Here is a 230,686-nt window from a genome sequence, read left to right on the forward strand (position 1 = left end):
GCTCACCTCTTCCCATTCCGAACAGAGAAGTTAAGCTCGTTAGCGCCGATGGTACTACAATCGTGGGAGAGTAGGTCGCCGCCTTCCTTTTATAATAAAACCCTTTAGATTATTCTTCTAAAGGGTTTTTTACTTTTTAGATAGTATTTACATTCTTGTAGGCACTTCAATCCCTAATAAATTAAAACACTTTTTTATTTGTCTTGAAGTCTCGACAGCTAAACTTAATCTTAAATTAGTCACATCAAGCTCATCAAAATCTATTATTATACAATTCTGATAAAAATTATTGAAGGTTTTAACTGTAAATATTCTGAGTTTATTGTTTATTTTTTTTAATAAGTTCAGAGAACTTCAATTTGAATCTTTTAAAACGTGGATTTGATACATTCTGAATATATGAATTATTAGGATGTTTTGTTTTATAGTTCTGATGATATTCTTCTGCAAACCAAAAATTTTCAAATTTTTTGATTTCTGCGGCAACATAGATACCCTTATCCTCAAGTTTTTTTATTTTGCTATTTATAACTTTTTTTTCGTCTGAATTCTTAAAAAATATAATTGACCTGTACTGCGAACCAATATCTGGACCTTGTCCATTTTTTTGACTAATATTTTGACTCCCAAAATATACATCAACTAAAGTCGAAAAATTTATTTTGTTTTCATCATATATAACCATTACACTCTCTGCATGACCAGTTTTTCCAGTATTACTGGAGGCATAAGTAGGATTTTTAGTAAAGCCACCTGAATAACCTGAATATACTTCTTTCACACCTTTAACGGATTCATATATTGTTTCTACGCACCAAAAGCAGCCACTTGCAAAATACGCTTTAGAAAATTGTTTGTACTTTTTTGATTCTATCTCACTAGGTGTTTCTGATTGTGCAGATGTTGTACATGATTGTAAAATTAGAATCAATCCAAGAATAAAATAGTTGTATCTACGCATGTCTTAATATTTTTAAGTGAAAAAAGCCTAAACTATTGTTTAGGCTTTTGATTTTCTTTTAAAGAAACTAAATTTAACTCAATTTTTTAAATAGTTTTTGCATTTTTTCGGTTTCTTCCTCTGCTAGAACCTGATCAACTAATATTCTTCCAGAGTGTTCGTCAATAATAACTTTTCTACGTGCAGCAATTTCGACTTGTACTTGGGGCGGTATTGTGAAAAAAGACCCACCAGAAGCACCTCGTTCTATAGTTACAACTGCTAAACCATTTTTAACATTAGTTCTTATACGTTCATAAGCCTTAACAAGACGTTCTTCAATGTCTTTTTTGAAGCTTTCACCTTTTTTTGCTAAAGCTTCTTCTTCCTTTTCAGTTTCTTGTAAGATGTTGTCTAACTCTGATTTTTTGTGATCTAAGTGTTCTTGACGTTGAGCGATTTTTTCTTTTGTTGTTTCTAAAACTTCAGTTTTGTGCTCTATTTGTGCTTTAAACTCACGTATATGCTTTTCTGCTAATTCAATTTCAAGTTCTTGATACTCAATTTCCTTGGTTAAAGCATCAAATTCTCTGTTATTTCTGACATTGTCTTGCTGCTTTTTATATTTTTTAATGAGCTCTTGAGCTTCTGTGATAAAATGTTGTTTCGCTTTTATTTTTTCATCTAATTCTACTAAATCAGATTCTAACTTTTCAATACGTTTAGTTAAGCCTGCAACTTCATCTTCCAAGTCTTCAACTTCAAGAGGTAATTCACCACGCATATTTCTTATTTCATCTATTCGTGAGTCTATAAGTTGTAAATCATATAAAGCTCTTAGCTTTTCTTCTACTGTAACCTCTTTTTTCTTTGCCATAATCAAAAATATTGAATTGGATTGGTATTTATATTTGATAAAACGATTGCAAAATTATGAAATTTTTTCTGAAGTAGAGCATGTATTAATTCTTTTGTGTAATGTTCACTTTCATAATGTCCTACGTCAACTAAAGTAATATTGTCTTCAGCTCTGAAAAAGTCATGATACTTTAAGTCTGCCGTCATATAAATATCAGCCTTTTTTGTTATGGCCTTTTCTATTGCAAATGACCCGCTACCACCTAATACTGCTATTTTTTTTATTGATTTTTTGTGCGGTGTTGAGTGTCTTAAGATATTTGGGTTGAATGTTGCTTTAATTAGTTTAAAAGCTTCAGTTGTTGATAATTCAGTTTTAAACTCTCCAATCATTCCAATACCAATATCTTGATTGATATTTTCTAAGGTTTCAATTTCGTATGCTACTTCTTCATAAGGATGGTTTTCAAATAGACATTTTAGTACTTCAGATTCTAAATGTTTTTGATATGTGATGTTAAGTTGTGTTTCTTCTTCATGATGTACTTCTCCTTGTTTTCCTACGTAAGGGTCTGTTCCTTCTTCTGGTTTAAAACTTCCCTGACCTTTTAATTTAAAACTGCAATTACTATAATTACCAATATGACCAGCACCAATATGAAACAAGGCTTTTTGAACTTTAGTAAAACTATTATTTGGGATATAAGTTGTTAATTTTTTTATAGTTGATGCTTGAGGAATTAAGATTTCACGATTGATTAAATCTAGTTTTTCACAAATCATATTATTGACACCAAATTTGTGGTTGTCTAAAGCAGTATGTATGGCATATATTGAGATATCATGTTTAATTGCCTTTAATACGACTCGTTCAACATACGATTTTCCTGTAATTTTTTTTAGGCCTTTAAAGATAATAGGATGAAAGCTAATAATTAAGTTACAAGATTTTTCAATAGCTTCATCAACAACACTTTCGAGCGTATCTAAGGTAATCAAGATACCTTTTAATTGAAGCTCTTGATTTCCAACCAATAAACCTACATTATCAAAATCTTCTGCATAAGTTGGAGGAATTTTATTTTCTAAGTAGTTTATAACATCCTTTATTTTCATGATTTTCTATTTAAAACAAATTAAATTTTAATTTAGCAAAATATGAAACATCTTAGACTTTTATTGTTTCCTTTTGCGCTAATTTATGGGTTGATTGTTTTTATCAGGTACCAACTATATGATTTAGGTGTATTAACTTCTACTAAGTTTGATTTGCCTTTAATTTGTGTAGGAAATTTAAGTTTTGGAGGAACAGGTAAATCACCTTTAATTGCCGCAATTGTTAATCAACTTTCAAATGAATATAACATGGCGAGTTTGAGTCGCGGTTATAAGCGGTCAACACGTGGTTTTCGTTTAGTTGAAGCTTCCGATGATGTTAGTTCCGTTGGCGATGAACCTTTACAGTTTAAATCTACATTTAATACTCAATTAACTGTGGCTGTTTGTGAAAATCGGGTTCAAGGTGTTTTAAACTTATTAAAATTAAAACCTAAAACTGAACTTGTTTTACTTGATGATGCTTTTCAGCATCGGAAAATTAATCCTGGCTTGTCAATCTTGTTAACAACTTATAAGGATTTATATGTAGATGATGAATTGTTACCAGTAGGTAATTTAAGAGATGCGAAATATGCGGCAAATAGAGCTGAGATTGTTATGGTTACAAAATGCCCTCAAAATTTATCGATTAATGAACAAGAATTAATATCAAAGAAATTGAAATTAACAACTAAACAATCGCTTTATTTCTCTACAATAAAATATAGTGAATTAATATATTCAATAAAATCTGAATTAAAATTAAGTGATTTAAATGATTTTATTTTAGTAACGGGTATTGCAAATCCAAAACCATTGGTGCAATTTTTAAAATCTCAAGGTAAAAAGTTCAAGCACCATGAGTTTGCAGATCATCATAACTTCAACTTAGCTGAGATTAATCATTTGAAATCTTACAAAAAACCTATTCTGACAACAACTAAGGATTTTATGCGATTAAAATCAAATTTTGATGATAAAAGTTTATATCATCTACCGATTCAATCTCAAATTATTCAAAAAGAAAAAGCGTTTTATGATGAATTGAGACAGTTTATCGATTCATTTTAAGCATTAAGTCAATTAATCGATTACTATAGCCGCGCTCGTTGTCGTACCAACCAATTAATTTTATCAAATCTCCACCAATAACTGATGTCATACCAGCATCAAAAGTACATGAGTAAGGACTTCCTAAAATGTCAACCGAAACAATAGGGTCTTCTGTATAAGTCAAAATTCCTTTAAGTTTGTTTTTAGAGGCTTCTTTAAATAAACTATTAATTTCTTTAATACTTGTTTTGCGATTCACATTTAGCGTCATATCAGTTAAAGAGCCATTTGGTACGGGTACACGAATTCCACAGCCACCAATAACATCGCTTAAGTCTGGAAATATTTTGGTAAGCGCTTTTGCTGCGCCAGTTGTTGTTGGGATAATAGATTGTGTTGCTGCTCTTGCTCGTCTTAAATCTCTGTGCGGTTGGTCATGTAAACTTTGGTCTGAAGTAAATGAATGTACAGTTGATATATAGGCATGTTTTACACCTAAATTTTCATGAATTACCTTCAACAAGGGTGCGGCATTATTAGTCGTACATGAAGCGTTTGAAACTATTTTGTCATTATCACTTAAGTACTCATCATTAACACCTAAAACAATCATTTTAACAGAGTCGTCTAATGAAGGTACACTGAGCACCACTTTTTTTGCACCAGCTTTTAAATGTGCTTCTAATTCAGTTTTAGTTTTAAATTTTCCTGTACTCTCTACAACAAAATCGACATTATCTCTTTGCCAATTCAATTGTTCTAAAGTTTTGATTTGATAGGTACTAATTTCAACTTGATTAATTATAATTTTATCACCATCAGTTGTAATTTCAGCATTAAATTGACCATGTACACTATCATATTTTAAAAGATGGGCAAGGGTTTTAGTGTTTGCTAAATCATTAATAGCAACTACTTCAAAATCAGGATGCTGATGCGCTAATCTAAAAAGGCTTCGGCCGATACGACCAAAGCCATTTATAGCAATTCTTATTGGCTTTTGCATACTTAGTTAATGTGCTTTTGAGCCTTGTATGACGACCTAACTAGTGCAGAACTTTCTACATGTCTAAAGCCTAGATCTTTTCCTATTTCTTCATATTTTTTAAATTGATCTGGCGTTACAAAAGTTTGTACAGGTAAGTGTTGTTTACTAGGTTGTAAATATTGACCTATTGTAACAACGTCTACATCTACTGAACGCAAATCTTTAAGAACTTGAATAACTTCATCTTCTTGTTCTCCTAAACCAAGCATTATACCAGATTTTGTTCTTCTAATGCCATTGGCTTTAAGATAACGTAAAACTTCTAAACTACGGTCATATTTGGCTTGTATTCTAACTTCGCGGGTTAAACGTCTTACAGTTTCCATATTATGCGATACAACTTCAGGCGCTACTTCAATAACACGATCAATATTTCTTGTATTTCCTTGAAAATCAGGTATTAAAGTTTCGAGTGTTGTTTCTGGATTCATTCGTCGGATAGCCTTAACAGTTTCTGCCCAAATAATAGAACCCATATCTTTTAAATCATCGCGATCTACTGAAGTAACAACGGCATGTTTAATGCCCATTAGTTTAATCGATCTTGCTACCTTTTCAGGCTCATCCCATTCAACATCTTCAGGCCTTCCAGTTTTTACACCACAAAATCCGCAAGAACGTGTACAAACATTACCTAAAATCATGAAGGTTGCTGTTCCTTCGCCCCAGCATTCGCCCATATTTGGGCAACTTCCAGAGGTACAAATGGTGTGTAAATTGTATTTATCAACTAAGTTTCTAAGGTTTCTATATTTCTCGCCAGTTGGCAGCTTAACACGTAGCCATTTTGGCTTACCTTTAGTGACTTTCTTTTTTTGAGGTGCTTCAACAACTGTACTCATAAAATGTGTATTTTAAACAAAAGTAATAAATATGTACAAGTTAACTTCAGATTTGCAGAGTGACTTCAACTTTTTATCATTTTGTTAAGCAAAGTAGGTTAATTGTGATGATAAGGTAGGTTGTTTAAAATAGTAAATCCGCGATATATTTGTTCAGTAACAAAAATTCTAATCATCTGGTGTGAAAAGGTCATTTTAGAAAATGCCAATTGAGGATATTTGGCATCATAAAATCTTTGGTCAAACCCGAAAGGACCGCCAATTATAAAATTTAAGGTTTTTATGCCAGTATTCATTTGTTTTTGCAGAAGTTGTGCAAATTGCTGTGAGGTGTATTCCTTTCCTTTTTCATCTAAAAGAATAGTGATATGCGACTTATCAATGTATTTTTCTAATTCTTCAGCTTCTAGTCGCTTTTGTTCTTTTGTTGATGTTTTTTTACTGACTCTTACGTCTGGAATTTCTAGGATCGAAAACTTAGCAAAATGATTAATACGTTTTTTATAATCAGCAATTAAAGTTTTTATGGCTGCTTGGTCAGTTTTACCAATTACTATTAAATTTATGTTCATACGCTATAAAAAGCTTAGATTTGTGTGACAAAAATACAATGATAAATGATTAGTCAGCATCAACTTGACCAAGAAATACAACAAATCATTATTAACGCCTTAAAAGAAGATATAGGTGACGGTGACCATTCCTCATTGGCTTGTATACCATTTGAAGCTGAAGGAAAAGCACAACTTTTAGTTAAAGATGAAGGTATCATAGCTGGAATTGATATTGCAAAAAAGGTTTTTCATCAAATCGATTCATCGCTTGTTTTTGAGCCCTTAATTAATGATGGTAAAGTAATAAAGAATGGTGATATTGCCTTTACAATTTACGGGAAACACCAAAGTATCTTAAAAGGTGAACGACTTGCCTTAAACATCATGCAGCGCATGAGTGCTATTGCTACAAAAACCAATCAGTTTGTTAAGCTCTTAAAACCTTATAAAACTCAAATTTTAGATACGCGTAAAACAACGCCTGGCATTCGTGCCTTAGAAAAATTAGCTGTTAAAATTGGTGGCGGAACTAATCACAGATATGCACTTTATGATATGATTATGCTAAAAGATAATCATATAGATTTTGCAGGTGGAATTACAAAAGCGATTGATAAAACTGTCAGCTATTTACAAAACAATCAACTTGATTTGAAAATTATCGTTGAAGCGCGCGATTTAATTGAAGTTGAAGAGATTTTAAAATCTTCTCAACATGTTGAACGTATTTTATTAGATAACTTTTCTTACGTCGATACACAAAAAGCCGTGAGTTTAATAGGTAATGCTTGCAAAACTGAATCTAGTGGTGGTATAACTCCTAAAACCGCAGTTGAGTTTGCCAAATGTGGCGTAGATTATATTTCTTCAGGTGCATTAACGCATTCTATTTATAACTTAGACCTGAGTTTAAAAGCTGTTTAATTTATGTCTAAGCAACCAAAAGGATTAAAGCCAACAAATATTATAACCAAAATTGCGCTTGGTTTACATCGTATTAAATTACCTAAGCTCGATGGTTTATCTTTATACGATGTTTTAAAATTATATTTAGCTGGTATAGTTAAAGGTACTTTCTCTACGCGAGCAAGTTCAATTGCCTTTAGCTTTTTCATGGCTATTTTTCCTTTTTTATTGTTTTTGCTTAACCTAATACCTTTTATTTGGTTCATAGAAGATTTTCAAACAGAGTTACTAAGCTTCATCGAAAATATTTTGCCACCTCAGACTAGTGGTTTATTTCAAGATATATTTCATGATATTGCTAGTAATCCTCGTGCTGGTTTATTATCATTTGTCTTTATGTTGTCTATTTTCTTAATGTCTAATGGTGTAAACGCAATTTTCACCAGTTTTGAATTTTCTTACCACACCAAAATTAACCGTACCATAATTCGGCAATATATTGTTGCTGTTGGTGTAGCTATTATTATAGCACTTTTACTTTTATTTACAGTTATTGCTACCATTTATTTAACCTACATCATCAACGAATTTAGATCACTCGGTGTATTTGGTGACTCTATTCTATACGCCCAGATTGGGCGTTACTTGGTTTTTGTAAGTATGCTTTTTATAGGTATTTCAATTTTATATCATTTTGGTACAAAAGAAGGAAGACGTTCTCGTTTTTTTTCGATTGGGTCTGTTTTCACAACACTTTTAATCATATTAACCACTTTTTTATTTTCTATTTATGTAGAAAATTTCGGATCTTACAATAAGCTCTATGGTTCAATTGGTGCATTATTAATTTTAATGTTATATATTTGGTTAAACGCAAATATTTTATTGTTGGGTTTCGAGTTAAACGGAACACTTTATAGATTACGTAACAATTCTAAATAAATATATACTATGAAAAAGATACTGTTTTTAGTTCTTGCTTTTAGCTTTACAGCTATTAATTTTGCCCAAACTGAAGTTTCTGGAGTTAACTTACCAAACACAACTACTTTTGGAGAATATGAAGTTAAGTTAAATGGCGCCGGTGTCCGCGAAAAATTTTGGATGGATATGTATGTAGGTGGCTTATATCTTACAAGTAAAACCAATGATGCTGATGCCATTATAAATGCTGATGAAGCTATGGGAATTAAACTTCATATTGTGTCGGGTTTAATTAGCAGCGGTAAAATGACCGATGCTGTTGAAGACGGCTTCGAAAATTCAACGGATGGAAACACTGAATCAATCCGACCAAAAATAGATCAATTCAAATCTTTTTTTGCTGATAAGATCAATAAAAAAGATGTTTTTGACATTACTTACCAACCAGGAACTGGAGTTGTAGTTTATAAAAATGGTAAAGAGTCTGGGCGCATTCAAGGCTTAGCGTTTAAAAAGGCTTTATTTGGAATTTGGCTATGTGATAAGCCTGCTGATGACGACCTAAAAGAAGCCATGTTAAATTTATAATTGCATGAAAAAATATTTAATACCTATTTTTTTGTTTTTAATCTTCAACACTTTGGCAACTTACAGCCAAAGTGTTTTTGGTAAATGGTACACCGTAGACGATCAATCCGGTATTAAAAAATCAATTGTTGAAATCTATAAAGCAGGTAATAAGGTTGAAGGTAAAATCACAAAAATTTTAAAAGAATCTAAAAGAAATATGCGCTGTAAAAAATGTAAAGGCCAAATGAAAAATAAAAAAATTGAAGGTCTTGTCATTTTAAAAAATTTAGAAAAAGATGAAGATGAATATACTAATGGTCAAATAACAAACCCTGAAAATGGTAAAACCTACGATGCTAAAATTTGGGTAAACCCTGAACAACCAAATGAATTAAAAGTACGAGGATACGTTGCTTTTTTCTATCGTACACAAACCTGGCAACGTGTAACCAATAAATAAATTAATTTGCATTTTGTAGACGTAATATTACCTCTTGCATTACCAAAACGCTTTACTTATGTCTTTAAAGCCGAAGATTACGATTTTGAAATAAAAGTTGGTAAACGTGTGGCTATTCAATTCGGTAAACGAAAAATATACACGGCAATTGTAGTCAATATTCACAACAATCCACCACAAGCTTATGACGCAAAACCAATTGAAGATGTTTTAGACCAAACACCCATTTTAACCCAATTACAATTACAATTTTTTAAATGGGTTTCAGATTATTACCTCTGTAGTGAAGGCGAAGTTTTACGAGCTGCCTTACCAAGCGCATTTTTACTTGAAAGCGAAACTATTATTGAAAAACATCCTGATATCAATCAAAATGAAATAGAATTTATTGAAGATCAGCATGTTTTAATTTTAGATGCACTCGACATGCAATCAAGTTTGAAGTTATCAGATGTCATGTCAATTCTAGGAAAAAAAACAGTATTTCCTGTTTTAAATGAAATGTTGAGTAAAGATTTAATTGTTTTTAATCAAGAATTAAATCGCCAATACAAACCAAAATTAATTAAATACCTCAGGCTGAACTCTGTTTATTATCAGCAACAAAAATTTGAAGAACTTCTCGAATCTCTTAATCGCGCCAAAAAGCAAAAAGAAGTCTTTATGAAAATGATTGCTTTAGAAACAGCTAAAAAACCAATTACTAAAACCAAATTGAAACAAGAAACAGCGGTTTCAGATGCAGTTATTAAGGCCTTGATAGATAAAGCCATATTAATTGAAGAAGAAAAACAACAAGATCGCGTTCAGTTTAAAACTGAAGTCACATCACATCATATTCAACTAAGCGATCTACAAGATCAAGCGTTCAACCAAATTAAATCCAACTTAGAGACTAAAGATGTCTGTCTATTTCAAGGGGTTACTTCTTCTGGTAAAACCGAAATTTATATTAAACTGATTGAAGCTCAAATTGCAAAGGGAAATCAAGTATTATATCTATTACCTGAAATTGCGCTTACCACTCAACTTATTACGAGATTACAAAACTATTTCGGTGATCAAGTGATTGTATTTCATAGTAAATTTTCGGTTAATGAACGTGTTGAAGCTTACAAACATGTTCTAAATCAGTCTAAAGGTCGAATTATTATTGGAGCAAGGTCGTCCATATTTTTACCTTTTCAAAATCTTGGCTTAATTATCGTTGATGAGTCTCACGAAACCAGTTTTAAGCAGTATGATCCGGCACCGCGATATCAAGCTAGAGATGCGGCCATTGTTTTGGCAAAAATGTCACAAGCTAGAGTTATATTAGGAACGGCAACACCAAGCTTAGAGAGTATTTATAATGTAAAGCAAAAAAAATATGCTTATGTCACACTCACTAAACGTTTTGGAAACGTTTTATTCCCTAAGATAAATATTATCGACCTTCAAGAACGCTACAAAAAGAAAAAAATGAAAGGTCATTTTTCGGAAGACTTAATTCTTAAAATTCAAGAGACTTTAGAACATGGAGAACAAGTTATTTTATTTCAGAATAGACGTGGATATTCGCCAATTTTAGAATGCAATTCTTGTGGAAATTCTCCACAATGCCCCAATTGTGATGTAAGTTTAACTTATCACAAACATAATAATACGCTACGTTGTCATTATTGTGGCTACCATATCGCTATGCAAATTAAATGTATGGCTTGTGGAAGCAAAGATTTATCAACCAAGGGTTTTGGGACAGAACAAATTGAAGTTGAAGCCAAAGCATTGTTTCCTGAATTTAAAATTAAACGTATGGACTTAGATACCACTCGCGCTAAAAATGCTTATGGTAATCTTATTACTGAATTTGAGCAAGGTGAAATAGATATTCTTGTGGGTACTCAAATGCTTAGCAAAGGGTTAGATTTTAGGGATGTAAGTTTAGTTGGCGTTTTAAATGCGGACTCTTTGTTGAATTTTCCAGATTTTAGGGCTCATGAAAGATGTTTTCAATTATTAACACAAGTTGCCGGTAGAGCAGGCCGAACACAAAAGCAAGGCGAAGTCTTAATACAAAGTTTTAATCCGCACCATCAAGTACTTCAACAGGTAACCACTTACAATTATAAACAATTATATAAGGAACAACTTTATGATCGGAAACATTTTAAGTATCCACCTTATTTTAGATTAGTGAGATTTACACTGAAGTCAAAAGATTTTAACCGTGTTAATGAAGCGTCTGCTTGGTTGGCAACTTATTATAGACAAGTATTTAAAGAATATGTTTTAGGTCCAGAGTTTCCGCCGATTCTTCGTATTCGGAATATGTACCATAAAAACATACTGCTTAAAATTCCGCCTCAACAAAGTTTATCCAAAACAAAAAGCTACATCAATAAAGGCCGCGATAAATTTGAAGCTATTGGAGCTTTTAAATCAATTCGTTTAATAATAGATGTTGATCCTTTTTAAGTTATACCAAATATCCTATAAGATGAGACAAAAAGAAATTGAATTATAATTGTCTTAATCAAGGCAAAAAAATTAATCATAGCCTAAGCTACGTTTCATTTTTTTAACGAAGAGAAAGGCAATTAGAAACTATTTATTTATCTTATTTTATGGGAGATTTAGTATTAGTAGTTCAAACTTCAACTTATCGCAACAACTTCAACTAGGCACTGATATCTACCTCTTTTTCAAATTGAGCTTCGTATAAACGTTTATAAAATCCGTTAGTTGTAAGAAGTTCATCATGTTTTCCGACTTCTTTAATTTCGCCCTGATCCATCACAATAATTTTATCGGCAGTTTTAATGGTGGCTAATCGATGTGCAATAATGATGGATGTTCTTCCTTTTGTAATTTTTTCGGTGGCTTCTTGAATTAACTGCTCACTGTAAGAGTCGATAGAAGAGGTGGCTTCGTCTAAAACTAAAATACCTGGATTACTAACATATGCGCGAAGAAAAGCAATAAGTTGGCGTTGTCCTGAAGACAACATTGCGCCTCGTTCTTTCACGTTATAATGGTAATTGTTAGGTAAACTGCTTATAAACTCGTGAACACCAATATCTTTTGCTGCTTGAATAATATCGGCTTCTTTAATAGCTGGTTTATTTAAGCTAATATTTTTTAATATACTATCTGCAAATAAAAAGACATCTTGTAGAACAACCGCTATTTCTTCTCTTAAACTATTCAGTTCGTAAGATTTTAAATTTTTACCGTCAACTAAAATTTCACCAGAATCAATATCATAAAAACGGCTGAGTAAATTAATGATAGTACTTTTTCCTGCGCCTGTAGCGCCAACAATAGCAACAGTTTCTCCTGAATTAACTTCTAAATTAATGCCTTTTAAGACTTCTTCGCCTTTAACATAGCTAAATCTAACTTGGTTGAATTTAATGTTGCCTTTTAAATTTTTAGCTTCAATTTGACCTTGATTTTCAATTTTAGAATTAGTGTCAATAATTCCAAACACACGATTAGCGGCAACCATACCCATTTGTAGCGAATTAAATTTATCGGCAATTTGTCTTAAAGGTCTAAATAGCATTTGGGCTAATTCTATAAACATAATAATAATACCAAGTGATAAGACGTCACTTTCAACAACTCGTAAACCACCAAACCAAACGATTAAACCAATGGTAATTGATGTAGACATTTCAGCGATTGGGAAGAATATGGCATTATACCAAACCGTTTTAATCCAAGCTTTTTTGTGCTTTTCATTAATATTTTTAAAATTTTTATATTCTTCTTGTTCTCGATTAAATATTTGCACAATCTTCATTCCTGAGATGCGTTCTTGAACAAATGAGTTTAAGTTAGAAACTTGGGCTCTGACATCTTCAAATGCAACTTTCATTTTCTTCTGAAAAACGCGTGTTGCATATAATATAAATGGTAAAACTGTCAGTACAAGCAAAGTGAGTTGCCAACTTTGATAAAACATGACAAATAAAACAGCAATCATTTTTAGTAAATCACTGATAATCATAAATAAGCCCTGACTAAATATACTTGCAATTGTTTCAATATCACTCACAGCTCTGGTAACTAAACGGCCAACTGATGAGTTATCAAAATACTGTTTTTTAAAGTCCATCATGTGGTTAAAGAGTTTTACTCTTAAATCTCGAATCACTTTTTGACCAAGCCAATTGGCAAAAAATATAAAACTAAACTGAAAAATGACCTCACCAATTAAAACAAGCAGCATCATGAGGATGTAAAACTGCGTTGTTTTAACGTCTTTTTCTACAATCCCATCATCAATTGCAAATCTCAGTAAATATGGGCGCATTACACCTAAAGCAGATAATACAATAGCTGCAATAGCAACAAAGTAAAAGGTTTTTTTGTAAGGTTTTGTAAATGCCAATAAGCGCTTAAATAAACCTAAATCAAAGGCTTTACCAGTAGTTGAATTATTTTTTTTTGTTTTCATTTAATAGCCAATATCAGTTAAAAATAGGGCATGAGCAGGAACAGATTTTCCTGCATTTCTGCGGTCTTGATCGATAATGATTTGATTGAATTCTTTTAAAGTTAATGTTTGTAAACCAACTTCAATCATAGTGCCTACAATTGCCCGAACCATATTTCTTAAAAATCGATTAGCCTTAATGTCAAAACAAATCAAATTACGTTCTAATTTCCACTCGGCTTCAAATATGTTGCAATGATAAGTGTAGACATTGGTTTTAACCTTAGAAAACGCTTTAAAGTTTTGATGTTTTTTCAAAATTTCACAAGACGCATTCATTTGATTTAAGTCTAATTGGCGCTTAATGTAATAGGCTGAATTAATGACAAATGGATTTTTATTCTGCGTGATTTGATAGCGATAAGACCGATGTTTAGCATCAAACCGTGCATGAAAATCATCTTTAACTTGTTCAATTTTTTGAAAAGCAATATCTTTAGGCAACAAAGTATTGCATTTAAAAACAAGCTGACTTAAGTCTTCAATGAAGACTTCAGAATCAAAATGAGCAACATAATAAGAAGCATGAACACCAGTATCAGTCCGTCCAGCACCAACCACTTTAATATTCTGCTGAAGCGCGGTACTTAATGCATTTTCAACTAATTCTTGAACACTTAAGTGATTGGGCTGAATTTGCCAACCCTTATATGCTAAACCATTGTATGATAATGTAACTTTGTACCTCAAAAAACTTCTTTTTTACAAAGATAGAATTTATAGGCTTTGTAAATCTTAAGAGTTTGCTATAATACTATTTTGATGAAAATTTTATTGCTTAGTGATACACATTCGTATATAGATGATCGCATACTGAGTTATGCTGAAGAAGCAGATGAAGTATGGCATGCTGGAGATATTGGTAAGGTTGAAGTTACCGACCAAATTAAACAAGTTTCTCAACTTCGGGCAGTTTACGGTAATATTGATGGCGAAGAGATTCGTAGAGAATTTCCTTTGCATCAAAAATTCAATTGTCATGGTGTTAAAGTTTGGATGACCCATATTGGTGGTTATCCAAAGCGGTATGCGCCTTCAATTCGTGAAGCGCTAAAAAAACAGCCACCAGATTTATTTATTTCAGGGCATTCACATATTTTAAAAGTAATGCGAGACCACGAATTAAAACTAATGCACATGAATCCTGGTGCTGCTGGTGTTCATGGCTTTCATAAAGAACGGACCATGTTAAGTTTTGAAATCAACAAAGCTCAACTTGAAAACCTTCAATTAATTAAATTAGGCTTAAGAGGGAAAACAGGACTTTAAAAACCAAGAAACCCCGAAATTAATCGGGGTTTCATTCACTAAATACACTAAGATTTGTGGCTTAACGAAATCGGTCAACAGATTTTACAAGATCTTCATCCTTTTTGATGGCTTTGTTGGCCATCACTAAAAAAACGATAGAAATGATTGGGAGAAGCATCTCAATACCTTTCTCTGAAAATGATTTTTCTCCAGGTAAATTTAGCAGACCGTAAACGAAAACACCTACTAAAACAAAGTTTAATATGATATTTACACGTCCTAAAACGAATTGCAATTTTCTGTTTTTAAATAAAAATATAGCAATAAGCGCAATTAATGCACTTACAGAAAACAAAGACCTAATAATTAAAATTGATTGTTCTCCAAGAACATGAGACATGTCAAATTTATCAATACCGATTATATTAAATATAACCGCATTAAGTAAAACAACTATCAATAAATATAAAGACTGTCTGCGTTGTATCATTGTGCTATAAATTCGACACAAAAATAGTAGTTTATCTGAGAAAATAAGAGCATAATTAAAATTTTGTTGTATAATTGCAATGTCCATAAACTTGGGCGTTTTGTAATTTATTCAGTTACATTATTTTAAACCCCAAATTTTACTTCATAATATTTAAAATAATTTCAATAAATATCAATGTTAGAGATTAACGAATTAAAGGCAAAAAAACTGCCTGAATTGCAAGGTATTGCTAAAGAGCTAGAAGTTCCTAAGTTTAAAAGCTTAAAAAAATTAGATTTAATTTATCAAATTCTTGATTACCAAGCTAGCAACCCTGAAAAGGTTAAATCTGTAGTTTCTTCAGAACCAAGTCCTGCAAAAACTTCTCCTTCACAAAATAAAGAGCAGAACGTTTCAAAAGGCGAAGCTCGAAAAAAAGTTACAAAGACCAGTCAAAATAAAACGTCTGCTAAGATTTCAGATGAATCAAAATCTTCTGAAGATAAAAATTCTAAGCGACCAAGACAAAAGACGACATCTAGCCAATCAAAGCCTGAGAATTCAAATCAATCTAAGTCCAGCAAAAACACTCAGCAAAAAACGTCTACAAAAGAAAAATCAGATTCTAATCAAAAAAATAGTCAATCTTCTGCTAAACAACCACAAAAGCAAGGTTCGAAGCTAGACCAAAATCAAAAGAAGTCTTCTGATTCTAAAAATGACACCTCACAAAAACGCTCATCACACCAATCCAATCAAAAATCTAATCAGAAAAACGGTAATAAAGATACCCGAAATAAATATAAACAACCTAATTACGAATTTGATGCGATTATAGAGTCTGAAGGTGTTTTAGATATGATGCCTGATGGCTATGGATTTTTACGTTCGTCAGATTACAATTATTTATCATCTCCAGATGATATTTACTTGTCTCAATCTCAAATAAAATTATTTGGATTAAAAACAGGCGACACTGTTTTAGGTCAAGTTAGACCACCAAAAGAAGGTGAAAAATATTTTCCTTTAATCAAGATTAATAAAATCAACGGTCTTGATCCTCAAGTTGTTCGCGATCGTGTTTCATTTGAGCATTTAACACCATTATTCCCAAAAGAACGTTTTAGAATAGCAGAGCGAAGCTCTTCAATCAGCACTCGGGTTATGGACATGTTTGCGCCAATTGGTAAGGGACAACGTGGTATGATTGTCTCGCAACCAAAAACAGGAAAAACAATGTTGCTTAAAGACATTGCCAACGCCATTGCCGCTAACCATCCTGAGGTTTATCAAATTGTTTTATTAATCGATGAACGTCCAGAAGAAGTAACTGATATGCAACGTAGTGTTCGTGGTGAAGTGGTGGCTTCAACTTTTGATAAAGAAGCACATGAACATGTTAAAGTAGCCAATATTGTGCTTGATAAAGCAAAAAGATTAGTTGAATGTGGTCATGATGTGGTTATTTTATTAGACTCCATTACGCGTTTGGCAAGAGCTTATAACACGGTTCAACCAGCAAGTGGAAAAGTGTTGAGTGGTGGTGTAGATGCTAATGCATTACATAAACCTAAGCGCTTTTTTGGTGCCGCACGAAATATTGAAAACGGTGGATCACTATCAATTATTGCAACCGCTTTAACTGATACAGGTTCTAAAATGGATGAAGTCATTTTTGAAGAATTTAAAGGTACAGGAAACATGGAGCTTCAGTTAGACCGTAAAATTGCCAATCGTCGTATTTTCCCAGCAATCGACTTAACCGCTTCAAGTACGCGTCGAGATGACTTATTACTCGATCAAGATATGGTTCAAAAAATGTGGGTAATGCGTAAGTATTTAGCTGATATGAATCCTGTAGAGGCTATGGAGTTTATAAGTGAACGCATTAAGCAAACTAAAAATAATGAAGAATTTATCATTTCTATGAATGGTTAATTCACTTTAATTATTTAATAAATCAAAACCGCTTTAATTTCAATTAGAGCGGTTTTTTTGAATAAGCGAAATTTTATTCGGAATAAACGATTTAAAAAAACTGATCTAGTTCAAGTTATTTCTACCTTCTAAACATCTAAAAAATCTTTTGAACGTTTCAAAAATCAATAAAAAAACTTATTTAAGCATGATACAATTTGGTACAGGTTTGAAAATTTAACCTCAAATCCTGTGACTACATTCATCAGCGACGTCCAACCCTATGATTGGAGTGAAGGCATACCATTTTCTGTACCCAACTAGTACATTATACTATTTTAAACCTATACTAAAGTCTTCTCCGACGCATGTTCAACATCACTTAAGCAGAGTTTGAAATCTTCGGAAATCACTGCAAAAAACAAGTCATCTCTTGTGTTAAAATCGATTTTTATCAGATTTTTAAAATGCACCCAGCCGGTCTTAAAGGCCTTTTTATCGTCAACAGTAACGTTTTCAGTAAGGACAAATTCAAGTTCATCTAAGCTGTTTTCATCTTTAGCTGAAAGTGCAATTTTCAAATAAAAATCATTTGTAAAACTATTGTCATTAACCAAAGAATAAGAATAGGTGTATCCCGTTTGTAAAGCCTGAATATCAGACAATACTGCTGAGGCTGTAGGTATGCTACCGGCACCACGACCCTGAAAAAATTGTTCATGCGCAAATTCTGCATTGACATTTACGGCATTAAATTCATTCTCAACATTATAATTAGAATGGGTTTTTGGCACTACAAACGGAGCTACAAAACCGATGACTTTATCTTCAATTTGCTTGGCATAAGAATACAGTTTCAGCTTACTATCGCGATTATTTGCAAAATTGACATGTGCAGGTGCGATGTGTCTAATACCACAATTAAAAACATCTTGTGGTTTTACACCAACACCAAAAGCATGTTTTAATAAAATAGCCAACTTGTACTTAGCGTCAAAACCATCCACATCCAATGTTGGGTCAGATTCTGCAAAGCCCAAATCTTGAGCTTCTAGTAAGGCTTTATCATAAGTTAAACCTTGCGCTGTTCGGCTTAAGATATAATTGGTGGTACCATTACAAATACCCTGAAAACCTTCAATATGGTCACTTTTAAAATAATCTTCGATATTTCTTATGATAGGAATACTGGCACAAACTGAGGCCTCATACAAAAATGCGACCTGATGTTCTTTCGCCAATTCTATCAATTCATCCAAATGTTCAGCGATGAGTTTTTTGTTGGCAGAAACGACATTTTTACCGAGTTTTAACGCCGACTTTACAATGTCGTACGCTGCATCGGCATCATCGATCAATTCCACCACGGTATTGATGTCGTTATCCAATAGAATATCCGAGGACTGATAATAAAAGTGCTGAACTGGTAAATCTCTTGATTTGTATTTATCTTTGACCACTATTTTTGTAATTGAGGCATTGATATTTGGGCTTTGTTGAAGGATTTTATAAAATCCCTGTCCTACGCACCCGTAACCAAATAGACCTATTGTTGATGTTTTTGTCATTTTATTTGCTGTTTTTAAATTTGAGTTTGAATACTTAAGCCACTCAAAAACTTTTGAGTTGATTTGTTCGGCTTCCACTAAAAATCCATCATGTCCGTATATAGAATCAATTTCAAGATATTGGGCATTTGGAATATGTTTTGCCAAAAACTGTTGTTCTTCTGGTTGAAACAATCGATCTGAACATAAGCCAATACAGAGGGTTTTAGCTTCAATTTTTTTTAGAACCTCTTCAACCGATACATTTCCTCGCCCTAAATTATGGCTGTCCATACTTTTGGTGATGGCATAATACGCAAAAGGACAAAAGCGTTTGACCAGCTTTTCACCTTGATAGTGTTGATAGGATTCGGCAGAAAAATTTTGAACTGTATCTGATGATTTTTCAATTTGGGTTGAATTATAAATATCAGATGTTCTATAACTCAATAACGCTATGGACCGCGCGGCTTTTAGTCCTGCTTTTCCACCACCTGTTAAATTCTTTCGAAAACTCTGATCAGCTTCCATTGCTAGTCTTTGGGAGGCGTTAAACGCGATACCCCATGGCGAATGAAACGCGTTGGTCGCGAGAACACATAAGTGTTGGATTTCCATGGGAAATTCAACAGCCCATTGCAAAGCTTGCTGACCACCTAAAGAGGCCCCAATAAGGAGATGAATCGTTTGAAGATTTAAGTGTTTAGCGACCAAACGATGCGCCTTAACCATATCCTTTATCGTAATCAACGGAAAATTTTTACGCTGAAATTCTTCTGGAACTTCAGCTGAACTCGCTCCAGTAGTGCCATAGCAGGAGCCTAAGAAATTTGGGCAAACAATAAAATACTTGTCAGGATCTAAAAGACGGCCAGGACCAAACATTTCTGGCCACCAGTCATGAACTTCTGCACTAGCAGTTAATGCATGACAGACCCAAATCACATTGGATTTTTCTGCATTCACCTGACCGTAAGTCCTAAAAGCCACGTTCACCTGAGGTAGCACTATACCGCTTTCCAGTTTAAAGTTTTCTGTATGAATTTGTTTTATGGACATTAAATTTAGTTTTATACCGGTACCTGAATTTTATTCAGGGCGTGTTTGATGTCTTTTTTTAAGTCTTCAATATGTTCGATGCCTACTGATAGTCTTAAGATGCCTGGACGAACGCCAGCTTTGATTTGATCTTCTTCACTAAGCTGTTCGTGTGTAGTCGAGGAAGGATGAATGATGAGTGTCTTGGCGTCACCAACGTTGGCTAAATGCGAAATCAACTGAAGCTGATTCACAAACTCATCTGCAGCTTCTTTCCTGGCTTTAAGTTTAAAATTCAGGACGCCTCCAAAACCTCTTTTAAAATACTTTTTAGCATTGTCGTGATAGGATGATGAAGCTAAACCAGGATAATTCACCCATTCTACGTCATCTAAACTTTCCAGCCACTTGGCAAGGGCCAGTGCATTTTCACCTGTTCGTTCTACCCGAAGCGAAAGGGTTTCCAGTCCCTGAGTGAGCTGAAAAGCGTTAAAAGGTGAAAGTGCCGGGCCAAAATCACGCAGTCCTTCTACTCGGGCTTTGATGATAAAGGCAATATTTTCAAAATCGCTGTCCTTACCAAAGACATCAGAAAAGACGAGGCCGTGATAAGATTCTGACGGTTCTGAAAATTGTTTGAATTTGCCATTGCCGTAATCGTATTTTCCGGCATCAACGATGACACCGCCAATACTGGTGCCGTGACCGCCTATCCATTTAGTGGCTGAAGCGACCACAACATCCGCACCATGTTTAATCGGTTGAAAAAAGTACCCACCGGCACCAAACGTATTATCAACAATTAAAGGGATATCGTGATGTTTGGCCAACGCAGCAATAGCATCAAAATCAGCGACGCTAAAAGCTGGATTACCAATGGTTTCTAAATAAATAGCCTTGGTATCATCTTCTATTTGTTCCTCAAAATCCTCAACATCTGTGCCTTTAGCAAACTTAGCGTGAATACCAAGTCGTTTAAAAGTTACTTTAAATTGATTGAAAGTTCCCCCGTACAAATGTGGTGAAGTCACGAAACTGTCGCCGGCCTCAAGAATATTGGTCAAGGCTATAAATTGGGCAGCCTGACCAGACCCTACAGCCAGGGCAGCGACGCCACCCTCTAGGGCAGCAATGCGTTTTTCAAAAGCATCGGTTGTCGGATTCATGATTCGGGTATAGATGTTTCCAAATTCCTTGAGGCCAAAAAGATCTGCTGCGTGTTTAGAGTTATTAAAGACATAAGATGTAGTTTGATAAATCGGTAAAGCTCTGGAGCCTGTTGAAGCGTCCGCTTCTTGTCCAGCATGAAGCTGAAGGGTTTCAAAATGATAATTTTCTTGTGACATGATATATAAGATTAAAGTTAAAATTGAAATACTTGAGAAAGGCTCAAGTTCAGAATTGACTTAAGACCGTAAAATGCGTTGCTAGATGGTTATTAGCAACTCATGCGCATTCGCATGAAACTACAGTCTGCGAATGGTTTTAAAAATAGAATAATAGAAATATGATCAGTTGAAAGTACTGATAATAATCGGCATTTGAGATTAAGAGTGTTTTTCATCGCTAAACTTTTATATTTTTTGAATGCACTATTGCTTTCAAATCTGGAATTGGCACCGATTTTCCAATATTGAAATACATCAATACTTATAGTGGGTTGCCAGAGGGTCATCGAGCCAGTCTCTCACCTCATTCTTTATAAAATTTGCGATTACTCACAAATTGGGATGCAAATATATTAACAAATAAAATAGAATTCCAAATAAATATAATATCTTTTGGGATAATGCGATCAATAAAATGTTTACAGCAATATCTAAACTAGTATTGTTAGACATAGAAGTGATCAACTCATGTTCAAAATTTTTAATATAAGTTGAAGTTTGGTGACTTTATTTCAACTAGTCTTGATGTTCAACTTTTTCTTGTAGCATTTTCAACTCATCACGAAAACGTGCTGCTTCCATAAAGTCAAGTTCTTTAGCCGCATTTTCCATTGCTTTACGTACCTTCTTTATTCTAGATTTAATTTCAGTAGTTGAATAATTTTCGGCTGCTTCTTCTGCTGCAGCTAAAGTAGGTGTTTCTACAGGATCGTATTCTTTTGATTTTGTGCGTTGTCCAAAAACACTATCAATCGATTTAATCAGGGCTTTCGGTGTGATGTTATTTTTCTTATTATAATTAATTTGCTTATTCCGGCGGTATTCTGTTTCATCGATGGTTTTTTGCATGCTTTCAGTAACTTTATCTGCATATAAAATGGCGCGACCTTCGAGGTGTCTAGCTGCTCTACCAATCGTTTGGGTTAAAGTTCTATTACTGCGTAAAAAGCCTTCTTTATCGGCATCTAAAATCGCCACAAGTGAGACTTCAGGTAAATCTAGACCTTCACGTAAAAGGTTGACGCCAACCAAGACATCAAAAACACCTTTTCGTAAATCAGACATAATTTCAACACGTTCTAAAGTGTCGATATCACTATGGATATAACGTGTTTTAATATCAACCCGCATCAGATATTTAGTCAATTCTTCTGCCATACGCTTGGTTAAAGTCGTTACCAAAACACGTTGATTTTTTTTAACGCGATGATCAATTTCATCGATTAAATCGTCAATTTGGTTTTCACTAGGTCTTACTTCAATTTCAGGATCGAGCAGTCCTGTTGGACGTATGACTTGTTCTACATATACACCACCACTTTTTTGAAGTTCGTAATCTGCTGGTGTTGCACTCACATAAATCACTTGATTTTGGAGTGCTTCAAATTCTTCTAATTTAAGTGGTCGATTATCTAAGGCTGCAGGTAATCTAAAGCCATATTCAACTAAATTTTCTTTACGTGAACGGTCGCCACCATACATAGCGCCAACTTGTGGGATGGTAACATGGCTTTCATCAACTAACATTAAATAATCGTCTGGAAAATAGTCTAATAAGCAGAATGGCCTTGTCCCTGGATTCCGGCCATCTAGGTAACGTGAATAATTTTCAATTCCTGAGCAATACCCTAATTCTTTTATCATTTCAAGATCAAAATTAGTACGCTCTTCAATCCGTTTGGCTTCAAGTGGTTTACCTATTTCTTGAAAATACTCAATTTGTTTTCCTAAATCGATAGCAATTTGATCAATGGCTTGATTTAATACATCTGGAGAAGTGACAAAGATATTAGCCGGATAAATATTTAGTTTATCATATTTTGTAAAAATTTCATTGGTTTGTGGGTCAAAAGCTTCAATATCTTCAATCTCATCACCAAAAAAATGTACACGGTAAGCATGATCGGCATAACCAGGGTAAATGTCCAATGTGTCACCTTTGATTCTGAAATTACCACGATTAAATTGAACTTCTGTTCTAGAATATAAACTTTGAACTAAACGCTGTAAAAATTGGGTTCTTGAAATAACTTGATCAACTTCAATAGAAATAACATTTTTTTGAAATTCAGCTGGATTACCAATTCCATATAAACAACTGACTGACGCGACAACCAAAACATCTCGACGACCTGATAGAAGTGAAGATGTTGTGCTTAACCTCAGTTTCTCGATATCTTCATTGATGGATAAATCCTTTTCGATATAAGTTCCTGTAGATGGAATAAAAGCTTCGGGTTGATAATAGTCATAATACGAAACAAAATATTCAACGGCGTTATCAGGAAAAAAAGCTTTGAATTCAGCATATAATTGAGCAGCAAGCGTTTTGTTATGGGCTAAAACCAATGTGGGCTTCTGAACTTTTTCAACAACATTGGCCATACTAAAAGTTTTACCAGAACCCGTTACACCCAATAATGTTTGGTACTGTTCATTAGATTTAATGGCTTTAACAAGCTGTTCAATGGCCTTAGGTTGATCTCCTGTCGGCTTATAATCTGATTGTAAGTTAAATTTCAAGTTATTTTTTTTACGAAAATAGCTTGAGGATTTATGACCACCAAAGAATCAATTGGCTTTTAACCCTAAATTAATGCTTTTAGATCTAGCGTTTTAAGGTCAAATGACTAGTATAAGTTTGGCCATCTTTAAACTCTACAACATACCAATAATCTCCGCTAGGTAACGAATTTCCGTTAAAAACACCATTCCATGAGGTGTTTGACGAATCAAGTCTTGCTAAACGTTTCCCATAGCGGTCAAAAATTTGTATAAATTTAATTTGTTCGCGTTGTGCTTGAGGACCATTTACTTCCCATACATCATTATAACCATCATTATTTGGTGTGAAAAATTGCGGGAAATCGATGACTTGAAATTCTAATGAAGTTAAACCACATCCATTTTTATCACGAACAAAAATTGTATTTTGAGCTGCAGAAACTTCAAATAAGTTAGAATCTTTAAATGCAGAGGTATTAAGTGCATATTCATAATCACCAACACCTTCAGCAATAATTTCAACCTCAAAATTTTCAGGCGTTCCTGTAAGGTTATAAGAAATTGAAGCTGTTTCTGAAACAAGTACGTTGAAGGTTTGCGTAACAAAACACTCTGAAAGGCTTTCTGGGTTTGAAATTTCAACCGTATAACTTCCTGATTCATCAACTAGAATAGTTGGAGTAGTTGCACCTGTTGACCAGTTATAATTGAAGTTATTCATTTCATTTTCTAGAGAAGGTACTAATTCGATTTGTGAAGATTCGTTTAAACAAAGAAAAGTTTCAGTTTGAGGTTCTGATAAATCAGGAATTTCAGTAGAACTTAAAATGACTTCAACTGTAGCTGTGCAATTGTAAAAATTTTGAATCCTAGCAAAAATTGAAGTTGATGTGTCATGAGGTAAGGATAAGTTTGTTTCAGAAATTTCATTTATGTTATTAGCGGCATCGGTTTGTGTGTTAAATAAACTGATGTTTGAATTATTAGGTAGGTTGTTATTGATTTCTACTCTTGAAATAAGCTCACTTACATTGAACACAATTTGATCATTTTCAATCTTACAAGTTGAAACTTCCAAGCTCGGAAGAGTTGTAGGATTGATATTTAAGTTTAGATTTAAAACTGTTTGGCATCCAGCTTCATTTTGAACTGCGACAAAAAGTTGCGTATTTGTTAAAACTTCATAATTTTGGGTGTTTTGAATTGGGCTTTGAAGTAAAATAGCATCATTTAGAGATGTATAAAACCCATTACTTAAAAGGTTTAATTGGTTTATTTCAGGGAATATAAGCTCTAAGTTAAAACGAGTTAGGCCGGTTTCGGCTTCACATTGCGTAATGATTAAATCATCATAATTATTAGGATTAATAAATTCAACTTCAATGCTATCTGAAGCACTACAACCATTAGCTAATTCAACATTTACGCTATAAGATCCAGCGCCAAAATCAGCTTGTGAGATTTCTAAATCTAAACTGTTTTCATTCTGTGTAATTTCAGTGTCTTCATAGAACCAAGTAATATTATTTCCAGCTTGTTCTTCAGGTAAGCTTAATGTAAATACATCACCTTCACAGAGCGCATTATTTCCTGTTAAGTCTTGACCTAAATCAGCTCCTATGTTAAAACTATTAGCTTCAATAAATACGGCAGAATCGTATCTGTAATTTGTTTCATCAGCAATTACCAGTTTAATATCGTAGGTTTGGTTGGCAATAACATTTGCATTAGCGGTTAAAACTGCTGTTCTACCGTTAAAATTAGTAGGTGCATTAGTGTTGTTAAATTGACCGAAATATTCTTCATTTTCAGCTGGGCAGCCATTATTTCCGGGAATTTCAGGATGAACAGAAGTGACTAAAACTGGCTCATTTGTACCAGGAATAACAGCAATGTTTTCAAATTGAGCTTGAGTGTTTGCTGGTTTAATTAAAAAGGCAAAAGCATCAGAATAAATACAAGTGTTAGGATCACCTTCTTGATATTCTTCAGAGGCAAAAATGTACCGAAAGCTTAGGTTTGTTGCTTTAGGTGTAAATTGAAACTCAAAAACAGTCGCATTTGTTGTTTCTCCAGGACTTAATCCTACAGCATTTTCTAAATCACTATCGCCAACCCAATTATCATCATTACCATCATCGCTTAAATTATCGTTAGGGCCATCAACATTGCTCAGTTGACCAGTTGAAAGGACAAGTCCGCTTTCAAAAGGAAAACCAGAATTATTTGATTCGAAAAAGCCGAATGTTTTAGCGTTTGGAAAGTTACCGCTTCTTGTATTTGTAATTAGAATATCTTCAACACATTCTGTATCTCCAAACAAAACTGTTTCAACTAGTTCTTGCTCAGAATAAAAGTTTGGAGCTGTTGTTACATACTGAGCTTGCATGCTCAAAGCGCTTAATAAAAGCAAACAAAAAATGTATTTCAATACTTTATTTTTAGGGGTGGCAAAGTTAATTAATGATTAAGACTTATAGATAAAGTCTAGGTTTGATTTAACGTTTTAAAGTGAAATTACCTTTTAAAATTAGGCCTGATTGAAGTTGTATTACATACCAATAGTCATTTGCAGGCATTGGCTGACCATTGAAAGTTCCATCCCAACCTTTGCTATCTTGCGAAAAGCTAGTGATATGCTTACCGAAACGATCGAATACTTGGATGTAATCTATTCTGATATCAGTTTTTACGATACCTTTAAGCTGCCAAAAATCATTTATACCATCATTATTAGGTGTAAAAAAATCTTTAACACCTAAAATGGCGACGCTATTTTTTTGAGTCCCACAACCGTTTTTATCACGCACAAATACATCATAAACGCCAGGCGCTAGATTTTCAAAAAGAGGCTCATCTTGAAAATCAAACGCATAATCTAGTGCGTATTCATAATCGCCTAAGCTTTCAGCCGCTAGAATTATTGAAATTGAATTATTTTCTTGTGTGGTGTCTTCAATTTCAAAGCCAAAAGAAGCGATATTAGATTCAATAACTTCGTCTGACTTAGAAGAAGAACAACCCGTTAAATTATTTGTGACTGTTAGGGTATAAGTTCCGCCTTGATTTATATCTATGTCTGGCGTGGTTTCACCATTACTCCAGCTAAAAGAATAATTGTCTTGCTCATCTAAAGGTATTCCTGAATTTAATTGAATTGTTTCAGGAAAATCTTCTTGGCAATAAATAAGTGATTCACCTTCAGATTCAATTATTGGTTTAGATGTTACCTTTAAATCTAGCGCAACAACACTAGCACAAGTTGAAGCTGAATTTACCCTTACATAAACCGTTTGATTATAAGCTTGAGAATTGGTATAAGTCGAATTTACTAATTCTTCTGCATTTTCATTAATAGCAGCTTCTTCAGATAAATAGTATGAAAAACTAGCCTCGTTTGTATTTGAAAAAATTGATTCATTTACTTCTTGTAAATTAAATTCAGCTAATCCTGTTTCTGTTTCAATTTCGCACTCTACTAAAGCCGATGGTTCATTTATTTGAATGTAAGGTATATAAACTAAATTAAACTCCTGTGTGGTTAAATCGTTTCCAAAATTATCTTGTGGTGTTACTGTGTAAACGCCTTCTTGAATAACCTCTAAGACAGGTGTATTTGAATTTTCTAACTCAATAGTGCTGTTACCATTGTTTAATTCCCAAACGTAATTCACAGCCTCATTTGTTGTTGCATCTAAGCTAACAACTTCATCTTCGCAAGCTTCAATTACATTTAAAATGCTGCAATCTGTTGCACCTATGCCAGAAGTTTGGTTTAATAAAATACTTCCTGAAACGCCTTCAAAATTGGTGATGAGCATGATATAAAATTCGCCTGTTTGCGCGTTAGAAATGCTCGCAAATTCTGTTGCAGATGCTGAGTAACTACATGCAATAATGTCGTTTAAAGGCGGCGTATTTTCTTCACAAACATCTAAATTATCGTATGGTCCCCATAATGCAAAATCTACGTCTAAAAGGGCGCCAATTGGATTGCCGTTATCATCAAATCCACCTGAAGACTGTATTATTTCGAAATTTAGATTACCAGGGTCGTCAATTTGGATGTAAAACCAAGCTGGATTAGGTGTAGAACCTAAACAATCGACTGATCCAAATCCATTATCTCCAGTTGTGTTTGAAAAAACTAAAGAAGAATCGCCAGCACAAAATGGTTCTGGGCTGCTACAAACAGGGCTTTGAGAATACGAAAAACAACTAATGATAAAACATGTATAAATTATAACTTTTCGCATAGCTTATTGTTTAGTAGGGTAAATTTTAATAAGCTGTTTTGATTTTGAGTAATAATAGAAGACTGTTTGGTCATTATAAATATCCATTTTGTAAAGAAAAGGGTTGAATAGAGAAGGTTCTAAATAATCTGGTAAACTAGCACCTAATTTTTTATTATAAGTATTGATTTTATGTAAATTTTCAAAATTATCGTGCTTTATGGATGGTCTTTCTACATTATTAATAATAAAAACCCTTTTTAATAATGCTTTTTTGTTTTTTAGGTGAACAGGATTCGAAAAAACGATTGTTTCTGATTGTTCTAAATATACTTCGTTAATGTACTTATTAAAGTTTGAGCTGTTAAGAGGTATTTCTTGAGAATTCATGAAAAACGAGGCGAATAATGCTGTAATTAAAAGCTTCATGAGTTATCGTTTTAAGGTGAAATTTCCTTTTAATACTAATCCATCTTGCAGTTTTATAACATACCAATAATCGTTTGAAGGCATAGGTTTTCCCTTATAAGTACCATCCCAACCTTTGCTTTCTTGCGAAAAGCTAGCGATATGTTTGCCATAACGGTCAAATACCTGAATATAATCTATTCTAATATCGGCTTTTACAATACCTTCAAGCTGCCAAAAGTCGTTGACGCCATCATTATTAGGTGTGAAAAAATCTCGTACACCTAATAGTCCAACGCGTTCTTTTCGAGTACCACAGCCATTTTTATCGCGAACAAATACATCATAAATTCCTGGTGCTAAACCTTCAAAGAGAGGCTCATCTTGAAAATCAAATGGATATTCTAAAGCATATTCATAATCACCTAAACTTTCTGTAGTTACAATGATTGAAATTGTATTATTTTCTTGTGTGGTATCTTCAACTTCAAAGTCAAATGAAGCAATGTTTGATTCAATAACTTCATGAGAGCGAGAAGTGGAGCAACCGGTCATGTTATTGGTGACAGTGACAGTGTAAATTCCCGCTTGATTCACGCCAATGCTTGGTGTTGTTTGACCTGTATTCCAACTATAGGAATAATTAGCTTGTTCAATAATTGGTATACCAGAATCAATTTGAAGTAATTCTGGTAAATTTTCTAGACAATAAAATTGAGAGGTGTCATTACCTAATTCTGGTAATTGTCCACTTATTAAGGTAATTTGTTGATAATCTGTACAATTGTTTTGTGTTATTTTTGCAATAATTGGCTGGTTATTTGAAGTGCTTTGAAAACTTGATATTTCTGTAATTGAGTTTTCTTCGTTTATGGCATCATCAAAATTTAAAAAGTAAGAAACTTCAACTTGATTTTCTGTTAGATTCGTATCTTGTAAAAGTTGAGAAACAGCTTCATTTAAATTAAAATTAGAAACGGTTTCACCTTCATTGACACATTCTGTTAAGGTTGCATTTTGATACTCAGGAATCTCTGAAAATGTAACTCTAGCTGTTCCGATTAAAGGACAAGAGCCATCGTTTAAATCGACTTCTAAGGTGTAAAACTCAGTGTAAGGTAGGTTAACGTTTTCTGGCAAAGTGACTTCAAAAGAAGCACTATTTTGATTAGCTACAACTTCATCATTTAACTTCCAAGTGTAAGTTGCGTTTGGGATATCATCATAACCAAGTGTATAGCTTTCATTTTCACATAAATCTAGATTAGTGGTTAATACATTTCCTAAGTTTACGATATCAATTTTATTTAGAAATAGAGATTGAATAAACGGTGGTAACCCAAAAGTTGACGTTCTCCCCGACAAACTAATGCCATTTTGATTATAAACTAAATTTTCTGGATCTTCTTCAGGGTTTTCAATAACCCCAAGTTGAGATTGATTTAAGTTAGTGACGTAAATTTTGCCATCTGGGGCTAATTGCATTCCGCCTTTGTTGCTAAAATCGTCAACAACAATTTCACCAGAATTTGGAACATCATTAGCCGTTAAATCCCATTGCCAAATGGTTCGATTATTAGTTGTTGCATATGCTTTAGTACTATTTGAAGAAAAGGCAACACCATAAGCATTAAAACCTTCTATTAACATTTGCGCGTTTGAAACAACGCCTGTATTATTATCAAAATCAAATAGATAAACATTGCCATCACCTGCATCTTGATTAGCATCTGCTGGGTTATAATTTGTGGTGTTATTAGCAGAAACTATTTTTGTACCGTCAGGTGAAGCTTTCATATAGCCTAAAGCTGCACGCCTATAATTGTCGGTTGTTATGCTTGGTCCAGCAGTTGAAATAACTGGCGTTTCATCAATACCATTTTCATCAATTTTAAAGGCGTAAAACGAATCAATGAAATGAACAATAATCCAAATTGAAGAACAATCGCCACCACGTACGGCTGTAATTTTTTCTGAAGCTTTAAACTTTAAATGCTCAGGATTATTAGGATCATAGGTAATGAGTTCAATGTTTTTTTGGTTTGGAATAACATCTCCTAAGCCATTATTTAAGCTCATGTCTACAACCGAATAATTTAAGCCATTGTTAAAACCATCATCATCAGTTGGCACTTCATGAAATGGTACATCTGTATAATTGGGTATTGGGTTGCCTTGCTGATCAGCTGGTCCTTGATTGGGATAGGCAAAAGCATTATCATGATGCGGCTCATCTAATGTAAATACAAAGTATAAGTTAGTGTTAGTTGGGTGTGGAACAATTAAACCACTGGACGTACTTGAAGGGTCACCATTTAATCCATCAAAATTAGTGCTTGGGCTATAATTGGCATTTTCCATAGGAAGATGATTTCTGTTCCAAACCGTTCTGCCGTCGGTATAAAACAATAAATCTCCATTAGGCGCAGAGATAGATGAACAACCTTCATTTGTACTTAATGCACCATCTAACAATGCTGTTGGCGGACTTGTGTTAAAGGTTATCCCTGCATTGTTTCCAAAGTACCAATTATTAGCTTCGCCTTGGCTATAATTATAGAATGAAATCAATAAAAACAGTGAGAGAAAATATAGTCGCAAGTTTTTTTACCAAATATATAAAAATTGCTTACAAATCACGTTTTTTCAATATAAGGAATGAACCATAAACAAAAATAAATGTCCATGCTAAAACAATTACAACGCTTAATAAACTGACATCATAATTTTTAACAAATTCTGGGTTGACTGATTGTGCAGTTGACTTTACAATATTTAAACGCGTAACTGGTTCTTTGATGAGATTACTCATAGACGTTAAAGGCATGAATTGAATTAATGGTTTTAAAATTTCAACTTGAAAAGTGATGACTAAATAGACAATTCCTTCAATCACCCAAATTAAAAATAAGAAGCCTAAGGCAAAAGCCGAACGTTTGACAAAAATTCCTAAAAACATACAAAGCGAAAAGAAGCCAAGCAGTTTTACAAAATAGGCAAAAACGTATTCTAAATCTGAAAATATAATGCTTGCCTCATCAAAATCTGAAAAAATTAAACCTAAAATTAAGGAAACAACAAAGACCAATACCGTAGAGGCAACTGCATAGAACAGTACATTTAAGAATTTTGAAAGGATAAACTCTTTTTTACTAAGACCATCAATTAAATTTTGTTTGAGTGTCCTGTTAGTATATTCGCTAGACATCATTGATACGATAACAATGGCTAAAAATATTTTCAGAAAGGCAACCACATAGGTATTAAAGTGCCAAATGTATGGAAAGTTAAAAATGCCTTGATCAGCAAATCTAAAGTCTATGGCTCCAAAATTAAAACGTATAGAAGCAAATAGGGCAATGGCTGAAAATAAAACAAAGTATAGAATGCTAAGTATTTTAGCGGATTTGTTGTGTTTTAATTTGTGAAATTCAATTAAAAATAAGCGTTTCATGGCGTTAGGCTTTTGTAAGTTCTAAAAATTGTTCTTCTAAAGTTTCTTTTCGTTTAATAAGTAAGTTGACATAAATGCCTTGACTCGCTAAAGTTTTATTGAGTTCACTAGCTTCAATAGGTAGACTTAAAAATGCCTTTAATCGATGATGTTCATCAACTTTTACAACTTTTTCAATAAAATCGAGTTGGCCCAAAGCCGAATCTAATTCTTCTAGATTTTTTGAAGCAATTTCAACAAAACCATGAGTGGCATTCATCTGGTCTACGCTACCAGCATAAAGTTTAACACCATTTCTGATAATAACAACATGAGAGCATACTTTTTCTACCTCATCAAGCAGGTGAGAGGCAAGCAAAATGGTCATGCCATCGGCTGCGATTTTCCTGATAATTTCACGGATTTGATGAATACCTTGAGGGTCAAGTCCATTAGTTGGTTCGTCTAAAATAAGTATTTCCGGGTCGTTAAGTAATGCTGAGGCAATAGCTAAACGTTGTTTCATACCCAAAGAATAACTTTTGAAAGTATTTTCTTTTCGGTCTAGTAAATCGACGATTTCTAATTTTTCATCAATTTTTGAATAATCAACCCCTTTAATTTTACAAACCAATTTCAAATTATCTTCAGCAGACATGTTAGGATAAAAATTGGGATTTTCAATAATAGCGCCTACTTTTTTTAGCGCTTCATGGGTTTCAACTTGTCCGCCGAACCATTCAAATTCACCTGAAGTTTTATTAACCACATTTAATATAATCCCAAGTGTGGTTGATTTCCCACTTCCATTAGGACCTAGAATACCGTATACGTTACCTTTTTCAATCTCAAAACTCAGTTGATTTACAGCCGTGAGTTTTCCAAATTTCTTGGTGAGTTGATTTAATTTTAGAATTGTTTCCACAGAATTGATTTTAATTATAAGTCCTAAAACTAAAAATTTGTTACAAATTAGTTAAAGAAATCTGGTAAGATTATCTTGAAGTAATACTAATTTTCAGTTGAAGTTTGGGATGTTTATTTATAAAATTAGTTAATAATCATTACATTGCTTGCTGATTATATCAGCTGATTCAATCTAAAATTAAGTTTTAAGTATGCAACAAAAATTAATGTCTAAAAAGAAACCAACTTTTCCGATTAATGAAGGTTTAAATTCATATTTAGAACTTTATAATAGAAAAACTAAAATTCCAGTGTCTTATGATGATTTACTACGTTTTTCGGGTTCTATTGTAGTTTATGATCAAAATGATGAAGATACACTTTGGGTGCGTTGCTACTATCCTGACTACGAGAGAGAAGATATAGACCATAGCTTAAAAAAAGTCTATCTTATATTACATTCTGACGGTAGAAGTGCTGAGCTCGATTTTTTAAGTGTCGATGCCATTGATTTTTGCACATTTGGAAATTCAAAACCATTTCGCATTAAAATTAGAAATGTCCTCAACGATAACTTTACTTATTTTTATGTAAAAAAAGCCGACGCATCAAGAATTTATGGCCTTGATTTTGAGCATATTTTATCACCTCACCGAATTAATTTTCTAGTCTATAAAGATACTTTAATCGAAGAGCATATTGCAGGAATCCCAGGCGATGTGTTTATTAAAGAGCACTTGCCAGATTGTGATTCGCGGGCCAAAACACAAATAGCTAAACAGTTTGTGAAATTTAATGAACGATGTACCTTACGTTTGTTAGGAGATATGCGCTCCTATAATTATGTGGTTATACCAACGCATGATTTTGACCATGTTGATTATAAAATCAGGGCGATAGACTTTGACCAACAAAACTTTGAAGGCAACTTAAAAGTTTATAGGCCACAATTTTTTAAAGAAAATTATACCATGGTTAAATTAGTTGAAAGCCATTTAGAAGAGTCTTCGATAGAGCAATACCGTAAAGAAGAGCGCTCTCAAGTTGCTAAACGATTAATTACCTCACAAAAACGCTTTAGAATGCTCATAAGATGTATGATTAAGGATCATATTTCTACCCGAGAAAATGTATTGCAATTACGCAAAGACTTAGTCAACTATACACGTGATGTAAAATTTAAACGTGCCAAAACCATGGGGCATATACTCAAAACAGCACTTGATTTTGTTAAGCGTAACTATTTAGAATACGACGAATAAAACATTTTCAATGTTAATATTTCAAAATAACGCTCAAATTTATATTTTTATCAAAAATCTTATATCTATGAAATATTACAAACTGCCCATTTATTTTTTAACTTTATTATTTAGCATAACATCTTTTTCTCAATTAGATTCTAATCAGGATGAGTTTAATGATTTTCTGTATAGACGAGGAAATACATTTAGAACAGCTTCAGGTTTACCAGGACAAAACTATTTTCAAAATGTACCTAATTACGAAATTGAAGTACAGCTTGATGACAAAACTCATACAATAACAGGTCAAATTGAAATTGAATACACCAATAATAGTCCACATGACCTTGATTTTATATGGTTATACCTTGAACAAAATAGATTTACTGAAAATTCTCGCGGTACATTAACAACACCAATAGGTGGTAATCGTTATGTTGGTGATACAGACAAAGGCATGAAAATAAGTAATTTTTCTGCCAAAGCTCATGGTGAAACTTCAAAAAATTATAGAATTTCAGACACACGAATGCAGGTTTTTTTAGAAAAACCACTTAAAGCTAATGGCGGAAAAGCAACAATTAATATGAATTTTGAATATGAAATTCCTATTGATGGTATGGATCGCATGGGTCGCCTTAAAACACAAAATGGTTGGATTTATGCATTAGCTCAATGGTTCCCGCAAGTTGCAGTTTATGATGATGTTGTGGGCTGGAATGTTGAACCTTATCTCGGTGCAGGCGAATTTTACTATGATTATGGAAGTTTTGATGTTAAAATTACCGCACCATACGATCATATTGTTGTCAGCTCAGGGACACTTCAAAATCCTAAAGATGTTTTATCATCTACAGTTTATGAACGTTATAAAAAGGCAAAAGAAAGTAACGAAACCGTTTATTTAATTAAACCTGATGAAATTAAAGATATGAGCCTAAGAGCTCAGCAATCTGGCACATTAACTTGGCATTATGAAATTGAAAATTCTAGAGATGTTGCTTTTGGAAGTTCAAAAGCTTTTATTTGGGATGCCGCTAAAATTAATTTACCAAGTGGTAGAACAGCCATAGCTCAATCTGCCTATCCAATTGAAAGTAACGGTCAAGATGCGTGGTCGCGATCTACTGAATATTCAAAAGCATCAGTCGAGCATTATTCTAATATGTGGTATGAATATCCTTACAATTCTGCTGTAAATGTTGCTGCAGATATAGGCGGGATGGAATATCCAGGTTTAAATTTTTGTCGTTATACCAGTAAAGGAGCAAGTCTTTGGGGTGTTACAGACCACGAATTTGGTCATAATTGGTTTCCGATGATTGTAGGTTCAAACGAACGCCGCTATGCATGGATGGATGAAGGTTTTAACACCTTTATCAATTACTATTCAACTTTAAATTTTAATAATGGCGAATATCCAGCAAGACTCAATAAACCAAGAAATTTAGTAAGTTGGTTTAAAAGTGATCGTCGTGAAGGAATTGATACTTATCCAGATGTCGCTAATTTAAGAAATCTAGGAATGATTGCTTATTATAAACCAGCACTAGGATTACTGATGTTACGTGAATATATTTTAGGCCCTGATCGTTTTGATTATGCCTTTAAGTCTTATATTAAAACATGGGCATTTAAACATCCACAGCCAACAGACTTCTTTAACCATATGGAAAATTATGCGGGCGAAAATTTGAATTGGTTTTGGAAAAATTGGTTTTATGGTACAGATAATATTGATTTAGGAATAGAATCTGTAAGACAAGTTGAAGCTAATACTTATGATTTAACCTTCGTAAATGAAGGTGGAATTCCTATGCCTGTTAAATACGAGATAACATACGCAGACAATTCTACAGAAGTTCTTGAGTTACCAGTTGAAATTTGGCAACGTGGTAATTCTTGGAGACACCGATTAAAAACCGAACAGAAAATTATTAAAGTTGAAATTGACCCAACTAAAATTTTACCAGATGTTAACTTTGGTAATGATACTTGGCCAGTTAATTTATATAAAGATTAAACACTTCAACTGAAATACAGTCTTATTAACAAATAATATCTTATGAAACAGTTTCAATTAGTGTTTAAATTTTTAATCATTTCATTTTTTGCTTTAAATTCAGCAATAGCTCAAAGTGATTATAAAGTAAGCGAACATTATAACAAGCAAGAAGTCTACATAACTATGCGTGATGGTGTAAAATTACACACCACCATTTATTCACCAAAAGATCAGTCGCAAGAATATCCTATTATAATGCAGCGAACACCTTATAGTTCAAGACCTTATGGTAAAGATAAATTTAGACGATCTATAGGGCCAAACATTCAGTTAATGAAAGAAGGTAACATCATTGTTTACCAAGATGTTCGTGGTCGTTGGATGAGCGAAGGTGTTTATGATAATATGCGGCCTTATATTCCTAACAAAAAAGGGAATGAAATTGATGAAGCTAGTGACACTTATGATACCATAGAGTGGTTAGTCAACAACGTGGCTAATAATAATGGAAATGTTGGAACTTGGGGAATTTCTTATCCTGGTTTTTACGCAACATACAGCGTGCTATCTGAACACCCAGCTTTAAAGGCTGCTTCACCGCAAGCACCTATCGGTGATTTTTATTTTGATGATTTTCATCATAACGGCGCTTATTTATTATCTTACTGGCGAGCAACAGCCTTGTTTGGTTACATGAAAGATGAGCCTACAGATAAATCTTGGTATCAATTCCCAAAAATGGGTACCGAAGACCAATACCAGTTTTTTATGGATCATATGCCATTGTCTAAGCTAGATCAGTTTTATGGTGAAGACAATATTTTTTGGCAACAGCTAAAACAGCATCCTAATTATGATGAGTTTTGGCAAAAACGCGGTATTATTCAGCATTTAGCCAATGTGGATATTAAACCAGCGGTAATGACCGTTGGCGGTTTATTTGATGCTGAAGATTTATATGGACCATTTAACACCTATAAAACGATAGAAAAAAATAACAACAATTATAACAGTGTTGTTTTCGGGCCATGGAGCCATGGTGATTGGGCAAGAAATTATAAGCGCCAAGTTGTTGGTAATATTCATTTTGGTGATAATTTATCTGAAGAATTTCAAACCAATTATGCAACAAAGTTTTTTAATCACTTCTTAAAAAATGAAGGCGACGTAAGTTCATTAGCTGAAGCTCATGTTTTTGATACAGGTGCAAAAAAATGGAATAATTATTCAACTTGGCCACCAAAAAATACAACACCAACTGATTTTTATTTGGTTAACAACCAAAAGTTAAGTTCACAAGCAGCTAATACTAAAGAAACTTTTATCAGTGACCCTAATAAACCTGTTCCTTATACGGAAGATATAAAAGTCGTTTTTACACCTCGAAAGTTTATGACAGATGATCAACGCTTTTCAGCGCGTCGTCCTGATGTTCTGGTTTATGAAACAGATGTCTTAACTGAAGATTTAAAATTATCTGGTGAAATTTTAGCCGATTTAAATGTAGCAACCACTGGCACTGCTTCAGACTGGATTGTAAAAATTATTGATGTTTACCCATCAGACACTAAAAACACTGATGATGTTCAAGATCATCTGAAGTTATCTAACTACCACATGATGGTCAGAAGTGAAGTATTTAGAGGACGTTTTCGCGATGGTTTCAATAACCCAAAACCATTTAAACCAAATAAAAGAACTAACGTAAAAATCACACTTCAGGATATTAATCACACTTTTAAAAAAGGGCATAAGTTGCAAATTCAAGTGCAAAGTACTTTTTTTCCTTACATAGATGTCAATCCACAAACTTATGTTGATAACATTTTTGAAGCTAAAAAAGAAGATTTCAAAGCTCAAACCCATACAGTTTTTGGTGATTCAAAATTAGTTCTGCCTGTGGTTAACAAATAAGCAATTCTTATATTCAGTTTAATTAAAACAGCTTTGTATTTCGTACAAAGCTGTTTTTTTAGTACTATTAATTAATTGTTAATTGAAATAATTGACGTATTTCAGATTTATTTTTATCTGAACTTTGCAGAATGCAACACACCGACCCAAGTCGAAATACAAGGCAACAGAATATTATCTTATTAGTTTTAGGAACTATGATTGCCATAGGACCTTTATCTATTGACATGTATTTACCCAGTTTTGAAAATATTGCCACTGATTTTCAAACCACAAAAGCACAAGTAGGTGTTTCTTTAACAAGTTACTTCATTGGTATTGCTTTCGGTCAGTTGGCTTATGGACCTATCATGGATAAATTTGGTCGTAAAGTTCCGCTTTTAGTCGGCTTAGTTATTTATATATTATCTTCATTAAGCTGCTTTTATTCGCCCGATATCATGTGGTTAATTATTTCTAGGTTTTTTCTAGCTATTGGGGCTTCAGCTGGAATGGTTGCAGCAAAAGCAGTTGTTAGAGATATTTTCCCACCAGAAGAAGTTGCCCGAGCTATCTCTTTTTTAATGCTCATTATGGGCTCTGCACCTATTATAGCACCAACCTTAGGAAGTTTTGTCATTGTGCATTTTAGCTGGCAAATGATATTTATGTTTTTAGCTTTTTTTGCGGGTTTAATGTTTGTGAGTGTTTTATTCTTTCTACCCGAAAGTATTACTCCCGATAAAACAGTCGAATTAAAAATTAAGCAAGTTGTTTTTAAATATAAGGGAATAATGCAAGATAAAATATTCCTTAGTTTTTCCTTAGCAGGAAGCTTAACTATAGGTGCAATGTTTGCTTATATATCAAATGCACCGATTTTATTCATGGATCGGTTTCATTTTACAGAAACTCAATTTGGTTGGATGTTTGGTTTAAATGCTTCAGGATTAATTATTGGAAGTCAACTTAATCGCTTAGTATTAAAACGATTTAGTACCTTTAACCTAACTCTTAAAATTTCATATATACTGCTCGTTTTGGGTGTAGTACTATTCTTAAACGCTTTGTTTTTTAGTAGTTTTTACATTACTGTAATAAGTTTATTTCTAATTTTATTTTTACTTGGTTTTCAAAACCCAAATACAACAGCTTTATCCTTATATCCATTTACAAAACGAGCCGGAAGAGCGTCTGCTTTGGTGGGTTGTCTTAAAATGTGTCTCGGTGCAGTGACATCATTCATAATTAGTTTGTACACAGGGATTAGTTTGGTACCCATGGCACTTACTATTTTAGTATGTTTAGTTTTAAGTAGTATGTTGCTAATTCGTTTTAAGCGTAAAGAAAAAGCAGCTTTGGCATTAGTAAATCCTTAATTTTTATTAATTTTAATCGAAACTTTGATAGATGCGCTTACACTATAAAAAGATACAACGTTTACTAAATTTCTCTATATTACCAATAGTGATAGGTGTTACGACCTATTTGCATTTTCAATATGAACTGAAGAGCAGTTGGTTTTATATTAACGCTTTGATATATTTTATATGGGGAATTTATTTTATACTGAAATCGATTTATGGTTTTGCTCAGATGACGAATAGTGAAATTAAATTCTCGCACAAATTTTGGAAAACTTATCAATGGAAAGACTTAAATTCAGTTCATTATAAGTTTGGTTATTACTATCTAGAGTGGCCAAATTCTACAATTGAAGTTAACCTAAAGCAATTAAATCCTAATTCAGTTGAAGTTTTAGAAGAAAAGCTTCAATCACTAGATTTAGTTTTGAATAATAAACGCGCTGAACCCATTTAATAATGCATTTATGAATCACCTTAGACTGGCTTTAGATTGGACGCCAAATGTTAATCATATTGGCTTTTATATTGCAAAAGCTAAATTATTTTATCAAGCAAAAAATATTAAACTTGACTTAGTAACACCAGATCAGGATAATTACTCAGAAACTCCAGCTAAAAAGGTAGAGCTAGGTAAAGCCGATTTTGCGCTTTGCCCAACTGAAAGTTTAATTAGTTATCAAACAAAATCAAAGCCATTTCCGCTCGTTGGTTTAGCGTCAATATTTCAAAGTGATTTAAGTGCAATTTGCGTTTTGAAGTCGTCTAAAATCACAAGACCACAACAGCTTGACGAAAAGCATTATGCGTCTTACCAAGCGCGTTATGAAGATGGTATAGTTAAAGAATTAATTAAAAATGATGGTGGACATGGCAATTTAAAGCTCAGTTATCCAGATAAACTAGGCATCTGGGAAACACTTATTCAGAATAATTGTGATGCCACATGGATTTTTTATAATTGGGAAGCTTTACAAGCTGAAGCTAAAGGAATAGAGTTAGAACTCTTTAGATTGAAAGATTTTGATATACCATATTCATATTCTCCTGTAATTGCAGGAAATAAAACATTAGTAGATGCTAATCGAGAGGTTTATACCGATTTCATGAAGGCAACACGTGAAGGTTTTTTATACGCTAAACAGCATCCTAAAGAGTGTGCAAATATATTAGCAAAGCATATTCCTGAACAAGATAAGATTATAGATCTTGAAAAAGCAATCAATATTAGTGCTCAAGCTTTAGGAAGTTCAACTCATTGGGGTCGCATTAACTTTGAAGAAGTTGATAGGTTTTTAAATTGGTTAAAATCTAAAAATCTAGAATCTTCTGCCTTAGTGGCAAAGGACATTTTTGTCCCTCTTATTTAAATTCTGTTGAAGTAATTTTTTTTAATTACAATATTTTAGAAACTAATTAAACTATTTCAGCTGAAATACCTGCCTCAAGAATTTTTAGGCACCTTGGTTTCAAATCATTATAAGAACCAGATTTAACAGCACATTTGCCTTTATAATGTATTAAAATTGTGCATTGTTCTGCTTGCGTAGGAGAGTGGTCACAAGTATCAATCAAAGTTTCAATAACATGATCAAAGGTATTAACTTCGTCGTTAAATACCACAATTTCATGCTCAGGCTTTGATTCGGTTTTAGTGACCGACTTTTCTTTAACTTTTTCTTTAGTTTGACTTAAAATCATATTACAAAATTATGAGCTTAATTCAAATTTAGCGGCGCACCAGTCATCTTTTAAAAGGTGTTTAACGTAAGTCAACCCAAGTTCATCAGCACGATTAATAATTTGATCTAAATCTTCTTGATAAAAACCACTAAAATAAATATTTCCATTCTGATTTAAATGCCTAACATAAGTTGGCATGTCATCAAGTAAAATATTCCGATTAATATTGGCAAAAATAAAATCGTAATTTGATTTAATTGTTTGGGCATCACCTTGAGTACAAATACCGGTAAGTTGATTTCTGTCAAGATTTTCTTCGGTATTATCAATACACCAATCATCTATGTCGATAAAGTCAACTTGATGGGCATCTTTCATCAAAGCTAATATTCCAAGTACACCAGTTCCGCAACCCATATCGAGACCATTTAGTTGCTTAAATTCATCTTCAAGAATGAGTTTTAAAATCATGTAAGTTGTAGCGTGATGACCTGTACCGAAAGCCATTTTAGGTGTAATTACAATGTCATAATCAACCGGTTTTTCAGGGTGAAATTCGGCTCTTACAGCACATTTTTCTCCAATATAAATGGGCTCAAAACTCGATTCCCAAATGGCATTCCAGTTTTTGGTTTCAAGATCGGTAACTTCAACTGATATACTAACTTCAGGGCTATTAAGTATTTGAACTTCTTCAATTAAATTAGCAGGCTTAACTTCAGTTTGGATGTAAGCTTTTAAACCATTTTCAGTATCTTCAAAACTTTCAAACTCTAATAAACCAAGTTCCGCCACTAAAATTTCTCGAAAGGGCTCTAGTGGCGAAATTGTAAAATGATATTTTGTATAATTCATGAATTAAAAACTGTTTATAATCGCTGTAAAGTCATCAGCTTTAAGTGATGCGCCACCAATTAATCCACCGTCAACATCAGGATTGGCAAAAATTTCTTTTGCGTTAGCAGGTTTAACGCTACCGCCATATAGAATTGAAATTGAGTTAGCCGTTGCATCATCATATTGCTTAGCGATGACTTTTCTAATGTGTGCATGCATTTCTTGTGCTTGCTCTGGTGTTGCTGTTTCGCCTGTGCCAATAGCCCAAACAGGCTCGTAAGCAATTACAAGTTTACTGAATTCTTCAGTTGAAAGATGAAACAAACTTTCAGCAATTTGTTCTTCAACTAAATTGAAATGCCCATTATTTTGACGTACATTTAATTCTTCACCAACACAAAAAATAGGAGACAAGTTTTGCTCTAAAGCTTGATTTGTTTTTTCTTTTAATATTTGTGCATCTTCGTGAAATATAGCACGCCTTTCGCTATGACCTAAAATAACGTAGGTTACACCAACAGATTTAAGCATGTTTGCAGAAACTTCACCTGTAAATGCGCCAGAGTCGTTAGCATTCATATTTTGAGCACTTAATGCTATGTTACTATCTTCAAGTAAACAATTAGCTAAGCTCAGGTTAGTAAAGCTAGGCGCAATGATTACTTCTGTCGCGTTGTTTTTAGTTGTTTTTTTAAGGCCTTCAATAAGGGATTTAGTATCGTCTAAATCGCAATTCATTTTCCAATTTCCGGCTACAATTTGGGTTCTCATGATATCAGGGTTTAATTTACTTTGGGGTCTAAAATACTATAAATCACGTCAACTAAAATATTGATGACAATAAAAATTGTGGCTATAATTAAGACTGACCCCATAATTACAGGTAAATCTAGGGTATTTAAGGCATTGACGATTTCTTTACCAAGGCCGTTCCAACCGAAAATATATTCAACAAAAACAGCACCTGCAAGCATTGATGCAAACCAGCCTGAAATAGCAGTTATTACAGGGTTTAGAGCATTTTTAAAGACATGTTTTATAATAATTTGTTTAAGTTTTAGGCCTTTGGCTTTAGCGGTGACCACATAATCTTTTGATAATTCTTCTAAAATTGAATTTCGCATAAGTTGAATTACAACGGCTAATGGTCGTATTCCTAAAACAACTGCTGGTAGTAATAGGTTTTTAAGCACTAAATTCTTTTGTTCACCAAAGTCATCTAATTCATATAAATTCCCTGTCATATTTAAATTGGTGTATTCATGAAGAACAAAACCAAATAACCAAGCAAATAAAATAGCACTAAAAAATGAAGGAACACTCATGCCTAATGTACTAACGACTTGAATAAATTTGTCAAGCCAAGAATCTTGATAAATTGCTGATAAAATACCTAAAATTAATCCTATGATTAAAGCGATGCTAATTGCTGAAATAGCTAGGATAGCTGTATTTGGTAAGGTTTCGCCTATAATTTCTGAAACAGCTTTATTTTGTTTTTGAAATGACCGCCGCAGATAAGGAAATTTGATGACCAACTGAAGTTCTTCGGTTTTAAAAATTGTAGTATAAGAAATAGGCTTGTCTTTAAGTGAAGTAAAATTTTTTGTATGAGTTGAATGTAATGAAATGGGTGAGAGGTCATTTAAGTAATATAAGTATTGTTTATATACAGGTTGGTCAAAACCATATTTTACTCTTAATAAATCAACCTGAGCTTGCGTTTGATTTTCGCCAAGCATCATTTTAGTAGGATCTCCAGGCAAAACATTAAATAATAAAAATACAACACTAACCACACCAAATAATGTGAAAAAAGCGTAGCCTATTTTAGACAGTAATTTTTGCATTAATCTATCTTAAACTCATCGGCATCATTCCAATGTAATTTTTGAGTAATAACGCCATTTTCTAATTCAACTAAACCTGGGTTAGAACGCACTATTGTTTTTATAGCGGTTTCGTCGCAGGTGTAAAATGAAATATTGATCTTATAAGATTGTAGTAAATCTTCTACTGATTTTGATCCTGATGCACTTAAGCCGATGACTAAATAATTAGCCTCTTTTGCTTTGTTAATTAAGGGTTTAATGGTTTTCCAGCCTTGTGTTTCTGTTTTATTTAAATTGTAAGCATTAACGATTAAAACTTTAGGTTGATTTAAAATATACTCTGTTTGATCTTCACCATCTTTAATCAGACTAAAGTCGTGAATTGGTGGCGTATAGGCTTCACGAATAACTTCAGTTTTAACGTCTTTAAATTCGCCTTCAACTTCAGGAAAATTTCCTCTAGTCGTAATTATTTTTTCTTCACCATTCACTTTAAATCGCCAATGATAATCTGTAATAGCTGGTGGTGCATTTTCAGGAACCTTTCTGGCTTCGGTGATATCTGTACCTATTTTGTAAGCTCTAAAATCAATGATTGGTAAATGCATTAAAACATGATAAGCCATAAAAAAGCATAAAATACTGCTTACAAAAACAACCCATTTTAAAGCCGGTTTTGGTAAGATAGGTTTTATGAGTTTTTGTTTGATAAATAAAAAAATGATTAATAAACTTAATATGACATCTTTAATAAAGGATTGCCAAGGTGTTAGTGGAATGGCATCTCCAAAACAACCACAATCGGTAACTTTATTAAAGTAGGCGGAATAGAAAGTTAGGAATGTGAAGAAAATAATCATTAATAATAAACTCCAAATGGTTATTTTCTTAGCATAACCAATAATTAAAGCTATACCCAGCAAGACTTCAATAATAACTAAAAAAACAGCAAGTAAAAGAGCGTATGGCATTAAGAACGAAATATCTAAAACACCAGGGCTAAAATACTCTTCTAGTTTATAGGCAAAACCTAGCGGATCATTCAATTTAACCAATCCACTGAAAATAAATAAAAGGCCCACAAAATAGCGCGCGATTTTGACCAAGATTGTCATTTTATTAAGAATTAGAGTTTAAATGAATTAAGGCAAAAATGGCATAATTAATCATATCTTGATAATTAGCATCAATACCTTCACTTACAATTGTTTTTCCTGAATTATCTTCAATTTGCTTAACACGTAATAGTTTTTGTAAAATTAAATCTGTTAATGAACTCACACGCATATCTCGCCAAGCTTCACCATAATCATGATTTTTATTCATCATTAATGTTTTTGTTTCAGATAAATAATTGTCATATAACGCTAAAGCTTCATTAATTTTTAAGTCAGGTTGATTAGCAATACCTTTATGATACTGAATAAGCGCCATAATAGCATAATTTATAATACCGATAAATTCAGCATCAATAGCTTCATCAATTTTTGAAGTGCCGTTAACTTGTAAACTTCTAATGCGTTGAGCTTTTATAAAAATTTGATCTGTTAATGATGGTAAACGTAAGATTCGCCACGCACAACCATAATCGGTTAGTTTTTTTTCATACAAATCACGACAAACCGAAGTAATTTTGTCATATTGATCAGTTGTTGAAAGATTTTTGAAATTTTGATCAAAATTGTTCATCAATACATTATTTTTTGTCTCCTAACTTAAAATTATCATCAGATTTTAGTTGTTCTTTTTCTGATTCATCATAAATGCGCTCTTCTTTACGGAATTTATCGTATCGATAAGATATCCCTAAACTGAAACCAAGTCTTTGTGGAGTATTTTTAAAATTGACTAAGCCTAAAAGATCAAGTTGAAGGTTTTTTGTTAATAAATAAGCTAAGCCGCCACGTACAATTTCATCGCTATATAAATCACCTATAATCGTTTGAAATTCACCAAAAACAGCAAATCTGTTTCCTACAGAATGTGTTAGCGTAAAAATACCGGTATAAGAAGGAAAGTCAGTACCCAATTTGTCACCATAAAAATTGGTTACAAAAACCCATCGACCATAATTATGTTGGGTTATTACACCTAATCGTGGAGAAAAATTGGGTTCGCCTTGAAACAAAAACGGATTATCCCCAAAAGCAAAATTTACACCAGCATAAGCAGATATAGCTGGAATTAAATCACGCCATTGAAAAGTGTTGTTGGCTTTCCAACTAATATAACTTTTTTCTTCTTGTTCACGCTTAAAATAAGGGTCGTAAATTAAGTACTTACCGGCTAATGTGTTAGATTGAAAGTTAGAGTAGCTTAGAGTTTCAGTACTAGCACCTTGAACAAAATCAGTATTTACAGAGCGAAAACTTCCTTCAAGCGTCAATTCTAGTTTTTCCATAAAAAAACCATACCGCGCTTGATAATCTAGTCCATAAACAGTAGTTTCAGTTCGTTCTAAGTCATGTTCTTCACGATCAAATCTAAAGCCAGTTTCTAATTGCATAACACCATTTCCGACAGCAAAAGCGCCTTGAGATGCACCAGGTCTATTCGAGTTGATTGTTTCGGTATATTGCGAGAAGCTACTCAGACTAAAGAGTAAACTACTTAAAAAAACAAAGGCTCTATACATAATGTGTTTTTTTCAAATATAGTTGAATTTATCAATAATTTATTAGTCAAGAACTATTTTTTACGCTGCCTAATCTATACATTTGTGAATTAATATTTAGACGATTTTATGGAATTCTTAGAAACGCTTTTAATAATCATCTTAATTATTTTCGGGTTTCGATTGCTTTTTAAATTTTTTGCACCTTTTTTGATGCGTTATTTTATGAAAAAGCTAAAACAGAAGTTTGAAAATGCTCAACAGCAAAGTCATAACCAATCAACTTATACAAGTCAAAACGATAATTTAAATTCACAAAGCGGCTCTCGAAAGACCAATCCTAATTCTAAGGTTGGAGAATACGTCGATTACGAAGAACTCGATTAATTATGAATAAGTTTATAAAACAAAATGCAAAGCATTTTTTTGTCATTCTTGGCTTCATTGCAATATCACTTGCTTTTTTTCATCCAGTTCTTCAAAACAAAATCATCTATCAAAGTGATATTGTTCAATATATTGGCATGGCCGAGAAGCACAAAGACTTTAAAGCCAAAACAGGTGAGGAAAGTTATTGGACAGATGCCGCATTTGTAGGTATGCCAACTTATCAACTTGGGGCAAATTATCCGTATAATTATGTTAAAGAACTAGACCGGCTAATTCGATTCTTACCAAGACCAGCCGATTATTTATTTCTGTATTTCATTGGCATTTATATTCTTTTTTTAACCTTAAAAGTGAATTATAAATATGCTATCATTGGTGCTTTAGCTTTTGGTTTTTCAACTTATCTCATCATTATTTTGGGTGTTGGTCACAATGCAAAAGCCCATGCCATTGCTTACTTTCCTGTTGTTATTAGTGGGATTTTACTTTGTTTAAAAAACAAACGCTTACTTGGTTTTATCACTTTGTTTTTTGGATTAGCACTAGAATTAAATGCTAACCACTTTCAAATGACCTATTACTTAATGCTGCTTTCGCTAGTGTTAGGAATTGTTTATTTTGTTGAAGCATTTAAAAATAAAAGGCTACCTCAATTATTGAAGTCAGTTGGTATAATGCTTGCTGCAACACTGTTAGCTATTGGCGTTAACTCGACACAAGTTTTAGCCACAAAGGAGTACACTGAATACAGTACAAGAGGCGATACAGGATTAACGATTAATCCAGATGGGTCTCCAAAACCTGAAACAGCTTTGAGTTATGATTATATTACTGAATATAGCTATGGTTTATTAGAAAGTTTAAACCTATTTATACCTCGGTTTATGGGTGGTTCAAGTGCTGAAGCCTTAGGTACTGATTCTGAAACTTTTAAATATTTAATGTCTCTTGAAGGTATTTCAACACAGCAAGCTTTAGGTTTTGTAGAGAGTGCACCAACCTATTGGGGCGAACAAACCTATATTGGTGCGCCGGCTTACATTGGTGCTAGTGTTATATTCTTGTTTGTACTTGCCCTGTTTTTAGTCAATGGCAAACTGAAAAAATGGATTGTTAGTGGTATTATACTTGCACTTTTGCTTTCGTGGGGTGATAATTTTGCGATACTTACTAAATTTTTCATCAATTATATTCCTTTATACGATAAATTTAGAGCGGTATCTTCTATACAAACTATTATAGAGTTTGTTGTTCCTATTCTTGCAGTTGTCGGCTTAGCCAAATTTTTTAATCCATCGACTAATTTTGAATTAAAGTTAAAAGCACTAAAATATACTAGTTTAATCTTAGGGTCAATTCTTGTTATTTTATATGTCTTCAGTGGAAGTTTTGATTACAGTTCGATTAATGATGCTAGATTAATTGATCAATTAGGGCCTAATTTTATTCGGGCTTTACGTCTTGATCGTGAAGCCATGCTTACTAACGACGTATTAAGAACTCTGGCCATTTGTGTTGGTATTGCTGCTATATTATGGGCAAGTCTTAAACAAAAACTTCAGAACAACTTGGTCTTAGTTGGTTTAGGCTTAATTATAGTTATTGATTTGGTCAGTTTTAATAAAAATTATGTCAACCAAGAAGATTTTGTTCCAGAAATCGCAATGAAACAACCCTTTGAAGCAACTTCAGTTGATAAAGTAATTAATGAGGATACAACTCATTTCAGGGTTTATGATTTAAGCTCAAGTCCTCTAAATTCTTCTCGTGCTTCTTATTTTCATAATTCTATTGGTGGCTATCATGCGGCCAAACCTGGGCGTATTCAAGAATTGTTCGATTTTCATATTTATAAAGGCAATCAGCAAGTATTAAATATGTTAAATGTAAAATATTTTATCTTTTCAGAACAAGGTAAAGTGAGTTACCAACAAAATGAAGCAGCCCTTGGGAATGCATGGTTTGTTGAAGACCTTCAGCTAGTAAACGGTCCTAATGAAGCCATTAAGGCTTTAGATTCTACTAATCTGAAATCTACTGCAGTTATTGAAAACGCTTTCAAATCTGAAGTTCCTCAAACTTCTTTCCAGTTGAAGTCAACAGATCAAATTAAACTTACTAATTATCAACTCAATGAACTAACTTACACTTATAATCTTAGTAATGATGCTGTGGCTGTATTTTCTGAATTATATTATCCGAAAGGCTGGAAAGCTTATATTGATGGTCAGAAAATTAATCATTTTAGAGCTAATTATATCTTACGTGCAGCATATTTACCACAAGGGAACCACACATTAGTATTTAAATTTGAGCCTGACGTTATTACAACTGGAAACAAAATAACGCTTGCGAGTTATGGTTTATTTATTCTGGTATTAATCGGTGCTTTTGTTTACAAGTCTAAGCAAGAAACTAAATGAAAAAGGTCTTAATTATAACCTATTATTGGCCGCCTGCTGGTGGTCCTGGTGTACAGCGTTGGTTGAAGTTTTCTAAATATTTACCAGATTTTGGTATACAACCGATTGTCTACAAGCCTAAAAACCCACATTACCCAACGCAAGATCAAAGCCTGAATTTAGAGGTTTCTTCTAAAGTAAAAGTGATTGAAAAAGCAATATTTGAACCCTATAGCTTTGCTAAAATTTTATCTAAATCTGATACAGAAAGCTTAAGTAAAGGTTTAATTAAATCTCCAAAAAAGCAGTCAAAATTACAAGAAAGTTTACTTTATGTTCGTGGTAATTATTTTATCCCTGATGCGCGAAAATTTTGGGTTTCACCTTCGGTTAAGTTTTTAGCAAAATATATTAGTAAACACCAAATTGACTGTATTATTACAACTGGACCTCCGCATAGCCTGCACTTAATCGGTCAACAGTTAAAAATTAAATTTAACGATTTAAAGTGGATAGCAGATTTTCGAGATCCTTGGACGAATATTGGCTACCATAATGAATTAAAATTAACTGAAGCTTCAGCTAAAAAACATCAGCAACTAGAACAAGAAGTGCTGGACCAAGCCGATGCGCTTTTAGTGACTAGTTTTGAAACACAGCGTGAATTTCAGTCAAAAACTCAAACACCAGTTAACTTAATTACCAATGGTTTTGATGATGAATCGGTTCGCGTTGAAGACCTTGACGAACAATTTTCATTAGCGCATATTGGTTCTTTATTAAGTCAGCGTAATCCTCAGCTTTTATGGGAAGTTTTGGCTGAATTAATCGATGAACTTGAAAATTTTAAACAGTTTTTTGAACTCAGGTTGGTTGGTAATGTTAGCGAGCAAGTTATTGATTCTATTAATAAGTTTGGCTTAAAAGATTATGTTAGTTTAATAGGTTATGTTAATCACCAAAAAGCTATTGAAATTCAACAAAGCGCTCAGGTTTTACTGTTAATCGAGATTAATAGTGAAGAAACAAAAGGTATCATTCCAGGGAAATTGTTTGAGTATATGAATGCTAAACGCCCAATTTTAGCCATCGGTCCTGAAAACTGGGATGTTAAGCGACTTGTTGATGAAACATCTTCTGGTACAGTTTTTACTTACAATGACAAACAAAAGCTTAAAGCACAAATCACAACCGATTTCAAAGCCTATTTGAATGGTAAACTAATTGTAAATTCTACTAACATTAACCAATTTAGTAGAAAGAATTTAACTGAGAATTTATCTAAAGTTATAAAATAAAATTAAAAATTAATTTTATAAATCACTGGTTGACTCAATTAAATTTTTTCTTTTAAAAATTGTCCTGTTAATGAATGTTTAGATTTAGCAACTTCTTCAGGCGTTCCAGAACAAACAAGTTCACCACCATGAATACCGCCTTTAGGTCCTAAATCAACAATATGGTCTGCACACTTAATTAAATCTAGGTTATGCTCAATTACAATGACCGAATGTCCTTTTTCGATCAAAGCATAAAATGATTTTAATAATTTATTGATGTCGTGAAAATGTAATCCTGTAGTTGGTTCATCAAAAATAAATAAGCATTTGTCTTTAGTTTGGCCTTTGCTCAAAAATGCAGCCAGTTTAATTCGTTGCGCTTCACCACCTGAAAGTGTAGATGAACTTTGACCTAGCTTTACGTAATCTAAGCCAACATCTTTTAAAGGCTGTAATTTTTTTACGATTTTATGCTCTTCATTCGTTTCAAAAAAGCTTATAGCTTCTGAAACACTTAAATTTAAAACATCATGAATACTTTTATCATTAAAGGTAACTTCTAAAACTTCATCTTTAAATCGTTTGCCATGACAGGTTTCACACTCAAGGTGAACGTCAGCCATAAACTGCATTTCTATCGTTACTTCGCCTTCACCTTGACAAGTCTCACATCGTCCGGCATCAACATTAAAACTAAAATGCTTAGGCTTAAAATTACGTAATTTGGCAAGTTTTTGACTCGCAAATAAGTTACGAATGTCATCGTAAGCTTTAATATAAGTTACTGGATTTGAGCGAGATGAACGACCAATCGGGTTTTGGTCTACATACTCAACCTGTTTAATATGTTTAAAATTTCCTTCTAATTCATCAAATTGGCCAACCTTTGTCCCATAACCACCATTGGTTTTTATCAAAGCTGGATATAATATATTTTTTACTAAAGTACTTTTTCCGCTACCTGACATTCCGGTGACAAGTGTTAAGCAATCTAAAGGAAAGCTAACGTCAATATTTTTTAAATTATTAGCTCGTGCACCTTTAACTTTTACAAATGATTTAGTTTTTTTTCTCTTTTGAGGTACTTCAATTTGTAAGGATTGATTTAAGTATTTAGCGGTTAAAGATGAACTTTTCAAGATTTGTTTATAAGTTCCTTCTGCAACAACTTGGCCACCATTAATTCCGGCTTCAGGACCAATATCTATAATATAATCTGCAGCTTTCATGATATCTTCATCATGTTCAACAACAATAACAGTATTACCCAAATCGCGAAGGTTTTTAAGAACTTTTATTAATCGGTCGTTGTCTTCAGAATGTAAACCAATTGAAGGCTCATCTAATATATACATAGAACCGACCAAACTGCTACCTAATGAAGTAGCGAGGTTGATGCGCTGTGATTCACCGCCAGAAAGTGTATTTGATTTACGGTTTAAAGTTAAATAATCTAAGCCAACATCATGTAAAAAGGCAAGGCGAGACTTGATTTCTTTTAGAAGACGTTGCCCAACATTTTCTTGATACGAATTGAGCTTTAAATTATTAAAAAATAAGCGGACTTCATCAATAGGTAAGTCGACTAATTCTGAAATACTTTTACCGTTAATTTTTACAAAATTAGCTTCAGGTTTAAGACGTTTTCCTCCACAAACTTTACATCTAGTTTTTCCGCGATAACGTGATAATAGAACTCGATTTTGAATCTTATAAGCTTTAGATTCAACTTTGCTGAAGAATTCGTTGATTCCTGTTATATATTGATTGCCATTCCATAAAATATTTTTTTGTTCGTCGCTCAATTTGAAATAAGGGCGATGAATAGGAAAATCGAATTTATTGGCATATTGTATGAGTTGGTCTTTGTACCAACCTAAAGTATCGCCACGCCAAGGTGCAATGGCATTTTCGTAAATACTTAAGCCAGTGTTAGGAATCACTAAATCTTCATCAATATCAATCACATCACCATAACCATCACATTTTGGGCAAGCGCCAAGCGGATTATTAAAGCTGAATAAATGCTCGTTAGGTTCTGTAAACTGCATGCCATCAAGCTCAAATTTATTATTGAAATCTTGCCGTTCACTCGATTTATAATCTTCAAGAACTACATTTCCTTGCCCCTCAAAAAAAGCATTTTGAATGGCATCGGCTAAACGATTGTAAAAATCGTCTTCATGCTTAACCACAATCCGGTCAACAACTAGTTCAAATTTCTCATTTTTTTTTAGTTGGTCTAATTCAATCTGGTCTATGCGTTCAACTTTAGCATTGCGTTTAATTCGGCTAAAACCTTGCTGCTGTAGGATTTTAATTTGTTCAGCAGCGGTTCGTCCTTTTTTTAATTGAATTGGCGCCAATAGCAGTAATCGTTGACCTTCTTCATAGTTTTTAACTGCGTCAACAACATCACTGACACGATGTTTTTTAACTTTTTGTCCAGAAATAGGCGAAAAAGTTTCCCCAATACGAGCATAAAGTAACTTCAAATAATCGTAAATTTCAGTTGAAGTTCCTACCGTAGAACGTGGATTAGTCGAGTTAACTTTTTGTTCAATAGCAATCGCTGGAGCAATTCCTTTAATATATTCAACTTTAGGCTTATTCAACCGACCTAAAAATTGTCTTGCATAAGCCGATAAACTTTCAACATAACGCCTTTGACCTTCAGCATATAAGGTGTCAAAAGCGAGCGATGACTTTCCAGAACCAGATAAACCTGTAATTACAACGAGTTTATTTCTAGGAATTGCTACATCAATACCTTTTAAATTGTGAAGCTCGGCGCCTTTAATAACTATAAAGTCCTTTGGGTTAAGATCGTCAATCGATTGTTTCATAATTTGTCTTAGACTTACAAAGATACGTATTCTACAAGGGTAATTTCAACTGAAAAACATCGTGAATTATGTTAAATTATTTAAGATTCATTGAAGTCTTTTAATTTAATTTATATATTAGCAACTAATTCAAAATCAAAAGCCTATAAAATAACACTACTCTAATTTATATTATCAAATTTTAGAAACTTGAGTGTTATGGGTAATTTAGCAACAATACCAGAGTCAACCTTAGTTAAACAATATATTGCAGGAGACGAAAAGTCTTTAGCGATGTTAATAAACAGGCATGAGCAAAAAATTTTTGGATTTATATATTCAAAGGTTAAAAACAAAGCAATTGCTGAAGATGTGTTTCAAGAAACATTTATTAAGGTTATTAAAACCCTAAAGCGCGGAAAATATAATGAAGAAGGTAAATTTTTACCTTGGGTGATGCGTATTGCTCATAATTTAGTGATTGATCACTTTAGAAAATCAAATCGTTTACCAAAATTTGATTGTAATGGTGATTTTGAAATTTTTGATGTCATTTCAAATGATGAACTTGATGCCGAACACCGTTTGGTTAAATCTCAAATTGAAGGTGATTTACATGAATTGATAAAAATTTTGCCTCAAGATCAATTTGAAGTCCTTCAAATGCGAATTTTTAAAGAAATGAGTTTTAAAGAAATAGCTTTGCGGACTGACGTCAGTATTAACACGGCGCTTGGACGTATGCGCTATGCTCTGATTAACCTACGCAAAGCTGTAGAAGCCAATCAAATAATTTTGACAAATTAATGCAATAATTTGAAATTAAGTTCGTTATAAGCTTGAATCAAATTCAAATTATGACGAAAAATTACCCACAAAATTGTTTTACAGACTCAGCCGTTGAGTGTTTGCGCCCTAAGAGATCTACGGTAAAATTTCTCTTAGATTATTCAAAATCGTTAAAAGTTGTTTCAACAAAATTTGGTGATTTTGAAACGATTCAGAATTAGCCTGAAATCATAACAAACATTACTGTTTTTAAGCCTGCTTTTTGCGGGCTTTTTTTTCGTAGGCATTAATAACCGATTTTCGACCAATGGTTTTGGTAATCACGTCTTTATTTAGATCCCAACCACGTGCAGGCGAGTACTCGCGACCATACCAAATTATTTGTAAATGTAAATCATTCCAAACGCTTTTTGGAAACAATCGCTTAGCATCGCGTTCAGTTTGTACTACATTTTTACCTGTACTTAATCCCCAACGATACATCAGTCTATGAATATGCGTATCGACCGGAAAAGTTGGTATACCAAAGGCTTGTGCTAAAACAACGCTAGCTGTTTTATGCCCAACAGCTGGTAGTTCTTCTAAATCTTCAAAATTTTGCGGGACTAAACCTTGATGCTTATCAATTAAAATTTGAGATAAGCCATGAATTCCTTTAGATTTCATAGGTGATAAACCCACTGGTTTAATGATTTCTCTGATTTCTTCAACCGAAAGCCTAATCATATCATAAGGATTATCAGCTTTAGCAAATAAAAGCGGTGTAATTTGGTTGACTTTTACATCAGTGCTTTGAGCCGACAATAAAACAGCAATCAACAAAGTATAAGGATCTTTGTGATCTAAAGGAACCGGAATACTTGGGTATAATTCCTTTAACGTATTTATAACGAAATCTACTTTTTCTGTTTTTTTCATTTGTTGTAATTTTAAACAAAAATAAGCATATGACAACATTAAAAGTAGGCGATCAAGCCCCAAATTTTTCAGCAGAAGATCAAGATGGAAATTTACATCAACTCAGTGACTATAAAGGTCATAAATTAGTGGTGTTTTTTTACCCAAAAGCGAGTACGCCAGGTTGTACTGCCGAAGCTTGTAATTTACGCGATAACTGGCAAAGTTTTCAAAATGAAGGATATAAAATACTAGGCGTGAGTGCTGATTCTAAAAAAAGGCAACAAAATTTTAAAAACAAATACGAGCTTCCGTTTCCCTTATTGGCCGATGAAGACAAATCTGTTATTGAAGCTTTTGGGGTTTGGGGACCAAAAAAGTTTATGGGTAAAGAGTATGATGGAATTCACAGGACTACGTTTGTGATTGATGAAGACAGTAAACTTAAAGACGTTATTACTAAAGTAAAAACCAAAGCTCATACCGAGCAGATTTTATAATGTTATTACATGATTTAAAACTCTAAATCATTTTATGGTTTAGAGTTTTATGTTTAAAAATAAATTAGGCGTAAATCCAATACTCTTTGTGTTAAATTGAATAATGTCACTTTCAGTTGAATTCAACTCAAAATATCGGTTTATGTTATTATTGCTACCTAAAATGTTTAGCAAAGCAACTCCAAATGTAATATTTGATTGTTTATAATTTATGACGTAGGCAGCTGTAAAGTTAAGCTGCAAGAAATTTTCAAGATTTTTGGTGTTTGGATTTAAAAAATTTATTGCACCATCAGGGTTAATTCCATTACTAGAATTGATTGGCGTATAGGGTTTACCTGTAAAAAATGTGCCTCCTAAGGCTAATTGGAGTTGGTTGAATTCAATAGAGTTACCAAAATTGATCTGATGTGAGATATCATAATTATTAGGAAACCTTTGCGGATTAAAATCTGAAAAATTGTATTTATTTGATTGGTAAGTGTAACTTAACCAAAAACGATTTTCTTTTATCCGGTATTGCCATAAGCTTTCAAGCCCAAAAGACTCATAATTTCCAAATAGTTGAAATGTCTCAAGTTGGTTTTGAAAACCTTGACTTTTGGAATTAATTTGTTGTACTCTTTTAAAAAAAGGCTTGATGTTAAATTGAAAATTACTTTTTGTAATACTAAGGTCTAATTCGGTTTGTAAATTTTGTAAAAGATCCTGACCATTTTCATCTGCTAGAGCCCAACGTTTATTTTCAAGCCCTAAAAAATCTTGCTGTAAGTTAATACGTTGATATAAGGCTTGATACTTCTGTTCGACATTAAACATGAGATTAACTGTTGAACTTATTTTATAATTAATATGAAGCCTAGGCTCAATGATGAACTGGTTATAATTGCTATATAATTTTAACCGATTTCCTAAACGAAAATTGAATTTAGATTTTTTATACACCACTTCAGTTATCAAGGCTTGTGATGAGAGTACGTTTTTTGTTAATTGTTGAGCATCTGGAGATATAGAGATATTATTATTACGTACACCTAAATTTCGATAGTTAAAAGCGCTCAAAAATTTCCAGTCATTGAAGCTTAAATGGTCAGTTATATTCAAATTGTAATCTAATACTAAATTAGCTTGTTCAAGTTGTTGAGCACGTTCTGTAATTCGATTTTCAGCTTCAAGATTATAATAGGATAAGTTTGCTGAAGCTTGAATATGGTGCTTTTTAGAAAAATTATAGTCCACTTGAAAACTAAGTAGTGCATTAGATTGAGAGATTTCATTAGATTTTGTTTCGATATCAGTTGAAGTCTCTTCGTAGGTAAGTTGGTTTGTTATTATTAAACCATCAAGGTGAAATTTAAAATTGTTTTTTACTAATTCATAGTTAAATGCAAAATCATAATACCTTAATTTTTGAGTGATATCAAGTCCTATGTTGTTCTGTTGCTGTAAAAGATTTAAATCAGTCGATTGAAATATTTTTTTTGAGTACTCCTTGTAAGTAGGCGTATCTAAAAAACCGGTTAGACTTGTTCGTCCTGCTACCATTAACTTTGAATTAAGACTAGGGTTAAATTGATAACTCAATGATGCATCTAAGAAATTTGTTGAACTTTGAAAACTGTAGTTTGAGGGTTTTGAAAAATCGTGTTTAAAATCAATAACACTTGAAACGCCTTCGTTATAATTTGCTGGCGCTGCTGTTTTATAAATTTGAATTTTGTTAGCTAGTAATGGATTTATTGAAGAAATCATTCCAAAAAAATGACTGGTTTGGTATAACCGCACACCTTGCCAATAAAACGCATTTTGATCATGCGTACCACCACGAACGTTGATGTTGTTTAAGTTTTGTTTTACACTTGAAATTCCTGGTAAGTACTGTATAGCTTGAAAGGCATCCTGACTAACTAAACCTGGTAAAACGCTTAATTGTTTAGGTTCAATTACAATAGATGCATCACTTTGTTTGGAAATGCCTTTGGTTAGATAAGCACTTAATAAAACCTCGTTAAGTAAATTTACTTGATTGTTGTCTTGAATGATGCGTTTAGAAATAATATAGGTTGTTTGGTCTAACTTGTTAAAATTAAGTTTCGTTTGCTGTCTTAAATCATCTATAATTTTATGTAGTCCAAGATTAAGTCGTGGAGGTTTTACAAACTTGTTTTCTACTAAATCTTCCGTATAATTGAAATGAACTGAAAACTGTTTAGCTACTGATTCAAGAACAACTTTTAAAGACTTATTTTGAGACTGAGCAGAGGCATTAGTTAAACTAAATGCAATCAAAAAAGTTATAAAAAGTAGTTTATTTATTCTCATCATTGGTAACAAATATATACGATTTGTCGCCAATTTTATTAACTTTTAGATGGTAAACTTGAGAAATTATTTCTAGTGCTTTGTTTAAATCAGTTGTTGGTAAAACTCCTGTAAATTTTTTATTGGATTCGGTCTTTAAAGTCACATCTACTTCGTAAAACTGCTTTAATTTCTTTGAAATTTCATTAAATAAAACCGAATCAAATTTTAGTTTATGGTTTACCCAAAGTGGTTGTTTAGACAAATTTCGCTTTGATTTTACTAGGTTCTGATTGCTTAGAACAACTTCTTCTTGCGCAGTAATAAATTGTATTTGATTTTTAGCACTTACCTTAACGCGACCTTCATAACAAGTTACTTTAAACGCATCATTATAATGTTTAACATTAAATTTCGTACCCAAAACTTCAACTTGACCTAGTTCTGTTTGAACAACAAATGAAGACCCTTTTGAAACTTTAAAATAGGCCTCACCTGTTAAACTTACTGAACGTTTAAACTTCCATTTTAAATTGTTGTACTTTATTGTTGAATTAGCTGCTAGAGTGACTTCAGAATTATCAGGTAGAGTAAAAGTTGGCGTTGAAGCAACTTTAGCGGTTAGCGTTCTGGAATTTAAATAAAAACTTGTTAACCCAACAGATAGAGCAATGATTAAAACAGCTGCTATTTTTAGCCAAATATTCTTTGATGGCTTTGTGTTTAAACGTGATTTTATCTTTGAATAATGAACTGATTCATCAAATCTAGGGCTTTCTAAATAAGAGGAGTAGTGTTTAATTTTATCTAAGGTTTTGAAGCCGTCAAAGTTTTGAACTTGATGTTTAAGTTCCTTGTTTTCAAACCAATCCTTATATTTATTGTAATTATTTTTCATTTGCACCTTTATAATGAAACATTTAATCTAAAATTTACCCTACTAAATGCCGTCAATTTGTTCACGTAAACTTTTTAAAGCATGAGACATTCGTTTTTCGACCGTCTTTTGTGAAACCTCTAAAATTTCAGCTATTTCACGGTATTTTTTTCCATCAACTCGATGCATCAAAAAGCATGTTCTTAGGTCTGGTTTTAGTTCATTAATGGCATTAGTAAGTTTTTTTTTAAACTCTTCTTCCTCGAGAAGATACTCTGGTGACAGATTTGTTTTGTCATAGTTAGGATGATTTTTATTATACTTTAACACAACCTTTTGGTGCTTTACCATATTTAAACTTGCATTATTGGCTACTGTAAATAAAAATGATTTTGCTTTCTCTTGCGGAACCTCTTTGCATTTTTCCCAAAGCTTAATAAAGGCTTCTTGCACCATATCATCAGCTTTATTGGGATCGCCAAACTTGTAGTATATAAAATTATATAAAGGCTTAGCCCAATTTTGATGTACACTTTTAAATACACTTTCAAAACAAACCGATTGCTTGTGTAACTTCAAATCTCTTTTTTTAATAAAACAATATTACAATATTTTACCCTACTAAACTTAATGTTAATTTTGTTGAATTTAAAAGCTAATATGTTGTAGGGCATTTAAACTGTTAGTTGTTTAATAAATAATGCATACTTTTATATTTTTATGATATGAGGCGATTATCTATTTTATTAATCTTAATCTGTTGGTCTTGCCAAACCGAAGAAAATCGTTTGGTAATAGATAATTCACAGGCAATTTCTACTGAAAATTTATTATTTAATCGCCTTTCAAGAAGTGTCCAAAATAATTTGGTGTTTGATGATTTTATAGATCAAAACTCAGCTACACAGATAGAATTACCTTTTCAAGTTGAAGTTAATAACCAAACCTTTGATCTTTCAAGTACAGATGATTACCAAACATTAATCGACTTTTTAGAAAGCTCACCAGAAGATGATAATATTAACTTACAATTTCCAGTTGAAGTATCTTTGATAGACTATACTCAATTAAGTTTAAGTTCTACTGAGGAACTTAATAATTTGGCTTCAACTGAAATGCAAAGTTCCGAAATTAATTGTATCGAAATTAATTATCCTATTGAGTTAAATATAACTGATTTAGATAATTCATTCATTACAACTGAAGTTATTGCTTCAGACCAGAAATTCATCAATCAATTGATTTCAATTAGCCTTAGGAGTCAAATTTTTAGCATAGAATACCCCATTTCACTTGAAATTAATGGTCAGGAGATAGCAATAAGTTCAAATACACAACTTTCTGATATGTATTTTGGTTTAGACAATTCATGCTATAACCCTAATTTATATGAATTTCAATCAGGTAATTTTGAAGATGATTTTATAGCGTTTATAACTTCAGGTAATTTTGAAATTTCTTTACTTGAAGAAGATGGCGAGCCCGAAGATTATCCAGATTATGAATATGTGTTTAATGCTGATGGAAGTATTACAGTTATTGGATTTCCTGAGACTGAAATGGCTACTTGGGAAGTCACAACATCAAATAATCAGTTATTTTTTAGCTTAGAATTTGACGACTCAGAATTCAATGAAATAGATGAAGAATGGAATGTTCTAAATTATTCTAACGCTTCGGGGATTGAGCTTCAAGAAATTGACGATTCTGATAGTGAAGAAACAATTTTAATTTTCAGCAAGCTTTAAATTGTTGATGTTATTTTTTAAAAGTTGAGCAACTTCAAATTCGCTTTTAACATTGGTATCAATGCCTAAACAAGATTTATTATAAGGTTCATACATTGCTTTATCGGTAATATTAAACAAACCAATCGTGGGTGTATTTGAAGCAGAAGCTAAATGCATAATGCCACAATCACCTGTGATAAAAACACTAGTTTGAGAGATAAATGCCGCCAACTCTCTTATGTTTTGGCTATAAAAAGCAGGGATTTTAAAATCTAAAGACGAAACATTTTCAACGGGTAAAACTTCAATAATATTGAAGTTAGGAAAACTCTTTTGTAAGGCGTCATAAAAGTTAGTCCACCATTTTTTTGAGAAGCATTTCTTACCGGTTGCAAAAGTGTACAAACATAATGTTGGTTTTGATAAGTCTACAAACTTACTCAGTAATTCTTTCCCTAAATTTAGTTCTTCTTTGGATAATTTAATTTCTAAATCGGGTAGAGGTTTTTCAATAATATTTTGGTTTAAAAAATAGCGCAAACTGTAAACGGGATATTTTGAAATATGAACTGCGTCTGAAGTTTTGAATAAATTTAGTTCACGTTCAAACCCAAAAAATTTATGTTGTGATCGAGCAACTTTTGTTGATAAACGTCCAGAAGATGATGAGGCTTCGGCATTAATGACCAAATCGTAATAATACTTTTTTAACTTCAACCAAGAATACAAGTATTGGTGAAGTTTTTTAAAATGCTGTTTAGGTAAGCATATAATACGGTCTACATAAGTATAGTTTTTATATATAACCGGCCCAAGATTACCCTTTAAAAATAAATCAATTGTTGCATTTGGAAAGCAATCATGCACTTCTTTTACCAAAGGCGTAATTAGCAGCTGGTTACCAAGCCTATGATTTGGTCTTGTAATTAAAATCCGTTTTATTTTTGATTTGTCAGTTAACTTAAGGCCTTTTTGATCTAGTAACTTTTTGGTAATCGATCGCGTAGCTTTTTTTCTAAAAACGTTAATTGATTTTTTAAAACTCATTATGTATTAATAATTAAAAAAAACCCGCAATATTATGCGGGTTTTTGGAGAGAACTAAAATTAGTCGTCTTGTAATTCTGCATACAAAACAATGGCGTTTTTAAGCTGATTGGCAAGTGCTTGATTACCATCATTGTCAACAGGGTTAATTTCTATTATTCCATTATTATTACCATCTGCTGCATTACTTAAATCAACCGAATTAAAAACAGCGTTTAAATCAAAATTAAAGACTATTGAGGCATTATTAGTATTATCAATCACTAGATTTTGCCCAACATCTTCATAATCAACTTCAAAATCTTCATCAAAAGTGTGGTAAAATTCAAAGTTGGTTCCATCTATAGTACCTGTTACTAAAATAGATTTTTGATAAAGTGGACTAGCACTATTTGAACTTCGATTCATTTCAAACTCAACTTCTTCGTAAGTTCCTAAAGGAATATCAACGTCAACAACCGTTACAGCATCATTACTCAAGTCTAATTCAAATGGGCCAACTAAATTCACTTCATCATCATCACCCCAATCATTATCATCGTCATCATCATAGTTTGAACCATTACAAGGCTCATCATCTTGTTCGGTAGCATAGACAGAAAAATCAGCTCTAAAGTAAATCTCTAATCCAGAGTTTAATTCAACTTCATACATGTAAGGATCATCATTATCATCCTCAAGTTCAGCTTTACAAAAAGCATCATTTGGATAATTTGTTGTTAAATAATTTTGAATTTCAATAGGTAATTCCTCAAAACTTAAATTAATATCATCGTCACTTTTAGCAACACCCATCACTGGCTTTCCACTTGTAGCGTATTCAAACTCGATGTTGCTAATGTTAATTAAAAAACTGTTGACTTCAACATTATCATTAGCTTTAGCTAATCGACCACTCGTTGAATTTAAACTTGCTTTGGCTTTAATGCTTAAATTTGTAGTAGCTACTGGAGTAGAGCTTGTGTTGTCATCATCACTACAACTTGCCAGTAAAAACATGGCACCTAATACACTTAAAATTGATGTTTTAATCCTCATAATTCTATTTTTTATTTGGTTTCTGTTAATAAAACACTATAAAACTTAATTACCCTACCAAATATCAATAAAAAAAATGATTTTTATAAAAAATTTTATTTGAATTCAAAAGTATGCATTATTGGTGGTGGTTTAGCAGGTCTTACAGCTGCAATACATTTAAGACTTGACGGTTTTGAAGTTGTTGTAATTGAAAAAAATGAGTATCCACAACATAAAGTCTGTGGAGAATACGTTTCTAATGAAGTTAAAGCTTACTTATCAAGTTTAGGCTTGTCAAAATTTTTAAAGCAGACACAAGCTATTAATAAACTTCAATTATCTAATGTAGACGGTCAACTTTTTTCAGCTGAATTACCACTCGGAGGATTTGGTGTGAGTCGTTTTGCACTGGATCATGCTTTATTTAAACATGCCAAGCGGCTTGGGATTGAAGTCATCAAAGCTAAAGTAACACATTTTGAATCTACTCACACAGGCTTTAAAACGTACTTTAAGGATTCTTGTTTAAACTCAAAATTTTTATTGTTAGCTCATGGAAAACGCTCAAATCTTGATAAAAAGCTTAATCGCGCATTTATCCAAAAAAAAAGCCGATGGATTGGTGTGAAAGCGCATTATAACTTAGATGAATTTCCTGCTAATGAAGTCCATCTTCATAATTTTAATGGTGGCTATTGTGGCTTGTCGAAAACTGAATCTAAGGCTGTTAATTGCTGCTATTTAATTTCAGCTGAAGTGTTTAAGCAATATAAATCGATAGAAGATTTTAATAAAAAGGTACTCAGAAATAATAAACATCTTAATCACTTTTTACAAGAAGCTAATTCTATATTTGAGTCACCATTAGCTATTGCACAAGTTTCTTTTGCAAAGAAATCAACTTCAAATTTTAATGCTTTAATGTTAGGTGATGCTGCTGGGTTAATTCACCCTTTATGTGGCAACGGCATGGCAATGGCGATACATTCTGCTAAAATAGCAGCTGAATCTGTTAAATTAGTCGACCAAAATTCTCTTCAGATGGATCAATTATCAACCTATTACAATCAACAGTGGCAATCATCGTTTAAGAAGCGTTTATATTATGGGCGTATTTTTCAGAAGATTTTACTAAATCAAAGATTAACAACTATTGGGTTAAATTTACTTCAACCATTACCATTTTTATTACCAAAACTTGTTCGTTTAACACATGGCCAACCCATTCCAGCTTATGATTAGTACAAATCAACGTTCATCTCAAGCAGAAATTATGGATGCATTTGATTTTAAAGGAGAAGATTTAGTCAATGTACTTCAACATATCGATCAAATAAATTCGAGTTTAGGTGGTCATCGCGTCACGATAAATGGTGTCAAGCAATTACTGAAAAATTCTAAAAAAGAAGTAATCACGATTGCTGACATTGGTTGTGGAAGTGGCGCAAGTTTAAGAGCCATTAGAAAATGGGCTAATAAGCAAGATTTTCAATTAAAATTGATTGGTATTGATGCCAATCCGCATATTATTGAAGTAGCCAAATCACTAACTTCAGCTAAGTTAAATATCTCTTATCAGTGTTTAGATGTGTTTTCGGCAGAATTTAAGGCTTTAAGCGTTGATATTGTATGTTCAAGTCTCACCTTTCATCATTTTAAAAATGAGTCAATTATACAATTACTTCAGCAATTAGAAAAGCAAGTAAAACTAGGAATCATTATTAACGATTTACATCGTCATAAATTAGCTTATCGCTTATTTCAATTGTATAGTTTATGCTTTGTTAATTCTCAAATAGCAAAAAAAGATGGATTAATTTCGATCTTAAGAGGGTTTAAATCAAAGGATTTTAAGTATTTTTCAAAACAATTGAATAATGCAACTCAATTGAAATGGTTCTGGGCATTTCGTTATCAATTTTTAATACAAATTCATGGTTAAAATTACGCAAGTTTCTACTCAACTCCCAAAATATACTAGTTCTACTGCTGAAGTAATTCCGTATATAGAAGATTGGTTAGAGCATCAAGATGAACGATTTAAACGTAAAGTTATCAAGATCTTTGAAGGTGCTGCTGTAGATCGTCGTTATGCTATTATGCCACCAAATCAGGTATTTACATCAACGAGCTTTGAAGAAAAAAATAAAATTTATCAAACTGAAGCTAAACAACTTGGTCACCAAGTTTTAGAAAAAGCACTCTTAAAATCGAATTGGGATCCTAAAAGTTTAGATTATATTATTACGGTAAGCTGTACAGGAATTATGATTCCTTCATTAGACGCTTACCTTATTAATAGCCTTGGTTTAAAACAAGATATTGTCCGTTTACCTGTTACTGAAATGGGTTGTGTTGCAGGAGTTTCCGGTATTATTTATGCTAAACAATTTTTAGAGAATCAGCCCAATAAAAGAGCTGCGGTTATTGCTGTTGAAGCACCCACAGCAACTTTGCAACATTCAGATTTTAGTATGGCAAATATGGTAAGTGCCGCCATTTTCGGTGATGGTGCAGCTTGTGTACTCATGAGCTCAGAAGAGCAGGCAAGTGGTGCTCAAATTTGCGATGAGCAGATGTATCATTTTTACGACCAAACCCACATGATGGGTTTCGATTTAACGAACAATGGCTTAAAAATGATTCTTGATATTGCCGTTCCTGATACTATTGCAACGCATTTTCCAGAAATTATTCATCCTTTTTTAAAGCGTAATAATTTATCAATTGAAACAATTGAGCACCTCATTTTTCATCCTGGCGGAAAGAAAATTATTCTAACTGTCGAAGATTTATTTAAAGATTTGGGCAAAAATATTAATGCAACAAAATCAGTGCTTAAAAATTACGGTAACATGAGCAGTGCTACTGTTTTGTTTGTTTTAGCGCAAATCATGCAAGATTCGCCAAAAAAAGATGATTATGGTTTAATGTTAAGCTTTGGACCAGGATTTACAGCACAACGACTTTTATTAAAATTTTAATATGAAACCAACAGCGTTAATTATTGGCGGTAGCCAAGGTTTGGGGTATGCAAGTGCTAAAGAATTAGCTCTACGTGGATTTAATTTGATGATTATACATCGAGATTCTAGAGCTTCAAATGAAGAAATCACTCAAAAATTTGATGAATTACGTTCATTTTCAGTTGAAGTGACTAGCCATAATTTTGATGCTACACGCAACGATAAAATAGAAACATTTATAACTCAACTTCAGCCAGATTTGCAATTCGATTTGGTCTTACATTCAATTGCAAAAGGTAATTTAAAAAATGTTGTTGGTGAAAATGCCTTAACCCCAAACGATTTCCAAACAACCATACAGGCTATGGCGATTAGCTTTTATACTTGGGCTAATCAACTTGTGCATCATCAAAAAATGAAAAATCCAAGTCAACTTTTAGCCTTCACTAGTGAAGGAAACTCAAAAGTTATACCTCAATATGGCGCTGTTTCAGCAGCCAAAACGGCTTTAGAAAGTATTATGAAACAGCTTGCGGTAGAGCTTGCACCTTACGGCATCAGAGCCAATTGTATTCAAGCTGGTTTAGTTGATACAAAAGCTTTACAGCATTTCCCAGCATACAAGCAACTTAAGTCTTACACCATAAAACGTAACCCTTATAAACGCTTAACAATAGCAGAAGATGTCGCAAAAGTGGTTGGTTTGTTAAGTGATTCAGCTGCACGCTGGATAAACGGTAGCATTATAAAAGTTGATGGTGGCGAAAGTTTAGTTTAAATTAAAATGTATGCAGAAGTATCAATCTATTTTAGACCAATTACCCTACCAACATCCCTTTTTGTTTGTTGATGAAATTACTGAGATTGATTTAAACTCAATAAAAGGTTCTTACTTTTTTCATAATCAACACGATTTTTACAAAGGCCATTTTAAAGGTTTTCCTATTACACCAGGCGTTATTTTAACTGAATGTGCAGCTCAAATAGGTTTAGTTAGTTTTGGGATTTATCTATTAAAAATGGAAGGTAAATCGACTAAAAATTTAAACTGCGTGATGACTTCAACTGAAATTGAATTTTTAAAACCTGTTTTTCCGAATGAAACCATAAAAGTTGAAGCTGAAAAGCAATACTTTAGATTCAACAAATTAAAATCTTCCGTAAAATTATATAATTCGGTTGGTGAGCTGGTTTTAAAAGGTCAAATTAGTGGAATGATTTCAACTGAAAAACATGAGTAATCGCGTAGTTATAACAGGTCTAGGTGTTGTAGCGCCAAATGCCATTGGTAAAACTAATTTTTTGCATGCGCTTAAAAATAAAACTAACGGTATTAAATTTCATCAAGACTTAGCTGAAAAAGGTTTTAGCTGTCAAGTTGCTGGAACACCAGAAGTTAATAACAACCTCTTAAACCAGTACTTTACAGCATTAGAACAAAAAGGCTTATTGGCAAGCGGACTTATTTATGGTGGAATTGCAGGGCAAGAAGCTTGGTTTGACGCTGGTTTAAAGATTAATAAATCGACTGATTATGATGCAGGCATTATTTTTGGTACAGGAATTTTAGGCGTTGAAAAGTTAAAAGAAGCTTTTCATTTAATTGATAATCATAGAGTTAGGCGGCTTGGTAGCACAAGTGTTTTACAAACCATGGCAAGTGGTGTTTCTGCATTTTTAGGCGGAAAACTAGGTTGTGGAAATTGGGTAACATCTAACTCATCTGCATGTACAACAGGCACTGAAGCCTTTCTAATGGCTTATAATCATCTTAAACTTAATAGAGCTAAACGAATGTTAGTTGGTAGTTGTAGCGATTCAGGCGCTTATGTTTGGGGTGGATTTGAAGCTTTACGAATTTTACCTTATCAATACAATCAACATCCTGAAGAAGCCTCAAGACCAATGAGTAAAAACGCACAAGGTTTTGTGCCAAGTAGCGGTGCTGGCGCGCTGGTTTTAGAAACTTTAGACTCAGCTCTAGAAAGACAAGCGCCAATTTATGCAGAAGTTTGTGGAGGTGCTATTAATTCTGGTGGTCAGCGTCATGGTGGTAGCATGACGGCACCTAATTCAAAAGCTGTTCAACAATGCATTTTGCAATCACTTAACAACGCTCAGGTTGATGCTGCTGAAATAGATACTATTAATGGCCATTTAACAGGCACAATAATGGATGCTGTTGAAATCAATAATTGGCGTTCCGCTTTAAATTTAAGTGGCGAAAAATTTCCTTTAATCAATTCTTTAAAAAGTCATATTGGCCACGCCTTAGCTGCTGCTGGAAGTGTAGAGTTAGTCGCTTCAGTTTTGCAAATCAAGCATCAATTTGTGTTTGGAAACCGAAATTTACAACCCATTCATCCAGACATATTAAATCAAATTTCGAAAGATACCATACCCGATCAAACACAATCAACTGCTATCAAATACCTTATTAAGGCCAGTTTTGGCTTTGGTGATGTTAATGCTAGTACTGTTTTAAAACAATTTGAAAAATGAATAAAATAAAGCGTAATTACTGGTTATTCGGTGCTTTAGGCACATTACTATTAGGTTTTGGTTTATGTGCGTTGTTAGAAAGTGCCTTTTTAAAACACAATCCAGACATACCAACTTGGCAATGGATTGGTGCAGGGACTTTGTCATTAATCATCATTATGGCGGGCATCAATTTTTTATTTGCTAGTTTCGAAAATAAATTAAAACTGAACAGAAATGACTAAAGAAGACATTATTCAAAAATTAAAACGTATTGTTGAACCTTATGTTAATCATACAGAAAATTTTAATAACTTAACTGAAACATCAGATTTTATAAAAGATTTAGAAATTAATTCGGCTAATTTAGTTGATGTAATTTTAGATATTGAAGATGAGTTTAACATCAGAATTGAGAATGATGATATGGAACAAATGCTAAATGTTAAAAAAAGCGTTGAAGTGATTCAGCAAAAGTTGAAGTAATTATGCTCGGTAATGATATTGTAGATTTAACAGAAGCTAAAAAACAATCGAATATCTTTAGACCGCGTTATTTTGATAAAACACTAACAGCTTCAGAACAATATATCGTTCAACAGTCGGTCAATCCTGAATTATGTTTTTGGAAAATTTGGACTTGTAAAGAAGCAGTTTATAAGTCAGCCCAACGTGAATTCGGTTTTAAATCTTTTTACAATCCACTTCAATTTAATATAGAATGTTTAAAAGAGTTTCAAGCTAAGGTTTGCTACAATTATAATATTTATAATGTTGATATAGAGATAAATAATAATTTTATTTATAGTTTCACTTCAAATGATTTTAAAACTGATTATTGTATTCTATCATCACAATTTTCAGTGCTTCAACAAATTTCAACCAAGTTTAATCAACCGATTTCATTAAATAAAAATGAAAATGGTTTGCCATATTTAAAATTACTTTCACATGATAAAATTTGTTCAATAACACATCATGGTGCTTATTTTGCAATTCAATATTTATGTTAAAGTTAAATTTATAAGACTCATAAAAAGCTGAAAACAAATACATTTGTTATATGGACAAGTTTTTTTACATCTTATTATTTATTGGTTTTTTTGGTTACGCACAAGATAAAGATTTACCTCAATCGAGTACAAAATCTAAAGGCGCTATTTTAAGTAAAGGAAAGGTTTCTAGTGGGAATAATTTATTAGGTATACCTAACCGTCCAAAAGTTAAGAATTTATTTGCCAAACCTGAAAAAGGTATCAATTTTAAACCAAAAGAACAATTTACTAACCCGAGTGATTTATACACTAAAAAACTTAATGCCAAGCCTGAAGATGAAAATAACCGGATGAAAGAAGAGTTTGGTAACGACATGTATTTAGGTGATTTTGTGACCACTTCAGATAAAATGGTTTTTTTATGTCGAGATCACATGATGTTTGATGGCGATCGCGTACAAGTTCGCTTAAACGGTGAAATTTTAATTCAAAATTTATTACTCGAAAACGCCTACAAAGAAATTACCATACCACTTGAAGTTGGGTTTAATAAAATTGAGTTTGTTGCTTTAAATCAAGGAGAATCTGGGCCTAATACAGCTGAGTTGAAGGCTATTGATAATGGTAACTTAATTACTAGAAATATATGGAATTTATTAACTGGCATAAAAGCATCTGCTGTTATCGTTAGAAATTAATTGTTTTTATTGTCTATTTAAAAAGGCGAGTGCTATTCTAATCTTGCCATATTCAATTTTTTCATTTAAGGCTTCATGTATTGGTTTTAGTTTACTGTCATCATCCAATTTTTTTAAAACTTGACTAATTTCTTCAATTTCAGTTTTAGTTACATAATCTTCTATAGAAGTTAGCTTTCCTTCACTAAAGAGTTTTGCGATGTGTGAATAAATTGTTGTTGTTTTGAGTTTGCGCTCACCAGCAATTTCTTCAACAGTTTTACCTTGATTAAGTAGATTTAAGGTAAGTTTATAAGTTTCGGACTTGGTTTTAGAAGATTTTCGTTTTTTCTTTGAAAAATTAAGAATCACTTCTAAAAACTCATCTGCAAAACGTTCTGCTTTACGTTGAGTAACTCCGCTAATAGCCATGAAATCTGGTAATGTTGTTGGTCTATGAATTTCCATTTCTTTCAAACTAGCATCATTAAAAACCAAATAAGGCGGAATATCTTCTTCAGAAGCAATTTCAAGTCGAAGTTGTTTTAACTGTTCAAATAGGGTAGAAGCTTTTGGTTTAGATTTTACATTTACAGTTGAAGGAATTTTTTTAGATTTTACTTCGGGTTTGGTTAGTTTAACTTCAAAATCTTCAAAGAGTACTTTTTTAGATACTGGATTTAATTTTAAGCGATTATGGTCATGAAATGCTAAATCTATTAGTCCTAAGTTTAACATTTCTAAAATATAATGTTGCCAATCTCTCCAAGAAATAGCTTTACCAACACCGTAAGTTTTAAGATTATGGTAATTGTTTTGAAGAATATTTTGATTTTGTGCGCCACGTAAAATATCTATAATTGTACCAATAGGTTCTTGTTCTTTAACACGAGCAATAGCCGAAATTGCTTTTTTAGCATGTACACGACCATCAAAAAAGCGAGGCGGATTTAAACAAACATCACACTTGCCACAATCTTCAGTTAAGTGTTCGCCAAAATAAGCCAATAAAATTTTTCGGCGACAAGATTTGGCTTCTGCAAATTGCTTTATTCGCTCAAGCTTTGCTAATTGCACTTCTTGATTAGCTGCGCCATCAATAAAATTTCGATATTGAATAACATCGGCATACGAATGAAACATTAAAGCATGTGCTGGTAAGCCATCGCGGCCAGAACGACCAATTTCTTGGTAATAACCTTCAACATTTTTAGGCATGTTATAATGGATCACCCAGCGCACATTTGATTTGTCGATGCCCATACCAAATGCAATAGTGGCGCATATAATTTGGGTTTTATCAAACACAAAATCTTCTTGAATTTTTATACGATCTTCGTGAGACAAACCAGCATGATATGCTTTAGCATTGATGTTGTTTAATTGTAATTTTTGTGCTAATTTTTCAGTGCTTTTTCGACTTAGGCAATAAATAATACCACAACTTTCGGGTTGTTTCTCGATAAAATCAATAATTTGTTCAACCCGTTTGTTAGCTGATTTAACTTCTAAAAATATATTTTCACGATTAAATGAGCTCACAAATTTTTGAGCCTGAGAAATATTGAGCTGATTTAAAATATCTTGTTGCGTGGCTTTATCGGCCGTGGCTGTTAAAGCTATAACAGGAACTTCAGGAAGCGAACGCTTTAAGAAACCTAATTTTTTGTAGGATGGTCTAAAATCATGTCCCCAAGAAGAAATACAATGCGCTTCATCAACTGCAATACAGCTTATAAATTCTGGTTGAAGCACTTGCTGTAGATATGATAAACTTTCTGGCGCAGTATAAACTAAATCGAGTTCTTTTCTATAAATTTTATTGATGACATCATCTTGATGCGCTGTGGTTTGAGAGCTGTTATAAACTTCAGCTTTTATGCCATTAGCTTTTAAGCCATCAACTTGGTCTTTCATCAATGCAATTAAGGGCGAAATAACTAAAGTTACACCTTCAAACTCTAATGCAGGTAATTGAAAACAAAGTGATTTTCCGCCGCCTGTAGGCATGATCACCAAACAATCTTTTCCTGACAAAACAGTTTTGATAATCGCTTCTTGCTGTGCTCTAAAACTGTCATACCCAAAATAATGTTTAAGATGATTTTCAAGAGAATTAGTAGACATAAATAAAATCTTAGTGATTGCAAAATACGGTATCATAATTAAAAAAATCGCTATTAAAAGTGATATATTTGTGACGCTTATGATTTCTAAGAAAACCAAATACGCCATAAACGCTCTAGTTTACCTTGCAAAGCAAGATGAGCGCCAACCAACTCGGATTAGTGATGTTTCAAAGGCTCAAAACATTCCACAAAAATTTTTAGAAGCAATTTTACTCGACTTAAAAAAATCTGGCATATTAGCTAGTAAAAAAGGAAAAGGCGGCGGTTACTATTTGCTTCAATCTCCAGAAGAAGTCAATTTGGCTGATGTTATGCGTTTATTTGATGGTCCCATAGCTTTTTTGCCATGTGTGACCTATAAATATTACGAGCGTTGCGAAGAATGCAAGGACGAAGAAACTTGTGGCATTAGAGATGTATTTTTACAAGTTAGAAATAAAACAGTCGAACTTTTAAAAGATGCTAATTTAGCTGAAATTATGCATCGCGAAAGTCGCCTAAAAAAAATACTTTAATTTTTTGTACATAAAGTCTATAAATTTAATAGACTAATTATATTTGTGGTCAATTTAAATTAAATATGACTACTGCAGCAATTATTACCTTGGTTATTATAGGCTTGGCCGTTGTTTTATTTATAACTGAAATTATTTCGGTTGATTTAATTGCGATTTTAATCATGCTTGCTTTAGTTTTTAGTGGCGTTTTAACTCCAGAAGAAGGCATTTTAGGCTTTAGCAATAAAGCCACAATTACAGTAGCATTTATGTTTGTAATTAGTGCTGCATTATTAAAAACAGGTGCTTTACAATATTTAGCGCATCGTTTATCTAAAATATTTAGATACCAATTTGATGTTGGTATGTTATTAATGATGTTACTCATTGCTATTATTTCTGCCTTTGTTAATAACACACCAGTAGTTGCTGTTTTTATACCGGTGGTAATTCAAATTGCACACGAATCAGGTCAAAGTCCTTCTAAAATGCTAATTCCACTTTCATTCGCATCAATTTTTGGAGGTATGTGTACTTTAATTGGTACATCAACCAATATTCTAGTTAGTGGTATTTCAAAACAAGAAATTAGCTTAGAAATAGGAATTTTTGAAATGACACCTGTAGCTTTAGGTTTAGTCGTTGTTGGAATTATTTATATGCGATTTGTAGGAATAAAATTATTACCCAACAGAAGAAGCGATAAAAATTTAAGTGAAAAATTCAATTTAAATAAATATCTAACTGATGTAGAATTGCTTCAAGATTCAACTTCAGTAGGTCAACGTATCATGGATTCTGATTTAGTAAAGGATTTTGATATGGATATAATTGAAGTCAGTCGTGGTGAAACAAAATTCAATCTTCCACAAGGTGATTTCATTTTAAAGGCCAATGACATTTTGAAAGTTCGCTGCAATGTTGATAAAATCAAGTCTTTAAAAGATAAAACTAAATCAATTAAATTATCGCCCATCAAGATAGGTGATGATACTTTAAAAGAAACTGAATCGGCTTTAATTGAAATGGTAATAACTTCAGCAAGTAATATTCACGGTAAGACTTTAAAAGAAATAGATTTTAGACGTAAATATCGGGCAACGCCATTAGGTATTAAACATCGTGAAAATATAAAACATGACAATTTATATGATACTAAATTGTTGTCAGGCGATGTGATTTTAGCTGAAGTTAAAACGCACTACATTAAAGAATTAAAACGTATTGAAACTGAAGATGATACGCCATTTGTGCTTTTATCTGAAGACCATATAACTGATTTTAATCAAACTAAATTTTACACTGTTAGTGGTCTTGTATTATTGATGGTTATTCTTGCAAGTATTGGCCTTGTGGATATTATGATTGGTGCCATAAGTGTTGTAACACTATTAGTCATACTGAAGTTTTTAAGTATGAAAGAACTTTATAAGGCTATTAACTGGAAAATTGTATTCTTGCTTGCTGGAGCCATTAGTTTAGGCACAGCTATGCATAAAACAGGTTTAGACTTAAATATTGCAAATTTATTAACCGACAATTTAGGTCATTTAGGCCCAATAGCTTTAATTTCAGGTCTTTACTTAAGCACATCATTATTAACCGAATTAATGTCTAACAACGCCTCAGCAGCATTAATGGCTCCAATTGCCATAGCCACAGCTAATATTGGCGATTATCAAGTTATGCCTTTTCTCGTTGCTATTATGCTAGCGGCTTCTGGCACTTTTATGACGCCTATTGGTTACCAAACTAACACTATGGTTTACAGTGCTGGACAGTATAAGTTTATCGATTTTTTTAAAGTAGGTATTGGTCTAAATTTATTATTTTGGCTTGCAGCAAGCTTTTTAATTCCTTTGTTTTACGGCATGATTTGAATTAAAACATTAAATCACCTTTGATGACAGTTGTACAAGTTCCAAAAATTGAAATATTATTAGCATTAACCTGAGCAGTTATTGTGTTTGTCCTGCCAGAAAGTTGTTGAGAGATGAGTTCTTTTTTGTTTAAAACAGAGCTCCAGTAAGGTGCTAAAGTACATTGAGCTGAGCCTGTCACCGGATCTTCAAGTATACCTAAATCAGGAACAAAGCAACGATAAACAAAGTCATTTTGTGAATCTGACTTAGCTGTTAGGATTATCTGTCCATAGCCATTTGAAGTTAAAGTGTTAGCATTAACTTGTAAATTTTGTAAAGCAATTTCACTTTTACAAATAGCCATTTTCCAGTTGTTGTCACATGCGTAAAGTTCGGTTATAGGTAAATTTAAAATTTGAGATATTTCAGTATTGTTTGGAAGTTGTTGCAAGCTGTAGAGAGGAAAGTTTAATTTAACCAACTTGTTTTTAGGATTGTAATCAACGTGAAGTTGCAAATCAATAGTATTAAAAATAAGTTGATTTGTTTTTAAATTCAATTCATTAAACAAAACAAAGGCTGCTGAAAGTGTAGCATGACCACAAAGTGGCACTTCACAAGTAGGAGTGAAGAATCTGATTTTATATTTGTGAACACCCAATATTTGAACAAAAGCTGTTTCAGACAAGTTGATTTCACGGGCTATTTTTTGTAATAGATCATCACTTGGCCAATTATTATCAATCAAAATAACACCAGCTGGATTACCTTCAAATGCAGAATTTGTAAAGGCATCAATTTGATAAAATTTATAATTTGTCATTTGTGTTTTACTATTTATTAAATTTGACCTATTCTTTAACTAAGAATGAATTATTTTTAAAAACGATATTTTTAATATTTTAACAAAATTATGACTATGGGATTTTTTGATAAAATTTTTAAAACTGAAAAGAATCAAACGCTTAATAATCGTTTTGAAATTTTAAATCAAGAAAAAACTGTTTCAGATTTAATTGACGAATCTAAAAAGACATTTGTCCTTATATTTAAGCATTCGCCTCGATGTGGCATTAGCAGTATGGTTTTGAATCAATTTAAAAACCAAATTCCTAGTGATACGAAAGCTAAATTTTATTTATTAAATGTTATTCAAAATAGGGATTTCTCATCTCAACTGGCTAAAGATTTAAATGTTGTTCACGAATCACCACAGCTTATTGTACTTAAAGACGCCCAAGTTATAAATGAAAGCTCACATAGTGCCATAAATCGCCTAAATTTTGGTGATTTTGAATTATAAAAAAACCATCTTGATTAAGATGGTTTTTAAATATTATAAATTCATTTATTTCACGATTAATTTTGTTTTGTAGGTATAACCATTTGCTGAAACTTCAACAAAATAAATACCTGATTCTAAATTTTTAGAAGAAATTTTATTGTTGGTACCTATATTTTCTGAAATTAACTTTTGCCCTAAATTGTTATAAACTATAATGTTTGCTTCATCAACAAAACTTGGTAATGAAACCTTAAAAAATTCATTAACCACTGGATTAGGATATAGTTTTACGTTGTTAGAATTCAAAACTTCATTATTACTCAATGTAGTTTGTTCAAATCTAATATTAAATCGTGTACTTGATGTTGATGCGGAGACATTTGTATCAACTTCAAAATTAATTTGATTTACAGTGTTATTTTGTAGTTGATATTCTATTCCAGTATAATTATCAATCAAAAAGGCATGATGAGAGTTTAATTGTGATACTTCAATATTAAATTTATACTCTCCAGTTGTATAATTACCAATCCAAAAACCAAGAAGTTCATCTTCAGTTGGGTAATTACGTTTATCTATAGATAAGTAATTTTGATTATTATTGATTCCAATTGTTGTTCCAGAATTCCAGAATTTAAGCGCATCTTCATCGGTTACAGAAGAGCTGTAATTACTGTTAAATTCAAATTTAACGCCATCAACAATCTTGTTCAATGCTACACTATGTAAATTCATGCTAATTTTAGCAGTTTCGGAAGTAACTTCAGTGGTACTGAAAACTTCATTAGTTAGCGTATTTAAGTCTTTGTAAGATTCTTTAAAAACTAAAGTTGGGGCAGAAGTCGCATCACTACTTGTTTTCACAAAAACGGCTTGATTGGGCTGTAAATATCTGTAATTGTCTCCATTAGAATTATTATTTAAATTGCTCGGTGTAATTTCAACAGGAGACTCATTTAAATCGACAGTAACATAACCACCACGACTTCCTAAGTTTGGATTATACGCATAATAAAAATTCTTATCAAGGTTTGATGCTTCTTGCTTTAAAAGTGATTTAAAATCTACTTGAGCTTGATAAGGATTACCAATTAAACTATAAGAACCTGCTGATGCGTTAATCTTATCTGACACATCTACATCTCCAGAAACCAACTCTCCTGTCATTCTTAAAGTTGTTGGGTTACCCAAAGCGTTATTTGAAGAATAAATATTTGTACTTCGATCACCTCTAATTAATAAGCTATAAGCTTTACCAGCACTTAAGTTTGTTTGATTTGTATTGGGGATTTGAACCCAATTACTAGTATTAATATCCCAGCTAAACATAGAAGGATTACCAGTTAAAGTCGCATCAAAACCATTATTGCCATTTACACTACCTGTAATGTGAGTACCAAATCCAGGATTATTATTGATATTATTTTGATAATTATTTGAAGTGTTGTTTTGACCTTCTTGCCAGTTATCTCGTATTGAAGTAGTTGTGTTTACTGATGATGTAATATATCTAAAAGCTCTCTTTTGAGCGGGAATATATCGTTCAATTTTAACTTCACCTATAACTTGAAAAGTTGAAGGTGCAACTATAGCAGTATTAGCTTCATTAGATTTGAAAGTTAGTAAGTTTGTTTGAGGGTTTGAAGAATCATAATTAGTCATCAAGTTACCTTGATTCAAATCTAAAATTCCAAATAATTCAATCGATGAATTATTTAATGATATAGAATTTGGGTTATTTACAGATAAGTTATTTAATTTAATTTCTCCAGATAAAGCTACTGATTGCAATCTTTCACCTCCAACAAAATTTAAATTACCATCATTAAGTATTAAATCTCCCGAACCTAAAATATCACCACTAAGGCTTAAAGTATAATTCCCATTCGAATTAAAAGCAGCATTTTGGTGTATATTTAGATTAAATGCTTGTAAGTTACTAGATAAAGTTGGGTTGTTAGGTGTTTCAGGAATAATGGCATTAACTGTTAAAGATGGTAAACCATTAGACCAATTATTTGGATCGTTAGCATCACTTGAAACTGTGCCTTCCCAAATAGTCTTAGGCGTGCTACATTCATTGGCAATATTAACATTGCCAGATAAAATCCATTCATTATTAGGTTGGTCGTAAACCTGATTTAATGTTAAAGTGGCATTATTGTAAGCATTAACTTGCCCACCAGAACCAGCAGTATTTTCTATATTAATGTATTTGCAACCATCTGTGTAAGCTGCAATTTCGCCACTATTATAAATGGTTAGTTTATTGAAATTTGAATTGCCTTCTACTATTAATGAGCTTCCACCATTAATTTGAGTATTACCCAAAACAGAAACACCACCATTAAAAATTGCTTCTCCAGAAAACAAGTTTAGTTTACCATCGATATTCGTAAACAAGTCAAAAGTAATGTTAGAATTGTTTTGATTACTCACAAAATTATTACCAATGTAAGTTTGTCCAGAAATAATATTATTTGACGATATATTGGTGAATTTTTTTTCGAATTTGTTATTACCATTAAGAATGATATCTGTGGAACTTAAAACAAAATTTCCATTTACAATTACATTACCATCAGAATTTAAGAAGAATTGCTGATCAAATTCTGTATACTGATTAGCAATTTCAACTGATGCATCTACATTGTTGTTTAGTGTACCTTTATTAAATGAACTCCAAGAATTAATATTTAATTCAGCGCCTGAATAATTATTCAAGGTACCACCATTAAATGAAACCTTAATATTCATTAAACCATAGTTATTAATCAAAGTTTGATTTTTCAGTTCGATACTCTGACCAAAATTAAAAACACCATAATTAGAGATGGTAAAATTTTTAGAATTTGGCCAATTTAAACCGGCTGAATTAAAGGTTACATTTTCACCTATACATAATTCTGTTTTATTGTCAATATTCTCCCAATTCAAGTTGTATGTAAAATTGCCTTGAAAGCATACCGTTTTATTATTAGTATTGTTAGGGAATGATTGATTTGCACTTGTAATTACAAAATCACAATCACAGTTATTTTGTGCATTGACGGAAATTGATATAATTGTTAGAACTAAAAAAAAGAAGTAATTGAATCTCATTATTTTTTTTTGCAAAAATAACGCTCGACTCTAGTCTTTAATTCATATAATTGCTAATAGTTAACATTAATTGCCTTAAAAACAAGTTAAAACAGGCATTTACAGTTAAAGTTTGTTAATCAGAAAAGTTTAAAATTGATAGACTAATATTTTGGGAATCAAATTTTTGATCAGTTGATATAAATCTAATTTCTTTAACTTTTTCTAAACAGCAAATTATGGCAAGTGTATCAAGAATATCATTTTGTTTTAAAATTTTTCTAGGATAATTAGATTTTAGACTTTGAAATATTTCAAAGTATTCATGATTAATTTGAGAAATTAAACTTAAGCGTTCTTCAGCACCTTCAACCGTAGATTTTTTACTCAAAACAGTATTGCCGTTATTTAAATATTTGAAACATAATTCAGGATGTACTTCATAGTATTCACAGTTAAATTTATTCGATAAAATTAATTGATCAACCTCTTTTATTTTGGGACCAATATTATAAGCTTGAATTGATAATCCTTTACCTGTAATTTCCTTATTAGATTGATTTGCTTCACGATAAGTAATCTTTTTTAAAGCTTCACGACAAGGTGGTGTAAAAACACTTGATGTCTTACCTTTTAGCTTTTGCCGTAACTTTTGGTCTAATGTTCTCTTAAAATTAGCCGAACTTAATCCTATAGGAATATCAATAAAAACAAATTCTATTTCAGGATGTTTTTTCAAGAAATTTTCTAGCTTATCAATAACTTCATAAATAAGTTGACCATTAATTTTACCGATAATGCACCAACCACCTTTACAACCATCAACTGTTATAAAATTTATTTTATCGGTCTGAAAATTCTGTCTATCTTTTAATTTCAAGGCTTATTGTATTAAATTCGTTTAAAAATTTTATTTTAGCGGTAATTAATTTATTTTCCTCATAAGATTGATGAATTAAAATTCAATTTACCACGATTTTAACAATGGCTAAAGAAACAAAATATACCGAAGATAATATTAAGTCTTTAGACTGGAAAGCACATATTAGAATGCGTCCAGGAATGTATATTGGTAAACTTGGTGATGGTTCTAGCGCAGATGATGGTATTTATATTTTGCTAAAGGAAGTCCTTGACAACTCTATCGATGAATTTGTAATGGGCTCAGGCAAAACTATTGAAGTTTCCATTCAAGGTTCACGTGTCATTGTTCGTGATTATGGTCGAGGCATTCCGTTAGGTAAAGTGGTAGATGTTGTTTCAAAAATGAATACTGGCGGAAAATATGATACAAATGCTTTTAAAAAGTCAGTTGGACTTAATGGCGTTGGTACTAAAGCCGTTAACGCCTTGTCATCATTTTTTAGGGTCGAATCTACTCGAGATGGTAATTCAGTCTCTGCGGAATTTGAACAAGGTGAATTAATTAATACCGAAGAACTTACCGAAACTTCTAGAAGGCGCGGAACAAAAGTTAGCTTTATTCCAGATGAAGCCATTTTCAAAAGCTTCAATTACAGAAAAGAATATATTGAAAAGATGCTTAAAAACTATGTGTATTTAAACCCTGGTTTAAGCATTATTTTTAATGGTGAGAAATTTTATTCAGAAGAAGGTTTAAAAGATTTACTAGGCGATCGCATTGCTGAAAAAGACCGCTTATTTGATATTATTCACCTTAAAGGAAACGATATTGAAGTAGCCTTAACTTTTAGTAAAGCTCAGTACAGCGAAGAATATCATTCCTTTGTAAATGGTCAGCATACCACACAAGGTGGTACACATCAGTCGGCTTTTAGAGAAGCAATAGTTAAAACAGTTCGTGAATTTTACGGTAAAAATTTTGACCCAAGTGATGTAAGAAAATCTATTGTTTCAGCAATTAGTATAAAGGTCATGGAACCAGTGTTTGAAAGTCAAACCAAAACAAAGCTGGGTTCTACCGATATGGGAGGAAATTTGCCAACGGTAAGAACTTATATCGTAGATTTTGTAAAAACTAAACTCGATAATTATCTGCATAAACACACAGATACTGCAGATAAATTACATCGGAAAATCCTTCAAGCCGAAAAAGAGCGCAAAGACTTATCTGGTATCAGGAAATTAGCAAAAGAACGCGCAAAAAAAGCAAGCCTTCATAATAAAAAATTACGCGACTGCAGAATTCACCTTACTGATACTAAAAAAGAAAACTACTTAGACACTACTTTATTTATAACTGAAGGCGACTCGGCTAGTGGAAGCATCACTAAATCAAGAAACGTAAACACACAAGCCGTTTTTAGTTTAAAAGGAAAGCCTTTAAATTCGTACGGTTTAAGTAAAAAAATTGTTTACGAGAATGAAGAATTTAATTTACTTCAAGCCGCTTTAAATATTGAAGATTCTCTAGAAGATTTACGATACAATAACATTGTAATTGCAACCGATGCCGATGTAGATGGTATGCATATTCGGCTTCTAATTATCACGTTTTTCCTTCAATTTTTCCCTGAATTAATTAAAGAAGGCCATTTATATATTTTACAAACGCCTTTATTTAGGGTTAGAAACAAAAAAGAAACCATTTATTGTTACTCTGAAAATGAACGTAAAGAAGCCATCAAAAAATTAAGTGGTAGTCCTGAAATTACACGTTTTAAGGGTTTAGGTGAAATCTCTCCAGATGAGTTTGTCCATTTTATTGGTGATGATATTCGCTTAGATCCAGTTATGCTTGAAAAAGATCAGAGTATAGACGACTTATTAAAATTTTATATGGGTAAAAACACACCTGATCGTCAAAATTTTATTATCGACAACCTCAGAGTTGAAATCGATTTACTTGAAGAAATCGCCTATGAGACTAACTAATTACCGTGCTACTAAATTTTTACCCGGAATTTATTTTTTTACAATTGTTATCGGCATTGTTGCCTTTTTCTTGTATCAACTCATGGGAAAACAGTTTTTACCATCCATTAAGTACCTTTATGCTTTAGAATTTCTTGTTTTTATGGCATTAATTTATACTTATATTAATGGCAAATATCTTGAGTTTGATAGTGAAGGTGCTCTAATCGGAATATATACTAGAGGCGTCATATTTTCTGAAGTTGTTAATTACCGAGATAAGCGCTTCGATTTAAAGCGTGAGCACGTAGTTAAATATTCTATTTTAAATTTATTCTTTTACAAAAGACTAACAATCTATTACAAGTCATCAACAAGAAAGCAAAAAATAAAAATAAATATTACCTTATTAAGTCCGCGTAAAACAAGATATTTAAGAAAATCATTATCTAAACTTGTCAGACAAAATTCAAAATCAAAATAAATCTAATTTAAATCATGAGTGATATTCCTGAAATAACCAATAATAATGATTCTATTAAGATTAATGGGATGTACCAAGATTGGTTTTTAGATTATGCCTCTTATGTTATTTTAGAACGTGCAGTCCCATCAGTTGTTGACGGTTTTAAACCAGTTCATCGACGCATTTTACATGCGATGAAAGATCTTGATGATGGTCGCTACAATAAAGTAGCTAATATTGTCGGGCATACTATGCAGTATCATCCGCATGGCGATGCTAGTATTTCAGATGCGATTGTACAAATTGGCCAAAAAGATTTATTAATTGATACCCAAGGAAACTGGGGAAATATCTTGACAGGTGATAGCGCAGCAGCTTCTCGATATATAGAAGCACGTTTAACCAAATTTGCGCTTGAAGTTGTTTTTAACCCAAAAACAACCGAATGGCAACTATCTTATGATGGTCGAAAAAAAGAACCCGTTAATTTACCCGTTAAATTTCCGATGGTACTTGCGCAAGGTGCTGAAGGTATTGCCGTTGGTTTAAGTACAAAAATTTTACCTCATAATTTTAATGAACTCATAGAGGCTTCAATTAAGCATTTAGAAGGTAAAAAGTTTAAACTCTTTCCCGATTTTCCAACCGCTGGCATCATTGATGTAAGTGCCTATAATGATGGTTTACGTGGTGGAAAGGTAAGAATAAGAGCTAAAATTTCAGCAAGAGATAAAAATACGCTTGTCATTTCTGAAATTCCATATAGTACCAATACCACCAGTTTAATAGAGTCAATTTTAAAGGCAAACGACAAAGGAAAAATTAAAATAAAAAAAATTGAAGATAACACCTCGTCTTCAGTTGAAATACTTGTGCATATTCCATCTTCAATTTCACCAGATAAAACCATAGATGCACTTTATGCGTTTACCAATTGTGAAGTGTCAATTTCACCATTAAGTTGTGTAATTACAGATGATAAGCCTCATTTTTTAGGCGTTAGTGAATTATTAAAAATTAGCACTAATCACACCGTTGATTTGTTGAAAGCCGAACTAGAAATTAAACTTTCTGAGCTTGAAAATCAATGGCATTTTTTATCATTAGAAAAAATCTTTATAGAAAATCGTATTTATAGAGATATAGAAGAAGAAGAGACTTGGGAAGGCGTTATTCAGGCAATCGACCGAGGACTGAAGCCTTTCATAAAACATTTGAAGCGACAAGTCACAGAAGACGATATTACGCGATTAACTGAAATTAAAATCAAGCGTATTTCTAAATTCGATTTAGATAAAGCTCAACAAAAAATTGAAGCACTTGAAGGTGAAATAGAACAAGTTAAATATAACTTAGCAAACCTAATAACATTTGCTATTGATTATTTTAAAAACCTAAAATCTAAATACGGCAAAGGTCGCGAACGTCAATCTGAAATTAGATTGTTTGAAGATATAGAAGCCTCTAAAGTTGTTATTAGAAATACCAAACTTTACGTTAATCGCAAAGAAGGTTTTATCGGGACATCGCTCAAAAAAGAAGAATATGTAACCGATTGTAGCGACATTGATGACATCATTTGCTTTACTGAAAGTGGTTTAATGATGGTAACAAAAGTTGATACAAAAACCTTTATCGGTAAAAATATCATCTATACCAATATTTTTAAGCGTAAAGACAAACGTACCATTTATAATATCATTTATCGTGATGGAAAAACAGGACATAATTTTATGAAGCGTTTCTCAGTCACTTCAATTACACGTGATCGCGCCTATGATATTACACAAGGAAAAGCAGGATCTAAAGTGCTTTATTTTAGTGCTAATCCTAATGGAGAAGCTGAAGTTGTTAATATTCAATTAAGACAAAAAAAAGGACTCAAAAAATTAAAATTTGATCTCGATTTTAAAGATTTAGCTATTAAAGGTCGAGGCGTAAAAGGTAATATAGTTACTAAACTTCCTATCAAACGTGCTGAGCTTAAAGAAGAAGGTGTATCCACTTTAAAACCTCGTAAAATATGGTTTGACGATACAGTTAGGCGTTTAAATACAGATGAACGTGGCGAACTTCTAGGTGCATTTAAAGGTAATGACCGCCTTTTAATTGTTCGTCAAAACGGAATTGTGAAAACAATCATACCAGAAATAACAACACATTTTGAAAATGATGTTATTGTCCTTGAAAAATGGCAACCCAAAAAACCGATAAGCGTTATTTATTGGGAAGGCGAAAAGCAACGTTACTATCTCAAGCGCTTTTTGATTGAACAAACCGATAAAGAAGAACAGGTGATTACAGATCATCCCGATTCTCAATTAGAATTAATCAGCACCGACTATCGGCCACAAATAGAAATTGAGTTTATAAAACAGAAAGGCAAAGATCGTAAACCTAATCAAATAATTAATGCTGAAGAGTTTATAGCTATCAAAGGGATAAAGGCTCAAGGTAATCAATTAACAGCAGATAAAGTCAAACAAATCAATGCATTAGAGCCACTAAAGCACGAATTAGATGATATGGAGAGCAAAGATTTTAATGATGAATCAGAAAACAATTCTTCTCATGAGTCACAAGTTAGCTTATTTTAACTCACTTATTTTAGTGACTTGTCCTTCCTGGGTCTTAGTTTCTCCAACTATATTATAAGAAAATTTATAAGTGTTCTCTTTTGTGGTTAAAATTCGCATTTGTATGGGCTTTTTTTCAGACCTGTTTTTAGGGTTTTTGGAAGTCAAAATATATTGACAATCATTAACCCACCGAATATATGCCGTATCACGCTTATTTTTATAGAGCTCTATTTCGATGCTATCATTCCTAATAAATTGGGTCGTTTCTAACTCGCCATTGACAAGTGTTTTAAATTCAAATACGCCCGTTTTAAATTTATGACAATTACGTTCAGATTGGTAACACGAGCTTAAAGTTACACTCAGTAATACTAAACAAATAAAGTTTTTCATCGAATTAATTTTCTACAAAAATATTAATTGCTCTGTTCAAAAGAATCAAACGTACCATCATTATAACAAATTATTACCGTTTTAATTATTTTATCGGGTTTAGTAGCAAGTTTTGAGTATGTAGAAGGAATATTTTGACTAATATTTTCAGATTGTTTTTGAGATGGAGTAGTAGCTGTTTTCTTGCTTTCTTCAGATTCATTTTGAGTTGAAGTTGATGGAAATTCACCTTTACCATTTAGTAACCAATATAATTCTACATCAGTAAATTCATTAACAACCTTCATCACAAAATCTAAACTAGGTTTGTTTCTACCAGAGAGAATATGTGAAATTGAAGCACGACCTACATCAATTCTATCAGCAAAACTTGACGCGTTGAGATCATAAACTTCCATAATACGTTGTATACGTTTGGAAAAATCAGCGCTGTTTACCATTGTATAAAAGTTTGTTTAATATTGTAAATATGCAAATGTAAACAATAAATCTAAATTAGAAAAAAGTCTTAAATCAATTAATTTATAATTAAACAAAAGCTTCATTAAAATATTTTAAATAACTGGAAATAAATAATTTATCTAAAAATAGATCGCTGTTAACATTTAGTAAACATTAATCTAAGTTAAACTCAATTCAGTAAGTCTTAAAAATTTACAATTGTGAAAAAATCAAAACTTGTTATGGTTTACTTGTGTAAACTTTTCTTTTTTTACTTTTGTAAACATGACATTACCTTTATACTTTTACAAGACCTTATTTCGTAATTATAATCAGTTTAAATGTGATCAGCTTTATGGTCGATTGTTACTTGAGGATAAAGTTCATACGCTAAATCATAAATTATCTCACCATTTATCAATTAAGAATGAAGGCAATTCTGTTGAGTCAAGAATTATAACATCTTTCAATTTAGGAAATGGACCTATCAAGATATTGGTTTGGTCGCAAATGCATGGTAACGAATCTACTTCAACCAAAGCGATTTATGATTTTTTGAATTGGGTTACATTAAACTCGAATGTTTCAAATCAAAACCTTACCGATTTACTTCAAAAAGTTACGCTTAAAATAATTCCTATTTTAAATCCAGATGCTGCGTTTAAATACACGCGATTTAACGCCAATAATGTCGACTTAAATAGAGATGCTAAACTGCAATCACAACCTGAGACTAAAGTTTTGTTCTCTATTGTTGAGTCATTTCAACCAGATTTATGTTTAAATATGCATGGGCAGCGTACTATTTTTAGTGCTGGTCAAAAACCTGTTCCGGCTACATTATCATTTTTATCGGCTTCTTCTACCAAAGATCGCCGCATTAGTGAGGTTAGGTTAAAATCAATGGCTATCATTAATCAAATGAATGCTATGCTACAAAATTTTATTCCGCAGCATGTTGGTCGTTACAATGATGGATTTAATATCAATTGTACAGGAGACTATTTACATTCGGTCGGTATTCCGACGGTCTTATTTGAATCAGGCCATTATACCAACGATTATGAAAGAGAGGTTGTCAGAAAATATACTTTTTTAAGCCTATTTAAGGCTATAGAGTTTGCCACTAATTTTGGGGAAATAAATATTGATGAGTCTGTTGAAAGAAATTATAATGAAATTCCAGAAAACCAAGAATTGTTTGTAGATGTAATTGTTGAAAATTTACAAATTAATCAAGAAGTAAAGCGTGTTGGCATTAAATATGAAGAATCTCCTGAAGGCAGTTACGTCGTTTTTAAACCTTTAGTGGTTGAAATAGCAGATAAGTCTTCGTTTTACGGTCATACTATAATTGATGCAAGTAGGACTTTAAATCATTTTAAATTTAAAGATTTAAAAGTTGGTGATGAGTTTCCTGAGCTTAAGATTAACGAAAACGTTTTCGTGAAAAAATTTAAAATTTAATTCAAAATCTCAATTTTTATTACATTTTATTCATTAATTTTGCTTTTTAATTCATTAATGTTTAAAAAATACTCAAAATGGCTCGATTTAAATTAGACGATACAGATCATCAAATTTTAAATATGTTAATTGAAAATACTAGAACACCATTTACTGATATAGCTAAAAAGTTAGATATATCAGCTGGTACTGTTCATGTACGTGTGAGAAAAATGGAAGAGGCTCAAATTATTCAAGGGTCTTCTTTAACCTTAAACTACAAGTCTTTAGGTTATACATTTATAGCTTATGTTGGTATTTTTTTAGAAAAGACCTCACAAACACAATTTGTTTTAAACCGTCTTGAGGATATTCCTAATATTACCGTTGCTCACGTTACTACTGGGAAATTTAATTTATTTTGCAAAATAAGAGCTAGAAATACAGAGCATGCTAAAAATATTATTTTCAAAATTGATGATATTGATGGTGTAAGCCGAACCGAAACTATGATTTCATTAGAAGAAAGTTTAAACGATAAAACACGTTTGATGCGTTCTATTTTTCAAGAAATATAGTTTTTGTAATTGTGAAAAAAAAGAAAGCCTCGATTGATCGAGGCTTTTTGCTATATTAAAAATGATAATCACTATTAGCGGGTAGTCATTTTTTCTTTCTTCTTTTGAAGTTGTCTTCTAAGTTCGGAGCTGGTTTCGCTAATTGCTGCTTCAAAATTTTTAGCACTTGTTGAAGCAAATAAGTTTTGACCTGGTGCACTTAGCTTAATTTCGCAAATCATACCTGAATCTGGTTCAGATGTATTTTCTTTTTTAAAGAAAACTTCAGCTCTAACTATCCAGTCATATCGATCTTTTAATTTATTTAAGTGGTTGTTGGTAAACGCTTCTAGTCGTTCGCTTGCAGTAACATGCACATAATTAAAATTTACGTCCATAGGTTTGTTTTTTAAAGATTAACATTCATTCAAATTTCTTGAAAATTACCTCAATTATCTATGATATTCATCAGTTCAAATCAAAGTAATTTCAATTTATTTATAATATAAATATAAGCTTTTAGACTAAATTAAACCTCTAAATTTGAATATATTTGATAAAATTATAAGCTTGTTTGAATCTTATTCATTTTCAGAACTTAAGCTCAAAGGACAACTCTTTACAGATCGTTTGCATAAACATTTATATGCTACTGATGCGTCAGTTTATCGTGAAATTCCTCAAGCGATTGCCTATCCTAAAGACTCAAGCGATGTAATTAAGCTTATTAACTTTGCAAAAACTAAGCATACAAATTTAATATTTAGGACTGCAGGAACATCGTTGGCAGGACAATGTGTAGGAAATGGTATTATAGTTGATGTAAGTAAGTATTTTACTAAAATAATCGATTTTAATGAAAAGAAGAAGACAATTACGGTTCAGCCTGGCGTTATTCGAGATGACTTAAATGCTTTTTTAAGACCTTACAATTTACAATTTGGACCAAATACTTCAACCTCTAACCGTTGTATGATTGGTGGAATGGTAGGAAATAATTCTAGTGGAACCACTTCAATTAAGTATGGTGTAACAAGAGATAAAGTTGAAGCTTTAAGTTGTATTCTTGATGATGGTAGTCGTATTGAATTGAAATCACTAACTAAGCATCAGTTTCAAGAAAAGCTGAAGTTAAACTCACGAGAAGGTGACTTGTATCGCCGCATTCATCAACTTTTGAGCAATGAAAGCCTTCAAAAAGCAGTTAAGGATAATTTTCCAAAACCTGAAATTCATAGGCGAAACACGGGTTATGCATTAGATGCATTACTAGAAACCGAACTTTATTCAGAATCTAGTCAACAATTTAATTTAGCTAAGCTCATTTGTGGTAGCGAAGGAACTCTAGCTTTTATTGAATCAATTACACTAAATTTAGATCAGCTTCCGCCAAAACATTCGGTCATGATTGTTGCGCATTTTAATACAATTACAGATTGTTTAAATTCGGTAAAACCTGTCATGGAGCTACCTTTATATACTTGCGAAATGATGGATAAAACCATTCTTGATTGTACAAAATCTAGCTTAAAATATAAAGACTATCGCTTTTTCTTGAAAGGTGATCCTAAAGCTATATTAATGTTGGAACTTCGCTCAGACACTTTAGAAAGGCTGAAGCAATTAGAGTTAGAGCTATTTGAAATTTTAAAAACTAAAACTAACTCTTATTATAATAGTCTTATCAATGAAGCGTCTATTTTTAAAGTACTTGAATTAAGAAAGGCTGGTTTAGGTTTATTGGCTAATATCTCAAAGGATACAAAAGCAGTAGCTTGCATTGAAGATACAGCGGTTAGCTTAGAGGATTTTGCTCAATATATGGCTGATTTTGAATCGATTATGAAAAGATTTAAACAATCTGCTGTTTATTATGCTCATGCAGGTGCTGGCGAGCTACATTTACGTCCAAGGCTTAATTTAAAAACAAGTCAAGGCGTGGCTGACTTTAAAGCAATTACTCATGAAGTAGCACATTTAGTTAAAGCTTATAAAGGTTCATTTAGCGGTGAGCACGGCGATGGTATTGTAAGGTCTAATTTTACTGAGTTATTAGTTGGCGATGTTTGTTATCTGGCTTTTAACAGTCTGAAGACAATTTTTGATTCTGATCAAGTTTTTAATCCTGGAAAAATTGTCAACCCAAAACCTATTGATAAAAACTTAAGGTATAAAACAGAACGAACGGAACCAGATTTTGATACTATTTTAGATTTTTCTCCTGAAGGCGGCATTTTAAAAGCAGCTGAAAATTGTAACGGTAGTGGCGATTGTCGTGTAAGCACACAGGCTAATCAAGCCATGTGTCCCAGCTATCAAGCAACCACAAATGAGAAAGATACAACAAGAGCTCGCGCCAATGCTTTGCGAGAATTTTTAACGCATCCAACACCATCAAAAAACGCTTTTAATCAAACAGAACTTAAACAAGTGTTTGATTTGTGTGTGTCTTGCAAAGCTTGTAAGAAAGAATGTCCGAGTAATGTTGATGTGGCAAGTTTTAAGGCTGAATTTTTACAGCATTATTATAAGAGCAATTCTAGACCATTAGCCGATTATTTGTTGGCAAACCTATCCTTGGTTTATAAATATCTACCACCAACATTTTACAATGCTATAGTTAAAAATAAATACTTGTCATTAGGTTTAAAGTCTATATCTAAAATACATGTTAAAAGGAATTTACCAGAGTTATCTAAACAATCGCTTCATACAATAATTAAAAATAAATCTAATACATTTTCATCAAAAAAGACAACACAAAAAACGGTTTACTTGTTTATAGATGAGTTCACTAATTTTATAGATGCTTCAATTGGTGAAGATGCTATAAATTTACTACGTAAATTAAATTACGATGTAAAGTTTGTACAACAACTTGAAAGTGGTCGCGCTTTAATTTCAAAAGGATTTTTAAATCGTGCTCAAAAGATAGCCAAATCTAATGTTAAGTTGTTAAGCGAGATAATTTCAGCTGAAACGCCATTAATAGGAATCGAACCATCAGCCATACTTAGCTTTAGAGACGAATATCTAAGATTAAATCATCATAATCAAGCTTCAACTGAGTTAGCTAAACATACTTATTTGATTGAAGAGTTTATAGCAAACGAATTTAAACTTGGTCATATTAAGTCGTCTCAATTTACTTCAAATTCTTTAAGACTTAAAATCCACACGCATTGCCATCAAAAAGCGCTTTCAAACTCAAAATTTACTTTTGATGTGCTTAATATCCCTAAGAATTATCAACCAACACTTATCACATCAGGTTGTTGCGGTATGGCTGGAAGTTTCGGATACGAAAAAGAACATTTCCAGGTTAGTCAAGCAATGGGCGAATTATTTTTGTTTCCAAGCATTCGAAAAACATCAACAAACACTATAATTGTTGCTAATGGTACAAGTTGTCGCCACCAAATTAAAGATGCTTTACAGCGAACTGCAAAGCATCCTGTAAGTGTTTTATATGAAGCTTTAATCGATTGTTAAGCTAAAATCAATTAATTCTTGAGAAGATGTGCTAGAAACATCTGGTAAATTAATTTGTGGCAAATCTTCAAATAATAATTCTGTTGCCACATCACTTCTAATTAAACCAATGTTGGGTGCAAAATAATTGGTTGCCGTAACAACATCTTGTTGCTGTAAAACAGTGACATTAATTAAACCTAAATCGGCTTGAATATCAGCATTAATAATAATTTCACTTTGATAGACGTTTTGGTAAGTTTCGTTATTAACCGTAAGTTCTCCTATATTGCCACCGTTGATAATGTTTATGCTGTAATTTATATTAAGTGGAACACCTTGAATTTCTTGAGTAATCGTGTTAGACTGATTGTAAACTGTAGCGCCAGCTTGAGCAGATTGATCGTATATTGTAGCGTTGTTGAGTTCAAAATTTAAAGAAGGTAGTTCTGGCGTGGCTTCAAAATTATAATCGCCTGTAAAAACAAGTTGCGCATTATCATTGGTTTTGTAAAGTTCACCTGAAGTTAAAATTGAAGTTACCAAACCAGGTTGCTCAACATTAGTTTGTGTAAATGAAAAATGGTCTTCATTGTTAATTGTTTCAATGCCGCTAACTTCTAAGGTTTCAGAACCGGAGTTTGTATTGCCTCCTTGAGTTATAGTATTGTTGTAAGTCCATGAATTTCCTACACTTAGGTCGAAATAATTATCGGCTTGAAGTGTGTTGTCATCTTCAGACTCACATGAAAAGAATAGAGTAGTTGTTAGTAATAAAAGAATGTACTGTCGCATATTTTAACTATTTTAATACTAAATTAGTTAAAATTATTTGCTTGTAAAAGTTATAGCAGCCAAAACATCAATTTTAGCATCTTTGACTTCAACTGATTCTAGATTTAAGTTTTGGTAATAGACTAAATGCCAACGATTATGATTGTATTCTAAGGCTGTTAAGTTTTCAACCCAATCACCTGAATTTAGATATAGACAAGTACCTTTTTCATTGACTTTTCGCTTGATTCTAGGTTGATGAATATGACCACAAACTACATAACTAAAGCCTTTATCAATTGCTAACTCTGTGGTTACTTTTTCAAAATCATTAATATATTTAATTGCTTTTTTAACGCTGTTTTTTATCTTTTTTGATAGTGAATATTTTTCTCGCCCCATCATTTTTAAGATGTAATTCAGCAAACGATTTAATAATATGAGTAAATCGTAGCCATAACCACCAAGTTTAGCTAAAAATTTTGCATTTTGTATTGAGACATCAAAGACGTCTCCATGAAAAAACCAGGCCTTTTTACCATTGAGATTTAAAACAAGTTTATCGACAAGTTTTAAATTACCCATTGTAAAGTCAGAGAACTTTCTTAATAACTCGTCATGATTTCCTGTAATATAATAGACTTCAGTACCATTTGCAGATAAATCAATTATTTTTTTAATGACATTTAAATGAGACTTCGGAAAATATTGTTTTCTAAATTGCCAAATATCAATAATGTCACCATTTAGAATTAAGGTTTTTGGTTTTATAGATTCTAGATAATTTAGCAACTCTTTAGCATGACAACCATAAGTTCCTAAATGAATATCTGATAGAACAACTAAATCAAGTTCACGTTTAGACAAATTATTTGTTTTTAGTATTACTCAAATGAAATGATTTTAGTGTTGAAAAACTTAATTTGTAAGTTATAAATAGTCTAATTAGCTGTTATCAAATTGTTTAGTTTAGTGAATAAATGTTAAGCTAGGATTACCAGCTTAAACTTTAGTAATTTGTTGAAATCAATTACATTTGCTGAAAAGAGTATATGGCGAGTAATACATTTGGCAGACAATTACAGCTTACAACTTATGGTGAATCCCACGGTATAGCTATTGGTGGAATTATTGATGGCGTTCCCGCAGGAATTCAACTAGATTTAGAAGCCATTCAACTTGAACTTGACCGCCGAAAACCAGGACAATCAGCTATTGTAACACAACGAAAAGAATCTGATATTGTTCAATTTAAATCTGGAATTTTTGAAGGTAAAACCACAGGAATGCCCATTGGTTTTGAAATACAAAATGCAGATCAAAAGTCAAAAGATTACGGTCATATTAAAGAAGTTTTTCGACCAAGTCATGCCGATTTCACTTATTCAAAAAAGTATGGTGAACGCGATTATCGTGGTGGTGGTCGTTCTAGTGCTCGTGAAACAGCCAATTGGGTAGTTGCAGGTGCTTTGGCTAAGCAAATAATTCCCGAAATTTCTATTGCTGCCTATACATTTTCAGTTGGCGAACTATCGATAACTGATCGCCATAAAGTTGATATGAACCAAATCGAAAAAAACCCAGTCCGTTGCCCAAATGCTGAACTTGCTCAGGAAATGGAAACCTACATTAAACAGATAAGAAAAGAAGGAGATACAATTGGTGGTCAAGTAAAATGCATTATTAATAATGTACCGATTGGATTAGGCGACCCCATTTTTGAAAAATTGCATGCTAACTTAGCTAAAGCAATGATGACTATTAATGCCGTAAAAGGCTTTGAATATGGTTCAGGTTTTTCAGGAACAACTTTAAAAGGTTCTCAACATAATGACGAAATCTTGACTAATGAAACAACAAAAACCAACTATAGCGGTGGTATTCAAGGTGGAATTAGTAATGGAATGCCTATCGAGTTTACGGTAGCATTTAAACCTGTAGCGACTTTAATGAAAGCTCAGTCTAGCATTGATGAATCTAATAAACAAGTAACTGTTGAAGGTAAAGGTCGGCACGACCCATGCGTAGTTCCTAGAGCAATACCAATTGTTGAAGCAATGGCTGCTCTTGTTCTTGCTGACGCTTTTCTAATCAATAAAACAAATAGATAATTATTATGAAAAAATTAGCGCTTCATTGGCAAATCTTACTCGGTATGGTTTTCGGGGTAATTTTTGCACTTATTTTTACAAATTTTGATTGGGGAAGCCAATTTATAACCGATTGGATAAAACCTTTTGGAAGCATATTTATTAATGCTCTAAAATTAATAGCAGTTCCTTTAATTCTAGCTTCACTTATAAAAGGTGTTTCAGATTTAAAAGATATTTCAAGCTTATCAAAAATGGGGTTAAGGACAATTTTAACATATATTGCTACAACTATTATCGCGGTTTCTATAGGTTTAGCTATTGTAAATATCTTTCAACCTGGTAAAAGCATTGATCAAGATACTAGAGAAGAATTAATTGAAAGCTATGGTGGTGATGCAGAACTTAGGCAAAAAGACGCTGAAAAGCAAAAAGAAGCTGGACCGCTTCAAGCTTTAGAAAATTTAGTACCCGATAATATTTTTGGTGCTGCTTCAAATAACGGGAATATGTTACAAGTTATATTCTTTGCCGTATTTTTTGGTATTGGTATGATATTGATACCAGAAAAACAAGCACAACCCGTCAAAGATTTTTTTGATGCACTCAATGAAGTTATTTTGAAAATGATTGATTTAATTATGCTTTTTGCACCTTATGGCGTATTTGCGTTATTAGCAGCTCTAGTGGTTGAAGCACCAAGTGCCGATCTGTTTATGGCTTTGTTATACTATGCGCTTTGTGTGGTTTTAGGCTTAGTCTTAATGATTGCTGCTTATACCTTAATTGTTTGGCTATTCACCAAAAAAACACCTCGATTTTTTATCAATGGAATTTCACCAGCTCAACTATTAGCCTTATCTACAAGTTCAAGTGCTGCTACTTTACCCGTTACTATGGAGCGTGTTGAAGAACATTTAGGTGTAGACCGACAAGTTTCAAGTTTTGTACTTCCAATAGGTGCTACTATTAATATGGATGGCACAAGTTTATATCAAGCTGTGGCTGCTGTCTTTATTGCTCAAGCTTTTGGTATGAACTTAGATTTTGCCACTCAACTTGGTATTATTGTTACAGCAACATTAGCCTCAATTGGTTCAGCAGCAGTTCCTGGCGCAGGAATGGTTATGTTGGTTATTGTTCTTGGTCAAGCTGGTATTCCAGAAGCTGGACTAGCTTTAATTTTTGCTGTAGACAGACCGCTTGACATGGTAAGAACTTCAGTTAATGTTACAGGAGATGCTGCGGTATCTATGATGGTTGCTAAATCTCAAGATAAACTACACGATCCAAAAATTAAAAACTGGGATGATAATTATTCTCCACAAAAAAACCAGTAAATAAAAAAGCCCGTTTTTAATCGGGCTTTTTTATTTAATAGAAGATTTATGCTTTCGTGTTGACTTCAGTTTGATTTCTAAATACTAGCTCGTTATTAAACTCATCTAACAAAATAATACTATCTGTTGTTACATTTTGAGCTAATATCTCTTTTGATAATTTATTAAGAACTTCTTTTTGAATTGTCCGTTTTACTGGTCTTGCGCCATATTGAGGGTCAAATCCAGCCTTTGATAGATATATGATTGCTTCTTCAGTTGCATCGATTGTTATGTTTTGTTTATTGAGCATTTTCTTCATTAAGTTGAGTTGAAGACTTACAATCGCTTTTATATCAGCTTGAGAAAGCGGTGTAAACATCACAATATCATCTATACGGTTTAAAAATTCAGGTCTAACGCTTTGTTTTAATAAGCCTAAAACATCTACTTTAGCGGCTTCCATAGCTGAATTGACATCCGGATTGCCTTCAAATTTTTCTTGAATAATATGGCTACCTATATTTGAAGTCATTACAATAATAGTGTTTTTAAAATCTGCTACACGACCTTTATTGTCAGTCAGTCGTCCTTCATCAAGCACTTGAAGTAAAATATTAAAGGTATCAGGATGAGCTTTTTCAATTTCATCAAGTAAAACTACAGAATAAGGTTTGCGTCTCACAGCTTCAGTTAATTGGCCACCTTCATCATAACCTACATATCCTGGAGGTGCACCAACTAAGCGAGAAACAGAGTGACGTTCTTGGTACTCGCTCATGTCAATTCTAGTGATTGCTTGCTCATCATCAAATAAATATTCGGCTAGAGCTTTGGCTAATTCAGTTTTACCGACTCCAGTTGTTCCTAAAAATAAAAACGATCCTATGGGTTTATTTTGGTCTTGTAATCCTGCACGACTTCTTCTAACAGCATCTGATACTGCCTGAATTGCTTCATCTTGGCCAATGACACGTTTATGAAGTTCATCTTCAAGTTTTAACAGTTTTTCTCGTTCTGTTTGAAGCATCTTCGTCACAGGAATTCCTGTCCATTTGGCTACAACTTCAGCGATATCTTCATAATCTACTTCTTCTTTAATTAATGACTGCTCAGACTTTTGGTCTTCAACTTGTGCTTGTAATTTTTCAAGTTTACCTTGAGCATCTTTAATTTTTCCATATCTTAATTCAGCCACTTTTCCGTAGTCGCCTTCACGTTCGGCACGTTCTGCTTCAAGTTTAAAATTTTCTAAATCTGTTTTGCATTGTTGAATTTGATCAACAATATCTTTTTCATTTTTCCATTTGGCATTTAATGTGTTGCGTTCATCTTTTAAATCAGCTAAATCAGCTCTTAATAATTTCAATTTAGACTCATCTTTTTCACGCTTAATGGCTTCAATTTCAATTTCTAACTGCATGATTTTACGGTCAAGGACATCTAATTCTTCAGGTTTAGAATTAATTTCCATACGTAATTTTGAGGCCGATTCGTCCATTAAATCAATGGCTTTATCCGGCAAAAAACGGTTAGTAATATAACGCTGCGATAATTCAACCGCGGCAATAATAGCTTCATCTTTTATGCGAACTTTGTGATGTGTTTCATATTTTTCTTTAATTCCACGTAAAATTGAAATGGCACTTTCTGTATCAGGCTCATCTACCGCTACTTTTTGAAAACGACGCTCAAGGGCTTTATCTTTTTCGAAATATTTTTGAAATTCGTCAAGTGTAGTTGCACCTATGGCACGCAATTCACCTCTCGCTAAAGCTGGTTTCAAAATATTTGCGGCATCCATAGCACCTTCGCCGCCGCCAGCGCCTACTAGAGTGTGAATTTCGTCGATAAATAAAACAATGTCGCCATCGCTTGAAGTTACTTCTTTAATTACTGATTTTAAGCGTTCTTCAAACTCACCTTTGTATTTTGCACCAGCGATTAAAGCACCCATATCTAAGCTGTAAATTTTTTTTGACTTTAGGTTTTCAGGCACATCGCCCGCAATGATACGATGGGCAAGACCTTCAGCAATAGCGGTTTTGCCTGTTCCTGGTTCACCAACTAGCATAGGGTTATTCTTGGTTCTACGCGATAGGATTTGTAAAATACGTCTAATTTCTTCGTCACGACCAATAACAGGGTCAAGCTTGCCATCTTCAGCAAGTTGATTTAAATTTCGGGCATATTTATCTAGCGAGTTATAATTATCTTCTGCGCTTTTTGAAGAAACTTTTTCTCCTTTTCTTAATTCGTTAATCGCTGCTTCTAAGTCTTTTTCGCTTACACCTTGATCTTTTAAAATTTGACTTACTTTTGATTTAGTTCTGAAAATTGCTAAAATAAGATGCTCAATAGATACATAATCATCTTGGCGTTTTTTGGCTATAATTGTTGCCTCATTAACCGCTTTTCCAGCATCTCGGGAAAGCACTAAATCACCACCTTCAACTCTTGCGAAACTGCTAATGGTTTTATCCAAGATTTGTGTGAACAAGTTGGTGTTGACATTTAATTTCTTTAAAATAAATGGTGTTACGTTTTCATCAATCAGCATAATTGCTTTGAACAAGTGTTCATTTTCAATTTGCTGATGTTTATGCTCCTGAGCAATTAACTGAGCTTGTTGAATTGCTTCTTGAGACTTTATTGTAAAATTATTGAAATTCATAGTTTTATATATTCTTGTTTATTTCTTATTTGTCAAAAGTTATACCTAACACTAAACACGTCAAAATGACATATTCACTAATGAAAAACAAGACAAAACGACATAAAAAAAGTCAGATGCTTTAAAACATCTGACTTTTAAAAAGAATTAAAAATATTTTAGAATTTCATACCAATACCAAAACCAGCGATTGCAGGATTTATATCAACTTCAGCAGGAATTGATAAGCCAGACATTAAGTTATCGGCATCTACAGTAACGTCCGTACTTAAGAATATGTATTTAAAATCGGCGTTTAAGAAAAACTTTTCATTAATCATATAATCAAAACCAATTTGTGTTGCAATACCAAAGCTATTATCGTAGCTAATTCCTTGTGCAACATCACCAGCATCTTCATTATAGAAAATCGTGTAATTTACACCAGCACCAACATATGGTTTAAAGTTTTTAAATAATTCGTGGTGATATTGAAAGGTTAAAGTAGGTGGTAGCAGCCAAACATCACCTAAGTCAACATTAGCATTGGTGCTACCGCCAACAGCTGAAATATCTGAGCTTACTGTGTTAACATCATGTTTTGCAGTTGCTAGAATTAACTCTAAAGCAAACTTTTTATTGATAAAGTAAGTAAAATCAAGCTCAGGTACAAATGCATTTGAAATATCAACATCGCCACCAATTACACCAATATCAGCGCTTTCGTTTGGCATAATATTGATTGCACGTAAACGGACTTGCCATTTTGAAAATTCATCAGAGTTGTTTTCTTGTGCTGAGGCAAAGAATGGACTAATTAACAATGCAGTAAAAACCGCAACTACTACTTTTTTCATGAGTTTATATTTTGAATTATAGAGCAAAAATAAATTCAGTCAAAAGAAGAAAAAATGATAAATGTCACAAACTAACACTTGTTAGTTGTTTTCAAGTCCAATCATTATATCAAAGCACAATTTATCAATCTTTTGCATGTCTTTATGATATGCCGATACATTAGACAGCACAACAACCGCTTTATTTGTTTCAGGATTTACAACAATTGTAGATGTAAAACCGCCAACAGCACCATTATGCCAATACCATGTAAATCCTGCATTAGTTTCTAAAATATGCCATCCAAGTCCAATAGCTTGGCGATTATTGATTTGATGCGTTTGTTTTAAAGATAAATTTATGGCTGGGTCTGACTTTTCTATGATTTTTTTTGAAAATACCAAGAGGTCTTCAGCGGTTGAGAAAATATCACCAACACCTTTTAAAGCATCAAAAGTCCAGTAGGAGGTAAGCTCACCTTTAGCATCAAGACCTTTAATTACATTGGTCATACTTTTTGGTTTGCTCGTGGTGTTAGGCATACTTAAAGGTTTAACCACATAATTTTGCAATAAATCTTCGTAAGACTGTTTAGTCAAATACTCAAGTGTGAATCCTAATAATCCTGTTCCTAAATTTGAATATTGATAAGAAGAATCTTTTAATTTCAGGTCTGTTTTTAAATACGTAAACAATTCTTTATCTCTGTAATTAAGATACGGATTGCTTTGGTTTTTAAACGCACTTTCTGCAAAATTGCTTGGTAACCTTGGTAATCCAGATGTGTGATTAGCCAGTGACTTCAAGGTAATTGGTTGATTAAATAAAGTATCAAAAATAGCTAGCTTACTTATATCTTGATTGAGCTTAACTTTATTGTTAAGCTGTAAATTAGCTAAAATAATAGATGTAAAAACTTTAGAAATTGAACCAATTTGAAATAATTGGGTTGAATTTTCTTCTGAAACAATGCTTTGCTGAGTTTTCTTAAAGCCTTTAAAAACATCTTCACCATTTGAAGTATATGCAACTGAGATTTGGGTTTCAGCTGGAAATTGCTCTAAAGTTGATTTAATTTGCTGGGATGGCGATTGTGCTAAAACTGAAGTTATCGCACAAATTAAAATTGCTAGCGACTTATAAAACGTACTGCGCCAATACTTTTTGAACATCATAAACATTAACTTTTTTATTGAAATTTTGAGTAATACTAGGCGTTGATTCACTTGAAATGTAAATTTTTAATTCGGCTTCGAGGTCAAAAGTGCCAGCAGTTTCTATCGAGAAACGTGAAATACTTCGGTAAGCAATAGACAGATATTCTCTTTTTTTACCTGTTAATCCTTGGATATTTACAAAAATCAAACGTTTATTTGTAAATATTAAAGTGTCTCGCACTAATTTAAAACCAATATCTACTTCTTCATTTTCGATTAATAAATCGGCATAATCATTTGCCAATTGCTCTGGATTTACGGTGCCAGCGTTTCCTAATAGCGATGAAAATAGTCCCATTATGTTTTAAAATTGTTATAATTAAACCTTTAAAGTTAAAGATTTTTCTTGCTAACTTAGCAAAAATTATTTGATGAAATCAAAATTTGTAGGTTACGCGTTTATTGGTGCAATTGTTATAGTTATTGCAGTTGTGATATTTCGAATGGCTTCAAATGAAAATGAAGTTAATACAAATACTTCAACCGAAGATTTTCTAGTTTATGAAGGCCAAGTTTATGGCACTTATTTTTCAATTATTTACAAGTCACCAGAATCTTACAAATCCCAAATCGACTCTATTTTCAATAGCATCGATGAAGCTGCTAGTGCTTATATTTCTCATTCAGAAATTAATCAACTTAACAAAAAACGAATTATCACAAATTCTTCAAAAATTTTAAAAGCTCACTTTAAAAAAGCTCAAGATTTATATGATGCTACAAACGCTTATTTCGATCCAACAATTTCTCCGGTTATTGAGTTGTGGGGCTTTGGGAAAAACACCACTCCAAAAGCGGATTCCCTTAAGATTGAACGCGCTATGCAACGTGTTGGGTTTTCGAAAAGTTACAAAATATCAAACGACACCATTAATTTGAATGAAAATGCCATCATTAATTTTACAGCGATGGGAGAAGGCTTTGCAATTGATGAAATTTCAAACTTTTTAGATTCTAAAAATATCACTGATTTTAAGGTTGAAATTGGTGGAGAATTGAGATCTAAAGGTGAAAGTAGTAAACAGAAACCTTGGCTGATTGGAATAGAAAATCCGCTTTACGATGAAAATCCTGACCTAAATCGTTTTTTGGCTACTATTGAAGTGTCTAACCGTGCATTAAGTACTTCTGGTAGTTATCGTAAATACTTTATTGATGATGCTGGCGTCAAGAGAAGTCATATTATTAATCCTAAAACAGGTTATCCCGTCAATCACACTTTGATTTCGGTAAGTGTTTTAGCTGAAAATTCAACCGAAGCTGATGCCTATGCTACAGCTATTATGGCAATGGGTCTTGAGCAAGGAAAAATTTTTATTGAAAATAAACCAAATTTAGAGGCTTTTTTAATTTTCGAAACAGCAGATGGAATTGATTTTTGGAGGAGTAGTCAAGAATTTAAACTGAAGTCTTAAACAATACTTTATAAATCTTCTTAAAAGCATCTTCACCAAAATGCCATTTCACTAGAAAGTCATTTGGGGACTGACTGTCTATTTTTTGAATTTTCGGTGCGGCAATAAAGCCTGCAACTGCTGCTATACTTGCAATTATACCAGTAACATCAGTAAACTGACTGACAACAACCCATGCTAAAACATAAGTCAGTAAGAAAATTATCAAGCCTAATATTTTTGCTTTTTTGTAAATCATAATTGTAATTCTAAAGGTCTTGTTTATAAAAAGTAGCGGATTTTATATACCAGTTTTTAGTTTAAAAAATGACCTCTAATTTATTTATTTTCTTTCGATTAAGCGACTAAACCACTATTTTTTTATACGTAGTTGTGTTTTTGTACTTTATGTTGTGTTCTGTTCTTAGCCTTGGCAAAGACATACTTTTTAGCAATTTTTAGCTTGTGCTTTGGCTGGTGCGAATTGCAAATGTGTATGGCTTATGCGATGGCTTCTTCTATAATTTTTATTTCATTTTCATTCAAATCATAGATATTATAAACAAGCTTATCAATATCTTTCTCAAACTTAACTTTCATTTTTTCAGAATCCTCTTTTAGAATTAACTCAACTATTTCGGTCAATTTTTCAACTTTCGAAATATCATTAGGTATCAGAAACTTTTCAATTGTCGTTTTTTTGAAAACATAAGCTCCACCAGCTGTCTTTTCTCCTACAATTGAAAAATAAAACTTATAAAGCTTTGAGTTCAATAAAGCTAAAATGAATTTTAAGGAAATAGTATCGGAAGTAAGAAATAATGATGAACTAGTCAATAAATTACCTTTATTATCAAATGCAAAATCCCAACCACCAGAAATTAATCCCCAGACTATTTTTTCTTCATCAAATAAAGGGTAATAGCTTGCAGCACAACGTTGCAGAGCATACCATTCATAACGTTTGCCAGTTTCAGATTTATTCCTGTTACTTAACTCGGTTTTAAATGACTTTAAATGTTCATATTCATTATTATAATTACTTTTAAAAGTGTTTTCAGCTAATTCACTTGCTCCACTTACGCTTTCGTCTTCGTGAAGTGGATAATGCCAAGGAACAAAAAGAAGTTTTAAGTCGTTTTCTTCAATTTTATAACGATGAATGTCTTTACCTCGCAAAAAGTTTTTGGCCAAATGTGAATTGAATAATTCACTTTCTTTATTTATAATAAAGGCCGCATCAAAGCCGGTTGTTATACCTCTTTTAATTTGAATTGAATCAAAGGAACTTATTTCACTTCCTTGTTTCTTCATTTTGGAAATTATAGCTTGTTCTTCAATTTTACTGAATAGCCAAAAATCGTTCGATAACAAAGAATTATCAATAACCGTTAATTTATCTTCTTTGTACGAATCAAATTTATCTTGTGTTATTTCTTCATTGTTGAATTCTAAATATTCAAACGAAATATTTGGTGTGCTTTTTTCCATTGTAAGAATTACACTTGAAACCAATGCTTCGTCAAAAATTGGTACAAGTTCAAAGTTCACGACTTTGTTCATTCTAAATTTGCTTAAAAAAGCTCTTAAAAGTTTACCATATTCTGTATTAAAGAACTTATTGGTGTTTATAAATGCAAACTGACCGTTTTCTTTTAATAAATCAAATGCTCTTTCAAAGAAAAATACACTTAAATCAGCAGTTCCTGAATAGACAGAGTACCATCTGCTAAATAAGGCTGTATTCCCTTTCGATTTCCTTTGCTGTACATATGGTGGATTACCAATAACTATATCAAATCCAACAAAATCTCCGTTATCATCTAAAACTTCTGGAAATTCAAATCGCCATTCAAAAGCTTCTTCATAGATTTTATTGTTTTTAATTTCTTCTATCGTGGTTTCTAATTTTTTTGATTCATCTGTAAGTTTTTTGAGCTTTTTATTCCAAGCCGTTTTTTCTTTTTTAGATAACTCAAACATCTTAGGATGTTCTGTCATTAAAAAGATTTCACTTTTAAGTTTAGTTAAACGTTTTACTTTTTTATCGTTTAATGAAATTTCACTTCTAAAATCCTTCTTAATGTCATCTATCAGTTTTTCCATTTCACGCTTTTGCGCTTTGTTTTGAGCTTTACGATATGTGTCAACAGCAATCTTATAACTTTCAATAGTCCATTTACTACTTTTTAGTGCTTTTTTAAGGTCAGCATCAAGTTCAAAACGACTAATGAGTGAGTTTCCGCATTTGATATTAATATCAATATTTGGAAGGGTTTCTAATTCACTTTCGTTTTTGTAATAGGCGTTTTTTAGTAACTCAATCCAAAGACGTAATCGACAGATTTTCACAGAATTTGGATTAATGTCAACCCCAAATAAACAGTTTTCTATAATGGTTTGCTTTTCGTGGAATAAAGCTTCTTGTATTCGTTGACTTTCTTTGTTGTTAGGATTGTACTCAAAAAGTTCTCCATCTTCATCAGTAACAATTAATTCGTCATTTACAACTTCAAATTGGTATTCTTTTAGCCTTTTACCATCTCTATCTTGTAAAACTTTCAAATCATTTTTAACAGCAATCATTTCATTTAGTGCAGAAACTAAAAAGTGTCCTGAACCAACTGCAGGGTCACAAACTTTAAGACTGTTTATGATGTTATTTGCTTCTTGTCTGTCTTCAATTTTATCGTAAAGTGAATCTAAATCTTTACAATTCCAATCTTTGGTTTCGTTGAATTTTTGAATAACTGATTTTCTAATGGTTTCACGACACATATACATCGTGATAAAACCTGGCGTGAAAAACGAGCCATCTTTGTAACCATTAATTTTTTCGAAAATTAAACCGAGAACAGAAGCGTTAATTAAGGTTTTATTATCTTCTTGAATTTCTTCTTTTCCTTCGCTACTAAAGTCGTAAGCATTTAAAAATTCAAATAGATATTCAAGGGCATTTAAATTACCTGTTCGTTTTTTTCCACTATCGTTTTTTAAAACGGTTGAAGAATAAATCGGAATTGTTTTTTCGTCACGTAAATTGCTAATAAATATTGTTTCGTGTTCAATTCCTGTAGGTTCAAAAAGCGAACTATTTAAGTAAGGAACTTTTGTGAAAAGTTCTGTTACGTCTACATTTCTTTCAGATTGTTTTTTGGCTAAAACTTGAAAGAAAAGGCTATTTAAATCATCATAATTTTGAATTTTATCAATACTCAAAAATTCATAGGATTGGTCTCCTTTATGATAAGTTTTCAGTTGAGCTTCTAAAAGTTTTAGAAACAGAATACGGTTAATCCAAGTTATACTTAATTCAAGACCAACATTAAATAAACGTTCCTCTTGAGTTGTTCCAAAATGACTAGGATTATCAAGTCTGTTTATTTTATCTAAACTATCAAGTTGTATTATGGCGTTTTCAAGAAACGAACCTGTGTTTCTTTCTCTTTTTTTGTTTCTTTCAATTATTTTTTTGCTTCCTTTTTTCGTTTCCGAAAGTCCTATAATATGTAGTAATTCGCCATAAAATCTTTTATCAAGACTATTGCTGTCATTGGTAAAAGGTAATTTTAATAAATGCTCTGGTGAGAGTAATTTAAAGAGCGATATGAGTTTATTGTCGTCTTTTAGATTGTCATTACGAAGTGGTTTTTCGTATTCTCGAATATCGAAAAATGTAAATTCAATATCGTTTTTTAATCCATTAACAAAAGGCTCTGCAATTTCTTTGTAGAAAAAATCGGTTGTTTTTCCTGCTAATCTTCCATTTTCAAAATCGTTGAATTGTTTAACCAATCCTTTGTTTTGAGCAAATTGCTTTTCAAATACGTTGGAATCAAAAATGAACCATTCGTTAATGTTTGTAGCAACTAAATATTTTATTTCGAGGTTTTTATGAGTAATTCGTTCTCTTAAATAGTAGAGAATCAATTCTTGAAATGCTTTGACATTGATTTTAGAAAGCATTTGTTCGGGAGTATCTCCCTTCACGAATGCTTTTAGCATTTCGGCTTTGTTGGTAGGCTTTTTTGCTTCAATGATTACTCCAACTGAACTTTTTGCTTTGTTTCCGTTGTGGATTACAAGGTCATTTCTTCCTTTTGTGTTTATAAAATGGTTGTTCTTGTAATAGGTGTCTTTTAGAAAGTCAGAAACTAGGTTTTTGTGAAATTCTTCTGATTCAGTATCATTGGTGCGGTCGAGTAGTTCAATCAAATTCGTCTTGAAACTTTCGATTTCCGTTCTGTTCGGTTTAATTTTTAAGAAGGCTTTATTGATTGCCTTTCGTGGTTTCAAGATTTTTAATTCCATATAATTGATTCTCTCTATCAGGTTTTAAATTTAATTTTTTATTAAAGCGTTAGCAAGAAACAGCTCTTTTTTTTATTAATGGCTTTCGTGTTGGTAAAAAAATAAATGTACTTTTTGTGCGGTTGGCTTTTTTCAGTATGAAACACAACAAATTATAGATTTTACAAAAGTATTGATTTGTACATCATTAAAGTTGACAATAATCATCTCGTAAAAAGATTAGTGATTTTGATTTTAAAAAAGCTGTCTCGAAATAACAAGACAGCTTTTTTAAAATGAGTTATACGATTAGACGGTTTTTAGGTCGTTTCATTTTTAACCACTTCAATCACTTCATCTACAATTGAAGGATCTAGCAGAGTAGACGTATCTCCTAAATTATCCATTTCATGTGATGATACCTTTCTTAAAATTCGACGCATAATTTTTCCACTTCGTGTTTTCGGTAATCCAGAAACAAAGTGAATGCGATCTAATTTAGCAATAGGCCCAATTTTACTCGTAATAATTTGGTTAATTTCTTTACGAACATTATCATGATCTCGCGATTCACCTTCTTCTTTTAAAATAATAAAACCAGAAAGTGCATTTCCTTTAACATCATGCGGAAAGCCAATAATAGCCGACTCTGCTACAGCTGGATGTTCATTAATAGCATCTTCTATTGGCGCTGTTCCTAAGTTATGTCCAGAAACAATCACAACATCATCTACACGACCCGTAATTCTATAATAACCAACTTCATCACGAACTGCACCATCACCTGTAAAGTACATGTTTTTGTAAGCCGAAAAATAAGTGTCTTTGTAACGCTGATGGTCTCCGTAAACCGTACGCGCTATACTTGGCCAAGGTCGTTTAATGCATAATCGCCCAGAAACCGAATTATCTTTGATTTCTTGACTGTTTTCATCCATTAAACAAGGCTGAATTCCTGGAAGTGGTAAGGTTGCGTAAGTCGGTTTAGTAGGTGTCACAAAAGGAATAGGAGAGATCATGATACCACCTGTTTCAGTTTGCCACCAAGTATCAACAATAGGTGATTTTTTCTTACCGATATTATCGTTATACCAGTTCCAAGCTTCTTCATTAATAGGTTCGCCAACACTACCTAAAACTTTAATCGAACTTAAATCATATTTATTTACATAATCGATAGATTGTTTAGCTAAAGCACGAATTGCCGTTGGTGCAGTATAAAATTGGTTGACTTTTAATTTTTCGACCACTTCCCAGAATCGTCCAAAATCTGGGTAGGAAGGAACACCTTCAAACATTACTGAAGTAGCACCGTTTAATAAAGGTCCGTAAACAATATAACTGTGACCAGTAATCCAACCAATATCTGCCGTACACCAGTAAACATCGCCAGGTTGATATTGAAACACATTTTTAAATGTAAAGGCTGTATAGACCATATAACCAGCAGTTGTATGAACCATACCTTTAGGTTTTCCTGTTGAACCAGATGTGTACAAAATAAATAAAGGATCTTCAGCATCCATTATTTCGGCTGGACAAACATCATCAACTTGTTTTAAAGCCTCATGAAGCCATAAATCACGACCTTCTTTCATTGTAACTTTTTCATGTGTACGTTTAACCACAAGTGAATGCTCAATTGAAGGACAAGATTGTAAAGCTTCGTCACAAATTCCCTTAAGATCTATGGTTTTATTTCCACGGTAAGAACCATCTGAAGTCACCAATAATTTACAATTAGAATCATTTATTCTAGAGGCAAGCGCTGAAGCCGAAAACCCAGCAAATACTACTGAATGAATAGCACCAATACGCGCACAAGCTAAAACGGTTACTGTTAACTCTGGTATCATAGGCAAATACACACAAACACGATCGCCTTTTTTAACTCCCAAGTCTTTAAGAACATTAGCCATTTTTGAAACCCGTTGATGCAAATCTTTATAAGTAATAAATTGTGTTTCTTCTTTGGGGTTATTAGGTTCCCAAATTATGGCATTGCTAGATGCGTTATGCTGTAAATGGCGGTCTAGGCAGTTTTCTGTAATGTTAAGTTTAGCGTTTTCAAACCATTTGATGTCAACATTTTCTTTATCCCAAGACATCACTTTATCCCATTTTTTATGCCATTTGAAATTTCGTTCTGCTATGGTGTTCCAGAAATTATCAGGATCATTTTGAGAAATTCGATAGACATCAATATATTTCGCTAATGAATCTATATTGTAATAAGAATCAGTTAAAGCGCGAAGCGATTTAGTGATGATGTCTTTATCTGTAGCAAAGGCACCTATTTTTTCTTGTTGAAAGGTTTCAATAATTTCATTAATTACCATAGGATCTTCAATAGTTGAAGGCATTTTATAGCTTTCACCATCTATAATTCTACGCAAGGTTCTACGCAAAATTTTACCACTTCTAGTCTTCGGTAATCGCTTCACAACAACTACTTTTTTAAGTGAAGCTACTGCGCCAACTTGTTGGCGAACTTTTTGAACAATTTCAGATTCAAGTTTAAAATGTTCATAATTTTCTTCACCAATTTTCGGAACAACAACAGCCATAGGTACTTGACCTTTTAATTTGTCTGATATACCAACAACTGCACATTCAGCTACTATATTATGGCTAGCCACAACTTCTTCTAGAGCTGCTGTAGAAAGTCGATGACCAGAAACATTAATCACATCATCAATTCGGCCGGTAATAAAAATATTGTTATTGTTATCTTTAAAACCACCATCACCAGAAAAATAATAACCTGGAAATTTATTTAAATAGCCTGCTCGATAACGCTCTTTTGAACCCCAAAGGCCTGTCATAAATCCTGGAGGAAGCGGAAGCTTTATGCTTACATAACCTTCTTCATTCGGTTGAAGTTGTTCTCCATTTTTATTTAGAATTTCAAGATTGTAGCCAGGAACGGCTTTACCAACCGACCCAACAGGTTGATTCTGTTTTTCATAGCCCATAAAATTAGCGACAATAGGCCATCCAGATTCAGTTTGCCACCAATGGTCAATCACTGGAATTTTTAAATGCTTTTCAGCCCATTTCAATGTGTTTTCATCACATCGTTCACCTGCTAGAAATTGGTAATGTAGAGATGAAATGTCATACTTTTTAATGAGTTCGCCATTTGGATCTTCGCGTTTAATCGCTCTGAATGCCGTTGGAGCTGTAAACATTACATTGACTTTATGCTCTTCAATAACACGCCAAAAAGAACCAGCATCTGGTGTTCTAACTGGTTTACCCTCAAACAAAACGGTTGTATTGCGATTAATTAAAGGTGCATAAACAATGTAACTATGACCAACTACCCAGCCGACATCAGAAGCAGCCCAAAAAGTTTCACCTGGCTTTATGCCGTAAATAGTTTGCATTGAATATTTTAAAGCTGTGGCATAGCCACCAGTATCACGAATAACTCCTTTTGGAGATCCTGTAGTACCTGAAGTGTATAAAACATATAAGGGATGATCTGAAGAAACAGGCTGATAACTTACAGGTTCAGATTTTTCGACTAAATCATCATAATCAAGATCAATAGGTTGTTTTGGGTTTTCAGCACCGAGTTTTCTATTATGTATAATGACATGCTCAGGTTGATGCTTAGAAAGCTTTAAAGCTTCATCAACCATAGGCTTATACGGTATAATTCGGTCAACTTCTATACCTGATGTTGCTGTTAATAGGACTTTTGGTTGAGCATCATCAATCCTTAAAGCTAATTCATTTGGTGCAAAGCCTCCAAATACAACCGAATGTATCGCACCAATTCTTGCACAGGCTAACATACTGAAAACCGCATGTGGAATCATGGGCATATATACTACTACAGTATCACCTTTTTGAACCCCTAAAGACTTTAAAGCGCCTGCTAATTTTTCGACTTCAATTTTTAAATCGTTGTAAGTGTATTTGATTATATTTTGTCGAACTGCGGAGTCGTAAATTAAAGCTACATCGTTGCCATGTCCATTTTCAATATGTTGGTCTATACACAAATAACTCATGTTTGTTTTTCCGTCTGGGAACCAGTGAAAAAGTCCATCATCGGTTTGTTTTACAGCCTGTTTAGGAGCGGTTAACCAATTGAGTTGTTGTGATTGCTTTAACCAAAATTCATTTGGGCTTTGTTTACTTTTATGGTATTCTTCTTCGTAAGTCATCATATCAATAATTTTAACAGTAAGATTTAATTTTTTCGATTAATTTTTTTGTAGAAAATGGTTTAGCGAGATATTCGTTGGCACCAGCTTTTAAACCATTTTCAATATCTTTGGCTTTATTTTTAGCACTTAGTATAAGTACAGCTATATCTTTAGTTTTAGGGTTAGATTTAAGTTGATTTAAAACTTCAAAACCATCAACTTTTGGCATCATTATGTCTAGGATAATAACTTTAGGAATATCTTTTTTAACAATATCTAAAGCTTCCTGTCCATCTCGAGCAATTAGAACTGTAAATCCTTGTTTTTGCAAGGCATAATCTAAAGCCATAACAATATTTGGTTCGTCATCAACGATTAAAATTTTACTCATACGCTTTGTTTTTTTGGTAGTTTAATTATAAAACTAGCTCCTTTAGTATATGCTTTATTGACTTCAATTACACCTTTATGTAAGCTAATAATTTGTTTACAAATAGCTAAGCCAAAGCCGCTGCCTTCTGGCTTTTTAAGTGTTTGATTATTAGATTGATAAAATTTATCAAAAATATAAGGGATATCAGCTTCGACAAGTCCTTTACCGTTATCTAAAACTTCAATAGCAAGTATATCTTTAGTAGAATTGACTTTAATTTCAATTTTTCCGTGCTTAGGTTCTACAAATTTGAGTGAATTTGATATTAAATTAGTAAATACCTGTATCAATTTAGCAGAATCAACTTCAGCTGAAACTTCATTCGGTTTCGAATCAATTGAAATAGAGATTTTCTTTTTCTGAACTATTCCCTCAAAGCTTTTAACTGCTTTATGAATAATTTCAGTCACATTTTCAGTATTTAGCTGAAGTGATTCTCGTCCAGAGGCTAATTTTTCAAGATTTAAAATATCATTTATTAAATTAGTAATTCGTTGCGTATCAAACAATATATTGCTTAAAAACTGCTGTTTTAAATCATCAGGTATATCGGCATCATCTTTAAGGATTTCACTACTGGCTTGAATTGAGGTAATTGGTGTTTTTAACTCGTGAGCCACAGTGTCAAGAAAATCATCTTTTAATTTATCTTGTTGAGTTAAAGATTTGTTGGCTTGTTTTAATTCTTCAGTGAGTTTAAATAACTGCTCTTTTTGTGTTTTTAAAGACTTATTAATAGAAATGGCTTCTTTATTTTCTTCTAGAATTTTTAAGACTTCTACGAGAGATACAGGTTTTTCTTTAACCACATTTGAAATTAATATTTTAGCCGAAGCACTTCCAACAGCTCCTGTAAGTAACTTTTCTGAAAAGTTAATAAATCTGGCGTCTGCAATTTTAGTTTTTTCAGAAAGTTTATAGCGGCGCTTAAAAATATTAAGCGCCCGATTAGCACGGTGTGTCCCTAAAAATCTAACCCAAATTTTATGAATATCAGCTATGTAGGCCTCACCTTTCCAGACGTAAGCATCTTCTTGCAAGTCTATTATTTTAGATGTGTTTGTAAAAACTTCACCGTAATTTCGTTCGCGGTAATTGCCTTTAAAAACTAGAGAAAAATAAGCATACAAAAATAAATTGACGGCTAAACTCCAGAATAATGAATGGTTAGACGGAGTTAAAAAATCAACCCCAAATAAGTTGTATGGTCGAAGCATTTCTATACCAAAAAGTCCGTTTTCTATAAAATTATTGTTGGCTAATATGGCTGATGTAAAAAAGGGTAGAAGGTAAGTATAAATTACAATTAAGCTCCCAGAAATCATTCCTATTTTAGCACCTAGAGCAGAACCACGATTCCAAAACATACCCACAAAAAATGATGGCGCTAATTGAACAATTAGTAAGAATGACACTAAACCAATTGAAAATAAAGAAACTGATGGATTTACAAATGCGTAAAGGAAATAAGCAATTGCTATTAGCATAAAAATACTCATTCGACGAATATTTTTAATGGTCTTTTGATTGTTATTTGATGTGTTTCTTTGAAACTTTTTCAAGTAAGCATAAGGAATAATCAAGTTATTACTTAACATGGTTGACAACGCTAAAGTAGATACTACTACCATAGAAATTACAGCTGATAAACCACCAAGAAACACTAGTATAGCTAACCAATAATCACCATAGGTAAGTGGAATTAACAATGTAAAATAATCGGCATTTTCTGTAGAAGAAAATAAAGCTAATCCGGCCCATGCAATAAAAATAACAAAGATATTAAACAACAATAAATACAATGGAAATAACCAAATAGCCACTTTAAGCTGTTTCTTATGGCTATATTCAACTACAGAAGCTTGAAATTGACGCGGTAAAAGAAATATTGCCAAAAATGATAATGCTATGGTAAAATACCAGTTAATACCACCGGTAACACCTTCAACTGTACTAAGCTTATTGATGTTAAAATTTTTAGAAACTTCTGTAATTATTGAATTTCCACCATCGAAAACATAAAAGGTGGTATAAATTCCGATAATTATAAATATGATGAGTTTAACTAAAGATTCAAAAGCTATTGAAAAGAAAATTCCCTTTTTTTGTTTTGAAGCATCAAATGTAATCGTTCCATAAAATACACAAAATACCGCTAATAATAAAGCGATATAAAATGTAGAATCCGTTAATAAATATTGACCCATAATACTATGAGTAGAACCTTGAGATATAATTTGAAAACTTTCAGATAAAGCCTTCAGCTGTAAGGCGATGTAAGGAATAATACTCAACGCACAGATGATTGCAACCACAGCTCCCAACGAGCGATTATTACCATATCGAAGTGAAATAAAATCTGCTATACTAGAAACATTATAAATTTTTGAGAGTTGAATGATTTTTTTTAATACGACAATCCATAATGGCGCTGCAATAATAGGACCTAAGTAGATGGTTAAAAATTCAACTCCTGTTCGAGCAGCCATACCAACGCTACCATAATATGTCCAAGCTGAACAATACACTGCTAGGGATAAGGCATAAACATAAGGACTATTAACTAATTTAGACCGTTTATTTTTTTCTGCCCAAAAAGCAATAAAAAACAAGAGGCCTAAATAGCCTAATACGATTAGTATAATACTTAAACTACCCATGGAAACGCCTTAGTATGATATATGAAATACAACTACTTACCAACCAAATAAAAAAAATTGAAATATAAAATAAAGGTATGCCGAAGATGATTACCGCTTTGTTATAAATAAACAAAAGCGGTAAATTTAAAAGTACAACCAAAGTAATAGAAAGCAAAATTAACTTTTGTTGGTGTCTTTTTTTCATCTTAGAGGCTTTTATATAAAAAACATTAATGTCCAGTTGCTTCTCCAGCACCACTTGGAATTCTAACATTTTCAACCATATCTTGAACATTTTGAGGTGGTGCAGGAGTAAATTTACTAATACTAATAGAGACCACAAAGTTGACAACCATAGCTACCGACCCAAAGCCTTCTGGAGAAATACCAAACCACCAGTCTTCTGAAGTACCACCACCAAAGAAATCAAACTTAAATTTTAGCATATAAAACAGCATCAATGAAATACCAACAACCATTCCAGCTATAGCGCCTTCTTTATTCATTCTTTTATAAAAGATACCTAAGATAATAGCAGGAAAAAATGAAGCGGCTGCGAGACCAAAAGCTAATGCCACAACTGCTGCCACAAAACCAGGCGGATTAATCCCAAAATAGCCAGCAACAACAACTGCAGCTACAGATGAAAGTCTAGCAGCTATTAACTCTCCTTTATCTGTAATTTTTGGATAAACCATTTTTTTAATCAAATCGTGAGATACTGAAGATGAAATTACCAATAATAAACCTGCAGCAGTAGATAAAGCGGCAGCCAAACAACCAGCGGCTACCAGGGCAATAACCCAATTAGGTAATTTAGCAATTTCAGGATTAGCTAAAACCATAATATCTTGATCGACATAAAGTTCATTTTTATTATTTGATGGGTTCTTAACAATTCGCTCACCATTGTTTCCTCTTGCTTTCTCTTCGAAAGCAGGAATACCAGTTAACGCATCGCCGCCTTCTTTAGCTTCACCTAAATATTGTATTTTACCATCTGCATTTTTATCTGTCCAAGCTAATAGGCCTAAGTCTTCCCAAGTTGTAAACCATTCAGGCATATCTGTGTACTTCTTCTTGTTTACTGTTTCTAGCATATTCAATTTACCAAAAGATGCTACGGCTGGCGCAGTTATGTAAAGAATACCTATGAATAATAGTGCAAATCCAGCAGATTTTCTTGCATCTCTAACTCTTTTTACTGTAAAAAATCTTACAATCACGTGTGGAAGCCCAGCAGTACCAACCATTAGCGCAAGCGTAATCGCAAATACATCAACAATATTTTTAGAGCCTTCTGTATAAGCATTAAATCCAAGTTCCTGGCTTAATCCATCTAATTTATCTAACATATATGTATCAGGCTGGTTAACAAGTGTATCACCCATACCAAACATTGGTATCGGGTTACCTGTAACTTGAAAAGAAATGAAAATTGCAGGGACAAGAAAAGCAAAAATTAAAACGCAATATTGCGCAACTTGAGTATAAGTAATACCTTTCATACCACCTAAAACAGCATAAAAAAGAACAATAATCATCCCTATAATTACACCAGTCTCAATTTCGACTTCTAAAAATCGCGAAAATACGACGCCTACACCTCTCATTTGACCTGCTATATAAGTAAATGAAACTAACAGGGCACATATTACAGCAACAGAACGAGCTACTTTAGAGTAATAACGATCTCCTATAAAATCTGGAACCGTAAACTTTCCAAATTTTCTAAGATATGGAGCGAGTAGAAGCGCTAGTAGAACAAATCCACCTGTCCAACCCATTAAAAAAACTGAACCATCATATCCCATAAATGAAATGATGCCAGCCATAGAAATAAAAGAGGCTGCAGACATCCAGTCAGCTGCTGTTGCCATTCCATTAGCTAAAGGAGAAACGCCTCCACCAGCAACATAAAATTCTTTAGTTGAACCTGCTCGGCTCCAAATGGCTATTCCTATATAAATAGCAAATGAAATACCGACAAAAATATAAGTAAGTGTTTGAGAATCCATAGTTTATTTATTTATCGTATCCGTATTTTTTATCTAGTTTATTCATGAGTCTTACATAGACAAATATTAGAATAATGAATATGTAAATTGATCCTTGTTGGGCAAACCAAAATCCTAGTTTAAAACCACCAAGTTTGATTTCATTTAAAACATCTTTAAATAAAATACCAGCTCCATAAGACACTATAAACCAAACACTAAGTAGTATGATTAGATATCTTAAATTTTCTTTCCAATAGGCAGTTGCGTGTGCCTGTTTTTTTTGTTTTGAATTTTTCATTTTTTGTGTTTATAAATATATCATGGCTTGTAAGCCCACAATAGTTTGTTGTACATTACCAAATTTTTCATTTTTATATTCTAAAGTTAATTTTGAATTATGACCACTGAAATAAGCATTAATACCTAGGCCTATAATAGATTTATCATGTTCTGATGCATCAAGATTTTGATGGGAAATAGAGGCATAGGGCTGAAATTTCAAGTCAGTTTTATTTGTAGCTAACAAATAGCCAACATGACTGTATAACATAGAACCTGTTGCATAAGGTCCTAATAAGTAATTTGTTCCATAATCATTACTTTGAAAAACAGCATACGCTGTTAAGGCAGCTCCTGAATTCCCTAAGGGTTGATCTAAAAATGCATCTAAAGCAAAAATGTTAACATCTTCACCTTTTGGAACAGAATTCTCTGAAATAACAGAGCCATTGGGGTGCATAAAAAAGCCAGCTCCTAAATTAAAAACTGATTTTGTACCTAAATATGAGCCAACTTTATAAGGCAAATAATTAGATTCTTGATCTAAGAAGTTGTAGGAAAAATAACCTGCGTATGTTTTTCCGGCAGTTTTAGAACCGATAATAGATCTACCACTATAGATACTATAATTAGGACTAACTTGTCTCGTGTCAAGCGAAGAAGTAGTAGCATCATTAATGGCTAACTGATATTCTAATTTACCAAGTTTTCCTTTTGCAAATACTCCTATGTGACGGGCAAATTGATCGCTTAAACCAAGTGTAGCCCAAGAGGCTCTATTATTGTCAAGTGTGAGCATATTTAAGGTACTTTGGTTATTAAGCCTTGAAATACCATTAAAATAATGTAAACCACCACCAATACTCAACTTTTCACTAAAATTATATTGAGCCCAGGCATCATGCATGAATAACTGAGAACCATTACCAAGACCAGTTGGACTCATTGTATTGGCATTCAAATTATTTAAACCGAGATGTGTTACTATTGTAAAATCCTTGGTGATTTGTCCAATTAATAAAAGCCTTGCACGTCTTAACTGAAAATTATAATTGGATGCATTTTCAGGAACATCTTCTAAATAGTTATACTGGGCTTGCGCCCAAGAAATAATCCTTAAAAACTTATCTTGATTTTCACCAAACTTAATTTTGAAGCCACCATCATAGTATAAGGAGCCCTGACTACGTGATGTTGCTACTATGCAAAATAAAAAGAAAAATATTAAAAAATAGTTAGTTTTTGAATTCATTTGTTATCATATTTTAGTTATTAAAGTTTATTTTTTGACGTAAACTCAAAACCAAATATGTATTAAAATGAATATTAAATAAAAATCAATATAGTTTTTTGTTAACTTTATAGTTATTCTTTAAATCTTTCCCATTTTATAAGCATAAATTTGTCACCTAGCTCCGTAATAATGACTCCTGCACCACTTAATTGTTCTCTATCGTTGAAGTAGTTAGCTAACTCTGAATGGCTAAGTATTTTATAGGTTGGGTGGTAGTCCGTCTGCTTGATTCGATTGACTTTATATTTTTTCACCCAATTCATGATGCTAACGTGTGAGACACCGAGAATTCGCTCTATTTCTCTATATGATAAACCTTCCAAATATAATTGCATTGCTTTAATTACATAGTAATTATCAATTTGCTTCCCTAATTTATTTACGGTAAAGTAATAATTACAATTTTTACAATGATAGCGCTGCCTATTATTAATAATACCACTTTTAATGATTTTTATAGAACGACATTGAGGGCAATTTTTCATAACTATATTTATTTAGTATATGTATATTAATTTAGCATAAATATAGATAAAATTTATATTTGTATTACTTAAAAAATTAAAAAAGTAGTTTTTATAAACCTATCATCTTCCTAACTTTACTAAAAAAGAAACAATGAAAATTTTACTTTCGCCAGCAAAATCACTCGATTTAGAATCTAGTTATTCTAATAAGTATTCAACTGAATTATTATTTAGAGAAGAGTCAGATTTACTAAATGACAAATTAGCAGAATTTAATAGATCTCAACTTTGTGACTTAATGTCAATTAGTGAAAAACTTGCAACATTGAATTTAAATCGCTACAGTGCTAAAAAAGCTAATGACAACACTCAAGACCGACCAGCTATTTTTATGTTTAACGGGGATGTTTATGATGGCCTTAACATTAATTCTATTTCTGAAAAGCACTACGAGTCTCTACAAAATTCTATTCGTATTTTATCGGGTATGTACGGAGTTTTAAGACCTTTTGATGTGATGTCTCCATACCGCTTAGAAATGGGAACAAAACTTAAAGTTAATGATTCAAATAACTTGTATGAGTTTTGGCAGTCGAAACTAACTGATCATCTTAATTCTGAATTGTCAAATAATGAACTTATTGTTAACCTAGCTAGTCAAGAATATTTTAAGGCAATCAACCGAAAACAACTTAAGTCTGAAGTCATTTCACCAGTATTTAAGGATTTTAAAAATGGTAAGTATAAAGTTATCAGTTTTTATGCGAAGAAGGCTAGAGGTGCAATGGCTAAATTTCTTATAGAGTCCGATGTTGAGAGCCTTGATGGTATTAAAGGCTTCAACCTAGAAGGTTATCAATTTAACCCTAATGAAACCAAAAAAGTAAACGAACCTGTATTCACGAGATCTTCTTAAAATTTATTGCTTTAACTTTTAAGAGTTTTATTATTAGGAACAACGCGGCTGAAATCTCATTTATGACTATTTAAGTGTAGATTTCAGCTTTTTTATATGTAGAAACTGATATTTATCATATTTCGAGGTATTAATCCTAACTATGTGACTTTTATTACACTTCAAAATTAGCTTCAATTTTAAATTAGCTGAAAATTTAAAATTTTAGAATTATGAAAGTAGAACAAATTTATACAGGATGCATAGCTCACGCGGCTTATTATTTAGAAGATCAAGGTGAGGCTGCCATTTTCGACCCATTAAGAGAAGTTCAGCCTTATATTGATAAAGCTAATGAAGATAATGCCAATATTAAATATGTATTCGAAACCCATTTCCACGCTGATTTTGTAAGTGGGCACCTAGACTTAGCAAAAAAAACAGGCGCTAAAATAATTTATGGTCCTACCGCAAAACCTGGTTTTGATGCTTTAATTGCTGAAGACAATCAAGAATTTAAGGTGGGTAGATATACGATAAAAGTGATTCATACACCAGGACATACTATGGAGTCAACCACCTACTTATTAGTTGATGAAAATAGTAAAGAACATGGTATTATTACTGGTGATACATTATTTATTGGTGATGTAGGACGCCCAGATTTAGCTCAACATGTAATTGAAGATTTAACGGAAGAAAAACTTGCAGGGCATTTGTTTGATTCGTTAAGAAACAAAATTATGCCATTATCTGATGATTTAATAGTTTATCCAAATCATGGAGCCGGAAGCGCCTGTGGTAAAATGATGAGCCAAGAAACCACAGATACGCTTGGGCATCAAAAAGAAACCAATTATGCTTTAAGAGCTGACATGTCTAAGGATGAATTTATCAAAGAGTTACTTGATGGACTAACAGCGCCTCCAGGATATTTCCCTAAAAATGTATTGATGAATATCCAAGGTTATGATAGTATTGATCAAGTTATTGAGCGTGGTCAACAACCACTTAATGCTGATGCTTTTGAAGCAGCCGCAAACGAAACTAAAGCTTTAATTCTTGATACTAGAGAAGCTGAAGTTTTTAAAGATGGTTTTATCCCAAATAGTATTAATATTGGTTTAGACAATAACTTTGCACAGTGGGTTGGCGAACTTATTCCAGACATTAAACAGCCTATATTATTAGTGACTGATCCTGGTAAAGAAGAAGAAAGCATTATAAGGTTAGCTCGCGTTGGTTATGATCATTCTATTGGTTATTTAAAAGATGGAATAGACACCTGGAAAAATGCTCAAAAAGAGTTAGACCAAGTTAAACGAATAGATGTTAATGGTTTAGAAGATTTCTTAGCCGATGATGGTGCTAAAATTATAGATGTTCGTAAAAGAAGTGAATATGAATCGCAACACGTTGTTGGTGCAGAAAATATTCCATTAAATGAAATTAATAAACATTTAGCTGAATTGCCAGATACTAAGTTTGCGATTCATTGTCAAGGTGGTTACAGAAGTATGATTGCGGCTTCTATATTGAAGCAACGAGGATTTGACAACTTTGTTGATGTCCGTGGTGGGTTTGACAAAATTCTAGAAGATGATATTAAAGTCACCGATTACGTTTGCCCATCAACTTTATTATAATATAAATTAATTAAGCAGTTGATTAAAAATCAACTGCTTTAAATGCATGAAAAATGAAATCAATATTAAGTATATTAATTATAGCTGTTTTTATAAGCTGTAATTCTTCATCTACTGAAGATACTTATGCTGTTAAAAAAGTACCTGAAAAATCTGAACTCAACAAACAGGCTAATACTTTTTTCGCATCAGTTACACAATTAGAAAAAAAAGATTTAAAAGAGGAAAAAGTAAACTTAGGTAAACGCTTATATTTTGATAAACGCTTATCTAAAAACAATACAATTAGCTGTAATTCATGCCATAATCTTTCAACATATGGCGTAGATAACCTTCCAACTTCACCTGGTGATACAAAAGAATTTGGAACAAGAAATTCACCAAGCGTCTTATACGCACATTTACATAGTTCACAGTTTTGGGATGGAAGAGCAAAGGACGTAGAAGAGCAAGCTGGAATGCCCATTTTAAATCCAGTTGAGCACTCAATTCCAGATTCGCTTTACATTGTTAAAAAGTTAAAAAAAATAGACAACTACGTTAAAAGTTTTAATGAAGTGTATCCTGAAAGCGGTTTAACCTTTGAAAATCTTACAAATGCTATTGGTGCATTTGAAAGAAAAATGACACCTGTAAGTCAATTTGATCGTTATTTAGATGGTGATGAAGATGCTTTAACAGCAAAGCAAAAAGATGGTTTAAAAGCTTTTATAAATAATGCCTGTATAACCTGTCATAGCGGTGTAGCTCTTGGCGGTAGTATGATGCAAAAATTCGGACTATTTGGTAATTATTGGGAATATACTAAAAGTAAAAAAATTGATAAAGGCTTAGCTGAAGTTACCGTTAAATCTAGTGACGAATATATTTTTAAAGTGCCTAGTTTACGAAATATAACCAAAACAAGTCCCTATTTTCACGATGGTTCTGTTGAGAGTTTAGAGAAAAGTATTAAAATTATGGCTAAGCTTCAAAGCAATAAAGACATTACCGAAGATGAAGTAGCCGACATAATCTCATTTTTAGAAAGTCTTGAAGCTGATCTTGATCCTGAAATGAAAACCCTATAATAATTATAAAAGCGCTCTTTCGAGCGCTTTTATAATTCAAAAACGACGTTTACTATTCCAATAAATTAAACGTGTTTTCTTAAATTCTAATTTTTCAGCTCTAGAAATAGATTGTCTACTAGAGTTAAATCCTGATTCAGCAAATGTAGCGTCCATAATTATTCGTTTTTAATGATTGATATCTATTAAATAGACGACTATGTATTTGTTTTGTTACAGTACTATGCTAAACAAAGTAATAAAATAGTTATAAATGAAGGCCACATTCTGTTTTTGGGTTATTATTCCATCTACCACTTCGGTCTTTTCCTGGCACAGTGCAATGTTTACATCCAATAGAGTGGTAACCTTGACTAACTAACGGGTGAAATGGCAAATTGTGTTTTTTAATAAATTCATCCCTTTCTTTTTTGGTAACATCCAACAAAGGATAAAATTTAAGTATTTCACCACGTTGTTCAAAAAAATTTAATGTAGAACGGTGATCGCTTTGCCATTCCATTAATCCTGAAACCCAAACATTATAGTTTTTTTTAATAACTTCTAATGGCTTAACCTTATTGATAGAGCAACAAAAATCAGGATTTTTTGTCCATGTTTTGTCTTTAGTAGTAAATTCATGCTCATGTTTTAAGGCGCTAACTGACTTAACATTTAATCCATAAGTTTTCGTCAATTGTTCTTTATAGGCTATGGTTTCATCAAAATGATAGCCTGTATCAATAAAATAAATTACTTGTGACTTATTAACTTCAGAAAATAGTTTTAGTAAAAATGCTGATGTTGCAGCGAAGGAACTTGTGACCATGACGTCTTCAATTTCAAAATCCTTGTAAAGTTCTTTAATACGTTGGTGTAGAGTTAATGTTTTATATTTTTTGTTAAGTGAATCGACTTCAGTTGAAGTTAATTTTTTGGTTTCGTTTACAAGCATAGATTTCAAAATGTAATTTGCGAAAATAAGAATGAAATTTTAAAATCATTTATTATTCTAAAGAAATCAATTTTACTAGGTACAAAAAAAAGACCGAAAATAATTTCGGTCTTTAAGATTTTTAGTTGGTTGTTTACAAATTTATTTTGAGGATTTTACAGCTAAGCTATAAATTACTAAACCAAATCCTATTTTATTAACAGCATCACCAATGTTATAAACAACATCCATAAATGAAGCGTCAACTCCAAAATCGATTCCGAATAAACCACCAGGTGTACCTAATATGTAACCTACTGGGTAAATAGCCCATCCAACTAATACAAACCAACACAAGATTTTGTGCGCTTTCAAGACTTCGCCACCGGCACTTTCGGCTAATTTTCTTGCTTTACCTAACCAAATGTCATAAACAATAACAAAATAAGCAATACCTGAAATTAGACCCCATTGCCATGAAGCATCTCTCCATACGGCTTCTCCAAAATAACCTGTTACTAGCATAATGACAGAGAAGAAGATTAAACGCCACATTAATGAGCGTTTAGCACCAGCAGCTCTTAAAATTAAAAAGAATTCAACACACATTAATGGAACTGTTAGAACCCAGTCAACATATCTAAAGAATGTTGGAGATTCTTGAAATGCATCCCAATAATCACGCATGTAGAAATAGTGAACGGCTGCAATAAATGTAATTAAACCAGACACTAAAACTGAAGTTCGCCACTTTTTATCAAACTGATTTAGCGATAAAAAGAAAAAAGCAGATGCGGCCATCATAGCCATACTGCCTACAAAAAAAGTAAATCCGACATAATCATCAGTTGCCATCTTGGTCATGTCAGACAATAAATACATAAAAGTTCTCATAGCTTTTAATTTAAAATTTGTTTAATCAAATATACCTAAAAATTAAACAAAGTAATTTCATTTTAAGAAAACTTTTTAAATTATATTTGTTGTTCATGTTTAAGATAATGTCTAAACTTTATAATTACATAATTGTATTAAATTTCTTTCTTGTCTGGATTGGGTTTTATTTACCCGAACAAATAAAAACTTCTATTGGTCTTTTAGGGATTTTAAGTATTGGTTTAATTCACGGATCTAATGATATTTTTTTAATAAAAAATATTCAAAGGCAACAATCGATTTTAAAATACATTTTTTATTACTCACTCTTTATTATTTCTTTTGCTGTTGCTTTTTATTTGATTCCTATTGTTAGTTTACCTGTCTTTATTCTTGCTAGTGCTTATCATTTTGGTGAGCAACATTGGCAAAAGGCGTTTTTAAAAGCACCTAATTATATAAAGCAACTTTTTTTTATATGTTACGGTAATTTAGTCATTGGTATGATTTTATATTTCAACCAAGTTGAGTCTACCACTATTATTGAAAATTTGAGTGGGTTTGTGGTGAATGAATCTATTTACTTGTTTAATATTTTAGTAAGTCTTATCATTACTTCAATTAGTTTTATTTTATGTGCAAAAAAAATAAATAGTAAAGCATCAACTATTGTTTTAAATATATTTTATTTATTGTTGTTTACAGCCACATTTTATGTGTCGGATTTAATATGGAGTTTTGCTTTATATTTTGTTTTGTGGCATAGTTTACCATCTTTAAAAGACCAAATAGATTTCAGCTTCGGAAGTATTAATTTTCAAAATCTTTTGATGTATCTTAAACAATCATTTGTGTATTGGTTAATTTCAATTATTGGTTTAATTGTCTTTTATTTCTTACTAAAAGACACTAAATATATTTTATCAATTTTGTTCGCATTTATTGCGTCTGTAACTATTCCGCATGTGTTTGTTGTAAAAAAAATGTTTGAGAAAAAGGCTTCAACTTAAAATAAAAAAACCACTCCAAAAGCTGAAGTGGTTATTAGTTTAGTTGAATTAGTATATTAAGCTTCTTCTGTAGACGATAATTTGGTAATTGAAATACTTAATTCTTCATCACCTTCATTGTAGTCCATCATAATAGAGTCGCCTTCTTCAATATCTGAATTAACAATTTTTTCAGCCAAGGCATCTTCAATATACTTTTGTATCGCTCTATTTAGAGGCCTTGCACCATATTGCTTATCATAACCTTTTTCAGCAATAAAACTTTTGGCTGAATCAGATAATTTAAATTTATAGCCAATTTCTTCTATTCTGCTATATAATTGTTGTAATTCAATATTGATAATTTTTTCTATATCTTCTTTTTCAAGTGCATTGAAGATAATAACATCATCGACTCGGTTTAAGAATTCTGGTGAAAATGCTTTTTTAAGTGCACCTTCAATAACTTTACGACTATTATCTTGCTCTTGAGATTTTTGAGCTTGTGTACCAAATCCTACACCAGTACCAAAGTCTTTTAATTTTCTAGCACCAACATTAGAGGTCATGATAATAATAGTATTTCTGAAATCTACTTTTCTTCCTAAACTATCTGTTAAGTGACCATCATCTAATACTTGTAGTAGCATATTAAACACATCTGGATGTGCTTTTTCGACTTCATCAAGTAAAATTACAGCATAGGGTTTACGTCTTACTTTTTCAGTTAATTGGCCGCCTTCTTCATAACCAATATAACCTGGAGGAGCACCGATTAATCGTGATACAGCAAATTTCTCCATGTATTCACTCATGTCTAATCTAACCAAAGCCTCTTCATTATCAAACAATTCTCGAGCTAAAACCTTAGCTAATTGTGTTTTACCAACACCTGTTTGACCTAAGAAGAAGAATGAACCAATTGGTCGGTTAGGATCTTTTAAGCCAGCTCGATTTCTTTGAATTGCTTTTACAACTTTAGTAACAGCTTGGTTTTGGCCAATCACTTTTCCCTTAATAGTTTGAGGTAATTCAGCCAGTTTATTGCTTTCAGTCTTAGCAATTCTGTTAACAGGAATACCAGTCATCATAGAAACTACATCTGCAATATGTTCTTCATTTACAGCAACTCTGTTTTCTTTAGATTCTTTTTCCCATTCTTCTTGGGCTTCAGCTAATTTATTTTCAAGCGTTTTTTCGTCATCTCTTAATTTAGCTGCTTCTTCATACTTTTGCTTTTTAACAACCGAATTTTTTAACTCCTTGATTTCTTCGAGTTCTTTTTCAATTTCAATAATGCGTTGAGGAACATTTATGTTGGTCATATGAACTCGACTACCAGCTTCATCAAGAGCATCAATAGCTTTGTCTGGTAAAAATCGTTCTGTCATATAGCGATTAGTTAACTTTACACAGGCATCAATAGCCTCATCAGTAAAAGTAACGCTGTGATGATCTTCGTATTTACTTTTGATATTGTTTAATATTTCTACCGTTTCATCGATTGAAGTTGGTTGAACAATAATTTTTTGAAAACGTCTTTCTAAAGCGCCATCTTTTTCAATGTGTTGTCTATATTCATCTAGGGTAGTGGCGCCAATGCATTGAATTTCGCCTCTAGCCAAAGCTGGCTTAAACATATTACTAGCATCTAAACTACCAGTGGCTCCACCAGCACCAACAATGGTGTGAATTTCATCTATAAATAAAATGATGTCCTCATTTTTTTCAAGTTCATTCATCACAGCTTTCATGCGTTCTTCAAACTGACCGCGGTATTTTGTTCCGGCTACTAGACTAGCAAGATCTAGTGTAACTAATCGTTTATCATATAATATTCTTGAAACCTTGCGATTAACAATACGAAGCGCTAAACCTTCAGCTATAGCAGATTTACCAACACCAGGTTCACCTATTAGTAAAGGGTTATTCTTTTTTCTTCGACTTAGTATTTGTGAAACACGTTCAATTTCTGTTTCGCGACCAACTACAGGGTCAAGTTTACCTTCTTCAGCCATAGCTGTTAAATCTCGACCAAAGTTATCTAGAACAGGTGTTTTAGACTTCTTCGTTGATTTCGATTTACTAGAAGCGCTTCCAGAAAATGGATTTTTATCAGATTCACCTTCAGGAGAAGATTCGCCTTGATAATTATCTGTTGGTAAATCTTGGTAATCTCCGTCTTGTGTCATCATTGATTTAAATTCTTCCTTAACATTATCATAATCAATATCGTACTTGTTTAGCAGTTTTGTTGTTGGGTCATTTTCATTTCTTAAAATGCACAATAATAAATGAGCTGTATTGATTAATGAACTTTGAAATAATTTTGCCTCTAAAAAAGTAGTTTTGAGTGCGCGCTCAGCTTGTCGCGTTAAATGAAGGTTCTTTTTATCTTTATTGAAATTAGTGTTTTCATGGTCTGAAGGATTTAAAATTTCAACTTTTCTACGAATTAATTCTAAATCTATACTTAAAGCGCCAAGAATATTTACAGCTTTACTAGAGCCATCACGTAATAAGCCTAGCATTAAATGCTCGGTTCCAATAAAATCATGGCCTAATCTTAAGGCTTCTTCTTTACTCGAAGCGATTACGTCTTTTACTTTTGGTGAAAAGTTATCATCCATAATATCATTTTTCAATTAATCATCAATTATAGTACCAATAAAAAAGTAGTGCTAATTAATAAGACTCTAATTAACTTAAACTGAAAAAATGACAGTTGTTAATAACTTAGCGCCTTTGATTGATGATTAGGTTTGTTATATTGCTAAATTAGTTATTATTTTATGTAAATTAGCAACTTTCAAATTTAATTTAATAAATTTTAATATATGACTGAAGGAGAACAGTTAATTCCTATTAATATCGAAGATGAAATGAAAACAGCTTACATTGATTATTCAATGTCTGTTATCGTTTCTAGAGCACTTCCAGATGTTAGGGATGGTTTGAAACCCGTGCATAGACGTGTGCTTTTTGGTATGCATGAACTTGGTGTATTGTCAAATAAATCACACAAGAAATCAGCAAGAATTGTTGGAGAAGTTCTTGGTAAATATCACCCACATGGAGATACCTCTGTTTATGATACCATGGTTAGGATGGCTCAAAGCTGGAGCTTGCGCTATCAATTAGTCGATGGTCAAGGTAATTTTGGCTCAGTAGATGGCGACAGCCCAGCTGCAATGCGTTATACTGAAGCTAGAATGCAGAAAATTAGCGAAGAAATGCTGTCTGACATCGACAAAGAAACCGTAGATTACTCGCTTAACTTTGATGATACTTTAGAAGAACCTACCGTTTTACCAACTCGAATTCCTAATTTATTAGTTAATGGTGCTAGCGGAATTGCCGTTGGTATGGCAACTAATATGCCACCTCATAATTTAACTGAAGTTATTGATGGCACCACAGCTTACATTAACGATAATTCTATTGAAGTTGAAGGCTTAATGGAGTATATAAAGGCGCCTGACTTTCCAACTGGTGGAATTATTTATGGGTATGAAGGCGTCAGAGAAGCCTTTAAAACAGGTCGTGGTCGTGTGGTTATGCGCGCTAAAACTCATTTTGAAGAAGTTAATGGTAAAGAATGTATCATTGTAACTGAAATTCCCTATCAGGTTAACAAAGCAGACATGATTAAGAAAACTGCTGATATGGTTAACGACAAAAAGATTGAAGGGATTTCTTTAATAAGAGACGAGTCTGACCGTAATGGTATGCGTATTGTCTATTTCTTAAAACGCGATGCCGTTCCTAACGTTGTCTTAAACACATTATTCAAACATACGGCATTACAAACTTCATTTAGTGTTAATAATATCGCACTAGTAAATGGTAGACCTGAACAATTAAATTTAAAAGACCTCATTGTTCATTTTGTTAACCATAGGCATGATGTCGTGATTAGAAGAACAAAGTATCTCTTAAAAAAAGCTGAAGAACGCGCTCATATTTTAGAAGGACTAATCATTGCATCAGACAATATAGATGAAGTTATTGCACTAATCAGAGGTTCAAAAAATGCTGAAGAAGCTAGAAATAAATTAATTGAACGCTTTAGCTTAACTGAAATTCAAGCAAAAGCAATTGTTGAGATGCGTTTGCGTCAGCTAACTGGACTAGAACAAGATAAACTTCGTTCAGAATACGAAGAACTCATGAAAACCATCGATGATTTGAAAGATATTCTTGCTAATGAAGATCGCAGAATGCAAATCATAAAAGATGAACTTCTTGAAATTAAAGAAAAATACGGTGACGAAAGACGCTCAATTATCAATTTAGCAGGCGGCGATGTCAGTATTGAAGATATGATTCCTAATGAAAGCGTTGTTTTAACAATTTCACATGCGGGTTATATCAAACGTACACCATTAGCCGAATACAAAACCCAAAGTCGAGGTGGCGTTGGGCAAAAAGCATCAACAACACGAGATGAGGATTTTCTAGAATATATTTTTGCTGGAACTAATCATCAATATATGCTATTCTTTACTCAAAAAGGAAAATGCTTTTGGATGAGAGTTTATGAAATTCCTGAAGGTAGTAAAGCCTCTAAAGGCCGAGCAATTCAAAATTTAATCAGTATTGAGCCTGATGACAAGATCAATGCTTTCATTTGTGTTGAAGACTTGAATGACGAAGCGTTTATCAATAATCATTATGTGGTTATGGCCACGAAAAAAGGCCAAATCAAGAAAACAGTTTTAGAACAATATTCTCGTCCACGAAGCAACGGTATTAATGCTATTACTATTAAAGATGGTGACGAATTACTTTCGGCAGCTTTAACAACTGGTGATAGCCATGTAATGCTTGCCGTTAAAAGTGGTAAAGCCATTCGCTTTGAAGAAGATAAAACAAGACCAATGGGTAGAAATGCCTCAGGAGTTCGTGGCATAAAACTTGCAGATGATAAAGACGAAGTTGTAGGAATGGTTACAGTTAATAATCCTAAAGAAGAAACTATTTTAGTGGTTTCAGAAAATGGTTATGGTAAACGAACTTTTATAGATGATGAAGATGGAGAACAAATTTACCGTATCACTAATCGTGGAGGTAAAGGTGTAAAAACCATCACTATATCTGAGAAAACTGGTTCACTTGTGGCCATGAAAAGTGTAACAGATGATGAAGATTTAATGATTATTAAAAAATCTGGCGTTGCTATAAGAATGTCCGTAAATGAGTTACGAGTTATGGGTAGAGCTACACAAGGCGTAAAACTCATCAACTTAAAAGATGGCGACTCTATTGCGGCTGTTGCTAAAATAGCAAAGCAAGATGATGAAGAAAATATTGAAATTGAATCTTCTGAAGAAAACAATAATTCAACTGAAAATTAATAATTAAATAAAAACAAACTTAAGTTTACAAACGACATGAAAAAGACAGTATTTAGTTTAGCCCTTTTAGCTACTTCCCTAATTTTTGCTCAAAAAAGTGAAGTAAAAGATGCTGAAGACGCCTTAGAAGTTAATGATTTTGGAACAGCCATAACTTTACTAAAAAAAGCTGAGCCCTTGAAATCTGAGTTAAATAATAGATGGTTGTCAGAATTCTATTTACTAAAAGGTAAAGCTTATGAAATGAGAGCTTTTGCAGGTAATAATACACTAGAGGATATTGACATTGCCGCAAAGGCATACAATAATGCAATAGAACTAGGTAGAGATGTAGATGAAGCCAGTAAAAAGCTTAAGGTTATGAAGCAAAACCTTGTGAGTAGCGCAATTAAAGACCAAAATAAAGGTGAAAATGTAATTGCTTCAGATAAACTTTACAAGAGTTATACACTCAACAAGAAAGATACCATGTATTTGTACTACGCAGCTTCTGCAGCTGTTCAAGCACAAAACTATGATAAAGCAATTAATTACTACAGTAAGCTTATGGACTTAGGCTACAGAGGGATTAAAACACAATATATCGCAACCAACGTTGAAACTGGTAAAGAAGAATCATTTCAAACACAAGATATGAGAGATTTTTCAGTTAAATCAGGTAAATACGTTAATCCAAAGGATGAAGTTTCTAAATCAGTTCGCGGTGAAATTGCCAAGAATATGACCTTGATTTACATTCAACAGGATGAAACAGAAAAAGCGCTTGAAGCTATTGCTGAAGCTAAAAAAGAAAGTCCTGAGGATTTAGAAATTCTTCAAGCAGAAGCAGATTTATATTATAGGTTAGGTAATATTGAAAAATATAATCAAATCATGAAACAAGTCGTTAATGAAGATCCTGATAATCCTACCCTATATTATAATTTAGGCGTTAGCGCAGAGCAACTGGGTGATTTAAAAGGTGCTCGTGAGTATTACGAGAAAGCAATTGAACTTGATCCTGAATTAGAAAATGCTTACGTTAATTTAGCAACGGCAACATTAGCAAAAGAAAAAGAACTTGTTGAGCAAATGAATAAATTAGGAACGTCTCCTGCGGAAAATAAAAAATATCAGGAACTCAATAAAAAACGTAAAAAGTATTATCGCGAAGCTTTGCCTTATTTAGAAAAGGTTGTTGAAATCAATCCAAAAAATTTAGATGCTTTGAGAACTCTATTGAATATATATTATCAGCTAGCTGAAGATGAAAAAGCTAAAAAAATCAATAGTCAAATTAAAGAGTTAACTGGTGAATAATTAAGTTTAGTTTACCTACAATAAAAAAAAGCGGTCCAAAATGAACCGCTTTTTTTATGTTAACCTAAATATTTTTTAAGTATTTTATTTTTTGATTGATGCTTAAGGCGTCTTATGCCTTTTTCTCTAATTTGTCTTACACGTTCACGACTTAAATCAAAAGTATCACCAATTTCTTGAAGTGTCATAGCTGGTTGATTACCAATACCATAATTTAATCTGATTACATCAGCTTCACGCTGAGATAAGGTGTCAAGAGCCCTATTAATTTCAACACTGAGAGAATCTCTCATTAACTGATCATCAGGAGTAGGAGATTCTGCCGAACTTAAAACATCATATAAATTAGAATCATTTTCACCTTCTTTAAAAGGCGCATCCATCGATAAATGACGTCCTGAATTTTTAAGTGCAACCTTCACTTGTGATTCGCTCATTTCAAGTTCTTTGGCTATTTCAGAAGCTGAAGGCGGTCTTTCATTAACTTGTTCTAAATGTGAAAAAGTCTTATTAATCTTATTTATGACACCTATTTTATTAAGTGGTAATCTTACAACACGAGATTGTTCGGCAAGCGCTTGTAAAATTGACTGCCTAATCCACCAAACAGCATAAGAAATAAACTTGAAACCACGTGTTTCATCAAAACGTTTAGCAGCTTTAACTAAACCGACGTTTCCTTCATTAATTAAATCAGGAAGTTTTAAACCTTGATTTTGGTACTGCTTAGCTACAGAAACCACAAAACGCAAGTTGGCATTTGTTAATTTTTCAAGGGCAACTTGGTCGCCTTCTCGAATTCGTTGAGCTAATTCAACTTCTTCTTCAGCAGTTATTAAGTCAACTTTGCTAATATCTTGTAAATATTTATCTAAGGATTTTGATTCACGATTGGTAACTTGTTTAGTTATCTTTAATTGTCTCATATATGGTAAATAATATTAAAGCATTAATACTGAAATCTCGCTAAGATAGTGATTTAAAAGTAAATATCCAAATTTATATTTGATTATCAATCATTTACAATTCTAGTAGGCTTAAGAGAACGATAAAAAGCCAGATAATGGTTCTTAGCCAATTATAATTAATCAAGTTTTTTAGGTTTTGAGTTGTAAATTGCTTGGATTCAATTTTTTGATGTAATGGAACGAAATATAAAAATGTAATTAACCAAACTGAGGCAATTAATATAGTTTGAATAACTTGTAGATAGCTAAAGCTAAATATTAATGTATATGCATGTAAGGCAACTTGAGCAATCATTAATGGAGCAACTATAGTTGTAATTTTTGGCGTATACGATTGGTGCCATTTTATTAAATTAGTTTTAGAAAAATGTAAAAATGAAGGGTAAACAATAACTTGAACCATTAAAATGAGTACAAGTAAACCAAAATCAACACAAAATTTAAAAACTTCTATAATCATTATTTCTAATTATTTAGCTTTTTATTAAATTTTACAAAAATAGGGCAGAGTGAATTCAAGAAATGCTAAAAACTTATTAAACTAAAAAAGCCATCTTGAGGTAAGATGGCTTTAAAAATAAATTTTTGCTCTTTAATTACTTGATTTCAACTAATTCAAGATCAAAAGTTAAGTCGTGTCCAGCTAATGGGTGATTAGCATCTACAACAATATGGTCATCATTAACTTCAGCTACACGAAGTTGACGTTCTGTACCATCTGGGTTTTGAGAAACTAATCCCATTCCAACTTTAGGTTCGATTTCTTTTGGTAATTGTGCTTTATCTACTTTTTGAAAAAGCTCTTCACGAACATCGCCATAAGCTTCATCTTTTTTGATATTGATTGTTTTCTTTTCGTTGACTTTCATATCAATAACACCTTTTTCAAAACCAGGAATTAGCATGCCTTCACCTAATGTAAACTCTAATGGTTCGCGCTCAAGTGAGCTATCAAATACTTCTCCATTTGAAGCTAATTTTCCTGTGTAATGTACTTTAATGGTGTCTTTCTCTTTTACTTGACTCATAAAAATGTAATTTACTGATTTAAAATTATTTGCAAAACTATGGTTTCTTACACGCATTACCATAAAAAAGAACAACTAATTACCTAATTAGCTGTATTAGACACCAATTTTATTAATATTTTCAAAAAATAAGATGTCTAAACTTGAGTTAGTTTTAATTTGGTTTAAAAAATTGAATGTCTGAAAAATCTAAAAAACCAGATCAAGTTGTTTTTAACCCTAAAACCGAGAAATATAATGCAGGCGTTTTACCTTATGGAACCAATTCTAGTGCGCCTAAAATTACACCAACAGATTTAACCGGTTGGAAAAACTCTAATGTTTCTAAAGTTAACCATCAAATTAATACAGAGTATGAAAATTTAAAGTCTCAGTTTGAAAATTTGATGGAAAAATTTAAATACAATAATTTAATTTATAGCGCTAAGTTTAATTTTGAACCTATAGTTGGTAAAATCTACCATTTATATCGTGACAAAAATGAAGACTTATTTCTTTCACTCATTTCACCAAGCGAGTGTAATTTTAATTACCAAGGTAGCTTCAAACTTAATGAAGATAAGGTTTGGATTAAAGTAGATGAATTGAAATAAGCTTAGTTAATTATTATTACAGATCTGAAGTAATATTACTACTTATAGTTCTTCAAATACATTTGCAAATTTTAGGTATTAAAAAAGCCAATTTAATTAAATTGGCTTTTAAATTTATTGTTCAAATATTTTATATTAATCCAGTACGGACTCAAATTCTTTCAAATTAGGGACTAACTTAATAGTTACACGTCTGTTTTTAGCTCGTCCTTCAACAGTAGAATTATCAGCTATTGGTTGATATTCACTAGCGCCACTAACTAAAACCCTTTCAAGATTTACATCAAACTTTTCATTTAAAATTCTTGCTACAGATGCAGCACGTTTTAAACTTAGCTCGATATTATCTTTAACAAAATTGTTAGGTGTAACCTTTATGTTATCGGTATGACCGACAACACTTACTTTAACATTAGGCTTTAAATTAATAGTATTTGCAATATTTTCAATTAAATCATAAATAGAAAGTTTCACAAAAGCACTACCTGACTCAAACAAAATAGCGTTAGATAAATCAATTTCAACCAAAGCTTGGTTGACATTTACATTTAAGAAACCAGCATTTTCAGTTGTTGAACCATCATTCATTTTGCTTGCTAAAGAAGATTTAATATTTTCAGCTATAGCGATATTAAGTGAATCTTTAAAGTCTTTAGCAGATCCTAATTTAGATTCATCTACATTTTGCAAAATTCTATCAACTTTTTGGCGTGTTTCTGGTAAAATCATTGTGCCATCTTCAGTCATTGTTAACTTATTTTCATTATCATCTTGTAAGTTTTCCACTTGAGCCTGATAAGCAAATATTTTATCTTCTATAGCTTCAACCTGATTTTTAATTGAATCATTTTCTTTTCTTAATTCAGAGATTTCTTCAGATTTGAGTTGAAGTTGATTTTCGGCTTGTGTGAGTTTTTTTTTCGAAACACAACTAGATAATAGAACTGTTAAAACAGTTAACTTAATTAAATTTTTTTTCATCATTATTTTATTGTTTTGTACCATAAGCTAAATCTCCTGCATCTCCAAGACCAGGAACGATGTAGGCTTTTTCATTTAATTGTTTATCCTTTGAGGCTACCCAAAGTGTAATTGGTAAGTTATTAAATTTTTGTTTTAAATAATCAACTCCTTCAGGTGCGGCTACAACTGTTGCGATGTGTACATGAGTAGGTGAGTGGTTACTTAATAATTGTTGTAAGCTTTCAACCATTGAGTGACCAGTTGCCAACATCGGGTCTGCAATAATTAAAGTTTTATGGTTAATATTTGGCAAAGATTTGTAGGCCAATTCAATTGATATTTCACCATTCTTGTTAATTCTATTTGCTGAAATAAAACCATTCTCAGCGTGGTCAAAGTAATTTAAAAAACCTTGATGTAATGCAAGTCCTGCTCTAAGAATTGAAATAATGACCGGCTGACATAAAAAATCTACGGAATCTTTTTTACCGAGAACAGTTGTTATCGTTTTTGGCTCAAAAACTAAAGATTTACTTATCTCATAAGCCATAACTTCACCAATTCGTTTTAAATTATTTCTAAAAAGATGATTGTTTTTTTGGTAATCATCATCCCGGATTTCGTTTAAAAATTGATGTAAAATTGAAGGCGTTTGATCTAGTATTTTAACCTGCATGATTAAATTTTATACAAACATACAAAATTATAGTACTTATGGAATTTTTACATCTCCAGAATCACTTTCCTGAAGCTGCATTAAATCGTTTATTTGCGTTATAAAAAGTGCATGTTCTCCACGAACTGCGATACCATGTTTAAGAACCGCTTGATTTTGGCTCAATAATTTTAGAAGTTGATTAGGTTCAACATCAATATTTTTGCCGAGCTTAGAAGTTATAATATCATGATTAAAATTAACTAATTCATGCACTTTAACATTAAGTAAATCTGCCAAATCAGCCCATTGTGTCTCAGTAAGTTGTACTTCATTTAAATTAACTACTTTCGTAATGGCTTTTGAGGCCTCAGCCACAGCGATACTTTGCTTTGCCAACCGATTGTCTGTATGAATATATAATGTTATTTCGCTATTATTTGTAGATATAACTCCCATATTTTTGTTATTATTAGACATATTTTTTGTTGTAATGTATTAAAACTTTTAGCTTCGAAATTCAATTTAATAAAACTTTATAAACAATTGATAAAAATTTATGGATAAACCTAAAATTGCCATTATTGGTGCAGGTGTAAGTGGCCTTGTTGCGGGAATCAATTTAAAAAATGCTGGTTACAATTTTGATATATTCGATGCAGCAGACCGTGTTGGTGGCCGCGTAAAAACAGATTATAGGGAAGGTTTTAAGTTTGATCATGGTTTTCAAGTATTACTAACAGCCTATCCAGCTGCTAAAAAATATTTAGATTTTGATTTACTTGACTTAAAATACTTTAAACCTGGCGCTAAAATATTTAAAAATGGAAAGCCACAGTCTATCGGAGATCCATTAAGAGATATAAGTTTATTAATACCGACAATTATTTCAAACATCGGAAGCTTAAGTGATAAACTTAAAATATTAAAATTACGGACGCATTTACAAAAACAATCTTTTGATTCGATTTTCAGAAAAGATGAAGTCACAACACTTGAATATCTAAAAGAATTTGGTTTTTCAGACCAAGTTATCCATGATTTTTTTAAACCATTTTTTACAGGAATCTTTTTAGAAACAGAACTTAAAACATCGTCACGTAAATTTGAATTTGTCTATAAAATGTTTACAGAAGGCTATGCTACAGTACCAAAAAAAGGCATTCAAGCCATTTCTAATCAATTAGCAGCAAAGCTAGATAAGTCAAATTTTCACTTTAATACAGCTATAGAAAACGTTAATAATCAAACTATTAGGTTTTCTGATGGAAAAACTTCAACTTATGACTATGTTATCATTGCAACTGAAGCCTCTCAACTTATCACAAACCTTAATAATCAAGAAATCGAGTGGAAGTCTGTCGAAAACCTATACTTTAAAACAACTTCAAATTTAAGTCCAAGTTTAATTAATTTAATTGCTGATGACCAAGCATTAATCAATAATTTTCATACAGAACACCAAAATAATCAACCCATTATTTCTGTCAGTATAGTTAAAGAACATGATTTTACTAAAGAACAATTAATTGAACATGTTAAGCAAGAACTTAAAGATTTATGCCATATTGAAGTTTTTGAGTGTATAAAATATTTTTCAATTAAAAAAGCATTACCAATCATGGTATCAGTTAACTACATGTTACCAAAATCAGAAACTCAATTAAAAGACCATATTTTTTTAGCTGGAGATCATTTAGCAAACGGTTCATTAAACGCTGCAATGCTTAATGGAGAATCTGCTGCACAAGCTGTAATTGAAAAAATTGAAAACGGAATTATTAACATAGAAGGTTAAAGTTTGAATTAAATCACTGATGATGTGTATATTAGATGAAATTTAAAGTAATGAAGCAGTTGAAGTTTATAGTTGTATTAATTATGCTAGGATTATTTCAAGCATGTGTCAGTTCTTCAGTTGTAGCAACAGAGGAGCAAAAAGCAAAGCTTGAGCTAATGATGAATGATAAATCTTTTAATATAGAATCACAAGTTGCATATCCGATGTCATCATCAGGAATGAATGCTGTTAGTAATTTAAATTTATTACCTATTGGAAGTTCAGCTTCTAGAATAGATATTTCAAAGACTGCTAATCATATAAAGTTAATGAATGATTCTATAAATATTAATTTACCTTATTATGGTGAGCGACAAATGGGAAGTGGTTATTCAGAAAAGCAAGGAATAGATATTCAGGGAAAACCCGAAAATGTATTGATAACATATAACGAGAATAAAAAAATGTATCGTATTAAGTTTGACGCTCAAAACAAAACAGAATCTTTTAATTTTGATATTTCAATTTATAGTAACTTAAAAGCTTCAGTACGCATTAACAGTTCTGATCGTACTAGTATTCGTTTTGATGGTGATGTAAAAATGTTAGAGGATTAAAATATAAGCTGTTGTTTTTAAAAATTCTATTTTACATAATATAAATTATAAGACAATAGTAATATCTAAAAAAAAAGCCGAATTAAATTAAAATTCGGCTTTTTAAATTATTTAAACATCATTTTTATCATAACGACTTCATATCAATAACAAATCTGTACTTAACATCTGAACTAGTTACACGTTCATAAGCTTCATTAATAGTTTGCATTTTAATCATTTCAACATCACAAGTTATGTTATGTTCACCACAAAAATCTAACATTTCTTGAGTTTCTTTAATTCCGCCAATTAATGAGCCTGATACACGTTTACGGCCTAAAATTACAGATGCGCCATGCATTGGTTCTAAAGGTTCAATGGCACCTACTAAGCACATCGTTTTATCTCGTTTTAATAAACTTAAATAAGGATTCATGTCATGTTTTACAGGAATTGTGTTCAATAAAAAGTCAAAACTATTCATGTGTTTCTTCATTTCGCTTTGATCTTTAGAAATTAAAACTTCATGAGCTCCTAATTTTTTAGCATCTTGTGCTTTATTTTCAGATCTGGTGATCATCACAACATGAGCGCCAAGTGCATTCGCAAATTTAATTCCCATGTGACCTAAACCACCTAAACCAATCACACCAACTTTATCACTTTTTTTAACATTCCAATGGCGTAATGGCGACCATGTTGTAATACCAGCGCATAATAATGGTGCTGTAGCTTTTAAGTCTAAATTTTCAGGAACATTTAAAACGAAATGTTCATCAACAACAATTTGCTGAGAATAACCGCCAAATGTATGGCCGCCTAAATGTTTATCTTTACCATTATATGTGCCAACCATACCTTCTTCACAAAATTGCTCTAAATCATGTTGACACGATGGACAACTTCTGCATGAGTCAACCATACAACCTACACCAACTGTTTGACCAACTTTAAATGCGCTTACATCTTCACCAACAGCTTCAACTCTACCAATAATTTCATGACCTGGAATAACAGGATATTTACTGCCACCCCAATCATTTCTAACTGTGTGTATATCACTATGACAAACGCCACAATAATCTATTGATATTTTTACATCTTTTGGATTTAAATCTCTTCGTTCTATTTGGAGTTCTTCTAATGCTGCATCTGATGATTTTGCGCCGTAAGCTTTAATTGTTGCCATATCTTTTTGACTCAAATCTAAGGTTTATGAGGACTTGTAAAACAAAAATATAGAGTTTTGATATTTATTTAACTTTAATATTGAAGTCATTTTTAATCAAATGTTCAACTTTACATTATGATTTACAATAGTATTGTTTTATTAAATGCGTTTGCCTTTTTAGTTTATGGAATTAGCTGCTTGTCAACAACTAAAATGAAAGATGAATTTAAACGTTTTGGGATACCTCAATTTAGAGTTCTTACAGGGCTTTTACAAGTGTTTGGTGGTATTGGTTGTATAATTGGTTATGTGTGGCTAGATGAACTACTTTTCCTGTCAGCAGCTGGCTTATCTATTTTAATGTTTAGCGGATTTATTGTTCGCTTAAAAATAAAAGACCCCTTTTTTGCGGCGATGCCAGCTTTAACTTTTTTTATTTTAAATTTAATTATTGCCTACAAGACACTTATTCTATTCTAAAAATTAATTGGCGTTAATACTATTTTTAGCATAATTATGCCATTTTTGAATACACTGCTGCATATCTTGCGGTAAATCAGCTTCAAATTTTAAAAACTCGCCAGTTGTTGGATGTTCAAAACCTAGGGTTTTAGCATGCAAAGCTTGTCGTGGTAAAACTTTAAAGCAATTGTCTACAAATTGTTTGTATTTAGTAAAAGTAGTTCCTTTTAAAATTTTATCACCACCATAACGATCATCGTTAAATAAAGTATGACCGATATGTTTCATGTGTACACGAATTTGGTGTGTACGTCCAGTTTCTAATTGACAACTCACTAAGCTTACATAACCTAAGCGTTCAATAACCTTATAATGCGTAACAGCTGACTTACCTTTATCAGCTTCATCTCCTTCAAAAACAATATTTTGTAAGCGATTTTTAGGATTTCGACCAATATTACCTTCTACTCGACCTTCGTCTTCATTTACATTTCCCCATACAATAGCAACGTACTCACGTTCACTTGTTTTATTAAAAAACTGTTTTGACAAATGCGTCATCGCTTTTTCCGTTTTTGCAACAACAAGCAAACCACTAGTATCTTTATCAATTCTATGAACTAAGCCAGGACGATCACTGGAATTATTAGGTAAATTTTCAAAATGGTAAACCAAGGCGTTAATTAAAGTTCCCGAGTAATTGCCATGACCTGGATGTACAACCATGCCAGCTTGTTTGTTAACTACTAGTAAATCATCATCTTCATAAACTATATCAAGCGGAATATTTTCTGGGGTAAGTAAGTTTTCATAAGGTGGATAACTCAACAAAACTTTAACTTCATCAAAAGCTTTTACTTTGTAGTTCTGTTTAACTGGTGTGCCATTGACAAAAATATTGCCTTCTTTTGCTGCAGCTTGAATTTTATTTCGGGTCGCATTTTCAATAAAATTCATTAAAAACTTATCAACACGAAGCGGCTCTTGGCCTGATGCAGCTGTAAAACTATGGTGCTCAAATAAATCGTCGCTATCAGTAACTTGATCGTCGTTTTGCATATTTGACTAGGGGTTTACAGTGTTTTTATTTAAGTCTTTAGCTTCATCAGTATTCTGACCGTATTTTAAACTTCCATCGCCAATAACTATATCAACAACACTTGTTTTAGGAAGTTTATCTCCAGGTTTTAAAATTTGACCTTTATGTTGTAATTCTAAAACAGCACCTTTAGCCATGTCTGGTTCTTCAATGGTATCGCCAATTTTAAATCCTCTAGCTAATAAACTAGGCTGAACTTGACGTAAGGTTTTTCTAATTAAGTTATCTGGAATTTCAACTTCAGCATAACCTGATGGATTCACTGTAAGATATATTTTTCTTTGCTCTTTTACTTTTTTACCTGGTAGCGGCGTTTGATCTAGTACTGAAAATGGTGGGTATTCCGGATTAAAACTAGCTGAATCTAAAACTGTGTAGCGTAAATTCATTTCATCTAACTTTTTATCTACAATATCGAGTGATAATTTTGATAAGTTAGGAACTGTAATAGTTTCACTGTGATTAGTTGTATATTTTAACCATTGTAAAGTACCAAATACAATAATTACAAGTGCTACAATGGCGATGCCTATTTGTATAAGAAATTGTTTACTGAAAATGAATTTTAGCAGAGACATTAAATAATTTTTAAGCAAATATACATATTAAAAAAGCATAAAAAAATCGGTAAAATATAAGGTTTTACCGATTTATCTTAAATTAAATCAAGTTTGTTTATTCTTTATGCATGAAAGATTGCTTCCCTAAAAGCTCTTTTTCGGTTTCTTCATGTTCTTCGTCTGGAACACAACAATCAACTGGACAAACAGCAGCACATTGTGGCTCTTCATGAAAGCCCATACATTCAGTACATTTATCAGCAACGATGTAATATAATTCGTCGCTAACTGGCTCTTGTGCTTCATTTGCATCTGCCTCTTTGCCATTAGGCAAAACAATATTTCCTTCTAGATCAGTTCCATCTGCATATCGCCAATCATCGGCGCCTTCATATATAGCTGTATTTGGGCATTCAGGTTCACAAGCACCACAATTTATACATTCGTCTGTTATTTTGATAGCCATTTTTTTTTATTTAAGTAGTTTTGTTCAAAAATAATCACAAACAAGGTGAAAAACAAACTCTATGTCTTTAGATGATAAAAAAAAGGCGTTAATTGATTTAAGTCAGTTTCTTCAAAATCATATCAATGAAGTTAAAAATAACTCTGAAATTGATTTACATCATAAGTTAAATGAAGCAATTGAGCTCAGCCAACAACACAACGCTTGGTTTACTAAGTCTTTTATTTACAAATCTTTAAACAATTGGTCTAAAGCTTTAAATGAAGATGGTTTAACGTCTTGGTTTTCTAGTTATGACGTTGAAAGTCTAAATTTAAATACTAAAACTATTGCCATTATTTGCGCTGGTAATATTCCACTTGTTGGTTTTCATGATTGTTTATGCGGGTTAATTACTGGTCATAATTTAATTATAAAATATTCTAGTAAAGACCAGTTTTTACTTCGGTTTATGGTTGATTTTTTAATCAACACAGGAGCGTTTTCTTCTCAGGTTAAATTTACTGATGGCCAATTAAATAATTTTGATGCTGTAATTGCGACGGGAAGCAACAATACATCGCGTTATTTTGAATATTATTTTAGAAATAAAGCCAGCATTATTCGTAAAAATAGAAATTCAGCTGCTGTAATCACTGGTGAAGAAACTTCAACTGAATTACAACAATTAGGTCATGATGTTTTTTCATATTTTGGTTTAGGTTGTCGTAATGTTTCAAAATTATATGTGCCAAAAAACTACGATTTCAAGCATTTTTTCGAATCGATTTACCCGTTTTCTGATGTCATTAATCACCATAAATATGCTAATAATTATGACTACAATAAAGCCGTGTATTTAATGAGTGATATTAAATTATTTGATAATAATTTTTTAATATTAAAACATGATACTGGCTTAAGCTCACCTATTGCTTGCTTGTTTTATGAATACTATTCCGATAAAAATCAACTCATAGAGGAACTCACACAAAAAGAAAGTCAGTTGCAATGTGTGGTCGGAAACACAACATCTTGCAATGTAAAATTTGGAGAAACACAATGTCCAGAATTATGGGATTATGCCGATGGCATCGATACGATGAATTTTTTACTAAATTTATAGGCTCAAAGAAACAAACATATTATGAACAGACCTCACAACTTTAGTGCTGGACCTTGTATATTACCGCTTGAGGTATTTGAAAAGGCCTCACAATCCGTTATTGATTTAGACCTTTCTGGCTTATCTATTCTTGAAATTTCACATCGTAGTCCTGCTTTTGTTAAAATTATGGAACGTGCTCAAGATTTGGCATTATCGCTTACTGGACTTCAAAATAAAGGTTATAAAGCTTTATTCTTGCAAGGTGGTGCAAGCCTTCAGTTTTTAATGACAGCATATAATTTGCTTGAGAAAAAAGCTGCTTATCTTGATACAGGAACTTGGTCTACAAAAGCCATAAAAGAAGCTAAGCTTTTTGGAGAAATTGAAGTCATTGCCAGCTCGAAGGATAAAAATTACAACTATATTCCTAAAGACTATAAAGTTACTGAAAACTTTGATTATGTGCATTGCACGAGCAACAACACAATCTTTGGTACACAAATTAAACACTTCCCTTCTACTTCATCACCATTGGTTTGTGATATGAGTAGTGACATTTTTTCTCGTGAAATTGATTTTTCTGCTTTTGATTTAATTTATGCTGGGGCTCAAAAAAATATGGGACCTGCTGGCGCAACTTTAGTCTTGGTTAAAGAATCTATTTTAGGGAAAGTAACACGTCAAATTCCTTCTATGCTCGATTACCAAACTATGATTAAAAAAGATAGTATGTTTAACACACCGCCTGTATTTTCGGTCTATGTTTCAATGCTCAATTTAGAGTGGCTTGAACGTAATGGCGGAATTAAAGCTATAGAAGAAAAAAATAAGGTGAAAGCCGAAATGATTTATACTGAAATAGACCGAAACCCTTTATTTAAAGGTTTTGCTGAAGTTGAAGATCGTTCGATGATGAACGCAACTTTTAACTTAACCGATGATAAATTAAAGTCTAAATTTGATGACTTAGCCCAAAAACATCAATTAAATGGCATCAATGGCCACAGAAGTGTTGGCGGATACCGCGCCTCAATGTATAACGCTTTACCTTTAGAAAGTGTTGAAGCCTTAGTAAATAGCATGAAAACATTAGAAAAAATAGCTTAACAGCTTTAAAAGATTATAAACATAATTTATGCATATGAATATATTAGCCAATGACGGCATTTCACAATCTGGCGTCGATAAACTTGAAGCTAACAATTTTAAAGTCTTTCAAACAAAAGTTGCTCAAGAACAGTTAGCTAACTTTATTAATAACAATAATATTGAAGTTATTTTAGTAAGAAGTGCAACAAAAGTTCGTAAAGAATTAATTGACCAGTGCCCTAACCTTAAAATTATTGGGCGTGGTGGCGTTGGCTTAGACAATATTGATGTTGATTATGCCAAATCAAAAGCTATTAAAGTTATTAATACGCCAGCAGCTTCTTCAGAGAGTGTTGCCGAGCTTGTTATTGGTCATGCTTTAAGCTGTTTACGCTTTTTAAAGGATGCCAATCGAGCCATGCCACTTGAAGGTGATCAGAATTTTAAAGCCTTGAAAAAAAATTATGCTGGCGGACTAGAATTAAAAGGCAAAACAATGGGAATTATTGGTTTTGGCAGAATTGGTCAAACTGTTGCTAAAAAAGCCATAGGTCTTGGCATGAATGTAATGGCTTTTGATAAATTTATAGAAGAAGCCAACATTAAAATTGACTTCTTCGATGGGCAATCACTTGATTTTAACATTAAAACCTCAAGTTTTGAAGAGCTTTTAAAATCTTCTGATGTTATAACGCTTCATGTACCATCTCAAAACGATTATATTTTAGGAAAAGCTGAATTCAAACAAATGAAGCCAACCTCTGGAATTATTAACACAGCTCGTGGCGGCGTTATAGATGAAGTTGCTTTAGTTGAAGCCTTAAATAATTCTACCATTGCATTTGCCGCTTTAGATGTATTTGAAAAAGAGCCAACACCAGAAATTGCTTTATTGATGCAAGATAAATTATCCTTAAGTCCACATATTGGTGGTGCTACAATTGAAGCGCAATCAAGAATTGGTGAAGAGTTAGCAGAACAAATCATTGAAATTTATAATTCAAAAAAATGAAGCAAATAACTATCATTTTATGCTTTGCTTTGTTTCAAATTGGTTTTTCTCAAATTCAAACGGGCAAAGCTTCATTTTACGCAGATAAATTTGAAGGTCGTCAAACAGCAAGTGGTGAAATTTACAAACACAATAAAGCAACAGCAGCTCATCGAAAATTAGATTTCGGCACGAAAGTTCGTGTTACCAATTTAGCTAACAATAAAAGTGTTGTTGTAGTTATCAACGATCGCGGACCATTTATACGTGGACGAATTATAGATTTATCAAAATCTGCCGCACAAGTTTTAGGCTTTGTTGGTAGTGGTGTAACTGATGTTAAGATCGAAGTTTTAGGCAATAATGCTTCAACAACTCAAATCGATGCAAGTGTTCAATCAAGTCCTTCAACTTCAGTTGATACTACAACTCCAAGCTCTGTAGATTCAACTTCTCCTAATAATTATGGTGAATCTAAATTTTATGAACTTAAAGTCAATCAAATTCAACCTGACTTTATTGGGGTTCAAATTGGGAGTTTTAGAGAAATGACAAACTTAATTAGAATGGCTGATCAATTAAAATTAAGCTATAATGAATCTGTAACAGTACAAGTTAAAACTCTAAACAAAACCCGTATATATGCACTGATTTTAGGGAAGTTTGGCAATCGATTAGCAGCAGAACGCTTTATAAAAAAAATCAGTAAAGATTATCCAGATGCGTTTATTGTAGATATGCAGTAAACCAAATGATGAATAATTGCGTATATGATGATGAATTTTTACTTTAGTTATTTATGAAAAAGTTAAAAGAAAAATGGGGAATCAACTCTAATTTTCAGTTTATAATGATATTGATTGGTTTTTCAATCACTGGCTCTTTATCAGCCTATTTAGCAGGCCCAATTTTAAACTACATCGGTTTACAAAAATCAAACTTCTCAACATTTACACTTGGCATTGTGTTATATTACATTTTACGCATCTTGTTTATTTTTCCAGTGTATCAAGTTTTACTCGTTGTTGTAGGAACAGTTATTGGCCAGTTTAGATTTTTTTGGGATTTTGAAAAGAAAATGCTCTGCCGTTTAGGTCTAAAACATTTTTGTTAATAAGTGATTAATTTTATTGTACTCATGTAACTTTTTACTAAGATTGTAGTCATATCATTGATGAGTATAAGTAAATTTACATATTCAATTATCTTTGTTTTATTGCTAATTTCTAGCAGTACAAATTTTCATGCCTTATCTCATTTATTCGATAATGATGATTTAGATAAGATTGAACATTGTGACACTTGTGATGAATTTATTAGCTCACAAGTTGAAAAAATCGCCATCACTTCACCTTCAGCTGAAGTAAACTCGCCAACTATTTTGGCTTCAACTTCGGTTGATTTCTTTTTAAATTCTTCAATACAGCTTAGTTTAAAACCTTTCGGTCAATTCTATAATAAACCGCCGCCAGCTATTAGTTAAACCACGCCGACCTAGTGTCAAATCTTCAATGTGTTTTAATTATAAGTTGTAATGAGAATCAAATATATAAGTTTATTATATTTTTTACTGTTTTCCTTTTTTGGCTTTAGTCAAGATAAATGTGACTATTCTATTAAGCTTAAGTTGGTTAATGCTTCAGATTTAACGCCTATTTATGGTGTTGTTGTTAAATTTATTGAAATTGATAAGACCTATTTATCTAATCAGCAAGGTTATTTAATTATTGAAAACGCTTGTGAGCCATTAGCTCATTTAGAAATAATGAGTCAATTTTATAAAGCAAAAACAATTAAAGTTGATTTAAGAAAACAGTCTAACCTAAGCATTAAATTAGAAGAATTACAACAAGAACTAGCTGAAGTAATTGTACAAAATAAGCTTGTTCCTAAGCAACAAGTCAATCAACTTAATGCTACTCAAATAGAATCTCAATTTTCAGGTTCGCTTGCTAAGTCTTTAGATGAAATTCCAGGTGTAAACTCAATTGAAATTGGTGCTGGCTCTTCAAAACCAACCATTAGAGGTTTCAGTTTTAACCGTGTATTAGTAACAGAAAACGGTATGCGTCATGAAGGACAACAATGGGGTTCAGACCATGGTTTAGAAGTAGATGCGCTTTCAGTAGAAGATGTTGAAGTTATTAAAAGTGCTAGTGCATTAGCTTATGGTAGTGATGCAATTGGTGGTGTTATTAAACTCAACACAAATAAAGCGCCTCAAGACGAAGGCTTAACAGGTAGTTATAAATTATTTTTAAGAAGTATCAATAACACGTTAACCAACAATATTAATTTGGCTTATAAAAATGAGAATTGGTTTGCTAAATTTAAAGGTACCTTGACAGATTATGGTGATTATAATCTCCCTACCGACACTATCAACTACTTGAGTGTTAATATGCCCGTAGAAAATAGACGATTAAAAAACACAGCTGGGAAAGAACGTAATATAATGTTTACTGGTGGTTTTGTTTCTGATAAATTTAATAGCGCTTTATCAATAAGTCGAAATTATTTTAAAGCTGGTTTCTTTCCTGGTGCGCATGGTGTTCCTAGTGTTACTAGAGTTGTTGATGACGGTGATAGACGTAATATAGAATTACCATTTCAGAATTCAACACATTTTAAAGTTACTAGCCAGAATACATGGATTTTTAAAAATGCTAACTTAAAATTAAACCTTAGCTATCAAAATAATCTGAGACAAGAATGGAGTGATTTTAATACGCATTATTCGAGCCAAGAACCACCAGAGACCAACGCAGATTTAGAATTAGAATTTGATTTAAACACTTATGAAATTAATCTAGAACATAATTATTACCATTCAAAAAAGCACAACCTCACAACTGGATTACAATTACAAGCACAAAAAAATGCGATTAAAGGTTTTAACTTTCTACTTCCTAACTACGATCGCCAAATGTTAGGCGCTTTTGCCATACATTCTATTGAACTTAATAAAAAATTAGAAATCGACTACGGTGTAAGGCTTGATATAGCTCAGCTTAATACTGAAGCTCTTTTTGATCAACGCTTGTTTAATTACCTCCTTTTTAGAAATAATAGTGAAGAAGTTGCGATTGAAAATGCCCAACGAAGCGAAACGATTAATCGTGATTTTAATAACTTTAATTTTAACCTTAGTAGCAACTATAAACTAAACAACAAACTTAATTTTGAACTTAACTTAGGAACAAATTTTAGGTTACCTACGGCAATTGAGTTATCCTCAAATGGCATTCATCATGGGTCATTTCGGCATGAACGTGGAAATCCAGAGTTAAATCCAGAAAAAGGATATATTATCGATGGTTCAGCAAATTTCAATAATGATCAAGTCAATATTAGTTTTAGTCCTTACCTTTATTATTTCACAAATTATATATATTTAAATCCAAGTGGGATTTTTTCAAAATTGCCTCATGGTGGTCAAATTAACCAATACACAGAGTCTAAAGCCTTATTAACTGGTTTTGAGCTTTATTATAAGCATCAAATAACTAAACGTTTTAGTAGTAGCATCAGTTTAGAATATTTATGGAATACACAATTAAGAGATGAAACTGAAGGCAATTTTGCCTTACCATTTTCACCACCTAATAATGCTCTAATTAAACTTAACTACGATATAAAAGACTATAAATATTTAAAAGATACAAACCTATCATTCATAACCGAAATTGCTGCTGCTCAAAACAGAACTGCACAAAATGAAGAAGCCACGCCAGGCTATGAAATTTTTGGACTCAATTTAGCCTCAAGGCTTCAGTTAAGAAATTTTACAGCAAACGTTAATCTAAGAGTGATGAATATGTTTGATACCAAATATTTCAATCATACCAATTTTTATAGAGCACTTGAAATTCCTGAAATGGGTCGAAATATTCAATTAATGCTAAGTATACCATTTTAATAATGAGACTATTTAAATTACATATCAGTCTATTCTTAGCAAGTTTAATGCTTTTCTTAACAAGTTTTAGCTTAACTCACCTAATTATCTATAAACACGAGTATAAGTTAAAGTCCACTTCTGAAACAACTTATACAAAACACACGCTCAATCATTATTGTAGTCATTTTATTTACAATGCATTATCTGATATTTCAGTTGAAGTTTTTGAATTTAAAAACCTTGCAAATTATGCATTGAAAATACCGAATTTAAAAGAAAATAAACGGGCAAAAACTTTCAAAAAATCACACTACGGTCGAGATCCGCCACATTTATAATAATCTACAACTACCCTAAACAGTAAACAATTAAACAACTCAATAATAAATATAAAGAAATGAAAAATTTAAATAAAATATTATCACTTGCACTTATCGCTATGCTAACTTTTGCATGTTCAGATGATGACGATGCACTTGATGCACAAGCGCCTGTTATAGAACTTATGGAGCCAGCCTTAAATTCAGAGTTTGAACCTGGTGATATGCTTCACATCCATGCAGAAATTACTGACGATGTACAATTGTCATCGTATAGAATTGATATTCACTTTGGTGGTGATGGTCATTCGCACCGACCAGTTGCCAATGCAGAAGGTGAACACATGGAATGGAGTTATGATGAGACTGGAACTATTTCAGGAACAGCACATTCTTTAGAAAAAGATATCGAAATTCCACATCACATCATGCATGATGGCGTTGAACATGAAATAGAAGCTGGAGATTACCACATCGGTATATTTATTATCGATGCAACAGGAAATGAAACAGAACTTTTCAGAACTATTGAAGTTCACAACCATGCTGAAGGTGGTGGCCATGATCATGGATAAAAAATAGTCAACCATGATACATCAAACGAGGTAATGCATCATTACCTCGTTTTTTATTTGATATAGACTGTTTTTTTATTTACAAATTCTAAAATACCTTCATCTGATAATTCTCGACCATAGCCAGAGCGTTTTGTGCCGCCAAAAGGCAACCTAGGATCACTTTTTACTAGCTCATTAACAAATACAGCGCCGTCTTCAAATTGAGGTATTAAATCATTTATCAACTTATCATTTTCTGTAAAAACAGAAACACCCAAACCAAATTTAGATCCGTTAACAAGTTCTACGGCTTCGTTTGCCTTTGAAAATCTTGTAATGGCCAATACAGGTCCAAAAGTTTCCTCTTGAAATATTGGCATTTCTGAAGTAACGTTTTCAACTAAACATGGCTCAAAAAAAGCTTGATTTCGCTTCCCTCCTAACCTAATTTTAGCGCCTTTTATAACAGAAGTATTTAGTTGCTCCTCAAGTTCTTCAGCTAAATCTTCTCTAGCCATAACGCTAATATAGGTGTCAGTACCTTGGGGATGACCTTCTTTTAAATCTTTAACTTGAGTTATTAATTCTGCTATAAAATCATCATAAATACTATCTTGAATTAAAAGGCGTTTGCCCGCGATACAACTTTGACCATTATTTTGAAATCTAGCTTGTACACAAGTCTTTACGGTTGCTTCAAGGTTACAATCATCAAAGACCACTAAAGCATTGTTACCACCTAGCTCTAAAACCGACTTTTTTAGAGCTTGACCAGCTTGACTAGCAACGGCTTGACCTGCTTTTTCACTTCCAGTTAAGGTCACTGCTTTAACATGTTGATGCTTAATCGCTTCTTCAACTTTTTGACTTGATATTTGTAGGTTTTGAAAACAACTCTCTGGAAAACCAACAAGCCTAAGACATTCTTCTATGGCTCTTGCAGAAAGTTGCACATTACTGGCATGCTTAAGCAAACCAACATTTCCAGCCATTAAATTAGGTGCTAAAAACCGAAAGACTTGCCAAAATGGATAATTCCAAGGCATAACAGCTAATATTACACCCAAAGGCTCATAACTTACATAAGAAGATTGAGCGTCAGTTGTAATGTTTTTTTGTTGAAGTTGAACTTCAGCGTTTTCAGCATAATACTCGCAAACCCAAGCACATTTTTCAATTTCAGCAATAGACTGCGAAATGGGTTTACCGATTTCTTTGGTTATAATTGAAGCTAAATCTGTTGCATTCTTTTTAAGATGATTAGATAGTTGAAGCATTAAAGACGCTCGTTCATTAAATGAGGTTCTTCGCCATGTTTTAAAAACATTTTGAGCAGCTTCTATTTTGTGGTTAACTTCAGCTGAAGTTATAGACTTAAAGCTATAAATTTCTTCTTGTGTATATGGATTAATTCCTTTTAGCATTTTTTATTTAAATATAAAATTAAGTTTACAAAAGAATAATTACATTCGGTAAAATTTAAGATAATGCTAGACCGAGACCAAGCAATTCAGTCAATCCGAATTAAACTTCCAAATGCAAAAGTTTATGATACCACTCAAGACTTAGAGCGATTTCAAAATGAAAGTTTACGGCCTATTGCAAAATTTCAAAATATGATATTACTTGAAATTTTTAAAAATTACATAGAGCGGTATAAAAATGTTTATCATAAATATGACTTAAGCGGAAAAACTGCTTATATTGAACAGGCTGTAAAAAAGGACTCGAAACTTAAAAATTTAATTAGAGGATTATTTTTAGGTCATTTTACAGCCGATGAATATCAATTTTATAGTCAAAATGCAAGTGCCGTTAATAAACGAATTATTAATTTAGTTAAAGAACGTTTATCAAGTCAAATACAATATTTTGAAGTCTAAATTAAAATCTACTTTTCAGCAATTTACAAAACCAATTCAGTTTCAAAAGAAATCTAAGGTTCAAAACTTAGTGCCTGGTGAAGTAACTTATGTTGGTGATAATGACCATGTTTCAACTGAAATTGATCTACTCAGTTATAATGCTGATGATTGTGAAACATCAACTAATTTGTCGGTTTCAGAAATCAAGGCATTAGTTGATGCTGAACCCGAATCTATTCACTGGATTAGTTTTACAGGCTTAAAAGATGTTAATCAACTTACTGAATTAGGAGATGTTTTTAAAATTCACCCTTTAGTGCTTGAAGATATTGCCAACACAAAACAACGACCAAAGTTAGATGAATTTAAAGACTATATATTTTTTACATTAAAAATGATTTATCACAACAATAGTCTTGTTAAAGAACATTTTGCACTTATTGTCGGTGATAATTATGTAATAAGCTTTCAGGAAAACAGATATGATGATGTACTTAAGTTTCTTCGTGAACGTATTTTTTTGAAAAAAGGTAGAATTAGAGATGCTGGTTCAGACTACCTATTTTACGCTATTGTAGATGCTATTGTTGATAATTATTATAATATCGCTGAAACCATAGAGTTACAAACAGAAGCTTTAGAAGATATTATTTTAAATCACACAGAAAATACTTCTCCACAGGATATCCAAATTCTTAAACGACAAATATTAAGTGTGAGAAAATCGGTTGCACCGACTAAAGAACTTATTAACCGTTTGCACCAAACCGATCATAAATTATTTAAATTGAAGACCAAACGCTTCTTAAACGATTTATATGATCATATTTTGCAAGTGACAGAAAATATTGATATTTATCGTGATATTGTTTGGGGTTTAATGGACATGTATATGAGTAGTACAAGTAATAACATGAACCAAGTGATGAAAGTTTTAACCATCATGTCTACTATATTTATCCCACTAACGTTTATTGTTGGTGTATACGGAATGAACTTTACATATATGCCAGAGCTTGATTTGAAATCTGCTTATTATATTGTCTGGACAATAATGATTGTAATTGCATTAGTTTTAGTCATTTACTTTAAACGCAAAAAATGGTTTTAAACAAGTTCTACTTTGTGTAATACAAGACCTGAAGCAGGTGCAACATGACTTAACTTTATACGGTTTTTACCATCAATTAGTTGTTTAAAATAATCTAGTGTTATTTTGTGTTGTCCTAAATCGATTAGCGCACCCATCATTAACCTGATCTGCTGACGTTTAAAGCCTTTACCTTTTACTTTAAGAACATAAGATTGCTCTGGAAAAAAATTGGCTTGTAATACCTTATTTTTCTCAATCGAACAAGATGTTATTTCACCTTTAAATTTTGTTGAATTGTTTGGTCGGAAAGTAAATGAATAAAAATCAGTCATTTGTGAAAACAAATGAGCTCCAGAAATCATCAAATCTAAATCCAAATTATCACGAATATTTAACATGAAAGGCGCTGAAAATGGATGCATTTTTTGAGCATAACAGAAATAATAATGGTAGGTCTTTAACTTGGCATGTTGAATAATATTAAAATCTTTAGAAGTTTCTGAAATGTCTAAGACTCTAATATCCTGCGGTAAGTTATAATTGAAAAGCTCTAAAAATCCATCTAGCTGAAGTGGTTCATCATATAAAAATAACTCGATATAAGTTTGATTAACTGATACCATAGCGTCCGTTCTGCCAGCAGCAATGCATTTAAAACGTTTGCCTTCTAAAATATAATTAAGCGTTTTATTAAGCATAAGCTCTACAGTTTTTACGTCTGGCTGTTTTTGCCAGCCATGATACCTAAATCCTAGATATTGAAGATTAACTAAGTAATAATATTTTTGTTGCATTAATTAGATTTGCGGCGGTTATTTAAAACTTGAACTACGTCTGCTAATTTAAAACCTTTCGCTTGAAGTAAAATGAGATAATGAAAAAGCAAATCAGCACTTTCATTTAAAAACAACTCATCATTTTCATCTTTAGCTTCAATCACCACTTCAACCGCTTCTTCACCTACTTTTTGAGCAATTTTATTAATACCTTCATTAAACAAAGAAGTGACATAACTTTTCGGTAAGTTCTCTGATTGATGAGATTTTTTAGAAGCTGTTTTTCGTTCTGTAATGGTTTGCTCAAGCTCAGTTAAAAACCCAAAATTAGCGGTATTAGCTTCAGCCCAACAAGTGTCAGTTCCCTTGTGACAGGTTGGGCCACTTGGAGTTACTTGAATTAACAAGGCATCTTGATCACAGTCAAGTTTTAGATCTTTTAAGTGTAAATAGTTGCCACTTTCTTCGCCTTTAGTCCAAAGTCGTTGTTTACTTCTACTAAAAAAAGTGACTTGTTTTAAATCTATTGTTTTTTTAAGTGCCTCTTGATTCATGTAACCTAACATAAGAACGTTTTTGGTAGTTGCATCTTGAATAATGGCTGGCACTAATTGATCTGGATATTTTGAAAAGTTAACTTGGTTTAGAATCATAATCTTACAGGAATTTTAGAATTTAATAGATAAGTTTTTAAATCTTTTATTTGAATTTCTTTAAAGTGAAAAACACTAGCAGCTAAAGCAGCATCAGCTTGACCTAGAATAAAGGTATCTTTAAAATGTTGCTTAGTACCTGCACCACCAGAAGCAATTACAGGAATATTGACTATACTTGATAGTTTAGCCAAAGCTTCATTCGCAAAACCATTTTTAGTGCCATCATGATTCATAGATGTAAATAAAATTTCACCAGCGCCAAGACTTTCGACTTGTTTTGCCCATTCAAATAAATTAAGACTTGTGGCTTGTTTGCCACCAACTAAATGAACTTTCCATTCATTATCTATTTGCTTAGCATCAATAGCCACTACGCAACATTGAGAACCAAATTGCGATGCAATTTCAGTTATTAAGGATGGCTTTTTAACTGCTGCTGAATTAATAGAGACTTTATCAGCACCATGCTTCAAAAGTAATTCTACATCCTTGACTGAAGCTATTCCTCCACCAACTGTAAACGGAATATTAATGTGTTGAGCGATGTCTTCAACAAGTTTAGCTAAAGTTTTTCGGCGTTCTTCAGTTGCTGATATATCAAGAAAAACTAACTCATCAGCTAAGTTTTCAGCATAATGAATGGCAAGTTCTACAGGATCACCAGCATCTTTTAAGTCAACAAAATTAACACCTTTAACTGTGCGACCATTTTTTATATCTAGACAGGGAATAATTCTTTTTGTCAGCATTTAGCAATTAATTAAATATTAATTTGAATTTATGAAGTTTGACTTACAATGTAATTTTCAAGATCTTTTAAAGAAATCTTATTTTCATATATGGCTTTACCAATAATAATCCCTTCGCAACCTATTTCATTTGCATGATGTAGATCGTCTATACCAGCTACGCCACCTGAGGCAATCAGTTTAATTTTTGGGTGTTGTTGTAGGATATTTTTATACAAGTCAATAGCTGTGCCTTCAAGAGTTCCATCTTTAGATATATCGGTGGCAATAACATAATTAACCCCTTTTTTTACAAAACTTTGAATAAAACTTAAAATATCAAAGTCTGAATCTTCTAACCAACCTGTAGTGGCAATTTTACCATTTTTAGCATCAGCTCCTAAAATTATTTTATCATTACCGTAGGTTTTGAGCCATTTCATAAATAAATCTTCATTTTTAACGGCAATGCTTCCGCCAGTGATTTGATGCGCACCAGATTCGAAAGCAATTCGTAAATCTTCATCAGACTTTAAGCCTCCGCCAAAATCAATTTGTAAATCGGTTTTAGATGCGATGCGTTCTAAAACTTTATAATTAACAATATGTTGAGATTTTGCACCATCAAGGTCAACTAAGTGCAAATGCTTTATCCCATGATCTTCAAATGTCATGGCTATTTCAAGCGGGTCTTCATTATATACTTTTTGAGTGCTATAATCGCCTTTGGTTAGACGAACGCATTTACCCTCAATTATATCTATAGCTGGTATGATTCTCATTTTTATTTATTTTTAATATTTAAATCATTTATTATCAATATATATATGTTATTTACTTAAACTTTTAGTTTAATAAAATTTTCAAGTAGCTGCTCACCTGCTCGACCACTTTTTTCTGGATGAAATTGTACGCCATAAAAATTTTGATGTTGAAGGGCAACTGTATAATCATTACCGTAGTTAGATAATGCAATAGCTTCAACATATTTTGGGACATAATATGAGTGAACCAAATACATAAATTCACCTTCTGAAATTCCATTAAATAAATCACCTTTTAATGAGTGAATTGCATTCCACCCAACTTGTGGTACTTTAAGATCTGAGTTTGAGAATTTAATTACATCTACATCAAAAATACCTAAGGCATTGGTGTTTCCTTCAGTAGTTTTATGACACATCAGTTGCATCCCTAAACAAATACCCAATACAGGCTGTTTTAAGTTTGGTATCAATTGATCTAAGCCTGTAGATTGTAATTTTTGCATCGCTGAGCTTGCTTCACCAACACCAGGGAAAATAATTTTGTCTGAATTGATAAGTTCTTCTGGACTGTTAGTCAATTGCGCTTTGATGCCCAAACGCTGAAATGCAAACTGAATACTCTTAATATTTCCTGCACCGTAATCTATAATTGAAAGCTTCACGTTAAGATAATTTAAGTTTGGTTAATGCTTATAAAGTTCCTTTAGTACTTGGTAAAATCATTTTATCGGGGTCGCGTTTAACCGCCATTTTAATGGCTTTTGCAAAAGCTTTAAAAATCGCTTCGATTTTGTGATGCTCATTTTGACCTTCAGCTTTAATATTAAGATTAGCTTTTGCTGCATCTGAAAAGGATTTAAAAAAGTGCATAAACATTTCAGTAGGCATTTTACCAATCATTTCACGCTTAAAATCGGCTTCCCAGACTAGCCAATTTCTACCGCCAAAGTCAATAGCCACTTGCGCTAGACAGTCGTCCATTGGTAAACAAAACCCGTAACGCTCTACACCTATTTTATCTCCAATAGCTTGGGCAAATGCTTCTCCTAAGGCTAAAGCTGTATCTTCTATGGTATGATGCTCATCGACCTCAAGGTCGCCTTTGGTGCTTATCTCTAAATCTATTAAGCCATGTTTTGAAATTTGATCTAACATATGGTCGAAAAATGCTAAACCTGTAGAAATATGACTTTTTCCAGTACCGTCTAAATTGACTTCAACTGAGATTTTAGTTTCTTTGGTGTTACGACTAATTGAAGCTTTACGTGAAGGCCAACATAAAAAATTTTTAATATCATTCCAATCTTGAGTTTCGAGCACTATGTTTTGCTGAAGTTGTTCTACTTCATCAGACACCTCTTCATTTCCTAATTGACGTTGGTTATTTATGTAGATTGCTTTAGCGCCCAAGTTTTGGGCTAGTTTCACATCAGTAAGTCGGTCACCAATCACAAAAGATTTTTTTAAATCATAATTATCTTTAAAATATTTACCTAGCAAACCCGTATTAGGTTTTCGGTTGGGTGAATTATCTTTTGCAAAGCTTTTATCTATAAAAATTTCTGAAAACGAAATACCTTCGGACGCAAGCGTGTCAACAATGAAGTTTTGGATAGGCCAGAAATCTTTTTCAAGATATTGTTCGGTACCTAAACCATCTTGATTTGTGATCATTACCAATTCAAAATTAGTTGATTGTGCTATTTTTTGCAAGGCTGTAATCACATGAGGTAAAAATTCAAGTTTAGAAAAAACGTCGACTTGTTCGTCTTTTGGCTCAGCGATAATTGTACCGTCACGGTCTATAAATAAAACGGTTTTCATTGGTCTAATTGATTTAAAATAAGCATTAGTTTTTTGTTTTGTTCAGGCGTTCCTACACTAATTCGCAAGCAATTTTCACAGCCAACTTCTTGGGTTCTATTTCTTACAATTACACCTAAATCAATTAACTGTTGGTAACGCTTATTAGCATCATCAACACGACATAAGAGGAAGTTTGCATCGCTTGGAAATACTTGTTTTATAAAAGAAACTTCATTAAACTGTTTTGCTAAAAGCTGACGTTCTGAAGTTGTGATTTTCACTTGAAAATTCACAGTATCATAGTTTTTGATCACTTCTAAGGCCTTCTTTTGCGTTAATTGATTAACATTATAAGGTGGTTTTATCTTCTCTAAAACATTAATAATTGAAGGATGTGCAAAACATACTCCAAGCCTAATTGCCGCATGGCCCAATGCTTTAGAGAAAGTTTGTGTTACAATTAAGTTGTCATAAATTTGTAATTCACTTATAAATGAGCTTGTTGAGCTAAAGTCAATATAAGCTTCATCAATCACTACCAAACCTTTAAACTGCTCTAATAATAGTTTAATGCTATTAATTTGCATCACATTTCCTGAAGGATTATTAGGAGAAGATATAAAAATAAGTTTTGTTGCAGATGTAATTTCGTCTAGCACCGCTGAGGTATTTATCTGAAATCCTTCAGTAAGGTTGACATTTACCACTTCTACAGCATTTAAATTTGCTAAAACTTGGTACATGCCATAAGTTGGTGGCATTGTAATGACTTGGTTTTGATGAGGTTCACAAAAAGCTCTAAAGATTAAATCTAAAACTTCATCACTGCCATTACCAAGCATTAACTGTGTTGCAGAAACCGACTTTAGGCTGGCAAGTTCTTCTTTAAGCTCAAGTTGATATGGGTCTGGATAACGATTGAAGTTATTGTCAAACGGACTTTCATTAGCGTCTAGAAAAGTTAAATTGTCGTGAGATGAAGTAAATTCGTCTCTAGCTGAAGAATAAGCCTTCATAGCTTTTACATTCTCTCGAACTAAATGGCTTAAATTAAATTGATTTTTCATGATTTCACACTTTCTTTTATGGCTTCTAATCTTTTAGACATTGCATTTTTATGTGCTTGAAGTCCTTCAGCTTCTGCCATTAATTCAACAGCTACACCAATGTTTTTAATACCTGTTTGGTTAATTTCTTGATAGGTAATTGTCTTCATAAATGCGTCTAGGTTAACACCACTATATTGTTTGGCATAAGCATTTGTTGGCAGTGTGTGATTAGTTCCAGATGCGTAATCGCCTGCGCTTTCTGGTGTAAAATCACCAATAAACACCGAGCCTGCATTATGAATATGATCTATAAAAAAATTGTTATCCTTTGTGGCGACTATAAAATGTTCAGGAGCATAATTATTAATAAGTTCAGCTGCTTCATTAAATGAATTTACAAGTATAAATTTTGAATTACTGATTGCAGCCTCAGCAATTTCAACTCTAGGTAAAACTTCAATTTGGGCTTCAATTTCTAATTTTACAGCTTCAATAAAAGAATTGTCTGTTGAAACTAAAATCACTTGAGAATCTTTTCCATGTTCAGCTTGACTTAATAAATCAGACGCAACAAATGAAGGCTTAGCAGTTTCATCGGCCATAACTAGTAATTCAGACGGACCTGCAGGCATATCGATAGCGACATCAAAAGTTGTTGCCACTTGTTTAGCAACTGTTACATATTGATTTCCAGGCCCGAAAATTTTATAGGCTTTTGGAATGCTATCGGTACCAAAAGTAAAGCCAGCAATAGCTTGAATTCCACCAACCTTCACCACTGTTTTAATACCGCATAAATGAGCTGTATATAAAATCGCTGGATGAATTGAGCCATCTTTTTGTGGTGGTGTTGCTAAGGTAATGGTTTTGCAACCAGCAATTTTTGCAGGAATGGCTAACATCAAAATACTCGAAAATAAAGGCGCACTGCCACCAGGAATATATAATCCAACACTGTCAATCGGTTTCTTAGCTTGCCAACAAATAACGCCAGGTTGTGTCTCAACTTTAGCCAAATTATTTGATTTTTGGGCTTCGTGAAATTTATAAATGTTGTTGTAAGCCAGTTTGATGGCTTCTTTTAAACCAGTAGAAACTAAATCTGATGCCGCTTCAAACTCGTTAGAACTAACAACACTATTTGAAATCTTAACACCATCAAACATTTCGGTGTATTTTTGAATAGCTTTATCTCCGTGAGATTGAATATCTTTAAAAATAGATTTTACGCTTTGCTCTAAATCGTTATAAGATTGTGTGGGTCTTTTTAATATTTGAGCCCAATCTTGTTTGGGAGGAAACTTGATGGTATTCATTATAAAATCATTTTTTCAATAGGATTAACTAAAATGCTTTCAGCGCCAGCAGCTTTCAACTCGTCTATGATGTCCCAAAATTTTTCTTGGTTAATCACCGTGTGTAATGAACTCCAATTCTTTTCAGCTAAAGGCATAACCGTTGGACTTTTCATCCCTGGTAAAATTTTTATGATTTGATCAATTTTATCATTTGGTGCGTTAAGCAAAACATATTTAGCGTCTTTAGCTTTTAAAACCGCATCAATCCTGAATAAAAGCTTGTTTAATATTTCTTTTTTATCAGGATTTAAATGAGGTGATTTAACTAAAACTGCCTCACTTTTAGTAATTTCTTCAACCTCTTTTAAATTGTTTTTGAATAATGTACTACCGCTTGAAACGATATCGCAAACCGCATCGGCTAAACCAATACTTGGCGCAATTTCAACTGAACCGTTTATGAGGTGAATTTCGGCTTTTATTTGATGTTGATCTAGAAATTTTTGAAGTGTATTTGGGTAAGATGTTGCAATTTGTTTACCATTTAAATCTTTTGGCGATTGATAATCAACTTGATTAGGTATGGCTATTGAAACGCGACATTTTGAGAAGCCCAAAGATTTTAAAATAGGTAAATCTTCCCCTTTTTCTAAACATAAATTTTCACCAATAATGGCAGCATCAACCACTTCATCACGTAAATATTGTGGAATATCACCATTTCTAAGGTATAAGATTTCTATCGGAAAATTTGAAGCACTGACCTTTAGCTGGTCTTTTCCATTATTAATTGATATGCCACAATCTTTTAATATTTGAAGCGAGTCATCATGTAAACGACCAGATTTTTGAATTGCAATTTTTAGTTTTTCTTTCATAGCTTTAAATTAAAAAACCCGTTTAAACAAATGCTTAAACGGGTTATGTGTTATAGTTTAACTTACATCAACGCTGCATTTGTTCGTGATTTAACGAATACCAAACATGATGATGTAAATGTGTTATTTTCATATAATGCAAATTTAACTATAAGTCTAACTTCTACAAATTATTTTTAGGTTTTAAGATATTTTTAATTGTTACCTAATATAACTGGTAAACCTTCATCACCTGAGCCAATAACAATGACTTTAGAGTTAGAAGAATTTGAGAGTTCTAATGTTGCTTGAATTCCTTTTTCTCTTAAAATCTTATCGGTTAAAGAAGCACTTAATATTTCATTCGCTGCAGCTTTACCTTCAGCTTCAATACGCTGTCTTTGTTTTTCTTTTTCGGCTTTTTCTAGACGGTATTGATATTCTAAAGATTCTTGTTCTTGCTTTAGTTTACGCTCAATAGCTGTTTTAATAGTTGGAGGCAACGACACATCACGCACTAAAATTCTATTAACCAAAACGTATTGGTCTCTTAGAAGTTGCTCTGTTTCTTCATACATTTCTTTTTGAATTGACTCACGCTTTTGAGCATATAGTTCTTCAGGCTTGTAACGTCCTACAACCGTTCTTGTTGCTGATCTCACAGCTGGCTGAATTAAACGTCTTATATAATCTTCACCTCGTTCTTTATGTAATAGACCTAATCTATCATAATCTGGTTCAAACCAAATTGTGGCATCTAGTTTTATATCTAAACCATTGGAAGACAGAACCGTCATTTTTTCATCGATTGTTTGTTGTCTTACTTCATAGACAAATACATCATTCCAAGGTGCAACGATATGAAATCCTTCACTTAGTGGTGGTTCATCAGTTACAACACCACCGCCGAATCGTTTAAACAAAACGCCCGCTTCACCTGAACTAATATTTACTGTTGAATTTGAAATAAAGATAATACCGATAATCACAACAATTATTATTGGTACTATTGATTTTGGTAATTTTTCCATTATTATTTATTTTAGGTTAATCCTCGATATTTTCTGAGTATCCACTCGAATCCCAAAGTTAAGATTAATAAACCAAGTAAATACTTAATTTCAATAAAACCCAGCTTTTTTACGAAAGATTTTTGAATTGCTTTAGGTTTTTTATTTAATATAGAATTTATTAAATCTGCATTATTTTTTTGCAAGTATATTTGCTCTTTTTGTAAAGCTGAAGCTAAAAATTTGTAATTGGCTTGTTGATCTTGAAGTTCACGATTAAAATCGATTATACTAAAATCTCCAGTTTTTGAAAATGCTTCTGCAGTGATTTTATATGAATAATCACCAGTTGGCAAACTAGAAATTGAAGATGAAAATTGATTGGCATCGCGTGCCATACTAATTGTATTTACAGTATTAGTTTTAAGGTTGGTTATGGTTAAATTTAATTTAGCATCAGATTTAAAGTTATAATTAGCATCATAAAACTTTGCTGAAATTTTGCCAGCTTCACCTCTATTGTAAAAGTTTTTTGCCTCTACAGTTAAACGTTCGCGACGCTTTTTATTAGATAAAAACTGAATATGTTGATCGATAAATCGGTCAAATTCTTTGAAGTTTCCAAATGATTGATAGGCTTTAGAACGCCACATCCAAATATTTTCTCCAAACAAAACACTAAGCTTATGATTATTAACATTTTTAACGATCCAAAGCGGGTTACCATCCTTAAAACCATTTACTTTTTGATCAAGTAGTGTTTGAAAGTTATCAGTTAGCTCTACGCGACTCAATTGGTTTTTTAATGGCGGATAATCTTGAAATTTTAAGTTTTCAGTTTCGTAAAATGAATATGAGTTTGAAAACTCAGCTTGAATATCTTCAATTAAAGACGTATTTTTTTTTGAAAAACCAAAGTCAAGATCTGTTAATAAATCATAATCGGTTGAAGTACCTCCGATAATAAATAAGCTTTGTTTTGAAGTTTTAACTTGAGTTAGTAAAGGCTTAAATATTGGCGTTGGTTGATAAGCAATAACCAAGTTATACTTAGATAAATCATTAACATCTTGCGGTTTTTTAAATGTAAACTTGTATTGATTTGAAGCTGAAATGGAAGACTTTAAAGCGCTAATATCTGGATGAATAATTTCTGAAACCAATAAAATATTGTAGCGATTGTCTATAACTTCAATACCAAATGATTTTGTATTGTTAATGATATTTTTCTCATTTTTTAATGCATCAACTACAATTTTATAAGTTTGTTTACCAATTTGCTTTGCTTTTATTTCAAATTTAAATTGTCCTGTTGCATTTGGTGATAAGTTGATATTTTGTTGTGAGATGAGCTGATTATTTTGTAACAGTTTGAGATTTGTTTTAGTTGCTGAATTGCTGTTATTCTCTACAAAAACTTCAACAGGAAAATTATTATCTAAAAAAGCATAGGCGTTATGATTGGTTCGACTCAAATTTAAGTCGTCAACTTGTGTAGTATCACCAATAATAATTCCGTAATTTCTATTTTTTAGCGACTGCGATAAACTATAATCGATTGACTGTCCAAAGTTTTGATTAGCATCAGTAATAGTAACAAATTGGGCGTTATTGTCTTTTAAATTGGTATAGAAATCAAATAAACTGCTGAGGTTGGTGTAGTTTTGATTAAAACTTAAAGAATCTAAAACTTCAACCTTGCTCCCAAATTTCAGTAAGTTAATATCAAAAACTTCATTAAGTTCTGGATGATCTTCTAAAGTTTTAATGAGTTGAGTTACTTCAGTAGAATCACTTAAATAGTTTATCGATTTACTATCATCAACACCAATATATAGTTTTGGCTTTTGTGTACTAACTTGCGTTAATTCCGTAGAAAAATCAAATAAAAGCGTAATTACAATAAAAAAGGATAAAAACCTGAGACCGATTAATAGCCACTTGCTTTTATCCTTTAGGTAATTTTTGTAAAATAATAGACTAAGACCAAATGAAACTACGCTGTTAAGCAAGATAAAAATAATGGTCTCGTTTGTCATAGAATTAAGTTAGCATTCCACCATCAACACTGAGCGTTTGACCTGTAATATAAGTACTCATGTCACTTGCCAAAAATACACATGCATTGGCAATATCAGTTGGTGTGCCGCCTCGTTTAAGCGGAATAGCTTGTCGCCATGAGTCGACTGTAGCTTCGTCAAGTTTAGCTGTCATTTCGGTTTCAATAAAACCTGGCGCTATAACATTAGATCTAATATTTCTTGAACCCAATTCTAAAGCAACAGATTTTGAGAACCCAATAATTCCAGCTTTTGAAGCAGAATAATTAGCTTGTCCTGCGTTTCCTTTAATACCAACTACAGAACTCATATTAATAATACTACCATGACGCTGTTTTAACATAGGCCGTAGAACAGCTTTAGTTAAGTTAAAAACGGAATTCAAATTAACTTCAATAACTTTATTAAAATCTTCTTCAGACATGCGCATAAGAAGATTATCTTTAGTAATTCCGGCATTATTGATTAATACATCAACACTCCCAAAATCTTTTATCACATCGCTTGCTAACTGCTGTGCCTGATCAAAATCTGAAGCATCTGATTGATAAGCCTTAGCTTTAATACCTAGTTTTTCTAAGTCCTTTGCTAATGTCTCAGCAGCTTCTTTAGAAGAATTATAGGTAAAGGCTACATTTGCACCATGCTGAGCAAAAACTTCAGCAATGCCTTTACCGATACCTCGACTACCACCAGTAATAATGACATTTTTATTTTCTAATAATTTCATTGTATTAATATTTTAAAAAAACAAAAACCTCCTAGTTAAGAGGTTTTTGTTTTTTAAATTAGAGTTTAGCCTAACACTTCACTCACTTTTTTACCGATTTCAGCAGGTGAATTTACCACGTGAATACCGCAATCTTTTAAAATTTCTTTTTTAGCTTGAGCTGTATCTTCACTACCACCAACAATAGCGCCAGCATGTCCCATTGTGCGTCCAGCAGGAGCAGTTTCTCCAGCAATAAAACCAACGACTGGTTTTTTACTTCCACTGTTCTTATACCAATTAGCAGCTTCAGCCTCTAATTGACCACCAATTTCACCGATCATTACAACGCATTCTGTTTCAGGATCATTAACTAAAAGCTCAACAGCTTCTTTAGTAGTCGTACCTATAATTGGGTCGCCACCAATACCGATGGCCGTTGTAATACCTAAACCTTCTTTTACCACTTGGTCAGCGGCTTCATAAGTTAAAGTTCCTGATTTAGAAACAATACCAACTTTTCCTTTTTTGAAAACAAAGCCAGGCATAATACCAACTTTAGCTTCTTCAGGCGTAATAACACCAGGACAGTTTGGACCTATTAAACGACAATCTTTATCTTTTATATAATTTGAGGCTTTGATCATATCAGCAACAGGAATACCTTCAGTAATTGCAATAATCACTTTAATTCCAGCATCGGCTGCTTCCATTATGGCATCTGCAGCAAAAGCTGGCGGTACAAAAATAATTGAAGTATCGGCCCCAGCATTTTCAACAGCATCTGAAACTGTATTAAAAACAGGTTTACCTAGATGTTCAGTACCACCTTTTCCTGGTGTTACACCTCCGACAACATTAGTGCCATAGTCTATCATTTGACCAGCATGGAAGGTGCCTTCACTACCTGTAAAACCTTGGACTATAATTTTTGAATTTTTATTTACTAAAACGCTCATAAGATTTGTGATTTTTCTTTAACAAAAGTAATTTATTAGGATGAACCTAAAAAGTTTATAGGCTTAAAAATAGGTTCAAATTTGTTTTTTAACTTCAATTTCATCTTCAGCTGGCATACTCATAATTTCAGCCTTGATAATCTTGGCGTCTTCTAATTTCCAAATGGCCATAAAGTGGGCTAAAGCATGTAATTCCTCAGATTCTATTGATTCAACAAAATAGGTAAAATGTGTAACTACTGAGTGATGAGTTGTTATAACATCGTGAAATTCAGCTGTCATATTTAAAAATGATTTGCCCATTTTCGTAGTCAATTCACCAAACCCTTTTAAATCTAGTTCATAAAATGCTTCAGAACTTCGCCAGTGAATGATGGCATCTTCATGAAAATATTGGTTTAAAACATTACTATCTTTAAAATAATCAGACTCTAAAAAATCGACTACTTTATTTGTTTCTTGTAACATCGTTAAGTTGTTTTACGAGTTTTGGTAAATTGGCGATATGCGCCATTTCTCTATATTTCTTTTTGATATCACTTGCTGGTGTCCCAAAATAGGTTTTGTTGGCATCAAGACTCTTAGAAACTCCAGATTGCGCTAAAATAATGGCATTTTCACCAATATTTAGTCCACTTGAAACGCCAACTTGTCCCCAAATTGTCACATCATCTTCAATGATACAACAGCCAGCTATTCCTGTGTGTGCAGCAATTAAAACTTTTTTACCAATAACAGTATCATGACCAATTTGAACTAAATTATCAATTTTTGTTCCTGTTTTGATTAAAGTTGACCCTGAAACTCCTTTATCTATGGTTGTTGAAGCACCAATTTCGACATCATTTTCAATAACGACATTCCCGCCAGATTTTAATTTATCATAGCCTTCAGGTCTGTTTTTATAATAAAAAGCGTCAGCACCAATAATAGAACCGCTGTGAATAATCACATTATCGCCTATTTCACATGAATCATAAATGGAAACATTAGAATGAATGATACAATTTTTGCCAATTTTTACATCGTTTCCAATAAATACATTGGGCTGAATAGTGGCTGACTTATCGATAATAGCTGAAGGTGAAATGGTCTGTTTAGAAGGTTTAAAGGGTTTAAAAAAAGAAGTGAGTTTATTAAAATCAGAAAACGGATCCTTAGAAATCAATAATGCTTTACCCTCTGGACAGTTAACTTCCTTATTAATTAAAATAACACTTGCAGCCGAATTTAAGGCTTTATCATAATATTTTGGGTGATCAACAAATACGATATCACCTTTTTCTACAACATGAATCTCATTGGCACCATAAACTTGATAATCATCTTCACCGACATAAGAACAATCAAGAATATCAGCAATTGATTTTAATGCGTAAGGTTTTGGAAACTTCATACAGGACTATTTCACACGTTCTTTGTATGTTCCTTTCTCGGTTTCAATTTTAACTTTATCACCTTCATTAATAAACAATGGCACGTTAATCTCTGCTCCTGTTTCAACTGTGGCAGGTTTTGTAGCATTAGTAGCCGTATTTCCTTTAACACCTGGTTCTGTATGGGTAACCTCAAGCTCTACGTGTGGCGGCATATCTACAGATAGTGGTGCATCATCTTCAGTATTAATTAAAATCGAAACCACTTCACCTTCTTTTAAAAGCTTTGGCATATCTAGCGCCGCTTCAACTAACCTAATTTGGGTATAGTCATCGGTGTGCATAAAGTGATAAAATTCACCTTCTTGATATAAAAATTGGTACTTATGGGTTTCAACCCTTACATCATCAATTTTATGACCCGCTGAAAATGTATTTTCTACAACCTTTCCAGTAGTAACACTTTTTAATTTTGTTCTTACAAATGCTGGACCTTTACCAGGCTTAACATGTAAAAACTCAATTATTTTATAAATATCATGATTATATCTGATACATAATCCGTTTCTAATATCACTTGTTGATGCCATATATTTACTTTTTTAGTTAGAAAAATAGCCTTTCATGATTCCACGTTGAGAATCCTTTACAAACTGAATTATTTCATCGCGTTCTGGAGTTGCTTCCATTTCAGCTTCTAATATTGAAAGTGCTTGAGAGTTATTATAGTTTTTTTGATATAAAATGCGGTAAATATTTTGTATTTCGCGAATTTTATCGGTTTCGTAACCACGACGACGAAGACCAACTGAATTTATGCCTACGTAAGAAAGTGGTTCTCTAGCTGCTTTAACAAATGGAGGAACGTCTTTTCTTACCAAAGAGCCACCTGTTACAAAAGCATGGCGACCAATGCTGCAAAACTGCTGAACTGCCGCCATACCTGCTAGTATGGCGTAATCTCCAACTGTAATATGACCGGCTAAGGTTGAATTATTTGAAAAAACACAATTATCACCAACAATACAGTCATGTGCAATATGGCAATAGGCCATGATCCAGCAATTTTTACCTATTTTAGTTTTCATTCGATCTGAAGTACCACGATTAATGGTTACACATTCTCTGATGGTTGTATTATCTCCAATTTCAGTAGTTGTATCTTCATCGTCAAATTTTTTATCCTGCGGTATCGCAGAAATTACTGCTCCAGGAAAAATGCTCACATTTTTGCCAATGCGGGCACCTTCCATGATAGTGACATTTGAACCTATCCAAGAGCCTTCACCAATTTCAACATTGCTGTGAATAGTTGTAAAAGGTTCAATGACTACATTTTTGGCAATTTTTGCTCCTGGATGTACATATGCTAAGGGTTGATTCATAAACTTTATTTTGCTTTAACAATTTGCGCCATCAATTCGGCTTCACAAGCTAACTTTCCATTGGTGTAAGCATAAGCTTGCATGTGGCATATACCACGTCTTATAGGAGTAATTAACTCTAATTTAAAAATTAAAGTATCACCTGGTACAACTTGTTGTTTAAATTTCACATTATTAATTTTCATGAAATAAGTCAAGTAATTTTCTGGATCAGGAACTGAACTTAAGGCTAAAATACCACCTGTTTGTGCCATAGCCTCAACTTGAAGAACGCCTGGCATTACAGGTTTTCCTGGAAAATGTCCCACAAAAAAAGGTTCATTCATGGTAACATTTTTTGATCCTATTACAGAAGATTCAGTTAGCTCATAAATTTTATCGACTAATAAAAAAGGAGGCCGATGTGGCAACTTATTCATGATTTCAGTAACGTCATAAAGTGGTTTTTCATTTAAGTCTATTTGAGGTACTTTATTACGCTTTTCAGACTTGATAATTTTGGCTAGTTTCTTAGCAAATTGCGTATTGATACCATGCCCAGGTTTGTTGGCAATAACTTTACCTCTTATGTAGGTACCAACTAAGGCTAAATCACCCAAAACATCAAGCAGTTTATGACGTGCCGCTTCATTAGGGTGATGCAAGGTTAAATTATCTAAAATGCCGTTTGGTTTAACTTTAATATCATCTTTACCAAAGGCAACTTTAAGCTTGTCCATGGTTTCTTGAGACAATTCTTTATCTACATAAACAATAGCATTATTGAGGTCACCACCTTTAATTAAACCGTGTTCAAGTAAAGCTTCAAGTTCATGCAAGAAGCTAAATGTACGTGAACAAGAGATTTTTTCTTTGAAATCTTTTAAAGTTTTCAGAGAAGCATTTTGAGTACCTAAGACTTTGGTTTCAAAATCAACCATTGTCGTTACTTGATATTCATTAGCTGGCATCACTAATATTTCAGAGCCAGTTTCTTCATCAGAAAATGAAATCACGTCTTTAACGATAAATTCATCACGGTCAGCATCAAGTTCAACAATTTCAGCTTGTTCAAGCGCTTCAACAAAAAACTTTGAAGAACCATCCATTATTGGCGGTTCAGAAGCATTTAATTCAATGATGATATTGTCAATTTCAAGACCAACACATGCCGCTAAAACGTGCTCAGAAGTTTGAATTAACACGCCATTTTTTTCTAAGGTGGTTCCGCGTTTAGTATCTGTTACATAGTTGGCGTCTGCTGGAATAATAGGATGACCTTCTAAATCAATTCGCTTAAAAGCATAACCGGAATTAGCTTCTGCTGGTTTAAAGTTTAAGGTCACTTCTTGGCCTGTATGAAGTCCGACACCTTTTAGCTGAACTTCATTAGCAATGGTAGTTTGTTTCTTAGGATTTAGACTCATTTTTGCGAATTGTTTTTTCTAATGAATTTAAACGTTTTATGGTTTCTGGTAAATTTTTAAAGTGAACATAAGATTTGTTAAAATCGTTATATCCCAAAGCAGGTGAGCCTTGTATAGCTTCTTTGTCTTTTACATTACGGCCAACACCCGTTTGAGCTTGAATTTTAACATAGTTACCTATTTGTACGTGACCAACTATACCAACTTGCCCGCCAATTAAGCAATGTTCTCCTATTTTAGTAGAACCCGCAATACCGGTTTGTGCTGCGATAGCTGTATGTTTACCAATTTCAACGTTATGAGCAATTTGAATTTGATTATCTAGCTTAACGCCTTCATGAATAACAGTTGAGCCTAAAGTAGCACGATCGATGGTTGTACCTGCGCCAACATCAACATCATCTTTAATGATGACGTTACCTATTTGTGGTACTTTTTTGTAAATCCCTTGATCATCTGGTGAAAAGCCAAAACCATCAGCACCAATAATTGCACCGCCATGAATTACGCAATTTTCTCCAATTATGGATTCTGAATAAACTTTGCAACCTGGAAATAAAATACTGTTATTTCCTATTTCTACATTATCGCCAATGTAAACATTTGGATATATCTTAACATTATCGCCAATCTTTACATTTTCACCTAAATAGCTAAAGGCACCAATGTAGCAGTCTTGACCTAATGAAACTGAATCACTCATAAAACTAGGTGACTCAATTCCAGATTTGCTGAGTTTGATTTGATTATAATATTCAAGTAATTTAGAAAAGGCTTCATAAGAGTCATCGACTCTAATTAAGGTCGTTGTTAATTCAACTTCGCTTTTAAAGTCCTTATTAACAATACAAATGCTTGCATTTGTTGATTGAATATAATTGGTATATTTTGGGTTAGATAAAAACGTCAACGATTCTTTTTCGCCTTCTTCAATTTTAGATAATTTAGAAACTGTGGCTTCTGGATTACCTTCAATATCGCCGTTTAATATCTCTGCTATTTGTCGTGCTGTAAATTTCATTCTGGCAAAAATAGAAAAAAAGTGTTAATAATTGTTTTTGGGATAACAGAAGTAGTGTTTAGTGACCAATTTTGATAAAGCTTTAAGGTTTAATTGGTCTGAAGCTTTTGAAACATCCTTCAATTTTCCGTTTTTATATAATATTTTAATGGGTTGTGAATTTAATTTGTAAGCTAAGTTTTGGGTTTCTCCTGTAAATACAAAATAAGAGGCTTCATGATTGGTAAGCTGATGTTTTTTTATAATATGAGCTAACTTCGCTTCTACCTTTTCATGAGGTATTGGCTTGTTTTTTAGTTTAACTTTTGGCAAGCGGCGTTCTAATATCATTTGCGCTAAATTTCTTAAAACAAAATCAGACGAGCTTGACCATTGTTTGATGGCATAAATAACATCATAATCATCTAATTGAGCAAACATCTGCAAGGCTTCTTGATTAAATAATTGACAATTAATTTGGTGTTTTAAAAAATAACCTAATTCATCACTGCAATATATGGCCTTACCTTCAAGCAATAGCTCTTTTGCCCTTAAAATTATTTTGACCAACAATTGCTCAGCACACAAACCAGTTTTATGCAAGTAAACTTGCCAGTACATTAAGCGTCTGGCCACTAAAAACTTTTCAACGGAATAGATACCTTTCTCTTCAACCACAATTTGATCATCTTTAACATTTAACATGCTAATTAAGCGTTCACTATTAACATTGCCTTCAGCCACACCTGTATAAAAACTATCACGCTTTAAATAATCAAGTCGATCCATATCTAGCTGACTAGATAGAAGCTGACATAAAAATTGCTTAGGGTAGTTGTCTGTAAAAATATCGATTGCGGTAGATAGTTCCCCTTCAAATTCTTCGTTAAGTGCTTTCATGAAACTTAAAGAAATATATTCATGAGAGACATCTTTTGCAAACATATGTTCTAAAGCGTGCGAAAAAGGCCCATGACCAATGTCGTGCAATAAAATAGCAATAAGAAGCGCTTCCTCTTCTTCACTTGTAATTTCAACGCCTTTAAAACGTAAAACTTTAATCGCTTTTCCCATTAAATGTATACAACCTAAAGCATGATGAAATCTTGTGTGATGAGCACCAGGATAAACCAAATAAGACAATCCCATTTGGGAAATTCGGCGTAAACGCTGAAAATACTTATGCGCTATCAAGTCAAAAATTAAAGGACTTGGAATGGTAATAAATCCATAAATTGGATCGTTTATAATTTTAAGTTTGTTATTTTGTTTCACCAAGATTTTAATTATAAAAAACAAAGATACATATATATGACGAAGCTAAAAGTTTTATGGGTAGATGATGAAATTGATTTACTCAAACCACATATTATTTTTCTTGAACAAAAAAACTATGAAGTTAGCACTTGTCAAAGTGGTGCTGAAGCAATTGAATTATTAGGTAATGAGAATTTTGATATTGTTTTTTTAGATGAAAATATGCCAGGATTAACAGGTTTAGAGACACTAGCTGAAATTAAAGCCATTAGAGACCAACTTCCTGTTGTTATGATTACAAAAAGTGAAGAAGAATATATTATGGAGGAAGCGATTGGCTCAAAAATTACAGATTACCTGATTAAACCAGTTAATCCCAATCAAATTCTGCTAAGCTTAAAGAAAAATTTAGACCACTCTCGCCTCGTTACTGAAAAAACAACCTCGAACTATCAACAAGAGTTTCGTAAAATAGCGATGGATCTTATGCAAACCAACACATATCAGGATTGGGTAAATTTATACTTAAAGCTTATTTATTGGGAGCTAGAGCTTGAAAATATTGATGATGTTGGCATGAATGAGATTTTAGAATCTCAAAAAAATGAAGCTAATATTGAGTTTGGGAAATTTATAGAACGTCATTACGCCAATTGGTTTAACAAGAATTCTGAAGCACCAGAATTATCACACACTTTATTTAAAAATAAAATTGCCCCAGAATTAAGTAAAGAACAACCTACCTTATTAGTGGTGATAGATAACTTAAGGTACGATCAGTTTAAAGCATTTGAAACAACCTTAAACGCTTATTATAAAAAAAGCCTTGAAGAAGCCTTTTACAGTATCTTACCAACCGCAACTCAATATGCCAGAAACGCTATTTTTTCTGGTTTGATGCCAGCAGATATGGAAAAGATTTACCCTGAATACTGGAAAAACGATACTGATGAAGGTGGAAAAAATTTACACGAAGCCGATTTTTTACAAACTCAATTAGCGCGTTTAGGGCTAGATTATAAATATTCCTATCACAAAATAACCAATGTTAACTCAGGCCGTAAACTAGCAGACAATTTTAAGCAAGAGAAATCTAATGATTTATGTGTGGTTGTTTACAATTTTGTAGATATGTTATCACACTCAAAAACAGAGCTTGAAGTGATAAAGGAACTAGCTTCTAACGACAAGTCTTACAGATCCTTAACACAAAGCTGGTTTAAAAATTCGCCATTATTGCAAATCATACAACAGGCCAAAAACATGGACTTTAAATTGATTATCACAACTGATCATGGAACCATTAATGTAAAAAACCCTTCAAAAGTTATTGGTGATAAAAACACAAGTCTCAATTTACGCTATAAAACAGGAAAAAGCCTTACCTACAATTCTAAAGATGTGATAGCTGTTAAAAACCCTAAAGACTTTCATCTACCAAGCATCAATATGTCAAGTTCTTACATTTTTGCTAAAAGTAACTATTTCTTAGCTTATCCTAATAACTATAACTATTACGCTAATTATTTTAAACAAACCTACCAACATGGAGGTGTTTCTTTAGAAGAAATGATTATTCCTTTTGCTGTATTTAATCCTAAATAATGAAGATTACCAATTATAATTTAGATGATTTAAACCAAATTGCAACAAAAATTATAGCAAAATCATCACACAAAATCATCAGCTTTCAAGGCGACTTAGGCGCTGGAAAAACAACTTTAATTAAAAATTTAGTCAAAACACTTGGCAGTAAAGATCATGTTTCAAGCCCTAGTTTTTCATTAGTAAACGAATATCAAACCGAGAATGTAAAAATTTTTCATTTCGACTTTTACAGAATCAACTCAATTGAAGAAGTTTATGACATCGGTTTCGAAGATTATCTTAATCAAGAGGCTTGGATTTTTATTGAATGGCCAGAAAAAATTGAACAAATAATTGATTTTGAACATCATAAAATAAAAATTCAGTTTAATGAATTACTTCAACGTGAATTAACATTTATGTAGTCCAAGATTTAAAATTAGTGAATTTCAATTATATTTGAAATTATGAATCAACCTACATCACCGTTTTCAGTTTCTGAATTACTTCCGCAAGAAGAAATGCTTGAAATTAAAAAAGCTAAAGGTCAGTTATTTATTGGTTTACCTAAAGAAATCAGCTATCAAGAAAAGCGGGTTTGCCTAACGCCAGATGCCGTCAACGCATTAACAGCAAACGGTCACCGCGTACTCATTGAAAAAAAAGCGGGTGAACACGCGAATTTTAGCGATCGTGATTATACAGAAGCTGGTGGCGAAGTAACAAATGACCGGAATAAAATCTTTTCTTGCCCTATTATTTTGAAAGTAGCACCTTTAACGCATGATGAAGTTGATTTAATTCATCCACAATCTATTTTAATTTCTGCTTTACAACTTAAAACACGCCAAAAATCTTATTTTCAAAAATTAGCTGAAAAACGCGTGACGGCTTTAGCGTTTGAGTTTATTAAGGATGAATTTGATAATTATCCGATTGTTAAAGCATTAAGCGAAATTGCTGGTACATCTTCAGTACTAATCGCCGCTGAATTATTGTCTAATGTTTTTGATGGCAACGGGCTAATGTTTGGAAATGTCAGTGGTGTTCCACCTATTGAAGTAGTTGTGATTGGCGCTGGTACTGTTGGTGAATACGCCACTAAATCAGCCGTTGGCTTAGGCGCTAATGTCAAAGTATTTGACAGTTCACTGACGCGCCTGCGTGACCTTAAAAGTTTAGTTGGTCATAATTTATTCACCTCAACCATACAACCAAAAACATTGGTTAAAGCTTTAAAACGTGCCGACGTTGTCATTGGTGCCGTTCGTGGTAAAAACCGATCGCCTATTTTGGTAACTGAAGCGATGGTTAAACAAATGAAAACTGGGGCTGTGATGATTGATGTAAGTATTGATATGGGTGGTTGTATTGAAACTTCAGAGGTAACAAGCCATTCTAAGCCAACAATTATTAAACACGATGTTTTGCATTATGGTGTACCAAATATACCTTCACGCTACGCCCGTACATCATCTTTAACGCTAAGTAATATTTTTACACCTTATTTACTTCATATTGCTGAAGAAGGCGGCTTAGAAAATACAATTCGGTATGAAAAAGGCTTGAGAAATGGTTTATATTTGTACCACGGGATTTTATCAAATAAATCAGTTGCCGATTGGTTTGACTTAGATTATAAAGATCCTAATTTATTAATTTTTTAATTGAAGCTTTACAGGTTATAGTTTTCACTTTTATTGACATTTAAACTTTTAGAATGAAATTTGTTCATCGTTTAGGCTACTATTTAGGCGGATTTATTATTGGTCTTATTATTTTAATGTTTTTTTTAAATGGGAAAAAAGCATCTTGCGCTTATGGATTAGACGCTCGGGTGAAAAAAAATATAGGATTAAAAAAAACGCAATATACCGCAACAGCACTAACTGAATTTAATACCTTAAAAATTGATACCGCAAGTTTTAAAACATTACTTCAAAAGGCTGATGTAAACTTTAGTGCTAGCCAAACCAAACTTGACTCCTGTAAGATTTATGCACTAGAAACTTCAACTGAAACACAAAATTTAAAACTTAAAGTTCAAAATTGCGACTCTATTGCGCATGTATTATCAATTAAATCAGTCCAAGATTAAATAAATTCACCTTAAAATGTTAAAGTTTAAGAACTGATTTATATAAAATTCATATATTGGTTCAAATTCAATTTATGAGATTTTTACTTATTGTATTTTTTGTAAGCTTTATTAGCTGTAAGAATTCATCAACAGACTCAAATAATAAAGATTCTAAGCAACAAATCATAGCTCAAAAAAGCCTTGAGGAGATTAAAAAAGATGGCAAATTAAAAGCCATAACCACCTATAGTGGCACGACCTATTTTTTGTATAAAGGTAAACCAATGGGTTTTGAATATGAACTTTTAGAAAGACTCGCAAAACACCTTGAACTTGAACTTGAAATGGTTATTGCTAAAGACGAAGATAGTTTAATAGATATGCTAAATGAGGGTAAAGGCGATTTGATTGCTTATGGTTACACCATTACTGAAGACCGTAAAAAGAAAGTGTCTTTTACCAAACCTTTGTACACATCTCATCAAGTGTTAATCCAACGAAAGCCTGATTATTGGCGGCAAATGAAAATTCATGAGATTAATGAATATTTAGTTAAAGACCCCATTGAATTACTTGGCGATTCAGTTTCAGTAAAACTCAATTCTTCTTATGCCAAACGTATTAAAAACTTATCTGATGAACTTGGTGGCCAAATTTATATTGATCCTATACCTGGCGAAACATCGACCGATAGTATTATTAAAATGCTAGTTGATAAAAAAATTGATTATACCATAGCTGACCAAAACATTGCGTTTATCAATGCGTCTTATTATCCTATTTTAGACATTAGCACCAAAGTTAGCTTTGCACAACGTATAGCTTGGGCAACACGAACTAACAATCCTGAACTATTAGCAGAAATCAATAATTGGATTACCAACATTAAAAAAACAGTTGATTATCATGTAATTTATAATAAATACTATAAAAATAAACGCTTATACAAAAGACGGGTTGTTAGTGACTTTTATAGCTTAAATGAAGGCAAAATAAGCCCTTATGACGATTTGATTAAAACCGAAGCTAAAAAATTAGGAATAGACTGGCGACTATTAACTTCTTTAATGTATCAAGAATCGCGATTTAAACCTAATGAAGAGTCTTGGGTCGGTGCACAAGGTTTAATGCAATTAATGCCAGCAACTGGACGTGAATTAGGCGTAAAACAACCCTTTAACCCAAAAGATAATATTCAAGGTGGCACAAAATATCTTGCACAACTACTTAAAGAATTTGAAGATGTTCCCGACAGTTTACAACGCCTAAAATTTGCTTTAGCATCTTATAATTCTGGTTTATATCACGTTAAAGATGCCCAACGCTTAGCAGAAATGGAAAACCAAAACCCTAATATATGGGACCAAAACGTTGAAGAAAGTATGCTGAAATTAAGCTCGCCAAAATATTATAACAAAAAAGGTATTAAATATGGTTATGTTCGTGGTCGAGAGCCTTACAACTACGTTAAAGAAATTATGGCTAGGTATGAGCACTATAAACGATTTATAGAACAATAATATGGCAATTCCTCAAGTAAATATTCCGGCACCTGACCAAATTAAATTAAAAGTTGAGCGTTATTTAAGACAGTATAATAAACTTTTAAAATTACTTCAAGACAAACCGCTTAAAACAGAAACGATAGATTTTATCACTAATCAGGTAAAATCAATTGAATCACTCAACCTTCAATTAAAAACTTCTAGTCGAAAAATTAAAAAATCTAAGCAGCAACTCCTTAGCTATCTTCAAAAAAATGAAGGTATTTACCCTAAAAATCATTTTATGACTTTATACATGGCAGTTGGTATGACAGCCATCGGCTTACCTGCTGGCATTTTATTAAGTTTTTTGATAGATAATACAGCTTTTATAGGTGTCGGGCTACCAATTGGTTTATCTATAGGATTAGCACTTGGTCACCAAAAAGACCTACAAATTAAAACCAAAGGAAAACAAATTAACTACGCAGTTTAAGCTTTTGAAATATATCCCATAAACAAACGCCAACACTTACCGAGATATTTAAAGAGTGTTTGGTACCAAATTGAGGGATTTCAATTACATCATCACAAGCATTAATCACTTTCTGTTTTACACCTTTTACTTCGTTGCCAAAGATTAAAGCAACTGGCTCATCAATTTTTGGTTGAAATTTATTAAGCATTGTAGCATTTTCGGTTTGTTCAATAGCAATTTTGCGATGCTGTTTTAAATACTCTAATGCACTAATCGTTTCTTCAAAATAGCGCCAATTTACCGAATCTGTTGCTCCTAATGCAGTTTTAGTAATATCCTTATGCGGTGGTTGTGCTGTAATGCCACATAAAATAATTTCTTCGACTAAAAAGGCATCGGCTGTTCTAAATACCGAACCAATGTTATTTAAACTTCTAATATTATCTAGAACAAGGGTTATAGGTGTTTTTTCAGCTGCTTTATAGCTACTTGGGGTTAAACGAACAAGCTCACTATTTTTTAATTTCCTCATGATTTAATTTTTAAAAGCCTGACACATTTATATTCATTTAATTTGAGATATCTTATTTTAGCAAAAAATACATCAAATTGGGCAAGGCTAAAACTAAAACAGCAAAAATAACACCTTTAATGAAGCAATATAATGCTATAAAGGAAAAATATCCTGATGCCTTATTATTGTTTAGAGTTGGTGATTTTTACGAAACTTTTGGCGAAGATGCTGTAAAAACGGCTCGCATTTTAAATATTGTCTTAACCAATCGTAATAATGGTAGTGAACGGACAGAATTAGCGGGTTTTCCGCATCATTCACTCAACACTTACTTACCAAAACTAGTGCGTGCTGGTGAACGTGTAGCGATATGTGACCAACTTGAAAATCCAAGTCAAACTAAAAAAATTGTGAAGCGTGGCGTTACCGAATTAGTCACTCCTGGTGTTTCTTACAACGATGAAGTTTTACAAAGTAAATCTAATAACTTTTTAGCAGCGATTTATTGGAGCAAAAACAACTACGGGATTGCTTTTCTAGATGCTTCAACTGGTGATTTTTTTACAGCTGAAGGTCAAAAAAATTATATAGATAAACTCTTGCAGAATTTTGAACCAAGTGAAGTTTTAATTCCAAAGCAATTCAAATCTGACCACTTTAACTTGTTCGATTCTAACTTAAACTTTTTCTTTTTAGATGATTGGGTGTTTAACTTCGATTATGCGCATGAAAGCCTTAATGAACATTTTCAAACTAAAAGTTTAAAAGGCTTCGGAATTAACGATTTTACAAATGGCATTATTGCAGCTTCTGCAGTGCTTCATTACCTGAATGAAACTAGAAATCAGCACAAAAAACACATTAGTTCTATTAAACGTCTCGTACAAGATGAATATGTGTGGATGGATCACTTCACCATTAAAAATTTAGAATTATATCAAGGCAATGCTAGTAATGCCATAGGTTTGGTTGATGTCATAGACCATACCATTTCTGCTATGGGCAGCCGTATGCTTAAACGCTGGTTAGCGCTACCGCTTAAAATAAAATCTGCTATAGAGCAGCGCCATGATATTGTTCAAACCCTTTTACTTGACCCTAATATTCATGAAAAAATTATAAATCAACTTCAACAAATCAATGATTTAGAGCGTTTAATTTCAAAAGTTTCTACCAATAAAATTACACCTCGCGAAACCTTACAGTTAAAAACTTCATTAAATGCAGTTGCCGAAATCAAAAATTTTTTAAGTCAACACCCACAAAAAGAACTCAAAACCATTGGCGACACCTTAAACCCATGTGATGAGCTTCGCGAAACCATTACAAACGCCATTCATGAAGATGCACCTGTCAATATATCAAAAGGTAACGCTATTGCTACAGGTTATTCAGATGAATTAGACGAGTTGCGGCATTTGGCCAATTCTGGAAAATCTTACCTCGACCAAATGCTCAAGCGGGAAACTGAAGAAACAGGAATTTCAAGCTTGAAGATTGCCAGCAATAATGTATTTGGCTATTATATTGAAGTTAGAAACACGCACAAGGATAAAGTTCCGGAAACTTGGACACGAAAACAAACCTTAGTCAATAGTGAGCGTTATATCACTGAAGAGCTTAAGAATTATGAAGCAAAGATTTTAGGTGCTGAAGAGAAAATACAGTTCTTAGAGGTTGAGCTATTTAATCAACTAGTTGAGTGGATTCAAAACTACATAAAAGTGGTTCAAGAAAATGCACGAATTATTGGTCAACTAGATTGTTTATGTGGCTTTGCACACTTAGCCAAAACAGACCATTATACAAAACCAGAGCTTAACGAATCTTATGACTTAGAAATTACCGAAGGCCGACATCCTGTGATAGAAAAACAACTTCCCGTTGGTGAACAGTATATTAGTAACTCGATTATACTCAATCAAGACCACCAACAAATAATTATGATTACAGGGCCAAACATGAGTGGTAAATCGGCTATTTTAAGACAAACGGCATTAATTGTATTACTCGCACAAATTGGTTGTTTTGTTCCAGCCAAAGCCGCTAGAATTGGTATTATAGATAAACTATTTACACGCGTTGGTGCCAGTGATAATATTTCACAAGGCGAATCTACATTTATGGTCGAGATGAATGAAACAGCGAGCATTCTTAATAACTTATCAGATAGAAGCCTTATTATATTAGATGAAATTGGTCGTGGTACCAGTACTTATGATGGTATATCTATTGCTTGGGCAATCAGTGAATTTTTACATGAACACCCTGCAAAACCTAAAACCCTTTTTGCAACGCATTACCACGAACTCAATCGCATGGCTGATCGTTTTGAACGCATTAAAAACTTTAATGTTTCGGTTAAAGAATTAAAAGACCAAGTCTTGTTTTTGCGGAAGCTAGTTGAAGGTGGCAGTGCACACAGTTTTGGGGTACATGTGGCTAAAATGGCTGGCATGCCCCAATTTGTATTACAAAAAGCCAATACCGTTTTAAAGAAGTTAGAAGAATCGCGCACGTCTGAAGATATGGAACAACAGCTTAATAATTTTCAAGATGAAGAACAACTCAGCTTTTTTAAACTGGACGATCCTTTATTAGAAGACATCAGAACTGAAATTGTTGACTTAGATATTGACACCTTAACCCCAGTTGAAGCCTTGATGAAATTGAATGAAATTAAACGTAAAATTTCTAACTAATCAGATTTTTTATTAAGATAATTAAATTAAAGACTTCATTGAAGTTAATTATTGTAAATGATTTTTACTTTTCAACAACATAGTGCTCGTTACCTACTTAAACGAATTCAAATAAAACTTAATTACTTCATCTAAGTTGATGCTACACTTTTAGAAATTACCTTCCTAAATTTTGTATCAAAAACTTCAATATCAGATTTAATTTGTATTATTGAAATCGTTCATGAAGTCTATATATTAACTACATGATTAAAACCCGTATTTCATTAATAACAACCTATGAATAAAAAAGCTTTTTTAATATTAATCACCAGTGTTTCGGCACTTGGTGGATTACTTTTTGGATATGACACCGGCGTGATTAACGGCGCCCAATTTTTTTTAAGTAAATATTTCGAGTTAGATCCTGGCATGAAAGGTTGGGTAGTAGCCAGCGCATTATTAGGCTGTTTAGTTGGTGCGTTATCCTCTGGATTTTTTAATACCTTATTTGGCAGAAAATATACCCTAATTCTTTCAGCGGTTTTATTTACAATTTCGGCTTGGGGCTCTGGTATGCCTTCTATACTTCCAGAAAGTGTAAGTTTATTGGTTGTTTTTAGAATTATAGGTGGTGTTGGTATCGGTTTAGCTTCTATGTCGGCACCGGTTTACATCGCAGAAATTGCGCCTTCAAAAAAACGTGGTATTCTGGTAAGTTTTTATCAACTAGCCATTGTTATAGGCTTTTTTGTGGTCTTTCTCGTCACTTATTATATCGGTAAAGATTTAACCGAAGCTCAAAACATTCAGTTTGGGTGGCGACAAATGTTTTGGTCAGAATTAATTCCTTGTGCCTTATTTTTAATGGCTTTGTTTTTTGTTCCTAAAAGTCCCCGATGGCTATATTTAAAAGGTAAAGACCTAGAAGCTTTTAAAACCTTGACCAAAATTCATGGCGATATACTCGCCATAGATGAGCAACGAGAAATCAAAAAGTCGATTGAGAAGAATCAAAATCAAACCCAAAACGTAAATTACTTTTCTAAAACCATACTTGGCATCATCGTAATCGGGACAGTTTTTTCTATGCTACAGCAGTTCACCGGAATTAATGCAGTCTTATATTACGGCGCTGATATTTTTGAAAAAGCACTTGGCTTTGGTAAAGACGATGTCTTGGCTCAACAAATATTATTGGCTGGCGTTAACCTTGTCTTTACATTTATTGCCATGTTTTCTGTGGATAAGTTTGGCAGAAAACCATTAGTAATTATCGGTAGTATAGGGATGATTATCGGATTTTTATTATTGGGCTTCAGCTTAAAAAATGATGCCGTAGGCGTGGTTTCTTTAATTGGTGTATTATTGTTTATCGCTTCGTTTGCAATGTCCATGGGACCTGTGGTTTGGGTGGTATTGTCTGAAATGTTTCCCAATCGAATTCGTAGTGTGGCTATGTCTGTCGCAGTTGCTGCACAATGGGGTGCAAATTATATTGTTTCACAGAGTTTTCCTGTTGTCATGGAAAGTGAACTTAACGAAAATGCATTCTGGAATGGTTCTCTGCCCTATTTTATCTTTATAGGATTCATGATTATTTCAATCATTTTTATTTTAAAATATATTCCTGAAACCAAAGGTAAATCTCTAGAAGAACTAGAAAAAATTTGGGAGAAAAAGTGATAAGCCATCTCAACACCCTACTAGGAAATTATTTTTCTCGGCAGTTTTTAAAGTTCAAACCTCTACCAGCTAACTAGTTTAAACTTGAGATTTTATTATACTGTCTATAGTTGAAGGCAGTTGATGATTTGTATTAAACCGATCTTAAAACTTTATAATAAGCTAAGTTATTTTTAATCAAATAGATAGCATTTAAGTTGAAATTAAGTGATATTTTTTTGTCAGAATACTTTGAAAAATGAAATAAAGGCTTAAATTTGCACCCGCAATAAGTTCTTATAAATACTGCGAAAGTAGCTCAGGGGTAGAGCATCACCTTGCCAAGGTGAGGGTCGCGGGTTCAAATCCCGTCTTTCGCTCGATAATCGCTCGGATGGTGGAATTGGTAGACACGTTGGACTTAAAATCCAATGACCATTGCGGTCGTGCGGGTTCAAGTCCCGCTCCGAGTACAAAAAGTCTGCATTTTATGCAGGCTTTTTTAGTTTATAAGCATTAATACTATTGATTTCTTTCATCAAATATCAATTTATCCACGCCTCCATTTGCTTTCTATTAACGATTTCTCTAATACTATTAAGCACGTATAGTGTTGGAGATGAGAAGACACCGTCATCGTTCTCCATCTGCTTATTCAAACCTATATTATTTCCTAATTCTATTTAATAAAACTTTAGGTAGAACCTTACAACTATCAACTAAAATAAACTAGCATTGCACTCTATAAAAAAAACGGGGCTCTCACCTGAGGGCCCGTTTATCTATTGTATAATAATGATTGAAGCCTTTACTTTTTGATAAGACGTCTAATAACTTGACTAGTTTCAGACTTTAATACGACGATATAGGTGGCTGAAGCAAGTGGTGAGACATTTAACCTAATACTTGAAGCATTAGAATTCAAATTAACTTGCATCACTTGCCTTCCCCGAACATCATAGAGCATTATTTCTTTAAGTTCATGTTGTTGTGAATTATTTATAACCACAAGTTGATCGGCTGGATTAGGATATAAGCTTATATCTCCAAGATCGACAGAACTTGTTCCTAAAGTTTCGTCAACAGTTAAAGTAAGGGAACAATTGGATGTGTTTCCAGAATCATCTGTTGCTGTAAAGCTAATCGTATAAACGCCAGAAGCTAATGCAGTACCAGCTGCAGGAGTTTGTGTAATGGACGATACATTACAATTATCAGTAGCGGTAACATCAGCGTTAACTACATAATCAGGTAGAGTATAATCAGATTGATCAGAAGATAAGGTAATAGTTTGATTACTTAAACAATTTAAAACTGGATCTTCTGCATCTTCAGCTGTAATTGTTGCAGAAGCCGTAGTTTCACAACCATTATCATCTGTGATAGTGACCGAATAAGTCCCTGATGCTAAGTTATCAATATCTTCGGTAATAGCCCCATTACTCCATAAGAAGGTATAAGGTGATGTTCCGCCTGTGATGCTTAAATCGAGTGCGCCATCGTTTTGACCTGGGCAAGTCTCATTAAACGTTTCAATGGAGGCCTGCAAATCACAATCTACAATAGTCACAATCACCTCTGTTGAATTTGGACAAGTGCCTGCTGTCGTATACGTCACGGTGTAAGTACCTGGTGTTGATGCGCTTACATCAATTGCACCTGTGCTTGGATCTATACTCAATCCTGCAGTTGAAGAAAAACTACCACCTGCTGTACCAGTCACCGTTGGTGTTGGATCAGCATCTGTTGAAAGATATGTAGAGGCCGAATAACTAAAACTCGGATCGTCTAGCTCTGTAGGGATAATGGTAATGCTTTCACAAACGTCTGGGTTCACACAACCACCTTCACCTGAGACATAAAAGGTCGTTTCTTCCGTAATAGGGTTAGGAAAAGCAAAAGTTCCTGTGGTAGTCGTACCAATTTCAGTACCATCACAGGAGTCGGTATAAATACGCCAAGTAACAACATCAGTAAACGTGCCTGTAATGTTTAACGTAGCTATATCTCCATTACAAACTGTAGCTGGAGATACGCTTAATGTAGGAACTTCTGGTTGATTACAAAGGGTCTTGAAAAATAATGGGTCTGATGCTGAGCTAACACCAGTGAAACCACAATCTGAGCGAATAAAAGCTTTGTAATTTGTATTTTCAGACAATCCAGAAATCAATACTGAATTTACTTCGAAGTTTATACTTCCGCTTACTACTGGTGGCGTGTTTTGCGGATCATCATCTTCATTAAAAACAAACCAATTATAACCACTAATAGCGCTACCGATATTATCCCAAGATAATTCAACTGTACCAGATGTAACTTCAACAACTTCAAAATTTAAAGGCGGGAAACATCCATCAGGAGCATCACAATCTGAAGTAAATGTGCTTAGCGTGTTTCCTTGAGAACCCTCGCCAGGATTGTTTTGATATACTTCTTCATCAAAAGGATTGAAAACCGTAACGCCTACTTCACTAGCAAAATTACCTCCTGTGTTCCAGAATAATTCAACATTAACATTATTGCAAAGGTTTACTGTTTCTGTAAAATTATTTCCTGATGTAAAGCTTTCACCTAAAACAGCTACTTCTACTCCATTTTGAAAAACGGTCATGGTGTTTCCATTCCAACCATCTCCAAAACTATCGAGCAACTCGAAGGTATAAGCACAAGTATCAGTAGCTTCACAAGTTAAAGTGCTAAAACTCACTAATTCAGAAAAATCACTAGCGTCGTTATCAGTACAATTGGATACTACATACACGTCGTATGCTTGAGACGGTGATAGTCCTGAAACAGTGACATTAGTTGCATTTTGATCTACACTTTCAGTCAAAACGGGTGTTGAAGTTAATGGATTTACACCTGCATCGAAAATAAACCAAGTATAACCTGAACTTGCTTCTGGCTCTGCATTCCAGCTCAAATTTGCCGAATCCTGTTCTATATTGCTTACTTGGACGTTTGTTACTTCCGGACAGGTTGGTGGTGTACAAGTCGAGGTGAAACTAAAAATGGTACTTCCGACTAGGTTTTGAGAATCAAATCCTAATTCAAAAATTTGCTCATCAAATGAATTAACCACATTTAAACCAACTTCTTGAGGAAAACTTCCGCCATCTATCCAAATAAGCTCGATGAAACTACCTGTACATAGTAAATGAGTTTCTGTAAAATTATCACCGCCATTCACAAAGCTTTCGCCTAAGTTTGCAACTAACTGACCATCCTGACGCAATTCAATAATTGCCCCGTTCCAATCATCTCCAAAATCATCTATCAAATTAAACGTAAATTCACATTGTTCGCTAACCGGACAAGCAGCTGTTGTAAATTCTACTGGTCCTTCTAAGTCACTTAATCCATCTTGTGCACAATTACTTCTTATGTAAGCATCATAAGAAGTATTACTTGTTAGATTTGATACTTGGGTATTGTTACCGCTAATACTAGTAGAACTTTGTAAAACAGGTGTAGCAGTTTCTGGATTAGCACCAGCTGGATAAATTAACCAGTCTACTGGGTTAGATTGCTGGTTCCAATTAAGTTGTGCACTAGTCTCTCCTATTTGAGAAACAGATAAATTTGAAGGCTCCAAACAAACAGTAGCTTCACGAACTTCTATTAAGTCTAGTGCTATTACAGAGGAAAAGCCTGAGCCACGCGTAGCCGTAAAACGAATTTGAATTTTAGTGTTAGTATAGTTAGCAAGTTCTATTTCTTGTTCTAGCCAATTATCTGCTGCTGAATCTTGTTGTTCTCCAACTACACTAAAAATACTTTCCCAACTTTGGGTTCCGAATTCACGTACTTCAACTTCTAATGAAGCTATGTCTTCCCCAAACATAAAATAATAAAAACTAACAGCAGGCGCATTAAGGTTGTCTGTGCTAATTATAGGTGAAATAAATTGAGCGTCATCGCCAGGATTTCCTGATGCCTTGGTATATATAAAATTATCGCCTTGAAAAGCATCATCAGGACCTGTTAAAAAATTTTGGGTAGAACTATCGCCAGTTCCCCAAGCATATACATTTTGTATATTTTGTGGAATTCTTGTCCAACATTCATCGATACTATCGTCAATATTTTGAAATTGAGAACCAGGTTCCCAATTTTCTCCAGAAAAGTCTTCAAGAAACGGAGTTTGTGATGTGATACACTCACCTTCAAATGGTAGTTCTATTAATTCTCCACCTTCAGGTAAAGCAAGCCATAAACCAAATTCAGGTCCATTTTGATTATTTGCACGATCAACAAATCCACTCGCTAATAATGTAACGGCCTTATTTTGTAGACCTAAATCAAGTAATGGTAAATCATAAGCTTCAAATTCTTCCTGAGTTGATGTTAATTTGGGTTGGATTGTATAATTGTTGGTAGCAATTTGAATATAATTATTATATGTGGAGTATGCTAAATTAGAAATGAAATTTGAAATTGGAATAGTAGTCTCATCTACATCTACATTAGCCAAATCTGTCGCTCCATGATGCACTAAAATATCTGTATTTCCAGCAACTGCAATAGCTGTTTCTCTAGCACCTTCAAATACATCTAAAGAAAATTGTATGTCTGTGTTTACTGAAGCATCAAAATTACTTGTGTTTTGAACTCCATTAGCAACTATGATGTATTTTTCTGTGTCTAATAAATTTACAGTCGTATTAAAAAATGCTTCAGAAGCATCTTGACTGGTTGATGGCGCAATTGCTATATCTAAATCTTCATTAGCAGGAACACTTGTAAATGCAGAAGCAGTTCTAAATTCAACATCATTCAGAAAAATAGTACCATTTACATAAATATCAACTGTCGCTAAATTAGGGTCTGGAGCATTATGTATAAATTGCACATCGGTTGTTTCGTTTACAAAGAATGGCAAATAAGGGATTGTTCTCTCTTTTTCAGATAACAAACTATAACTGGAAGTTTCAGTATCATAAAATGGTTTCGCTCCAATTGAATGAGATGTAAGAAGAAATAAAAAAAAGAATAAACTTATAAAAAATTGAGGTTGGTAATTTTTATGCATGGCTTTAGCTTTTGTTTAATAAAACATTATTTAAATATATAAAATTTATGAAGAATGAGGTTTTTATTTATTAATAATGGAAATAAATTTATATAATTAATTGTTTTTCTAAAATGATTACAATAGTATATTGTGATTTATTTAATACTCTGTTGCTGAATTAAATAACTTGAACTAAAACTGTTTTTATACTTCTAACTCAAAATTTATTACACTAAGCCGTTACGTGAATTAAAGCTATTAGTTTGTTAAGCAAATTACATACGCACTTTGGTGTTGTTTAAGCGAATAAGTTTTAAAAGTAGGATACTTATGAAAAACATGGACTTGAAGAATCAATAAAACTTGAATTTAGTTCCAAACATAATTAATTGTGTCAAATGAAATTTCAAACCCTATTTTGAATCGTTAGACTTTTGAATTTAGCGATGAATTGGTTCGAAAAAAGTCAATAGAGTGTACCAAAAGCTTCCATTTGCTTGATAGGGCTTAGTCTTAAAGCGATTTCTCTCTTGATATTTTTACACTTATAGTGTTGGAGATGGGAAGAAAACATAATCATTCACCATCTATTTAAACCCTTTTTGATCATCACAGGTGCTCATAATTATGAAATCCTCGACAAGGAAATCTTGTCAAGGATCTATTCTCAATATTCTATTAAAATTGAATGTATTATTTTTTAAAAAACAAACCACCGCTAGAGATTATCTAGCGGTGGTTTGTATATAATAACTGGTGATTACCTTAAACTGGGCTTTAAACAGGTGACCCCAACCATCACTCCAGCTATAATAGCTGAGTATATATATGTGTTAATCGGTGCGGTAGGTTCGTCATCAACATCATCATCAAAGTCAAAGGGATCTGATTGACCGTAACTCAACCCTGTGAATAACATCAGCATTACTATAGCTGAAGTATATCGTAATTGTTTCATGATTTATAAGTTTAATGTTTAATTAATTTCTCAACCACTTTATGGCCGGTTTTATCTTCAATCTCTAAGTGATATACCCCTGTTTTTAATTGATTCACTTCTAAAACTACACTTGAGTCACTCACTAGCTTGTCTGCTTGGTAGACCTCTTGCCCTAAGCTATTGTATAGCTTAAGCTTAAGCCACTCGCCATTTACAGCAATTGTATTGATGTGAACTTGAGTTGTTGCTGGGTTAGGAAATAAACGATAGCTTACAGCTGCTGTTTCATCAAAACTTAAAGCCTCATTTCTAAAGACTAGCTTAAATCGTGAACTGCTTACCGAGGCCTCTATATTCGCATCTACGCTAAAGGAATAAACCTGACCATCTACTAACAAGGTTTCGGTCTCTAAGTACTGGTCTAGTAAATACACCTGAGTATCCTCTAAGTTGCTCAAGTTAGCTACAAAACTGTAGTTTTCATTACGCCAGTTGCTGGTAAATAATGGAGCCTCTTCCCCTGCTTCTGGATAGCTGCGATGCTCAATCGTAAACAATGTCCCATTATTAACAAGGGCTAAATTCTCGTCTATGTTTCCTAGTTTGGTGATATCTAAACCGTCTATACCGGGGTTACCCGATGGACTAAAACGAAGTCGCACACCATCAATCACCGCCTGATTGTCGTCTTGTAAGTTAAGTACTAGCTCTGAGGTGTTCGCTATACTTTCTGAAGATACGCTTAGGTCGGTGGTGACATCTTTAATACTTTCGGTAAAACTAAGACTTGGATTGGTTACTGTGCTTTGTATAAAAAAGGATTGACCAGGTTCTATAAATTTAGTTGCTGCAGAGGTGTTTGGTGTAGCGGTACCATTACCTGTTGTTAAATCACTTACAGTTACAAAAGCACCACGGGTGTTTACCATTGGATCCCACACCCATAGTTGGTTATTGTTAGCGTTAGTATTAATACTTAATAACTCGCTCACATCGATTCTCGATTGATAAGGATTCGCTACAAAGGCATAGGTCGTACCTCCTGATGTCGCACTTGGAAACGTGAGATCGGTCGACCCTACGGCTAGTGCTCCTGTGGAAATTAAAGTCGTTGAGCCTTCAGAAGCGTTACTTCTTAAATCAATGCCGCGATCACCTCGCACCATTAAACGATAAGGAACACCGGCTTCTAAATTTGTGTTTTTAGTGTCAGTAATCGCTTCCCAGCCATTAGCCGTGCTAAATCGAAATAGCGAAGGGTTACCAGAAGCTGTATAATCAATGCCTGTCGTCGCATTATATTCACCTACAGTTCCGACTTCTCCTGTGATATGCGTCCCTAAACCAGCATCGTTTGCACCACTATTTTGCCAATTGTCAAATAAACTACCGCCATCTACAGGACTTGATACTAATCTGAAAGCGCGTTTTAAAGGATAATACTTTTCTGTGATAACTGTTCCTGTACCAGAAATTGTTCCTGTAAACACATCTAAATAAGCCTCACCTGTGGCATCACTTTTAAAAGTGATTTGACCGTTATTGGTAATATTACCGTTAATTTTTAGGCTCATTGTTGGTAAGACTACTAGATTAGCTTCCTCATTTTCGATAAATAAGGAAGTGATTTCTAGGTTAGAATTTACCTCTAAGGTAGTGTTGTTTGAAGCAATTTTCGAAGGAATACGAACTGTTGTTATGGATGTTGGCACTAAAGCTTCAGACCAATTAGTTGCTAAATTTAAGGCTGAAGAATTAATTCCTAACCAAATATTTTCAGAACTATGGCCTTCCCATCGCAAAAAAGGATAACCATCATTTGTTGAAGAATTAATACCCCATTCATTGTCACTGACTTTAAAATGCCAACCTGCAGATAAAAAAGTTGATACATCATTAAGAGTTGAGGTTGTTACTGGGTCTGCTACTGTGTAATAATCAGTAAGTTGGTTGGACGACTCTCGATCAAAGAAATTACCTGTATGGGTTGGCATTCCTGTTTGTTCGCCAATAAACCCTTTGGTTGTAGGGTTGTCAGTTTCAAGATAAACGACGCTTGAAGTTGAATAACAGTAGCTTATTTCACCTCCTGAATGATTGGTATTGGCATCACCGTTTGAACCTATAAACCCACCAATAGTTTCAGTACCATCAGTCTCTCGATTTACTATTGACCTCGCATAACTAGTAGAAATTTGACCTTCTAAATTTAAACCAACTAAACCACCAACGTTATCCTCACCATTAACAGTAGATGTTGTAAACGATGTGGTAATTAAACCTGAGGTTTGTGTTTGGAAGGCAAAACCTGCGGTAAAACCGAAACTGATTAACAAAGCGAGTCTTAACCTACCTTTAAAAGTAGTAAGAGGTTGATGTATATAAAAGCTGAACATAGAAAAAGTTGGTTAATTAGATTTAATAAGTTGCTCTCTAATCTTTTTTAATTTATCTTGATAGCATATGCTTAAATCATCTAAATTATTAATCATAAACCGTTGTCTTAATTCTACAAAACGAGAATAATTTTTAAAAGCACTGTTATCATTGTCAAGTAATGCCATATCAGCAATTTCTGAAGCATCTAGACAAAAGCTTCCTGTTGGTTCTTTACCTTGAGCAGCACATGTAAAACCGGGAAAATTGAAACCATCACAACAAGCACAAGCAGATCCTTCGTCACACTCACAACGTATACCGCCATCATCTGATACACAGTTACCATTAACGCAAGGACTTTCTCCACCATTTGCATTGGCATATACAACGCAAGCATCAAGATATTCACAACGTGTTCCTGTATACAATTCGGGGCACTCACATTTAAATGTTAAGATTTCTTGGTCATTTATGCAGGATCCTTCATTTTCACAAGGAGACCCCTCACAAAAATTAACCCAGTAAGCGTATAATGTAGTATCTTCTTCTAAATCCCATGTTTGTGTACTCTCCATGTTAGCATCGTAGTATTGATCGCCTTCTCCATTATGTTGTGTATAATAGCCTAAAAAAACACCAAGCTGTTCATCAGGTGTGGGAGCTTCAGCTTCTGGCATAGAATCACCATAAGACACTGTTACAAAGCTTGTGCCACCGGTACCTGGCGATGAATTTAAGGTGACTGTATATGAAGGTTTTATGAAGTTAGCTTTTATAGTTTTGTCACTATTAATTTCGAAAGTGTAAGGGTTTGTATTACTCTCGATGTCTTCAGTCCATTGGTCAAAAACCCAACCAGTTGCGGGATTTGCATTTAAAATTAGGCTAGTTCCTGCTTCATAAGTAGTCTGGTTAGGGTTTATATTAACTTCACCTTCACCAGATTTTAAAGTTAATACATCAAATTCAGCCATTAACTGGTTAAACCCTACTAAACCACCAATGTTTTCAGTTCCTGAAATTAACGCATCAGTAGAAGATGAATTTATTGTTCCATAATTTTTACCAATTAATCCACCTACTGAAGAAACGCCTGAAATTTCACCAGTCACTTCGCAAGCAGAGGTTGAGGCTAAACTTCCACTTTGAAACCCAATTAAACCTCCAACAATAGAAGAACCAACTAAAGTAGTGTTATTAATTATTATTGAAGCTGATTGTGTATTTCTAGAATAACCTATTAATGTACCTGTATAATTACTTCCTGTAACAACCACTTCTTGCAGTTGTAAGTTTTCTATACTAGCATTATTAGCAAAACCAAACAAGCCTATAAATGATTCATTCGGACGGTTAATCTTTAAGCCTGTAATGGTTTTGTTATTCCCATCAAAATGACCTTGAAATGGATTCTCTTTATTACCAATTGGCTGCCAACCTAAACCAGAATTTGCAGTTAATGAGGCATAGTTTAAATATCCTTGAGTAGTTCCCGACAAGTCTTGCATTAAAATAAAGTGAGCTTTGGGGAATAAACGAACCTGATCAAGTTGTTGCCAATTTTCAATTTGGTAAGGGCGATCTTGACTACCATCCCCAGAGGTGAATGAGTGATTTTGTGCAGTTAAACTAATACTCGTTAAGCTAATAAATAATAAAATAGTTCGTATCATTTATATGTATTTAAAGTTTACTTAGCCAGTTACTAATATCAATTAAGTTATTTGGCTTTAAAACAAGTTGATTATCCTGATTTACAATAAAATAGGTAGGTGTAGCCTTAACTTTAAATGATTGAACCACATCACTTTTCCATCCTTTTAAATCGGTCATACTCAAAAAGTCTAGGTTATTTGTAAATTCATAAAACTCACTTTTAGCATGTTCTACTGAAAACAAAACCACCTTAACATTATATTTGTTAAAAAGCCTTTTGTAAGTATTGAGTTTTGGAATTTGACGCCTACAGTGCGAACACCAGCTACCTGCAAAAACTAAAAGCTTATATGTTGATTGAAGCTCTGAAAATTTTTCAATTGTAGTATCTGTGTTATTAATAATACTTGGGAAATCAAAATCAGGAGATTTTGCCCCAAGCTTTAAACTACTAATGCGTTGGAGTGATGCTAATAGCTCACTATCAGCTGAACACGCGTAAGTTTCTTGATTTAACAAGCGTTTGAGGTAAATTAAATTTTCAGTTCGTTTACCTTTTTGTAAAATTTCTAGTAATAACGCACTAGCAGTATTAAATTTATAGTTATCATGTTGCGTTGAAGATAATATACTTTTAATGAGCTGATTGATTTTTTTAATTGATAAACCATCATCTTCAATAACATTTGCTATAAACCAAATATGATAACTAATTGATTCATTGAGTATTCCGCTATTAAACAAAAAGTCTGATGCATAATCGATCCTTGCTAACTGTTTTAGAACATTTTCGTGTTTATTCGGTTCATATTTTGCAATTTCAGCAAGGTTTGACAACAGCCTTTTTAAGGGTAAGTAATGCTTTAATATGATGGTTGTATCTATTTGTTTGTCAAATTGATGCTCAAATAACTGCAGTCTTTTAATCTCTTTTCCGTACAACTCAATGGCTTGACTTTGAGCCTTATTTTGGGGCAAATTACCATACAAATCTTCTAAGTATTCTAAAGCGCTTATACTATTTTTTATAAAAGGATATGCCTTAGTGTAATTAGCTAAGAGTTTATTTTCTCTTCCTTTAGAAAAATTCAATTCTAAATCGTTATCATACAACTTAGCTGAAAACTCTATAGATTCACCGCCTAGCACAACAAGTGCTTCATAAGTGTCGTCAATTACGATAGACCCCATAGAATTATAAGGTGAATTGTAACTAAGGCTAAAAAAACCGTTGTTAATAGCAGTAGAGTCTATTAAGACTTTATCATTTCCTCTATATTTAAATAATTTAACATTCTCAACTTTATCGAAATTAACTTGCCCTTTGATTTGTTGAGCATTTAACATCTTGCAACTAAAACTGATTACAACCAAAAAAAATAAGTAATAATACCTCATCAATAATTTTTATAAAACATGTTGAAATGATTTGCAATTTTAAATTAAATTTGGAATTTTAATTTATAAAAATTGCTTTTTTTGTGTCAAATAAGGATTTGACACTACTTAAACAGCAATAAATATTAAGTTTTTTTATGTTTGTAGATTTGGTTTATTTTATAAATATTGTGTTTTCAGTATTTACGGGTGCCTATTTATTAATCAAGCTTCGTCCTGCTAATAACTCTAATCATATCACTTTTTTAGCTTTATATTTTATATGTAATGCGTTTTGCTTCAGTTTTTACCTTTTAATTAAATATAATATTATTATCAGCATTCCTTATTTATATAAAATCGCAGCTCCAATCACCTACTTAATTGCTCCATTTTCTTTTTTACATCTAAAGACCATCATCAAAAACAAGCCTTCTATTTCACGGAGAGACATGCTTCACTTTGTGCTGTTCTTTATTTTTTTAGTTTCTTATTTCGAGTTTTATTTTATGCCGATTGATGAGAAAACAGCCTACGTCATTAAGGTTTGCAATAACTTTAAATTAACATACCAAGATAATATAGGCTTAATACCTGAATTTATAAATACCATAGGACGTATCTTACATCCTTTTGTTTACTTGATACTACAGTGGCATATGCTCTTATCATCTAAAGCTAAAAAACTTAAAACAAAAGATTTTAAGCTTTACAATTGGCTCTATAAACTTACATTATTTCAAAGTATTTATACCTTAAGCTTATTAGCGACTATCATGTTAAATATTGTTTTTGAAACGGCGAATGTGAATCAATTTTTAGAGCTCATACCTACCATTTTAACGATTACTTTCTTTTTTACCATTAGTGGGTATTTATTATGGCATCAAGATTTATTGAGACGATTAAAGTATGTTAACTTATCGCCACTTTCACAAGACTTGAGCAATATTACCAAACGAGTAAAACTTGAAAAATACTTTAAAGATCCTCACATTAATCTTGAAAAACTCTCTGATCTGTTAACTATTAATTCTAAAGATCTTTCACAATTAATTAAACAAGATTACTCAAACTTCAATAAATGGATTAATAGTCTAAGAATTGAGTATAGCTTAGAGCTTTTAAAACAAGGGTATTTAAATCAATATTCTGTAGAAGCCCTTTCAGAAGCAGCGGGCTTTAAGTCTAAAAACACCTTTTATAGAGCGTTTAAAGAAATAACCAATACTACTCCTATAAAGTATATGAAAGACAATTCTGAGCCCCTTCACGCAACTTAAACTTTAAATACATTTACAATTTAAATAGTCCTATTAGGTTAAACCATTTAAGGCATCCACTTGTTGAGCAAATACAACCTAAGGAGTTTTAACGTATCTTGCCAACTCTATTTAAACACTTATAAATTAATGGACTCGACATTAGCATGATTAAAAACAAAAAAGCCAAATCGATCGTTAGAGGCATTCTACTTATTGGTACTCTAGTTTCTTTATTTTTTGTGCCCTGGATTTTAGTCAAGGCGTGGCTATTACCTCTACCAGATACCGTGCAAGAACAAGTCGATGAAGCTATTGGGCATGGATTTGATGGCATGATTGTTTACATCGACCAAGCCGGCCAATCTCCACAATTTTATACCGGTGGTTATCATGATCGCTCTCAAAAAGTACCTGCTCAACCAAATGCGCTCTTTAAAATTGCTAGTATTAGTAAGCTGTATACCGCCGTTGCTGTGACTAAACTTGTAAACGAAAAACGCTTAAGCTTTGATGATGCTCTCACCGACCATCTTCCCGAACTCAATGGCCGTATAGAATATGCAGAAGACATTACCTTAAAGATGATGATTCAACACCGGTCTGGCATCCCAAACTACACAGACAATCCAGAGTTTTGGACTGATGAACAAGCTAATGGAAAACGGGCGCTAGATTTTGCCTTAGATTTACCCGCTAACTTTAAACCTAACCAAGATTACCACTATTCTAATACCAATTATTTGTTGCTGAGAAGGATTATGGATCAAGTTTTAGGCTATAACCACCACGAATACATCAAAACTCATATTTTAGAACCACTAAACTTGCAACACACCTTTTTTTCAATTAACGAAGTGGTCTTAGACCATGTGATGAGTGGCTATTACGTGGGTTACGAAGAGGATGTTAAAGCACGGGAAAATGGCATGTTGGCCACGGCTCAAGATGTCGGTAACTTCATACGTGCCTTAAACAATGGGACTGTGTTTAATGACGGTGAGCAAGAACTGTACCCGTATAAGTATGAGCATGGCGGCTTGGTGGTGGGCTACCAAAGCCTCGCCGAATACCATGATGACCTTGATGCGGTGGTGGTACAATTTATAAATACCACCGATTTTGAAGGCTACGAATGGAATTTATCTGAAATTACTATAAACCGAATTGTGAGCATTTTAAAACGCAACAACTAGCTAAAACTAGCCTTATTTACGGCATCAGTTGAAGTGATACAATTGAATTAAAGGGTCATGACCACTTGAAGTATGCTTGAACTATTTTTTAGTCTTAATCGTCCCTAGTTTCATCAAGATTCTTCTACAATCTTAATCTCTTCTTCCGTCAACCCATACAATTCATACACCATTTGGTCGATTGCTTTATGTGTTTGATAGGTGTTATTATGAAATTACATGCTCTAATGATAAATTCAACAAAATTAAAGACTTATGGTCGCAGATTAGGTTTATTTTAAATAACAATTACAAAAAGCGTCCATAATCATAAAATATATTTAAAAATAAAGCTAACTGTATAAAGTGTTGGTTTTAAGCTATAACTTTATTTAAAAAACATGAAATCTCTTTTAAGCACTGTATTAGTCAGTTTTGTTTTGTTAAGTTGTAACAACAACACATCAACTAAAAAATCATCAACTAATGAAGTTGAAAAGACTTCAGTTGAAGTTATTCAAGAAAAAAACACCTCTTCAGTTGACATTAAACCAGTTTCACATGCTAGTTTCGTTTTAAAATCTACAGAACACCAGTTTTTTGTAGATCCTGTTAATGCAGAAGCTTTCGCTCAATTTTCAAATCCAGATTATATTTTAATCACCGATATTCATGGTGACCATTTCAACCCGAAAAGCCTAGAAAACTTAAAAGGCAATGCCAACATCATTGCGCCGCAAGCTGTGTATGATTTAATGCCAGCAGATTTAAAAACAAGAACAAAAGTTTTAACTAATGGAGACACCTTAAGTTTGTCTTCTTCTACCCAGATTGAAGCCATCCCAATGTATAACACCACTAAAGGTCGATTAGATAAACACCCTAAAGGACGTGGTAATGGCTATGTGTTGAGCGTAAACGATTATAAAATTTATATTAGTGGCGATACCGAAGACATTAAAGAAATGAGAGCCTTAAAGAATATTGACCTAGCTTTAATTTGTATGAATTTACCCTACACGATGGATTTAAATCAAGCAGCTGATGCGGTATTAGAGTTTAAACCTAAAAAAGTCATGCCCTACCATTACAGAGGTCGCAAAAAAGGCGAAACTTATTACGAAGATGTTGAAGAATTTAAGTCTATTGTGACAAAAAAAGATAACTCTATTGAAGTTGAATTGTTAGATTGGTATGCCATTTAAGTGAAAGAAGTTTGATTTATTTTTTCATGAAACCGAGTTTAAGTTACTTACAACTAGTAATTTAAACTCGGTTTTCTCTTAATGTTAATTGATTATTATTATTGTATACAGTAATAATAAAAAAATCCTGTGCTAAACTCATTATATCCAAAGTTTATAAACATCTTTACAAAGATTTATAACTACAAGTTTACACTATGAAAAAACTAAATTTAATTATTGGCTTGCTTACTTTAATTACAATGCTTTCGTGTTCTTCAGATGATGACAGTCAAAACGAAATAATAACAACAGCATCTGAATTTTCTATTAATGGCACAAATTATTCTATTTCAAACGGTTTTATATTATCTTCATTTGATGCTACAAATAATAGCCGACATGCCATTTACCTTCTCAATGGAACAATATTAAATAACGAATGGTATGGTGCAGGATGTGATTTCTCGAATAATTTAACGCAAGGCGTCATTTTTAATATCACTTCAAGTTCTCAAACTGAATTAGCAGAAGGCACTTATAACTATGAATTATCTACAAATGAGGCTTCTTTAAACGAGACCAATATTTCTACAAATATTGTTGTGGAAAACAACTGTATAATAAGCTTAAATGATATTGATGAAGACCAAATCAATTCTGGAAGCATAACAGTTGAACGCCTCAATAATAGTTACACATTAACATTCTCGTTTATGACGACTGATTTCGGAACGATTAGCGGAAGTTATCAAGGAGAACTTCAACTAACCCAAGATTTATCAGACTAAACATTATTGTCGTGTTAAATACTATTGAAGTACCTGACAAATAGCGTTTAAAAATTACAATGTAAAACCTTTATTAACTAACAAATCAGTATAGCTGATTTCGATTATTCTAGTTTTATTTGTAACGATTTAAGTTAGACTAAAACATCTTTGTTAACTATTCAAGCTTTACTAAACCATTTAACAAAGTTTCAGAAATTGGTCTGTAAGACACCATTAAATTTTGAGCCGTGTAGGTAATTAGCTGGACTGTACCCGTTTCATTTGAATAATAATAACCGTAATATGAAAACTTTATGCCTTGCATAGTGCCGTCCATTTGAAGCAATAAGACTTTTATTCCATTTACATTTCTATATTCCTGCTTAACAATCTTCAAGTCTGGAGCTACCTCTTGGCCATTTTCTAAAGCAATTACTTTCATGGTTTCAAGCGGAATTTCAAGTTTTTCTGAGATGAGCATTCCAAAAATATCTTCCTGTTTATGTTGAAATTCATACTCAGCTTCTGTATTAGCTTCTGCTTTTTTAAAACTCCATTGCTTAGGGTTAAGGTAAACGCCAATATCAGCTTTTCTGCTCTTAACTAAAAAATTTGAAGCTTCATCTTTAGTAAAAACTTCAGGGTTAAGCGCAATTTCTTTAACATCATTCGCACTTTGGTCTTCATAAACCCATGTGCCGTCATTGTAAAGCAAGACCGTTTCTCCTGTTTCTGTCACTACTTTAGACTGTGCAAGCAGATTTAAAGTAAAGAAAAAGGCAATTATTGAATAAGACTTATAGTTCATCTGAAAATTTTTGTTAAAAATAAAAAAGCCTCTCAATATGAGAGGCTTTATGTAAACAATTAATAGAAAAAAATTACTTTCCTTCCATTTTATCTTTTAAAGCTTGTAGTTCAGCATTTGCATCACCTAAAGTTGTTTTGTTATCTTCTTCTTTAGATTTTTTCTGTGCTTGTTTTACAATCTTTTGCTCTTCTTCTTTATGAATAGCTGTATGTGAAGCAACTACACGCTTAAATTCTTTATTGAATTCAATTACAACAAATTCAGCTGTTTCACCTTTAGATAGTTTAGACTCGTCTTCTTTAATCAAATGACGTGATGGTACAAAAGCCGTTACATCAGTGTTAAATTTAACGGTTGCTCCTTTATCTACAATATCTGTAATTTCAGCCGTATGTTTAGTTCCAACGGCAAACTCCTCAGCATATTTGTCCCAAGGATTAACTTCTGTTTGCTTGTGACCTAAACTTAGTTTGCGTCCTTCAACATCTAATTCAAGAACAACAACATCTAACTTATCACCTACTTTACAGAATTCTGATGGATGCTTGATTTTTTTAGTCCAAGATAAATCTGAAATATAAATTAAGCCATCAATACCTTCTTCAAGTTCAACAAACACACCAAAGTTTGTAAAGTTTCTTACTTCACCTGTGTGCTTAGAACCAACTGGGTATTTAGAAGTAATATCGGTCCATGGATCTGGTGTTAATTGCTTAATACCAAGCGACATTTTACGCTCTTCGCGGTCTAAAGTTAAAATTTTAGCTTCAACTTCGTCACCAACATTTACAAAGTCTTGTGCAGAACGTAAGTGTGTACTCCATGACATTTCTGAAACGTGAATTAAGCCTTCAACGCCTTCTTCAACTTCAATAAATGCACCATAATCAGCAATAACAGTTACTTTACCTTTAACATTATCACCTATTTTAAGACTTTCATCTAAAGCTTCCCAAGGATGTTTGCTTAATTGTTTTAAACCAAGTTGAATTCTTGTTTTATCTTCGTCGAAGTCTAAGATTACCACATTTAAAGTTTGGTCTAACTCAACCACTTCGTTAGGGTGATTAATTCTAGACCAAGATAGGTCTGTGATATGAACTAATCCATCTACACCACCAAGGTCAACAAACACGCCATAAGATGTGATGTTTTTAACAACACCTTCTAAAACTTGTCCTTTTTCTAATTGACCGATGATTTCTTTCTTCTGCTCTTCAATATCAGCTTCAATAAGCGCTTTGTGAGAAACAACAACGTTTTTGAATTCGTGGTTAATTTTAACCACTTTAAACTCCATATTCTTACCTACGTAAGCATCGTAATCTCTAATTGGCTTAACATCAATTTGCGAACCAGGTAAGAATGCTTCAATGCCAAAGACATCTACAATCATACCACCTTTAGTTCTACATTTTACAGAACCGTTAACGACAGTGCCATCTTCTTGCGCTTTGTTAACACGTTCCCAAGCTCTAATCACACGAGCTTTACGGTGAGATAAAATAAGTTGACCTTCTTCGTCTTCACGAACATCAATCAATACATCTACTTTATCACCTTCTTTTAAGTCAGGATTATATCTAAATTCGTTTAACGAAATAACACCTTCACTTTTAGCGTTAATGTCGATAATAGCATCCTGATCTGTAATTTTAATTACAGTACCTTCAACAACTTCATTATGAAGTGTATCTACAAAGTTTTCTTCAACTAGCTTTTCAAACTGGTCTAATTGTTCATCTGCCACTTCATCAATACCTTCTTCGTATTTGTGCCAGTTAAAATCTTCTAGAAATTGTTGAGGATTTTGTTGTTGTTCAGAAGCTTGCAAAGTTTGCTTTTCTTCTGTTTGAGCAACGTCTTGTTGCTTTTCGGTGTTTTTAGCTTCAGCCATATGCTGATTTAAAATTTGTATTCTGTTAATCCAAAAACTTGAAGCAAATTAACAGAAGTTGTTAATTGATTTGTTTTAAATAACTTAAGGTTGTTTTTGTTTGCGACCAAAAGTTTTGCAAAAATATGATTTATATTTTGATTATCAAAACATTAGCTAAAAACATCAACTAATGTGCTGTTATGCGTTCTTGAGCAAGTTGAAGTATTTGCGAAAATTGCGCTTCTGGACTAAGATTAGTGTTATCTATAAGTATGGCGTCTTCAGTCTTTATCAATGGGGAGACACTTCGCGTTGAGTCGATTTGGTCGCGCTCTATCACATTGTCTAAAACTTCTTGATAAGTAACTTGTTGCTGTTTGCTTTTAATTTCTTTAAATCTACGTTGTGCCCTAGCCTCAGCGCTTGCTGTCATAAAAAGTTTTAATTCAGCATCAGGAAACACAACACTGCCAATATCACGACCGTCCATTACAATACCACCATTTTTGCCCATTTCTTGTTGAATTTCAACTAATTTTGAGCGCACCTGAGGTAATTTAGCTACTGTACTAACTTTATTCGAAACTGCCATACTGCGAATTGCATCTTCTACATTTTCACCATTCAATAAAATGTAGCTTTTTTGGGTCTCTTGATTAAAATCAAAGCTGATACTAATTTCATCGAGTTGCGTTAATAAGTCTTCAGTTTGTAATTGAGCGTCTTCAAACCAATTATTTTGCATCGCAAAATAGGTAACAGCTCGATACATGGCGCCTGTATCTACATAAGTATAATTAAGCGCTTTGGCGAGTTGCTTAGCAACCGTAGATTTTCCTGTAGATGAATGACCATCTATAGCAATTGTAATGTCTTTCATAATTTAATCGGGATATTCTATGCGTAGGTGATAGATGTTATTCAACTTTGCTTTTAGTATTTTTTTAATGAGTTGAATGTCTTTAAAAGTAATATTCGCATTTTCAAACTGGTCATCTTCAATTTGCTTATTAATAATTTTTTCAACAAACTCATCTATTAGGTTCGTGTTTGGTGATTTTAAGCTTTTGCTAGCAGCTTCTACGCTATCACACATCATTAAAATAGCGGTTTCTTTACTGTAAGGTTTTGGTCCTGGATAGGTAAAATCTTTACTATCAATATTTACATCTTCTGGTGCTTCTTGTTGCGCCTTTTGATAAAAATAATAGACGGTTGTTGTGCCATGATGCGTTCTAATAAAATCGATAATTCGGTCTGGTAAATTATTTTTCTTAGCATACTCAATACCTTCAAGTCGGTGATCAATAATAATTTGAGCGCTTTCTTGAGGTGAAAGCTCATCATGAGGCGTGATATTAGTTGTTTGATTTTCGGTAAAGTAAATTGGGTTTTTCATTTTACCAATATCATGGTATAAAGCACCAACGCGAACCAAGAGTGCGTTTGCGCCTATTTCATTTGCAGCCGCTTCAGCTAAGTTAGCTACGTTTAAGGAGTGATGAAAAGTTCCTGGCGCTACATTGGCTAATTCTTTTAGTAACCTAGAATTGGTATCTGTTAATTCAAGCAGTGATAAATCTGAAACTAATCTGAAGATTTTTTCATAAGTATAAATAAGTGGTTGCACAAATAGTAATCCAACACCACTGAGTATAAAGTAGATAAAGTTGTTATAATCTATCGATTGAAAATCGGCTTCTTGAATCATACTAAAAGCTAGATATGAAAACATATAAACCCCAGTAATTTGAGCTACTGAAATAAACAGGTTGGCGCGTTTATAAAGTTCAGAAACCGTTAAAATAGTAACGATTCCTGCACTTATTTGCAAAAACATATATTCAAAACTATTTGGGACAACAAAACCTAAAATTAGTACTGTTATAACATGAGAAAATAAGCCTAAACGAGCGTCAAAAAAAGCCTTTAAGGTTAAAGGCAAAATACAAAGTGGCACGATATAAACATACTTGTAACCAATTTTCATAACCACTAAGGTTAAAAAAACCATGAACAATATATTGAAGAAAATAAAGGTCAGCTTATTGTTATTTTCATAAATATCTTGTCTATATTGATATAAAAATAAAAGTAGCATTAGTAAGGCTAAAGCCACTAAGAGTGAATAGCCAGATAAAATCATGATATAGCTCGTTGAGTCTAAATCTTCAGATTGATACTCCGATTTAAGCGATTGAAGAATACGCAGTTTTTCACCCTCGATAATCTCGCCTTTTGCAATAATTTTACTTCCTTTTGAAACACTACCGCGCGTGGGAGAAATATTAGCAATTTCAGAGTTAATCAATTTATCATTAAAGGCTTGATCATAAGCAACATTAGGTTCAAGTAAATCATAAAAAAAGGACTTTAAAACAGTCTGCGTCGTTTGGTTTAAAGTATCTAAAGTTGAATTTAAAAAAAGATTTAAAGCGTCTTGATTAATTAAATTACCGTATGTAGTTTCTTGAACTTTATTAGCTCTTTTTAAATAAATTAAATCCTTATTATTTAAACGTTTAGACTCACTAATTAAACCTCTACTATAAATACTATCTAATAGGCTTTGAATCAAATTATCACTTATCGTATTTTGAATTAAAGAGTCTACTTCTGTATTAGATTTGGTCTTCCAACTTCGAAGAATATTTGATGCGGTAGCTTGATCAAAAACATAATAAGGAATATGAGTAGACTGCACTTCAATTTTTTCAGCCTCTAATTCTTCATCTGATTTTAATATCGGAAAATCGAATGGCGCGTACAGATTTTCATATTGCCAAGGTTTATTTTTTATAATTTCATATTTAAATTTTCCTTGCGTTGGAAAAAAATAAACAATTAAAAAAACACTCAATAAAAACAAGAAAATCTTGTAAATTAATGACTGCTTTTTATATAAAAAATCTAAGATTTTATTCATAAATCAAAATTAGAAAAAAAAACAGTGAACTAGTTTATAATTCGTTTGTTCTTTTAAAAATCATTATTTTAGCGCCAATCAAAAAAATTAGAACATGAGTAAAGAAGTTGTTATTGTAAGTGCAGCTAGAACGCCAATAGGAAGTTTTCTAGGAAGTCTCTCAAGTATTCCAGCTACAAAACTTGGCGCCATAGCTATTAAAGGTGCTTTAGATAAAATAAATTTAAAACCAGAACTTGTTCAAGAAGTTTTGATGGGTAATGTAGTACAAGCTAATAATGGTCAAGCACCAGCTCGTCAAGCTGCCTTAGGCGCTGGAATTCCAGATTCAGTACCATGTACAACTGTTAATAAAGTTTGTGCAAGTGGTATGAAAACTGTTATGCAAGCAGCGCAAAGTATTGCCTTAGGTGATGCAGAAATTATTGTTGCTGGTGGAATGGAAAGCATGAGTCAAATACCACATTACTTACACCTGAGAAAAGGCCAAAAGTTTGGCCCAGCACAAATGGTAGATGGGATGCAAAAAGACGGTTTAGTTGACGCCTACAACCAAGAAGCCATGGGAACTTGTGCCGATTTATGTGCAACTGAACATAACTTTAGCCGAGAAGATCAAGACGAATTTGCTATTGAATCTTATAAACGAAGTGCGAAAGCTTGGGAAGATGGAAAATTTGATGATGAAGTGGTTCCAGTTGAAGTGCCTCAACGTCGTGGCGAACCAATCGTTGTTAGTCGAGATGAAGAGTTTGAAAATATTAAGCTTGATAAAATACCTAAACTTAGACCTGCCTTTTCTAAAGATGGTACAGCAACGGCAGCTAACTCTTCTACAATAAACGATGGTGCTGGTGCTATGGTATTAATGAGTCGTGAAAAAGCTGAAGAACTTGGTTTAAGAGTTTTAGCTACGGTAGCCGCTTATGCTGATGCTGCACAAGAACCAAAATGGTTTACGACTGCTCCAGCTAAGGCTTTACCGCTTGCACTTGACAAGGCTAATGTTTCAATTAAAGATGTTGATTATTTTGAGTTTAATGAAGCATTTTCGGTTGTTGGTTTAGCTAACATGAAAATCTTAGGTCTTAGTAACAAAAATGTTAATGTAAATGGTGGTGCCGTTTCGTTAGGTCATCCATTAGGCTGTTCAGGTGTTAGAATATTAATTACACTACTCAACGTTTTACAACAAAACGATGCTAAAGTTGGTGCTGCAGCTATTTGTAATGGCGGTGGTGGTGCATCAGCAATGGTGCTTAAACGATAATTTAAAATATAATCAATGCAATACGGACTTTGCCACTTAAGTCTTGTTCCCGTAAGACTTGAACCACATGACACTTCTGAACTTGTTACCCAATTGCTTTATGGCGATTGTTTCAAAATTATAGATGAACGTAAAAAATGGTTTAAAATTCGTATTGCATTCGATTTATATGAAGGCTGGATTGATAAAAAACAAGCCAAAGTAATTTCAGAAAACAATTACCAAGAGTTTTCTACTCAGCAGCTTCACTCGGCTGATTTGGTAGACGTTATCACCTTACCATCTCGTCAAGCCCTAAGTATTTGCTTAGGATCTAATATAGCTGTTGCTGGTTTTTTAGACCATCAATTTGATGGTCAAACCATTACAAATGCTTCAAACGATCGAAATAAAATTGCTGAAACTGCTTTAATGTATCTTAATGCTCCTTATTTATGGGGTGGAAAATCTCCTTTTGGGATTGATTGTAGCGGATTTACACAAATGGTCTATAAAATTAATCAGCACCAATTGTATAGAGATGCATCACAACAAGCCAAGCAAGGTGAAACCTTATCTTTTATTGAAGAATCTCAACCAGGAGATTTGGCTTTTTTTGACAATCAAGAAGGCCATATTATTCATGTTGGTATAATTTTAGGCGATAACTATATTATTCATGCACATGGTCATGTGCGCATAGATCGCTTAGACCATACTGGTATTTTTAACACAGATGCTCGACAATACTCACATCAACTTCGCGTGATTAAAAATTTATTAGGTGATTAGTCTTAAAAATCGGTTGTAAAACCAAATGTAAACAAAAGGCCATCATTACTGTGAAACACATTAACTTGTCCGGTCAATAAATTTGCCATGTTAAGCCAAAAACCACCACCATAAGAATTATGCCACTGGTTTGAAGCAACATCATTTAACCATACGCGACCAAAATCAAAACCTCCAAAAACACCCATTTGTAAGGGCACAACTTTAGTGCTAAATTGATTAAATCCATAACGTAAATCTATACTAGAAGCTAAGGCATTTTTTCCCGTAAAGCGATCTCGACGATAACCTCTTAAGCCAGTATTTGTTCCTAATTGGGCTGCTTGAAAAAATTCATAATCATTACCAAACCTGAGTTGTGATTGAACTTGAGTTTTTAAAACCAGTTTTTTGTTTTGTAACAATGGGTTATAGAATGAAATCGACGGATTTAAACTTGCAAAATTTTGGGCTGTATCATATAAACTATTGGTAAACGCTGCTTTTAAGTTAAAGACCATACCTTTAGATGGATTTAATTTATCGTCAAAACTTTCATATTCATAATTGGCTTGAAGTGATAAATAATTTTTATTTTCAAAAAAAGCGGGGTTGTTTTCAGAAAGCTCATCGCCTACTTCATCAATAAAACGGTTTTCAGTTCTATTAACTTCAATCGCGTCATAAGCTAAACCGTATTCAAATAAACTGCCGTATTTAGTAGCTTTTCTTAAGCCTACATTTAAAGACAATTCTCTGATACGAACACGGTTATAATCGCGCCCTAATTGTTCATCAAAATTTGGTGTATTATTTCCGAAGCCATAAAAATTTCGAGCATAACTTGGGTCTGTGTAGCTTACGCGAGCAAAGGCGCTATAATCTCCTATAATATCTGCGTGTTCAAATTCATAGGATAAATTATAACTCGACGTATCGAAATAATAACCAAAATTAAGACGATGCTTTCGTGTAAAATCTTTGCCTGTAAAACCTTTATGGCTTAAACTAATTGCTCCACCAATTAAAAATCCGTCGTCTGGATTAAAACCGAATTTTGGCAACACTAAAGATGTATTTTTTACAGACCGTTTGCGTAAAAAGGTGTTTTCTTCATAATCATCGGTTAAATGGGTCTTAACTTTATTTGCTTTAATTGTATTCTCGAGAGATTTAAAATCGTGAATTACGATTTGAGATTGTTGTTGAGCCTTATAAACATCCTTACCGTAGCCACCGATTAAGCGTATTTTTAGTTTAGATTTATTTTGACCAGTTACCGTAAAAATATCATCATCGCTTAAACCATAAACCCAAACTTCTTTTGTTAACTTATCTGAATAAGTGTTGTCTGCTATTAAATTTTCACGTTCGCCACCTTTATTGCGAAAAATTTTAATATTAACTGTATTGTCTTTTTTGAAGTGAACATCAATAAAATCGTCTTTATTAGTTGAAAATAAAACGAGGTATTTGGCAATGACATCATAATATTGAGCGATGAGTTGGTCTAAATTTTCTTTACGCTGCTTAACAACTGAAATAAGTTTATTGAAGTTTTCATTTTTAACTTCATCTGGTAAACGGGAAAAGGCACGATTGATGATGCTATCGCTTAGTTGAAGTTGAATTTCTTTAGCTGCTTTTAGCCAATCATCTTTTCCGCTAAAACGCATTAAATTTCTGTCTTGGCTGTGTGTGTTGTAGCTGTACCAATTAACATGTTCTATTTCGCTACCGTATTCTTGATAAATTTTCGGAAAACTTGAAACTGCTCTCAGTAAATTTAAAAAGCCGCCATCAAAATTTGAAAAAACTTGGTCACGATCACGTGGAATAGCTCTGAATAGGTGTTGATCTTTTCCGTTGATATTTTCAAATTCAGCCCAACGCCATTGATCACCATGACGGTCAAAATCACCAATCAAGATATCAAAAACACGTGATTTAATATAGTGTTGTTCGTCTAATTTATATTTTTCGTCCCGTTTTAAACGCTCGTACATATCTGCTGTGCTTACAATATCATGATTTGGGTTGCCGAAAATATCTTGGTTAATCCAATGCTCTTCTGGGCGTTCTTCAATCATATACATAGAATTGCCATGAGACTGATTAAACTTACCTAAGACTTCTTGTTTGGGAATGTAAAATAACTCTGGATTAGTATGGTAAACGCCGACGGCTTCAGCCATAACTGGAATGGCTAAAAACCCAAATGGATGTGATGCCGTCATAAAATCATCTAAAAGACTTTCGATGACGGTATTATTGAATTCATCTTGCAAATATTCGTCTTGGTAGACATTGGTTTGTAACAACCTAACGGCATCTTTTTTAAGTTCACGGATGTTGTACTCACGTCCCAAACTATCATTGAGCCGTAATGAATTGGTTTGATTACCACCACCAAGTCGCATCGGTGATAAACCACCATACAAGGTATCTAATTTAACCGATTTTAGTTGTATTGGTGTGGTGTACATCTGTCGATAATGCTCACCCCAAACGGCTTTTGTTGTCGCATTGTTTTTAAAATTGACGTCATCATAAATGGATGCTTCAACATATTTGTCATTATTCTCTTTAAACTCAACTGAAGAATTTAAATAATGAGGTTTGTGAATTTGAGTGCTGTAAATTAAATGCGGACTTGAGGCTTTAGCTTGGTAAAATTTTACCTGAGAAGACTGATCTTTATAAATATCTAAAACGGCAAAACCTTGACCAGGATAAGCAAATTTTGAATTTAGACCTAATTTTACATATGAAAATTTAGAGCCAGAACCACTTACAATTTGTTTTAAGCGAGCATTTTCTAGATACTGTAAACTGTGCTCGTGACCAGAAGTAAAAATAACATTTCCCCATTTTCTAGCCCGAGCCTCAAGTTGTTTTACCAAACTTTGGTATTGTTGATTTTGAATGTCTTGTTTAGAAACACCGCCAGTTGCTCTTATTAAATTAGCTAGTGAAGCTAAACCCGGCAAAGGTATTTTTTTAGAAGATGGATAAAGATGCTTTGTAAATTCAAATTGACCACCATGAATCCCATTAGAATATAATGGATGATGCAAACTTACAATAACGGTTTTATTTTGGTTTTTCTTAATTTCAGTATCAAACTCCTCTATAAATTGTTCACGCGTTTTTATTTCTTCACAAGATTTATTGATGTTTGGATGTTGATCCCAGTCTTCTAAAAACCACTGTGAGTCTAGTGTAATTAAATAAACCTTATCACTTAAATCTTGACCTGAAATCCCGCAACCAGCCTTTGGTAACCAAGAGATGTTTTTATCAGAGAAAACTTCAACTAGATTTTGTTGCTCTTTTACGCCTTTTAGCTTGTTTCTCCAATCGTGATTGCCAGGAATCATAATCACAGATCCTTTAAAATTAGCGTAAACCTTGAGCTGTGCTTCAAGTCGAGCCTCTGCTTCTACTCTATCTTGACTTGTTTCAGGCGGCATTCCGCTAGGATAAACATTATCACCTAAAACAACTAAATAATCGTTTATGGTAGATTCTTCTTTAATAAGTTCATTTAAAGCTAAAAGTCCTTCTGAAGTATTTCCCGCAGGCGAATAACCTGTATCACCAATAAGGTAAATTCTACTCGATAACTGAGACTTAGGTTTAAATATATTTGAGGTTGACTCTTCAGCAATTTTAATATTATAATTGGCACAGCTTAAACTGATGAAGCAAATTAAAAGGTAAATTTTTTTCATGTACTAAAATTAAGTTACTAAAGTAGAAAGTTTTGCAGTAAATCGCTTAATTTTTATACTTTTATAACAACAAAATGCCACCATGAGCCTTATAAAACAAGCAGAATTATTTGCAAGTGAATTATTATCTAAAGAATTATCTTCAGATTACATGTATCATAATATTAACCATACCAAACGCGTGGTTAAACATGCTGAAGAAATACTAGAACATTCTGAGCAAAGTGATGAAACCACAAAACAAATTGTTTTAATAACAGCCTGGTTGCATGACTTGGGTTACACGGTTTCTAAAGACAATCATGAAGATGAAAGTATTAAGATTGCAAAGAATTTCTTAAAACAAGTTAATGCTAACCCAAGTTTAATTAGTGAAGTTTCTGCTTGTATTAATGCGACTAAAATAGAAGCCGTACCACAAACCTTCAATGAAAAAGTGATTAAAGATGCTGATTGCGCCCATTTTGCTTCTGAAGATTTTAACCAGTATTCTGAATTGCTACGGCAAGAGCTTCAGCTATTAGGTAAATGTGACCACAATGTTGATGAATGGCGAAAAATTAATATTGAAGTTTTATCAAAAAAACATCAGTTTTACACCACTTATGCCATTTCAAATTGGGCTCAAAAGAAAGAAGACAACTTAATGAGTTTGATTAAGAAGCAAAACAAGACTGAAAAGAAGCTTAAAAAAGAAAAACTCAAGGCGAAGTATAAAGCTAAATACAAAAACGAAAACCCAGAACGTAGCATTCAAACCTTGTTCCGGGTGACACTTAGAAATCACATCAAATTAAGTGATATTGCCGATACAAAAGCCAATATTTTACTATCAGTTAATGCTATTATTATATCTTTAGCTTTATCTAATATTATTCCGAAATTAGATAATCCGTCTAATCAACATTTAATGATTCCGACATTAGTATTAGTGGTGTTTAGTGTTGCCTCTATTATTTTATCAATCATGTCTACTAAACCTAATGTGACTTCTGGTAAATTTTCTAAGGAAGATGTTAAGAAAAGAAAGGTGAATATTTTATTTTTTGGTAACTTTCATAAAATGAAGTTTGAAGATTATCATTGGGGTATTAATGAAATTATTGATGATAAAGATTATGTGTATGAAGCCCTCACAAAAGATTTATATTATCTAGGTGTTGTATTAGAACGAAAGTATCGCTTGCTAAGAATAACTTACATTGTTTTTTTAATTGGAATTATAGCTTCAGTGATTAGTTTTATTATAGCATTTTCAATGATGTAAAATTTCAATTAAATCTTTATAAGTAATGTGTTTTTCCTGATTAAATTTATACATCACATCAACTCGAATGGCTTTTAAACCTGAAACACCTTGCACCTTCTCTAGTTCAAATTCTTCAACATTATCTCCTAATATCTGCTTATTTTGTAGATAGCCAATGTACTTTTTATACTCATGTTTGATAACATTATCTGTATAGATAATAGCAATTTTACCTTTTTGAGTAATGCGCTCTCGCGAATTTTTAATTAAAGCCTTATCTATACGTTTTTTAATTACTTCATAACGTGCGTTATAAGTGCCATCAACATCAAATTTCTTTTCATCCATTCGATATCTAATTGATAAGGTAGAATTAAAAGCTAATATTAATGAGGCTGCATTGAGCTTTATTTCAGCGTATTGTTGTAAATCGTAAAAGGTGTTTTCGAGTTTACACATGGCTTCAAGTTGCCATAAACGCAAATTTTGAAGTAAAATTGAATTAAACTTTTTGTGCTTTGTAATGCTTTGGCCGATGTATAAATTATGTTCTACGCCATCAGTTTTATAGCGCTCAAAATAATGAGGATAAATAACTTGAGCTTCGTTTTGAAGTTGGTCGAGTTGATCTGCTAATTTTTCATTTGTTTTTTGAACAATAGCATCATAAGCATCTCGCTGATGATAATTTAAAATTTGATCATGTTTTAAAGCGGATTGATACTCATCAAGATTCGATTTTAATTGAGGTAATTCATCTGAAATATGCGTTAAAACAGGGTTTAACTCTTTTTGAATTAAGCGTTTTATATTCTGTTCTAAGTCTGCCGTAAAATTAACTTCTAACTGCGATAAAAATTGTTTTATTCTAAATACTGAATGTTCATATATTGATAATGGCTTTATTTTAAAGGCTTTATCAAAAATAAATTTAAGAGACTTCAACTGTTGGCTAAGATCAAACTTAATTGCTTTATTGCGTTCTTCAGATGATGCTACAATATCTATTTGACCATACAAAGGGTAAATATTTTCAAATACAATTGGTTTAAGATGATAAGTCTTATTTTTATTTTCAGCATCAATAAACTTACTTGCTTCTTCTTCAAATCGCCACTCGACACTTTCATGAATTGAAGTATATTTACTTTGAATGACAGCTTTCATGCGGTTTTGAGCTTCAATTTTATTACGCTCTGCAGCAGCATAGATATAAGGTAACACATCATTAAGCTTTATGGCATTGATTTGATTAAGCTGATTTTTCTGTTTTGCAACGATTTCTAAAACACCTATTAAGTAACCATTTTTAGCAACTGGTGCTAAAATACAGGAGTGAAATTGATGGTCTAATAAATTTTTAGAAAGTCTATTATTGTTTGTCTGCTTGGCATAAGCCTCAACATCAGAAATACAAAAATACTCATTTTGGTTGACAAGCGTTTTTATAGTTCCTTGACATACAGCGTTGTTACATTCACTGGTCACAATATCACCTAAAATATAACTATTGATATCTTCACTTTTTAAAATTTCAAAAGCTTTTAAATCGTGATTGTATAAAGTAAAACCAAACTCTAAATCTTGTATCTTAAATATGTTCCTAAAAACACTTGTTAATTGTTCAGGAATAAGTTTATCAGTTCCTAAATTTTTATTGATTAAAATGGACTTTAGCTTAGAAATTTGCTCATCAACTGTAATATCTGTTAAGTTAAGCAATGTAAAACCTTTAAACTTCCAGCTATTTTTAGGGAAATAAGTCTTCCAAAGTTTAATATCATCTGGGTTTGAGATGAGTTGATCGACAACATCTTCAGATAAATCTATAGCATCTTTGGTTGGTTCAATATCAACAAAATCAGCGTTTATAAATAATCGGTAGGTTTTAAGAACCCCATTTTTAGTTGGAATGTCATAATAAATTGGTCTAAAAAAATCAATTTTATAACCATAATAATTATTTAAAATAATAACGCAGGCGTATAAATAATCATATTCATGATTAAAATCTCTTGGTTCAAAATTAAAGTTATCTCCAGCGTCTTGTAAAATTTCTGCAAAACGTTCAGATTGATTAAAAATAAAAGTCTTAAAAGGAATTGACGCGGCTTTAATTTCGTTGGCAGATAGCATGTTAGGGAAAATGTCATCTAACATAATTTTAATCGAATCTTTATAGCTATCGATTTCAGCTTCAGATGTTAAACCTTCAATTAGTTTTGGATGACTTTCTGCATATTCTAAAATAGACGCTATATAGGCTCTAGAAATAGGATTTTGTTCTGTTTTTAATCGCTCTTCGTAAAGCGCAACCACTTTTTCAAAACTAACTGATATGGTAAAGGGATAATCGTAATTTTGCTTCATCCTACAAAAATAAACAAAGTAAAGTGAGTAATTTCTTTTTAAATGTCAATTAACATCGCCTTAAAATATTAGCGTATTACATTAAGAACTGTAAATTTGTAAAAAAAGTAAAACAATGCATAAACTATTTTATTTAGCCGTTTTCTCGTTTTTGATTATAAGTTGTCAAGAAAAAGCGGGTGTTGAAATTAAAGGTCAAGCCGACTTTTTAGATAACAATACAGAAATTTACCTTTCTAAATTAGGCAACCTTCAAAACATAGAGCCGGTTGATACACTGATAGTTCAAAATCAGCAATTTAGCGGCAATTTACCTCAAGCAAACCCCGAAGATGTTTACATTATGATGGTTGACGGTGTGAGAGGTCAAAACCTTGTGTTTATTAATGAAAACCAACCTATAAATATCAATTTAGCTGAAAGTAATTTGCGTGAATCTGAAGTTAATGCTGGTGAAAGCAACCAATTAATGCAAGATTACTTAAAAGCTCAAATTGAATTTGGAAAAGAATTCTCTCAATTAAACAAGGCTATTATTCAAGCTAGAAACAATAAAAATCGGGCAAAATTCGATTCGATAAGAGTTGAAATTGATAACAGAAAAACTGAAAATATTGAGTATAGAAGTAATTTAGTAGATAAAAATCCTAACTCTATTGTAAGTTTATTAATTATAAGCGATTTATTTAATCAGAAATCTTTACCAACTTCAGAGGTCAAATCAAAATTTGAGTCAATTGACCCAGAACTTAGAAATATTGAATTTGGTAAAACACTAAATAAAAAAATAGCGGCTGTAAATGCAACAGATATTGGCTCGGTGGCTCCAAAGTTTGAAGGTCCAACCCCAAGCGGTGATATTTTAAGCTTAGATGAAGCGCTTGGAAAAGTAACATTAGTCGATTTTTGGGCCTCTTGGTGCAAACCTTGCCGTATTGAAAACCCAAACATTGTTTCTGTCTATCAAGATTATAAAGACCAAGGCTTTAAAGTATTAGGGGTTTCATTAGACAAGCCTAACCAAAAAGACCGTTGGTTGAAAGCGATTAAAGATGATAATTTGACTTGGAATCATATCTCAAACCTACAATATTGGGAAGAGCCAATTGCTAGGTTATACGGTATAAGCTCTATTCCTGCCGCTTTCTTACTCGATGAAGATGGTAGAATTGTTGCTAAAGATTTAAGAGGACAAGCTTTAAGAAACAAAGTTGATGAACTCTTAAATGAAGAAGAATAACAAGGTTTAAACATTGAGTTTAATCTTAATACTAAAAACCGCTAAAATATTTTTAGCGGTTTTTTTAGTTGTAGTTGAAAATCTAAAGCTTATTTAAGTATTTAAGTACAAATAAAAATACAATTGGGACAGCTAATAATATAACCATGTATAAATTAGAGCTCAAAACAGAAGGATTTAAAATAATCCCTAGTATGAAACCACCCATAGCTCCGCCAAAATGAGCATCATGACCAATGTTGTCACGTTTAGCACGCATTCCCCAAATAGAATATAATAAATAGCCTATACCAAACACATAGGCAGGCATTGGAATGAAAAAGAATAAGCCTAACATCATGTCAGGTCTAAATAAAATTGATGCATAAAGCACACCAATCACTGCACCACTTGCGCCTACAGCCGTATAATAGTTTTCATTTTTATGAAATAAATAAGATAGTACATTACCCAAGATTAAACTCACTATATAGATTAAAATAAAACCAATACGACCAACAAAATAAATGACAGAATCTGCAAAAAAATACAGTGTTAGCATATTAACAAATAAATGCGTATAATCAATATGCAGAAAGGCTGAACTAATCATACGTATGTAATCCCCAGATTTTATACTCCCAATTTCAAACTTATAACGTTCAAAAAATCCATAATCATTAAAGCCTTTAATTGAAATTAATACCGTTCCAAGTATAATCGCAATTGCAGAAATATCTAAATTAAGCATACCTAAATTTTATAGTCAAATATACTTATCTTTGCCCAAAATTCAGCTTAATGCAATTACTCATTTACGTTTTATTATATCCTATTCTTTGGCTTATTTCAAAACTTCCATTTAAATTAATTTACCTATTATCAGACCTTGTTTACGCATTGGTTTACAACATTTTTGCTTACCGAAAAAAAGTGGTTATCGACAACCTAAAACTTGCTTTTCCAGATCAAACAGAATCTGAACATCAGGCTATTGCCAGAAAATTCTATAAACATTTATGTGATGTGATTTTTGAATCTATTAAATCAATTTCAATTACAGAAAGAGAATTGCATCAACGTTTCAAAATCAAAGATACATCGCTTTTTACCGAGCTTGAACAAAATAATAAAAGTGCCATTTTGATGCTTGGCCATTATGGTAATTGGGAGTGGATTTTTATTTTACAAACTATAATAAACCATAAAGGTTATGGCGTTTACAAACGTCTTAAAAACAAGTATTTTGACCGCTTGGTAAAACAAATTAGAGCCAAGTATAACACGCAATTAATTACAACTAAAGAAACAATAAGCACCTTAAATAAAGTTAACGAAAAAGGTGAGTTAAGCATTAGTGGTTTTATCTCTGATCAATCACCCAAAAAAGATAAGGCCTTTCATTGGCAAAACTTTATGGGTGTTAATGTTCCTGTTTATACTGGTGCTGAAATGTTAGCAAAAAAACTTAACCATGCTGTTGTATTTTGTAAAATATCAAAACTAAAGCGAGGCCATTATAATTGTGATTTTGAACTTATTACTAAACAACCTCAATCAGTTCCTGATTATCAAATTACAGATCAATTTTTAGAACTTGTTGAACAACAAATCTATGAAGAGCCTGCCTACTATTTATGGACACATAAACGCTGGAAACACAGGAAACGATAGCCTAATTTTATAGCTTAACTTTTTGCTACTGACTTCAACTCTGCTATAAATCTTTGGGCTAATTGATTTGCTTCATTTTGGGTTTTAGCTTCGGTATAGATTCTAATAATTGGTTCAGTGTTTGACTTTCTAAGATGCACCCAATTTTCTGGAAAATCTATTTTTACGCCATCAATTGTAGTTATCTCTTGGTCGCTGTAGTTAGTTACCATCTGATTTAAAATAGCATCAACATTTAAATCTGCCGTTAACTCTACTTTTTCTTTAGCCATGAAATATTGTGGGTAATTGGCTTTTAATTCTGAAACTTTCATTTTTTTATGCGCTAAATGCGATAAAAATAATGCAACTCCCACCAAACTATCACGACCATAATGCAATTGTGGGTCAATAATACCACCGTTTCCTTCACCACCAATTACGGCGTCAACTGCTTTCATTTTAGCAACAACATTTACTTCACCTACAGCACTTGCATAATGTTTACAACCGTGAGCTTCTGTAACATCTCTAAGAGCTCGCGATGAGGATAAATTACTTACCGTTGCCCCTTTTTTATGGGTTAAAACATAATCGGCTACACTCACTAAAGTGTATTCTTCTCCAAACATTTTACCGTTTTCATCCATAAATGCTAAACGATCAACATCAGGGTCAACAGTTAATCCAAAATCTGTGTTGTGCTCTACAATGGCACTAGACAAATCGGTTAAGTGCCTTTCTAAGGGTTCTGGATTATGCGGGAAATGTCCTGTTGGTTCGCAGTATAGCTCAATTACTTCAACGCCAAGTTGTCTTAATAAAGGCGGAATTGAAATACCACCAGTTGAATTTACGGCATCTACAACAACCTTAAATTTAGCCTTTTTTATGGCGTCTTGATCTACTAACTCAAGTTGAAGCACTTCTTCAATATGTAAATCAATATAAGCAGAGTTGCGATAAATATCACCTAAATCATCGACTTCAGCGAAGTTAAAATCACCAGACTCTACAGAATCAATAATTGCTTTTCCTTCTTCAGCATTTAAAAATTCACCATTTTTATTAAGTAATTTTAAGGCATTCCATTCTTTTGGATTATGACTAGCGGTTAAGATAATTCCGCCATCGGCTTGTTCAAGTTTAACAGCCATTTCTACGGTTGGTGTTGTAGAAAGTCCTAAGTCGACAATAGAAATTCCCATACCAACTAAAGTTTGCATGACCAGACCCTGAATCATTCCGCCAGAAATACGAGCATCCCTGCCAATAACTACTTTATAATGTGATTTTGAACGCTGATTTTTAAGCCAAGTGCCATAAGCTGCCGCAAAATTAACAGTGTCTATTGGTGTTAAATTATGCTTAGGCTCGCCGCCAATAGTGCCTCTAATTCCTGAAATTGATTTAATAAGTGTCATAATGGTTAGATTTTCGGTAAATATACAAGTCCTGTAATTTTAATCCTAACTTAAGCTAAAAGTCGTTTAAAAAAATTAAATTGTCGCATGAATTATTTAGCACATCTTTACTTATCAGGAGATGACCAACAGGTTTTAATTGGAAATTTCATGGCTGATAGTATTAAAGGCAATCAGTATTTAAATTATCCAAAAGGAATTCAGAATGGCATTTTACTACACCGCTTTATTGATAGCTTTACAGATGCACATCCACTGATTGTTAAGCTGAAACAATTCATGTATAAAGATTTACATCATTACAGTGGCGTTGCTATAGATGTTCTTTTAGACCACATATTAGCAAAAAATTGGTCTAAGTATTCTAAGGTAGAATTAATAGATTTTGTGCAGAATTGTTACTTTGTATTAAAAGAAAATTACGACCTTCTAACAGAAAATGTTAAGCGATTTTTACCCATTATGATTAAACATGATTGGTTGTATAATTACAGAACTGTTGAAGGTATTACACAAATTTTAAAACAGATGAACAAGCGATTGAAACATGAGGTTGATTTATCAAAATCGGTTTACATCATGCAACAAAACATTCAATTGTTTGAAAGTCATTTTAACTCTTTTATAGCTGAACTTAATCAGGAAGTCAACATATTTCAATCTAACATTAATTAAATTTCAATCATTTCACCATCTTCAGGAATAATAAGCTTGACTGATTCAGGTATTGTTTTTAATTCTTCTTTCAATGAAGTTCGTGTTGTTTTGCAGTGATCAATCGCATCCATATGTATGGCGATTATAGTGGTTGAAAAATTTAAATCTTTAATAAGTTGCTTAACTTCAGCTGCGTTCATAATAATGTTTTGGCCGCATTTATCAGGAAATTCAGCTCCGCCAGAATTTATAATGATATAGTCTGGTTTTAAATCTTCAATGTTTTGTTTAATACTATCATTATAAATACTATCGCCCACGATATAAACCGAAGGCAAATTACCCGATTTAAAAAATAATCCAGTTACAGAACCCATTTCTGTAAGTAGTTGACCACGACCGTGAAAGGCTTTTAAAGCTGAAAAATTAATTTGATTCCAACTAAAGTTATCTTCAAAGGGAATCAAATTATTAAAACCTTTGGCCTTTACAAAACTGTAATCAACATTTTGAACAAAAAAAGGAAGCGATTTATCAATTGCCGATGCAGCTTGATCATCAAAATGGTCAACATGTTTATGCGTTAAAAAAACTGCTTCAATATCGTTTAAAATTGAAGGAATAGAACAAGGCAAATCCACTGTAGGGTTTTTAGAAATTGAGGCAAATGACTCAAATGTGTAGGGTTTTGAAAACATAGGGTCTACCAAAAATACCGAATTATTATAGGTAATTTTTAAGCTTGCGTTTCTAATTAACTGAATTTGATTTATCATAGTTTAAACATAAAAAAACCGCTCCGTAATGAAGCGGTTAATGATTAAGTTTTTTTTACAATTATTTCACAATAATTCGTTCAGTCACTTTCTGACCATTTTCAAAATCTAATTGTAATAAGTATAAACCTTGAGGTAATTGATTAACACTCAATTGCTGTTTATCTCCTCTTGCTAATAACTGACCTGTTACAGAATACATTTTATAGGTATAATTCAAACCTGACTTATTTTCTATATTGATAACAGAATTTGTTGGATTAGGATAAATTGAAACTTGTTGTTCTAAATTTGATTGTTGGGTTGATAATGAAGATACCACACTAAACGCTGTTGTCTCAGAACTTGTAAACTGTCCACCAGCAAAAATAACCTCATTCTCTGCAGTAACAAGCTCGTATGAACCTTGACCCCATCCACAGCAAATACCATCTGAAGCCGCATCATTTATTATGAAATTGTAACACTCATCTTGTTGAACATTTAAACTTATGGAATAATTTTGAGTATCTGCATAAGGTGAATTTGGTCCTGATTGAATTAAATTACCACTCGAATCTCTTAATTCCCAAGTTGTTTCTTCACCATAATCATCTGTCAACAATTCAAAAGTAACGCCAGTGGTTTGATAAGCCTGTCCTGAGAAATTATTTACAGTATTAGCATAAGTGTTGTCAGTAGGATTATTATCAACACTGCTATTGACTGTTGTAATTGCCGCTTGAATTGTAGTTGAACCATTAATATTCAATGTTGGCTGAGTAATTGTAGCTGTAGAATTTGGTGCTAAATTACCTGTCCAATTTGTGTTAACAGGTGTTGCAGAATTTACTTGGTAACTAAATTCTATTGATGTAATTGTATTGCTTCCTACATTTTTAACTTCAAAACTTGGTTCTGCAGTAGTGCCGCAAACTTCATTATCCAAGCCTGTCACTATTAATCGGGCATCATTAGTAAAAACTTGTGCTGCTGGATATTGGTCAATAATTACTTCACCTGTATTATTAGGGTCTAACCAATCACTAAGTCGTGTTGAAGCTGTGCTACCAAAATCCCAAGAGACATCAAAACGACCATAAAAATCATATGCACCATTATTAGACGTTCCGCTACAAGCTGCAGCTCCACCTGCTAATTGGCCGACAATTCTACCATTTTCATCAAATAAAGCAGAGCCTGAAGAACCTGGTTCGGTTACACCTTGCTCCCACTCATTAATATACCAAACCTCCATATTAGGTTCAGGGCCAAAAGATACTTGTGTTTGAAACGGACCATCATCATCACGACATATTTTCATAATATCACCATCAGGATGGTGAATGCCAACAACATAATCAGGGGAATTACCAGAGCGATCCCAACCAGCCCAAACTAAATCCCAAGCATCAGGTAAGTTAGGGGAAATTTCAAGCAATGCCATATCTGATTTTGCATTACTAGCTCTTAAGATTGCGCCACTAGCGGTTTGATTAAAACTTCCGTTTGTAGAACTTGCTGGAGTGGCACAAGATGGGTTTGGACTTATCCAATTAAAACGAAATGCCCAATTAGACACACCACCACCAACACAGTGATTTGCTGTTAAAAAATATTGAGTACCATCATTAGAAGTGTTATTAATCAATGTTCCTGTGCAAAAACCAGAACCACCAACAACTGTCATAGCTACTGAATTTTTTAATTCATCTTTAAGGTCATCAAAATCTGAGCCTACGCCACAATCAACATCAATGTTACAATCGCCTGAAGTGTTTAAGGCTTTAGCTGTTTTAAATTGCGCAGCAGATCTATAGCCATGAACCACGGCTGAAATATTTAATAAACCTTGACCAATACTAGACTCTGGCTCAAAATATTCTACAATCACAGTATCTCCATCAACTAACCAAGAACCAAAATTAAGGTCTTTTCGGTTTTGAGAACTCGTATAAGCCCCTAAAACATCTGTTTTGTCATCATTATAAAAATATAAAGTTGCTCCATCTGGTAGCTTGTACTGATCAAAAAGGAAATTTAAAGTCTTAGCACCTTCCGAGTGAAATTTAAGTAACCAAACACGACCGCCTGATTCTACATCAAACCATTGGCCAGAATTGTCTAAGCCATAGCTAACACTAAAATCATAACCAAATCGCCAGGGAATATCTCGCTTTTTATCGTTGATTTTATCCTCGGCTTTTATAGCCTCTAAATCAAATTCTGGCATTGTAATGGTAGGAATCTCATCTAAACCGACCGAGTCCCAACTTTTAGGTTGACCTGAATTAGTTACTTGAGCAAAGATTGGACTTGCTATCAAAAAAAATAATATGGGTAAAAGTTTACGCATTGTTTAAATATTTAATTAAATTTTTGCTAATTTAATTTAAACAATTGTAAATAAAAAAAGTCGGTTGTTAAAACCGACTTTTTTTTATTAATTTCTACGTTGAAAGTATTAAATAATTAACATCGCATCTCCATAGGAATAAAATCTATATTTTTCTTTAATAGCTTCTTTGTAAGCTTTTTCCATTAAATCGTGACCAGCAAACGCAGAAATCATCATTAAAAGTGTTGATTTTGGCATGTGAAAATTTGTAACCATACAATTAGCTATACTAAAGTCATATGGAGGAAAAATAAATTTATTAGTCCAACCATTATATTCATTTAAGCGCTGGTTAGAACTTACAGCACTTTCAATTGTTCTCATCACTGTTGTTCCAACAGCACAAACTCGTTTTTTGTTATCTAAAGCTGTATTAATGGTTTTAGTGGCTTCTTCATCAATCATGATTTCTTCAGAGTCCATTTTATGCTTTGATAAATCTTCAACTTCAACAGGGTTAAATGTACCTAAACCAATATGTAAAGTAACTTCAGCAAAGTTAATTCCTTTTATTTCAAGACGCTTCATTAAATGCTTTGAGAAATGTAAACCTGCTGTTGGCGCTGCAACTGCACCTTCTTTCTTAGCATAAATAGTTTGGTAACGATCTTCATCTTCAGGCTGAACATCACGCTTTATGTATTTGGGTAGAGGTGTTTCTCCTAATTCATTTAATTTTTTTCTAAAATCTTGATAAGAACCATCATATAGAAAACGCAGTGTTCTTCCTCTGGAAGTGGTATTATCAATAACTTCAGCAACTAAGCTTTCGTCTTCACCAAAATAAAGTTTATTTCCAATTCTAATTTTTCTAGCAGGATCTACTAACACATCCCAAAGACGTGTTTCAGGATTTAACTCTCTCAATAAGAAAACCTCAATTCTAGCTCCAGTTTTTTCTTTATTTCCAAAAAGACGCGCTGGAAAAACTTTCGTATCGTTGAATATCATCACATCATCTTCATCAAAATACTCGATAAGATCTTTAAACATTTTATGTTCAATCTCTCCAGTTTTACGATTAACAACCATTAAGCGTGATTCATCTCTATTTTCAGCTGGAAATTCTGCTAATAATTCTTCTGGTAATTCAAATTCAAATTGCGATAATTTCATTCTTTAGCGGTATTTATTAAATTTCGCAAATATACAACTTGAAGATAGGCGATGTCAAGTAAAGTCTTGTATTATTTTAAATTATTTTGTAATCTTAGCAATAATACCGTATTGTTTAAGGTCTTCCCAATAATTTGTATAAGATTTTGAAACCACTTCTGGGTTTTCAATACTCAATTTAGTTTTTAAAGCAAGTGGCGCAAAAGCTAAGGCCATGCGGTGATCGTTATAGGTTGAAATAACCTGATAAGGCTCTAATTTACCAACTGATTGAAGTTGTAAAGTAGAATCTGAAATTTTAACACGACCTCCAAATTTTTCTAACTCAGTCTTGAGTGCCTGTAAACGGTCGGTTTCTTTAATCTTTAAAGTGTGTAATCCACTTAATTCACAATTTATATTTAGGCCTAAACAAGTTACAGCAATGGTCTGAGCTAAATCTGGTGTCTTAATTAAATCAAGCTTAATTTTAGAATAAAGCTTATTTATTTTAGTGATTTTAATAGTTTTATGGTCAACTTGCTCTGTCTTTACGCCAAATTTTTTATAAATATCACGCAATGCGGCATCACCTTGAACACTGTTTAAATTGAAGTTAGACAAGTTTACCGAAAAACCTTCATTTGAAAATGCTACTAAGGCATAATGATATGAAGCGGAACTCCAATCAGATTCAATTTCAACTGAAGTAGGTGAATTTGAATGTGATGAATGAACTTTTATTTGACTTTGATTAAAATCAACCTTTATTTGCTGTTGTTCTAATAAAGCCTTTGTCATTTCTAGATAAGGTCGTGATGTGATGTTACCTTTTAAATTTATGTTTAAACCTTGAGGCAGCTTTGGCGCAATTAACATTAAGGCTGAGATGTATTGACTACTTATATTGGCTTGAATACTAATTTTATCTTTAGTAAGATTTTCGCCCTTAATTTTTAACGGCGGATAACCTTCATTTTTTAAATATGAAATCTTTGCACCAAAATTATTTAAAGCGTCAACCAATGGTTTTATAGGGCGTTGATGCATACGTTCACTACCAGAAATAACAAACTCTTGCTGAGGAATTGTAGCACATAGAGCTGTTAAAAAGCGCATTGTTGTTCCAGCGTGGCCAACATTAATTTTTATTGTTTTAGACTTAGTCTTTAACTGTTTCAGGGCATTGACTAAATGCATGGTATCATCGCTATCTGAAAGATTTGCAATATCTAAACCGCCTAAAACCTGATCAAGAATTAAAGCCCGATTAGACTCACTTTTTGAGCCTGAAATTTGAATTTCTATCGGTTGCCTTGGGTTTGCTGATTTTTCTAGAAAGCTAATCACCTTTTTCCTGTTCTTTAATTTTTCCTTTGAATTTAAAATAAGTAACAATGAAACCATAAATACTTCCACTTGCAAGGCCGCCGATAATTAATTTTATAAACTCAAAATTAGCAAAACGAGCCGCTTTAAATTCATCAAAATTAAAGTCATAAGTTATTACAAAATCAACAATAATATAAACAACACAAAAACCTATGGCTAAAGTGTAAACTGATTTCCAAAACCCTGGATAATTAATTACTTTTTTAAACATAAAGCTACTTTAATTTTTTGTTATTATGATGACGGTCATGGTCACGTTTGGTTTTGATATCAAGTTTTTTATTAAAAGATTCTTGTAAATCGACGCCTGTTTGATTAGCAAGACAAAGTACTACAAATAAAACATCTGCAAGTTCTTCTCCTAAATCTTTATGTTTATCACTTTCTTTTTCGCTTTGTTCGCCGTAACGTCGCGCAATAATTCTGGCAACCTCACCAACTTCTTCGGTGAGTTGCACCATATTGGTCAACTCATCAAAATAGCGAACACCATGATTTTTAATCCATTCGTCGACGACTTTTTGTGCATTTTCAATATTCATTACTTAAAAATTATAAAAGTTAAATCTACTATAATTAGGCGAAGAAATTTATAAAACACTACTGAATTAATCATTAAACTTTTGAAAGCACGATCTTTTCATTTTCTTTATCTACAATAGACTGATAGAGTTCTTTTAGGCTTTCGTAATATTCTGAAGGTAAAATACTGGCATTGATATTGAATATAACTGTGAGTTGTATTTTATCCTCGCTAGCCATTACTAAATATTGATATGTACCTATTTTATTAGGTAGACCAATAACTTTTTTTTCAGGCACATAATCTATGGTGTAACCATCAGGAATTGAAATATTAAAAGTTTGTCTTAATGACCGAGGATAAGTAAAATCAATTGGATAATTTCTTGTTTTATCTTTAAAAGGATTTTCACTAGTTTTAAAAAATAGCATTGGAGTTATATATATTTTATCACCAATTACATCGCTAAAAGAATTTGTAGTTTTAAATTTATAAGAGCGCATAACAGGTTTTGATAAGTCTTTAATATATTTATTGGTGTAGTTACTAACATCATCTATACCTTCATAATTTTCTTTTAGTCTTTCTACCTGCTTCTCTAAAGGCATATTACTTCTAGAAGTTCTATAGCCTAAAGCATAATTTTCATAAAACACTTCGCGAACTTGGCCTTGCAAAACGCCATTATCTTTTAAAATACCTGTTAAATTCGTATTAATTTTTGATGGTGATTTTGGCATCAAATCAAATTGCTCTGATTGTTCTTCACTGTAAATGATGCGTCCTATCCAATTTAAAACTCTTTTAGGCAGAACATTTGGTGCTGAATAAGGTTCTGTAGCATCTAAATGATAGGTTTTATTATCTATAATAGCCAAGCTAGTGACATAATTAAATCCGCTAATTGTTGGAGAAAATGGAATACCTTTAGCTATTGTACTACTCACAACTGGATAAGCCTCGATACCTGCATATTTCAACATAGATGTTAACATCAGATTTATCTCTGCAGAATTTCCTTCACCATTTTTATAAATGCGTTTTAATTTATCTGAACAAAAAAGTCTATTTTTATTATTCCATTTTATTTTCGATTTTACATGATTGAAAATCAACATTAAACGATTTAATTGATTTGAAGTTGAACTAATTAAAGCATCAATATCATCTTCATAATACTTTGTTTTGCTTAATTCTTTACCAAAATCATCAGATTTCATTATAACTTTAGAAACATCTTGCCAGGTTTGATTAAAGTTTTTTCTTTTACCTGTTTGGCCTAGACTTTTAACTGACGCAATTTCATATTTAACTGAAGTTTGGTAATTACTTACATTATTAACATAATTCTCACCTGTAATTTTCGGAACATTTTTTGCAATTATTGTGGTAAAGTTTATTTTAGAAGCTATTTTACCACTATTTGAAGGACCTGTGTTATTGCTACTTCTATAATAAAACTCACCGTCCTGAATATCTGTATTTTTTTCTAGACTATGCTTACCCCTAAAATAACCTCTGTAGGCTAAGTATGTTGCTGGTGAAACTAGAATGAATTCTGAAAAATCTACCGGTATTTCTTTTTGAAATGTCCATTTTGGTAAAGACGTAACATGTGGAGATTTTATGGTATAACTAATCTCAATAACAGATCCTTCTTGAACATTTGGAAGTGCTAATTTTTTAAGATGCCATAACTCACTTGGTTCTTCTTCATAAATGTTTCTGTTTCTGATTTTGTCTCTAGTTATTTTACCATCTTCTAAATTGTAGACATAACCTTTAATATTAATAACTCTTTCTTCATCAGAATTTGAATTGCCTACATAAAATGGAATTGTGATATCAGCTTGGTTTAAACCATCTTTTGTATAAATTTTTATTCGTGAAGTCTTGTTAAAAATATAATTCCAACCATCAGTAAACTCAAATGAAATTTCGCCTTGGTCAAACAAAACTGCTGCTGAAGCGGTTGAATCTGTTGGATGAACAGCTTGCTTTAAATCATTAATGGTAACTTTTTTTAAGTCGGTTTGTGCGATAGTTGAAACGGTCACACAAATAAGGAAAATACAGAAATTTGTAAAACGCATAAGTCTCTTTTAGTTTAATATAATTTTGGTTTGGTCACTTCTCGAAATATCATCTAGAAATGCAGTAAATTCTTTATAGTCTGATTTTTGAAATTTGTTTTTTTTAATTTCAATACTTCTCTTTACAATAAGAATATTTTTGTCTGTCAATTGAAAATTTAATTCATAGTCTCCGAATTTTGACTTGATAGAGATATTATCAGGTAAGTCTGAAGCTTTATAATTTCCTAAATTGTAAATATATTCATCTACATCTTTATAGCCTCGTTCAATTTCAAAAGGATTAGAGCGATTTTTATAGTCTTTTGCTGAAAATGATTTTTGATTAAATGGGTTCACTTCTAAAATCACATCATTACCGAATTTTTTTAGGTATTTTTCAGCATTTAACTTTACATCTTCAGTAAAAACCACGTCATCTTTATTATTGCTGAAATTATAGCTAGTAATGCTTAAACGATTTAAGTTACCCCAATAATTCTTATAATATCTTTGAACAATCCTATCTTCTACTCTATCTAAACCTGCTTTACGATCATACTGTGTACCGTGAGAATTAATTTCAATTTCAGCATCCATATCAAGACCATTAAAACTAATGTTTGCTGTCGAATTTTGAAGGTTATAATCATTTATGTATGATGGTGTTTGTATAATTTTGCCACCAGTGTCGTCAATTGCTAAAACTTTACGATTATCTGTAAAAGTTCCTAAAAAATTAAATGGCTTGGTTTGACTTGTACATTCTAACCAGTAATCTTCATCTTGATCCTCAACTTGTAAAATAACATGATCTCCTTGCATTGAGAAAAAGTCAGGATCAATATCACGTTGATTAGAACCTGAATAAACGACACAGTAATTAGATTTTATGCCCACACTTTTTAGTAAAGCCATTGTATAGTTAGTCAAAGCTTTACAATCACCATATTTTTTATCAAAAACATCTTTGGCAGGCATTGGTCTCCAACCGCCAATCCCAAGCTGAACACTAATATACCGACTATTATCTTGCATAAAGTTGTAAATTAGTCTTGCCTTCTCTTTAGTTGAAGTCGCATCTGCAACAAGATTTTTAACTTGTGTTTCTAGCTGTTTGGGTAGCTGGTCATTACCTTTTAAAAGATTATTGTATCTCCAGAGGCCAAACTCTTTCCAATTGTTTGCTTTTCCTTTTACACCTTCTAAGTTAAATTCATTTAAACCAAATTTTACTGAAGGAACAAATGATTGAAATGAAGGACTATATGCTTCGCTCTTAATGGCTGGCATATCAGTAGCTTTAAAATGAAAATCTGAAATTTGTTCTATTGAAAAACGCTCAAAATTTTGAGTTTGATAGCGTAATTTGATAGGCGTATTATTGACTATCTTATAAGTAGATTTTTCAACTGATTGAAAATAGCGATCTAATGGAAAAAATGGACGTATAAAGGCTGTGTTTTCGGTTTTTAGCTCATATTCAAATTTTACTGTTACAGGATAACTCTTAGGTTTATAATCAAAATAATAAACCCTATTATCTGAATATAATGTGCCATTTGATACAGCGCTTTGGTCTTTAAAATCGCGTTTTTTAAAATGCTCGACTTCTTCACCTACAAGATTATAAACATAAAAATCAAGGTCTTTAATTTTAGTAGCATCATCATAATGCACATAAGCTCCTACTTGTTTTAAACCTGAATTATTAAAAACTGTAATTACGCGCGATAATTTAATCGTCATTTTGTCAATGGCATCTATAATGACTTCAGTATTTTCATCTCTAATAACAGAGTTTGCTGATTGTTTTAAGGTGTCTTTAACTGTTAAAGCAGAATATATTTCTTGAGTTTGAGCTGTTGTAATAGTTGAATAAATTAGAAAGATACACAACAGATGGATTAACTTCATGATGTAGGTTTTTTTCAAAAATATACATTTAGATTTTATTAACAAATAAAACCTAAAATTAATCTATATCAACTATAATATTTATAGGTCCATCATTTTCAGAAATAACTTTCATATCAGCGCCAAAGCGACCTGAAGCAATTTTATGTTTATAGGCTGATTCTAATTTTTTAACAAAATAATCATATAGTAATTCTGCATGTTCTGGTTTGGCCGCTAACCTAAAATTAGGTCGATTCCCTTTCTTGGTAGAAGCATACAATGTAAATTGACTAACCACTAAAATTTCACCTTCAATTGATGATATGTTGGCATTTATGGGTTTAGAATCTGATGGAAATAATCTAATTTTTAAGATTTTATCGACAAGTTTATCTGCTGTAAATGAAGTATCGGTATGCGTAATTCCTAAATAAATTAAATAACCCTTTTGAATTTCGCCCACAGTATTTTCGTCTACAATAACTTGAGCTGAATTTACCCGTTGAATAATGGCTCGCATATCATTTTAAATGTTGAAATTGGTCTTGACGGTAATTATCGTCTTCAGATTCTAATATTTGTAAATAGCTTTGATATCGCGTAAATTCTACTTTGTCTTCGTCTAAGGCTTGTTTAACAGCACATTTTGGCTCATCGACGTGTAAACAGTTATTGAATTTACAATCTTGTTTTAATTCAAAAAATTCTGGAAAATAATTACTTAACTCGTATTTATCGATATCAACCACACCAAAACCTCTTATTCCTGGTGTATCTATTATTCTTGCCCCAAAATTTAAATCATACATCTCTGCAAATGTTGTGGTATGTTGGCCTTGCAAATGTTGTTCTGAAATTTCTTTGGTTTTTAAATTCAATCCTGGCTGTAAACTGTTGATTAAGGTTGACTTTCCTGTACCACTATGACCAGAAACCAAGCAAGTTTTATCTTGCATTAAAGCTTCAACTTGACTAATATTTTTACCGGTAAGTGCAGAAATACCTATGCAGTTGTAACCGATAGAACGATAAACTTCAGCGAGGTATTTCATTTCCCCAAATTCAACATCAGTTAAGGTATCAACTTTATTAAACAGTAATGTTACAGGAATTTGATAGGCTTCAGCCGTCACTAAAAATCGGTCTATAAATGTTGTAGATGTCGCGGGATTATTGAAAGTGACTAACAAAAAGGCAATATCAATATTTGAAGCTATAATATGGGTTTGTTTTGAAAGATTAACCGATTTACGAATAATATGGTTTTTTCGTTCATTGATTTTGGTAATTACAGCTGTTTGCTCATCGCTGCTATTATCAAAGTCATAGTCAACTAAATCACCAACAGCAACAGGATTGGTACTTTTTAAACCTTTAATCCTAAATTTACCTTTAAGTCGTGCTTTTATAAATTGGCCGGTTTCAGTTTTTAAATGATACCAACTACCAGTCGATTTATAAACACGTGCTGTCATAGGCTATTGACTTATAATTTTATGTTGATGCTGTATGGATTCTTGGTGAATAGCCTTTAAAAACCGAATTACAAATTCTTTTGATAATTCATTTTCATCTGCATTAGCAATTAAACGTTGTAATATCGCATTCCAGCGTTCGGGCTGAAGTATCGCCACATTATTTTCTTTTTTAAGATACCCAATAGAATCTGCCACTTTCATGCGTTTTCCTAGAGCTTCCAAAATCTGATCGTCGATTAAATCAATCTTTGCTCTCAATTGCTTAATGTCTGTGTTAAATTTATCTTCACCTTCTCTATTTCTGATTTTTAAATCAACTGTCATTTGATCTAAAAAAGCTGGCGTAATTTGCTGAGCAGCATCGCTCCAGGCTTTATCTGGCGTGTGATGTGTTTCAACCATTAAACCATCGTAATTTAAATCAAGAGCGGTTTGACAAATATCAAACACCAAATTACGATCACCTGCAATATGCGATGGATCGACAATTAGAGGTAAATCAGGAAAGCGACTTTGTAAGTCGACAGCAATTTGCCATTCCGGGTTGTTACGATATTTTATTTTTTCGTAAGTAGAAAAACCACGATGTATTACGCCCAGATTTTTAATATCAGCCGTATAAAATCGTTCTACTGCGCCAAGCCACAAAGCTAAATCTGGATTAACTGGATTTTTTACAAGTACAATTTTATCTGTGCCCTTTAAAGCATCTGCAATTTCTTGAACAATAAAAGGACTCACCGTACTTCGAGCACCAATCCAAAGTACATCAACATCTGCTTTTAAAGCTAACTCAACATGTGTTTTATTAGCAACTTCGGTAGCAATTTTTAAACCAGTTTCTTCTTTTGCGCGTTTAAGCCACTCAAGCCCAATAGCGCCAACACCTTCAAAGTTGCCTGGTCTTGTGCGTGGTTTCCATATCCCAGCACGCATAACGCTTGTATCGGTATCTTTTAATTGGTGAGCAATGGTTAACACTTGTTCTTCAGTTTCTGCACTACAAGGTCCAGCAATCACTAAAGGATGGTTTAAATTAAAATTGTTTAACCAGTTTTTTAACTGCTTGTCGTTATTCATAAAACTATCTAATATACAGCAAAAATAAATTTAATTCGCAATTAATAAGCAAATTTAATAGGCTTTTAGGGAATTTTTCATAACAAAAGTGTTTGCCCTTCTATTTAAGTTTGAAATAATATTTATCAAAATAAAAACGATTCACAAAAAGTGAAATTAAGCCGTTGATATCACTATATAATCTCTAAAGTTTGTAGGTAAGCTGAAGTAAAATAATTCGAGGTTGAATGAGTTGGCGTTGGTCTGAAATTACAAATTCTGAAACATTGCTTCGCCTTCTAAATCCCGTATTAAAAATGTTGGTCGCTTGTAAAGAAACTCGCCAGGCTTTATCCGGATTCCAATATTCAAGGCTTGCATTACCAATATCAAACCGGTTAATACTATTACTGGATTGGTTTTCAAAATAAGTGAGTCTGTAATCAAACTTCACCAAAAAATCTTCCCAAAAATCATATTCTAGGCTTGCAAAAGGCTGTATTTGCATAATATTAGTTTCAAGACCTGGTGATTTTAAGCGAGTAAATTCCTGGGTAATACCCAAGTCAAGATTAGGGAAATCATCATAAGCGCTATTGGTTTGAAGCGTGTAAGATATAAAATCTGAAGTATATTCAACTGCATTATCATTTATCAGGCGACTATAATTATTGCGTGTTCCTGTCACAGACAAATCTACGTACCATTTGTAAAAACCTTTGTTAATCATTAAAGAGCCTAAAAGTGCATTTTCTGGTAAATTGGTATAAAATAATTCTTGAATTTGATCTATGCCATCAAGGTTAGTGCGGCTTCTTATGGAACGTTCTTGAACTCTATAATTAAAATTGGCACTGTAGGTTAACTTCTGACCCAAATTGAATTTAAAATACTGCAAGGACAAATTATGATACAGCTGATTTTCTAAATTTTCATTACCACGAGAAAGTCGGTTAAAAGAAAGTAAACGAAGCCGATTAGCAAATTGCTGTGCGTTTGCAAAATTAGATTTCAAAGCATAATCTAAGCTATAATTTCCGCCGCTTTTAGTTTCATAATCTAAATTTACAGCCGGCAATAACACCCATTTTTGCGTATCAGCAATACTGGAATTAAACTGTAACACATCCCAACTATAGCGGTGTAGTTTTAGTGAAGGTTTACCTACAAACTCATCGATTTTAAATTTATATTCAAGACCGAAATAGCCATCTGTAAGTTGATAATCAAGCTGGTTATTAAAGCCTGCATCTTCAAAACTGAAGCGATTACCGTTATCTAGAAGCTGACCATCAAAGTTTGAAAAATCAGTGTTAAAATAATTAAACCCAGCAATAGGATATAGATGGTTGAAATCATTAATCACCCAATAGTGCTTAGCGTTAAATTGAAGTAAATGGTTGCGCTCACGTTGGTTTTGAACTAGATTAAAATCATCTTCAGTGATAACAAGCGGGATTAATTCTGAAAAAATGGACTGATTAAATAACCAATCTTGTTGATTGGTTTGTTTGTTATATTCATAGTTCAAATTTAAACTGGTGGTATGCGTGTATGAAAATTGTTTATTAGCCGAAAGCGCTTGAATAAAACTGAAATTATCAGGTTGTTGTTCACTTGTTAGTTGAAAAGCTTCAGTCTGAGACGTGGTTTGTGAACTTAAATTATTTCTTGTGTTGGCTCGACTTGTCTTTATAATGCTATTGGAGCTGTAATTAACTGAACTCAAATTATCATACTTGAGCATCAATTTCGATATACTAAAATCAGCTTCTTCTCTACTCCTTTGCGAGCGTGCTTCTTGATTGGCTAGTTCAGAAAAATAATCAAAATTAGTAGTTTGATCTCTTCTGGTCAACGAACTATTTACAATACTGTAAGCATTAAACTCTAAAAATGGGATAACTTCTTGATTAATGCTACCGGCTAAAAAATGATTTCGCTGAAATTTAAAATCATCTTGCCGTAAAAATTGATAAAAATTATCTCGAATTAAGTTTAATTTGTTGGTATTAGTCGCCGCCGAATAGCCACCTTCAAAATTGATATAATCC

General features: G+C 32.7%; 196 protein-coding genes, 2 tRNA genes, 1 rRNA gene, 1 pseudogene and 1 riboswitch (1 of these 201 cut by a window edge). Of the genes and pseudogenes, 84 read left to right on the plus strand and 116 right to left on the minus strand.

The window, feature by feature from the left end; genetic code table 11:
- A 5S ribosomal RNA gene (rrf, locus tag BUB82_RS00005) occupies positions 1-87 on the plus strand; the annotation flags it as partial.
- 60 nt (positions 88-147) lie between these two features.
- On the opposite strand, the gene BUB82_RS11920 is transcribed toward rrf, so the two are convergent.
- From BUB82_RS11920 to BUB82_RS00025, 4 genes are all read right to left on the minus strand, one after another.
- Positions 148-348: a DALR anticodon-binding domain-containing protein gene (locus BUB82_RS11920; protein ID WP_083574428.1), complete on the minus strand. Its 201-nt coding sequence runs from the start codon at positions 346-348 to the stop codon at positions 148-150.
- Complete coding sequence (msrA, locus tag BUB82_RS00015) at positions 320-961, minus strand: peptide-methionine (S)-S-oxide reductase MsrA (RefSeq protein ID WP_073190232.1); 642 nt, start codon at positions 959-961, stop codon at positions 320-322. The genes BUB82_RS11920 and msrA overlap by 29 nt, the downstream gene beginning before the upstream one ends.
- Positions 962-1,034: 73 nt before the next feature.
- A complete protein-coding gene (locus BUB82_RS00020) occupies positions 1,035-1,817 on the minus strand; it encodes a zinc ribbon domain-containing protein (protein WP_073190235.1) in 783 nt (260 codons plus the stop codon).
- 2 nt (positions 1,818-1,819) lie between these two features.
- On the minus strand, positions 1,820-2,914 hold the full coding sequence (locus BUB82_RS00025; protein ID WP_073190245.1) for a Nif3-like dinuclear metal center hexameric protein: 1,095 nt from the start codon (positions 2,912-2,914) through the stop codon (positions 1,820-1,822).
- Positions 2,915-2,956: 42 nt separating this feature from the next.
- Here BUB82_RS00025 and lpxK point away from each other — a divergent pair, with 42 nt between their 5' ends.
- The gene (gene lpxK / locus BUB82_RS00030; RefSeq protein WP_073190248.1) at positions 2,957-3,967 is read left to right on the plus strand and encodes a tetraacyldisaccharide 4'-kinase; all 1,011 of its coding nucleotides are present in this window, start codon (positions 2,957-2,959) and stop codon (positions 3,965-3,967) included.
- Here the strand turns inward: lpxK and gap are convergent.
- The 3 genes from gap to BUB82_RS00045 form a co-directional block, all read right to left on the minus strand.
- A complete protein-coding gene (gene gap, locus BUB82_RS00035) occupies positions 3,951-4,955 on the minus strand; it encodes a type I glyceraldehyde-3-phosphate dehydrogenase (RefSeq protein WP_073190251.1) in 1,005 nt (334 codons plus the stop codon). The genes lpxK and gap overlap by 17 nt on opposite strands.
- A gap of 2 nt (positions 4,956-4,957) precedes the next feature.
- Positions 4,958-5,839, minus strand: a complete 882-nt coding sequence (gene lipA, locus BUB82_RS00040; protein ID WP_073190254.1) for a lipoyl synthase — start codon at positions 5,837-5,839, stop codon at positions 4,958-4,960.
- Between the two features lie 98 nt (positions 5,840-5,937).
- Positions 5,938-6,411 carry a 23S rRNA (pseudouridine(1915)-N(3))-methyltransferase RlmH gene (locus BUB82_RS00045; RefSeq protein ID WP_073190258.1) on the minus strand — a complete coding sequence of 158 codons (474 nt, stop codon included), beginning with the start codon at positions 6,409-6,411 and terminating at the stop codon, positions 5,938-5,940.
- 45 nt (positions 6,412-6,456) lie between these two features.
- Between BUB82_RS00045 and nadC the strand changes: the two genes are divergently transcribed.
- From nadC to priA, 5 genes are read left to right on the plus strand one after another with little or no spacing between them, the layout of a single operon-like run.
- The gene (gene nadC, locus BUB82_RS00050) at positions 6,457-7,317 is read left to right on the plus strand and encodes a carboxylating nicotinate-nucleotide diphosphorylase (protein WP_073190259.1); all 861 of its coding nucleotides are present in this window, start codon (positions 6,457-6,459) and stop codon (positions 7,315-7,317) included.
- 3 nt (positions 7,318-7,320) lie between these two features.
- Positions 7,321-8,241: a YihY/virulence factor BrkB family protein gene (locus BUB82_RS00055; protein WP_073190260.1), complete on the plus strand. Its 921-nt coding sequence runs from the start codon at positions 7,321-7,323 to the stop codon at positions 8,239-8,241.
- A 9-nt stretch (positions 8,242-8,250) separates the two neighbouring features.
- The gene (locus BUB82_RS00060; protein ID WP_073190261.1) at positions 8,251-8,811 is read left to right on the plus strand and encodes a chalcone isomerase family protein; all 561 of its coding nucleotides are present in this window, start codon (positions 8,251-8,253) and stop codon (positions 8,809-8,811) included.
- 4 nt (positions 8,812-8,815) lie between these two features.
- Positions 8,816-9,253: a DUF2147 domain-containing protein gene (locus tag BUB82_RS00065; protein WP_073190262.1), complete on the plus strand. Its 438-nt coding sequence runs from the start codon at positions 8,816-8,818 to the stop codon at positions 9,251-9,253.
- Between the two features lie 6 nt (positions 9,254-9,259).
- Positions 9,260-11,710 (plus strand): replication restart helicase PriA, encoded by a 2,451-nt coding sequence (gene priA / locus BUB82_RS00070; protein WP_073190268.1) that lies wholly within the window; start codon positions 9,260-9,262, stop codon positions 11,708-11,710.
- 202 nt (positions 11,711-11,912) lie between these two features.
- Here priA and BUB82_RS00075 read toward each other — a convergent pair whose 3' ends face one another.
- Both BUB82_RS00075 and truA read right to left on the minus strand, forming a co-directional pair.
- Complete coding sequence (locus BUB82_RS00075) at positions 11,913-13,697, minus strand: ABC transporter ATP-binding protein (RefSeq protein ID WP_073190270.1); 1,785 nt, start codon at positions 13,695-13,697, stop codon at positions 11,913-11,915.
- Positions 13,698-14,426, minus strand: coding sequence for a tRNA pseudouridine(38-40) synthase TruA (gene truA / locus BUB82_RS00080; RefSeq protein ID WP_073190272.1), 729 nt, complete (start codon positions 14,424-14,426; stop codon positions 13,698-13,700).
- Between the two features lie 72 nt (positions 14,427-14,498).
- Here truA and BUB82_RS00085 point away from each other — a divergent pair, with 72 nt between their 5' ends.
- Positions 14,499-15,005, plus strand: coding sequence for a metallophosphoesterase family protein (locus BUB82_RS00085; RefSeq protein ID WP_073190274.1), 507 nt, complete (start codon positions 14,499-14,501; stop codon positions 15,003-15,005).
- Between the two features lie 61 nt (positions 15,006-15,066).
- Here BUB82_RS00085 and BUB82_RS00090 read toward each other — a convergent pair whose 3' ends face one another.
- Entirely contained in the window at positions 15,067-15,477 is a 411-nt protein-coding gene (locus tag BUB82_RS00090; RefSeq protein ID WP_073190276.1) for a DUF4293 domain-containing protein, read from the minus strand.
- A gap of 177 nt (positions 15,478-15,654) precedes the next feature.
- On the opposite strand from BUB82_RS00090, the gene rho reads away from it, so the two are divergent.
- The gene (rho, locus tag BUB82_RS00095; RefSeq protein ID WP_073190278.1) at positions 15,655-17,397 is read left to right on the plus strand and encodes a transcription termination factor Rho; all 1,743 of its coding nucleotides are present in this window, start codon (positions 15,655-15,657) and stop codon (positions 17,395-17,397) included.
- A gap of 323 nt (positions 17,398-17,720) precedes the next feature.
- Here the strand turns inward: rho and BUB82_RS11855 are convergent, their stop codons facing one another.
- From BUB82_RS11855 to BUB82_RS00145, 9 genes are all read right to left on the minus strand, one after another.
- On the minus strand, positions 17,721-19,868 hold the full coding sequence (locus BUB82_RS11855; protein WP_449421150.1) for a homoserine dehydrogenase: 2,148 nt from the start codon (positions 19,866-19,868) through the stop codon (positions 17,721-17,723).
- 125 nt (positions 19,869-19,993) lie between these two features.
- Positions 19,994-21,307 carry an O-acetylhomoserine aminocarboxypropyltransferase/cysteine synthase family protein gene (locus BUB82_RS00110; protein WP_073190280.1) on the minus strand — a complete coding sequence of 438 codons (1,314 nt, stop codon included), beginning with the start codon at positions 21,305-21,307 and terminating at the stop codon, positions 19,994-19,996.
- A 225-nt stretch (positions 21,308-21,532) separates the two neighbouring features.
- Positions 21,533-21,669, minus strand: a riboswitch (SAM riboswitch).
- A gap of 196 nt (positions 21,670-21,865) precedes the next feature.
- The gene (uvrB, locus tag BUB82_RS00115; RefSeq protein ID WP_073190281.1) at positions 21,866-23,872 is read right to left on the minus strand and encodes an excinuclease ABC subunit UvrB; all 2,007 of its coding nucleotides are present in this window, start codon (positions 23,870-23,872) and stop codon (positions 21,866-21,868) included.
- Between the two features lie 85 nt (positions 23,873-23,957).
- On the minus strand, positions 23,958-26,243 hold the full coding sequence (locus BUB82_RS00120) for a T9SS type B sorting domain-containing protein (protein WP_083574431.1): 2,286 nt from the start codon (positions 26,241-26,243) through the stop codon (positions 23,958-23,960).
- Between the two features lie 109 nt (positions 26,244-26,352).
- On the minus strand, positions 26,353-28,110 hold the full coding sequence (locus tag BUB82_RS00125) for a T9SS type B sorting domain-containing protein (protein WP_073190286.1): 1,758 nt from the start codon (positions 28,108-28,110) through the stop codon (positions 26,353-26,355).
- A 3-nt stretch (positions 28,111-28,113) separates the two neighbouring features.
- The gene (locus tag BUB82_RS00130; RefSeq protein ID WP_073190287.1) at positions 28,114-28,518 is read right to left on the minus strand and encodes a hypothetical protein; all 405 of its coding nucleotides are present in this window, start codon (positions 28,516-28,518) and stop codon (positions 28,114-28,116) included.
- A gap of 3 nt (positions 28,519-28,521) precedes the next feature.
- On the minus strand, positions 28,522-31,098 hold the full coding sequence (locus tag BUB82_RS00135) for a T9SS type B sorting domain-containing protein (protein WP_234949738.1): 2,577 nt from the start codon (positions 31,096-31,098) through the stop codon (positions 28,522-28,524).
- A gap of 28 nt (positions 31,099-31,126) precedes the next feature.
- Positions 31,127-31,951, minus strand: coding sequence for an ABC transporter permease (locus tag BUB82_RS00140; RefSeq protein WP_073190290.1), 825 nt, complete (start codon positions 31,949-31,951; stop codon positions 31,127-31,129).
- Positions 31,952-31,955: 4 nt separating this feature from the next.
- Positions 31,956-32,855: an ABC transporter ATP-binding protein gene (locus BUB82_RS00145; protein WP_073190293.1), complete on the minus strand. Its 900-nt coding sequence runs from the start codon at positions 32,853-32,855 to the stop codon at positions 31,956-31,958.
- 193 nt (positions 32,856-33,048) lie between these two features.
- Between BUB82_RS00145 and BUB82_RS00150 the strand changes: the two genes are divergently transcribed.
- The 6 genes from BUB82_RS00150 (at position 33,049) to BUB82_RS00175 (ending at position 40,712) form a co-directional block, all read left to right on the plus strand.
- Positions 33,049-34,098: a hypothetical protein gene (locus BUB82_RS00150; RefSeq protein ID WP_073190297.1), complete on the plus strand. Its 1,050-nt coding sequence runs from the start codon at positions 33,049-33,051 to the stop codon at positions 34,096-34,098.
- A 67-nt stretch (positions 34,099-34,165) separates the two neighbouring features.
- Entirely contained in the window at positions 34,166-36,103 is a 1,938-nt protein-coding gene (locus tag BUB82_RS00155; protein WP_073191820.1) for a M1 family metallopeptidase, read from the plus strand.
- Between the two features lie 42 nt (positions 36,104-36,145).
- Complete coding sequence (locus BUB82_RS00160; protein WP_073190300.1) at positions 36,146-37,999, plus strand: CocE/NonD family hydrolase; 1,854 nt, start codon at positions 36,146-36,148, stop codon at positions 37,997-37,999.
- A gap of 131 nt (positions 38,000-38,130) precedes the next feature.
- Entirely contained in the window at positions 38,131-39,357 is a 1,227-nt protein-coding gene (locus BUB82_RS00165; RefSeq protein ID WP_073190303.1) for a multidrug effflux MFS transporter, read from the plus strand.
- Between the two features lie 31 nt (positions 39,358-39,388).
- The gene (locus BUB82_RS11715; protein ID WP_143185622.1) at positions 39,389-39,799 is read left to right on the plus strand and encodes a hypothetical protein; all 411 of its coding nucleotides are present in this window, start codon (positions 39,389-39,391) and stop codon (positions 39,797-39,799) included.
- A gap of 10 nt (positions 39,800-39,809) precedes the next feature.
- Positions 39,810-40,712: an ABC transporter substrate-binding protein gene (locus BUB82_RS00175; RefSeq protein WP_073190309.1), complete on the plus strand. Its 903-nt coding sequence runs from the start codon at positions 39,810-39,812 to the stop codon at positions 40,710-40,712.
- A 46-nt stretch (positions 40,713-40,758) separates the two neighbouring features.
- Here the strand turns inward: BUB82_RS00175 and BUB82_RS00180 are convergent, their stop codons facing one another.
- The 7 genes from BUB82_RS00180 to BUB82_RS00210 are packed head-to-tail and all read right to left on the minus strand — an operon-like array spanning position 40,759 to position 46,329.
- Positions 40,759-41,043, minus strand: a complete 285-nt coding sequence (locus tag BUB82_RS00180) for an ATP-dependent Clp protease adaptor ClpS (protein ID WP_073190312.1) — start codon at positions 41,041-41,043, stop codon at positions 40,759-40,761.
- 9 nt (positions 41,044-41,052) lie between these two features.
- Complete coding sequence (gene prmA, locus BUB82_RS00185) at positions 41,053-41,880, minus strand: 50S ribosomal protein L11 methyltransferase (RefSeq protein WP_073190315.1); 828 nt, start codon at positions 41,878-41,880, stop codon at positions 41,053-41,055.
- 3 nt (positions 41,881-41,883) lie between these two features.
- On the minus strand, positions 41,884-42,633 hold the full coding sequence (gene tpiA / locus BUB82_RS00190) for a triose-phosphate isomerase (protein WP_073190318.1): 750 nt from the start codon (positions 42,631-42,633) through the stop codon (positions 41,884-41,886).
- An 11-nt stretch (positions 42,634-42,644) separates the two neighbouring features.
- A complete protein-coding gene (locus BUB82_RS00195) occupies positions 42,645-43,712 on the minus strand; it encodes an ABC transporter permease (RefSeq protein ID WP_073190321.1) in 1,068 nt (355 codons plus the stop codon).
- Positions 43,712-44,809, minus strand: coding sequence for a BT_3928 family protein (locus BUB82_RS00200; protein ID WP_073190324.1), 1,098 nt, complete (start codon positions 44,807-44,809; stop codon positions 43,712-43,714). Before BUB82_RS00200 ends, BUB82_RS00195 begins: the two co-directional genes overlap by 1 nt.
- 4 nt (positions 44,810-44,813) lie before the next feature.
- A complete protein-coding gene (locus BUB82_RS00205) occupies positions 44,814-45,383 on the minus strand; it encodes a DUF1599 domain-containing protein (protein ID WP_073190327.1) in 570 nt (189 codons plus the stop codon).
- Positions 45,384-45,390: 7 nt separating this feature from the next.
- The gene (locus BUB82_RS00210; RefSeq protein ID WP_073190330.1) at positions 45,391-46,329 is read right to left on the minus strand and encodes a transporter; all 939 of its coding nucleotides are present in this window, start codon (positions 46,327-46,329) and stop codon (positions 45,391-45,393) included.
- Positions 46,330-46,437: 108 nt separating this feature from the next.
- Between BUB82_RS00210 and BUB82_RS00215 the strand changes: the two genes are divergently transcribed.
- From BUB82_RS00215 to BUB82_RS00225, 3 genes are read left to right on the plus strand one after another with little or no spacing between them, the layout of a single operon-like run.
- On the plus strand, positions 46,438-46,695 hold the full coding sequence (locus tag BUB82_RS00215) for a DUF4834 family protein (RefSeq protein ID WP_073190333.1): 258 nt from the start codon (positions 46,438-46,440) through the stop codon (positions 46,693-46,695).
- Positions 46,696-46,697: 2 nt separating this feature from the next.
- Positions 46,698-49,121, plus strand: coding sequence for a YfhO family protein (locus tag BUB82_RS00220; RefSeq protein ID WP_073190337.1), 2,424 nt, complete (start codon positions 46,698-46,700; stop codon positions 49,119-49,121).
- Entirely contained in the window at positions 49,118-50,398 is a 1,281-nt protein-coding gene (locus tag BUB82_RS00225; RefSeq protein WP_073190340.1) for a glycosyltransferase family 4 protein, read from the plus strand. Before BUB82_RS00220 ends, BUB82_RS00225 begins: the two co-directional genes overlap by 4 nt.
- Positions 50,399-50,436: 38 nt before the next feature.
- On the opposite strand, the gene uvrA is transcribed toward BUB82_RS00225, so the two are convergent.
- Entirely contained in the window at positions 50,437-53,226 is a 2,790-nt protein-coding gene (gene uvrA, locus BUB82_RS00230; RefSeq protein ID WP_073190343.1) for an excinuclease ABC subunit UvrA, read from the minus strand.
- A gap of 198 nt (positions 53,227-53,424) precedes the next feature.
- Between uvrA and BUB82_RS00235 the strand changes: the two genes are divergently transcribed.
- Positions 53,425-54,012, plus strand: coding sequence for an RNA polymerase sigma factor (locus BUB82_RS00235; protein ID WP_073190346.1), 588 nt, complete (start codon positions 53,425-53,427; stop codon positions 54,010-54,012).
- A 231-nt stretch (positions 54,013-54,243) separates the two neighbouring features.
- Here the strand turns inward: BUB82_RS00235 and BUB82_RS00240 are convergent, their stop codons facing one another.
- The gene (locus BUB82_RS00240) at positions 54,244-54,912 is read right to left on the minus strand and encodes an endonuclease III domain-containing protein (RefSeq protein WP_073191822.1); all 669 of its coding nucleotides are present in this window, start codon (positions 54,910-54,912) and stop codon (positions 54,244-54,246) included.
- A 29-nt stretch (positions 54,913-54,941) separates the two neighbouring features.
- On the opposite strand from BUB82_RS00240, the gene bcp reads away from it, so the two are divergent.
- Positions 54,942-55,391, plus strand: a complete 450-nt coding sequence (gene bcp / locus BUB82_RS00245; RefSeq protein ID WP_073190349.1) for a thioredoxin-dependent thiol peroxidase — start codon at positions 54,942-54,944, stop codon at positions 55,389-55,391.
- Positions 55,392-55,430: 39 nt separating this feature from the next.
- On the opposite strand, the gene BUB82_RS00250 is transcribed toward bcp, so the two are convergent.
- The 3 genes from BUB82_RS00250 to BUB82_RS00260 are packed head-to-tail and all read right to left on the minus strand — an operon-like array spanning position 55,431 to position 59,148.
- On the minus strand, positions 55,431-57,716 hold the full coding sequence (locus BUB82_RS00250) for a TonB-dependent receptor plug domain-containing protein (RefSeq protein WP_073190351.1): 2,286 nt from the start codon (positions 57,714-57,716) through the stop codon (positions 55,431-55,433).
- The gene (locus BUB82_RS00255; protein ID WP_073190354.1) at positions 57,700-58,590 is read right to left on the minus strand and encodes a FecR family protein; all 891 of its coding nucleotides are present in this window, start codon (positions 58,588-58,590) and stop codon (positions 57,700-57,702) included. The genes BUB82_RS00250 and BUB82_RS00255 overlap by 17 nt, the downstream gene beginning before the upstream one ends.
- Before the next feature lie 42 nt (positions 58,591-58,632).
- Positions 58,633-59,148 (minus strand): RNA polymerase sigma factor, encoded by a 516-nt coding sequence (locus BUB82_RS00260; protein ID WP_073190356.1) that lies wholly within the window; start codon positions 59,146-59,148, stop codon positions 58,633-58,635.
- Between the two features lie 146 nt (positions 59,149-59,294).
- Here BUB82_RS00260 and BUB82_RS00265 point away from each other — a divergent pair, with 146 nt between their 5' ends.
- Positions 59,295-60,317 (plus strand): hypothetical protein, encoded by a 1,023-nt coding sequence (locus BUB82_RS00265; protein ID WP_073190358.1) that lies wholly within the window; start codon positions 59,295-59,297, stop codon positions 60,315-60,317.
- On the opposite strand, the gene BUB82_RS00270 is transcribed toward BUB82_RS00265, so the two are convergent.
- Positions 60,297-61,346 (minus strand): glycosyltransferase family 9 protein, encoded by a 1,050-nt coding sequence (locus BUB82_RS00270; protein WP_073190360.1) that lies wholly within the window; start codon positions 61,344-61,346, stop codon positions 60,297-60,299. The genes BUB82_RS00265 and BUB82_RS00270 overlap by 21 nt on opposite strands.
- Positions 61,347-61,406: 60 nt before the next feature.
- Positions 61,407-62,384: a hypothetical protein gene (locus tag BUB82_RS00275; RefSeq protein WP_073190362.1), complete on the minus strand. Its 978-nt coding sequence runs from the start codon at positions 62,382-62,384 to the stop codon at positions 61,407-61,409.
- 99 nt (positions 62,385-62,483) lie between these two features.
- Between BUB82_RS00275 and BUB82_RS00280 the strand changes: the two genes are divergently transcribed.
- From BUB82_RS00280 to BUB82_RS00325, 10 genes are read left to right on the plus strand one after another with little or no spacing between them, the layout of a single operon-like run.
- Positions 62,484-63,608 carry an NAD(P)/FAD-dependent oxidoreductase gene (locus BUB82_RS00280; RefSeq protein ID WP_073190364.1) on the plus strand — a complete coding sequence of 375 codons (1,125 nt, stop codon included), beginning with the start codon at positions 62,484-62,486 and terminating at the stop codon, positions 63,606-63,608.
- The gene (locus tag BUB82_RS00285; protein ID WP_234949739.1) at positions 63,580-64,308 is read left to right on the plus strand and encodes a methyltransferase domain-containing protein; all 729 of its coding nucleotides are present in this window, start codon (positions 63,580-63,582) and stop codon (positions 64,306-64,308) included. Before BUB82_RS00280 ends, BUB82_RS00285 begins: the two co-directional genes overlap by 29 nt.
- The gene (locus BUB82_RS00290) at positions 64,301-65,350 is read left to right on the plus strand and encodes a type III polyketide synthase (protein ID WP_073190370.1); all 1,050 of its coding nucleotides are present in this window, start codon (positions 64,301-64,303) and stop codon (positions 65,348-65,350) included. Before BUB82_RS00285 ends, BUB82_RS00290 begins: the two co-directional genes overlap by 8 nt.
- A 1-nt stretch (position 65,351) precedes the next feature.
- Positions 65,352-66,110, plus strand: coding sequence for an SDR family oxidoreductase (locus BUB82_RS00295; protein WP_073190372.1), 759 nt, complete (start codon positions 65,352-65,354; stop codon positions 66,108-66,110).
- A 10-nt stretch (positions 66,111-66,120) separates the two neighbouring features.
- Entirely contained in the window at positions 66,121-66,573 is a 453-nt protein-coding gene (locus tag BUB82_RS00300; RefSeq protein ID WP_073190375.1) for a 3-hydroxyacyl-ACP dehydratase FabZ family protein, read from the plus strand.
- Complete coding sequence (locus BUB82_RS00305; RefSeq protein ID WP_073190378.1) at positions 66,566-67,834, plus strand: beta-ketoacyl-[acyl-carrier-protein] synthase family protein; 1,269 nt, start codon at positions 66,566-66,568, stop codon at positions 67,832-67,834. Before BUB82_RS00300 ends, BUB82_RS00305 begins: the two co-directional genes overlap by 8 nt.
- Positions 67,831-68,058, plus strand: coding sequence for a hypothetical protein (locus tag BUB82_RS00310; RefSeq protein WP_073190381.1), 228 nt, complete (start codon positions 67,831-67,833; stop codon positions 68,056-68,058). The genes BUB82_RS00305 and BUB82_RS00310 overlap by 4 nt, the downstream gene beginning before the upstream one ends.
- The gene (locus BUB82_RS00315) at positions 68,051-68,299 is read left to right on the plus strand and encodes an acyl carrier protein (RefSeq protein ID WP_073190384.1); all 249 of its coding nucleotides are present in this window, start codon (positions 68,051-68,053) and stop codon (positions 68,297-68,299) included. The genes BUB82_RS00310 and BUB82_RS00315 overlap by 8 nt, the downstream gene beginning before the upstream one ends.
- A gap of 2 nt (positions 68,300-68,301) precedes the next feature.
- Positions 68,302-68,826 carry a 4'-phosphopantetheinyl transferase family protein gene (locus tag BUB82_RS00320; protein WP_073190387.1) on the plus strand — a complete coding sequence of 175 codons (525 nt, stop codon included), beginning with the start codon at positions 68,302-68,304 and terminating at the stop codon, positions 68,824-68,826.
- A gap of 50 nt (positions 68,827-68,876) precedes the next feature.
- Positions 68,877-69,506 (plus strand): hypothetical protein, encoded by a 630-nt coding sequence (locus BUB82_RS00325; RefSeq protein ID WP_073190390.1) that lies wholly within the window; start codon positions 68,877-68,879, stop codon positions 69,504-69,506.
- A gap of 6 nt (positions 69,507-69,512) precedes the next feature.
- Here the strand turns inward: BUB82_RS00325 and recQ are convergent, their stop codons facing one another.
- Positions 69,513-71,612 carry a DNA helicase RecQ gene (gene recQ, locus BUB82_RS00330; protein WP_073190393.1) on the minus strand — a complete coding sequence of 700 codons (2,100 nt, stop codon included), beginning with the start codon at positions 71,610-71,612 and terminating at the stop codon, positions 69,513-69,515.
- A gap of 79 nt (positions 71,613-71,691) precedes the next feature.
- Between recQ and BUB82_RS00335 the strand changes: the two genes are divergently transcribed.
- Positions 71,692-72,129 carry an RrF2 family transcriptional regulator gene (locus BUB82_RS00335; RefSeq protein WP_073191824.1) on the plus strand — a complete coding sequence of 146 codons (438 nt, stop codon included), beginning with the start codon at positions 71,692-71,694 and terminating at the stop codon, positions 72,127-72,129.
- Between the two features lie 65 nt (positions 72,130-72,194).
- Complete coding sequence (locus tag BUB82_RS00340) at positions 72,195-73,991, plus strand: SLC13 family permease (RefSeq protein ID WP_073190396.1); 1,797 nt, start codon at positions 72,195-72,197, stop codon at positions 73,989-73,991.
- Between the two features lies 1 nt (position 73,992).
- On the opposite strand, the gene BUB82_RS00345 is transcribed toward BUB82_RS00340, so the two are convergent.
- Positions 73,993-74,796 carry a PhzF family phenazine biosynthesis protein gene (locus BUB82_RS00345; protein WP_073190399.1) on the minus strand — a complete coding sequence of 268 codons (804 nt, stop codon included), beginning with the start codon at positions 74,794-74,796 and terminating at the stop codon, positions 73,993-73,995.
- A 96-nt stretch (positions 74,797-74,892) separates the two neighbouring features.
- Between BUB82_RS00345 and ytxJ the strand changes: the two genes are divergently transcribed.
- Positions 74,893-75,276: a bacillithiol system redox-active protein YtxJ gene (gene ytxJ / locus BUB82_RS00350; protein ID WP_073190402.1), complete on the plus strand. Its 384-nt coding sequence runs from the start codon at positions 74,893-74,895 to the stop codon at positions 75,274-75,276.
- A 45-nt stretch (positions 75,277-75,321) separates the two neighbouring features.
- Here ytxJ and BUB82_RS00355 read toward each other — a convergent pair whose 3' ends face one another.
- Together BUB82_RS00355 and BUB82_RS00360 are read right to left on the minus strand one after the other, a co-directional pair.
- Entirely contained in the window at positions 75,322-78,360 is a 3,039-nt protein-coding gene (locus tag BUB82_RS00355) for a T9SS type A sorting domain-containing protein (RefSeq protein WP_073190405.1), read from the minus strand.
- Between the two features lie 115 nt (positions 78,361-78,475).
- Complete coding sequence (locus BUB82_RS00360) at positions 78,476-79,219, minus strand: DUF429 domain-containing protein (RefSeq protein ID WP_073190408.1); 744 nt, start codon at positions 79,217-79,219, stop codon at positions 78,476-78,478.
- A 104-nt stretch (positions 79,220-79,323) separates the two neighbouring features.
- On the opposite strand from BUB82_RS00360, the gene BUB82_RS00365 reads away from it, so the two are divergent.
- From BUB82_RS00365 to BUB82_RS00375, 3 genes are read left to right on the plus strand one after another with little or no spacing between them, the layout of a single operon-like run.
- On the plus strand, positions 79,324-81,195 hold the full coding sequence (locus BUB82_RS00365; protein ID WP_073190413.1) for a DNA topoisomerase IV subunit B: 1,872 nt from the start codon (positions 79,324-79,326) through the stop codon (positions 81,193-81,195).
- Complete coding sequence (locus tag BUB82_RS00370; RefSeq protein ID WP_073190415.1) at positions 81,182-81,658, plus strand: hypothetical protein; 477 nt, start codon at positions 81,182-81,184, stop codon at positions 81,656-81,658. The genes BUB82_RS00365 and BUB82_RS00370 overlap by 14 nt, the downstream gene beginning before the upstream one ends.
- A 14-nt stretch (positions 81,659-81,672) precedes the next feature.
- Positions 81,673-84,237 carry a DNA gyrase/topoisomerase IV subunit A gene (locus tag BUB82_RS00375; protein ID WP_073190418.1) on the plus strand — a complete coding sequence of 855 codons (2,565 nt, stop codon included), beginning with the start codon at positions 81,673-81,675 and terminating at the stop codon, positions 84,235-84,237.
- On the opposite strand, the gene BUB82_RS00380 is transcribed toward BUB82_RS00375, so the two are convergent.
- On the minus strand, positions 84,229-84,612 hold the full coding sequence (locus BUB82_RS00380) for a DNA topoisomerase IV (protein ID WP_073190421.1): 384 nt from the start codon (positions 84,610-84,612) through the stop codon (positions 84,229-84,231). The two genes, BUB82_RS00375 and BUB82_RS00380, sit on opposite strands and share 9 nt — an antisense overlap.
- A gap of 23 nt (positions 84,613-84,635) precedes the next feature.
- On the minus strand, positions 84,636-85,052 hold the full coding sequence (locus tag BUB82_RS00385; RefSeq protein WP_073190423.1) for a helix-turn-helix domain-containing protein: 417 nt from the start codon (positions 85,050-85,052) through the stop codon (positions 84,636-84,638).
- 286 nt (positions 85,053-85,338) lie between these two features.
- On the opposite strand from BUB82_RS00385, the gene BUB82_RS00390 reads away from it, so the two are divergent.
- Entirely contained in the window at positions 85,339-86,520 is a 1,182-nt protein-coding gene (locus tag BUB82_RS00390; protein WP_073190428.1) for a M14 family zinc carboxypeptidase, read from the plus strand.
- Positions 86,521-86,597: 77 nt separating this feature from the next.
- A complete protein-coding gene (locus BUB82_RS00395) occupies positions 86,598-87,077 on the plus strand; it encodes an Lrp/AsnC family transcriptional regulator (protein ID WP_073190430.1) in 480 nt (159 codons plus the stop codon).
- Between the two features lie 74 nt (positions 87,078-87,151).
- Here BUB82_RS00395 and hpf read toward each other — a convergent pair whose 3' ends face one another.
- Entirely contained in the window at positions 87,152-87,454 is a 303-nt protein-coding gene (gene hpf, locus BUB82_RS00400) for a ribosome hibernation-promoting factor, HPF/YfiA family (RefSeq protein ID WP_073190433.1), read from the minus strand.
- Between the two features lie 145 nt (positions 87,455-87,599).
- On the opposite strand from hpf, the gene BUB82_RS00405 reads away from it, so the two are divergent.
- Positions 87,600-90,548 carry an FAD-binding and (Fe-S)-binding domain-containing protein gene (locus BUB82_RS00405; RefSeq protein ID WP_317041040.1) on the plus strand — a complete coding sequence of 983 codons (2,949 nt, stop codon included), beginning with the start codon at positions 87,600-87,602 and terminating at the stop codon, positions 90,546-90,548.
- Here BUB82_RS00405 and BUB82_RS00410 read toward each other — a convergent pair.
- The gene (locus tag BUB82_RS00410) at positions 90,534-91,322 is read right to left on the minus strand and encodes a hypothetical protein (RefSeq protein ID WP_073190441.1); all 789 of its coding nucleotides are present in this window, start codon (positions 91,320-91,322) and stop codon (positions 90,534-90,536) included. The two genes, BUB82_RS00405 and BUB82_RS00410, sit on opposite strands and share 15 nt — an antisense overlap.
- Before the next feature lie 33 nt (positions 91,323-91,355).
- Positions 91,356-92,168, minus strand: a complete 813-nt coding sequence (locus tag BUB82_RS00415) for a UDP-2,3-diacylglucosamine diphosphatase (RefSeq protein WP_073190445.1) — start codon at positions 92,166-92,168, stop codon at positions 91,356-91,358.
- Between the two features lie 185 nt (positions 92,169-92,353).
- Between BUB82_RS00415 and aroC the strand changes: the two genes are divergently transcribed.
- Positions 92,354-93,412, plus strand: a complete 1,059-nt coding sequence (gene aroC / locus BUB82_RS00420) for a chorismate synthase (RefSeq protein ID WP_073190448.1) — start codon at positions 92,354-92,356, stop codon at positions 93,410-93,412.
- A gap of 5 nt (positions 93,413-93,417) precedes the next feature.
- Positions 93,418-94,731, plus strand: a complete 1,314-nt coding sequence (locus tag BUB82_RS00425; protein WP_073190453.1) for a dicarboxylate/amino acid:cation symporter — start codon at positions 93,418-93,420, stop codon at positions 94,729-94,731.
- Positions 94,732-94,777: 46 nt separating this feature from the next.
- Here the strand turns inward: BUB82_RS00425 and clpB are convergent, their stop codons facing one another.
- The 4 genes from clpB to BUB82_RS00445 all read right to left on the minus strand — a co-directional run bounded on the left by clpB (position 94,778) and on the right by BUB82_RS00445 (position 99,715).
- Positions 94,778-97,384 carry an ATP-dependent chaperone ClpB gene (gene clpB / locus BUB82_RS00430; protein ID WP_073190456.1) on the minus strand — a complete coding sequence of 869 codons (2,607 nt, stop codon included), beginning with the start codon at positions 97,382-97,384 and terminating at the stop codon, positions 94,778-94,780.
- 158 nt (positions 97,385-97,542) lie between these two features.
- On the minus strand, positions 97,543-98,220 hold the full coding sequence (locus BUB82_RS00435; RefSeq protein WP_073190459.1) for an OmpW/AlkL family protein: 678 nt from the start codon (positions 98,218-98,220) through the stop codon (positions 97,543-97,545).
- An 81-nt stretch (positions 98,221-98,301) separates the two neighbouring features.
- Complete coding sequence (locus BUB82_RS00440) at positions 98,302-99,375, minus strand: serine hydrolase domain-containing protein (RefSeq protein ID WP_159432011.1); 1,074 nt, start codon at positions 99,373-99,375, stop codon at positions 98,302-98,304.
- Entirely contained in the window at positions 99,338-99,715 is a 378-nt protein-coding gene (locus BUB82_RS00445) for a PH domain-containing protein (protein ID WP_073190463.1), read from the minus strand. Before BUB82_RS00445 ends, BUB82_RS00440 begins: the two co-directional genes overlap by 38 nt.
- 73 nt (positions 99,716-99,788) lie before the next feature.
- Between BUB82_RS00445 and BUB82_RS00450 the strand changes: the two genes are divergently transcribed.
- On the plus strand, positions 99,789-100,832 hold the full coding sequence (locus tag BUB82_RS00450; protein WP_073190466.1) for an FAD:protein FMN transferase: 1,044 nt from the start codon (positions 99,789-99,791) through the stop codon (positions 100,830-100,832).
- Here the strand turns inward: BUB82_RS00450 and BUB82_RS00455 are convergent.
- The 10 genes and pseudogenes from BUB82_RS00455 to BUB82_RS00500 form a co-directional block, all read right to left on the minus strand.
- A complete protein-coding gene (locus tag BUB82_RS00455; RefSeq protein WP_073190470.1) occupies positions 100,816-101,070 on the minus strand; it encodes a hypothetical protein in 255 nt (84 codons plus the stop codon). The genes BUB82_RS00450 and BUB82_RS00455 overlap by 17 nt on opposite strands.
- A 242-nt stretch (positions 101,071-101,312) precedes the next feature.
- Positions 101,313-105,122 carry a DUF7149 domain-containing protein gene (locus tag BUB82_RS00460; RefSeq protein ID WP_073190473.1) on the minus strand — a complete coding sequence of 1,270 codons (3,810 nt, stop codon included), beginning with the start codon at positions 105,120-105,122 and terminating at the stop codon, positions 101,313-101,315.
- A 299-nt stretch (positions 105,123-105,421) separates the two neighbouring features.
- Positions 105,422-107,368 carry an acetate--CoA ligase gene (gene acs / locus BUB82_RS11925; RefSeq protein WP_394331615.1) on the minus strand — a complete coding sequence of 649 codons (1,947 nt, stop codon included), beginning with the start codon at positions 107,366-107,368 and terminating at the stop codon, positions 105,422-105,424.
- A gap of 156 nt (positions 107,369-107,524) precedes the next feature.
- Positions 107,525-109,282 (minus strand): annotated as a pseudogene (locus BUB82_RS11930) (AMP-binding protein); the annotation flags it as partial.
- 10 nt (positions 109,283-109,292) lie between these two features.
- Positions 109,293-109,652 (minus strand): response regulator transcription factor, encoded by a 360-nt coding sequence (locus tag BUB82_RS00470; protein WP_073190479.1) that lies wholly within the window; start codon positions 109,650-109,652, stop codon positions 109,293-109,295.
- Positions 109,649-112,354: an ATP-binding protein gene (locus BUB82_RS00475; protein WP_073190483.1), complete on the minus strand. Its 2,706-nt coding sequence runs from the start codon at positions 112,352-112,354 to the stop codon at positions 109,649-109,651. Before BUB82_RS00475 ends, BUB82_RS00470 begins: the two co-directional genes overlap by 4 nt.
- 212 nt (positions 112,355-112,566) lie before the next feature.
- Positions 112,567-114,354: a sodium:solute symporter family protein gene (locus BUB82_RS00485; RefSeq protein WP_073190489.1), complete on the minus strand. Its 1,788-nt coding sequence runs from the start codon at positions 114,352-114,354 to the stop codon at positions 112,567-112,569.
- A 7-nt stretch (positions 114,355-114,361) separates the two neighbouring features.
- Positions 114,362-114,634 carry a DUF4212 domain-containing protein gene (locus BUB82_RS00490; protein ID WP_073190492.1) on the minus strand — a complete coding sequence of 91 codons (273 nt, stop codon included), beginning with the start codon at positions 114,632-114,634 and terminating at the stop codon, positions 114,362-114,364.
- 9 nt (positions 114,635-114,643) lie between these two features.
- Complete coding sequence (locus tag BUB82_RS00495; RefSeq protein ID WP_073190495.1) at positions 114,644-115,867, minus strand: porin; 1,224 nt, start codon at positions 115,865-115,867, stop codon at positions 114,644-114,646.
- 113 nt (positions 115,868-115,980) lie between these two features.
- Positions 115,981-116,394: an IS1/IS1595 family N-terminal zinc-binding domain-containing protein gene (locus BUB82_RS00500; RefSeq protein ID WP_073190498.1), complete on the minus strand. Its 414-nt coding sequence runs from the start codon at positions 116,392-116,394 to the stop codon at positions 115,981-115,983.
- A 133-nt stretch (positions 116,395-116,527) separates the two neighbouring features.
- Between BUB82_RS00500 and yaaA the strand changes: the two genes are divergently transcribed.
- From yaaA to BUB82_RS00515, 3 genes are all read left to right on the plus strand, one after another.
- The gene (gene yaaA / locus BUB82_RS00505) at positions 116,528-117,292 is read left to right on the plus strand and encodes a peroxide stress protein YaaA (protein ID WP_073190502.1); all 765 of its coding nucleotides are present in this window, start codon (positions 116,528-116,530) and stop codon (positions 117,290-117,292) included.
- Positions 117,293-117,504: 212 nt separating this feature from the next.
- Positions 117,505-118,917 carry an MBL fold metallo-hydrolase gene (locus BUB82_RS00510; RefSeq protein ID WP_073190505.1) on the plus strand — a complete coding sequence of 471 codons (1,413 nt, stop codon included), beginning with the start codon at positions 117,505-117,507 and terminating at the stop codon, positions 118,915-118,917.
- A gap of 53 nt (positions 118,918-118,970) precedes the next feature.
- On the plus strand, positions 118,971-119,987 hold the full coding sequence (locus BUB82_RS00515) for a cytochrome-c peroxidase (RefSeq protein ID WP_073190508.1): 1,017 nt from the start codon (positions 118,971-118,973) through the stop codon (positions 119,985-119,987).
- Between the two features lie 247 nt (positions 119,988-120,234).
- On the opposite strand, the gene BUB82_RS00520 is transcribed toward BUB82_RS00515, so the two are convergent.
- Both BUB82_RS00520 and BUB82_RS00525 read right to left on the minus strand, forming a co-directional pair.
- On the minus strand, positions 120,235-120,921 hold the full coding sequence (locus BUB82_RS00520) for a phosphoadenylyl-sulfate reductase (RefSeq protein ID WP_073190511.1): 687 nt from the start codon (positions 120,919-120,921) through the stop codon (positions 120,235-120,237).
- 141 nt (positions 120,922-121,062) lie between these two features.
- Positions 121,063-121,794 carry a bacteriorhodopsin-like gene (locus tag BUB82_RS00525; RefSeq protein ID WP_234949740.1) on the minus strand — a complete coding sequence of 244 codons (732 nt, stop codon included), beginning with the start codon at positions 121,792-121,794 and terminating at the stop codon, positions 121,063-121,065.
- A gap of 107 nt (positions 121,795-121,901) precedes the next feature.
- Here BUB82_RS00525 and BUB82_RS00530 point away from each other — a divergent pair, with 107 nt between their 5' ends.
- Positions 121,902-122,786, plus strand: a complete 885-nt coding sequence (locus BUB82_RS00530) for a Brp/Blh family beta-carotene 15,15'-dioxygenase (RefSeq protein ID WP_159432013.1) — start codon at positions 121,902-121,904, stop codon at positions 122,784-122,786.
- A 56-nt stretch (positions 122,787-122,842) separates the two neighbouring features.
- Here the strand turns inward: BUB82_RS00530 and BUB82_RS00535 are convergent, their stop codons facing one another.
- Entirely contained in the window at positions 122,843-125,395 is a 2,553-nt protein-coding gene (locus BUB82_RS00535; protein ID WP_073191828.1) for an ATP-dependent Clp protease ATP-binding subunit, read from the minus strand.
- A gap of 207 nt (positions 125,396-125,602) precedes the next feature.
- On the opposite strand from BUB82_RS00535, the gene gyrA reads away from it, so the two are divergent.
- Positions 125,603-128,122: a DNA gyrase subunit A gene (gyrA, locus tag BUB82_RS00540; RefSeq protein WP_073190517.1), complete on the plus strand. Its 2,520-nt coding sequence runs from the start codon at positions 125,603-125,605 to the stop codon at positions 128,120-128,122.
- A 36-nt stretch (positions 128,123-128,158) separates the two neighbouring features.
- Complete coding sequence (locus BUB82_RS00545; protein ID WP_073190520.1) at positions 128,159-129,421, plus strand: tetratricopeptide repeat protein; 1,263 nt, start codon at positions 128,159-128,161, stop codon at positions 129,419-129,421.
- 59 nt (positions 129,422-129,480) lie between these two features.
- Here the strand turns inward: BUB82_RS00545 and BUB82_RS00550 are convergent, their stop codons facing one another.
- From BUB82_RS00550 to BUB82_RS00560, 3 genes are all read right to left on the minus strand, one after another.
- Complete coding sequence (locus tag BUB82_RS00550) at positions 129,481-130,347, minus strand: sigma-70 family RNA polymerase sigma factor (RefSeq protein WP_073190523.1); 867 nt, start codon at positions 130,345-130,347, stop codon at positions 129,481-129,483.
- 94 nt (positions 130,348-130,441) lie between these two features.
- Positions 130,442-130,849, minus strand: a complete 408-nt coding sequence (locus BUB82_RS00555) for a hypothetical protein (RefSeq protein WP_073190526.1) — start codon at positions 130,847-130,849, stop codon at positions 130,442-130,444.
- A 136-nt stretch (positions 130,850-130,985) separates the two neighbouring features.
- A complete protein-coding gene (locus BUB82_RS00560) occupies positions 130,986-131,417 on the minus strand; it encodes an FKBP-type peptidyl-prolyl cis-trans isomerase (protein ID WP_073190529.1) in 432 nt (143 codons plus the stop codon).
- A gap of 176 nt (positions 131,418-131,593) precedes the next feature.
- Between BUB82_RS00560 and BUB82_RS00565 the strand changes: the two genes are divergently transcribed.
- Positions 131,594-132,010, plus strand: coding sequence for a DUF2452 domain-containing protein (locus tag BUB82_RS00565; protein WP_073190532.1), 417 nt, complete (start codon positions 131,594-131,596; stop codon positions 132,008-132,010).
- A gap of 135 nt (positions 132,011-132,145) precedes the next feature.
- Here BUB82_RS00565 and BUB82_RS00570 read toward each other — a convergent pair whose 3' ends face one another.
- The 3 genes from BUB82_RS00570 to BUB82_RS00580 are packed head-to-tail and all read right to left on the minus strand — an operon-like array spanning position 132,146 to position 134,108.
- Positions 132,146-132,994 (minus strand): OmpA/MotB family protein, encoded by an 849-nt coding sequence (locus BUB82_RS00570; RefSeq protein ID WP_159432014.1) that lies wholly within the window; start codon positions 132,992-132,994, stop codon positions 132,146-132,148.
- Positions 132,995-132,998: 4 nt separating this feature from the next.
- Positions 132,999-133,649 (minus strand): uracil phosphoribosyltransferase, encoded by a 651-nt coding sequence (gene upp / locus BUB82_RS00575; RefSeq protein ID WP_073190538.1) that lies wholly within the window; start codon positions 133,647-133,649, stop codon positions 132,999-133,001.
- Between the two features lie 36 nt (positions 133,650-133,685).
- Positions 133,686-134,108 (minus strand): ArsC family transcriptional regulator, encoded by a 423-nt coding sequence (locus BUB82_RS00580; RefSeq protein ID WP_073190543.1) that lies wholly within the window; start codon positions 134,106-134,108, stop codon positions 133,686-133,688.
- 79 nt (positions 134,109-134,187) lie between these two features.
- Here BUB82_RS00580 and BUB82_RS00585 point away from each other — a divergent pair, with 79 nt between their 5' ends.
- Positions 134,188-135,426 carry an NAD(P)/FAD-dependent oxidoreductase gene (locus tag BUB82_RS00585; RefSeq protein ID WP_073190544.1) on the plus strand — a complete coding sequence of 413 codons (1,239 nt, stop codon included), beginning with the start codon at positions 134,188-134,190 and terminating at the stop codon, positions 135,424-135,426.
- A gap of 50 nt (positions 135,427-135,476) precedes the next feature.
- On the plus strand, positions 135,477-136,025 hold the full coding sequence (locus BUB82_RS00590; protein WP_159432015.1) for a DUF4251 domain-containing protein: 549 nt from the start codon (positions 135,477-135,479) through the stop codon (positions 136,023-136,025).
- Between the two features lie 127 nt (positions 136,026-136,152).
- Here the strand turns inward: BUB82_RS00590 and BUB82_RS00595 are convergent, their stop codons facing one another.
- On the minus strand, positions 136,153-137,196 hold the full coding sequence (locus BUB82_RS00595; protein ID WP_073190548.1) for an NAD(P)-dependent alcohol dehydrogenase: 1,044 nt from the start codon (positions 137,194-137,196) through the stop codon (positions 136,153-136,155).
- 117 nt (positions 137,197-137,313) lie between these two features.
- Here BUB82_RS00595 and BUB82_RS00600 point away from each other — a divergent pair, with 117 nt between their 5' ends.
- Positions 137,314-137,658, plus strand: a complete 345-nt coding sequence (locus BUB82_RS00600) for a DoxX family protein (protein WP_073190550.1) — start codon at positions 137,314-137,316, stop codon at positions 137,656-137,658.
- 3 nt (positions 137,659-137,661) lie between these two features.
- On the opposite strand, the gene BUB82_RS00605 is transcribed toward BUB82_RS00600, so the two are convergent.
- The 3 genes from BUB82_RS00605 to BUB82_RS00615 all read right to left on the minus strand — a co-directional run bounded on the left by BUB82_RS00605 (position 137,662) and on the right by BUB82_RS00615 (position 139,765).
- Positions 137,662-138,699 carry an RluA family pseudouridine synthase gene (locus BUB82_RS00605; protein ID WP_073190552.1) on the minus strand — a complete coding sequence of 346 codons (1,038 nt, stop codon included), beginning with the start codon at positions 138,697-138,699 and terminating at the stop codon, positions 137,662-137,664.
- Positions 138,700-138,705: 6 nt separating this feature from the next.
- Positions 138,706-139,317, minus strand: coding sequence for a PASTA domain-containing protein (locus BUB82_RS00610; RefSeq protein ID WP_073190554.1), 612 nt, complete (start codon positions 139,315-139,317; stop codon positions 138,706-138,708).
- Between the two features lie 97 nt (positions 139,318-139,414).
- On the minus strand, positions 139,415-139,765 hold the full coding sequence (locus tag BUB82_RS00615) for a 4Fe-4S dicluster domain-containing protein (protein ID WP_073190558.1): 351 nt from the start codon (positions 139,763-139,765) through the stop codon (positions 139,415-139,417).
- Positions 139,766-139,826: 61 nt separating this feature from the next.
- Between BUB82_RS00615 and BUB82_RS00620 the strand changes: the two genes are divergently transcribed.
- From BUB82_RS00620 to BUB82_RS00660, 9 genes are read left to right on the plus strand one after another with little or no spacing between them, the layout of a single operon-like run.
- Positions 139,827-140,870 carry an acyl-CoA reductase gene (locus tag BUB82_RS00620; protein ID WP_073190562.1) on the plus strand — a complete coding sequence of 348 codons (1,044 nt, stop codon included), beginning with the start codon at positions 139,827-139,829 and terminating at the stop codon, positions 140,868-140,870.
- Positions 140,871-140,891: 21 nt separating this feature from the next.
- Positions 140,892-141,959 (plus strand): 3-phosphoserine/phosphohydroxythreonine transaminase, encoded by a 1,068-nt coding sequence (gene serC / locus BUB82_RS00625; RefSeq protein WP_073190565.1) that lies wholly within the window; start codon positions 140,892-140,894, stop codon positions 141,957-141,959.
- A 34-nt stretch (positions 141,960-141,993) separates the two neighbouring features.
- On the plus strand, positions 141,994-142,953 hold the full coding sequence (locus BUB82_RS00630) for a D-2-hydroxyacid dehydrogenase (protein ID WP_073190568.1): 960 nt from the start codon (positions 141,994-141,996) through the stop codon (positions 142,951-142,953).
- Positions 142,950-143,678 (plus strand): septal ring lytic transglycosylase RlpA family protein, encoded by a 729-nt coding sequence (locus BUB82_RS00635; protein ID WP_073190571.1) that lies wholly within the window; start codon positions 142,950-142,952, stop codon positions 143,676-143,678. Before BUB82_RS00630 ends, BUB82_RS00635 begins: the two co-directional genes overlap by 4 nt.
- A 53-nt stretch (positions 143,679-143,731) precedes the next feature.
- Positions 143,732-144,046: a DUF6787 family protein gene (locus tag BUB82_RS00640; RefSeq protein WP_073190573.1), complete on the plus strand. Its 315-nt coding sequence runs from the start codon at positions 143,732-143,734 to the stop codon at positions 144,044-144,046.
- Positions 144,047-144,106: 60 nt separating this feature from the next.
- Positions 144,107-144,415: a hypothetical protein gene (locus BUB82_RS00645; RefSeq protein ID WP_073190576.1), complete on the plus strand. Its 309-nt coding sequence runs from the start codon at positions 144,107-144,109 to the stop codon at positions 144,413-144,415.
- A 51-nt stretch (positions 144,416-144,466) separates the two neighbouring features.
- The gene (locus BUB82_RS00650) at positions 144,467-146,851 is read left to right on the plus strand and encodes a TonB-dependent receptor (protein ID WP_083574434.1); all 2,385 of its coding nucleotides are present in this window, start codon (positions 144,467-144,469) and stop codon (positions 146,849-146,851) included.
- A gap of 2 nt (positions 146,852-146,853) precedes the next feature.
- Positions 146,854-147,171: a hypothetical protein gene (locus BUB82_RS00655; protein WP_143185623.1), complete on the plus strand. Its 318-nt coding sequence runs from the start codon at positions 146,854-146,856 to the stop codon at positions 147,169-147,171.
- 59 nt (positions 147,172-147,230) lie between these two features.
- Positions 147,231-147,728 carry a DUF4625 domain-containing protein gene (locus BUB82_RS00660; RefSeq protein ID WP_073190583.1) on the plus strand — a complete coding sequence of 166 codons (498 nt, stop codon included), beginning with the start codon at positions 147,231-147,233 and terminating at the stop codon, positions 147,726-147,728.
- A gap of 53 nt (positions 147,729-147,781) precedes the next feature.
- Here the strand turns inward: BUB82_RS00660 and BUB82_RS00665 are convergent, their stop codons facing one another.
- The gene (locus BUB82_RS00665) at positions 147,782-149,134 is read right to left on the minus strand and encodes an NAD-dependent succinate-semialdehyde dehydrogenase (RefSeq protein ID WP_073190586.1); all 1,353 of its coding nucleotides are present in this window, start codon (positions 149,132-149,134) and stop codon (positions 147,782-147,784) included.
- A 63-nt stretch (positions 149,135-149,197) separates the two neighbouring features.
- Between BUB82_RS00665 and BUB82_RS00670 the strand changes: the two genes are divergently transcribed.
- Together BUB82_RS00670 and corA are read left to right on the plus strand one after the other, a co-directional pair.
- Positions 149,198-149,593: a glyoxalase gene (locus BUB82_RS00670; RefSeq protein ID WP_073190589.1), complete on the plus strand. Its 396-nt coding sequence runs from the start codon at positions 149,198-149,200 to the stop codon at positions 149,591-149,593.
- Positions 149,583-150,686 carry a magnesium/cobalt transporter CorA gene (corA, locus tag BUB82_RS00675; protein ID WP_073190593.1) on the plus strand — a complete coding sequence of 368 codons (1,104 nt, stop codon included), beginning with the start codon at positions 149,583-149,585 and terminating at the stop codon, positions 150,684-150,686. The genes BUB82_RS00670 and corA overlap by 11 nt, the downstream gene beginning before the upstream one ends.
- Here corA and BUB82_RS00680 read toward each other — a convergent pair.
- The 20 genes from BUB82_RS00680 to BUB82_RS00775 form a co-directional block, all read right to left on the minus strand.
- Positions 150,683-151,462 carry a tRNA pseudouridine synthase A gene (locus tag BUB82_RS00680; protein WP_073190597.1) on the minus strand — a complete coding sequence of 260 codons (780 nt, stop codon included), beginning with the start codon at positions 151,460-151,462 and terminating at the stop codon, positions 150,683-150,685. The genes corA and BUB82_RS00680 overlap by 4 nt on opposite strands.
- Positions 151,462-152,097, minus strand: coding sequence for a bifunctional phosphoribosyl-AMP cyclohydrolase/phosphoribosyl-ATP diphosphatase HisIE (gene hisIE, locus BUB82_RS00685; RefSeq protein WP_073190599.1), 636 nt, complete (start codon positions 152,095-152,097; stop codon positions 151,462-151,464). The genes BUB82_RS00680 and hisIE overlap by 1 nt, the downstream gene beginning before the upstream one ends.
- Positions 152,094-152,849: an imidazole glycerol phosphate synthase subunit HisF gene (gene hisF / locus BUB82_RS00690; RefSeq protein ID WP_073190602.1), complete on the minus strand. Its 756-nt coding sequence runs from the start codon at positions 152,847-152,849 to the stop codon at positions 152,094-152,096. Before hisF ends, hisIE begins: the two co-directional genes overlap by 4 nt.
- A gap of 29 nt (positions 152,850-152,878) precedes the next feature.
- Positions 152,879-153,610, minus strand: coding sequence for a 1-(5-phosphoribosyl)-5-[(5-phosphoribosylamino)methylideneamino]imidazole-4-carboxamide isomerase (hisA, locus tag BUB82_RS00695; RefSeq protein WP_073190605.1), 732 nt, complete (start codon positions 153,608-153,610; stop codon positions 152,879-152,881).
- A 56-nt stretch (positions 153,611-153,666) separates the two neighbouring features.
- The gene (gene hisH / locus BUB82_RS00700) at positions 153,667-154,257 is read right to left on the minus strand and encodes an imidazole glycerol phosphate synthase subunit HisH (RefSeq protein ID WP_073190607.1); all 591 of its coding nucleotides are present in this window, start codon (positions 154,255-154,257) and stop codon (positions 153,667-153,669) included.
- Between the two features lie 28 nt (positions 154,258-154,285).
- Complete coding sequence (hisB, locus tag BUB82_RS00705) at positions 154,286-155,419, minus strand: bifunctional histidinol-phosphatase/imidazoleglycerol-phosphate dehydratase HisB (RefSeq protein ID WP_073190611.1); 1,134 nt, start codon at positions 155,417-155,419, stop codon at positions 154,286-154,288.
- Positions 155,416-156,468: a histidinol-phosphate transaminase gene (hisC, locus tag BUB82_RS00710; protein ID WP_073190614.1), complete on the minus strand. Its 1,053-nt coding sequence runs from the start codon at positions 156,466-156,468 to the stop codon at positions 155,416-155,418. The genes hisB and hisC overlap by 4 nt, the downstream gene beginning before the upstream one ends.
- Positions 156,465-157,766 carry a histidinol dehydrogenase gene (gene hisD, locus BUB82_RS00715; protein ID WP_073190617.1) on the minus strand — a complete coding sequence of 434 codons (1,302 nt, stop codon included), beginning with the start codon at positions 157,764-157,766 and terminating at the stop codon, positions 156,465-156,467. Before hisD ends, hisC begins: the two co-directional genes overlap by 4 nt.
- Positions 157,766-158,626 (minus strand): ATP phosphoribosyltransferase, encoded by an 861-nt coding sequence (gene hisG, locus BUB82_RS00720; protein WP_073190620.1) that lies wholly within the window; start codon positions 158,624-158,626, stop codon positions 157,766-157,768. Before hisG ends, hisD begins: the two co-directional genes overlap by 1 nt.
- Before the next feature lie 194 nt (positions 158,627-158,820).
- Positions 158,821-159,636: a prohibitin family protein gene (locus BUB82_RS00725; RefSeq protein WP_073190623.1), complete on the minus strand. Its 816-nt coding sequence runs from the start codon at positions 159,634-159,636 to the stop codon at positions 158,821-158,823.
- An 11-nt stretch (positions 159,637-159,647) separates the two neighbouring features.
- Positions 159,648-161,654 (minus strand): hypothetical protein, encoded by a 2,007-nt coding sequence (locus tag BUB82_RS00730; protein ID WP_073190628.1) that lies wholly within the window; start codon positions 161,652-161,654, stop codon positions 159,648-159,650.
- Between the two features lie 4 nt (positions 161,655-161,658).
- Entirely contained in the window at positions 161,659-162,405 is a 747-nt protein-coding gene (gene fabG / locus BUB82_RS00735) for a 3-oxoacyl-[acyl-carrier-protein] reductase (RefSeq protein WP_073190632.1), read from the minus strand.
- Positions 162,406-162,470: 65 nt separating this feature from the next.
- Positions 162,471-163,343 carry a succinate--CoA ligase subunit alpha gene (sucD, locus tag BUB82_RS00740; RefSeq protein ID WP_073190636.1) on the minus strand — a complete coding sequence of 291 codons (873 nt, stop codon included), beginning with the start codon at positions 163,341-163,343 and terminating at the stop codon, positions 162,471-162,473.
- Positions 163,344-163,418: 75 nt separating this feature from the next.
- Complete coding sequence (locus BUB82_RS00745; protein WP_073190640.1) at positions 163,419-163,811, minus strand: hypothetical protein; 393 nt, start codon at positions 163,809-163,811, stop codon at positions 163,419-163,421.
- A complete protein-coding gene (locus BUB82_RS00750) occupies positions 163,792-164,739 on the minus strand; it encodes a UDP-3-O-(3-hydroxymyristoyl)glucosamine N-acyltransferase (protein WP_073190643.1) in 948 nt (315 codons plus the stop codon). Before BUB82_RS00750 ends, BUB82_RS00745 begins: the two co-directional genes overlap by 20 nt.
- 6 nt (positions 164,740-164,745) lie before the next feature.
- Complete coding sequence (gene efp, locus BUB82_RS00755) at positions 164,746-165,309, minus strand: elongation factor P (protein ID WP_073190646.1); 564 nt, start codon at positions 165,307-165,309, stop codon at positions 164,746-164,748.
- A gap of 12 nt (positions 165,310-165,321) precedes the next feature.
- Positions 165,322-166,104: an acyl-ACP--UDP-N-acetylglucosamine O-acyltransferase gene (gene lpxA, locus BUB82_RS00760; protein WP_073190650.1), complete on the minus strand. Its 783-nt coding sequence runs from the start codon at positions 166,102-166,104 to the stop codon at positions 165,322-165,324.
- Positions 166,105-166,109: 5 nt separating this feature from the next.
- The gene (locus BUB82_RS00765; protein WP_073190653.1) at positions 166,110-167,510 is read right to left on the minus strand and encodes a bifunctional UDP-3-O-[3-hydroxymyristoyl] N-acetylglucosamine deacetylase/3-hydroxyacyl-ACP dehydratase; all 1,401 of its coding nucleotides are present in this window, start codon (positions 167,508-167,510) and stop codon (positions 166,110-166,112) included.
- Positions 167,494-168,531: a UDP-3-O-(3-hydroxymyristoyl)glucosamine N-acyltransferase gene (gene lpxD, locus BUB82_RS00770; RefSeq protein WP_073190655.1), complete on the minus strand. Its 1,038-nt coding sequence runs from the start codon at positions 168,529-168,531 to the stop codon at positions 167,494-167,496. Before lpxD ends, BUB82_RS00765 begins: the two co-directional genes overlap by 17 nt.
- 24 nt (positions 168,532-168,555) lie before the next feature.
- Positions 168,556-169,785: an HD domain-containing protein gene (locus tag BUB82_RS00775; RefSeq protein ID WP_073190658.1), complete on the minus strand. Its 1,230-nt coding sequence runs from the start codon at positions 169,783-169,785 to the stop codon at positions 168,556-168,558.
- A gap of 36 nt (positions 169,786-169,821) precedes the next feature.
- Between BUB82_RS00775 and porX the strand changes: the two genes are divergently transcribed.
- The 6 genes from porX (at position 169,822) to BUB82_RS00805 (ending at position 175,414) form a co-directional block, all read left to right on the plus strand.
- A complete protein-coding gene (gene porX, locus BUB82_RS00780; RefSeq protein WP_073191832.1) occupies positions 169,822-171,372 on the plus strand; it encodes a T9SS response regulator signal transducer PorX in 1,551 nt (516 codons plus the stop codon).
- On the plus strand, positions 171,372-171,779 hold the full coding sequence (tsaE, locus tag BUB82_RS00785) for a tRNA (adenosine(37)-N6)-threonylcarbamoyltransferase complex ATPase subunit type 1 TsaE (RefSeq protein WP_073190661.1): 408 nt from the start codon (positions 171,372-171,374) through the stop codon (positions 171,777-171,779). The genes porX and tsaE overlap by 1 nt, the downstream gene beginning before the upstream one ends.
- Positions 171,780-171,821: 42 nt before the next feature.
- The gene (locus BUB82_RS00790) at positions 171,822-173,021 is read left to right on the plus strand and encodes an alanine dehydrogenase (RefSeq protein WP_073190664.1); all 1,200 of its coding nucleotides are present in this window, start codon (positions 171,822-171,824) and stop codon (positions 173,019-173,021) included.
- A 53-nt stretch (positions 173,022-173,074) separates the two neighbouring features.
- Positions 173,075-173,452, plus strand: coding sequence for a hypothetical protein (locus tag BUB82_RS00795; protein WP_073190667.1), 378 nt, complete (start codon positions 173,075-173,077; stop codon positions 173,450-173,452).
- Between the two features lie 74 nt (positions 173,453-173,526).
- On the plus strand, positions 173,527-174,954 hold the full coding sequence (locus BUB82_RS00800; protein ID WP_073190671.1) for an MltF family protein: 1,428 nt from the start codon (positions 173,527-173,529) through the stop codon (positions 174,952-174,954).
- A gap of 1 nt (position 174,955) precedes the next feature.
- Positions 174,956-175,414 (plus strand): hypothetical protein, encoded by a 459-nt coding sequence (locus BUB82_RS00805; RefSeq protein WP_073190675.1) that lies wholly within the window; start codon positions 174,956-174,958, stop codon positions 175,412-175,414.
- On the opposite strand, the gene BUB82_RS00810 is transcribed toward BUB82_RS00805, so the two are convergent.
- Entirely contained in the window at positions 175,398-175,928 is a 531-nt protein-coding gene (locus BUB82_RS00810) for an RNA methyltransferase (RefSeq protein ID WP_073190677.1), read from the minus strand. The genes BUB82_RS00805 and BUB82_RS00810 overlap by 17 nt on opposite strands.
- 119 nt (positions 175,929-176,047) lie before the next feature.
- Here BUB82_RS00810 and mutS point away from each other — a divergent pair, with 119 nt between their 5' ends.
- The 4 genes from mutS (at position 176,048) to BUB82_RS00830 (ending at position 180,729) form a co-directional block, all read left to right on the plus strand.
- Positions 176,048-178,612 carry a DNA mismatch repair protein MutS gene (mutS, locus tag BUB82_RS00815; protein ID WP_073191834.1) on the plus strand — a complete coding sequence of 855 codons (2,565 nt, stop codon included), beginning with the start codon at positions 176,048-176,050 and terminating at the stop codon, positions 178,610-178,612.
- Positions 178,613-178,891: 279 nt separating this feature from the next.
- Positions 178,892-180,277: a sugar porter family MFS transporter gene (locus BUB82_RS00820; protein WP_073190680.1), complete on the plus strand. Its 1,386-nt coding sequence runs from the start codon at positions 178,892-178,894 to the stop codon at positions 180,275-180,277.
- A gap of 287 nt (positions 180,278-180,564) precedes the next feature.
- Positions 180,565-180,636 (plus strand) — tRNA-Gly (locus tag BUB82_RS00825).
- An 8-nt stretch (positions 180,637-180,644) separates the two neighbouring features.
- Positions 180,645-180,729: transfer RNA gene (locus BUB82_RS00830), tRNA-Leu, on the plus strand.
- A 335-nt stretch (positions 180,730-181,064) separates the two neighbouring features.
- Here BUB82_RS00830 and BUB82_RS00835 read toward each other — a convergent pair.
- The 5 genes from BUB82_RS00835 to BUB82_RS00855 form a co-directional block, all read right to left on the minus strand.
- Positions 181,065-185,291 (minus strand): fibronectin type III domain-containing protein, encoded by a 4,227-nt coding sequence (locus tag BUB82_RS00835; protein WP_073190683.1) that lies wholly within the window; start codon positions 185,289-185,291, stop codon positions 181,065-181,067.
- 742 nt (positions 185,292-186,033) lie between these two features.
- Positions 186,034-186,231 (minus strand): hypothetical protein, encoded by a 198-nt coding sequence (locus BUB82_RS00840; RefSeq protein WP_073190686.1) that lies wholly within the window; start codon positions 186,229-186,231, stop codon positions 186,034-186,036.
- Between the two features lie 11 nt (positions 186,232-186,242).
- On the minus strand, positions 186,243-188,609 hold the full coding sequence (locus tag BUB82_RS00845; RefSeq protein ID WP_083574435.1) for a T9SS type A sorting domain-containing protein: 2,367 nt from the start codon (positions 188,607-188,609) through the stop codon (positions 186,243-186,245).
- Positions 188,610-188,621: 12 nt separating this feature from the next.
- On the minus strand, positions 188,622-190,265 hold the full coding sequence (locus BUB82_RS00850) for an InlB B-repeat-containing protein (RefSeq protein ID WP_073190692.1): 1,644 nt from the start codon (positions 190,263-190,265) through the stop codon (positions 188,622-188,624).
- Between the two features lie 10 nt (positions 190,266-190,275).
- The gene (locus BUB82_RS00855) at positions 190,276-191,646 is read right to left on the minus strand and encodes a thioredoxin-like domain-containing protein (RefSeq protein WP_083574436.1); all 1,371 of its coding nucleotides are present in this window, start codon (positions 191,644-191,646) and stop codon (positions 190,276-190,278) included.
- Positions 191,647-191,783: 137 nt separating this feature from the next.
- Here BUB82_RS00855 and BUB82_RS00860 point away from each other — a divergent pair, with 137 nt between their 5' ends.
- From BUB82_RS00860 to BUB82_RS00875, 4 genes are all read left to right on the plus strand, one after another.
- The gene (locus BUB82_RS00860) at positions 191,784-192,908 is read left to right on the plus strand and encodes a helix-turn-helix domain-containing protein (protein WP_073190698.1); all 1,125 of its coding nucleotides are present in this window, start codon (positions 191,784-191,786) and stop codon (positions 192,906-192,908) included.
- Between the two features lie 146 nt (positions 192,909-193,054).
- Positions 193,055-194,083, plus strand: coding sequence for a serine hydrolase domain-containing protein (locus tag BUB82_RS00865; protein WP_073190701.1), 1,029 nt, complete (start codon positions 193,055-193,057; stop codon positions 194,081-194,083).
- A gap of 380 nt (positions 194,084-194,463) precedes the next feature.
- Positions 194,464-195,267 carry an MBL fold metallo-hydrolase gene (locus tag BUB82_RS00870; protein WP_073190704.1) on the plus strand — a complete coding sequence of 268 codons (804 nt, stop codon included), beginning with the start codon at positions 194,464-194,466 and terminating at the stop codon, positions 195,265-195,267.
- A 197-nt stretch (positions 195,268-195,464) separates the two neighbouring features.
- Positions 195,465-196,037: a hypothetical protein gene (locus BUB82_RS00875; RefSeq protein WP_073190707.1), complete on the plus strand. Its 573-nt coding sequence runs from the start codon at positions 195,465-195,467 to the stop codon at positions 196,035-196,037.
- 157 nt (positions 196,038-196,194) lie between these two features.
- Here BUB82_RS00875 and BUB82_RS00880 read toward each other — a convergent pair whose 3' ends face one another.
- The 4 genes from BUB82_RS00880 to BUB82_RS00895 form a co-directional block, all read right to left on the minus strand.
- Positions 196,195-196,827, minus strand: coding sequence for a hypothetical protein (locus tag BUB82_RS00880; RefSeq protein ID WP_073191835.1), 633 nt, complete (start codon positions 196,825-196,827; stop codon positions 196,195-196,197).
- 73 nt (positions 196,828-196,900) lie between these two features.
- Positions 196,901-198,727 carry a 30S ribosomal protein S1 gene (rpsA, locus tag BUB82_RS00885; protein WP_073190710.1) on the minus strand — a complete coding sequence of 609 codons (1,827 nt, stop codon included), beginning with the start codon at positions 198,725-198,727 and terminating at the stop codon, positions 196,901-196,903.
- A 169-nt stretch (positions 198,728-198,896) separates the two neighbouring features.
- Entirely contained in the window at positions 198,897-199,589 is a 693-nt protein-coding gene (cmk, locus tag BUB82_RS00890) for a (d)CMP kinase (RefSeq protein ID WP_073190713.1), read from the minus strand.
- Positions 199,590-199,592: 3 nt separating this feature from the next.
- Positions 199,593-201,635, minus strand: coding sequence for an HD family phosphohydrolase (locus BUB82_RS00895; RefSeq protein ID WP_073190716.1), 2,043 nt, complete (start codon positions 201,633-201,635; stop codon positions 199,593-199,595).
- 94 nt (positions 201,636-201,729) lie between these two features.
- Here BUB82_RS00895 and BUB82_RS00900 point away from each other — a divergent pair, with 94 nt between their 5' ends.
- Both BUB82_RS00900 and BUB82_RS00905 read left to right on the plus strand, forming a co-directional pair.
- Positions 201,730-202,905: an acetyl-CoA C-acyltransferase gene (locus BUB82_RS00900; RefSeq protein WP_073190719.1), complete on the plus strand. Its 1,176-nt coding sequence runs from the start codon at positions 201,730-201,732 to the stop codon at positions 202,903-202,905.
- A 15-nt stretch (positions 202,906-202,920) separates the two neighbouring features.
- Positions 202,921-203,676: a C40 family peptidase gene (locus BUB82_RS00905; RefSeq protein WP_073190722.1), complete on the plus strand. Its 756-nt coding sequence runs from the start codon at positions 202,921-202,923 to the stop codon at positions 203,674-203,676.
- Positions 203,677-203,678: 2 nt separating this feature from the next.
- On the opposite strand, the gene BUB82_RS00910 is transcribed toward BUB82_RS00905, so the two are convergent.
- On the minus strand, positions 203,679-207,389 hold the full coding sequence (locus BUB82_RS00910) for a metallophosphoesterase (RefSeq protein ID WP_073190726.1): 3,711 nt from the start codon (positions 207,387-207,389) through the stop codon (positions 203,679-203,681).
- Positions 207,390-207,471: 82 nt separating this feature from the next.
- Between BUB82_RS00910 and BUB82_RS00915 the strand changes: the two genes are divergently transcribed.
- Complete coding sequence (locus tag BUB82_RS00915; protein ID WP_073190730.1) at positions 207,472-208,656, plus strand: Pycsar system effector family protein; 1,185 nt, start codon at positions 207,472-207,474, stop codon at positions 208,654-208,656.
- Here BUB82_RS00915 and BUB82_RS00920 read toward each other — a convergent pair.
- Positions 208,645-211,008, minus strand: coding sequence for a GAF domain-containing protein (locus BUB82_RS00920; RefSeq protein ID WP_073190734.1), 2,364 nt, complete (start codon positions 211,006-211,008; stop codon positions 208,645-208,647). The two genes, BUB82_RS00915 and BUB82_RS00920, sit on opposite strands and share 12 nt — an antisense overlap.
- 115 nt (positions 211,009-211,123) lie before the next feature.
- Here BUB82_RS00920 and BUB82_RS00925 point away from each other — a divergent pair, with 115 nt between their 5' ends.
- A complete protein-coding gene (locus BUB82_RS00925) occupies positions 211,124-212,248 on the plus strand; it encodes a TlpA disulfide reductase family protein (RefSeq protein ID WP_073190738.1) in 1,125 nt (374 codons plus the stop codon).
- An 82-nt stretch (positions 212,249-212,330) separates the two neighbouring features.
- Here BUB82_RS00925 and BUB82_RS00930 read toward each other — a convergent pair whose 3' ends face one another.
- A complete protein-coding gene (locus BUB82_RS00930; protein WP_073190741.1) occupies positions 212,331-212,978 on the minus strand; it encodes a rhomboid family intramembrane serine protease in 648 nt (215 codons plus the stop codon).
- Positions 212,979-213,028: 50 nt separating this feature from the next.
- Between BUB82_RS00930 and BUB82_RS00935 the strand changes: the two genes are divergently transcribed.
- Entirely contained in the window at positions 213,029-213,901 is an 873-nt protein-coding gene (locus tag BUB82_RS00935) for a lysophospholipid acyltransferase family protein (protein WP_073190744.1), read from the plus strand.
- Between the two features lie 14 nt (positions 213,902-213,915).
- Here BUB82_RS00935 and glmM read toward each other — a convergent pair whose 3' ends face one another.
- Positions 213,916-215,304, minus strand: coding sequence for a phosphoglucosamine mutase (gene glmM / locus BUB82_RS00940; protein ID WP_073190746.1), 1,389 nt, complete (start codon positions 215,302-215,304; stop codon positions 213,916-213,918).
- Between the two features lie 87 nt (positions 215,305-215,391).
- On the opposite strand from glmM, the gene BUB82_RS00945 reads away from it, so the two are divergent.
- A complete protein-coding gene (locus BUB82_RS00945; protein ID WP_073190750.1) occupies positions 215,392-215,979 on the plus strand; it encodes an acyl carrier protein phosphodiesterase in 588 nt (195 codons plus the stop codon).
- Here BUB82_RS00945 and BUB82_RS00950 read toward each other — a convergent pair.
- From BUB82_RS00950 to BUB82_RS01005, 12 genes are all read right to left on the minus strand, one after another.
- Positions 215,976-216,737: an MBL fold metallo-hydrolase gene (locus tag BUB82_RS00950; RefSeq protein ID WP_073190753.1), complete on the minus strand. Its 762-nt coding sequence runs from the start codon at positions 216,735-216,737 to the stop codon at positions 215,976-215,978. The genes BUB82_RS00945 and BUB82_RS00950 overlap by 4 nt on opposite strands.
- A gap of 61 nt (positions 216,738-216,798) precedes the next feature.
- Positions 216,799-219,072 carry a T9SS type A sorting domain-containing protein gene (locus BUB82_RS00955; RefSeq protein WP_073190755.1) on the minus strand — a complete coding sequence of 758 codons (2,274 nt, stop codon included), beginning with the start codon at positions 219,070-219,072 and terminating at the stop codon, positions 216,799-216,801.
- A gap of 108 nt (positions 219,073-219,180) precedes the next feature.
- Entirely contained in the window at positions 219,181-220,230 is a 1,050-nt protein-coding gene (gene queA / locus BUB82_RS00960; RefSeq protein ID WP_073190758.1) for a tRNA preQ1(34) S-adenosylmethionine ribosyltransferase-isomerase QueA, read from the minus strand.
- 81 nt (positions 220,231-220,311) lie between these two features.
- Entirely contained in the window at positions 220,312-221,559 is a 1,248-nt protein-coding gene (aroA, locus tag BUB82_RS00965; RefSeq protein ID WP_234949741.1) for a 3-phosphoshikimate 1-carboxyvinyltransferase, read from the minus strand.
- Positions 221,552-221,812, minus strand: coding sequence for a hypothetical protein (locus tag BUB82_RS00970; protein WP_073190762.1), 261 nt, complete (start codon positions 221,810-221,812; stop codon positions 221,552-221,554). Before BUB82_RS00970 ends, aroA begins: the two co-directional genes overlap by 8 nt.
- Before the next feature lie 4 nt (positions 221,813-221,816).
- Positions 221,817-222,143, minus strand: a complete 327-nt coding sequence (locus BUB82_RS00975) for a nucleotide pyrophosphohydrolase (protein ID WP_073190765.1) — start codon at positions 222,141-222,143, stop codon at positions 221,817-221,819.
- Between the two features lie 73 nt (positions 222,144-222,216).
- A complete protein-coding gene (locus tag BUB82_RS00980; RefSeq protein ID WP_073190768.1) occupies positions 222,217-224,217 on the minus strand; it encodes a DUF3857 domain-containing protein in 2,001 nt (666 codons plus the stop codon).
- 9 nt (positions 224,218-224,226) lie between these two features.
- Entirely contained in the window at positions 224,227-226,113 is a 1,887-nt protein-coding gene (locus BUB82_RS00985) for a DUF3857 domain-containing protein (protein ID WP_073190771.1), read from the minus strand.
- A 58-nt stretch (positions 226,114-226,171) separates the two neighbouring features.
- Positions 226,172-226,615: a D-aminoacyl-tRNA deacylase gene (gene dtd, locus BUB82_RS00990; RefSeq protein ID WP_073190774.1), complete on the minus strand. Its 444-nt coding sequence runs from the start codon at positions 226,613-226,615 to the stop codon at positions 226,172-226,174.
- A gap of 1 nt (position 226,616) precedes the next feature.
- Positions 226,617-227,570 (minus strand): ribosome small subunit-dependent GTPase A, encoded by a 954-nt coding sequence (gene rsgA / locus BUB82_RS00995; RefSeq protein ID WP_073190778.1) that lies wholly within the window; start codon positions 227,568-227,570, stop codon positions 226,617-226,619.
- Positions 227,571-227,573: 3 nt separating this feature from the next.
- The gene (locus BUB82_RS01000) at positions 227,574-228,653 is read right to left on the minus strand and encodes a bifunctional 3-deoxy-7-phosphoheptulonate synthase/chorismate mutase type II (RefSeq protein ID WP_073190781.1); all 1,080 of its coding nucleotides are present in this window, start codon (positions 228,651-228,653) and stop codon (positions 227,574-227,576) included.
- A gap of 184 nt (positions 228,654-228,837) precedes the next feature.
- Positions 228,838-230,686 carry the 3' portion of a carboxypeptidase-like regulatory domain-containing protein gene (locus tag BUB82_RS01005; RefSeq protein WP_073190784.1) on the minus strand. The gene runs 833 nt beyond the window's last position, so only the last 1,849 of its 2,682 coding nucleotides appear in the window; the start codon falls outside the window, past its right edge — the gene reads right to left on this strand; it ends in the stop codon at positions 228,838-228,840.

Origin of the sequence: Psychroflexus salarius (assembly GCF_900129035.1) — a bacterium.
GTDB classification, from domain to species: Bacteria; Bacteroidota; Bacteroidia; order Flavobacteriales; family Flavobacteriaceae; genus Psychroflexus; species Psychroflexus salarius.

Bases quoted from the DNA above. Each gene is read 5' to 3' on its own strand.
- BUB82_RS00150 (WP_073190297.1), top strand. From the start codon at position 33,049: ATGCAACAAAAATTAATGTCTAAAAAGAAACCAACTTTTCCGATTAAT.
- BUB82_RS00765 (WP_073190653.1), bottom strand. From the start codon at position 167,510: ATGAGTCTAAATCCTAAGAAACAAACTACCATTGCTAATGAAGTTCAG.
- rsgA (WP_073190778.1), bottom strand. From the start codon at position 227,570: ATGACAGCACGTGTTTATAAATCGACTGGTAGTTGGTATCATTTAAAA.
- gap (WP_073190251.1), bottom strand. From the start codon at position 4,955: ATGCAAAAGCCAATAAGAATTGCTATAAATGGCTTTGGTCGTATCGGC.
- BUB82_RS00910 (WP_073190726.1), bottom strand. From the start codon at position 207,389: ATGAAAAAAATTTACCTTTTAATTTGCTTCATCAGTTTAAGCTGTGCC.
- BUB82_RS00450 (WP_073190466.1), top strand. From the start codon at position 99,789: ATGAAATCAAAATTTGTAGGTTACGCGTTTATTGGTGCAATTGTTATA.
- BUB82_RS00580 (WP_073190543.1), bottom strand. From the start codon at position 134,108: ATGTCTAATAATAACAAAAATATGGGAGTTATATCTACAAATAATAGC.
- ytxJ (WP_073190402.1), top strand. From the start codon at position 74,893: ATGGGATTTTTTGATAAAATTTTTAAAACTGAAAAGAATCAAACGCTT.
- BUB82_RS00865 (WP_073190701.1), top strand. From the start codon at position 193,055: ATGATTAAAAACAAAAAAGCCAAATCGATCGTTAGAGGCATTCTACTT.
- BUB82_RS00725 (WP_073190623.1), bottom strand. From the start codon at position 159,636: ATGGAAAAATTACCAAAATCAATAGTACCAATAATAATTGTTGTGATT.
- BUB82_RS00065 (WP_073190262.1), top strand. From the start codon at position 8,816: ATGAAAAAATATTTAATACCTATTTTTTTGTTTTTAATCTTCAACACT.
- gyrA (WP_073190517.1), top strand. From the start codon at position 125,603: ATGACTGAAGGAGAACAGTTAATTCCTATTAATATCGAAGATGAAATG.
- BUB82_RS00510 (WP_073190505.1), top strand. From the start codon at position 117,505: ATGAAAGTAGAACAAATTTATACAGGATGCATAGCTCACGCGGCTTAT.
- BUB82_RS00955 (WP_073190755.1), bottom strand. From the start codon at position 219,072: ATGCGTAAACTTTTACCCATATTATTTTTTTTGATAGCAAGTCCAATC.
- BUB82_RS00275 (WP_073190362.1), bottom strand. From the start codon at position 62,384: ATGAGGATTAAAACATCAATTTTAAGTGTATTAGGTGCCATGTTTTTA.
- BUB82_RS00355 (WP_073190405.1), bottom strand. From the start codon at position 78,360: ATGAGATTCAATTACTTCTTTTTTTTAGTTCTAACAATTATATCAATT.
- BUB82_RS00300 (WP_073190375.1), top strand. From the start codon at position 66,121: ATGCAGAAGTATCAATCTATTTTAGACCAATTACCCTACCAACATCCC.
- BUB82_RS00200 (WP_073190324.1), bottom strand. From the start codon at position 44,809: ATGACAATCTTGGTCAAAATCGCGCGCTATTTTGTGGGCCTTTTATTT.
- uvrA (WP_073190343.1), bottom strand. From the start codon at position 53,226: ATGAAACAATCGATTGACGATCTTAACCCAAAGGACTTTATAGTTATT.
- BUB82_RS00515 (WP_073190508.1), top strand. From the start codon at position 118,971: ATGAAATCAATATTAAGTATATTAATTATAGCTGTTTTTATAAGCTGT.
- BUB82_RS00845 (WP_083574435.1), bottom strand. From the start codon at position 188,609: ATGTTCAGCTTTTATATACATCAACCTCTTACTACTTTTAAAGGTAGG.
- BUB82_RS00220 (WP_073190337.1), top strand. From the start codon at position 46,698: ATGAATAAGTTTATAAAACAAAATGCAAAGCATTTTTTTGTCATTCTT.
- BUB82_RS00750 (WP_073190643.1), bottom strand. From the start codon at position 164,739: ATGAAGTTTCCAAAACCTTACGCATTAAAATCAATTGCTGATATTCTT.
- BUB82_RS00425 (WP_073190453.1), top strand. From the start codon at position 93,418: ATGAAAAAATTAGCGCTTCATTGGCAAATCTTACTCGGTATGGTTTTC.
- BUB82_RS00595 (WP_073190548.1), bottom strand. From the start codon at position 137,196: ATGGCAACAATTAAAGCTTACGGCGCAAAATCATCAGATGCAGCATTA.
- BUB82_RS00560 (WP_073190529.1), bottom strand. From the start codon at position 131,417: ATGAGTCAAGTAAAAGAGAAAGACACCATTAAAGTACATTACACAGGA.
- lpxA (WP_073190650.1), bottom strand. From the start codon at position 166,104: ATGAATCAACCCTTAGCATATGTACATCCAGGAGCAAAAATTGCCAAA.
- BUB82_RS00020 (WP_073190235.1), bottom strand. From the start codon at position 1,817: ATGGCAAAGAAAAAAGAGGTTACAGTAGAAGAAAAGCTAAGAGCTTTA.
- msrA (WP_073190232.1), bottom strand. From the start codon at position 961: ATGCGTAGATACAACTATTTTATTCTTGGATTGATTCTAATTTTACAA.
- BUB82_RS00860 (WP_073190698.1), top strand. From the start codon at position 191,784: ATGTTTGTAGATTTGGTTTATTTTATAAATATTGTGTTTTCAGTATTT.
- hisIE (WP_073190599.1), bottom strand. From the start codon at position 152,097: ATGATTCTAAACCAAGTTAACTTTTCAAAATATCCAGATCAATTAGTG.
- BUB82_RS00210 (WP_073190330.1), bottom strand. From the start codon at position 46,329: ATGTATAGAGCCTTTGTTTTTTTAAGTAGTTTACTCTTTAGTCTGAGT.
- BUB82_RS00215 (WP_073190333.1), top strand. From the start codon at position 46,438: ATGGAATTCTTAGAAACGCTTTTAATAATCATCTTAATTATTTTCGGG.
- BUB82_RS00340 (WP_073190396.1), top strand. From the start codon at position 72,195: ATGACTACTGCAGCAATTATTACCTTGGTTATTATAGGCTTGGCCGTT.
- BUB82_RS00345 (WP_073190399.1), bottom strand. From the start codon at position 74,796: ATGACAAATTATAAATTTTATCAAATTGATGCCTTTACAAATTCTGCA.
- BUB82_RS00455 (WP_073190470.1), bottom strand. From the start codon at position 101,070: ATGATTTACAAAAAAGCAAAAATATTAGGCTTGATAATTTTCTTACTG.
- BUB82_RS00120 (WP_083574431.1), bottom strand. From the start codon at position 26,243: ATGCAAGCTCAGTATGTAACAACAGCTCCAAACTTTTATTCTGAGCAA.
- BUB82_RS00820 (WP_073190680.1), top strand. From the start codon at position 178,892: ATGAATAAAAAAGCTTTTTTAATATTAATCACCAGTGTTTCGGCACTT.
- BUB82_RS00385 (WP_073190423.1), bottom strand. From the start codon at position 85,052: ATGGTAAACAGCGCTGATTTTTCCAAACGTATACAACGTATTATGGAA.
- rho (WP_073190278.1), top strand. From the start codon at position 15,655: ATGTTAGAGATTAACGAATTAAAGGCAAAAAAACTGCCTGAATTGCAA.
- BUB82_RS00025 (WP_073190245.1), bottom strand. From the start codon at position 2,914: ATGAAAATAAAGGATGTTATAAACTACTTAGAAAATAAAATTCCTCCA.
- BUB82_RS00920 (WP_073190734.1), bottom strand. From the start codon at position 211,008: ATGAAGCAAAATTACGATTATCCCTTTACCATATCAGTTAGTTTTGAA.
- BUB82_RS00665 (WP_073190586.1), bottom strand. From the start codon at position 149,134: ATGCTAAAAGGAATTAATCCATATACACAAGAAGAAATTTATAGCTTT.
- BUB82_RS00605 (WP_073190552.1), bottom strand. From the start codon at position 138,699: ATGCAAAACGACGATCAAGTTACTGATAGCGACGATTTATTTGAGCAC.
- BUB82_RS00520 (WP_073190511.1), bottom strand. From the start codon at position 120,921: ATGCTTGTAAACGAAACCAAAAAATTAACTTCAACTGAAGTCGATTCA.
- BUB82_RS00610 (WP_073190554.1), bottom strand. From the start codon at position 139,317: ATGTCTCTGCTAAAATTCATTTTCAGTAAACAATTTCTTATACAAATA.
- BUB82_RS00370 (WP_073190415.1), top strand. From the start codon at position 81,182: ATGAGACTAACTAATTACCGTGCTACTAAATTTTTACCCGGAATTTAT.
- BUB82_RS00250 (WP_073190351.1), bottom strand. From the start codon at position 57,716: ATGATGAGAATAAATAAACTACTTTTTATAACTTTTTTGATTGCATTT.
- BUB82_RS00630 (WP_073190568.1), top strand. From the start codon at position 141,994: ATGAATATATTAGCCAATGACGGCATTTCACAATCTGGCGTCGATAAA.
- BUB82_RS00255 (WP_073190354.1), bottom strand. From the start codon at position 58,590: ATGAAAAATAATTACAATAAATATAAGGATTGGTTTGAAAACAAGGAA.
- BUB82_RS00285 (WP_234949739.1), top strand. From the start codon at position 63,580: ATGGCCAACCCATTCCAGCTTATGATTAGTACAAATCAACGTTCATCT.
- BUB82_RS00615 (WP_073190558.1), bottom strand. From the start codon at position 139,765: ATGGCTATCAAAATAACAGACGAATGTATAAATTGTGGTGCTTGTGAA.
- BUB82_RS00670 (WP_073190589.1), top strand. From the start codon at position 149,198: ATGCTAGACCGAGACCAAGCAATTCAGTCAATCCGAATTAAACTTCCA.
- nadC (WP_073190259.1), top strand. From the start codon at position 6,457: ATGATTAGTCAGCATCAACTTGACCAAGAAATACAACAAATCATTATT.
- BUB82_RS00570 (WP_159432014.1), bottom strand. From the start codon at position 132,994: ATGATGAAAAAAAATTTAATTAAGTTAACTGTTTTAACAGTTCTATTA.
- BUB82_RS00470 (WP_073190479.1), bottom strand. From the start codon at position 109,652: ATGAGTAAAATTTTAATCGTTGATGACGAACCAAATATTGTTATGGCT.
- BUB82_RS00590 (WP_159432015.1), top strand. From the start codon at position 135,477: ATGAAGCAGTTGAAGTTTATAGTTGTATTAATTATGCTAGGATTATTT.
- BUB82_RS00335 (WP_073191824.1), top strand. From the start codon at position 71,692: ATGATTTCTAAGAAAACCAAATACGCCATAAACGCTCTAGTTTACCTT.
- BUB82_RS00390 (WP_073190428.1), top strand. From the start codon at position 85,339: ATGACATTACCTTTATACTTTTACAAGACCTTATTTCGTAATTATAAT.
- BUB82_RS00235 (WP_073190346.1), top strand. From the start codon at position 53,425: ATGGGTAATTTAGCAACAATACCAGAGTCAACCTTAGTTAAACAATAT.
- sucD (WP_073190636.1), bottom strand. From the start codon at position 163,343: ATGAGCGTTTTAGTAAATAAAAATTCAAAAATTATAGTCCAAGGTTTT.
- BUB82_RS00180 (WP_073190312.1), bottom strand. From the start codon at position 41,043: ATGATTTTAAGTCAAACTAAAGAAAAAGTTAAAGAAAAGTCGGTCACT.
- BUB82_RS00265 (WP_073190358.1), top strand. From the start codon at position 59,295: ATGAGGCGATTATCTATTTTATTAATCTTAATCTGTTGGTCTTGCCAA.
- BUB82_RS00600 (WP_073190550.1), top strand. From the start codon at position 137,314: ATGATTTACAATAGTATTGTTTTATTAAATGCGTTTGCCTTTTTAGTT.
- yaaA (WP_073190502.1), top strand. From the start codon at position 116,528: ATGAAAATTTTACTTTCGCCAGCAAAATCACTCGATTTAGAATCTAGT.
- BUB82_RS00295 (WP_073190372.1), top strand. From the start codon at position 65,352: ATGAAACCAACAGCGTTAATTATTGGCGGTAGCCAAGGTTTGGGGTAT.
- BUB82_RS00205 (WP_073190327.1), bottom strand. From the start codon at position 45,383: ATGAACAATTTTGATCAAAATTTCAAAAATCTTTCAACAACTGATCAA.
- BUB82_RS00915 (WP_073190730.1), top strand. From the start codon at position 207,472: ATGAGCCTTATAAAACAAGCAGAATTATTTGCAAGTGAATTATTATCT.
- hisB (WP_073190611.1), bottom strand. From the start codon at position 155,419: ATGAAAACCGTTTTATTTATAGACCGTGACGGTACAATTATCGCTGAG.
- BUB82_RS00365 (WP_073190413.1), top strand. From the start codon at position 79,324: ATGGCTAAAGAAACAAAATATACCGAAGATAATATTAAGTCTTTAGAC.
- BUB82_RS00375 (WP_073190418.1), top strand. From the start codon at position 81,673: ATGAGTGATATTCCTGAAATAACCAATAATAATGATTCTATTAAGATT.
- BUB82_RS00565 (WP_073190532.1), top strand. From the start codon at position 131,594: ATGTCTGAAAAATCTAAAAAACCAGATCAAGTTGTTTTTAACCCTAAA.
- BUB82_RS00090 (WP_073190276.1), bottom strand. From the start codon at position 15,477: ATGATACAACGCAGACAGTCTTTATATTTATTGATAGTTGTTTTACTT.
- lipA (WP_073190254.1), bottom strand. From the start codon at position 5,839: ATGAGTACAGTTGTTGAAGCACCTCAAAAAAAGAAAGTCACTAAAGGT.
- BUB82_RS00085 (WP_073190274.1), top strand. From the start codon at position 14,499: ATGAAAATTTTATTGCTTAGTGATACACATTCGTATATAGATGATCGC.
- tpiA (WP_073190318.1), bottom strand. From the start codon at position 42,633: ATGAGAACCCAAATTGTAGCCGGAAATTGGAAAATGAATTGCGATTTA.
- BUB82_RS00475 (WP_073190483.1), bottom strand. From the start codon at position 112,354: ATGGGTAGTTTAAGTATTATACTAATCGTATTAGGCTATTTAGGCCTC.
- hisA (WP_073190605.1), bottom strand. From the start codon at position 153,610: ATGAGAATCATACCAGCTATAGATATAATTGAGGGTAAATGCGTTCGT.
- BUB82_RS00660 (WP_073190583.1), top strand. From the start codon at position 147,231: ATGAAAAATTTAAATAAAATATTATCACTTGCACTTATCGCTATGCTA.
- BUB82_RS00930 (WP_073190741.1), bottom strand. From the start codon at position 212,978: ATGCTTAATTTAGATATTTCTGCAATTGCGATTATACTTGGAACGGTA.
- BUB82_RS00545 (WP_073190520.1), top strand. From the start codon at position 128,159: ATGAAAAAGACAGTATTTAGTTTAGCCCTTTTAGCTACTTCCCTAATT.
- BUB82_RS00165 (WP_073190303.1), top strand. From the start codon at position 38,131: ATGCAACACACCGACCCAAGTCGAAATACAAGGCAACAGAATATTATC.
- BUB82_RS00840 (WP_073190686.1), bottom strand. From the start codon at position 186,231: ATGAAACAATTACGATATACTTCAGCTATAGTAATGCTGATGTTATTC.
- BUB82_RS00555 (WP_073190526.1), bottom strand. From the start codon at position 130,849: ATGATTATAGAAGTTTTTAAATTTTGTGTTGATTTTGGTTTACTTGTA.
- BUB82_RS00440 (WP_159432011.1), bottom strand. From the start codon at position 99,375: ATGATGTTCAAAAAGTATTGGCGCAGTACGTTTTATAAGTCGCTAGCA.
- BUB82_RS00530 (WP_159432013.1), top strand. From the start codon at position 121,902: ATGTCTAAACTTTATAATTACATAATTGTATTAAATTTCTTTCTTGTC.
- BUB82_RS00195 (WP_073190321.1), bottom strand. From the start codon at position 43,712: ATGCAAAAATTACTGTCTAAAATAGGCTACGCTTTTTTCACATTATTT.
- hisG (WP_073190620.1), bottom strand. From the start codon at position 158,626: ATGAAAGAAAAACTAAAAATTGCAATTCAAAAATCTGGTCGTTTACAT.
- glmM (WP_073190746.1), bottom strand. From the start codon at position 215,304: ATGACACTTATTAAATCAATTTCAGGAATTAGAGGCACTATTGGCGGC.
- BUB82_RS00800 (WP_073190671.1), top strand. From the start codon at position 173,527: ATGAGATTTTTACTTATTGTATTTTTTGTAAGCTTTATTAGCTGTAAG.
- BUB82_RS00240 (WP_073191822.1), bottom strand. From the start codon at position 54,912: ATGAAAAAAACAGAAAAAGTAGATTTCGTTATAAATACGTTAAAGGAA.
- BUB82_RS00320 (WP_073190387.1), top strand. From the start codon at position 68,302: ATGCTCGGTAATGATATTGTAGATTTAACAGAAGCTAAAAAACAATCG.
- BUB82_RS00745 (WP_073190640.1), bottom strand. From the start codon at position 163,811: ATGTTACAAGAAACAAATAAAGTAGTCGATTTTTTAGAGTCTGATTAT.
- queA (WP_073190758.1), bottom strand. From the start codon at position 220,230: ATGAAATTATCGCAATTTGAATTTGAATTACCAGAAGAATTATTAGCA.
- BUB82_RS00680 (WP_073190597.1), bottom strand. From the start codon at position 151,462: ATGCAACAAAAATATTATTACTTAGTTAATCTTCAATATCTAGGATTT.
- BUB82_RS00290 (WP_073190370.1), top strand. From the start codon at position 64,301: ATGGTTAAAATTACGCAAGTTTCTACTCAACTCCCAAAATATACTAGT.
- BUB82_RS00525 (WP_234949740.1), bottom strand. From the start codon at position 121,794: ATGAGAACTTTTATGTATTTATTGTCTGACATGACCAAGATGGCAACT.
- BUB82_RS11715 (WP_143185622.1), top strand. From the start codon at position 39,389: ATGCGCTTACACTATAAAAAGATACAACGTTTACTAAATTTCTCTATA.
- BUB82_RS00155 (WP_073191820.1), top strand. From the start codon at position 34,166: ATGAAATATTACAAACTGCCCATTTATTTTTTAACTTTATTATTTAGC.
- BUB82_RS00140 (WP_073190290.1), bottom strand. From the start codon at position 31,951: ATGAAACGCTTATTTTTAATTGAATTTCACAAATTAAAACACAACAAA.
- BUB82_RS00730 (WP_073190628.1), bottom strand. From the start codon at position 161,654: ATGACAAACGAGACCATTATTTTTATCTTGCTTAACAGCGTAGTTTCA.
- BUB82_RS00585 (WP_073190544.1), top strand. From the start codon at position 134,188: ATGGATAAACCTAAAATTGCCATTATTGGTGCAGGTGTAAGTGGCCTT.
- hpf (WP_073190433.1), bottom strand. From the start codon at position 87,454: ATGGACGTAAATTTTAATTATGTGCATGTTACTGCAAGCGAACGACTA.
- tsaE (WP_073190661.1), top strand. From the start codon at position 171,372: ATGAAGATTACCAATTATAATTTAGATGATTTAAACCAAATTGCAACA.
- BUB82_RS00795 (WP_073190667.1), top strand. From the start codon at position 173,075: ATGAAATTTGTTCATCGTTTAGGCTACTATTTAGGCGGATTTATTATT.
- BUB82_RS00645 (WP_073190576.1), top strand. From the start codon at position 144,107: ATGAGTATAAGTAAATTTACATATTCAATTATCTTTGTTTTATTGCTA.
- fabG (WP_073190632.1), bottom strand. From the start codon at position 162,405: ATGAAATTATTAGAAAATAAAAATGTCATTATTACTGGTGGTAGTCGA.
- BUB82_RS00160 (WP_073190300.1), top strand. From the start codon at position 36,146: ATGAAACAGTTTCAATTAGTGTTTAAATTTTTAATCATTTCATTTTTT.
- mutS (WP_073191834.1), top strand. From the start codon at position 176,048: ATGAAGCAATATAATGCTATAAAGGAAAAATATCCTGATGCCTTATTA.
- BUB82_RS00495 (WP_073190495.1), bottom strand. From the start codon at position 115,867: ATGAATTCAAAAACTAACTATTTTTTAATATTTTTCTTTTTATTTTGC.
- BUB82_RS00880 (WP_073191835.1), bottom strand. From the start codon at position 196,827: ATGAACTATAAGTCTTATTCAATAATTGCCTTTTTCTTTACTTTAAAT.
- BUB82_RS00620 (WP_073190562.1), top strand. From the start codon at position 139,827: ATGTCTTTAGATGATAAAAAAAAGGCGTTAATTGATTTAAGTCAGTTT.
- BUB82_RS00325 (WP_073190390.1), top strand. From the start codon at position 68,877: ATGGACAAGTTTTTTTACATCTTATTATTTATTGGTTTTTTTGGTTAC.
- BUB82_RS00110 (WP_073190280.1), bottom strand. From the start codon at position 21,307: ATGTCACAAGAAAATTATCATTTTGAAACCCTTCAGCTTCATGCTGGA.
- BUB82_RS00410 (WP_073190441.1), bottom strand. From the start codon at position 91,322: ATGCGACAGTACATTCTTTTATTACTAACAACTACTCTATTCTTTTCA.
- BUB82_RS00125 (WP_073190286.1), bottom strand. From the start codon at position 28,110: ATGCGAAAAGTTATAATTTATACATGTTTTATCATTAGTTGTTTTTCG.
- BUB82_RS00550 (WP_073190523.1), bottom strand. From the start codon at position 130,347: ATGAGACAATTAAAGATAACTAAACAAGTTACCAATCGTGAATCAAAA.
- clpB (WP_073190456.1), bottom strand. From the start codon at position 97,384: ATGAATTTCAATAATTTTACAATAAAGTCTCAAGAAGCAATTCAACAA.
- BUB82_RS00175 (WP_073190309.1), top strand. From the start codon at position 39,810: ATGAATCACCTTAGACTGGCTTTAGATTGGACGCCAAATGTTAATCAT.
- porX (WP_073191832.1), top strand. From the start codon at position 169,822: ATGACGAAGCTAAAAGTTTTATGGGTAGATGATGAAATTGATTTACTC.
- BUB82_RS00635 (WP_073190571.1), top strand. From the start codon at position 142,950: ATGAAGCAAATAACTATCATTTTATGCTTTGCTTTGTTTCAAATTGGT.
- BUB82_RS00045 (WP_073190258.1), bottom strand. From the start codon at position 6,411: ATGAACATAAATTTAATAGTAATTGGTAAAACTGACCAAGCAGCCATA.
- BUB82_RS00810 (WP_073190677.1), bottom strand. From the start codon at position 175,928: ATGAGGAAATTAAAAAATAGTGAGCTTGTTCGTTTAACCCCAAGTAGC.
- BUB82_RS00640 (WP_073190573.1), top strand. From the start codon at position 143,732: ATGAAAAAGTTAAAAGAAAAATGGGGAATCAACTCTAATTTTCAGTTT.
- BUB82_RS00975 (WP_073190765.1), bottom strand. From the start codon at position 222,143: ATGAATATTGAAAATGCACAAAAAGTCGTCGACGAATGGATTAAAAAT.
- BUB82_RS00935 (WP_073190744.1), top strand. From the start codon at position 213,029: ATGCAATTACTCATTTACGTTTTATTATATCCTATTCTTTGGCTTATT.
- BUB82_RS00985 (WP_073190771.1), bottom strand. From the start codon at position 226,113: ATGAAGTTAATCCATCTGTTGTGTATCTTTCTAATTTATTCAACTATT.
- hisC (WP_073190614.1), bottom strand. From the start codon at position 156,468: ATGAAAAATCAATTTAATTTAAGCCATTTAGTTCGAGAGAATGTAAAA.
- BUB82_RS00835 (WP_073190683.1), bottom strand. From the start codon at position 185,291: ATGCATAAAAATTACCAACCTCAATTTTTTATAAGTTTATTCTTTTTT.
- BUB82_RS00380 (WP_073190421.1), bottom strand. From the start codon at position 84,612: ATGAAAAACTTTATTTGTTTAGTATTACTGAGTGTAACTTTAAGCTCG.
- BUB82_RS00650 (WP_083574434.1), top strand. From the start codon at position 144,467: ATGAGAATCAAATATATAAGTTTATTATATTTTTTACTGTTTTCCTTT.
- BUB82_RS00875 (WP_073190707.1), top strand. From the start codon at position 195,465: ATGAAAAAACTAAATTTAATTATTGGCTTGCTTACTTTAATTACAATG.
- serC (WP_073190565.1), top strand. From the start codon at position 140,892: ATGAACAGACCTCACAACTTTAGTGCTGGACCTTGTATATTACCGCTT.
- bcp (WP_073190349.1), top strand. From the start codon at position 54,942: ATGACAACATTAAAAGTAGGCGATCAAGCCCCAAATTTTTCAGCAGAA.
- BUB82_RS00060 (WP_073190261.1), top strand. From the start codon at position 8,251: ATGAAAAAGATACTGTTTTTAGTTCTTGCTTTTAGCTTTACAGCTATT.
- BUB82_RS00435 (WP_073190459.1), bottom strand. From the start codon at position 98,220: ATGAAAAAAGTAGTAGTTGCGGTTTTTACTGCATTGTTAATTAGTCCA.
- dtd (WP_073190774.1), bottom strand. From the start codon at position 226,615: ATGCGAGCCATTATTCAACGGGTAAATTCAGCTCAAGTTATTGTAGAC.
- BUB82_RS00950 (WP_073190753.1), bottom strand. From the start codon at position 216,737: ATGATAAATCAAATTCAGTTAATTAGAAACGCAAGCTTAAAAATTACC.
- BUB82_RS00790 (WP_073190664.1), top strand. From the start codon at position 171,822: ATGAATCAACCTACATCACCGTTTTCAGTTTCTGAATTACTTCCGCAA.
- hisD (WP_073190617.1), bottom strand. From the start codon at position 157,766: ATGAATACCATCAAGTTTCCTCCCAAACAAGATTGGGCTCAAATATTA.
- BUB82_RS00850 (WP_073190692.1), bottom strand. From the start codon at position 190,265: ATGATACGAACTATTTTATTATTTATTAGCTTAACGAGTATTAGTTTA.
- BUB82_RS00445 (WP_073190463.1), bottom strand. From the start codon at position 99,715: ATGGGACTATTTTCATCGCTATTAGGAAACGCTGGCACCGTAAATCCA.
- BUB82_RS00905 (WP_073190722.1), top strand. From the start codon at position 202,921: ATGCAATACGGACTTTGCCACTTAAGTCTTGTTCCCGTAAGACTTGAA.
- BUB82_RS00315 (WP_073190384.1), top strand. From the start codon at position 68,051: ATGACTAAAGAAGACATTATTCAAAAATTAAAACGTATTGTTGAACCT.
- BUB82_RS00535 (WP_073191828.1), bottom strand. From the start codon at position 125,395: ATGGATGATAACTTTTCACCAAAAGTAAAAGACGTAATCGCTTCGAGT.
- BUB82_RS00855 (WP_083574436.1), bottom strand. From the start codon at position 191,646: ATGAGGTATTATTACTTATTTTTTTTGGTTGTAATCAGTTTTAGTTGC.
- prmA (WP_073190315.1), bottom strand. From the start codon at position 41,880: ATGAATTATACAAAATATCATTTTACAATTTCGCCACTAGAGCCCTTT.
- BUB82_RS00655 (WP_143185623.1), top strand. From the start codon at position 146,854: ATGAGACTATTTAAATTACATATCAGTCTATTCTTAGCAAGTTTAATG.
- BUB82_RS00500 (WP_073190498.1), bottom strand. From the start codon at position 116,394: ATGAAAAATTGCCCTCAATGTCGTTCTATAAAAATCATTAAAAGTGGT.
- BUB82_RS00130 (WP_073190287.1), bottom strand. From the start codon at position 28,518: ATGAAGCTTTTAATTACAGCATTATTCGCCTCGTTTTTCATGAATTCT.
- recQ (WP_073190393.1), bottom strand. From the start codon at position 71,612: ATGTCTACTAATTCTCTTGAAAATCATCTTAAACATTATTTTGGGTAT.
- BUB82_RS01000 (WP_073190781.1), bottom strand. From the start codon at position 228,653: ATGAATAACGACAAGCAGTTAAAAAACTGGTTAAACAATTTTAATTTA.
- efp (WP_073190646.1), bottom strand. From the start codon at position 165,309: ATGGCATCAACAAGTGATATTAGAAACGGATTATGTATCAGATATAAT.
- BUB82_RS00460 (WP_073190473.1), bottom strand. From the start codon at position 105,122: ATGGAATTAAAAATCTTGAAACCACGAAAGGCAATCAATAAAGCCTTC.
- upp (WP_073190538.1), bottom strand. From the start codon at position 133,649: ATGCAGGTTAAAATACTAGATCAAACGCCTTCAATTTTACATCAATTT.
- aroC (WP_073190448.1), top strand. From the start codon at position 92,354: ATGGCGAGTAATACATTTGGCAGACAATTACAGCTTACAACTTATGGT.
- BUB82_RS00945 (WP_073190750.1), top strand. From the start codon at position 215,392: ATGAATTATTTAGCACATCTTTACTTATCAGGAGATGACCAACAGGTT.
- BUB82_RS00805 (WP_073190675.1), top strand. From the start codon at position 174,956: ATGGCAATTCCTCAAGTAAATATTCCGGCACCTGACCAAATTAAATTA.
- BUB82_RS00305 (WP_073190378.1), top strand. From the start codon at position 66,566: ATGAGTAATCGCGTAGTTATAACAGGTCTAGGTGTTGTAGCGCCAAAT.
- BUB82_RS00075 (WP_073190270.1), bottom strand. From the start codon at position 13,697: ATGAAAACAAAAAAAAATAATTCAACTACTGGTAAAGCCTTTGATTTA.
- BUB82_RS00895 (WP_073190716.1), bottom strand. From the start codon at position 201,635: ATGAATAAAATCTTAGATTTTTTATATAAAAAGCAGTCATTAATTTAC.
- BUB82_RS00395 (WP_073190430.1), top strand. From the start codon at position 86,598: ATGGCTCGATTTAAATTAGACGATACAGATCATCAAATTTTAAATATG.
- BUB82_RS00225 (WP_073190340.1), top strand. From the start codon at position 49,118: ATGAAAAAGGTCTTAATTATAACCTATTATTGGCCGCCTGCTGGTGGT.
- cmk (WP_073190713.1), bottom strand. From the start codon at position 199,589: ATGAAAGACATTACAATTGCTATAGATGGTCATTCATCTACAGGAAAA.
- BUB82_RS00270 (WP_073190360.1), bottom strand. From the start codon at position 61,346: ATGAGTTTTAAAAAATCAATTAACGTTTTTAGAAAAAAAGCTACGCGA.
- rpsA (WP_073190710.1), bottom strand. From the start codon at position 198,727: ATGGCTGAAGCTAAAAACACCGAAAAGCAACAAGACGTTGCTCAAACA.
- BUB82_RS00970 (WP_073190762.1), bottom strand. From the start codon at position 221,812: ATGTTTAAAAAAGTAATTAATTATCCAGGGTTTTGGAAATCAGTTTAC.
- hisF (WP_073190602.1), bottom strand. From the start codon at position 152,849: ATGCTGACAAAAAGAATTATTCCCTGTCTAGATATAAAAAATGGTCGC.
- BUB82_RS00870 (WP_073190704.1), top strand. From the start codon at position 194,464: ATGAAATCTCTTTTAAGCACTGTATTAGTCAGTTTTGTTTTGTTAAGT.
- BUB82_RS00925 (WP_073190738.1), top strand. From the start codon at position 211,124: ATGCATAAACTATTTTATTTAGCCGTTTTCTCGTTTTTGATTATAAGT.
- BUB82_RS00485 (WP_073190489.1), bottom strand. From the start codon at position 114,354: ATGGATTCTCAAACACTTACTTATATTTTTGTCGGTATTTCATTTGCT.
- lpxD (WP_073190655.1), bottom strand. From the start codon at position 168,531: ATGAAATTTACAGCACGACAAATAGCAGAGATATTAAACGGCGATATT.
- lpxK (WP_073190248.1), top strand. From the start codon at position 2,957: ATGAAACATCTTAGACTTTTATTGTTTCCTTTTGCGCTAATTTATGGG.
- BUB82_RS00980 (WP_073190768.1), bottom strand. From the start codon at position 224,217: ATGCGTTTTACAAATTTCTGTATTTTCCTTATTTGTGTGACCGTTTCA.
- BUB82_RS00490 (WP_073190492.1), bottom strand. From the start codon at position 114,634: ATGAAAAATTCAAAACAAAAAAAACAGGCACACGCAACTGCCTATTGG.
- BUB82_RS00310 (WP_073190381.1), top strand. From the start codon at position 67,831: ATGAATAAAATAAAGCGTAATTACTGGTTATTCGGTGCTTTAGGCACA.
- BUB82_RS00900 (WP_073190719.1), top strand. From the start codon at position 201,730: ATGAGTAAAGAAGTTGTTATTGTAAGTGCAGCTAGAACGCCAATAGGA.
- BUB82_RS00055 (WP_073190260.1), top strand. From the start codon at position 7,321: ATGTCTAAGCAACCAAAAGGATTAAAGCCAACAAATATTATAACCAAA.